The 224224-nt window shown below is 64.2% G+C and carries 226 protein-coding genes and 3 tRNA genes (2 of these 229 cut by a window edge); 106 read left to right on the forward strand and 123 right to left on the reverse strand.

Going from position 1 to position 224224, the window contains the following annotated elements; genetic code table 11:
- The 4 genes from panC to K5X80_RS01865 form a co-directional block, all read left to right on the forward strand.
- Window positions 1-167: the end of a pantoate--beta-alanine ligase gene (panC, locus tag K5X80_RS01855; protein ID WP_222559166.1), read on the forward strand. 685 nt of this gene lie to the left of the window's left edge; 167 of the gene's 852 nt are visible here — the last part of the coding sequence; its start codon lies off the left edge, out of view; it ends in the stop codon at window positions 165-167.
- A gap of 108 nt (window positions 168-275) precedes the next feature.
- Window positions 276-1040: a CsgG/HfaB family protein gene (locus K5X80_RS01860; protein ID WP_222559167.1), complete on the forward strand. Its 765-nt coding sequence runs from the start codon at window positions 276-278 to the stop codon at window positions 1038-1040.
- Between the two features lie 127 nt (window positions 1041-1167).
- Complete coding sequence (locus K5X80_RS17035) at window positions 1168-1293, forward strand: hypothetical protein (RefSeq protein ID WP_261390590.1); 126 nt, start codon at window positions 1168-1170, stop codon at window positions 1291-1293.
- Between the two features lie 63 nt (window positions 1294-1356).
- On the forward strand, window positions 1357-1731 hold the full coding sequence (locus tag K5X80_RS01865) for a hypothetical protein (protein ID WP_222559168.1): 375 nt from the start codon (window positions 1357-1359) through the stop codon (window positions 1729-1731).
- Between the two features lie 123 nt (window positions 1732-1854).
- Here K5X80_RS01865 and K5X80_RS01870 read toward each other — a convergent pair whose 3' ends face one another.
- The 5 genes from K5X80_RS01870 to pepN form a co-directional block, all read right to left on the reverse strand.
- Window positions 1855-2709: a cytochrome c1 gene (locus K5X80_RS01870; RefSeq protein ID WP_222559169.1), complete on the reverse strand. Its 855-nt coding sequence runs from the start codon at window positions 2707-2709 to the stop codon at window positions 1855-1857.
- Window positions 2710-2738: 29 nt separating this feature from the next.
- Window positions 2739-4022: a cytochrome b gene (locus K5X80_RS01875; RefSeq protein ID WP_222559170.1), complete on the reverse strand. Its 1284-nt coding sequence runs from the start codon at window positions 4020-4022 to the stop codon at window positions 2739-2741.
- 17 nt (window positions 4023-4039) lie between these two features.
- Window positions 4040-4618 carry a ubiquinol-cytochrome c reductase iron-sulfur subunit gene (gene petA, locus K5X80_RS01880; RefSeq protein WP_222559171.1) on the reverse strand — a complete coding sequence of 193 codons (579 nt, stop codon included), beginning with the start codon at window positions 4616-4618 and terminating at the stop codon, window positions 4040-4042.
- 206 nt (window positions 4619-4824) lie between these two features.
- Window positions 4825-5592: a peptidoglycan editing factor PgeF gene (gene pgeF / locus K5X80_RS01885; protein WP_261390591.1), complete on the reverse strand. Its 768-nt coding sequence runs from the start codon at window positions 5590-5592 to the stop codon at window positions 4825-4827.
- Window positions 5585-8227 carry an aminopeptidase N gene (gene pepN, locus K5X80_RS01890; protein ID WP_261390592.1) on the reverse strand — a complete coding sequence of 881 codons (2643 nt, stop codon included), beginning with the start codon at window positions 8225-8227 and terminating at the stop codon, window positions 5585-5587. Before pepN ends, pgeF begins: the two co-directional genes overlap by 8 nt.
- Window positions 8228-8280: 53 nt before the next feature.
- Here pepN and K5X80_RS01895 point away from each other — a divergent pair, with 53 nt between their 5' ends.
- Together K5X80_RS01895 and K5X80_RS01900 are read left to right on the forward strand one after the other, a co-directional pair.
- The gene (locus tag K5X80_RS01895) at window positions 8281-9081 is read left to right on the forward strand and encodes a Rossmann-fold NAD(P)-binding domain-containing protein (RefSeq protein ID WP_222559172.1); all 801 of its coding nucleotides are present in this window, start codon (window positions 8281-8283) and stop codon (window positions 9079-9081) included.
- Complete coding sequence (locus K5X80_RS01900) at window positions 9078-9386, forward strand: GNAT family N-acetyltransferase (protein WP_222559173.1); 309 nt, start codon at window positions 9078-9080, stop codon at window positions 9384-9386. The genes K5X80_RS01895 and K5X80_RS01900 overlap by 4 nt, the downstream gene beginning before the upstream one ends.
- Before the next feature lie 82 nt (window positions 9387-9468).
- On the opposite strand, the gene K5X80_RS01905 is transcribed toward K5X80_RS01900, so the two are convergent.
- A tRNA-Thr gene (locus K5X80_RS01905) sits at window positions 9469-9543 on the reverse strand.
- A 129-nt stretch (window positions 9544-9672) separates the two neighbouring features.
- Between K5X80_RS01905 and K5X80_RS01910 the strand changes: the two genes are divergently transcribed.
- Genes K5X80_RS01910 through K5X80_RS01950 form a run of 9 tightly spaced genes read left to right on the forward strand, consistent with a single transcriptional unit; the run spans window position 9673 to window position 17486 of the window.
- Window positions 9673-9861 carry a hypothetical protein gene (locus tag K5X80_RS01910; protein ID WP_222559174.1) on the forward strand — a complete coding sequence of 63 codons (189 nt, stop codon included), beginning with the start codon at window positions 9673-9675 and terminating at the stop codon, window positions 9859-9861.
- A gap of 45 nt (window positions 9862-9906) precedes the next feature.
- On the forward strand, window positions 9907-10593 hold the full coding sequence (gene gpmA / locus K5X80_RS01915) for a 2,3-diphosphoglycerate-dependent phosphoglycerate mutase (protein ID WP_222559175.1): 687 nt from the start codon (window positions 9907-9909) through the stop codon (window positions 10591-10593).
- A gap of 4 nt (window positions 10594-10597) precedes the next feature.
- Window positions 10598-11083 carry a 5-(carboxyamino)imidazole ribonucleotide mutase gene (purE, locus tag K5X80_RS01920; RefSeq protein ID WP_222559176.1) on the forward strand — a complete coding sequence of 162 codons (486 nt, stop codon included), beginning with the start codon at window positions 10598-10600 and terminating at the stop codon, window positions 11081-11083.
- Window positions 11084-11094: 11 nt separating this feature from the next.
- Window positions 11095-12153, forward strand: a complete 1059-nt coding sequence (locus K5X80_RS01925) for a 5-(carboxyamino)imidazole ribonucleotide synthase (RefSeq protein WP_222559177.1) — start codon at window positions 11095-11097, stop codon at window positions 12151-12153.
- A gap of 7 nt (window positions 12154-12160) precedes the next feature.
- Window positions 12161-12661 (forward strand): dihydrofolate reductase, encoded by a 501-nt coding sequence (locus K5X80_RS01930; protein ID WP_222559178.1) that lies wholly within the window; start codon window positions 12161-12163, stop codon window positions 12659-12661.
- Entirely contained in the window at window positions 12658-13584 is a 927-nt protein-coding gene (locus tag K5X80_RS01935; protein WP_222559179.1) for a bifunctional riboflavin kinase/FAD synthetase, read from the forward strand. The genes K5X80_RS01930 and K5X80_RS01935 overlap by 4 nt, the downstream gene beginning before the upstream one ends.
- 59 nt (window positions 13585-13643) lie before the next feature.
- Complete coding sequence (ileS, locus tag K5X80_RS01940) at window positions 13644-16541, forward strand: isoleucine--tRNA ligase (RefSeq protein ID WP_222559180.1); 2898 nt, start codon at window positions 13644-13646, stop codon at window positions 16539-16541.
- Window positions 16538-17071, forward strand: a complete 534-nt coding sequence (gene lspA, locus K5X80_RS01945; RefSeq protein ID WP_222559181.1) for a signal peptidase II — start codon at window positions 16538-16540, stop codon at window positions 17069-17071. The genes ileS and lspA overlap by 4 nt, the downstream gene beginning before the upstream one ends.
- 4 nt (window positions 17072-17075) lie before the next feature.
- Window positions 17076-17486: a DUF3035 domain-containing protein gene (locus tag K5X80_RS01950; protein WP_222559182.1), complete on the forward strand. Its 411-nt coding sequence runs from the start codon at window positions 17076-17078 to the stop codon at window positions 17484-17486.
- A 77-nt stretch (window positions 17487-17563) separates the two neighbouring features.
- Here the strand turns inward: K5X80_RS01950 and K5X80_RS01955 are convergent, their stop codons facing one another.
- Complete coding sequence (locus tag K5X80_RS01955; RefSeq protein ID WP_261390594.1) at window positions 17564-18886, reverse strand: hemolysin family protein; 1323 nt, start codon at window positions 18884-18886, stop codon at window positions 17564-17566.
- A 212-nt stretch (window positions 18887-19098) separates the two neighbouring features.
- Here K5X80_RS01955 and K5X80_RS01960 point away from each other — a divergent pair, with 212 nt between their 5' ends.
- Window positions 19099-19791 (forward strand): YiaD family glycine zipper/OmpA-like lipoprotein, encoded by a 693-nt coding sequence (locus tag K5X80_RS01960; protein ID WP_222559183.1) that lies wholly within the window; start codon window positions 19099-19101, stop codon window positions 19789-19791.
- 90 nt (window positions 19792-19881) lie between these two features.
- Here the strand turns inward: K5X80_RS01960 and K5X80_RS01965 are convergent, their stop codons facing one another.
- Window positions 19882-20670: a 3'(2'),5'-bisphosphate nucleotidase CysQ gene (locus K5X80_RS01965; RefSeq protein WP_222559184.1), complete on the reverse strand. Its 789-nt coding sequence runs from the start codon at window positions 20668-20670 to the stop codon at window positions 19882-19884.
- 117 nt (window positions 20671-20787) lie between these two features.
- Between K5X80_RS01965 and sucC the strand changes: the two genes are divergently transcribed.
- From sucC to K5X80_RS01985, 4 genes are all read left to right on the forward strand, one after another.
- Entirely contained in the window at window positions 20788-21987 is a 1200-nt protein-coding gene (gene sucC, locus K5X80_RS01970) for an ADP-forming succinate--CoA ligase subunit beta (protein WP_222559185.1), read from the forward strand.
- A 202-nt stretch (window positions 21988-22189) separates the two neighbouring features.
- Window positions 22190-22936, forward strand: a complete 747-nt coding sequence (locus K5X80_RS01975; RefSeq protein WP_222559186.1) for an electron transfer flavoprotein subunit beta/FixA family protein — start codon at window positions 22190-22192, stop codon at window positions 22934-22936.
- A 37-nt stretch (window positions 22937-22973) separates the two neighbouring features.
- Window positions 22974-23903 carry an electron transfer flavoprotein subunit alpha/FixB family protein gene (locus K5X80_RS01980; protein ID WP_222559187.1) on the forward strand — a complete coding sequence of 310 codons (930 nt, stop codon included), beginning with the start codon at window positions 22974-22976 and terminating at the stop codon, window positions 23901-23903.
- A gap of 217 nt (window positions 23904-24120) precedes the next feature.
- The gene (locus K5X80_RS01985) at window positions 24121-25032 is read left to right on the forward strand and encodes an energy transducer TonB family protein (protein ID WP_222559188.1); all 912 of its coding nucleotides are present in this window, start codon (window positions 24121-24123) and stop codon (window positions 25030-25032) included.
- Window position 25033: 1 nt separating this feature from the next.
- On the opposite strand, the gene K5X80_RS01990 is transcribed toward K5X80_RS01985, so the two are convergent.
- From K5X80_RS01990 to sciP, 5 genes are all read right to left on the reverse strand, one after another.
- Window positions 25034-26242, reverse strand: a complete 1209-nt coding sequence (locus tag K5X80_RS01990; protein WP_283249259.1) for a DUF445 domain-containing protein — start codon at window positions 26240-26242, stop codon at window positions 25034-25036.
- Between the two features lie 53 nt (window positions 26243-26295).
- Window positions 26296-29466: an efflux RND transporter permease subunit gene (locus K5X80_RS01995; RefSeq protein WP_222559190.1), complete on the reverse strand. Its 3171-nt coding sequence runs from the start codon at window positions 29464-29466 to the stop codon at window positions 26296-26298.
- A gap of 11 nt (window positions 29467-29477) precedes the next feature.
- Window positions 29478-30671: an efflux RND transporter periplasmic adaptor subunit gene (locus K5X80_RS02000; protein ID WP_222559191.1), complete on the reverse strand. Its 1194-nt coding sequence runs from the start codon at window positions 30669-30671 to the stop codon at window positions 29478-29480.
- 193 nt (window positions 30672-30864) lie between these two features.
- Window positions 30865-31131 (reverse strand): GlsB/YeaQ/YmgE family stress response membrane protein, encoded by a 267-nt coding sequence (locus tag K5X80_RS02005; RefSeq protein WP_222559192.1) that lies wholly within the window; start codon window positions 31129-31131, stop codon window positions 30865-30867.
- Window positions 31132-31313: 182 nt separating this feature from the next.
- Complete coding sequence (sciP, locus tag K5X80_RS02010; RefSeq protein ID WP_222559193.1) at window positions 31314-31613, reverse strand: CtrA inhibitor SciP; 300 nt, start codon at window positions 31611-31613, stop codon at window positions 31314-31316.
- A gap of 185 nt (window positions 31614-31798) precedes the next feature.
- On the opposite strand from sciP, the gene mnmA reads away from it, so the two are divergent.
- Entirely contained in the window at window positions 31799-32959 is a 1161-nt protein-coding gene (mnmA, locus tag K5X80_RS02015; RefSeq protein WP_222559194.1) for a tRNA 2-thiouridine(34) synthase MnmA, read from the forward strand.
- Window positions 32960-32989: 30 nt separating this feature from the next.
- On the opposite strand, the gene K5X80_RS02020 is transcribed toward mnmA, so the two are convergent.
- Window positions 32990-33286, reverse strand: a complete 297-nt coding sequence (locus K5X80_RS02020) for a hypothetical protein (RefSeq protein WP_222559195.1) — start codon at window positions 33284-33286, stop codon at window positions 32990-32992.
- Window positions 33287-33413: 127 nt separating this feature from the next.
- Here K5X80_RS02020 and K5X80_RS02025 point away from each other — a divergent pair, with 127 nt between their 5' ends.
- Window positions 33414-34541, forward strand: a complete 1128-nt coding sequence (locus K5X80_RS02025; RefSeq protein WP_222559196.1) for a serine hydrolase domain-containing protein — start codon at window positions 33414-33416, stop codon at window positions 34539-34541.
- A 25-nt stretch (window positions 34542-34566) separates the two neighbouring features.
- Here the strand turns inward: K5X80_RS02025 and K5X80_RS02030 are convergent, their stop codons facing one another.
- Complete coding sequence (locus K5X80_RS02030) at window positions 34567-35481, reverse strand: cation diffusion facilitator family transporter (protein WP_222559197.1); 915 nt, start codon at window positions 35479-35481, stop codon at window positions 34567-34569.
- A 7-nt stretch (window positions 35482-35488) separates the two neighbouring features.
- The gene (pdxH, locus tag K5X80_RS02035; RefSeq protein WP_222559198.1) at window positions 35489-36091 is read right to left on the reverse strand and encodes a pyridoxamine 5'-phosphate oxidase; all 603 of its coding nucleotides are present in this window, start codon (window positions 36089-36091) and stop codon (window positions 35489-35491) included.
- 217 nt (window positions 36092-36308) lie between these two features.
- On the opposite strand from pdxH, the gene K5X80_RS02040 reads away from it, so the two are divergent.
- The 4 genes from K5X80_RS02040 (at window position 36309) to K5X80_RS02055 (ending at window position 39506) form a co-directional block, all read left to right on the forward strand.
- Complete coding sequence (locus K5X80_RS02040; protein WP_222559199.1) at window positions 36309-37232, forward strand: DnaJ C-terminal domain-containing protein; 924 nt, start codon at window positions 36309-36311, stop codon at window positions 37230-37232.
- Entirely contained in the window at window positions 37232-38218 is a 987-nt protein-coding gene (locus K5X80_RS02045) for a YihY/virulence factor BrkB family protein (protein WP_222559200.1), read from the forward strand. Before K5X80_RS02040 ends, K5X80_RS02045 begins: the two co-directional genes overlap by 1 nt.
- Complete coding sequence (fabI, locus tag K5X80_RS02050; protein WP_222559201.1) at window positions 38215-39018, forward strand: enoyl-ACP reductase FabI; 804 nt, start codon at window positions 38215-38217, stop codon at window positions 39016-39018. The genes K5X80_RS02045 and fabI overlap by 4 nt, the downstream gene beginning before the upstream one ends.
- 86 nt (window positions 39019-39104) lie before the next feature.
- Window positions 39105-39506, forward strand: a complete 402-nt coding sequence (locus K5X80_RS02055; protein ID WP_222559202.1) for a GFA family protein — start codon at window positions 39105-39107, stop codon at window positions 39504-39506.
- Window positions 39507-39649: 143 nt separating this feature from the next.
- Here the strand turns inward: K5X80_RS02055 and wecC are convergent, their stop codons facing one another.
- The 11 genes from wecC to K5X80_RS02110 form a co-directional block, all read right to left on the reverse strand.
- Window positions 39650-40960 carry a UDP-N-acetyl-D-mannosamine dehydrogenase gene (gene wecC / locus K5X80_RS02060; RefSeq protein ID WP_222559203.1) on the reverse strand — a complete coding sequence of 437 codons (1311 nt, stop codon included), beginning with the start codon at window positions 40958-40960 and terminating at the stop codon, window positions 39650-39652.
- Between the two features lie 71 nt (window positions 40961-41031).
- The gene (gene wecB, locus K5X80_RS02065; protein WP_222559204.1) at window positions 41032-42150 is read right to left on the reverse strand and encodes a non-hydrolyzing UDP-N-acetylglucosamine 2-epimerase; all 1119 of its coding nucleotides are present in this window, start codon (window positions 42148-42150) and stop codon (window positions 41032-41034) included.
- A 52-nt stretch (window positions 42151-42202) separates the two neighbouring features.
- A complete protein-coding gene (locus K5X80_RS02070; protein WP_222559205.1) occupies window positions 42203-42751 on the reverse strand; it encodes a hypothetical protein in 549 nt (182 codons plus the stop codon).
- A gap of 131 nt (window positions 42752-42882) precedes the next feature.
- On the reverse strand, window positions 42883-43410 hold the full coding sequence (locus K5X80_RS02075) for a demethoxyubiquinone hydroxylase family protein (RefSeq protein WP_283249260.1): 528 nt from the start codon (window positions 43408-43410) through the stop codon (window positions 42883-42885).
- Window positions 43410-43895, reverse strand: coding sequence for a disulfide bond formation protein B (locus tag K5X80_RS02080; protein ID WP_222559207.1), 486 nt, complete (start codon window positions 43893-43895; stop codon window positions 43410-43412). The genes K5X80_RS02075 and K5X80_RS02080 overlap by 1 nt, the downstream gene beginning before the upstream one ends.
- A 3-nt stretch (window positions 43896-43898) precedes the next feature.
- Window positions 43899-45245: a S41 family peptidase gene (locus K5X80_RS02085; RefSeq protein WP_222559208.1), complete on the reverse strand. Its 1347-nt coding sequence runs from the start codon at window positions 45243-45245 to the stop codon at window positions 43899-43901.
- A gap of 78 nt (window positions 45246-45323) precedes the next feature.
- Window positions 45324-46547: a murein hydrolase activator EnvC family protein gene (locus K5X80_RS02090; protein ID WP_222559209.1), complete on the reverse strand. Its 1224-nt coding sequence runs from the start codon at window positions 46545-46547 to the stop codon at window positions 45324-45326.
- A gap of 4 nt (window positions 46548-46551) precedes the next feature.
- Window positions 46552-46974 carry a 23S rRNA (pseudouridine(1915)-N(3))-methyltransferase RlmH gene (locus tag K5X80_RS02095; RefSeq protein ID WP_222559210.1) on the reverse strand — a complete coding sequence of 141 codons (423 nt, stop codon included), beginning with the start codon at window positions 46972-46974 and terminating at the stop codon, window positions 46552-46554.
- A gap of 139 nt (window positions 46975-47113) precedes the next feature.
- Window positions 47114-47542, reverse strand: a complete 429-nt coding sequence (gene rsfS / locus K5X80_RS02100; protein WP_222559211.1) for a ribosome silencing factor — start codon at window positions 47540-47542, stop codon at window positions 47114-47116.
- A gap of 57 nt (window positions 47543-47599) precedes the next feature.
- On the reverse strand, window positions 47600-48322 hold the full coding sequence (locus K5X80_RS02105; protein ID WP_222559212.1) for a nicotinate-nucleotide adenylyltransferase: 723 nt from the start codon (window positions 48320-48322) through the stop codon (window positions 47600-47602).
- An 8-nt stretch (window positions 48323-48330) separates the two neighbouring features.
- Window positions 48331-49629 carry a glutamate-5-semialdehyde dehydrogenase gene (locus tag K5X80_RS02110; RefSeq protein WP_222559213.1) on the reverse strand — a complete coding sequence of 433 codons (1299 nt, stop codon included), beginning with the start codon at window positions 49627-49629 and terminating at the stop codon, window positions 48331-48333.
- Between the two features lie 227 nt (window positions 49630-49856).
- On the opposite strand from K5X80_RS02110, the gene K5X80_RS02115 reads away from it, so the two are divergent.
- Together K5X80_RS02115 and K5X80_RS02120 are read left to right on the forward strand one after the other, a co-directional pair.
- Window positions 49857-51035 carry a peptidoglycan DD-metalloendopeptidase family protein gene (locus tag K5X80_RS02115; protein ID WP_261390595.1) on the forward strand — a complete coding sequence of 393 codons (1179 nt, stop codon included), beginning with the start codon at window positions 49857-49859 and terminating at the stop codon, window positions 51033-51035.
- Window positions 51022-51429 (forward strand): bactofilin family protein, encoded by a 408-nt coding sequence (locus K5X80_RS02120; RefSeq protein ID WP_222559214.1) that lies wholly within the window; start codon window positions 51022-51024, stop codon window positions 51427-51429. Before K5X80_RS02115 ends, K5X80_RS02120 begins: the two co-directional genes overlap by 14 nt.
- A 63-nt stretch (window positions 51430-51492) precedes the next feature.
- Here the strand turns inward: K5X80_RS02120 and K5X80_RS02125 are convergent, their stop codons facing one another.
- The 6 genes from K5X80_RS02125 to K5X80_RS02150 form a co-directional block, all read right to left on the reverse strand.
- Complete coding sequence (locus tag K5X80_RS02125; RefSeq protein WP_222559215.1) at window positions 51493-53199, reverse strand: long-chain-fatty-acid--CoA ligase; 1707 nt, start codon at window positions 53197-53199, stop codon at window positions 51493-51495.
- Window positions 53200-53261: 62 nt separating this feature from the next.
- Window positions 53262-53963 (reverse strand): DUF1013 domain-containing protein, encoded by a 702-nt coding sequence (locus tag K5X80_RS02130; protein ID WP_222559216.1) that lies wholly within the window; start codon window positions 53961-53963, stop codon window positions 53262-53264.
- Window positions 53964-54134: 171 nt separating this feature from the next.
- Window positions 54135-55169 (reverse strand): glycosyltransferase family 4 protein, encoded by a 1035-nt coding sequence (locus tag K5X80_RS02135; RefSeq protein ID WP_283249263.1) that lies wholly within the window; start codon window positions 55167-55169, stop codon window positions 54135-54137.
- A 5-nt stretch (window positions 55170-55174) separates the two neighbouring features.
- On the reverse strand, window positions 55175-56008 hold the full coding sequence (locus K5X80_RS02140) for a UDP-2,3-diacylglucosamine diphosphatase (RefSeq protein ID WP_222560350.1): 834 nt from the start codon (window positions 56006-56008) through the stop codon (window positions 55175-55177).
- Between the two features lie 175 nt (window positions 56009-56183).
- Window positions 56184-56801, reverse strand: coding sequence for a glutathione S-transferase family protein (locus K5X80_RS02145; protein WP_222559218.1), 618 nt, complete (start codon window positions 56799-56801; stop codon window positions 56184-56186).
- A 1-nt stretch (window position 56802) separates the two neighbouring features.
- Window positions 56803-57780, reverse strand: a complete 978-nt coding sequence (locus K5X80_RS02150; protein WP_222560351.1) for an NAD(P)H-quinone oxidoreductase — start codon at window positions 57778-57780, stop codon at window positions 56803-56805.
- Window positions 57781-57925: 145 nt separating this feature from the next.
- Between K5X80_RS02150 and K5X80_RS02155 the strand changes: the two genes are divergently transcribed.
- From K5X80_RS02155 to K5X80_RS02170, 4 genes are all read left to right on the forward strand, one after another.
- Window positions 57926-58126: a DUF1192 family protein gene (locus K5X80_RS02155; RefSeq protein WP_222559219.1), complete on the forward strand. Its 201-nt coding sequence runs from the start codon at window positions 57926-57928 to the stop codon at window positions 58124-58126.
- 120 nt (window positions 58127-58246) lie between these two features.
- Window positions 58247-60646, forward strand: a complete 2400-nt coding sequence (clpA, locus tag K5X80_RS02160; RefSeq protein ID WP_222559220.1) for an ATP-dependent Clp protease ATP-binding subunit ClpA — start codon at window positions 58247-58249, stop codon at window positions 60644-60646.
- Between the two features lie 162 nt (window positions 60647-60808).
- Window positions 60809-61210: a group II truncated hemoglobin gene (locus tag K5X80_RS02165; RefSeq protein ID WP_222559221.1), complete on the forward strand. Its 402-nt coding sequence runs from the start codon at window positions 60809-60811 to the stop codon at window positions 61208-61210.
- The gene (locus K5X80_RS02170; RefSeq protein ID WP_222559222.1) at window positions 61197-61922 is read left to right on the forward strand and encodes a YoaK family protein; all 726 of its coding nucleotides are present in this window, start codon (window positions 61197-61199) and stop codon (window positions 61920-61922) included. The genes K5X80_RS02165 and K5X80_RS02170 overlap by 14 nt, the downstream gene beginning before the upstream one ends.
- On the opposite strand, the gene K5X80_RS02175 is transcribed toward K5X80_RS02170, so the two are convergent.
- Genes K5X80_RS02175 through K5X80_RS02195 form a run of 5 tightly spaced genes read right to left on the reverse strand, consistent with a single transcriptional unit; the run spans window position 61907 to window position 65958 of the window.
- A complete protein-coding gene (locus tag K5X80_RS02175; RefSeq protein WP_222559223.1) occupies window positions 61907-62188 on the reverse strand; it encodes a DUF167 domain-containing protein in 282 nt (93 codons plus the stop codon). The two genes, K5X80_RS02170 and K5X80_RS02175, sit on opposite strands and share 16 nt — an antisense overlap.
- Complete coding sequence (locus K5X80_RS02180; RefSeq protein WP_222559224.1) at window positions 62175-62753, reverse strand: gamma carbonic anhydrase family protein; 579 nt, start codon at window positions 62751-62753, stop codon at window positions 62175-62177. The genes K5X80_RS02175 and K5X80_RS02180 overlap by 14 nt, the downstream gene beginning before the upstream one ends.
- A gap of 19 nt (window positions 62754-62772) precedes the next feature.
- The gene (locus K5X80_RS02185) at window positions 62773-63351 is read right to left on the reverse strand and encodes a GNAT family N-acetyltransferase (protein WP_222559225.1); all 579 of its coding nucleotides are present in this window, start codon (window positions 63349-63351) and stop codon (window positions 62773-62775) included.
- Window positions 63344-64339, reverse strand: coding sequence for a porphobilinogen synthase (hemB, locus tag K5X80_RS02190; protein ID WP_222559226.1), 996 nt, complete (start codon window positions 64337-64339; stop codon window positions 63344-63346). Before hemB ends, K5X80_RS02185 begins: the two co-directional genes overlap by 8 nt.
- Before the next feature lie 32 nt (window positions 64340-64371).
- The gene (locus K5X80_RS02195; protein ID WP_222559227.1) at window positions 64372-65958 is read right to left on the reverse strand and encodes a M23 family metallopeptidase; all 1587 of its coding nucleotides are present in this window, start codon (window positions 65956-65958) and stop codon (window positions 64372-64374) included.
- 266 nt (window positions 65959-66224) lie between these two features.
- Between K5X80_RS02195 and K5X80_RS02200 the strand changes: the two genes are divergently transcribed.
- From K5X80_RS02200 to K5X80_RS02225, 6 genes are all read left to right on the forward strand, one after another.
- Window positions 66225-68747 carry a helicase-related protein gene (locus K5X80_RS02200; RefSeq protein ID WP_222559228.1) on the forward strand — a complete coding sequence of 841 codons (2523 nt, stop codon included), beginning with the start codon at window positions 66225-66227 and terminating at the stop codon, window positions 68745-68747.
- Between the two features lie 12 nt (window positions 68748-68759).
- Entirely contained in the window at window positions 68760-69080 is a 321-nt protein-coding gene (locus K5X80_RS02205; RefSeq protein ID WP_222559229.1) for an RNA-binding S4 domain-containing protein, read from the forward strand.
- Window positions 69077-69415, forward strand: coding sequence for a ferredoxin FdxA (gene fdxA, locus K5X80_RS02210; RefSeq protein ID WP_222559230.1), 339 nt, complete (start codon window positions 69077-69079; stop codon window positions 69413-69415). The genes K5X80_RS02205 and fdxA overlap by 4 nt, the downstream gene beginning before the upstream one ends.
- Before the next feature lie 283 nt (window positions 69416-69698).
- Window positions 69699-70232, forward strand: a complete 534-nt coding sequence (locus K5X80_RS02215) for a CarD family transcriptional regulator (protein WP_261390596.1) — start codon at window positions 69699-69701, stop codon at window positions 70230-70232.
- 187 nt (window positions 70233-70419) lie between these two features.
- Window positions 70420-70824: an OsmC family protein gene (locus K5X80_RS02220; protein ID WP_222559232.1), complete on the forward strand. Its 405-nt coding sequence runs from the start codon at window positions 70420-70422 to the stop codon at window positions 70822-70824.
- A gap of 86 nt (window positions 70825-70910) precedes the next feature.
- On the forward strand, window positions 70911-71249 hold the full coding sequence (locus K5X80_RS02225) for a hypothetical protein (RefSeq protein WP_222559233.1): 339 nt from the start codon (window positions 70911-70913) through the stop codon (window positions 71247-71249).
- Between the two features lie 12 nt (window positions 71250-71261).
- Here the strand turns inward: K5X80_RS02225 and K5X80_RS02230 are convergent, their stop codons facing one another.
- Window positions 71262-72206 carry an L-threonylcarbamoyladenylate synthase gene (locus tag K5X80_RS02230; protein WP_222559234.1) on the reverse strand — a complete coding sequence of 315 codons (945 nt, stop codon included), beginning with the start codon at window positions 72204-72206 and terminating at the stop codon, window positions 71262-71264.
- Window positions 72207-72352: 146 nt separating this feature from the next.
- On the opposite strand from K5X80_RS02230, the gene K5X80_RS02235 reads away from it, so the two are divergent.
- On the forward strand, window positions 72353-73177 hold the full coding sequence (locus K5X80_RS02235; protein ID WP_222559235.1) for an ATP-binding protein: 825 nt from the start codon (window positions 72353-72355) through the stop codon (window positions 73175-73177).
- Window positions 73178-73228: 51 nt separating this feature from the next.
- Here the strand turns inward: K5X80_RS02235 and K5X80_RS02240 are convergent, their stop codons facing one another.
- On the reverse strand, window positions 73229-74680 hold the full coding sequence (locus tag K5X80_RS02240) for a PQQ-dependent sugar dehydrogenase (protein ID WP_222559236.1): 1452 nt from the start codon (window positions 74678-74680) through the stop codon (window positions 73229-73231).
- Window positions 74681-74879: 199 nt separating this feature from the next.
- Between K5X80_RS02240 and K5X80_RS02245 the strand changes: the two genes are divergently transcribed.
- Window positions 74880-75569: a glycine zipper 2TM domain-containing protein gene (locus K5X80_RS02245; RefSeq protein WP_261390597.1), complete on the forward strand. Its 690-nt coding sequence runs from the start codon at window positions 74880-74882 to the stop codon at window positions 75567-75569.
- A 13-nt stretch (window positions 75570-75582) separates the two neighbouring features.
- Here the strand turns inward: K5X80_RS02245 and K5X80_RS02250 are convergent, their stop codons facing one another.
- The 6 genes from K5X80_RS02250 to K5X80_RS02275 all read right to left on the reverse strand — a co-directional run bounded on the left by K5X80_RS02250 (window position 75583) and on the right by K5X80_RS02275 (window position 81563).
- Window positions 75583-76590, reverse strand: coding sequence for a ParB/RepB/Spo0J family partition protein (locus tag K5X80_RS02250; RefSeq protein WP_222559237.1), 1008 nt, complete (start codon window positions 76588-76590; stop codon window positions 75583-75585).
- Complete coding sequence (locus K5X80_RS02255) at window positions 76587-77363, reverse strand: ParA family protein (RefSeq protein ID WP_283249212.1); 777 nt, start codon at window positions 77361-77363, stop codon at window positions 76587-76589. Before K5X80_RS02255 ends, K5X80_RS02250 begins: the two co-directional genes overlap by 4 nt.
- Entirely contained in the window at window positions 77360-78016 is a 657-nt protein-coding gene (gene rsmG / locus K5X80_RS02260; protein WP_222559238.1) for a 16S rRNA (guanine(527)-N(7))-methyltransferase RsmG, read from the reverse strand. Before rsmG ends, K5X80_RS02255 begins: the two co-directional genes overlap by 4 nt.
- Window positions 78013-79863, reverse strand: coding sequence for a tRNA uridine-5-carboxymethylaminomethyl(34) synthesis enzyme MnmG (gene mnmG, locus K5X80_RS02265; RefSeq protein WP_222559239.1), 1851 nt, complete (start codon window positions 79861-79863; stop codon window positions 78013-78015). Before mnmG ends, rsmG begins: the two co-directional genes overlap by 4 nt.
- Window positions 79864-79961: 98 nt before the next feature.
- On the reverse strand, window positions 79962-81245 hold the full coding sequence (gene mnmE, locus K5X80_RS02270) for a tRNA uridine-5-carboxymethylaminomethyl(34) synthesis GTPase MnmE (RefSeq protein WP_261390598.1): 1284 nt from the start codon (window positions 81243-81245) through the stop codon (window positions 79962-79964).
- Window positions 81246-81299: 54 nt separating this feature from the next.
- Window positions 81300-81563, reverse strand: a complete 264-nt coding sequence (locus K5X80_RS02275) for a DUF6489 family protein (RefSeq protein WP_222559241.1) — start codon at window positions 81561-81563, stop codon at window positions 81300-81302.
- Window positions 81564-81663: 100 nt separating this feature from the next.
- Here K5X80_RS02275 and K5X80_RS02280 point away from each other — a divergent pair, with 100 nt between their 5' ends.
- Together K5X80_RS02280 and K5X80_RS02285 are read left to right on the forward strand one after the other, a co-directional pair.
- A complete protein-coding gene (locus K5X80_RS02280; RefSeq protein ID WP_222559242.1) occupies window positions 81664-82362 on the forward strand; it encodes a dienelactone hydrolase family protein in 699 nt (232 codons plus the stop codon).
- 12 nt (window positions 82363-82374) lie between these two features.
- A complete protein-coding gene (locus K5X80_RS02285) occupies window positions 82375-83961 on the forward strand; it encodes an FMN-binding glutamate synthase family protein (RefSeq protein WP_222559243.1) in 1587 nt (528 codons plus the stop codon).
- Here K5X80_RS02285 and K5X80_RS02290 read toward each other — a convergent pair whose 3' ends face one another.
- The 5 genes from K5X80_RS02290 to hemE form a co-directional block, all read right to left on the reverse strand.
- The gene (locus K5X80_RS02290; RefSeq protein WP_222559244.1) at window positions 83962-84351 is read right to left on the reverse strand and encodes a BLUF domain-containing protein; all 390 of its coding nucleotides are present in this window, start codon (window positions 84349-84351) and stop codon (window positions 83962-83964) included.
- 22 nt (window positions 84352-84373) lie between these two features.
- A complete protein-coding gene (rho, locus tag K5X80_RS02295; RefSeq protein ID WP_222559245.1) occupies window positions 84374-85639 on the reverse strand; it encodes a transcription termination factor Rho in 1266 nt (421 codons plus the stop codon).
- Between the two features lie 158 nt (window positions 85640-85797).
- On the reverse strand, window positions 85798-86190 hold the full coding sequence (locus K5X80_RS02300) for a hypothetical protein (RefSeq protein ID WP_222559246.1): 393 nt from the start codon (window positions 86188-86190) through the stop codon (window positions 85798-85800).
- 65 nt (window positions 86191-86255) lie between these two features.
- Window positions 86256-86699, reverse strand: coding sequence for a CopD family protein (locus K5X80_RS02305; protein WP_502778652.1), 444 nt, complete (start codon window positions 86697-86699; stop codon window positions 86256-86258).
- 31 nt (window positions 86700-86730) lie between these two features.
- Window positions 86731-87756, reverse strand: a complete 1026-nt coding sequence (hemE, locus tag K5X80_RS02310) for a uroporphyrinogen decarboxylase (RefSeq protein ID WP_222559247.1) — start codon at window positions 87754-87756, stop codon at window positions 86731-86733.
- A 321-nt stretch (window positions 87757-88077) separates the two neighbouring features.
- Here hemE and K5X80_RS02315 point away from each other — a divergent pair, with 321 nt between their 5' ends.
- The 10 genes from K5X80_RS02315 (at window position 88078) to K5X80_RS02360 (ending at window position 94562) form a co-directional block, all read left to right on the forward strand.
- Entirely contained in the window at window positions 88078-88923 is an 846-nt protein-coding gene (locus K5X80_RS02315; protein ID WP_222559248.1) for a pyruvate, water dikinase regulatory protein, read from the forward strand.
- Complete coding sequence (locus K5X80_RS02320) at window positions 88920-89519, forward strand: Maf family protein (RefSeq protein ID WP_222559249.1); 600 nt, start codon at window positions 88920-88922, stop codon at window positions 89517-89519. The genes K5X80_RS02315 and K5X80_RS02320 overlap by 4 nt, the downstream gene beginning before the upstream one ends.
- Window positions 89516-90388 (forward strand): shikimate dehydrogenase, encoded by an 873-nt coding sequence (gene aroE, locus K5X80_RS02325; protein ID WP_222559250.1) that lies wholly within the window; start codon window positions 89516-89518, stop codon window positions 90386-90388. The genes K5X80_RS02320 and aroE overlap by 4 nt, the downstream gene beginning before the upstream one ends.
- Window positions 90385-90984, forward strand: a complete 600-nt coding sequence (coaE, locus tag K5X80_RS02330; protein ID WP_222559251.1) for a dephospho-CoA kinase — start codon at window positions 90385-90387, stop codon at window positions 90982-90984. Before aroE ends, coaE begins: the two co-directional genes overlap by 4 nt.
- A 39-nt stretch (window positions 90985-91023) precedes the next feature.
- Window positions 91024-91710, forward strand: a complete 687-nt coding sequence (gene dnaQ / locus K5X80_RS02335) for a DNA polymerase III subunit epsilon (protein ID WP_222559252.1) — start codon at window positions 91024-91026, stop codon at window positions 91708-91710.
- Window positions 91711-91749: 39 nt separating this feature from the next.
- Window positions 91750-92313: a ribosome hibernation-promoting factor, HPF/YfiA family gene (gene hpf, locus K5X80_RS02340; RefSeq protein WP_222559253.1), complete on the forward strand. Its 564-nt coding sequence runs from the start codon at window positions 91750-91752 to the stop codon at window positions 92311-92313.
- A 127-nt stretch (window positions 92314-92440) separates the two neighbouring features.
- On the forward strand, window positions 92441-92902 hold the full coding sequence (locus tag K5X80_RS02345) for a PTS sugar transporter subunit IIA (RefSeq protein ID WP_222559254.1): 462 nt from the start codon (window positions 92441-92443) through the stop codon (window positions 92900-92902).
- The gene (locus K5X80_RS02350) at window positions 92892-93353 is read left to right on the forward strand and encodes a PaaI family thioesterase (RefSeq protein WP_222559255.1); all 462 of its coding nucleotides are present in this window, start codon (window positions 92892-92894) and stop codon (window positions 93351-93353) included. Before K5X80_RS02345 ends, K5X80_RS02350 begins: the two co-directional genes overlap by 11 nt.
- A gap of 3 nt (window positions 93354-93356) precedes the next feature.
- Window positions 93357-93698, forward strand: coding sequence for a DUF1491 family protein (locus K5X80_RS02355; RefSeq protein ID WP_222559256.1), 342 nt, complete (start codon window positions 93357-93359; stop codon window positions 93696-93698).
- A gap of 195 nt (window positions 93699-93893) precedes the next feature.
- A complete protein-coding gene (locus tag K5X80_RS02360; RefSeq protein WP_502778653.1) occupies window positions 93894-94562 on the forward strand; it encodes a cell wall hydrolase in 669 nt (222 codons plus the stop codon).
- 66 nt (window positions 94563-94628) lie between these two features.
- Here K5X80_RS02360 and xth read toward each other — a convergent pair whose 3' ends face one another.
- From xth to K5X80_RS02375, 3 genes are all read right to left on the reverse strand, one after another.
- A complete protein-coding gene (gene xth / locus K5X80_RS02365) occupies window positions 94629-95402 on the reverse strand; it encodes an exodeoxyribonuclease III (protein WP_222559258.1) in 774 nt (257 codons plus the stop codon).
- A 7-nt stretch (window positions 95403-95409) separates the two neighbouring features.
- Window positions 95410-95751: an iron-sulfur cluster insertion protein ErpA gene (erpA, locus tag K5X80_RS02370; protein WP_222559259.1), complete on the reverse strand. Its 342-nt coding sequence runs from the start codon at window positions 95749-95751 to the stop codon at window positions 95410-95412.
- Between the two features lie 63 nt (window positions 95752-95814).
- On the reverse strand, window positions 95815-96243 hold the full coding sequence (locus K5X80_RS02375; RefSeq protein ID WP_222559260.1) for a CBS domain-containing protein: 429 nt from the start codon (window positions 96241-96243) through the stop codon (window positions 95815-95817).
- A gap of 140 nt (window positions 96244-96383) precedes the next feature.
- Here K5X80_RS02375 and K5X80_RS02380 point away from each other — a divergent pair, with 140 nt between their 5' ends.
- Window positions 96384-96695, forward strand: coding sequence for a hypothetical protein (locus K5X80_RS02380; RefSeq protein WP_222559261.1), 312 nt, complete (start codon window positions 96384-96386; stop codon window positions 96693-96695).
- On the opposite strand, the gene K5X80_RS02385 is transcribed toward K5X80_RS02380, so the two are convergent.
- The 4 genes from K5X80_RS02385 to K5X80_RS02400 all read right to left on the reverse strand — a co-directional run bounded on the left by K5X80_RS02385 (window position 96692) and on the right by K5X80_RS02400 (window position 99690).
- A complete protein-coding gene (locus K5X80_RS02385) occupies window positions 96692-97081 on the reverse strand; it encodes a (2Fe-2S) ferredoxin domain-containing protein (protein WP_222559262.1) in 390 nt (129 codons plus the stop codon). The two genes, K5X80_RS02380 and K5X80_RS02385, sit on opposite strands and share 4 nt — an antisense overlap.
- A 76-nt stretch (window positions 97082-97157) precedes the next feature.
- The gene (locus tag K5X80_RS02390; RefSeq protein ID WP_222559263.1) at window positions 97158-97604 is read right to left on the reverse strand and encodes a DUF2497 domain-containing protein; all 447 of its coding nucleotides are present in this window, start codon (window positions 97602-97604) and stop codon (window positions 97158-97160) included.
- A gap of 14 nt (window positions 97605-97618) precedes the next feature.
- Window positions 97619-99085, reverse strand: a complete 1467-nt coding sequence (locus K5X80_RS02395) for a TolC family outer membrane protein (protein ID WP_222559264.1) — start codon at window positions 99083-99085, stop codon at window positions 97619-97621.
- Between the two features lie 2 nt (window positions 99086-99087).
- On the reverse strand, window positions 99088-99690 hold the full coding sequence (locus tag K5X80_RS02400) for a protein-L-isoaspartate O-methyltransferase family protein (RefSeq protein WP_222559265.1): 603 nt from the start codon (window positions 99688-99690) through the stop codon (window positions 99088-99090).
- A gap of 249 nt (window positions 99691-99939) precedes the next feature.
- Between K5X80_RS02400 and K5X80_RS02405 the strand changes: the two genes are divergently transcribed.
- From K5X80_RS02405 to K5X80_RS02425, 5 genes are all read left to right on the forward strand, one after another.
- Entirely contained in the window at window positions 99940-101466 is a 1527-nt protein-coding gene (locus K5X80_RS02405; RefSeq protein ID WP_502778654.1) for a fumarate hydratase, read from the forward strand.
- Between the two features lie 59 nt (window positions 101467-101525).
- A complete protein-coding gene (locus K5X80_RS02410; protein ID WP_222559266.1) occupies window positions 101526-101795 on the forward strand; it encodes a hypothetical protein in 270 nt (89 codons plus the stop codon).
- 41 nt (window positions 101796-101836) lie between these two features.
- Window positions 101837-102688 carry a diacylglycerol/lipid kinase family protein gene (locus tag K5X80_RS02415; RefSeq protein ID WP_222559267.1) on the forward strand — a complete coding sequence of 284 codons (852 nt, stop codon included), beginning with the start codon at window positions 101837-101839 and terminating at the stop codon, window positions 102686-102688.
- A complete protein-coding gene (locus K5X80_RS02420) occupies window positions 102681-103439 on the forward strand; it encodes a metallophosphoesterase family protein (protein ID WP_222559268.1) in 759 nt (252 codons plus the stop codon). The genes K5X80_RS02415 and K5X80_RS02420 overlap by 8 nt, the downstream gene beginning before the upstream one ends.
- An 80-nt stretch (window positions 103440-103519) precedes the next feature.
- Window positions 103520-103708, forward strand: coding sequence for a hypothetical protein (locus K5X80_RS02425; protein ID WP_222559269.1), 189 nt, complete (start codon window positions 103520-103522; stop codon window positions 103706-103708).
- A 67-nt stretch (window positions 103709-103775) separates the two neighbouring features.
- On the opposite strand, the gene rpsI is transcribed toward K5X80_RS02425, so the two are convergent.
- The 4 genes from rpsI to K5X80_RS02445 form a co-directional block, all read right to left on the reverse strand.
- Window positions 103776-104306 carry a 30S ribosomal protein S9 gene (gene rpsI / locus K5X80_RS02430; RefSeq protein WP_222559270.1) on the reverse strand — a complete coding sequence of 177 codons (531 nt, stop codon included), beginning with the start codon at window positions 104304-104306 and terminating at the stop codon, window positions 103776-103778.
- On the reverse strand, window positions 104306-104785 hold the full coding sequence (gene rplM / locus K5X80_RS02435; RefSeq protein ID WP_222559271.1) for a 50S ribosomal protein L13: 480 nt from the start codon (window positions 104783-104785) through the stop codon (window positions 104306-104308). Before rplM ends, rpsI begins: the two co-directional genes overlap by 1 nt.
- Window positions 104786-104960: 175 nt before the next feature.
- Window positions 104961-105311, reverse strand: a complete 351-nt coding sequence (cutA, locus tag K5X80_RS02440; protein WP_222559272.1) for a divalent-cation tolerance protein CutA — start codon at window positions 105309-105311, stop codon at window positions 104961-104963.
- Window positions 105308-106363: a COX15/CtaA family protein gene (locus K5X80_RS02445; RefSeq protein WP_222559273.1), complete on the reverse strand. Its 1056-nt coding sequence runs from the start codon at window positions 106361-106363 to the stop codon at window positions 105308-105310. Before K5X80_RS02445 ends, cutA begins: the two co-directional genes overlap by 4 nt.
- Before the next feature lie 165 nt (window positions 106364-106528).
- Between K5X80_RS02445 and K5X80_RS02450 the strand changes: the two genes are divergently transcribed.
- Both K5X80_RS02450 and thiS read left to right on the forward strand, forming a co-directional pair.
- A complete protein-coding gene (locus K5X80_RS02450; protein WP_222559274.1) occupies window positions 106529-106900 on the forward strand; it encodes a MerC domain-containing protein in 372 nt (123 codons plus the stop codon).
- 17 nt (window positions 106901-106917) lie between these two features.
- Complete coding sequence (gene thiS, locus K5X80_RS02455; protein WP_222559275.1) at window positions 106918-107907, forward strand: sulfur carrier protein ThiS; 990 nt, start codon at window positions 106918-106920, stop codon at window positions 107905-107907.
- Window positions 107908-107961: 54 nt separating this feature from the next.
- Here the strand turns inward: thiS and K5X80_RS02460 are convergent, their stop codons facing one another.
- From K5X80_RS02460 to K5X80_RS02470, 3 genes are all read right to left on the reverse strand, one after another.
- A complete protein-coding gene (locus tag K5X80_RS02460; RefSeq protein ID WP_222559276.1) occupies window positions 107962-109788 on the reverse strand; it encodes an AMP-dependent synthetase/ligase in 1827 nt (608 codons plus the stop codon).
- 122 nt (window positions 109789-109910) lie between these two features.
- On the reverse strand, window positions 109911-111635 hold the full coding sequence (gene ggt / locus K5X80_RS02465) for a gamma-glutamyltransferase (protein ID WP_222559277.1): 1725 nt from the start codon (window positions 111633-111635) through the stop codon (window positions 109911-109913).
- A gap of 1 nt (window position 111636) precedes the next feature.
- A complete protein-coding gene (locus K5X80_RS02470; RefSeq protein ID WP_222559278.1) occupies window positions 111637-112677 on the reverse strand; it encodes a quinone-dependent dihydroorotate dehydrogenase in 1041 nt (346 codons plus the stop codon).
- 364 nt (window positions 112678-113041) lie between these two features.
- On the opposite strand from K5X80_RS02470, the gene K5X80_RS02475 reads away from it, so the two are divergent.
- The 8 genes from K5X80_RS02475 (at window position 113042) to K5X80_RS02510 (ending at window position 119114) form a co-directional block, all read left to right on the forward strand.
- Window positions 113042-113458, forward strand: a complete 417-nt coding sequence (locus tag K5X80_RS02475; protein WP_261390602.1) for an SUF system Fe-S cluster assembly regulator — start codon at window positions 113042-113044, stop codon at window positions 113456-113458.
- Window positions 113455-114930, forward strand: coding sequence for a Fe-S cluster assembly protein SufB (gene sufB, locus K5X80_RS02480; RefSeq protein WP_222559280.1), 1476 nt, complete (start codon window positions 113455-113457; stop codon window positions 114928-114930). Before K5X80_RS02475 ends, sufB begins: the two co-directional genes overlap by 4 nt.
- Window positions 114927-115490, forward strand: a complete 564-nt coding sequence (locus tag K5X80_RS02485; protein ID WP_222559281.1) for an endonuclease domain-containing protein — start codon at window positions 114927-114929, stop codon at window positions 115488-115490. The genes sufB and K5X80_RS02485 overlap by 4 nt, the downstream gene beginning before the upstream one ends.
- A 76-nt stretch (window positions 115491-115566) precedes the next feature.
- A complete protein-coding gene (gene sufC, locus K5X80_RS02490; RefSeq protein WP_222559282.1) occupies window positions 115567-116310 on the forward strand; it encodes a Fe-S cluster assembly ATPase SufC in 744 nt (247 codons plus the stop codon).
- Window positions 116307-117074 carry a SufD family Fe-S cluster assembly protein gene (locus tag K5X80_RS02495; protein ID WP_222559283.1) on the forward strand — a complete coding sequence of 256 codons (768 nt, stop codon included), beginning with the start codon at window positions 116307-116309 and terminating at the stop codon, window positions 117072-117074. The genes sufC and K5X80_RS02495 overlap by 4 nt, the downstream gene beginning before the upstream one ends.
- The gene (locus K5X80_RS02500; RefSeq protein ID WP_222559284.1) at window positions 117071-118282 is read left to right on the forward strand and encodes a cysteine desulfurase; all 1212 of its coding nucleotides are present in this window, start codon (window positions 117071-117073) and stop codon (window positions 118280-118282) included. Before K5X80_RS02495 ends, K5X80_RS02500 begins: the two co-directional genes overlap by 4 nt.
- Complete coding sequence (locus K5X80_RS02505) at window positions 118279-118758, forward strand: SUF system Fe-S cluster assembly protein (protein ID WP_222559285.1); 480 nt, start codon at window positions 118279-118281, stop codon at window positions 118756-118758. Before K5X80_RS02500 ends, K5X80_RS02505 begins: the two co-directional genes overlap by 4 nt.
- The gene (locus K5X80_RS02510) at window positions 118758-119114 is read left to right on the forward strand and encodes a HesB/IscA family protein (protein WP_222559286.1); all 357 of its coding nucleotides are present in this window, start codon (window positions 118758-118760) and stop codon (window positions 119112-119114) included. The genes K5X80_RS02505 and K5X80_RS02510 overlap by 1 nt, the downstream gene beginning before the upstream one ends.
- 10 nt (window positions 119115-119124) lie before the next feature.
- On the opposite strand, the gene K5X80_RS02515 is transcribed toward K5X80_RS02510, so the two are convergent.
- The gene (locus tag K5X80_RS02515) at window positions 119125-119547 is read right to left on the reverse strand and encodes a hypothetical protein (protein WP_222559287.1); all 423 of its coding nucleotides are present in this window, start codon (window positions 119545-119547) and stop codon (window positions 119125-119127) included.
- A 187-nt stretch (window positions 119548-119734) separates the two neighbouring features.
- Between K5X80_RS02515 and K5X80_RS02520 the strand changes: the two genes are divergently transcribed.
- The gene (locus K5X80_RS02520) at window positions 119735-120730 is read left to right on the forward strand and encodes an adenosine kinase (protein ID WP_222559288.1); all 996 of its coding nucleotides are present in this window, start codon (window positions 119735-119737) and stop codon (window positions 120728-120730) included.
- 54 nt (window positions 120731-120784) lie between these two features.
- Here K5X80_RS02520 and purD read toward each other — a convergent pair whose 3' ends face one another.
- On the reverse strand, window positions 120785-122083 hold the full coding sequence (gene purD / locus K5X80_RS02525; RefSeq protein WP_222559289.1) for a phosphoribosylamine--glycine ligase: 1299 nt from the start codon (window positions 122081-122083) through the stop codon (window positions 120785-120787).
- Here purD and xseA point away from each other — a divergent pair.
- Genes xseA through K5X80_RS02545 form a run of 4 tightly spaced genes read left to right on the forward strand, consistent with a single transcriptional unit; the run spans window position 122082 to window position 125781 of the window.
- Window positions 122082-123566 (forward strand): exodeoxyribonuclease VII large subunit, encoded by a 1485-nt coding sequence (gene xseA / locus K5X80_RS02530; RefSeq protein ID WP_222559290.1) that lies wholly within the window; start codon window positions 122082-122084, stop codon window positions 123564-123566. The genes purD and xseA overlap by 2 nt on opposite strands.
- 27 nt (window positions 123567-123593) lie before the next feature.
- Window positions 123594-123794: a DUF2093 domain-containing protein gene (locus tag K5X80_RS02535; protein ID WP_222559291.1), complete on the forward strand. Its 201-nt coding sequence runs from the start codon at window positions 123594-123596 to the stop codon at window positions 123792-123794.
- A complete protein-coding gene (locus K5X80_RS02540; protein ID WP_502778655.1) occupies window positions 123794-124729 on the forward strand; it encodes a M23 family metallopeptidase in 936 nt (311 codons plus the stop codon). The genes K5X80_RS02535 and K5X80_RS02540 overlap by 1 nt, the downstream gene beginning before the upstream one ends.
- Before the next feature lie 38 nt (window positions 124730-124767).
- Window positions 124768-125781: an esterase-like activity of phytase family protein gene (locus K5X80_RS02545; RefSeq protein ID WP_222559293.1), complete on the forward strand. Its 1014-nt coding sequence runs from the start codon at window positions 124768-124770 to the stop codon at window positions 125779-125781.
- Window positions 125782-125833: 52 nt separating this feature from the next.
- Here the strand turns inward: K5X80_RS02545 and rpmB are convergent, their stop codons facing one another.
- Window positions 125834-126121, reverse strand: a complete 288-nt coding sequence (gene rpmB, locus K5X80_RS02550; protein ID WP_222559294.1) for a 50S ribosomal protein L28 — start codon at window positions 126119-126121, stop codon at window positions 125834-125836.
- Between the two features lie 128 nt (window positions 126122-126249).
- Here rpmB and K5X80_RS02555 point away from each other — a divergent pair, with 128 nt between their 5' ends.
- Complete coding sequence (locus tag K5X80_RS02555) at window positions 126250-126708, forward strand: nucleoside deaminase (RefSeq protein ID WP_283249213.1); 459 nt, start codon at window positions 126250-126252, stop codon at window positions 126706-126708.
- On the opposite strand, the gene K5X80_RS02560 is transcribed toward K5X80_RS02555, so the two are convergent.
- The 8 genes from K5X80_RS02560 to K5X80_RS02595 form a co-directional block, all read right to left on the reverse strand.
- Complete coding sequence (locus K5X80_RS02560; RefSeq protein ID WP_222559295.1) at window positions 126709-127389, reverse strand: ribonuclease T2 family protein; 681 nt, start codon at window positions 127387-127389, stop codon at window positions 126709-126711.
- 41 nt (window positions 127390-127430) lie between these two features.
- Window positions 127431-127874, reverse strand: a complete 444-nt coding sequence (locus K5X80_RS02565; protein ID WP_222559296.1) for a hypothetical protein — start codon at window positions 127872-127874, stop codon at window positions 127431-127433.
- Between the two features lie 62 nt (window positions 127875-127936).
- On the reverse strand, window positions 127937-128797 hold the full coding sequence (gene nadC, locus K5X80_RS02570) for a carboxylating nicotinate-nucleotide diphosphorylase (protein WP_222559297.1): 861 nt from the start codon (window positions 128795-128797) through the stop codon (window positions 127937-127939).
- Window positions 128798-128983: 186 nt separating this feature from the next.
- Window positions 128984-129778 carry a LytR/AlgR family response regulator transcription factor gene (locus tag K5X80_RS02575; RefSeq protein ID WP_222559298.1) on the reverse strand — a complete coding sequence of 265 codons (795 nt, stop codon included), beginning with the start codon at window positions 129776-129778 and terminating at the stop codon, window positions 128984-128986.
- The gene (locus K5X80_RS02580; RefSeq protein ID WP_222559299.1) at window positions 129775-130974 is read right to left on the reverse strand and encodes a sensor histidine kinase; all 1200 of its coding nucleotides are present in this window, start codon (window positions 130972-130974) and stop codon (window positions 129775-129777) included. Before K5X80_RS02580 ends, K5X80_RS02575 begins: the two co-directional genes overlap by 4 nt.
- Window positions 130975-131095: 121 nt before the next feature.
- Window positions 131096-131851 (reverse strand): DsbA family protein, encoded by a 756-nt coding sequence (locus K5X80_RS02585; protein WP_222559300.1) that lies wholly within the window; start codon window positions 131849-131851, stop codon window positions 131096-131098.
- Window positions 131844-133229 (reverse strand): M48 family metalloprotease, encoded by a 1386-nt coding sequence (locus tag K5X80_RS02590; RefSeq protein WP_222559301.1) that lies wholly within the window; start codon window positions 133227-133229, stop codon window positions 131844-131846. Before K5X80_RS02590 ends, K5X80_RS02585 begins: the two co-directional genes overlap by 8 nt.
- 176 nt (window positions 133230-133405) lie before the next feature.
- Window positions 133406-133906 carry an MmcB family DNA repair protein gene (locus tag K5X80_RS02595; protein ID WP_222559302.1) on the reverse strand — a complete coding sequence of 167 codons (501 nt, stop codon included), beginning with the start codon at window positions 133904-133906 and terminating at the stop codon, window positions 133406-133408.
- A gap of 234 nt (window positions 133907-134140) precedes the next feature.
- On the opposite strand from K5X80_RS02595, the gene K5X80_RS02600 reads away from it, so the two are divergent.
- The 3 genes from K5X80_RS02600 to K5X80_RS02610 all read left to right on the forward strand — a co-directional run bounded on the left by K5X80_RS02600 (window position 134141) and on the right by K5X80_RS02610 (window position 136343).
- A tRNA-Arg gene (locus K5X80_RS02600) sits at window positions 134141-134217 on the forward strand.
- 151 nt (window positions 134218-134368) lie between these two features.
- A complete protein-coding gene (locus tag K5X80_RS02605; protein WP_222559303.1) occupies window positions 134369-135631 on the forward strand; it encodes a tyrosine-type recombinase/integrase in 1263 nt (420 codons plus the stop codon).
- 355 nt (window positions 135632-135986) lie between these two features.
- On the forward strand, window positions 135987-136343 hold the full coding sequence (locus K5X80_RS02610; RefSeq protein ID WP_222559304.1) for a hypothetical protein: 357 nt from the start codon (window positions 135987-135989) through the stop codon (window positions 136341-136343).
- Window positions 136344-136625: 282 nt separating this feature from the next.
- On the opposite strand, the gene K5X80_RS02615 is transcribed toward K5X80_RS02610, so the two are convergent.
- The 4 genes from K5X80_RS02615 to K5X80_RS02630 form a co-directional block, all read right to left on the reverse strand.
- Window positions 136626-137087: a VOC family protein gene (locus K5X80_RS02615; protein ID WP_222559305.1), complete on the reverse strand. Its 462-nt coding sequence runs from the start codon at window positions 137085-137087 to the stop codon at window positions 136626-136628.
- A 202-nt stretch (window positions 137088-137289) separates the two neighbouring features.
- On the reverse strand, window positions 137290-137766 hold the full coding sequence (locus tag K5X80_RS02620) for a hypothetical protein (protein ID WP_261390603.1): 477 nt from the start codon (window positions 137764-137766) through the stop codon (window positions 137290-137292).
- Window positions 137767-138332: 566 nt separating this feature from the next.
- On the reverse strand, window positions 138333-140684 hold the full coding sequence (locus K5X80_RS02625) for a TonB-dependent receptor (RefSeq protein WP_222559307.1): 2352 nt from the start codon (window positions 140682-140684) through the stop codon (window positions 138333-138335).
- 34 nt (window positions 140685-140718) lie between these two features.
- On the reverse strand, window positions 140719-141789 hold the full coding sequence (locus tag K5X80_RS02630; RefSeq protein WP_222559308.1) for an alpha/beta hydrolase: 1071 nt from the start codon (window positions 141787-141789) through the stop codon (window positions 140719-140721).
- Between the two features lie 225 nt (window positions 141790-142014).
- Here K5X80_RS02630 and K5X80_RS02635 point away from each other — a divergent pair, with 225 nt between their 5' ends.
- The 3 genes from K5X80_RS02635 (at window position 142015) to K5X80_RS02645 (ending at window position 145924) form a co-directional block, all read left to right on the forward strand.
- On the forward strand, window positions 142015-142608 hold the full coding sequence (locus K5X80_RS02635) for a TetR/AcrR family transcriptional regulator (protein ID WP_222559309.1): 594 nt from the start codon (window positions 142015-142017) through the stop codon (window positions 142606-142608).
- A 1020-nt stretch (window positions 142609-143628) separates the two neighbouring features.
- Entirely contained in the window at window positions 143629-145317 is a 1689-nt protein-coding gene (locus tag K5X80_RS02640) for a ShlB/FhaC/HecB family hemolysin secretion/activation protein (RefSeq protein WP_222559310.1), read from the forward strand.
- Window positions 145318-145363: 46 nt separating this feature from the next.
- The gene (locus K5X80_RS02645; RefSeq protein WP_222559311.1) at window positions 145364-145924 is read left to right on the forward strand and encodes a 2OG-Fe(II) oxygenase; all 561 of its coding nucleotides are present in this window, start codon (window positions 145364-145366) and stop codon (window positions 145922-145924) included.
- A gap of 201 nt (window positions 145925-146125) precedes the next feature.
- Here K5X80_RS02645 and K5X80_RS02650 read toward each other — a convergent pair whose 3' ends face one another.
- The 13 genes from K5X80_RS02650 to K5X80_RS02710 all read right to left on the reverse strand — a co-directional run bounded on the left by K5X80_RS02650 (window position 146126) and on the right by K5X80_RS02710 (window position 157627).
- Window positions 146126-147157, reverse strand: coding sequence for a response regulator (locus K5X80_RS02650; RefSeq protein WP_222559312.1), 1032 nt, complete (start codon window positions 147155-147157; stop codon window positions 146126-146128).
- A gap of 54 nt (window positions 147158-147211) precedes the next feature.
- On the reverse strand, window positions 147212-147673 hold the full coding sequence (locus K5X80_RS02655) for a hypothetical protein (protein ID WP_222559313.1): 462 nt from the start codon (window positions 147671-147673) through the stop codon (window positions 147212-147214).
- Window positions 147674-148078, reverse strand: coding sequence for a TadE/TadG family type IV pilus assembly protein (locus tag K5X80_RS02660; protein WP_222559314.1), 405 nt, complete (start codon window positions 148076-148078; stop codon window positions 147674-147676).
- A gap of 39 nt (window positions 148079-148117) precedes the next feature.
- Window positions 148118-148321, reverse strand: a complete 204-nt coding sequence (locus K5X80_RS02665; protein WP_222559315.1) for a Flp family type IVb pilin — start codon at window positions 148319-148321, stop codon at window positions 148118-148120.
- Between the two features lie 80 nt (window positions 148322-148401).
- The gene (locus K5X80_RS02670) at window positions 148402-150219 is read right to left on the reverse strand and encodes a TadG family pilus assembly protein (protein WP_222559316.1); all 1818 of its coding nucleotides are present in this window, start codon (window positions 150217-150219) and stop codon (window positions 148402-148404) included.
- A gap of 74 nt (window positions 150220-150293) precedes the next feature.
- Window positions 150294-150989 (reverse strand): tetratricopeptide repeat protein, encoded by a 696-nt coding sequence (locus K5X80_RS02675; protein WP_222559317.1) that lies wholly within the window; start codon window positions 150987-150989, stop codon window positions 150294-150296.
- Window positions 150986-151882: a type II secretion system F family protein gene (locus K5X80_RS02680; RefSeq protein WP_222559318.1), complete on the reverse strand. Its 897-nt coding sequence runs from the start codon at window positions 151880-151882 to the stop codon at window positions 150986-150988. The genes K5X80_RS02675 and K5X80_RS02680 overlap by 4 nt, the downstream gene beginning before the upstream one ends.
- Window positions 151882-152784, reverse strand: coding sequence for a type II secretion system F family protein (locus K5X80_RS02685; protein ID WP_222559319.1), 903 nt, complete (start codon window positions 152782-152784; stop codon window positions 151882-151884). Before K5X80_RS02685 ends, K5X80_RS02680 begins: the two co-directional genes overlap by 1 nt.
- The gene (locus K5X80_RS02690) at window positions 152781-154127 is read right to left on the reverse strand and encodes a TadA family conjugal transfer-associated ATPase (protein WP_261390604.1); all 1347 of its coding nucleotides are present in this window, start codon (window positions 154125-154127) and stop codon (window positions 152781-152783) included. Before K5X80_RS02690 ends, K5X80_RS02685 begins: the two co-directional genes overlap by 4 nt.
- Window positions 154124-155290, reverse strand: a complete 1167-nt coding sequence (locus tag K5X80_RS02695; RefSeq protein WP_222559320.1) for a CpaE/TadZ family protein — start codon at window positions 155288-155290, stop codon at window positions 154124-154126. Before K5X80_RS02695 ends, K5X80_RS02690 begins: the two co-directional genes overlap by 4 nt.
- A gap of 1 nt (window position 155291) precedes the next feature.
- Window positions 155292-156503, reverse strand: a complete 1212-nt coding sequence (locus K5X80_RS02700; RefSeq protein WP_222559321.1) for a type II and III secretion system protein family protein — start codon at window positions 156501-156503, stop codon at window positions 155292-155294.
- Window positions 156500-157420: a Flp pilus assembly protein CpaB gene (gene cpaB, locus K5X80_RS02705; protein WP_222559322.1), complete on the reverse strand. Its 921-nt coding sequence runs from the start codon at window positions 157418-157420 to the stop codon at window positions 156500-156502. Before cpaB ends, K5X80_RS02700 begins: the two co-directional genes overlap by 4 nt.
- A 9-nt stretch (window positions 157421-157429) precedes the next feature.
- Entirely contained in the window at window positions 157430-157627 is a 198-nt protein-coding gene (locus K5X80_RS02710) for a hypothetical protein (protein WP_222559323.1), read from the reverse strand.
- Window positions 157628-157855: 228 nt separating this feature from the next.
- On the opposite strand from K5X80_RS02710, the gene K5X80_RS02715 reads away from it, so the two are divergent.
- The gene (locus K5X80_RS02715) at window positions 157856-159043 is read left to right on the forward strand and encodes a hypothetical protein (RefSeq protein WP_222559324.1); all 1188 of its coding nucleotides are present in this window, start codon (window positions 157856-157858) and stop codon (window positions 159041-159043) included.
- On the opposite strand, the gene K5X80_RS02720 is transcribed toward K5X80_RS02715, so the two are convergent.
- The 5 genes from K5X80_RS02720 to K5X80_RS02740 all read right to left on the reverse strand — a co-directional run bounded on the left by K5X80_RS02720 (window position 159023) and on the right by K5X80_RS02740 (window position 164878).
- Entirely contained in the window at window positions 159023-160108 is a 1086-nt protein-coding gene (locus tag K5X80_RS02720) for a sensor histidine kinase (protein WP_222559325.1), read from the reverse strand. The genes K5X80_RS02715 and K5X80_RS02720 overlap by 21 nt on opposite strands.
- Before the next feature lie 80 nt (window positions 160109-160188).
- Window positions 160189-160581 carry a response regulator gene (locus tag K5X80_RS02725; protein ID WP_222559326.1) on the reverse strand — a complete coding sequence of 131 codons (393 nt, stop codon included), beginning with the start codon at window positions 160579-160581 and terminating at the stop codon, window positions 160189-160191.
- Window positions 160582-160763: 182 nt separating this feature from the next.
- On the reverse strand, window positions 160764-162017 hold the full coding sequence (locus tag K5X80_RS02730) for a hypothetical protein (RefSeq protein ID WP_222559327.1): 1254 nt from the start codon (window positions 162015-162017) through the stop codon (window positions 160764-160766).
- A gap of 859 nt (window positions 162018-162876) precedes the next feature.
- Window positions 162877-163896, reverse strand: a complete 1020-nt coding sequence (locus tag K5X80_RS02735) for a ParB/RepB/Spo0J family partition protein (protein WP_222559328.1) — start codon at window positions 163894-163896, stop codon at window positions 162877-162879.
- A gap of 115 nt (window positions 163897-164011) precedes the next feature.
- A complete protein-coding gene (locus tag K5X80_RS02740; RefSeq protein ID WP_222559329.1) occupies window positions 164012-164878 on the reverse strand; it encodes a DMT family transporter in 867 nt (288 codons plus the stop codon).
- 117 nt (window positions 164879-164995) lie between these two features.
- Here K5X80_RS02740 and K5X80_RS02745 point away from each other — a divergent pair, with 117 nt between their 5' ends.
- Complete coding sequence (locus K5X80_RS02745) at window positions 164996-166381, forward strand: aminotransferase-like domain-containing protein (RefSeq protein WP_222559330.1); 1386 nt, start codon at window positions 164996-164998, stop codon at window positions 166379-166381.
- Window positions 166382-166397: 16 nt separating this feature from the next.
- Here K5X80_RS02745 and K5X80_RS02750 read toward each other — a convergent pair whose 3' ends face one another.
- The 3 genes from K5X80_RS02750 to K5X80_RS02760 all read right to left on the reverse strand — a co-directional run bounded on the left by K5X80_RS02750 (window position 166398) and on the right by K5X80_RS02760 (window position 169928).
- Entirely contained in the window at window positions 166398-166835 is a 438-nt protein-coding gene (locus K5X80_RS02750; RefSeq protein ID WP_222559331.1) for a DUF3291 domain-containing protein, read from the reverse strand.
- 113 nt (window positions 166836-166948) lie between these two features.
- Complete coding sequence (locus K5X80_RS02755) at window positions 166949-168484, reverse strand: FAD-binding protein (RefSeq protein ID WP_222559332.1); 1536 nt, start codon at window positions 168482-168484, stop codon at window positions 166949-166951.
- A 190-nt stretch (window positions 168485-168674) separates the two neighbouring features.
- Window positions 168675-169928 carry a TetR/AcrR family transcriptional regulator gene (locus K5X80_RS02760; protein ID WP_222559333.1) on the reverse strand — a complete coding sequence of 418 codons (1254 nt, stop codon included), beginning with the start codon at window positions 169926-169928 and terminating at the stop codon, window positions 168675-168677.
- A gap of 87 nt (window positions 169929-170015) precedes the next feature.
- On the opposite strand from K5X80_RS02760, the gene K5X80_RS02765 reads away from it, so the two are divergent.
- Together K5X80_RS02765 and K5X80_RS02770 are read left to right on the forward strand one after the other, a co-directional pair.
- A complete protein-coding gene (locus tag K5X80_RS02765; RefSeq protein WP_222559334.1) occupies window positions 170016-172361 on the forward strand; it encodes an arylsulfatase in 2346 nt (781 codons plus the stop codon).
- A gap of 76 nt (window positions 172362-172437) precedes the next feature.
- On the forward strand, window positions 172438-174777 hold the full coding sequence (locus K5X80_RS02770; RefSeq protein WP_222559335.1) for a TonB-dependent receptor: 2340 nt from the start codon (window positions 172438-172440) through the stop codon (window positions 174775-174777).
- Between the two features lie 65 nt (window positions 174778-174842).
- Here K5X80_RS02770 and K5X80_RS02775 read toward each other — a convergent pair whose 3' ends face one another.
- From K5X80_RS02775 to K5X80_RS02790, 4 genes are all read right to left on the reverse strand, one after another.
- Window positions 174843-175451 carry a TetR/AcrR family transcriptional regulator gene (locus tag K5X80_RS02775; RefSeq protein WP_222559336.1) on the reverse strand — a complete coding sequence of 203 codons (609 nt, stop codon included), beginning with the start codon at window positions 175449-175451 and terminating at the stop codon, window positions 174843-174845.
- A gap of 64 nt (window positions 175452-175515) precedes the next feature.
- A complete protein-coding gene (locus K5X80_RS02780; protein ID WP_222559337.1) occupies window positions 175516-175752 on the reverse strand; it encodes a ferredoxin in 237 nt (78 codons plus the stop codon).
- Window positions 175752-177113 carry a cytochrome P450 gene (locus K5X80_RS02785; RefSeq protein ID WP_222559338.1) on the reverse strand — a complete coding sequence of 454 codons (1362 nt, stop codon included), beginning with the start codon at window positions 177111-177113 and terminating at the stop codon, window positions 175752-175754. The genes K5X80_RS02780 and K5X80_RS02785 overlap by 1 nt, the downstream gene beginning before the upstream one ends.
- Before the next feature lie 168 nt (window positions 177114-177281).
- The gene (locus K5X80_RS02790; RefSeq protein WP_222559339.1) at window positions 177282-178637 is read right to left on the reverse strand and encodes an alkaline phosphatase PhoX; all 1356 of its coding nucleotides are present in this window, start codon (window positions 178635-178637) and stop codon (window positions 177282-177284) included.
- Between the two features lie 191 nt (window positions 178638-178828).
- Here K5X80_RS02790 and K5X80_RS02795 point away from each other — a divergent pair, with 191 nt between their 5' ends.
- The 4 genes from K5X80_RS02795 to K5X80_RS02810 are packed head-to-tail and all read left to right on the forward strand — an operon-like array spanning window position 178829 to window position 184107.
- Window positions 178829-179803, forward strand: coding sequence for a glycosyltransferase family 2 protein (locus K5X80_RS02795; protein WP_222559340.1), 975 nt, complete (start codon window positions 178829-178831; stop codon window positions 179801-179803).
- Entirely contained in the window at window positions 179796-181424 is a 1629-nt protein-coding gene (locus K5X80_RS02800; protein WP_222559341.1) for a hypothetical protein, read from the forward strand. Before K5X80_RS02795 ends, K5X80_RS02800 begins: the two co-directional genes overlap by 8 nt.
- Window positions 181421-182389 (forward strand): lysylphosphatidylglycerol synthase transmembrane domain-containing protein, encoded by a 969-nt coding sequence (locus tag K5X80_RS02805; protein WP_222559342.1) that lies wholly within the window; start codon window positions 181421-181423, stop codon window positions 182387-182389. Before K5X80_RS02800 ends, K5X80_RS02805 begins: the two co-directional genes overlap by 4 nt.
- Entirely contained in the window at window positions 182386-184107 is a 1722-nt protein-coding gene (locus K5X80_RS02810; RefSeq protein WP_222559343.1) for a hypothetical protein, read from the forward strand. Before K5X80_RS02805 ends, K5X80_RS02810 begins: the two co-directional genes overlap by 4 nt.
- A 32-nt stretch (window positions 184108-184139) precedes the next feature.
- On the opposite strand, the gene bktB is transcribed toward K5X80_RS02810, so the two are convergent.
- From bktB to cysD, 4 genes are all read right to left on the reverse strand, one after another.
- Window positions 184140-185327 (reverse strand): beta-ketothiolase BktB, encoded by a 1188-nt coding sequence (bktB, locus tag K5X80_RS02815; RefSeq protein ID WP_261390605.1) that lies wholly within the window; start codon window positions 185325-185327, stop codon window positions 184140-184142.
- A 137-nt stretch (window positions 185328-185464) separates the two neighbouring features.
- Window positions 185465-186232 carry a 3'(2'),5'-bisphosphate nucleotidase CysQ gene (locus K5X80_RS02820; protein WP_222559345.1) on the reverse strand — a complete coding sequence of 256 codons (768 nt, stop codon included), beginning with the start codon at window positions 186230-186232 and terminating at the stop codon, window positions 185465-185467.
- The gene (gene cysN / locus K5X80_RS02825) at window positions 186229-188145 is read right to left on the reverse strand and encodes a sulfate adenylyltransferase subunit CysN (RefSeq protein ID WP_222559346.1); all 1917 of its coding nucleotides are present in this window, start codon (window positions 188143-188145) and stop codon (window positions 186229-186231) included. The genes K5X80_RS02820 and cysN overlap by 4 nt, the downstream gene beginning before the upstream one ends.
- Window positions 188145-189044 (reverse strand): sulfate adenylyltransferase subunit CysD, encoded by a 900-nt coding sequence (gene cysD / locus K5X80_RS02830; RefSeq protein ID WP_222559347.1) that lies wholly within the window; start codon window positions 189042-189044, stop codon window positions 188145-188147. The genes cysN and cysD overlap by 1 nt, the downstream gene beginning before the upstream one ends.
- Window positions 189045-189185: 141 nt before the next feature.
- Between cysD and K5X80_RS02835 the strand changes: the two genes are divergently transcribed.
- Window positions 189186-190292: a helix-turn-helix transcriptional regulator gene (locus K5X80_RS02835; protein WP_222559348.1), complete on the forward strand. Its 1107-nt coding sequence runs from the start codon at window positions 189186-189188 to the stop codon at window positions 190290-190292.
- 61 nt (window positions 190293-190353) lie between these two features.
- A complete protein-coding gene (gene gloB, locus K5X80_RS02840) occupies window positions 190354-191100 on the forward strand; it encodes a hydroxyacylglutathione hydrolase (RefSeq protein ID WP_222559349.1) in 747 nt (248 codons plus the stop codon).
- Window positions 191101-191130: 30 nt separating this feature from the next.
- On the opposite strand, the gene K5X80_RS02845 is transcribed toward gloB, so the two are convergent.
- Complete coding sequence (locus tag K5X80_RS02845) at window positions 191131-192438, reverse strand: lipopolysaccharide biosynthesis protein (protein WP_222559350.1); 1308 nt, start codon at window positions 192436-192438, stop codon at window positions 191131-191133.
- Between the two features lie 215 nt (window positions 192439-192653).
- On the opposite strand from K5X80_RS02845, the gene K5X80_RS02850 reads away from it, so the two are divergent.
- The gene (locus tag K5X80_RS02850; protein ID WP_222559351.1) at window positions 192654-193400 is read left to right on the forward strand and encodes a phosphocholine cytidylyltransferase family protein; all 747 of its coding nucleotides are present in this window, start codon (window positions 192654-192656) and stop codon (window positions 193398-193400) included.
- On the opposite strand, the gene K5X80_RS02855 is transcribed toward K5X80_RS02850, so the two are convergent.
- Genes K5X80_RS02855 through K5X80_RS02865 form a run of 3 tightly spaced genes read right to left on the reverse strand, consistent with a single transcriptional unit; the run spans window position 193376 to window position 196110 of the window.
- Entirely contained in the window at window positions 193376-194533 is a 1158-nt protein-coding gene (locus K5X80_RS02855) for a glycosyltransferase (RefSeq protein WP_222559352.1), read from the reverse strand. The two genes, K5X80_RS02850 and K5X80_RS02855, sit on opposite strands and share 25 nt — an antisense overlap.
- A 15-nt stretch (window positions 194534-194548) precedes the next feature.
- Window positions 194549-194977, reverse strand: coding sequence for an HIT family protein (locus K5X80_RS02860; RefSeq protein WP_222559353.1), 429 nt, complete (start codon window positions 194975-194977; stop codon window positions 194549-194551).
- The gene (locus K5X80_RS02865; protein WP_222559354.1) at window positions 194974-196110 is read right to left on the reverse strand and encodes a CDP-alcohol phosphatidyltransferase family protein; all 1137 of its coding nucleotides are present in this window, start codon (window positions 196108-196110) and stop codon (window positions 194974-194976) included. Before K5X80_RS02865 ends, K5X80_RS02860 begins: the two co-directional genes overlap by 4 nt.
- A 229-nt stretch (window positions 196111-196339) precedes the next feature.
- Between K5X80_RS02865 and K5X80_RS02870 the strand changes: the two genes are divergently transcribed.
- Genes K5X80_RS02870 through K5X80_RS02880 form a run of 3 tightly spaced genes read left to right on the forward strand, consistent with a single transcriptional unit; the run spans window position 196340 to window position 199089 of the window.
- A complete protein-coding gene (locus tag K5X80_RS02870) occupies window positions 196340-197386 on the forward strand; it encodes a diacylglycerol/lipid kinase family protein (protein WP_222559355.1) in 1047 nt (348 codons plus the stop codon).
- A gap of 9 nt (window positions 197387-197395) precedes the next feature.
- Window positions 197396-198325: a hypothetical protein gene (locus K5X80_RS02875; RefSeq protein WP_222559356.1), complete on the forward strand. Its 930-nt coding sequence runs from the start codon at window positions 197396-197398 to the stop codon at window positions 198323-198325.
- A complete protein-coding gene (locus K5X80_RS02880; protein WP_261390606.1) occupies window positions 198322-199089 on the forward strand; it encodes a nucleotidyltransferase family protein in 768 nt (255 codons plus the stop codon). The genes K5X80_RS02875 and K5X80_RS02880 overlap by 4 nt, the downstream gene beginning before the upstream one ends.
- A gap of 28 nt (window positions 199090-199117) precedes the next feature.
- On the opposite strand, the gene K5X80_RS02885 is transcribed toward K5X80_RS02880, so the two are convergent.
- Complete coding sequence (locus K5X80_RS02885; protein WP_222559357.1) at window positions 199118-199609, reverse strand: DUF2141 domain-containing protein; 492 nt, start codon at window positions 199607-199609, stop codon at window positions 199118-199120.
- A 158-nt stretch (window positions 199610-199767) separates the two neighbouring features.
- Here K5X80_RS02885 and rpe point away from each other — a divergent pair, with 158 nt between their 5' ends.
- From rpe to dxs, 5 genes are all read left to right on the forward strand, one after another.
- On the forward strand, window positions 199768-200436 hold the full coding sequence (rpe, locus tag K5X80_RS02890; protein WP_222559358.1) for a ribulose-phosphate 3-epimerase: 669 nt from the start codon (window positions 199768-199770) through the stop codon (window positions 200434-200436).
- Entirely contained in the window at window positions 200433-202331 is a 1899-nt protein-coding gene (locus K5X80_RS02895; protein ID WP_222559359.1) for a heparinase II/III family protein, read from the forward strand. Before rpe ends, K5X80_RS02895 begins: the two co-directional genes overlap by 4 nt.
- Before the next feature lie 7 nt (window positions 202332-202338).
- Complete coding sequence (purH, locus tag K5X80_RS02900; protein ID WP_222559360.1) at window positions 202339-203928, forward strand: bifunctional phosphoribosylaminoimidazolecarboxamide formyltransferase/IMP cyclohydrolase; 1590 nt, start codon at window positions 202339-202341, stop codon at window positions 203926-203928.
- A gap of 385 nt (window positions 203929-204313) precedes the next feature.
- Window positions 204314-204778, forward strand: coding sequence for a Fur family transcriptional regulator (locus K5X80_RS02905; protein WP_222559361.1), 465 nt, complete (start codon window positions 204314-204316; stop codon window positions 204776-204778).
- Window positions 204779-204835: 57 nt separating this feature from the next.
- Window positions 204836-206758, forward strand: a complete 1923-nt coding sequence (gene dxs / locus K5X80_RS02910) for a 1-deoxy-D-xylulose-5-phosphate synthase (RefSeq protein WP_222559362.1) — start codon at window positions 204836-204838, stop codon at window positions 206756-206758.
- A 50-nt stretch (window positions 206759-206808) separates the two neighbouring features.
- Here dxs and K5X80_RS02915 read toward each other — a convergent pair whose 3' ends face one another.
- Window positions 206809-208389 carry a peptide MFS transporter gene (locus K5X80_RS02915; RefSeq protein WP_261390607.1) on the reverse strand — a complete coding sequence of 527 codons (1581 nt, stop codon included), beginning with the start codon at window positions 208387-208389 and terminating at the stop codon, window positions 206809-206811.
- A gap of 247 nt (window positions 208390-208636) precedes the next feature.
- Between K5X80_RS02915 and K5X80_RS02920 the strand changes: the two genes are divergently transcribed.
- From K5X80_RS02920 to K5X80_RS02935, 4 genes are all read left to right on the forward strand, one after another.
- Entirely contained in the window at window positions 208637-208921 is a 285-nt protein-coding gene (locus K5X80_RS02920) for an integration host factor subunit beta (RefSeq protein WP_222559364.1), read from the forward strand.
- A gap of 216 nt (window positions 208922-209137) precedes the next feature.
- A tRNA-Leu gene (locus K5X80_RS02925) sits at window positions 209138-209222 on the forward strand.
- Window positions 209223-209264: 42 nt separating this feature from the next.
- Complete coding sequence (locus K5X80_RS02930) at window positions 209265-210656, forward strand: FAD-binding oxidoreductase (protein ID WP_222559365.1); 1392 nt, start codon at window positions 209265-209267, stop codon at window positions 210654-210656.
- 187 nt (window positions 210657-210843) lie between these two features.
- Complete coding sequence (locus K5X80_RS02935) at window positions 210844-211509, forward strand: PilZ domain-containing protein (RefSeq protein ID WP_222559366.1); 666 nt, start codon at window positions 210844-210846, stop codon at window positions 211507-211509.
- Between the two features lie 15 nt (window positions 211510-211524).
- On the opposite strand, the gene K5X80_RS02940 is transcribed toward K5X80_RS02935, so the two are convergent.
- Together K5X80_RS02940 and K5X80_RS02945 are read right to left on the reverse strand one after the other, a co-directional pair.
- On the reverse strand, window positions 211525-212745 hold the full coding sequence (locus K5X80_RS02940; protein ID WP_222559367.1) for an ABC transporter permease: 1221 nt from the start codon (window positions 212743-212745) through the stop codon (window positions 211525-211527).
- Window positions 212742-213740, reverse strand: a complete 999-nt coding sequence (locus tag K5X80_RS02945) for an ABC transporter ATP-binding protein (RefSeq protein WP_222559368.1) — start codon at window positions 213738-213740, stop codon at window positions 212742-212744. Before K5X80_RS02945 ends, K5X80_RS02940 begins: the two co-directional genes overlap by 4 nt.
- Before the next feature lie 44 nt (window positions 213741-213784).
- On the opposite strand from K5X80_RS02945, the gene queG reads away from it, so the two are divergent.
- A complete protein-coding gene (queG, locus tag K5X80_RS02950; protein WP_222559369.1) occupies window positions 213785-214861 on the forward strand; it encodes a tRNA epoxyqueuosine(34) reductase QueG in 1077 nt (358 codons plus the stop codon).
- On the opposite strand, the gene K5X80_RS02955 is transcribed toward queG, so the two are convergent.
- The 4 genes from K5X80_RS02955 to K5X80_RS02970 form a co-directional block, all read right to left on the reverse strand.
- Window positions 214845-216071 carry an NAD(P)/FAD-dependent oxidoreductase gene (locus K5X80_RS02955; RefSeq protein ID WP_222559370.1) on the reverse strand — a complete coding sequence of 409 codons (1227 nt, stop codon included), beginning with the start codon at window positions 216069-216071 and terminating at the stop codon, window positions 214845-214847. The two genes, queG and K5X80_RS02955, sit on opposite strands and share 17 nt — an antisense overlap.
- 63 nt (window positions 216072-216134) lie before the next feature.
- Window positions 216135-217121 carry an LLM class flavin-dependent oxidoreductase gene (locus K5X80_RS02960; RefSeq protein WP_222559371.1) on the reverse strand — a complete coding sequence of 329 codons (987 nt, stop codon included), beginning with the start codon at window positions 217119-217121 and terminating at the stop codon, window positions 216135-216137.
- The gene (locus K5X80_RS02965; protein ID WP_222559372.1) at window positions 217118-217972 is read right to left on the reverse strand and encodes a tetratricopeptide repeat protein; all 855 of its coding nucleotides are present in this window, start codon (window positions 217970-217972) and stop codon (window positions 217118-217120) included. The genes K5X80_RS02960 and K5X80_RS02965 overlap by 4 nt, the downstream gene beginning before the upstream one ends.
- Window positions 217969-218721: an alpha/beta hydrolase gene (locus K5X80_RS02970; RefSeq protein WP_222559373.1), complete on the reverse strand. Its 753-nt coding sequence runs from the start codon at window positions 218719-218721 to the stop codon at window positions 217969-217971. The genes K5X80_RS02965 and K5X80_RS02970 overlap by 4 nt, the downstream gene beginning before the upstream one ends.
- Before the next feature lie 302 nt (window positions 218722-219023).
- Here K5X80_RS02970 and thrS point away from each other — a divergent pair, with 302 nt between their 5' ends.
- Both thrS and K5X80_RS02980 read left to right on the forward strand, forming a co-directional pair.
- Window positions 219024-221015: a threonine--tRNA ligase gene (thrS, locus tag K5X80_RS02975; RefSeq protein ID WP_222559374.1), complete on the forward strand. Its 1992-nt coding sequence runs from the start codon at window positions 219024-219026 to the stop codon at window positions 221013-221015.
- Complete coding sequence (locus tag K5X80_RS02980; protein WP_222559375.1) at window positions 221012-221446, forward strand: acetyltransferase; 435 nt, start codon at window positions 221012-221014, stop codon at window positions 221444-221446. Before thrS ends, K5X80_RS02980 begins: the two co-directional genes overlap by 4 nt.
- 229 nt (window positions 221447-221675) lie before the next feature.
- Here the strand turns inward: K5X80_RS02980 and K5X80_RS02985 are convergent, their stop codons facing one another.
- Both K5X80_RS02985 and K5X80_RS02990 read right to left on the reverse strand, forming a co-directional pair.
- Entirely contained in the window at window positions 221676-222671 is a 996-nt protein-coding gene (locus tag K5X80_RS02985; protein ID WP_222559376.1) for an agmatine deiminase family protein, read from the reverse strand.
- 13 nt (window positions 222672-222684) lie between these two features.
- On the reverse strand, window positions 222685-224224 hold the 3' portion of the coding sequence (locus K5X80_RS02990; protein ID WP_222559377.1) for a M28 family peptidase. The gene runs 164 nt beyond the window's last position; the window shows 1540 of its 1704 coding nt (coding positions 165-1704); the start codon falls outside the window, past its right edge; the stop codon is at window positions 222685-222687.

The following is a 224224-nucleotide window of genomic DNA, read 5'->3' on the forward strand; positions in this document are numbered from 1 at the left end:
TGCGCGCCAGCCTGCTTGCCGCGGGCTTTTCCTCCATCGACTATGCCGATCTGGCCGATGCGGCGAGCCTTGAGCCCATTGCCGCCCCCGGCGCGGTTCCGGCGCGGCTGCTGGTCGCCGCGCGGCTGGGGTCGACGCGCCTGATCGACAACATGCCGCTGGGCTGATTCGCTTGCCGCGATCATAGGGGGCGAGTAAAGAGCGCGTGGGGTCCGTTGGTTCCGGCCGATGCGACAGAAAACTGCACGCCGGTTTTTCAAACAGGGAGTTCAGCAATGAAAAAGACGATCGCCGCCGTTCTGGCGCTGGCCATTTCCGCCACGGCGATGCCAGCCATGGCCAAGAACGAATCCTCTGGACGCAAGCAACAGGCGCGCGGCACGGCCGAAATTCCGCGGTGCGCCCGCAATCTCGGCACCGTGGCCATCGTCGAGCCGGACACTCAGTGGTGGCGCGAACTCAGCCTCGGCAGCCCCGAAGCGATCATCCGGGTCTTCATTCAGCGTTCGGGCTGCTTCACGCTCGTCAACCGTGGTCGGGCGATGGAAAATCGCGCGATGGAACGCGCGCTGGCCGATCAGGGCGAACTGCAACGCGGCTCCAACCTCGGCAAGGGCCAGGTCAAGGCAGCCGACTACATGCTCCAGCCCGACATTGTCTCGACCAACCGCAATTCGGGCGGCGGCGGCTTCGGCGGCATTCTCGGCAACGTCATCGGCGGCCCGATCGGGGCCATCGCGGGCGGGCTGAACGTCAAGAAGGGCGAAGCCAACGTCACTCTGTCGCTGGTCAACACCCGCACCACGGTCGAAGAAGCGTTGACGGAAGGCTATGCCCGCAAGTCCGACCTCAGCTGGGGCGGCGGCGGCGGCGGGCTGTTCGGCGGCGGCGTCTTCGGTGCGGCCGGCGGCGGCAGCTATGAAAACACCGCGATCGGGCAGATCATCGTGCTCGCCTATCTCGATTCCTACACCAAGCTGGTGTCGGAACTGGGCGGCCTGCCTTCGGACGCCTCGGCAGCGGCGCCGCCTGCCGAGTAAGCAGGCATGGAAGCCGCAAGGCCATTATGAATACGAACGAGGCGGAACCGCAAGGTTCCGCCTTTTTCTTTGCCGCACGGGGCCGCCACCGAATGGGGCCCTCTGGGAAAAACAGGGGAGAAAAGACATGATAAAGACAACGATCCGAACCGTTGCGGCAGCAAGCGTGCTCGCCCTGCTGACGGGCTGCGGCGGAAGCGGAGACACGAACGGCGGCAAGGAGGCCGCTGCACCGGCAGGCAAACCCGCCTAGAACGCGGCCGACGCCTGTACGCTGCTCGACAAGGGCGCGGTCGGGGCGGCTTTGCAGCAGGACGTGGCGGAGACGCAGCTCAGCCTCGTGCATGAAGCGGACGGTGCCACCGCCGCAACGTCGGAATGCCTCTATCTGGGGAAGGACGGCGCCAGCGTGGCCCGCCTGTCGGCCCGCTGGTCCCCCATCGGCGACAACACGGCAGAGTCGATCGCCGGAGCGCGCACCACCACCGCCGCTGCGGTCAAGGCATTCAGCGATACCCCGGTTGAGGATATCGCGGGGCTGGGCAAGGCCGCGTTCTTCGTGCCCGGCATCAACCAGCTCACTGTCTTTTTCGACGATAAGCGGATGATCGTGCTGACCGTGGAGAAAGCACCCGAAGGGGCAAATGCCAGGGACATCGCTCTGGCTCTCGCGAAGAAGGCCGGAGGCTGACCCAAAAAGGGGGGTCACCGCCCCCCTTTCACCTATCCGTCAGCTACAACCCGTCGGACATACAAAAAACGCCCCCGCATCATCGATGCGGGGGCGTTGTTATTCCCTTGCGGGCCTGAGGCGTCAGGCCGCCTTCTTGCCTTTCTTGCCCGCCCAAACCTGCTGCTTGGCGAGGTAGGCCAGCACGGTGGCGAAGAGCAGGAAGCCGAGCACCGGCCAGCCCGTCTGCTTGCGCTTGTCGAGCTTCGGTTCCGCGGTCCAGGTCAGGAACGCGGCCACGTCCTGCGCCATCTGGTCAACCGTGGCCTTGGTCCCGTCGCCATAGCTGACCTGATCGGTGCCGGTCAGCGGCGGCGCCATCGCCAGATTGAGATTGGCGAAATAGGGATTGTAGTGGAGGCCCGGGCCGGTCTTCGAATCCGGGAACTGCTTGATCAGTTCGGCCGGCTGCTTCTGATAGCCCGTCAGCAGCGAGTAGATATAGGCCGCGCCGTCATGCCGGGCCTTGGTCATCAGCGACAGATCGGGCGGCACGGCATTGTTGTTGGCAGCGCGCGCAGCGATGTCATTCGGGTAAGGCTTGGGGAAATAATCCGTCGCCAGACCGGGGCGCGTCGTCGCCTCACCCGTGTTCGGGTCGACGCCGGGCACCTGGAAGCCTTTCGCGATCGCCTTGATCTCAGCCTCGTTGTAGCCCAGCGCGCCGAGATCGCGGAACGCCACATGGCGCAGCGAGTGGCAGGCGGAGCAGACTTCCTTGTAAACCTGGAAACCACGCTGCAACTGCTGCTTGTCGAATTTGCCGAAGGGGCCATCGCTGGCGAGATGCAGCTTCTTCGGATGCTTGTGGAATTCATGCTCCGCCGTGGCGGGCTTGAGCTGGCCTTCGCTGATGACCGTGGCGGCACCAGTGACGAAAGCCCACAACACTGCGACCGTGAAGAACAGGCCGACGAGGATACCGATAATGCGGGTCATATCCGATACTTTCTCTCAGGTCCGTTCCGTCAGCTTGCTGCCTTGAGCGCCGCCTGCTCGTCCGCGCCGAGGACGGCTTCGGTGATCGAGAAGGGCAGCGGATCCGGCTTCTCAATCTGCGAGACGAGCGGCAGGATCACCAGGAAGTGCAGGAAGTAGTACGCGGTCGCGAGCTGGCTGATCATCACGTAGGGTTCTTCGGCAGCGGCACCGCCGCAATAGCCGAGGACAGCCACGCACGGGATGAGACCGAACCAGAAGAACTTGCGGAACAGCGGACGGAAGTTGCCCGAACGCACCGGCGATTTGTCCAGCCAGGGCAGGAAGAACCACACCAGAATCGCGCTGAACATGGCCAACACGCCCATCAGCTTCGCCGGAATGAACAGGAAGTCCGCAGTGAACGCACGCAGGATCGCGTAGAACGGCCAGAAGTACCATTCGGGCACAATATGCGCCGGGGTGCTCATCGGGTTGGCCGGAATGTAGTTGTCCGGGTGACCCAGCGCGTTCGGCAGGAAGAACAGCATCGCGCAGTAGAGGATCAGGAAAATCCCCAGTCCGAAACCGTCCTTCGCCGTGTAGTACGGGTGGAACGGCACGGTGTCGCTTTCGCTTTTCACTTCCACGCCGGTCGGGTTCGACGAACCCGGGATGTGGAGCGCCCAGATGTGCAGGATCACCACCCCGGCGATCACGAAGGGCAGCAGGAAGTGCAGCGAGAAAAAGCGGTTGAGCGCGGCGTTGTCCGGGGCGAAACCGCCCAGCAGCCACACCTGCAGCGGTTCGCCGACCACCGGGATCGCACCGAACAGGCCGGTGATCACTTTCGCGCCCCAGAAGCTCATCTGGCCCCAGGGCAGCACGTAGCCCATGAAGGCGGTGGCCATCATCAGCAGAAAGATCACCACGCCCAGCAGCCACACCATTTCGCGCGGCGCCTTGTAGGAACCGTAGTAGAGGCCGCGGAAGATGTGGAGATAGACCACCACGAAGAACGCGCTGGCGCCGTTGGCGTGCGCATAGCGCAGCATCCAGCCCCAGTTCACATCGCGCATGATGTGTTCGGTGGAATCGAAAGCAACCAGCGCGTTGGGCGCATAGTGCATGGCCAGGATCACCCCGGTGACGATCTGGAGAACGAGACAGAAGCCCGCCAGAACACCGAAGTTCCAGAAATAGTTGAGATTGCGCGGCACGGGATAACCGCTGCCCACCGCATTGTAGACGAGCCGGGGAAGCGGAAGCTTCTCATCCACCCATTTCATCAGCGGGTGGGACGGCGAGTATTCGTTTGCCCAGGGAAAGCTCATGATCGTCCTCTCCCCCCTCAGCCGATCTTCACGACAGTGTCGGAGGTGAATTGATACTCGGGTACTTCGAGATTCTTCGGCGCCGGACCTTTCCGGATACGCGCGGCCGTATCGTAGTGCGAACCGTGGCACGGGCAGAAATACCCGCCGAATTCGCCTTTCACCTCACCCTCGCCGGCGCCCAGCGGCACACAACCGAGATGGGTGCACACGCCCATGGTGATCAGCCAGTTTTCATGGCCTTCCTTGGTGCGTTCGGCCAGCGTCTGCGGATCGCGCAGCGAACTGGTGGACACCTTGTTCGCCTCGGCGATTTCGACCGGGGTCAGATTGCGGATGAAAACCGGCTGTTTGCGAAACACCGCCTTGATCGCCTGACCCGGCTGGATCGCACTGATATCGATTTCGGTGGAGCTTTCAGCCAGCACGTCCGCCGAAGGCGACATCTGGCTGATCAGCGGAACCAGCGTGGCGACACCGCCGACACCGGCCGCCGCAACAGCTGCAATATTGATAAAATCACGCCGCCGGATGCCGTCTGCGCCATCCTGAGCGGCGAGGGTCTGCAAATCTGCGGTGCCAGTATTTTCTGCCATCAGCCCTGCCTTGCCTTGCCATTCGGATACACGGCCGCAAGACACAGTGCACCCAACCAAAATTTTGCCGGATGTGCGTTAAGGACTCCCCCCTCGCCGCACAATCAGCGCATTCCTTTGCAGAATGCTACCTTTTGCCGGTTAGCGGGCTGATAGACGTGAAGGAACCTCTTGCCAACAGACATTTTCCGTTTCGCCACAGCAAATCAGCCCGCAAGGCCGATCAGCGAAAATTGCCGGCCGTAATTTTCCTCGGATAAATGCGTCGCGCGGCGGAAAGAGAAGAAACGCGCCGGATCGCCGTAGGTGTCCAGCCCCAGGGCACCCGCCGATCCGACACCGGCCTGCCGCAACCGACCGACAACATAGGCTGCCAGATCGAACTGATAGTGCCCGGCCCGGCCCGGTGCGAAATAGGCCGCATCGCCAGCCTGTCCGAAACCGGCGCGGAAATCCTCCCCCACTTCGTAGCTTGCCTGCGCGATGCAGGGCCCGACGGCCGCCGCGATGTGCCTGCGCCGCGCGCCCAGCCGCTCCATCGCCGCCACGGTCGATTCGATCACCCCGCCATGAGCGCCTTTCCACCCGGCATGGGCCGCCCCGACGACGCCCGCCGCCGTATCGGCGAACAGGACAGGGGCACAATCGGCGGTGACGATCCCCAGCAGCAGGCCGGGCCGGGCGGTTACCAGGGCATCGGCATGAGGCCGCGCGCCGTCTTCATCCCACGGTTCGTCCACAGTCACGCAATCGGGCGAATGGACCTGATAGACGGTGACCAGCCGCCCGCCGGGCAGCACCGCCTCTGCCGCGCGGCGGCGGTTTTCCGCCACTGCCGCGCCATCGTCCCCCGCGCCGCGCCCGACATTGAGCCCGGCGACCATGCCGGTCGACACCCCGCCTTCGCGCGTCAGGAAGCCATGCGCCACGCCCTGCAGCAGGGAGGAGCGGAGCGGGTTGACCGCCTCAGCCAAGGGAGCGTCCCACCTGTTCCGCCGTATCGCGCGACAGGCCGGGGGTGGCCGCGATCCGTTCCAGCTCGCCGCGCATCAATGCGGAGCGGACCGGCTCTATCCGCCGCCAGCGGCCCAGCGGCGGGACAAAGCGCGCCGCCGTCTGCGCGTTGATCGGGTCGAGCGCGAGGATCAGGTCGGCAATCATACGATACCCTTCGCCGTCCCGCGCATGGAATGCCTGCGGATTGCCCGCGAAAGCCATGTAGAGCGCACGCACCCGGTTAGGATTGTGCAGTGTGAAATCGGAATGCTGCGCCAGCGCTTTCACATGTTCCAGCGCCTGGCGGTGCAGCGATCCGGCCTGAAGCGAAAACCACTTGTCGATCACCAGCGCATTGCCATCATAGCGGGCTTTGAAATCGGCCAGCAATTCGGCGCGGGCGGGCGTGTCGAGCCCTGCAAGCACCATCAGCGCGCCTTGCCGGTCGGTCATGTTGTCCGCCGCGCGATATTGCGCCGCGGCCAATTCCGCCGCCCGTTCGGACACACCCGCCGCCAGCAGGACGAGTGCCTGCGTCTTGAGCTTGCGGGCGCCGCGCGCCGCCGCATCGAGGCTGTAAGGCACGGCGGAAGCCCGCGCATGCAGCGCCGTGAGCCGCTGTTCAAGCGTCCGGCCAAGCCAGGCTTTCAACCCTTCGCGCGCGCTGTGGATCGCACCCGGATCGGCCACCGCCATCTGTTCGGCGAGATAGGCTTCGCCCGGCAACATCATCAGTTCCCCGCGCATCAGATCGTCGAGCGCGGAATCGTCGAGAATTGCCGCCAGCGCCGTGCCGATCGCCTCGCGGCTGGCATCGCTGCCGCCCTGCCCGCCATTCGCGGTGAGATACTGCACCGTCAGGCTTTGCATCGCTTCGTAGCGGGCGAAGGGATCATCATCGTGCGCGGCGAGAAACACCAGTTCATCTTCCGCCACCGTCCGTTCGATCGCCACCGGCGCGGAAAAGCCGCGATTGAGCGACAGGGCGGGCAGGCGGGCAAAACCGGGGAAATGGAACGTATCCGCCGCCTTATCGAGCACAACGAGCTGTTCGCCGCCATGCGTGCCGCTGTCCCGGTCGAACAGCGCGAGCTTGAGCGGGATCGGCATCGGTTGCTTGTCCGGCTGGCCGGGGGTTGCGGGCACCGTCTGCGCGAGGTGCAGCACCGCCGTATCCCCGTCATGCTCCAGCCGCGCTTCGACCCTGGGCGTTCCCGCCTGGCTGTACCACAGGCGGAACTGGCCAAGATCGAGCCCTGTGCCATCTTCCATCGCCTTGACGAAATCCTCGCACGTGGCCGCTTCGCCATCGTGGCGGGTGAAGTAGAGATCGCTGCCTTTGCGGAACGCTTCGGGCCCGGCCATGGTCCGCATCATGCGGATCACTTCGGCGCCCTTGTTATAGATCGTCGCGGTGTAGAAATTGGAAATCTCGCGATAGGCATCGGGCCGGATCGGATGCGCCAGCGGCCCCGAATCCTCGGGAAACTGGGCCGAGCGGAGCACCCGCACATCCTCGATCCGCTTGACGCTTTCCGAACCCATCGCCTGACTGAACAACTGGTCGCGCAGGACGGTGAACCCTTCCTTCAGCGAAAGCTGGAACCAGTCGCGGCAGGTGACGCGGTTGCCCGACCAGTTGTGGAAGTATTCGTGGCCGATCACCCCTTCGATCGCGTCATAATCGGCATCGGTGGCGGTTTCCGGATCGGCGAGGACATAGCGGGTGTTGAAGACGTTGAGCCCCTTGTTCTCCATCGCGCCCATATTGAAATCGCTGACAGCAACGATGTTGAACAGGTCCAGATCGTATTCGCGGCCGAAAGTCTCCTCGTCCCACTGCATGCTGTGCCTGAGCGAACGCATGGCGTGATCGGTGCGTTCGAGATCGCCCGCGCGCACCCAGATGGCGAGATCGACGGTGCGCCCGCTCATCGTGGTGAAAGTATCGCGGTTGGCCACCAGATCGCCCGCCACCAGCGCGAACAGATAGGACGGCTTGGGCCAGGGGTCATGCCATTCGGCCCAGTGGGTGCCATCCGCATTCTCCCCCTGCGCCACGCAGTTGCCGTTGGACAGGAGCACGGGATAGAGCACCTTGTCCCCTGTCATCCGCACGCGATAAGTGCTCAGCACATCGGGCCGGTCGGGGAAGAAGGTGATTCTGCGGAACCCTTCCGCCTCGCACTGGGTGCAGAGCATTCCGCCCGAGGCATAGAGGCCCATCAACTGGCTGTTGGCCGCCGGGTTGATCTGCGTTTCCACGCCCACTTCGTGCGCATCGCCGGGCAGAGCGACGATCAGATCAGCACCGTCCATCCGCCAGTCGTTGCCGGGTTGCCCATCCACCATGACCGCCAACGCCGCGATCCCGTCGCCATTGAGGCGGATTTCATTCGCCCCGTCGCCCGCCGGATTGCGCCGCACCTTGAGGCGGGCGGAAACATGGGTGGCCGCGGCATCGAGCGCGAAATCGAGCGCGACTTCCTCCACCAGCCATGCAGGCGGGCGATAGTCTTCGCGGCGGATTTCGGGGGGCGATTGCGGCATTGTTGCGGCATCGACGGGCTGCGCGCTGGCGGCCGGGGCGGACGAAGTGCTGACGCTATCCATGCTGTAGCACTTAGGTGCTTTCGCCCGCCCGTCCAGTGGCTACAAGGGCGGGCATGGCGGATTTCTTCATTTTCGGGCTGGGCTATGCGGCAGGCTTCGCCGCTGCACGGCTCACGCAAGCGGGATGGACCGTCGCCGCGACCGGCGCCAACGGCACATTGGCGTTCGACGATGACGCCGCCGTGCGTGCCGCGCTCGCCCGCGCCACACATGTCCTGTCCTCCGTCCCGCCGGGGCCAGATGGCGCCGATCCGGTGCTGGCCCATTATGGCGACGCTCTGGGGGGCAAATGGTTGGGCTATCTCTCCTCCACCGGGGTCTATGGCGATACTGGCGGGGCGTGGGTGGACGAAAGCGCACCCATCGGCATCGGCCGCCGCACCGCACGGGCCACCGCCGATTCGGCCTGGCTGGCGCGCGGGGCGCGGTGCCTGCGCCTGCCGGGCATCTACGGGCCGGGGCGCAGCGCATTCGACAGGCTGCGCGGCGGCACCGCCCATCGGATCGCTCTGCCGGGGCAAGTGTTCAGCCGGGTGCATGTCGACGATATCGCCGGCGGCGTGATTGCCGCGCTGGGCGCGCCGCCGGGGGCGTACAATCTCGCCGACGATCTGCCGTGCAGCCAGAACACGGTAACGGAGGAAGCGGCGCGGTTGCTGCGCTGGCCGCCGCCCCCGCTGCAAAGCATGGAGGAAGCAGGCCTCAGCCCCGCCGCCCGCGCGTTCTACGCCGAAAATCGCCGCGTCGCGAACGGCAAGGCCCGGCGCGTGCTTGGCTGGCGCCCGATCCACCCTACATATCGCGAAGGGCTGCGGGCCATTCTCGCCGCCGAAGCACGGGAGCATCACGGATGAGCGAAACGGTCGAAATCACGCACACTGCCGACTCGCAGGGCGGCGAATACCGCGCGATAGTGCCGGACAGCGAACTCTTCGGCCGGATGACCTGGCGCCGGAGCGGCGCGGAGGGTGAGGATATCCGGCTGGTCGATCACACCATCGTTCCGCCCGAAATCGGCGGGCGCGGTATTGCCGGGAAGTTGATGCACGCTCTGATCGCCGACGCGCGCGAACAGCGTTTCCGCATCGTCCCCGAATGCAGCTATGTCGTGGCGCAGTTCCGGCGCCATCCGGAATGGGCGGACCTGCTGGCCGACTAAGCAAAGCGCGATTCGCACGGCGTGGAACCGGCAAGGGCTCGCAAGGCCGACCGGTCTTTGAAGCATGGGAAGAGAAGGAGAGTGGTGCTGCTGGGGAGGATTGAACTCCCGACCTCACCCTTACCAAGGGTGCGCTCTACCACTGAGCTACAGCAGCATAACCACGGTCGCATCGTGTCGTTCACGCTGCGATTGAGGCGCGGCCTATTGCTGCGAGCCGCGCACTTGTCAAGCAGTGCTGCACACTGCCTTGCCAAAAGGCGCGTCTGAGGGCAGTGCTGCGGGGATGAACGCCAAGTCCCCCGCCCCTTCCCGCGAAGAGCGCCTGGCAGCGAAATTGCGCGAAAACCTGCGCCGCCGCAAGGCGCAGGCGCGCGCGATCGGGGCCGATGCAACGGGGGACGCAAAGGCCGGCGCGCAGGCCGGCAACGGCGACGATACGCACGCTCTTTCCAAAGAGCCGCGGAAAAGCTAGGGGCTCCCGCTCTCGAAAGTCTCGAAATATAGGAGCCGCAGACCAGTGCCCAGCCTGATCCTCGTCCGCCACGGCCAGAGCCAGTGGAACCTGGAAAACCGTTTCACCGGCTGGTGGGATGTGGACCTGACCGAAAAAGGCGAAGCCGAAGCGCGCGCCGCTGGCCGGCTTCTGGCCGAAAAGGGCCTTCTGCCCACCGTCGCGTTCACATCGCTGCAGACCCGCGCGATCCGCACGTTGCATCTGGCGCTGGAAAATTGCGGCCGGGTGTGGATTCCGGAAACCAAGGACTGGCGCCTGAACGAACGCCACTATGGCGGGCTGACCGGGCTCGACAAGGCCGAAACGGCCGCCAAGCATGGCGACGAACAGGTGAAGATCTGGCGCCGCAGCTTCGACACGCCGCCTCCGCCGCTGGCCGCCGACAGCGAATTTTCGCTGGCGAAGGACGCGCGCTATGCCGGGATCGACGTGCCGGCGGCCGAAAGCCTGAAAGACACGATCGCACGCGTGCTGCCCTATTACGAAAGCGCGATCCTGCCTGCGCTGAAAGCGGGCGAAACGGTGATCGTTTCCGCTCATGGCAACAGCTTGCGCGCGCTGGTGAAGCACCTGTCGCAGATTTCCGATGCCGATATCCTCGAACTCGAAATCCCCACCGGCCAGCCGATCGTCTATGATTTCGAAGCGGCGGGCCGCCCGGGCGAACGGCAATACCTGAAGGATCGTTGAGCCAATGAGCGCACCCATCGCTATCGTCATGGGCAGCCAGTCCGACTGGCCGACCATGCAATGCGCCGCCAAAGTGCTGGACGAACTGGGCGTGGGTTACGACGCGCGAGTCGTATCCGCCCATCGCACGCCCGAACGGATGTACGATTTCGCGAAGGGTGCGGCCGATGAAGGCTTCAAGGTCATCATCGCGGGTGCGGGCGGCGCGGCGCATCTGCCGGGGATGATTTCCGCCTTGACCCATCTGCCCGTCCTCGGCGTGCCGGTGCAGTCGAAAGCGCTTTCCGGCCTCGATAGCCTGCTGTCCATCGTCCAGATGCCCGCAGGCGTGCCCACCGGCACGCTGGCCATCGGCGAAGCGGGCGCGACCAATGCCGGGCTGTTTGCCGCTTCGATCCTCGCCACCAACGATGCGGCGCTGACCGAGCGGCTCAAGGCCTGGCGCGCGGCGCGACGCGATGCCGTGACCGAAAAGCCCAGCGACGCGTGAACGGCGGGCCCATGATCCCGCAAGGCGGCACGATCGGCATACTCGGCGGGGGCCAGCTCGGCCGCATGCTGGCCGTGGCGGCCGCGCAACTGGGCTATCGCTGCCATATCTACGCCCCCGAACAGGATAGCATCGCCGCCGATGTCGGTGCCGCATTCACTTGCGCGGACTGGCACGATGCCGAAGCGCTGACGCGCTTCGTGCGGGATTGCGATGTCATCACCCTCGAATTCGAGAATATCCCGGTCGCCCCGCTGAAAGCGATTCCGGCGGGCAAGCTGGCCCCCGGCACCAACGCGCTGGAAGTGGCGCAGGACCGGCTGCGGGAAAAGCGCTTCGTCGAAACGCTGGGCGGCGTGCCCGCCCCGTTCGCCCCGGTCGATTCGCGCGAGGATCTGGACGCTGCCATCGAACGGATCGGCACGCCCGGCATCCTCAAGACCGCACGTGACGGGTATGACGGCAAAGGCCAGTGGCGCATCGGCAGCGCGCACGATGCCGATGGCATAGCTTTGCCCGGCGTGCCTCTGGTCTATGAAGGCTTCGTCCGGTTCGAAGGCGAATTCTCGGTCATCCTGGTGCGCGGGCGCGACGGCGCGGTGCGGTTCTGGGACAGCGCCGAAAATGTGCACGAACACGGCATTCTGGCGCGTTCCACCGTACCGGCCGACCCGGCCGTCGCGCGCCATGTGGCCGCCGCGCGCAAGCTTGCCACCGAAGTGGCCATCGCGCTCGACTACGTCGGCGTGCTGACGCTGGAATTCTTTGCCACGGCGGCGGGCCCGGTGTTCAACGAAATGGCCCCGCGCGTGCACAATTCGGGCCACTGGACGATCGAAGGCGCGATCACCAGCCAGTTCGAAAACCACATCCGTGCGATTTGCGGATTACCGCTGGGCAGTACCGCGCTGGTCGCGCCGCAAGTGGAAATGCGCAATCTGATCGGCGACGAAGCGAGCGACAGCGCCGCCATTCTGGCCGATCCCGCCAACCGACTGCACCTTTACGGCAAGGCGCAGGCGCGCGAAGGGCGCAAAATGGGCCATGTCACCCGGCTGGGCTGGATCTGATCCTGCGATGACGCAGGCCCTGTTCCTGATCTATGCCCGTGCGGAAAACGGCACCATCGGGCGTGACAATGCCCTGCCCTGGCGCATTCCAGCCGATTTGAAGCGGTTCAAGGCGCTGACCATGGGCAAGCCGATGATCATGGGTCGCAAGACGTTCGACAGCTTCCCCCGGCCGCTGCCGGGGCGGCGCCACATCGTGCTGACACGCGACACCGCCTGGCAGGCCGAAGGGGCCGAGCCGGTCCATTCGCTGGCCGAGGCGCGGGCCGCGGCGGGCGACGGCGAAGTGGCGGTGATCGGCGGGGCGGAAATCTATGCCCTGTTCCTGCCGCTGGCCCAGCGGATCGAACTGACCGAAGTCCACAGCCCGTTCGCGGGCGACACACATATGCCCGCGCTCGGCCCGGAATGGCATGAAACCGCGCGCGAAGATCACCCCGCAACCGGGGATGCGCCCGCCTTTTCTTTCGTAACCCTGCAACGCGCGGTAGAGGCGGCGCGATCATGATTCGCCTCGATTCCCGCACGCCCGTGCCCGAACACCTGCGCGGCGCCATTCTGGCGCTGGGCAATTTCGACGGTTTCCATCGCGGCCATCAGGCCGTGGTGGGCGAAGCGATCCGGCGCGCGCGCGAACAGGGGCGGCCCGCCATCGTCGCCACGTTCGATCCGCACCCGGTGCGCTTTTTCGATCCCCAGGCCGAACCTTTCCGCCTGACCACGCTGGACCAGCGCGCCGAACTGTTCGCCGCCGCCGGGGCCGACGCGATGCTGGTGATCGGCTTCGATGCCGATGTGGCGGGCATGTCGGCGCAATCCTGGGTGGAGGATGGGCTGCATGGCCACCTCGGCGCGGCGGGCGTGGTGACGGGGGAGGATTTCACGTTCGGCAAGGGGCGCAGCGGCAATCCGCAGGTCCTGCGCGAACTGGGCGCGCCGCTGGGGCTGGACGCCGTGACAGTCGGCCCGGTGCATGACGATACAGGGCCGATCTCCTCCAGCCGCATCCGTGCGGCCTTGAAAGCCGGCGATTGCGCCACCGCCACCGCTCTGCTCACCCGCCCCTTCGCGATTCGCGGAGTGGTGCAGCATGGCGACAAGGTCGGCCGGACGATCGGCTTTCCCACCGCCAATCTGCCGCTCGACAATTATCTGCGTCCGCGCTTCGGCATCTATGCCGTGACCGGGCATCTCATCGGGCAGGATACCGTGCTGAAAGGCGCGGCCAATATCGGCGTGCGCCCGCATTTCGACCCGCCCAAGGAATTGCTGGAACCGCATTTCTTCAACTTTTCCGGCGATCTCTACGGGCAGGAAGTGGAAGTGGCGTTCCACCATTTCATCCGCCCCGAAGCGAAATTCGCCTCGCTGGATGAGCTGGTGGCGCAGATCGGCCGGGATTGCGACCGGGCGCGCGAACTGCTGGGCTGACGGTCGACCGCGCTGCGCCCCTTCCCCAAGGCCGCACTTTGCTTTAACGGCGCTGGCCCATGAGCGAACAGCGCGACTATCGAGACACCGTCTTCCTGCCGAAGACCGATTTCCCCATGAAAGCCGGCCTGCCCCAGAAGGAGCCGGGCATTCTGGCGCGCTGGGAAGCGGACGGCATGTACCAGCGCCTGCGCGAAGCGCGCGCGGGGCGGGAACAGTTCATTCTCCACGATGGTCCGCCTTACGCCAACGGCGACATGCACATCGGCCACGCGCTGAACCATATTCTGAAAGACATGGTGGTGCGCACGCAGACTCTGCTCGGCAAGGATGCGCCCTATGTCCCCGGCTGGGACTGCCACGGCCTGCCCATCGAATGGAAAGTCGAGGAACAGTACCGCAAGAAGAAAAAGAACAAGGACGAGGTCCCGGCGAAGGAATTCCGCGCCGAATGCCGCGCCTATGCCCAGCAGTGGGTGGACACGCAGCGCGAGCAACTCAAGCGCCTCGGCGTGTGCGGCAACTGGGACAAGCCCTATCTGACCATGGATTTCGCGGCGGAGGCGACAATCGTTGCCGAACTGCTGAAATTCGCGGAAAGCGGCCAGCTCTATCGCGGCGCCAAGCCGGTGATGTGGAGCCCGGTGGAAAAGACCGCGCTGGCCGAAGCCGAAGTGGAATACGAGGATATCACCTCGACCCAGGTCGATGTGGCGTTCGAGATCGTCGAAAGCCCGATCCCCGAACTGGTCGGCGCGCACGCGGTGATCTGGACCACCACGCCATGGACGATCCCGGTCAACCAGGCGCTCGCCTATGGTCCCGAAGTGGAATACCACCATTACCGGGCGCATGACGGGCGGCGTTTCCTCATCGCGGTCGATCTGCTCGAAGCCTTCTTCGCGCGCACCGGCCTCGGCCCGGTGGCGGAGGACATCGAAGGCGATGTCGTGCTCAGCGAATACGCGCTCGGCACGTATCGCGGCGCGGACCTTGCCGGAACCGTCGCACGCCACCCGATGCACCATCTGGGCGGCTTCTTCGCCGAACCGCGTCCGCTGCTCGCCGGCGATTTCGTCACCACCGACAGCGGCACCGGCCTCGTCCACATGGCGCCCGATCATGGCGAGGATGACTTCGACCTGTGCAAGGCGCGCGGCATCGGCCCCAAATTCGTGGTGGAGGCCGATGGCCGCTATCGCGAAGACTGGCTGTGGCTGCCGCGCACGGACGAACGCTCCGCCTCGGTCATCCATCCCAAATTCAACGCGCCGGAAGGCCCGGTTTGCGAAGATCTGCGCGCGGCGGGCGCGCTGCTGGCGGCCAGCGCCGATTACCAGCATTCCTATCCGCATTCGTGGCGCTCCAAGGCCAAGGTGATCTATCGCTGCACCCCGCAGTGGTTCGTGCCGATGGACAAACCGATCGACCGCGACACGCCGCGCTGCGCCGCCGAGGCGGAAATCCGCGCCGCGCAGGGCGATGGCGAAACCCTGCGCCAGACGGCGCTGCGCGCGATTGCCGAAACCCGCTTCGTGCCGGACAAGGGCCGCAACCGCATCGGCTCCATGGTCGAAAGCCGCCCGGACTGGGTGCTTTCGCGCCAGCGCGCCTGGGGTGTGCCGATCACGCTGTTCGTCAGCCGGGCAACCGGTCAGTATCTGCGCGATCCGGAAGTCAACGCCCGGATCATCGCCGCGATCCGCGAAGGCGGCGTGGATGCATGGGATGAAGAAAACGCGCAGGCCCTGCTGGGCGAACGATACGATCTGGCCGACTTCGAGCGTGTGACCGACATTCTCGACGTGTGGTTCGATTCCGGTTCCACCCATGCTTTCGTGCTGGAAAGCGGGCGCTGGCCTGAACTGACCCGCCCGGCAGGCTACACCGGCCCGCCCGCCGATCTTTATCTCGAAGGCAGCGACCAGCATCGCGGCTGGTTCCAGTCGAGCCTGCTGGAAAGCTGCGCCACGCGCGGCCGCGCGCCTTACAAAGCGGTGCTGACTCACGGTTTCACCATGGACGCCAAGGGCATGAAAATGTCCAAGAGCCTCGGCAACACGATCAGCCCGCTGGATGTGATGCGCGATTACGGCGCGGACATCATCCGCCTGTGGGCGCTGTCGGTGGATTACACCGAAGATCACCGCATCGGCCCGGAAATCCTCAAAGGTGTGGCCGACCAGTACCGCAAGCTGCGCAACACGTTCCGCTACATGCTGGGCGCGCTGGCCGATTTCGACGAGGCGGAACGTCTGCCCGTGGCCGAAATGCCCGAGCTGGAACGGTATATGCTGGTCCTTCTCGGCCAGTTGGATGCGACTTTGCGGCAGGCGGTCGATGCGTTCGATTTCAACACCTATGTCCGCGCGCTGACCGATTTCTGCAACGAAGACCTCTCGGCCTTCTATTTCGATATCCGCAAGGACTGCCTCTATTGCGATGCCCCCGGCGATCCGCGCCGCCGCGCCTATCGCAGCGCGCTCGACACGCTGTTCCATGCCCTGATCCGCTATGCCGCGCCGGTGCTGGTCTATACGGGCGAGGAAGTGTGGGGCACCCGCTATCCGGAAGGGGGCAGCGTCCACCTGCTCGAATGGCCCGCGGTGCCCATGACCGAAGCGGATCTCGCCAAATGGGCGCAACTGCGTTCGCTGCGGGAAAAGGTGAACGAAGCGATCGAGCCGCTGCGGCGCGAAAAGGTGATCGGTTCGGGGCTGGAAGCACAAGTGGCCGTGCCCGCCGCCGCCGTGCCCCCGGGCACCGCCAACGCCGCCCTGGCCGAACTGTTCATCACCTCGACAGTGTCATGCAGCGAAGAAGGGGCGATGGAAGTCACCCCCACAGAGCATCATAAGTGCGGCCGTTGCTGGCGCCATCTGCCCGACGTGGCCGAGGACGGCGCCCTGTGCGCCCGTTGCGACGATGCGCTGGTGCAAGCGGAAGCCGCGCAATGAGCTGGCTGACTCGCAATCGCGCGATCGGGCTGATGCTGGCCGGGCTGATTTTCCTGCTCGACCAGTTCATCAAATCGCTGATGGTCGGCCCGCTGCAACTGCGCGACCGCGAAGTGATCGACCTCCTGCCGTTTTTCGATCTCCGCTGGACGCAGAATTTCGGCGTGTCTTTGGGCATGTTCACCGCCAATTCGGTGGAAATGCGCTGGGCGCTGGTGGCCGTCACCGGGCTCATCGCGCTGGCCGTGTTCATCTGGATGCTGCGCGAAAAGAAACTATGGGATATCATTGCCCTGGCACTGATTCTCGGTGGAGCGCTGGGCAACATCCGCGACCGGTTCCTGCTCGGCTATGTCATCGACTATGCCGACTTCCATATCGGCGACATCCGCCCGTTCATGATTTTCAACCTTGCCGACGCCGCGATCACCTTCGGCGTGGTAATTATCCTTGCCCGATCCTTTTTCCTGCGCGAAAAGCCCAGTGAAACGGAAACTGACGATCAGGGCAAAAGCCCTGCGGAGACCTGACACCATGCGCAAGATCCACGCCCTTCTCCTCCTCGCTGCCGGTTCGGCGGCGCTGTCGGCTTGCGGCGGCGGCGGTATCTTCAACCGCGATCGGCCCGATGAAATGGCCGTGCAACGGCAAGCCCCGCTGGTTGTTCCGCCCGATTTCGAGATGGCTCCGCCGCAACCCGGCGCGCCGCGGCCGGCCGAAGGCAACGCCAGCCAGAAGGCTCTCGAAACGCTGTTCGGCGGCCCTGCCCCGCGCAGCGATCTCGAAACCAGCGCGCTGGATCGGGCGGGCGGTGCCACCCCCGGCATCCGCTCCACCGTGGGCGATGAAAACACCAATTCGGTCGCCAAAGGCACGGTGACGCGCGATATCCTCGCCGCGCCGCAGGGCGATGGCCAATCGGCCCGCGCGGTGATCCCCGGCTGACGGCTGGCGGAAACGCCACCCGATACGCAAAGGCCCGCCAATGGCGGGCCTTTTTCGTTGTCCGGGCAGAGAGCGGACTAGCTCTCGTCAGCTTCTCCGGTTGGCGGGGCAATGCGCTGCACCAGCAGCTTGTCGATCCGGCGCCCGTCCATGTCGACCACTTCGAAACGCCAGCCTTCCTCCTCGAACGTTTCGCCTTCCTGCGGCAACTGCTTGAGCACCGACAGAACATAGCCCGCCGCCGTCGCATATTCGCGGTCTTCCGGCAGCGCGATTTCGAGCGCGGTGGCCATCAGGTCGGCGGGCATCGCCCCCGACACCAACAGCGAACCGTCCGCGCGCGTTACCAGCAGGGGTTCATCCCCTTCGTCCTGATGGCCGACAAACTGGCCGACGATCGCGGTCAGCAGGTCGTTGGGGGTCACGATCCCTTCGAGATGGCCGTATTCGTCATGGACCATCGCCATCGCGATATCGGCCTGCTGGAGAATGCGTAGCGCGTCCATCGCATCGAGCTGGTCGGGAATGATCGCCGCCTTGCGGGCCAGATCGGCCAACGCAACCGGCTTGCCCGCCAGTTGCAGCGCGAGAATCTCGCGCACTTTGACCACGCCGAGAATCCGGTCGGGCGACCCATCGGCCACCGGAATCAGCGAATGGGGGGTTTCCTCGATCAGTTCGGCCAGTTCGTCCGCATCGGCCGTCTGCTCGATCCAGTCGATTTCGGTGCGCGGGGTCATCACTTCGCGCACCGGGCGATTGGCCAGCCGCATGACCCCGGCCATGATCGCCCGCTCATCCTCCTCGATCGCGCCCGAACGGGTCGCTTCGGCAAAGATCATCTGCAGTTCTTCCGCCGTCAGCCCCGATTCGCCCGCATGGCGGATACCCAGCAAACGCAGCAGAGTGGCGGAAGAACGGTCCAGCAGCCACACGAACGGGGCGGCGATTCGCGACAGCATGACCATCGGCAGCGCCATGACCAGCGCGATCCGTTCCGCACCGCGCAGGGCGATCTGCTTGGGAACCAGTTCCCCGACCACGAGGCTGAGATAGGTCGTCAACACGATAACCAGCGCGAAACCCACTTCGCCGGCGATGCGCGCGGGCAGGCCCAGAGCCACGAGCCGTTCGCCCGTCGGGCCGCCGAGGCTGGCCCCCGAATAGGCGCCGGCGATGATCCCCACCAGCGTAATGCCGATCTGCACGGTCGAAAGGAATTTTCCCGGATCGGCTTCGAGCGCAAGCGCGGCCTTAGCCGCCTTGCTGCCCTTGTCCGCCTCCATCTGGAGACGCGCCGGGCGCGCGGAAACGATAGCCAGTTCCGACATCGCGAAGATGCCGTTGATGAAGATGAGCCCCGCAATGACGAGCACATCGATCCAAGGAAACGGTGTCACGCGCGAGGCGCTAGCAGAAACCGGGCGCAAGGCGAAGCGTTTACAGGCCGCGCGCGCAATATCCCGTCCGGGAACAGACAGATGCCGTATTGCGTTTCACCGGAAGTCCGGTCAATTTCCCGTTCATCCAGTACGCGAGATTTATGACCGGCGACCGAGGCCTTGTCAGAGGGGCAAGCCTTGAGCGTACCGATAAGAGGATTGGAGAACCCATGAAAAAATCCCGTTTGTTCGTTTCGAGCCTTGCCGCGATGTCTCTCGTCACCGTTACCGCCTGTGTCACCGACCCCAACACCGGTGAACGCAAGGTTTCGCGTACCGCCATCGGCGGCGTCGGTGGGGCCGGTCTCGGTTATCTTCTGGGCAGCATCATCGGTGGCAAGACCGCCCGTATCGTCGGCGCCGGGATCGGCGGCGTCGCTGGCGGTGCTGTCGGCTACAAGATGGATCAGCAGATCCGGGAATTGAAGGAAAAGACCGCCGGTTCGGGCATCGATGTGTCGGAAACCGACAACGGCAACGCCATTCTGGTGAATCTGCCCGATGGCGTCACTTTCGCGGTCGACAGCTCCACGATCAGCCCGTCCTTCCAGACGACGCTGAACCAGATCGCGGAAAGCATGAAGACTTATCCCGACAGCCTGATCGACGTGTATGGCCACACCGATTCCACCGGTTCGGATTCGTACAACCAGGCCCTGTCCGAACGGCGCGCCCAATCGGTGGCCAATTACCTCGGCATGCGCGGCGTTTCGGCGGCCCGCATCCGCTCCCAGGGCTTTGGGGAACAATATCCGGTCGCCACCAACGACACGGCGGAAGGCCGCGCGCTCAACCGCCGTGTGGAAATCAAAATCACCCCGATCAGCAAGGAAGATGTCGACGCGGCCCGCCGCGGTTACTGATCGCCTTGTTCGCCAATGCCCCTTGTGGGGGGCGGAAAGGGGCTGGCCCACGGGGCCGGCCCCTTTTTCGCGGGCGCAACGGCTTTCCCGTCAGGTGTCCGGGAAAGCAAGTTGAGCAGCTCTGTCCGCCAGCCGCGCCACCGCCGCGCCATGAATCGCCGGGGCGCTGACCAGCAGGCCGAATGCGCGCGGATCGCGCTTGTTGAATGCGAGCGTCTGGCCGAAAGCGTCGCTCACCGTCGCCCCCGCTTCGCGCGCGATCAGCGTGGCGGCGGCGATATCCCATTCGAAGCCCCAGCGCAGTGTCGCCACCAGATCGGCCTCGTCCGCACCGACCATGGCGATGCGCAGAGCGATCGAATTGGGTTTGTCCACCATCACCAGATCGCGGTCCTGCGGCGGCAGCGAATCGGCGGGCACGCGCGCGCCGTGGAAATTCGTGCGTTGGCTGGCGGTGAGCCGTGCCCCGTTGCGCCATGCGCCCTGCCCCGCGATCGCGGCCCATTCCTCCCCCCGCGCCGGGGCGTAAAGCAGGCCGATCAACGGCCGCCCGCCGCTGACCAGAGCGACGGAAACGCTCCAGCCGCTGCGTCCGCGTAAAAAATCGCGCGTCCCGTCGATGGGATCGACCAGCCAGCACAGATCCTGTTGCAGCCGGGCGGGATGATCCCGGGTCTCTTCCGACAGCCAGCCCGCCGCAGGCAGCAGCGCGGTCAGTTCACGTTTCAGATACCGGTCAACCGCGATATCCGCCGCGCTGACAGGGTCTCCGGGGCTCTTTTCCCAGCGTTCCACCTCATGCCCCGCGCCCGGCCAACTGGCCATTGCGATGCCTGCGGCATGACGAACGATTTCTTCCAGGCGGGCTTGATTGATCATGTGCGAACGTGTTTTGCAGCTTTGCGCTGTGCCGCAGCACTTTTCAAGCGCGCCATGATGTGCAAAGGCGCGCCGCAAACCCCATCTGCAACCCGAATCCACCGGAAAGCGATCGACATGAACCTTCACGAATACCAGGCCAAGGAACTGCTTGCGAAATATGGCGTGGGCATCCCCGCCGGCTACCCCGCACTCAGCGTTGAAGAAGCCGTGGCAGGCGCCAAGCAGCTGCCCGGACCGCTCTACATCGTGAAGGCCCAGATTCACGCCGGCGGCCGCGGCAAGGGCAAGTTCAAAGAACTCGGCCCCGATGCGAAGGGCGGCGTGCGCCTCTCCCGCTCGATCGAGGAAGTCGAAGCCAACGCCAAGGAAATGCTCGGCAACACGCTCGTCACCGTGCAGACCGGCGAAGCCGGCAAGCAGGTGAACCGCCTCTACGTCACCGATGGCGTCGATATCGCCAAGGAATACTATCTCTCGATGCTGGTCGACCGCGCCAGCGGCCGTGTCGCCATGATCGTGTCGACCGAAGGCGGCATGGACATCGAAGAAGTCGCCCACTCGACCCCGGAAAAGATCACCACGATCACTATCGATCCGGCGGAAGGCTTCCAGCCGCACCATGGCCGCGCCGTGGCGTTCGCGCTCAAGCTCGAAGGCGATCTCAACAAGCAGGCGCAGAAGCTGGCCCAGCAGCTCTACACCGCGTTCATGGATCTCGATTGCGCGATGCTCGAAATCAACCCGCTGGTTGAAACCGACGATGGCAAGCTGCTCGTGCTCGACACCAAGATGAGCCTCGATTCCAACGCGCTCTACCGCCACCCCGACGTGGAAGCGATGCGCGACGAAACCGAGGAAGATCCGGCCGAAGTCGAAGCTTCGAAGTACGATCTCGCTTACATCAAGCTCGACGGCAACATCGGCTGCATGGTCAACGGCGCAGGCCTCGCCATGGCGACGATGGACATCATCAAGCTGAACGGCGCGTTCCCGGCCAACTTCCTCGACGTCGGCGGCGGCGCCACCAAGGAAAAAGTCACCGAAGCGTTCAAGATCATCCTGTCCGACCCCGCGGTGGAAGGCATTCTTGTCAACATCTTCGGCGGCATCATGAAGTGCGACGTCATCGCTGACGGCATCGTGGCCGCGGCCAAGGAAGTGAACCTCTCGGTTCCGCTGGTGGTCCGCCTCGAAGGTACCAATGTCGAAAAGGGCAAGGAAATCCTCGACAATTCGGGCCTGCCCATCGTTTCCGCCAACGATCTGGGCGACGCCGCCCAGAAGATCGTTGCCGAAGTGAAGAAGGCTGCCTGAGCGCAGTCTGCACCCCAACCCCGGGGATAGAACCGAACGCCCTTCGCGGCCCGTGCACAGGCATGGCGCGCCGCGAAGGGCGAGGGGTTGACCAGACGCCGCTCTGGTCGCAATTCCTTTTTCAGCAGGTTCATATTCACAAGGTCGGCCCCGCGCAAAAGGGGATGGAGCCAGCCGGCCCACGCTAGAAGGACAAGAGCCCATGAAGATTCTGGTGCCCGTGAAGCGGGTGATTGACTACAACGTGAAGCCCCGCGTGAAAGCGGACGGCACGGGCGTGGACCTCGCCAACGTCAAGATGAGCATGAACCCGTTCGACGAAATCGCTGTCGAAGAAGCGATTCGCCTGAAGGAAAAGGGTGTGGCGACGGAAATCGTCGCCGTTTCGGTCGGCCCGGCGAAAGCCCAGGAAACGCTGCGCACCGCGCTCGCCATGGGTGCAGACCGCGCGATCCTCGTCCAGACCGATGACGAAGTCGAACCGCTGGCCGTGGCCAAGATCCTCAAGGCCATTGCCGACGAGGAACAGCCGGGTCTCGTGATCCTCGGCAAGCAGGCGATCGACGACGATTCCAACCAGACCGGCCAGATGCTCGCCGCGCTGCTTGGCCGCCCGCAGGGCACGTTTGCCTCGGAAGTGACCGTGGAAGGCGATTCGGTCGTCGTGAAGCGCGAAGTCGACGGCGGTCTCGAAACCGTGAAGCTGGCCCTGCCCGCCATCGTCACCACCGACCTGCGCCTCAACGAACCGCGCTATGCCTCGCTGCCCAACATCATGAAGGCAAAGTCCAAGCCGCTGGCGACCAAGGCCCCGGCCGATTACGGTGTCGACACCGCACCGCGCCTCAAGACGCTCAAGGTCAACGAACCGCCCGTGCGCCAGGCCGGCGTGAAAGTGGCCGACGTCGATACGCTCGTCGCCAAGATCAAGGAGCTGGGGATCGCCTGATCCCCGCCTGTCGCAACGGAATTTCAAGGAAAAGCCCATGAAAACGCTTGTTTGGGTCGAACACGACAACGCCTCGGTCAAGGATGCGACGCTCGCCACCGTGACCGCCGCTTCGCAGCTTGGCGAAGTTCATCTCCTCGTCGCCGGTGAAGGCTGCGCCGCCGTCGCCGATCAGGCCGCCAAGATCGCTGGTGTCGCCAAGGTCCACCTGGCCGACAACGCCGCTTATGGCCACGCGCTCGCCGAAAACATCGCCCCGCTGATCGCCGATCTGATGGCCAGCCACGATGCCTTCGTGGCCCCCGCCACCACCACCGGCAAGAACGTCGCCCCGCGCGTCGCCGCACTGCTCGACGTGATGCAGATTTCCGACATCCTCTCGGTCGAAGGCGAAAAGACCTTCACCCGTCCGATCTACGCCGGCAACGCCATTGCCACGGTCGAAAGCGCGGATGCCAAGCTGGTGATCACCGTGCGCGGCACCGCGTTCGCCAAGGCTGCGGCCGAAGGCGGTTCGGCGGCGGTCGAAGCGGTGGCCGGCCCGGGCGATGCCGGCCTGTCCAGCTACGTCGGCTCGGAAATCGCCAAGTCGGAACGTCCGGAACTGACCAGCGCCAAGATCATCGTTTCCGGTGGCCGCGCGCTGAAGGACAGCGACACGTTCCAGCAGGTCATCTTCCCGCTGGCCGACAAGCTTGGCGCAGCCGTCGGCGCCTCGCGCGCCGCTGTCGACGCGGGCTATGTGCCCAACGATTACCAGGTCGGCCAGACCGGCAAGATCGTGGCGCCGGAAGTCTATATCGCGGTCGGCATCTCGGGCGCGATCCAGCACCTTGCAGGGATGAAGGATTCGAAGACCATCATCGCCATCAACAAGGACGAGGACGCACCGATCTTCCAGGTCGCCGACCTCGGCCTCGTTGCGGACCTGTTCACTGCGGTGCCGGATCTGACCAGCAAACTCTGATCGGACCGATCCTTCCGAAAAACGCCTCCGCAGCATCCGCTTCGGGGGCGTTTTTTATGGGTGCCCGTACCGAACGCGAGGCCCCACCCTATTCCGGCAGCAGCGGAGAGGCTGCAACACTTCCCGCTCTTTCACGCATACGCAAAAGCCCCACTTGCAATCCCTGCGATTTCAGCGTCTTGTGCCAGCACACAACGTTCATTTGGGGAGTGAACGGATGAAATTTGTCAAAGCCGCTGTCATTCTGTGTCTGGCGTTGGGCAAGCCTGCATGGGCGGCGGACCATACGCCATCGCGCCTTATCGCGACTTCGAAATGGCGAATGGATTATGCCGACGACAGTTGCGTGTTGCTACGCGGATATGGCGAGGGCGATAGCAAAGTCCTCATGTCGATGGAGCAATTCCAGCCAGGTGACTGGTTCCATCTTACGTTGGCGGGCAAACCAGCCCGCACCATCGACGAAACACGCGAAATACGCATCCGCTTCGGACCGGGGGAAGATTGGCAATCCGTCCCCCATTACCGCGGATATGGCAAAAACAGGGTTCCCATTGCCTTCATTCTTCCGGCAGTGAGAATGGCTGCTCCGGATGCCCCGGGCAGACTCTCCATATTGAATCGTTGGCTGGTCCGCCCGGCCATGACGCCGGAACGGGAAAACAGGGTTACGGAATTCCACCTCGATACGGGGCGTGGCCCCAAAGGTCTCACCTTGCTGGAACTGGGCCCGATGGGTGCCCCCATGGCCGCGCTTCACAAATGCATGGATGATCTGGTCACGACCTGGGGGCTGAAACCAGATGAGCAAAAACGCCTGCTCAGGCCCGCCACGCCAAAGACAAATCCTGGTGAATGGATGAAATCAACCGATTACCCGACGCTGGCTGCGTGGGACGGGGCACGCGCCATCATCAATTTTCGCCTTATGCTCGACGCCAGCGGCAACGCGACGAGCTGCCATATCCAAAATGCGGTAGGCGGTCCCGAATTCGAAAAGGCTGTATGCGATAAGGTTATGAAGCGTGCCTCTTTCGAACCGGCGCTCAACATCGAGGGAAAACCCGTTCCCTCCTATCATGTCAGCACTGTGCGCTTCGATATTCCCAACCGCCCGGACAGACGCTAGATCACAGCACCACGCTATCCACGAAATGGATGGCAAGGCCGACCAGCCCGCCGACCATCGTGCCGTTGATGCGAATGAACTGGAGGTCCCGGCCGACGGCGGCTTCGATCCGGGCAGTCACCGTGCGGGCATCCCAGCGGCGCACGGTTTCGGACACGAGCTGGACGATCTGCCCGCCATAGCGGGTGGCGATGCCGACCATCGTCCGCCGGGCGAAGCGGTTGATCAGCAATTGCAGACGCGGATCGCGTTCCAGCGCTTGCCCCAGTTCGGCCAGCATCGCCCCGAACTGGCCCGACAGCGCCTGTTCCGGATCGTCCACCGCGCGCAGCAAGGCGCCGCGCGCACGTTCCCATAGGCCATCAAGCCAGTGGCCGACCGAGGCATCGGCCAGCAGTTCCAGCTTCATCGCCTCCACTTTCGCGCGTAGAGCGGGATCGTGCTGCAAGGCCCCGGCCAGTTCCTGCATCCCCTGTTCCACTTTGCGGCGCAGGGGATGGCCCGGCTGCACCGCCAGTTCGGCCAGCAGCTTGTACATCCCGTCGAGCACGGCGTTGGCGATCTTCGCATCGAGCCCGGTCAACTGAAGCAGGCGGTTGGCCCGCTGGCTGATCATCGCGCGCACCAGGTCTTCGTTGTCTTCCAGCGTGCGCCCGATCCACTGGATCGCCCGCTCCATCACCGGGAGATGGCGGCCATCGGCGATGGCAGCACCGAGCATCTGGCCGATCAATGGCGCCACTTCGATCTTGCGCAACTGGCCACGCAGGCCATCCTTGATCATTCCACCCAGCCGCTTCTGGTCAAGCGAGCGCAGGACATCGCCCAGGAGCCGCGCCGCGCCATTGCGCAGGCGCTGTTCGCCCCCGCGCTTTTCGGTGAGGAAGCGCCCTGCCGCCGCCGCCAGATTCATTCCGCGTAACCGGCGCGCAACCACCTGCGGCGTCAGGAAATTGTCGCGCAGGAACGCGGCCATCGTATCGGCGATGCGATCCTTGTTTTCGGGGATGATCGCGGTGTGCGGGATCGGCAGGCCAAGCGGGCGGCGGAACAGCGCGGTGACCGCGAACCAGTCCGCCAGACCGCCCACCATCGCCGCTTCGCTGAACGACAGCAGATAGCCCCAGGCAGGATGCAGCGCCTGATTGTGCCGCGCCAGCAGGAACAGCCCCGCCATCAGGACCAGCAGCCCGGTTGCCGTCATCCGCATCCGGCGGAAGCGCTGTTCCGCAGTCAACACAGAAGGGGAACCGCCAGCCAAGCTTACTCCGCCACGGCCGTTTCCGGCCCCGGCTCGCGCTTGTCACCGGGGCGATAGGTCAGGAAGCGGTCGCGCAGCCACGGGCCGACACGTTTTTCGAAACTGTCGGCCAAGCTGAAACCGGCCGGCACGATCACCAGCGTCAGGATCGTGGACAGCAGCAGGCCGCCGATCACGGTGGTGCCCATCGGCGCACGCACCGAACCGTCACCCGAAAGGGCGATCGCCGTCGGCACCATGCCCGCCGTCATCGCCACCGTGGTCATCACGATGGGCTGGGCGCGCTTGTGCCCGGCATCGATGATCGCCTCCAGCTTGGGCACGCCGCGATCCATTTCCTCGATCGCGAAATCGATCAGCAGAATCGAGTTCTTGGCAACGATCCCCAGCAGCATCAGAATGCCGATATAGACCGCCATCGACAGCGGCTGGCCGATCAGGACGATGGCCAGCAGGCCGCCCAGCGGCGCCAGCAGCAGCGAAGTCATATTCACCAACGGCGAGACGATCCGCTTGTAAAGCAGCACCAGCACGCCGAACACCAGCAGGATACCGCTGATCACGGCGGTGCCGAAATTGACCACCAGTTCCTGTTCCATCTTGGCGTCGCCGACCGGTTCGGTGCTTATCCCGTTGGGCAGATTGCGCATGATCGGCAACTGGCTGATCTTCTTGTCGACCGGGCCTTTCACCGCGCCCGATGCCAGATCGGCGCCGATGAACACGCGCCGCGCCTGATTGTACCGCTGGATCTGCGTCGGCCCCGCGCCGAAACGGATGGTGGCGAGGCGCTTCAAGGGCACCGATTCGCCCGTCACCGTGGGCACGGGCAGATTTTCGATGGTCGACAGATCACGCCGCGACGCCTTGGGCATGATCACCCGGATCGGCACCTGGCGGTCCGAAAGCGAGAACTTGGCCGCGTTGCGATCGATCTCGCCCAGCGTGGCGATGCGGATCGCCTCGCTCAGCGAGCCGGTCGTCACCCCCAGTTGCGCGGCAAGATCGAAATGGGGTTCGATAATCAGTTCGGGCCGTTGCAGGTCGGCGGCGATGCGCGGGGCGACCGCTTCGGGAATCGTGCGCATCTGTTCGACAAGCGTCTGCGCCGTATGCTGCAACAGCACCGGATCGGACCCGGTGAGCATCACCGTGACATCGCGGCCGGAGCCCGCCCCCATCGATTGCGTCGCGAAGCTGACGCGCGCATCGGGCACGGCCTGCAATTGCGGGGCAAGGCGGCGTTCAAATTCGATGCTGGTGGTCTTGCGGTCTTCGCGCAGCGAAATGTAGATGTTTGCGCTGCCTTCCTTGATGACGGCGACGGCCAGCTTGACCTCGGGCTGGGCCTTGAGCCGCGCCACCACTGCATCGGACACGGCCACGGTCTGTTCCAGCGTCGTCCCGGGGACCATCTCGATGTTGACCTGGCTCGAATCGTTGTTCGAATTCGGCATGAACTGCGCCGGGATCGAACTCAGCAGGACGATGGTCAGCACGAAAGCGGCGATCCCCGTCCCCAGCATCCAGATGCGGTGATCGCGCAAGTAGGCCGCCAGGCGGATGCGCAGGCTGCGCGAATGGTTATGCCGCGCGCGATAGGCATCGGCCCCGCTCTTGTCGAGCGACCAGCGCAGCACTTTCATGTAGATGTCCATCAGCCGGCCTTCGCCGTGGCTGCTTTCACCCTTGGCCTTGAGGAAATAGGCCGCGAACATCGGCGTGATCATGCGGGCGACGGCAAGGCTGATCAGCACCGCGACCACCACCGTCAGGCCGAAGTTCTTGAAGAACTGGCCCGAAACGCCCGGCATCAGCCCCACCGGCAGGAAGACCGAGACGATGGAGAACGTCGTCGCCACCACCGCGAGGCCGATTTCGTCCGCCGCATCGATCGAGGCCTGATAGGCGCTTTTGCCCATACGCATATGGCGCACGATATTCTCGATCTCGACGATCGCATCATCGACCAGCACCCCGGCCACGAGGCTGAGCGCGAGAAGCGAGAACGTGTTCAGCGTGAACCCCATCAGGTCCATGAACCAGAATGTGGGAATCGCCGAGAGCGGGATAGCTACTGCCGCGATGATCGTGGCCCGCCAGTCGCGCAGGAAGAAGAACACCACGATCACCGCCAGAATCGCGCCTTCGACCATCGCTTCCATCGAGGAGGCGTATTGCCCCTTGGTGTAATCGATCGTGGTGAACAGCGGCGTGATGCGGATGCCGGGGTTTTCCTTTTCGATCTGGGCGATCTTTTCCATCGCCCCGTCATAGACGGTGACATCGGAAGCGCCCTTGGCGCGCTTGATCCCGAACGTGACGACCTGCCGCCCGTTGAGCTTGGCGATGGAAGTCTGCTCGGAATAGCCGTCATAGACTTGGGCGACATCGCTCAGCTTGATCGTGCGCCCGGTGCCCAGGCTGATCCGCGTATCGGCCAGCGCCCGCGCATCGGCGGCGTTGCCCAGCACCCGCACCGACTGGCGCGCGCCCGCGATCTCGGCCTGCCCGCCCGAGGCATCGACATTGACTTGGCGCAACGCATTGTTGATCTGCCCCGCCGTGACCCCCAGCGATTGCATCCGCGCGGGATCGATCACCACGCGGATTTCACGGTCGACCCCGCCGCCGCGCGCCACTTCGGCCATGCCTTCGACCGAGAGCAACCGGCGCGAAATCGTGTCGTCGACGAACCAGCTCAGCTGTTCCATCGTCATGTCGTCGGCGCTGACCGCCATATAGGCGAGCGGCCCGCCCCCTGCGGAATCCACCTTGGTGACGCGCGGTTCGAGAATGCCGTCGGGCAAATCGCCGCGAATCTGGTCGACCGCGTTCTTGACCTCGCTCACCGCCACGTTGACGTCGGTGCCGATGGCGAAGAACACGATCGTCGTCGAATTGCCTTCGCTGGCGGTGGATTCGATCCAGTCCACCCCACTGATCGAACGGACGGAAGATTCGACCTTCTCCGTGATCTGGGTGACGATTTCGGTCGGCGCCGCACCCGGCTGCGCCACGGTGACGATCACCGCCGGAAAATCGATATCCGGCGAATCGTTCACATCCATGCGCATGAACGCGACCAGGCCCGCCAGCAGCAGGCCCACGAAAATGATGCTCGGAACGATCGGGTTGCGGATCGACCAGGCGGAGATGTTGCGCAAGCTCATGGTCCGCTCGCTCAGCTACCCGTCTGCTTGACCAGAACCGGCTTGATCTTGTCCCCCGGCGACAGGAAGCCGCCCGCGCGGAACACGATCCTCTCGCTTCCGCTCAACCCTTCACGCACCGCGATGCCCTTGGCGGTGACGATCCCGGTCTTCACGGCGCGGCGCTGCACTTTGTCGTCCTTGCCGACGACGAAGACGAAGCTGCCGCGTTCGTCGTTCTGAATCGCGGATTCAGGCAACATCGGCGCGGCCACGGCGCGGCCTTCGATCCGGGCCGAGGCGAAGCCGCCCGGGCGCAGTTCCGGCGCATAGGCCAGAGCGATCCGCGCGGTGCCCTGGCGGTTCTGCTGATCGATAATCGGGGAAACCTGCCAGATCTGGCCGGTGAAGCTATTGCCGGAGCCGACCGGGGTGACGGCGGCGGTCTGCCCCAGGGCGACGCTCGCCAAATCTTCCTCGCTCAGCTTGGCCAGCAATTCCAGTTCCCCGCCCTTGGCGATGCTGAACAGGACGGTGGGGCCGCCGGTGACGACCTGTCCCGGTTCCACCCCCCGGGTAAGCAGGAGCCCCGCCTCCGGCGCGACGATATTGAGCCGTGCGGTGCGGGCCTGCAGTTCGCCGAGCTGGGCCCGCGCGACATTGACCCGCGCCACGGCCGCATCGCGGGTGGCGGTCAGCCGGTCGACATCGGCCTTGGAGATGAAGCCGCGTTCCACCAGCTTCAGAGCACGGTTGAGATTGGACTGGGCGAGATTCGCATCCGCGCGGGCCACGGCGATCTGCGCCGATGCGCTGGCGATCTGCTGATTCTGCACCGAACGGTCGATCACGGCGAGGATCTGCCCCCGCTTCACCCATTGGCCCGGTTCGACCGGGACGGAAACCACGCGGCCGCCTTCGCCTTCCACGCCCACCGGCATTTCACGCCGCGCGGCAAGAGTGCCGGTGGCGTCGATCGTGCTGTTGATCGTGGTCATCCCCGGCACGATGACGGAAACCGTGGGCACGCTGGCGTCGGCATCGTCGGCCGCGCCGCCGCCTTCCCCTTCACGCAGCAGCAGGGCCCCGATCAGCAAGGCGGCAAGCACCAGCGCGCCGATAATGAACAGCCTGCGCCGGGACACGCCCTGCGCGGTTTGCGGCGGCGCATCGTCCACGGGCGCCGCGCCATCGCTTTCAGCCGCGAGGGAAGATTCGTAGTTCATGGCCCCTGCCGTACCCTAGCCTGTATCCGGTGCATTGGAGCATCGGGGCCTCGGGCGCCCGGCTGCAAGCCAGATGCCATAAACGCCGCGCACTGCGCTGGCAATCGCGGGCGCACTGCGCACCGCCGAAAGCGATACGGGGCAGCCTGCCATCGGCGGGCCACCCCGTGCCGGTTCCATGCCGAAGGCGTGGTTAACGAACCCGCCCGCGCTGGATCAGATTGACGATCGCAAGCAGCACGACAGCGCCGACAATCGCGATCAGCAAACCAGTCAACGAAAAGGATTGCACGGTGCCTTGTATGCCCAGCAACGGGCCGGCCAGTGCATTGCCGATAACAGAGCCGACACACCCGACGATGATGTTCCAGACAATGCCCATCGAGCCGTCCCGGTTCATCAGCAGACTTGCAAGCCAGCCAGCGACACCACCAACAATAAGCGCAATAATCCAACCCATTTTCAGATCCTCCAGCTGTTCTTGTTTGGTGACGATGCGTTTACGCCTGAGCGATCCTTTCGTTCCGCGTGCGAAGATACATTTCAATATGCGTGATAATTGATCGTCTGGCGCCCGATGTAAACACCAAACAAAAAAGGGCCGGAATGCCCGGCCCTTTCATACGCTACCCTATCCGCGGATCAGTATTTCAACTGCCGTTCGTAAAGGTCGCGATAATGTTGGATGCGCGTGACACGCAGCCCCTGCATCCCGGAACGATCGATCGCCCGTTGCCACGAGGCGAATTCTTCCAAGGTCAGGTCATACCGTTCCAGCACTTCGTCAATGGTCAACAATCCACCGTTCACGGCTGCCACCACTTCCGCTTTGCGCCGCACGACCCAACGGCGCGTGTTTGGCGGCGGAAGCGATGCCAGCGTCAAGGGCTCGCCGAGCGGACCGATGACCTGCGCCGGGCGGATTTTCTGATTCTCAATCATTCTCTATCCTCTGCTCGCAGATCCTAGCAATGCCCCCTTGGACCAGACCATGGCGTTCCCGGTTTGCCATTCGCTAAAACAATAAGGTTAACATCCCGTTCACTTTTTCCGTTGCGGTTCCCACCCCGCCAGACGGCAGCAATCGGGCCTTTGCCGTGCGGGCCCGGGGCGTGTATGGGCCCCGCATGACCCCAGTCCGCGATCTTGCCCTGGATTTCGATCCGGCCAGCCTGTTCGATCTGCCGCGCCCCGCGCCGCAATGCCGCATCGTGGTGGCCATGTCCGGCGGGGTGGACAGTTCGGTGGTGGCCGCGCTCGCCGCGGCGAGCGGGGCCGAAGTGATTGGTATCACGCTGCAACTCTATGATTATGGCGCGGCCACCGGGCGCAAGGGCGCCTGCTGCGCGGGCGACGATATCCGCGATGCCCGGTCCGTCGCCGACCGGCTGGGCATCGGCCATTACGTGTTCGATCACGAATCGTCCTTCCGGGAAGACGTGGTGGAACGTTTTGCCGACGATTATCTCGCCGGGCGTACGCCGATTCCCTGCATCCGCTGCAACATGGGGCCGAAATTCACCGATCTGCTGGCCATGGCGCGCGATCTCGGCGCCGATTGCCTGGCGACGGGGCACTACGTCCGCCGCGTCCTCGGCCCCGCCGGGCCGGAATTGCACCGCGCGCTCGATCCCGCGCGCGATCAGAGCTATTTCCTCTACGGTACGACCGAGGCCCAGCTCGATTTCCTGCGCTTCCCGCTGGGCGGCCTGCCCAAGCCGCAGGTGCGCGCCATTGCCGAAAGCGCGGGCCTGCGCGTGGCGGCCAAGCCCGACAGCCAGGATATCTGCTTCGTCCCCGATGGCGATTATACCAAGATCGTCCGCAGCATCCGCCCCGAAGGCGCGCGCGCCGGGGCCATCGTCCATGCCGAAACGGGGGCGGTGCTGGGCCAGCATGCGGGCGTCATCCATTATACCGTGGGGCAGCGGCGCGGGCTTGAAATCGGCGGGCAGGCCGAACCGCTCTATGTCGTCGCGCTCGACGCGGATCGGGCTGAAGTGCTGGTCGGCCCCCGGCGGATGCTGGCGGTCGGCGCGGCGCGGGTGATCGAAACCAACCGCATCGGCCCCATGCCCGCAACCGCTGACGCACCGCTGCTGGCGAAAGTGCGTTCGCTGGCCAAGCCGGTTCCGGTCACGCTGGAAGGCCCGCTGGGCGATGACGCGGCGGTGACGATCCGCTTCGCCGAACCCGAATACGGCGTTGCGCCGGGACAGGCGGCCGTGCTCTACTTGGGCGACCGGGTGATCGGCGGCGGCTGGATCGACGGGACCGAACCCGCCTGACCGCGCCGGGCCCGGGAGCCCGGCAGGCGATCAGTCTTCCCACTTTTCCAGCACGCAGCCCCAATCCTTGCGGTGTTCGGCCGTGGCGCTGGCCAGCAGCGGCACCCGCGCGGTGACAGTGCGCGCTTCGGGGTTTTCGCTCAGGAAAACGAAGCCCATGCCGTCTTCCATATCGCCTTTGCAGCTCCCCAGATCGCGCCCGTCGATATAGCGGCAGGAGCACCCGATTCGGGCGCCATAGGCCGCACCTGCCTGCGAATAGCCGAACAGCGGCTCGCGATAGGCATAGAACAGCCCCCCCGCCACCAGAGCGAGGAGAAGCGCCACATGCAGCCAGCGCCGCGGAAGGAAGCCCCAGTTCCTGCGTGCGGATTTCCTCGGCGCGGCTGAATTCCTGCCGGACGGTTTCTTTGCGGTTGCCATCATTCCCTGCTTGGGCAAGTGAAGCGCAGCCATGCCGCGCCGCCTCCCCCTTATCGCCTCGTTCGCCCTGCTGCCAGCCCTGGCGAGTTGCGGCAGCGACGGCGCGCCTCAAGCTCCCGAACCGCCCAGCGCGGCAGCGATGGCGGCGGTGGTGAAAGACCCCGGCGCCCCGCGCGAACAGCTCGCCCGCGCGGTCGATACCTTGTTCACCGACGAGGGAATCGGCGAAACCCGCGCGCTGCTGGTCTATTATCGCGGGGAGATCGTGGCCGAACGCTACGCCGAAGGGTACGGGCCCAAGACCATGTTCCTCGGCTGGTCGCTGTCCAAGACGGTGACGGCGGTGGCCATCGGCATTCTCGTAGCCGAAGGCAAGCTGCGGCTCGACGAATCGGCCCCGGTGGCGCACTGGCAGCGCCCCGGCGATGCGCGCGGGGATATCACGCTGCGGCAACTGCTGCAGATGCGCTCCGGCCTGCGTCACACCGAAAGCGCCGATCCGCCCTATCGCGCGGACACGGTGCGCGTGCTGTTCATGGACGGGCGGGACGACATGGCCGCCGAAGCCGAAGCGCAACCGCTGGAAGCCGAACCGGGCCGCAAATTCGAATATTCGACCAACAGCAGCATCATTCTGTCGGATATCATCGCCCGCGTGCTGACTCCGCGCCGGGATGCCGAAAGCCGCCAGGCGGCGGTGCGCCGGTTCATGCACGACCGTCTCTATGGCCCGGTCGGCCTGTCGTCGATGACCGCCGAATACGACGCGGCCGGCACGATGATCGGCGGCGCGATGATCCACGCCACCGCGCGCGACTGGGGCAGGTTCGGCGAATTCCTCCGCCATAGCGGCTCGGTCAAAGGCGCACAGGTGGTCCCGCGCGGCTGGATCGCTTTCATGCGCCGCCCTTCCCCCCGCGCGCCCGATTATGGCGCGGGGCTGTGGCTCAATCGCAATTCCGGGGGCGAACGGCGCGTGCTGTTCCCCGGGCAGGGATCGGCAAACCTGTTCGGCATGGCGGGGCACCACGGCCAGTATGTGCTGGTTTCCCCCGAACAGAAGCTGACCATCGTCCGCTTCGGTCGCACCAGCGATGCCGACACGCGCAAGCTGATGGACGATCTTTCGCGCATCGCCGCGATCTATCCGGCGGATTAGCCCTGCGCGAGGCGGGCCGAGAGCCTCAATCCCGCGCCGGGCGCAGGACGTTCACCGCCGCCAGCCCCTTGTCGACATGGCCCACCGGATCGGGGTGGATGAAGATTTCGACATCGGGAAACGCCGCTTTCAGCGCGGTTTCGATTTCGTCCATCACCTTGTGCGCCTGCTTGACAGTGAGATTCCCGTCCAGCCAGACATGGAATTGCGCGAATTCCTGATCGCCCGATGTGCGCGTGCGCAGATCATGCACCCCGCGCAGTTCCGGCGGGCGCGGTATCGCATCGATGAACGCGCGCCGCCGTTCCTCGGGCCATTCCCGGTCCATCAACTGGTCGATCGCCGCGTGCGAGGCTTTCCACGCCCCCCAGCCCAACCACAGCGCGATGAGGAACCCGAACAGCGGATCGACCCCCGCGATCCCGGCGAACTGATCCAGCGCCAGCGCGGCGATCACCGCCAGATTGAGCAAGAGATCGGACTGATAATGCACATGGTCGGTGGCGATCGCCAGGCTGCCAGTGCGGCGCAGGACATGGCGCTGCCAGCCGAGCAATGCCACGGTTGCCGCCATCGCCACCAGCGAAACTCCGATCCCTTCGGACGCGGCTGCGGTCCGCGCGCCGGCCATGAACTGTTCCACCGCGCGCAGGGCCAGCGTCAGCGCCGAGATCGCGATCAACACCACCTGAAACATGGCCGCCAGCGCTTCCGCCTTGCCATGGCCGAAGCGATGCCCGCGGTCGACCGGCTGCGCGGCGACCCACACCCCCACCAGCGTGGCCACGCTGGCGATGAGGTCGAGCGCGGTATCGGCCAGGCTGCCGAGCATCGCGGTGGAACCGGTCGACCACGCCGCCCATCCCTTGAGCGCGACGAGAAACACCGCCACCGATATGCTGGCGAACGCGGCACTGCGGTTGAGAGCGGCCCGATCCATTGTCAGCTCACGGATAGAGCAGCGTGCTGGCCCACCCGGCCCCATCGCGGGTGAAGCGCCGCCGTTCGTGCAACCGGTGATCGCGATCCTGCCAGAATTCGATGTGTTCAGGCGTCAGGCGGAACCCTTTCCAGTGCGGCGGGCGGATCACGGCCTGCCCCGCGAACCGCGCCTGTGCCGCCTCGAACCGGGCAACGAACGTGGCCCGCGAATCCAGCGGCGCGGATTGATCGGAAGCCACCGCCCCCAATTGCGAATCGCGGTGCCGGCTGGCGAAGTAGGCATCGACCTGTTCCGGGCTGACTTCGTGCAGCGGCCCTTCGATGCGGATCTGGCGGCGCAGGCTCTTCCAGTGGAACAGCAGCGCCGCATGGGGATTGGCGGCGATTTCCTGCCCCTTGCGGCTCAGCGCGTTGGTGTAGAACACGAACCCATCGGGCCCATGGCCCTTGAGCAGCACCATGCGCACCGAGGGGAGCCCGCCCGGGGTCGCCGTGGCCAGTGCCATGGCGTTCGAATCGTTGGGCTCACTTTGCCGCGCATCCTCGAACCATGCCGCAAAAAGGGCGAAGGGATCGCCATGGGGGATCGCATCCTGTTCAGCTTGCATCGTTCAATCCTGTCAGAAACGGCACGGGCCAAGGGGGGTGACACAGGTGACACAGTCCGGCGGCACGTTTTCCGCCGCCCGCACGGCTGGCGGGGCGGTTCCGGCGGGGCATTCGGCCAGGGCGCAAGAAACCATCATGAACAATGCCCTACGCTCCCGGACCGGAGGAGGAAAGCCTGTGCTTGCACAGGGGGAAGGAGCCACCTAGCTATTGGCCATGGCAGACCCTTATTCCACCCTTGGTGTTCCACGCGGCGCGAGCGAGAAGGAGATCAAATCCGCTTATCGCAAGCTGGCCAAGGAACTCCATCCCGACCGCAACAAGGACAATCCGAAAGCGGCGGAACGCTTTTCGGACGTCACCCGCGCTTATGATCTGCTGTCCGACAAGGACAAGCGGGCCCAGTTCGACCGTGGCGAAATCGACGCTGACGGCAATCCGGCGATGCCATTCGGCGGAGGCGGCTTCGGCGGGGGGCCCGGCGGGGGCATGGGCGGCGGATTTCGCGGCTTCGGCGGCGGCGACGGGATCGATCTCGACGATATCCTCGGCGGCATGTTTGGCGGCCGGGGCGGCGCACGGGGCGCTGGCGGCTTCAACCCGCGCAATCGCCCGCCGCCGCGCGGCGCCAATGTGCAATACCGCCTGAAAGTGCCGTTCGTCGATGCCGCCACGCGGCAGGATCAGCGAATCACGCTGGGCGACGGGAAGACCATCGATCTGAAATTGCCCGCCGGGGTCGAGGACGGCACGCAGATGCGAATCAAGGGCAAAGGCGAACCCGGCCCCGGCGGACCCGGCGATGCCACGGTGGTGATCGAGATTGCCCCGCACGCCTTCTTCCGCCGCGATGGCGACGATGTCCGGCTCGATCTGCCGATCACGCTGGATGAGGCGGTCAACGGCGGCAAAGTGAAAGTGCCCACCGTCGAACGGCCGGTGATGCTGACGATCGCCCCGGGCAGCAGTTCGGGCAAAGTGCTGCGGCTCAAAGGCAAGGGCTTCACCCGCGCCGACGGCACGCGCGGCGATCAGCTGGTGACGCTGGAAATCGATCTGCCCCAGGGTGACGAAGATCTCGCCCGGCGGCTGGACGGCTGGCACGATACGCGCAATCCGCGGGCCCGCCTGGGCGTGTGATGGCGCAGGACGGCCCGGCCAGCGATGCCCCGGTGGAGCGGACGCCGCCGCCGGGGCCCGCCGTGCCCGACCATTCGCCCGAGGCCCGGCGCCGCGCCGCTATCCTTTCACCCGGAACCTTCGCCAACGAATCGCGCCGCTTCATCGGCGTGCGCGGCTACCGCGTGGTCCAACGCGTCTTTTCCGGCCTCTGGTCGGATGGTTTCATCCATGCCGGCAATCTGGCCTACATGGGCATGTTCGCGATTTTCCCGTTCCTGATTCTCGGCGCGGCCTCGCTCTCGCTGTTCGGCGTTACGGACGTGGACGGGGCATCGGTCACCTCGATGCTCGAAGGCTTGCCGGGCAAGGCCCGCGAAGCGATCATCCCGGTGGCGGAAAGCGCCATCGCGGCCCGGTCGGGCTGGATGCTCTGGGTGGGCGGGCTGATCGGGCTGTGGTCGACTTCCGGCCTTGTCGAAACGATCCGCGACATGCTGCGCCGCGCCTATGGCACCCGCCCCACGCTGAGCTTCTGGCGCTATCGCCTGCTCTCGTTCGGCGTCACTCTGCTGGCGGTCCTGCTGCTGATCGCCTCGCTGCTGGCGCAACTGCTGATCGGCGCGGTGGGCGAATTCATCAGCGCCTTCGCTCCGCAGCTCGAAGGCTTCCTCGGCCATCTTTCGCTGTCGCGGATCGTGCCTGCCCTGCTGTTTTATTGCGCGGTGTTGCTGCTTTTCATCACTCTCACGCCCGCCGCCTATCGCTCGCGCCGCTATCCGAAATGGCCGGGGGCTGCGGCTGTCACGCTCTGGACGCTCGGGGTTTCGGCCGCGCTGCCGCCCCTGTTGCGCACAGTCTTCAGTTACGATCTGACATACGGAAGCCTTGCCGGCGCGATGATCACACTTTTCTTTTTCTGGCTTGTGGGGCTAGGGATGGAAGCAGGCGTGGAACTCAATGCCGCGCTCGCGCGGACACCTGAGGAGGAGGTAGCAGACGCATGACCGGTTTGATGGCAGGAAAACGCGGCCTGATCATGGGCTTGGCGAACGACAAGTCGCTCGCCTGGGGGATTGCCCAGCAATTGCACGCCCAGGGCGCGGAACTGGCCTTTTCCTATCAGGGGGAAGCCCTTGCCAAGCGGGTCAAGCCGCTTGCCGAAAGCCTCGGCAGCGATTTCCTGATCGATTGCGACGTATCCAGCATGGATGCGCTGGATGCCGCGTTCGATCAGATCAAGACGCGCTGGGACACGCTCGATTTCGTCGTCCACGCCATCGGCTTCTCGGACAAGAACGAACTGCGCGGGAAATATGTCGACACCAGTCTCGACAACTTCCTGATGACGATGAACATTTCCGCCTACTCGCTCGTCGCGGTGACGCAGCGCGCGGCCGCGATGATGCCCAACGGCGGTTCGATCCTGACGCTGACATACTATGGCGCGGAAAAGGTCGTCCCGCATTACAACGTCATGGGCGTGGCCAAGGCGGCCCTGGAAACCAGCGTCAAATACCTCGCCAACGATCTCGGGCCTGCGAATATCCGCGTCAACGCGATTTCCGCCGGGCCGATCAAGACGCTCGCCGCCAGCGGGATCGGCGATTTCCGCTATATCCTCAAGTGGAACGAGTTGAACTCACCCCTGCGCCGCAACGTCACGATCGAGGATGTCGGCGGGGCCGGGCTCTACATGCTGTCCGATCTCAGTTCGGGCGTTACGGGCGAAGTGCATCACGTCGATGCGGGCTATCACCTTGTCGGCATGAAGCAGGAGGACGCGCCGGATATCTCGCTGGTCTGAACCGGCGCCCGCGCGGGGGCGGAGGCTTCCCCCGCCCCTTTGTTCATGATACGTTCTTTCCTGATGATTCGATTGGGAGAACGGCCATGACACGAACCGGCGGTTGCCGTTGCGGCGCGATCCGCTACGCGGTGGAAGGCGATGCGGCGCACCATGCGGTGTGTCATTGCAGCGATTGCCGCGCTTCATCCGGCGCGCCGATGGTCGCCTGGTATGCGGTGCAGGAAGATCAGCTTCGCCTGCTGTCGGGGGAACCCGCGCTTTACGAAGGGACACCCGGGGCACAGCGCCAGTTCTGCCCGCGCTGCGGCACCGGCCTGTTCTATCGCAACGCGGCGATGCTGCCCGGAATTGTCGATATCCAGTCCGCCACGTTCGACGATCCCGCCGCCAGCCCGCCCGATGCGCAGATCCAGTGCGCCGAACGCCTGCCCTGGGTGGCGGACATGGCCGAAATGCCGCAGTTCGCACGCTATCCGGGAATGTGACGCCGAAACCTCGCTCTATTGAGCGAGCCTTGCCTGCTTTCACGCTTTCGTCGTTCCCGCGCAGGCGGTAACCCAGTCTTGCATGTGCATCTCGACAAAAGATCGATGCATCCCCAACGCTCAGGCCGGGAGGGCCGGATCGCCTAACCCGCCTTGCGCAGGCCGCCCGCTTCCACCGCGCTTTTATCGGCGGGCTGATCGGGCCAGATGCCGCGCGTATCGTACACTGCCTTGGCTTCGCGTTCGGCCAGCGGGACCGATTTGAACACGTCGTGATCGACCAGCACGATCAGCACATCGCACTCTTCCAGCGCGGTATCGATATCGATCAGCTGCGCACCGGTATCGGTGAATTCGATCGGCAGTTCCGCCGCATAAGGTTCCACCACGTGAATCCGGCTGCCATAGCGGCGGGCCAGCGTGGCGGCGGCGAAGCGCGCCGGGCTTTCGCGGAAATCGTCGATATTCGCTTTGAAGGCGAGGCCCAGACAGGCGACTTTCGCCTGCGGATGGCTTTCGATCAGCGCGGTCGCCCGTGCGATCACGTGATGCATCTTGGCATCGTTCACCCCGCGCGCGGTGCGGATCAGCGGCGTTTCCTCCGGCGCGCCATGAACGATGAACCACGGGTCCACCGCGATGCAGTGCCCGCCGACACCCGGCCCCGGTTGCAGGATATTGACGCGCGGATGGCGGTTGGCGAGGCGGATCACTTCCCACACGTCCAGCCCCATCGCATCGGCGACGATCGACAGTTCGTTGGCAAAAGCGATGTTGACATCGCGATAGGCGTTTTCGACCAGCTTGGTCATTTCCGCGCTGCGCGCATCGGTGGTGACGCACGTACCCCGCACGAAACGCTTGTAAAACGCCAGGGCCTTGCGCGCGCAACGCGGGGTGATCCCGCCGATGGATCGGTCGTTGTTGGTCAGTTCTTCCAGGATGCGCCCCGGCAGCACCCGTTCCGGGCAATAGGCGATGGCGACATCAGGGGTCCCCTCGCACAGGCCCGGCAGGCGGAGATCGGGCCGCTGCTGCGCGATCAGATCGCGCAGGCGCTCGGTCGTGCCCACGGGCGAGGTCGATTCGAGAATCACCGTATCGCCCGCTTTCAGCACGCCTGCCACATCGGCGGCGGCGGAAAGGACATAGGATACATCGGGCGTATGGCGCCCATCCTTGGCGAACGGGGTCGGCACCGCGATCACGAAGACATCCGCCGGGGCGATCCGCGTGGCGGCGCGCAGCAGCCCGCGCTGGACCACGCCGTGCACCAGCCCGTCGAGATCGACTTCCTCGATATGGATTGCGCCGCGATTGATCGTTTCGACGACCCGTTCGGACACGTCGAGGCCAAGGACGTTCATCCCCGCGCGGGCGATCACCGCCGCAGTGGGCAGGCCGATATAGCCAAGGCCGACGACACACACTTCAGGCAGTTCGCTACCGCGCATAATGATTCCCGCTGATTGCAGCCCCCGCCATGGCATGAAATGGTAAAAAATTAGCGGCAACCGGGCCGATGTCAGCCTGCGGCGAGCAAGTCCACTATGCGCTGGGCGCTTGTCCCATCGCCGAACGGATTGTGCGCCCGCGCCATCGCGGCATAAGCATCCGCATCATCGAGCAGGCGGCAGGTTTCAGCGACGATCCGCGCCGCATCGGTGCCGACCAGCCGCGCGGTGCCCGCCGCGATACCTTCGGGCCGTTCGGTCGTTTCGCGCATCACCAGCACCGGCTTGCCCAGCGCGGGCGCTTCTTCCTGCACCCCGCCGCTATCGGTCAGCATCAGCGTGGCGATATCGAGCAGGCGGGCGAAATGCGGATAATCCAGCGGTTCGATCAGCGCGACATTGTCCAGCCCCGCCAGTTCGGCCTGCATCACCTGCCGCACATGCGGGTTGAGATGGACGGGGAAGATCAACGCCACATCATCGCGCGCGGCGATCCGGCGGATGGCGCCGGCAATCGCCTGCATTCCTTCGCCGAAATTCTCCCGCCGGTGGCTGGTGACGCCGATAATCCGCCTGCCCGCAAACCGCGTTTCCCATTGGGCCAGCCCGCCCGCGATTTCGGGCCGTTCGCGGATGCGCGCCGTCACCCAGTGCAGGGCATCGATCACGGTGTTGCCGGTGACATGGATCGTCGCCGGATCGACATTTTCGCCCCGCAGCGCATCCGCCGCCGTATCCGTGGGCGCGCAGTGCAGATGGGCCATGGTGCCGATAATCTTGCGGTTCGCCTCTTCCGGCCAGGGATGGTAGATATGCCCGGAGCGCAGCCCCGCTTCGACATGCGCCACCCGAATCTTGCGGTAATAGGCCGCCAGCGCGCCGCACATCGCCGTGGCGGTATCGCCCTGCACCACCACCCAATCGGGCCGTTCGGCATCGAGCACCTGCCCGATCCCTGTCAGCAGGCGCGCCGTCAGCGCGTCGAGGCTCTGATCGGGCTGCATCACATCGAGATCGTGATCGGGCGCCACGCCCGCGATCTGCAGCACCTGATCGAGCATCCCGCGATGCTGCCCGGTGACGCAGACCCGGCTGACGAAGCGCGCATCGCCCTCCAGCGTATGAACGAGCGGGAACAGCTTGATCGCTTCGGGCCGGGTGCCGAAAACGGTGAGGATTTTGCGTGCCATGCGCCCCCCTTAACCGCGAATGGTTAAGGGGGCATTGGCAAGGCTTGCCCGCTTATTCGGCAGGGTCGCCGTGCCCCTGATGCTGGGTCGCGGCCTCCTGCGCGGCCTTGCGTTCGGCGTATTCCTTTTCCGCCTGTTCGACGCGGGCCTGTTCTTCCGCCGCATCGGCATCGACAGTGGACAGCCGTTCCTCACGCGCTTTGGCGATCAGTTCGCCGAAGCGGTCCGCGCCGCTTTCCTTCTTTTCCCCGCGTGCGGCGGCCAGCAGGCGCTGGGTACAGCCCAGTTCCCCGCCCATGCCCACCGGCGAACAGGAATTGATGCCGGTGGCGCCGACGGTTTCATAAGCCAGCACCCGTTCGGTCCAGGCTTTGTTGGCCGGGTCGCTGCTCGTCCGCAGATCCTCGGGGATGCGGAAACGCTCGCTCTCCGCCTTGCGGGCGCAGACGGTGATTTCGTTCGCGGTCGATTGCGGGCACTGATCATCGCCATAGATGATGAGCTGGTTGACGCGATAATCCTTGTCCTGCGCGGCGGCCGGCGCCGTCCAGGCGAGCAGAGTGGTTGCAGCGAAACTTGCGGCAATCAGGCGTTTCATCATCTCAAGCTCCATGGCGGAAAGCCGCCTCTACAATCGGGCAACAGGGCCGATGCCTGCTGAACGGGTCATGACCCGCCCGGTCTGGACCTTCATGCCCGGTTTTACCATGCTCTTAATCAAATGCCCAAGCGTCAGAATCTTTCCGACAGGCGGATCGCCACGCGGCATCCGAGGCGAATCGCCCCGGCCAGCAGAGGGTAAGCGGGCGCTTCTTCCGCCCCCGCCGCCAGCGCGGCATCGCGATGTTCGCGTTCGTCCGCGCGGAATTCCTCCACCATCGTGGCCAGTTCTGCATCCGCGTCCGTGGCGGCCAGCGCATCGAGCTGCGCCGAATAATGGCGATCGATTTCCTCCTCCACCGCCGCGGTGCAGGCCATCGCCGCCTTGGGCCCGATCAGTGCGGTCGCCGCGCCCAGCGCGAAACCCGCGACCGACCAGAACGGCTGCAGCGCGGTCGGCCGCACGCCGCGCCGCGCCATCAGTGCGTTGAATTTGGCCAGGTGATCGTCTTCCTGGCGGGCCATTCCGGCGATTTCACCGGCATGCGGGCCGTTGCTGCCCAGCACCGCCAGTTGCCCGGCATAGATCCGGGTCGCGCCATATTCCCCCGCCTGATCGACGCGGATCATCCGGGCGATATCGGGTTCGTTCGCACCCATCATGCCAGTCCCCTCTTCGGTGCGCGCAGCAGGCCCCCGATCGCCGCGGCGCCGGCCAGCGAAATCAGGAAATTCCAGCCCGCCAGCGAAATGCCCAGCAAGGACCATTGCGCTTCATCGCAGCGCACCAGCGGCGCATTGAGCACGGCCGCCAGCGGATCGCCGCCTGCGCCGCCCGCCGCCGCATTGCCGCACGCGGTCAGCCCTTCCCACCAGCCATATTCGACCCCGGCGTGGAAACCGCCGATCAGGCCGGACACCAGCACGGCCAGCGCGGCCAACGCGATCCACAGCTTGCGCGGCGGCGCAATGAAACCGATCAGCGCCAGCCCGATGGCCACGAAATGGGGATAGCGCTGCCACCAGCACATTTCGCACGGGTAGAGGCCGAAACCGAATTCCCCGATATAGGCCCCTGCCAGCAGGGCGGCGGGGACGGCCAGCGCGAGCAGATTGGCCCGCTGCAATGCGCCCTTGCCCGCCATCGCTTACTTCCGCTTGGCCACCGGGGCCGGCGCGGCGGCCGCCCCCCGGCGCAGAGTCTGCAACGCGTAGTGGAGCTGATAGTCCTCGATCCCCTTGGCTTTCAATTCTTCCGGGGTTTCCGAGAAACGCGGATCGGTGCCCTTGTCGAATTCGAGCTGCTTGTCATCGAGATCGACTTCGTTGACCAGATGGCCGCGCAGATCGGATTCGCGATAGCGCAATTTGGCCCGCTTCGCCCGGTCGGGATCGGAAAGCTGCGGCACGGTGATATCGGGTTCGATCCCGCCTTCCTGCACCGAACGGCCCGACGGCGTGAAGTACCGCGCGGTGGTGAGCTTGAGCGCGCTGTCGCGCGTCAGCGGCAGCAGGGTCTGCACACTGCCCTTGCCGAAGCTGCGTTCGCCCATGACCAGCGCGCGGTGATGATCCTGCAGCGCCCCGGCAACGATTTCCGATGCCGACGCGGAACCGGCGTCAATCAGCACCACCAGCGGCACGCCCTTGGCGACATCGCCAGGATAGACCTTTTCCGCGTCGTAATAGATGTTTTCGCGCTTGATCCGCCCACGCTGCGACACGATCTGGCCGCTGTCGAGGAACAGATCGGACAGCGCCACCGCCTCGTCGAGCGAACCGCCCGGATTGGAGCGCAGGTCGAGCACCAGCCCGCCCAGCGCGCCGCCCGCCTGGCGGCGCAGAGTCTGCACCGCGCTTTTCACATCGGCGCCGACATCGCGCGAAAATTCGTTGACGGCGATGACCCCGATCTTGCCCGCTTCCAGCTTGGACGTGACCGGTTCCAGTTCGATCACGCCGCGCGTCACCGTCACATCGAACGGTTCATCGCGGCCGGGGCGGAAAATCGTCAGCCGGATCGTAGTGCCCGCCGGGCCGCGCATCTTGCTGACCGCTTCATCGAGGCTCTGGCCGAAAATCAGCTTGCCATCGAGATGGGTGATGAAATCGCCCGCTTTGACCCCGGCCTTTTCCGCCGGGCTGCCACGGAACGGCGAAATCACTTTCACCGCCTGATCGTCCATCGTCACCGACAGGCCGAGGCCCTGATAATTGCCCCCGATCATGGTTTCGAGCCGCTGGAGATCGCCCCCGTCGAGATAGGCGGAATGAGGATCGAGCGAGGCCAGCATCCCGTCGATCGCGCCGCGCACCAGCTTCTCGTCATCGACAGTGTCGACGTAGTTCGCCTTGATGCGCTGATAGACCGCGTAGAGCTTGCCAAACTGCGGCGCGGCGCGGCCATCCACCTGCGCCATCCCCGCAGTGGTGACGGGCAGCAGGGCAACGGCGGTAACCAGCGCGGCGGAGCGCATCAGGGGAACGAGTTTCATGGTCATGCTCTCTATCGTGCTGGCAACATGAATGCCAGATGAGGAATACATGCTCCACCCTCTGTCAGAGCACGCTGTCTAGCCGACGAATTCCATCGGATTGACCGGCACGCCCTGCCGCCGCAGTTCCAGCGTCACCGTGGGCCGCGTGGGCCCGGCGATACCCAGCGGAGAACCGTTCACCAACCGGTCGCCCACCGCCACGTTGACCCGCGCCAGCCCGGTAATCAGGCTGATCCAGCCCCCGCCGTGTTCGATGATGACGATCTGGCCATAGCCGCGATAAGACCCGGCGAATGTCACCCGGCCCGCGGCGGGCGCCACGACCTGCGCCCCTCCGCGCGGGGCGAAAGTCGCCCCTTCGCTGCGCGTGCCGCCCGGCAGGATCGCCCCGAAACCGGCGATCATCCGCCCCGCCACCGGCAATTGATAGCGCGCGCGCGGGCGCGCCGTAGCCGCCGTGCCTTCGGGCGATGCGGGCGTGGCGACCGGTTGCGCATCCGCCGGGCGCGCGGGGCGCAGGACGGGGCCAGGCAAGGCGGCCAGTTGCTGGCGCAGCGCCGCCGCCTTGTCGAGCGTGCCGATCAGCGAATCGAGATCGCGCGCCTGTTCGGCCAGCGCCAACGCCCGCTCCGCCTCGCGCGCGGCGGTGCCGTGGGCCTGGCGCGATTCGATCCGCTGGCGCGATTCGAGCGCGGCCAGCGCTTCGCGCCGGTGCAACAGGTCCTTTTCCCCCGCGCGCAATTGCCCGAGCACCTGCCGGGCTTCGTTTTCGAGCGCCCTGCCCCTGGCGATTTCCGCCCGCAACGCCTGCGTGCGCTGTTCCACCTGCGGCAGAGTGCTGGCCAGAATCGCCCGTAAATAGACCGCTTCGCGCATGGAACCGGGCCGCAGGAGCGACAATTCCAGCGGACGACGGGAAAACTTCTGCAACGCGGCGGTCAGTTCAACCACGGGCTTCTGCTTGCGCGCGAGATGCTGGCGCAGGATCGCCCGCTGCCCGCCGATCAGCGCCAGCCGCGCCTGGGCCGCGGCGATATCGGCTTCGGCCTGCTGGATGCGGGCGGCCAGCGCGGCGGTCTGGCTGGCGGTCCGGGCGGCGGCCTGGGTGGCGCGCGCGGCATCGTTTTCCAGCTTTTCGGCCCGCTGCTGCGCCGCTTTGCGGTCCGCCAGCGCCCGGACCAGCGCGGCCCGCGTTTCCCCCGGATCGTCATAAGCGGCATCGCGCTGCGCCGCCGCCCCGCTCGCCAGCGTGAGCAGCAAAAGGGCAGCGAAGGGCCGGAGGCGAAAAACAGGCGGCATCGGGCTATCCCGCCCGGTGATAGGGGTGCCCGGCCAGAATCGCCGTGGCGCGGAACAGTTGTTCCATCAGCATCGCGCGGGCGAGCAGATGCGGCCAGGTCGCCTTGCCGAACGCGAACAGCAGATCGGCCTCAGCCCGCGCGGCATCGCCATGGCCATCGTGCGTGCCGAGCACGAAGCGCGTTTCGCGCACGCCTTCGTCACGCCAGCGGCCCAGCAGATGGGCGAACTCTTCGGATGACAGTTGCTTGCCCCGCTCATCCAGCAGCACGGTGCGGCATGGGGTGATCGGCGGGGGGATGTTGCCCCCTGTTTCGGGCAGTTCGGTCAGCTTGCACGGCCAAGCTATCCGCTTTTCATAGCGGGCCACCAACTCGGCCTCGGGCGAGCGGCCGATCTTTCCCCGGGCAATCACATGCAAGCGCATAAGGGTTGTTATCGATCACAGCCGCAATGCGCAATTCGATAGCGGCCCCAGGGCACCGCCAGCCGCACATCGCATCCGCTTCGGGCGCCGCCAATCGCTGTTGGCGGCGCGCAAATCAGAGGGGCCGGAACAGGATCTTTCAGGCCTGCCCCACGGCGGAAGCCGCCGCATCGCCGAAGCCCCACATTCTTTCCAGATTGTAGAAGCTGCGCACTTCGGGCCGGAACAGGTGCACCACCACATCGCCCGAATCGATCAACACCCAGTCGGCCGCGGGCAGCCCTTCGATGCGCGGGGTGCCGAAACCGCCCTGTTTCAGGCGCTCGGCAAGTTTCTGGGCAATCGCGGCGACTTGCCGGGTCGAACGGCCCGACGCGATCACCATGTAATCGGCCATGCTCGATTTGCCCTGCAGGGGGATGGTCACGACCTCTTGCGCCTGATCCTCGTCAAGCGAGGTCAGGACGAGGTCGAGCATCGACCCAGGTTCCGGTTCAATGCCGGAGAGCGCCATAGCGTCTCCGGTGGTGGTCCCGGCCGAAGCCGGTGTGGTCTGCGCGTGGTTCATCGCAGGTATTTGCGCTCCTTGCGGCGGGGCCGGCAGACATGAAGGGAGCCCGGCGTTTCATGCCGGGCCCGACTTCCCGCTGCCATGATGGGTAAGGCGGTTATGAATGAGGCCATGATGAATCAGGCGATGCGTCACTTGATCCCTGGGCTGCGCCCCCGCCATGCGGGAGGCCCATTCGGGATCGGCGTGGCGAAGTTCAGTCGCCGAACGCGGATCAGGATCGAAACGCAATTCAATCAGCGCCGGTGCGCTCCATCTACCCCGGTTACGAAAACTGGCGGCATCGATACGGTATCGCCGCAGCCAGGCCATTGCGGGGCTCGCAATCGCGGCTGCATCATAACCCGGCCGGGCAATCACCGCAATCGGCATGATTTTCGCAATCGTGCGCCAGTCTTTCCAACGGTGGAACTGGGCCAGATTGTCCGCGCCCATCAGCCAGACGAAGCGCCGCTTGGGCCAGCGGCGGCGCAAGGCACGCAGCGTGTCCACAGTATAGACCGATGGCCAAATGCGTTCGATCGCGGTGACGCGGATCGGCGCGCGGCGGGCCATGAAACGGGCCGAGCGGACCCGCGCAGCGAGCGGCGCCATACCCTGCGCGGGTTTCAACGGATTGCCGGGGGAAACCAGCCACCACGCTTCATCCAGCCCCAGCGCTTCCATCGCGAACAGAGTGATCCGCCGATGGCCACCGTGAGCCGGATTGAAACTGCCGCCGAGCAGGCCGGTCCGCGGCCCCTTGCGCGGGGCAGGGGTGCGGCAGGCAGGAGCCATGCCCCCTTTCAGGGCCGGGTCTGCCCGTTGCCGCGCACCTGCCACTTGTAAGTGGTCAACCCTTCGAGCGCGACCGGGCCGCGCGCATGGATGCGCCCCGTGGCAATGCCGATTTCGGCGCCGAGGCCGAATTCGCCGCCATCGGCGAACTGGCTGGAAACGTTGACCATGACGATTGCCGAATCGACTTCGGCCAGGAACCGTTCGGCCACTTCCGGATCACCGGCGATAATCGCATCGGTATGGCCCGAACTGTGGCGCGCGATATGCTCCAACGCCGCATCGAGCCCATCGACAATGGCGACCGACAGCACGGCATCGAGATATTCCGTGTCCCAGTCGTCCGCCGTCGCGGGAAGAATCCGCGAATCGAGCGCTTGCGCCCGCGCATCGCCGCGCAATTCGCACCCCGCGTCGATCAGATCGCCGACCAGATCCTGCGCCGCAGGGAAAGCGGCATCCAGCAGCAGCGTTTCCATCGCCCCGCAAATGCCGGTGCGGCGCATCTTGGCATTGAGCGCGACAGTGCGCGCCATCGCAACGTCCGCCGAAGGATGGATGTAGGTGTGGCAGATGCCATCGAGGTGGGCCAGCACGGGCACCCGTGCATCGGCCTGCACGCGGGCGACCAGGCTCTTGCCCCCACGGGGTATGATCATGTCGATCAGGCCGGTGGCCTGAAGCATCGCGCCCACGGCCGCGCGGTCCTGCGTCGGCATCAGCTGCACGGCATCGGCGGGCACCCCGCCCGCCATCAGCCCCTTGATGAGCGCGGCCAGCAGCGCGCGGTTCGAATGGATCGCCTCGCTCCCCCCGCGCAGCAGCGTCGCATTGCCTGCGCGCACGCAGAGCACGGCGGCATCCACCGTGACGTTGGGGCGGCTTTCGTAGATGATCCCGATCAGCCCGATCGGCACCCGCACGCGGGAAAGCTGCAGGCCGTTGGGGCGTTCGGCGCGATCGATCACATCGCCCACCGGATCGGGCAGGTCCGCCACCGCATCCACCGCGTCGGCAATGCCCGCCAGCCGCGCGGAATCCAGCCGCAGGCGATCCAGCAGGGCGGATGTCAGGCCCCGCGCCGCGCCCGCTTCCATGTCGCGCGCGTTGGCCGCGAGAATGTCCGGCTCCGCATCGCGCAACGCCTGCGCCGCCAGATGCAACGCCCGCGCCTTGGCCGGATCGTCCATACGGGCCAGAACGCGCTGCGCCGCACGGCCTGCATGGGCAAGGCGTTCGATCAACAGGTCGGGCGTTTCGGTCAGCACGGTTTCAGCTTCGGCGATAGCGAGATTATCAACAGTCATAGCAGAGGCACCTAGCATTCCGGCATGGGTATGTCAGCGGCGAATCGCCAGCCAATCCATGCAATTTTATGTCTTCAAGTAATTCGGCGCGATGATTTAAAAACTTCCGGGAACGATTCATCGCAGTCCTCGTTCGACTCAGCCAGTTTCATCACGATCCGCTTTTTGCTTGCTGTTGAACACGTGCTAACGGGCCGCCTCTCGCAGGAATACCGCAAGGGATCGTCTTGGCTAACCACATTTCCGGCGGACTGGGCACGCGGCTTGCTGCCTGGTTTCCTGACCGCGAGTTCTTCGTGCGCTCGAAAGGTCAGGTTCGCTTCATAACCGTTTCTTCGCGGGTGCAGATCGCCGCAGCCGCGCTCGTGCTCGCGGCTGTCCTGCTGTGGATCGGCGTGATGGCGGCGGTGACGAGCGGCCACTTCCTCTCCCGTGCGGAGCAGAACGCGCTCAACCGGCGCGAAGCCCAGGTAAGCCAGGCCGAAGACAGCGTTTCCCATTATCGCAACGAGCTCAAAGCCGCGGCCGAAAGCCTCAGGCGGCGGCAGGATTTCCTCGAAGAAATGGTGGAAAGTCTGCCCGCCGACGCCAAGCTCGAAAGCGAAGCGCTGCATGGCACGGCCGAAGCGGCGGCCGCGGAAGACAAGACCCTGGCCAAGATCAGCGCCATCCTGCCCGAAGCGGCGGCCCTCGCCCGGATCGAAGCTCGCCAGCTCGCTTTTGCCGAACGGCTGACCCGCCTGGCCAACCGGCGCGCGGACAGCGCGGCGGCGGGGATTCGCAAGCTGGGACTCAACCCGCGCCAGATGACCGACGATGTGGAAGAAGCACGCGGCGGCCCGCTGGAAATGCTGTCGACGGAAAACAACGGCTCGCTCCATCCGCGCTTCGAACAACTGGGTCTGGCGCTGGCCCGGATGGACGCGCTGGAACGCGGGCTGGCCGGCATCCCGCAAGTCCTGCCCGCCAGCCTCAGCATGATTTCCTCGGGCTTCGGCTATCGCCGCGATCCGTTCAACGCGCACCCCGCGATGCATTCCGGCCTCGATTTCCGTGGCCCGACCGGATCGCCGATCTATGCCACCGCGCCGGGCAAAATCACCTTCCGCGGCGTGCAGAACGGCTATGGCAACACAGTTGAAATTAGCCATGGCAATGGGCTCGTAACGCGCTATGCGCATATGTCCGCATTTCGCGCCCGGCTGGGACAGGAAGTCGATGCCGGGGACATCATTGGCGCCATCGGCAGCACGGGCCGCTCCACCGGCCCGCATCTTCATTTCGAAGTGCTGATCAATGGCCGCGCGGTCAATCCGCGTCCTTTTCTGGAGGCTGCCCCTCATGTTCTCAAGGAAGTCCGAAATCGAACCGCAGCAGAGCGTAGCCCGCCCCGTGCAGCACGATAACCATCCCGGCGGTTCGTCGCTGATCGGCAGCGATGTCACGATCAAGGGCGACGTGGTGGCTACGGCCGATCTGCGCGTCGATGGCCGGATCGAAGGCGATATTTCCTGCGCCAGCCTGGTGCAGGGCGAAAGCAGCGCCATCGTCGGCACGATCACCACGGAAACCGCCCGCCTTGCCGGGGCGATCAGCGGCTCGATCAGCGCCCGCGAACTGACCGTGCTGCGCACCGCGCGGATCGAAGGCGATGTCCAGTACGATGCGCTGACGATTGAACAGGGCGCGCAGGTCGAAGGCCGCTTCTCTCACCGCGCACCGGCCAGGCCGGCCACGGAAGCCGCTTCGCCCCCCAAGACGCCGGGTGACGACGAACCGCGCCTGACGCTCGCCAGCTAATCGCCTGCCAGATTGCCGCCGCGCGCCGGGGCCCGCGTGGCCCCGCGCAGCGGTGGGCCGGGATCAGCCCTGCGCCCCCAGCACTTCGGCCACCAGCGCCTTGCGATCCAGTTTCCCGATCGCCGTCTTCGGCAGAGATGGCCGGATAACCACCGATTCGATCCGCTCATGCTTGCCGATATGCGGGGTGAGCCATTGCAGCAGTTCGTCCCCCGTCACCGGCGGGGCGCCATCTTCCAGCGTGACATAAGCACGCGGCCTTTCCCCGTGATAGGCATCGGGCACGCCGATCACGAGCGCTTCCTTCACCGCCGGATGATCCAGCAGATGCTTTTCGAGCACGCTGGGGAAGACTTTGAAGCCGCCGACATTGATCATGTCCTTCAGCCGATCGACAATGCGCAGGAAGCCGTCAGGCTCGATCACGGCGATATCGCCGGTGCGCAGCCAGCGCTCCCCGTCACGCTCGACGAAAGCCGTCGCGGCGGCATCCGGGCGGTTCCAGTAACCCTGCATCACCTGCGGCCCGGCCACGGCCAGTTCGCCCGGTTCGCCTGGCGGGGGATCGCGCAGGGGATCGTCCTTGTCGAGCAGCCGCACCCGGGTCTGCGGCAGGGGCTGGCCGATCGTGCCCGCACGATTTTCGCCCTGCAACGGATTGGTCGCCACCACGCCGCTGCTTTCGGTCAGCCCGTATCCTTCGATCACTTTGACCCCGGTGCGCTCCTCGAAGCTGCGCTTGAGCGGCAAGGGCAAAGGCGCGCCGCCCGATATCGTTTCGCGCAGCGACGCGAAATCCTCCCGCCGCAGCGCGGGATGCTCCAGCAGCGCCTGATACATCGTCGGCACCGCGAACAGCGATGTCGGCCGCGCCCGGCGGCTGGTGGCCAGCACCTGCTTCACATCGAACCGCGGCAGCATCGCGATACAGCCGCCGTTGGCGACCGTGCGGTTGAGCACGCAGGTGTTGGCGAAGACATGGAACAGCGGCAGCACGCCCAACACCATGTCCCGCCGTCCCTGATCGGGGTCGATCGCTTTGACCTGCCGGGCATTTGCGGTGAGATTCTGGTGCGTCAGCATCGCCCCCTTGGGGGTGCCGGTGGTGCCGCCGGTGTATTGCAGCAGGGCCAGATCGCGTTCGGGATCAATCGCCACCGGCTCCGGCGCCCCGGGGGACAAGAAACCATCCCACGCGGTGACATCGGCCCGTGCGGGAACCGGGGTGAGCTGCTTGCGGCCCAGCAGGCGCAGCGCCCAGTTCTTGGGGAACGGCAGCATATCAGCCAGCCGGGTGACGATCAGCCGTTCGAGCGGCGAATTGTCGAGCACATCCAATGCCGTGGGCAGCAGCGCCGCCGAATCCACCGTGACCAGCAAACGGGTGCCGGAATTGACGACTTGCGCCTCCAGTTCCTCGGCCGAATAGAGCGGGGAAAAATTGACCAGCGTCGTCCCCGCCAGCATGGCCCCGTAATAGGCCGAAACATAATGCGGGACATTGGGCAGATAGAGCCCAATCCGGTCCCCCCGGCCGAAACCGGCCTGCTGCAATCCGGCCGCGAAGCGTTGCGCGGCCTGCCATATCGCGCGGTAGGAATAGGTCCGGCCGAGAAAATCGACCAGCGGCGCATCGGGGGTTCTGTCCACCGCCTGCCGCAGGAGATCGGGCACCCCCAGCGGCGGAAGATCAATGTCCCACACCCCGTAATGGGCGAAATGCTCTCCGGCCAGAACAGGCCGGCCATCCCTGTTTTCTGCGCTAGTCACAGGTGCAGATTGGGGCGTTGCGCGATGCTCGGCAAGCCCCAATCGGCATTATCCGCGAAGGATCAGTTCTGGTCTTCCGCCTGCTGGGCGCGGCGGGCTTCGAGCCATGCCTGCGCTTCGGCTTCCTGTGCTGCTTCGGCGGCGGCCTTGGCAGCGGCTTCGCGTTCAGCCTGCAATTCTTCGATCAGCGCCTGACGATCGCCGCCCAGCGCGTTGTCCGCGCCAGCCGCGCCTTCAAGCCCGGCCTTCTTCGCCGACTTGGCGACCACGGCATCGAGTTCGCGCTGCGAACACAGGCCCAGAGTCACCGGGTCCTTGGGCTGGATGTTCTGGATGTTCCAGTGCGAACGGTCACGCACCGCGGCAATCGTGTTGCGGGTGGTGCCGATCAGCTTGCCGATCTGGGCATCGGAGATTTCCGGGTGGTTGCGGATCAGCCAGGCGATGCCATCGGGCTTGTCCTGCCGCTTGGACACCGGCGTGTAGCGCGGCCCCTTGGTGCGGCTGACCGAAACCGGCGCGCGCTGCATCTGCAGGCGGTATTCCGGATCGTCCTGCCCCCGGGCGATTTCTTCATGAGTCAGTTCGCCCGAATGGATCGGATCGCGCCCGGTGTACTTGCTGCTGGCCAGATCGTCGGCCATCGCCTGCACTTCCAGGATATGCAGACCGCAGAATTCGGCGATCTGTTCGAACGTGAGCGCCGTGTTGTCGACCAGCCAGGAAGCGGTCGCATGCGGCATAAGTGGTGTCGGTTGGGACATGGCTTTTCTCCAGCCCTTGCCGGGCCCTGTTCCGCCTTCCGCACCCATGCGGGAAGGGGACTGAATCACACGGTGAAAATATAAGGGCCGCCCCTTCCGGAGCGGCCGTTCGCCCATCTATCTAAGCGATTGCCCGCGATTGGGCAAGGATAATGCGCGCCAAAAAGGGCGTCAGGCCGCCAGTGCGCCATGCGCCGCCGCAAGCGGATCACAGGCCAGCGCCGCGACGAACTGGCGCGCGCTCGCCTCCCAGGTGAAGGAAGCCCCGTAAGCCGCGCAGCTAGCGCGATCGCGTGTGAGCGCGGCGGCAATCGCATGATCGAGCCGTTCGTCCACCGCACCCACGGCGGGCGTCAGGATATCGCACGGGCCCTGCACCGGATAGGCGGCCACCGGCGTGCCGCAGGCCAGTGCTTCGATCATCACCAGCCCGAATGTGTCGGTCCTGCTGGGAAAGACGAAGACATCCGCCCCGGCATAGCAGGCCGCGAGCGCCTGCCCGCTTTGCGAACCGAGGAACACCGTCTCGGGAAACCGGGCCTGCAACCGCGCGCGCGCCGGGCCGTCCCCCACCACCACTTTCGCGCCCGGATGCGGGTTGGCGAGAAACGCCTCGATGTTCTTTTCCACCGAGACCCGCCCGACATAGAGCTGGATCGGGCGTTCAAGTTTTCCGAACAGATCCGGCGGGGCGGCAGCCGGGGTGAAATGGGTAAGGTCCACCCCCCGGCTCCACGGATAGAGCCGGGTCAGGCCCTGTTCGCGCAGTTGCGCCCTGACCGATTCCGTCGCCACCATGATCCCGGCGGAAGGGCGGTGGAACCAGCGGATATAGGGCCAGAACGTCGCGGCGGGCAGGCGCGTGCGGCGGGCGAGATAATCGGGGAACTGGGTATGATAGGCAGTGGTGAAGGATACACCGCGCCGCAGGCAATAGCGGCGCGCCGCCAGCCCCAGCGGCCCTTCGGTGGCGATATGGATCGCATCGGGCGCCGCCCGGTCGAGCCAGGCCCCCACCGCCCCCTGCCGCGCCAGCGCAAGGCGGATTTCGGGATAGCTGGGGCATGGCAAGGACCGGAACCGGTCGGGCGAGATCACCCTGATATCATGCCCCCAACCGCGCAGCACACCCGCCAGAGTGGTCAATGTGCGGACGACGCCGTTGACCTGCGGGGTCCAGGCATCGGTGACGATGGCGATGCGCAGCCCGCTCATGCCGCGCGCCCCATCGCTTGCGCCGCCGGTTGCCCGGCCGCCTCCGCCGCGCGGCGCGCCATTTCCTCGGGCCAGTGCAGCACTTCCATCCGCCCGTCCATATGTTCGACCAGCGCGGTGCAGCCTTCCACCCAATCGCCATCGTTGTAGTAGGCCACCCCATCGAAATCGCGGATTTCCGCCGTATGGATGTGGCCGCACACCACGCCGTCGACCCCGCGTTCGGCCGCTGCACGGCTGACAACCTGTTCATAACGCGAGATAAATTCGACCGCGTTCTTGACCTTGTGCTTGGCCACTTTCGAAAGCGACCAGTAAGGCAGGCCGAAACGGCGCCGCACCGCATTCACACGGCGGTTGCAACCCATCAGCACATGGTACAGCGCATCGCCCACGAACGCGAGCCAGCGATGGGCCAGCATCACTGTGTCGAATTCGTCGCCATGGAGCACCATTAGGCGGCGGCCATCCGCGGTGGTGTGGAACGCCGCCCGGCGGATTTCGACCCCGCCGAAATTCAGCCCGGTGAACTGGCGGAACATCTCATCATGGTTGCCGGGAATATAGACGATCCGCGTGCCGCGCCGGGCCCGCTTGAGAATGCGCCAGACGATTTCGTTGTGGCTGGCGGGCCAGTAGAACTTCTTCTTCAGCCGCCAGCCGTCGATGATGTCGCCCACCAGATACAGCGTCTCGCTGTCGACCGAATCGAGGAAATCGATCAGCATTTCGGCATTGCAGCCGCGCGTGCCGAGATGCACGTCCGAAATCCAGATCGTGCGATAGCGGCGGCGGCCTGCGGGCCCCGGTTCGGGCGCCGGTTCGGACATGGCGGGCGCGCTGTTCAGGAAAGGCAGTGCCACCGGCATCGCGCCGCCCTGGTCCCGCATCGGATCGATGAACGGTTCTATCCCCATGCGGCCCCCCTGCCGCAGGAATGTTACACGCCTGTCTCAATCGGGTGACGGTTTCGTGACATCGCCCTGAAAAGCCGGGATCATGCGATCAATCGTGCATCGGCACGTAGCCCGGCAGCGTGGTCATCCGTTCGAGCCAGGCGCAGATTTGGGGATAGTCGTGCAGGCGGAACCCGCCCGCTTCGGCGACATGGGTATAGGCATAGAGCGCGATATCGGCGAGCGTGACCGACGATCCGACCATCCATTCCCGGCTGCCGAGATGGCGATCCATCGTCGCCAGCGCGTCTTCCCCCGCGATCCGCTTGGCCAGGATCTGCCCGCGCTGCTGCGGCGAAAGCTTGTGTTCGCCGATGAAGCGCAGCCACATCCGCAGGGCCGCGATGTTCGGTTCGTGGCTGTTCTGTTCGAAGAACATCCAGCGCAGCATTTCCGCCTTTTCGAACCGGTCCTGCGGGATCAGCGCGCTGCCTTCGGCAAGATAGCAGCACGCCGCATTGCTTTCGGGCAGGAACCGGTTCCCGATCTGCAACACCGGGATGCGTCCGCCGGGATTGATGCGGGCGAGGAAATCGGGCGTGCGCGTTTCACCTTTCAGGCCATCGTAAGCGACCCGTTCCAGCGCCAGCCCAAGCAAGGCAGCCGTCAGCCGGATCTTGTAGCAATTGCCGCTGCGCGGGTCCTCATGCAGAACCAGCCGCTCCATCTCAGGTCTCCAGCACGATCTTGCCGATATGGTCCCCGGCTTCCATCCGGGCATGGGCCGCCGCGGCTTCCCGCAAGGGGAAACGGCAATCCATCGCCGGGCGCAGGCGGCCATCGGCCACCATATCCCACACATTGCGCTGGATATCGTCGGCCAGCAACGCCTTGAACCCGTCCGACCGGGCGCGCAGCGTCGATCCGGTCAAAGTGTAACGGCGCATCATCACCTGGGCCATGTTGATCTCCGCCCTGACCCCGCCCTGCACCGCAATGGTGACATGGCGGCCATCTTCGGCCAGGCATTTCAGATTGCGTGCGACATAATCCCCCGCAACCATATCCAGCACCAGATCAACGCCGCAACCGTCCGTCAGTGCCCGCACTTCCTCGACGAAATCCTGCGTCCGGTAATTGATCGCATGATCGGCCCCCAGGCGCAGCGCTTCGGCGCATTTTTCATCGCTGCCGCAGGTCACGATCACTTCGATCCCGAACAGCCGCGCCAGCTTCACCGCCATGGTGCCGATGCCGCTGGTCCCGCCGTGCACCAGCATGGTTTCCCCCGCCACCGCGAACCCGCGTTCGAACACGTTGTGCCAGACGGTGAACAGCGTTTCGGGGATAGCCGCCGCCTGATCCAGCGGCAGACCTTCGGGCACCAGCAGGCAATGCCCCGCCTTGGCCAGGCAATATTCGGCATAGCCCCCGCCGGTGACCAGCGCGCAAACTTCCTGCCCGGCCAGTTCCGAGGGCACGCCCGCGCCCAGCGCCACGACAGTGCCCGACAGTTCCAGCCCCGGAATCGGCGAAGCGCCCGGCGGCGGCGGATAGTGTCCCTGCCGCTGGGCCACATCGGGGCGATTGACCCCGGCAAACGCCACTTTGATCAGCACTTCGCCTGCGCCGGGCCGCGGCACGGGCAGTTCCCGCGCCCGCAACACGTCCGGCCCGCCGGGTTCATCGAATCCGATCGCCAGCATGGTGTGCGGTGTTGCCCCGGTCACCCAAATCCCCATATTTCGCTACCCGTCAGGCGGCCCGCTATACGATCCGGGCCCCCTTTCCCAAACGGGTAACGGCCATGTCCATTGACAGCAAGCCCGAGAAAGGAAATGCTGCACCGCAATGGACGAGGACGATCTCCCCAGGCGGCGCGGAGACGCGGCCGCCAAGCTCTCGACCGAGAGCCTCGACAGCTATTCGCAGGACGAGCTGGATGATCGCATCTGCCTTCTCGAAGCGGAAATCGCGCGGGTGAAAGCCCATCGCGAACGCGCGGCGGCGCACCGGCTGGCGGCCGACGCGCTGTTCAAACCGCGCAGCTAGGCGATGCCTGCGGCTGCCCCTCCTTTTTCGGCGCAGCGCCCCCATATAGGTTGCAACACACATCCACTCCTGCTCTTTTCGTTTACGCAACAAAGAGCTCCCCTAGCGAAAGGCCCCTAGATGCCCAGTTTCGCCGCAAACTTGGAAAAGACGCTCCACAACGCGCTTGCCAATGCCGCTGACCGGAGCCACGAATACGCGACGCTGGAACACCTCCTGCTCGCCCTGATCGACGATCCCGATGCCGCCGAAGTGATGGGCGCGTGCGGGGTCGAACTGAACGACCTTGGCGATGTCGTCCGCCAGTATCTCGATCAGGAATACCAGTCGCTCAAAACCGGCGACGATGCCGATCCGCAGCCGACCGCCGGTTTCCAGCGCGTGATCCAGCGCGCCATCCTGCATGTCCAGTCCTCGGGCAAGGACACCGTTACCGGCGCAAACGTGCTGGTGGCGCTGTTTTCCGAGCGTGACAGCTATGCCGTCTATTTCCTGCAACAGCAGGATATGAGCCGCCTGGATGCGGTGAGTTTCATCAGCCACGGCATCGGCAAGGGCGGGCGCCAGTCCGAAACCCGCGCGCCGACCAGTGCGGAAAACCCCGCTCAGTCCGAAGAAAAGGCGGAAAGCAAGGCGTCTGCCAAGGATTCCGCGCTCGACCAGTTCTGCGTCAATCTCAACGAGAAGGCGCTGGGCGGCAAGATCGATCCGCTGATCGGCCGCGGCCCGGAAGTGGACCGGACGATCCAGATCCTTTGCCGCCGGTCGAAGAACAACCCGCTCTATGTCGGTGATCCCGGCGTCGGCAAGACCGCCATCGCCGAAGGGCTGGCGCGCAAAATCGTGGAAGGCGATGTGCCCGAAGTGCTGCGCGATGCGGTGATCTATTCGCTCGACATGGGTTCGCTGCTGGCGGGCACCCGCTATCGCGGCGATTTCGAGGAACGGCTGAAGCAGGTCGTCTCCGAACTCGAAAAGATGCCCGAAGCGGTGCTGTTCATCGATGAAATCCACACGGTGATCGGCGCCGGCGCCACCAGCGGCGGGGCGATGGACGCGTCCAACCTCCTGAAGCCCGCGTTGTCCAGCGGGGCGATCCGCTGCATCGGTTCGACCACGTACAAGGAGTTCCGCAACCACTTCGAGAAGGATCGCGCGCTGCTGCGCCGGTTCCAGAAGATCGACGTGAACGAGCCGACGGTGGAGGATACGATCAAGATCCTGCGCGGGCTGCGCTCCGCCTTCGAGGAACATCACAAGGTCAAGTACACGCCCGATGCGATCAAGACGGCGGTCGAACTTTCGGCCCGCTACATCAATGATCGCAAGCTGCCGGACAAAGCCATCGACGTGATCGACGAAGTGGGCGCGATGCAGATGCTCTATCCGCCCAGCCGCCGGAAGAAGACGATCACCGCGCGCGAAATCGAAGCGGTGATCGCCACCATGGCGCGCATCCCGCCCAAAAGCGTGTCGACCGACGACAAGAAGGCGCTCGAACATCTCGACCGCGATCTGAAGCGCGTCGTCTATGGGCAGGACAAGGCGATCGAAGTGCTGTCCAGCGCGATGAAGCTCAGCCGCGCGGGCCTGCGCGATCCGGACAAGCCGATCGGGAGCTTCCTGTTCTCCGGCCCCACCGGCGTCGGCAAGACGGAAGTCGCCCGTCAGCTCGCCTCGATCATGGGGATCGAATTGAAGCGCTTCGACATGTCGGAATACATGGAGCGCCACAGCGTTTCCCGGCTGATCGGCGCGCCTCCGGGCTATGTCGGCTACGATCAGGGCGGCCTGTTGACCGATGCCATCGACCAGCATCCGCATTGCGTGCTGCTGCTGGACGAGATCGAGAAAGCCCACCCCGACCTGTTCAACATCCTGTTGCAGGTGATGGACAATGGCCGGCTGACCGATCACCACGGCAAGACGGTGGATTTCCGCAACGTCATCCTGATCATGACGACCAACGCGGGCGCATCGGACATGGCGCGCCAGGGCATCGGTTTCGGCGACGTGTCGAAGGAAGACGCGGGCGACGAAGCGGTGAAGCGGATGTTCAGCCCCGAATTCCGCAACCGGCTCGATGCCATCGTGCCGTTCGCCTATCTCGGCGCCGAAACCGTCAGCCGGGTGGTGGACAAGTTCATCCTCCAGCTGGAACTGCAGCTGGCGGAACAGAACGTCCACATCCAGTTCGATGGCGATGCCCGCGACTGGCTGTCCAAGCGCGGCTATGACCGGCTCTACGGCGCGCGCCCGATGGGTCGGCTGATTCAGGAAAAGGTCAAGCAGCCGCTCGCCGAAGAACTGCTGTTCGGCAAGCTTGCCCATGGTGGCGAAGTGCATGTGAGCATCAAGGACGACAAGCTCGCTTTCGAACTCACACCCGCGCCGCCGAAGGAAAGCAAGCAACCGAAGCGGGCCAAGGCGGCGAAGAAAACCGCTTCGCGCGCCGGTGGCAAGCCCGCCGGTCAGGACAGCGGCGATCCGGCGGACGAACCGGCTGGCGGCGAAGAATAACGCCCGATCCCCGGTGCAATTCGGCAGGGCGGCTGGTCGATCCGGCCGCCCTGTTCGTATGGGGCCCGGCGCAAGGGGATCGCAATTTGCGCGCGGTCAAAGACTTTCCTGCCGCGATCGCCCAGGCAAATGTTGCAGACGTTTCACCCGGTGAGGAGCACCATGGCAAGCCAGCCCCAGCAAGGCGCGACCCCTTATGACCTGATCGGCGGCGCGCCCGTTATCCGGCGCATCGTGGACCGGTTCTACGATCTGATGGATCAGGATCCGGCCTATGCCGAATTGCGCGCGCTGCACGCCCCCGACCTGGGGCCGATGCGCCATTCGCTATCCGGCTTTCTCAACGCGTGGGCAGGCGGCCCGCGCGACTGGTTCGAGGAAAACCCCGGCAAATGCATGATGAGTGCGCACAAAGGGATTGCCATCGCACCAGCCACCGCCGCGCAATGGGCCGAGGCGATGAACCGCGCGATTGCCGATTGCGAGCCGGAAAACCGGGAACTGGGCGCGGAAATGGCCGATATGCTCAACCGCATGGCCCGCGCCATGGGTGCGCGCAGCTGACCGGAACGCCGCCCCGCGCCCGGTGCTTTGCGGTGGGGGCCGGATCGGGCATAACCGCGCCATGAACGTCTATGACCGGCCGCGCCAGATTCTGGCGGCAGGATTGGCCACGCTGGCCGGTTTTGCCGATGCGACTGGCTTCCTAGCCGCGAAAAGCTATTTCGTGTCGTTCATGTCCGGCAACACCACCCGGCTGGCCGTCGACATCGTGACCGACAGACATGCCGCGACCCTCCCCGCATTGCTGATCGCCGGCTTCGTCGTGGGCGTGACCGGCGGCGCGCTGCTGGCCGACTGGGCGGGAACGCGGCGCAAATCGGCGGTTCTGGGCGCCGCGGCTGGTCTGCTCGTGCTGGCGGCGATCTTGCAGACAGGCCAGCGCACCGGGGGGTTCCTCGCCTGCACCGTATTGAGCATGGGCGTGATCAACAACAGCTTCCGCCGCAACGGCGAAGTCGCCATCGGCGTGACTTACATGACCGGCGCCCTCGTCCGCTTCGGACAAGGGCTGGCCGCTTTCCTGCAGGGTAGCGCCCGCCCCGGCTGGCTGGGCAATCTGGCGTTATGGGCGGGGCTGGTCTGCGGGGCGGTGGCCGGAACCGCCGCTTTCCTCCATTCGCAGGCGCTTTCCGCGTGGATCGCGGCGGGTTGGGCGATCTGCCTCGCCGCCAGCGCCGTCCTTATCGAAGGGCGCGGTCATCCCTCCAGTTGAACCAGCTTGTCGCGCCCGGTCGCCCCGCGCAGCAGCTTCACGCGCGAGGGCGCTATACCCAGCGCCGCCGCCAGCGATTCCAGCACCGCATCGTTGGCTTCCCCATCCTTGGGCTTGGCCCGAACTTTGACGACAAGGCAGCCATCGGCGATTTCGATCCCTTCGCTGCGCGCGCCGGGCGTGACCCGCAGGGCAAGCCGCCTTTCGCCATCGGCCAGCGCCAGAATCGCCGTGGCAGGGGGATAGGCGGTCTTAGGCCGCGCCATCGCCCGCCGCCGCCAGCGCGGCGAGATGCGCCCGCCCGTTTTCGACATACCGGGCAACCCCCGCCTGCATTTCGGCGAGCGCTTCATCGGGCAGGTCGCGGGCATATTTGGCGGGCCGCCCCATCCACAATTGCCGCGCGCCGAGAACCTTGCCAGGCGACAGGATCGCGCCCGCCGCCAGCATCCCGTCGCTTTCGATCACCGCCCCGTTCATCACCGTGGCGCTGAGGCCGACAAAGGCGCGGTCCCGCAAGGTGCAGCCGTGCAGCATCGCCATATGGCCGACCAGCACATCATCGCCGATGATCGCGGGGAAGCCATCGGGCATATGCGCATCCGGGCCATCGCAATGGATCACCGTGCCATCCTGGATATTGCTGCGCGCGCCGATCACGATCCGGTTCACATCGCCGCGCAGCACGCAATTGTACCACACGCTGACATCCGGGCCGATTTCCACATCGCCGATAATGCGCACACCGGGGGCGATGAAAGCGCTGTCGTGAATCCGGGGCACCTTGCCATGGAAAGGCAGGATCGTGGTGCCGGGCCGCTGGATAGTCATGTCATGGTTCCTTTTGCGCTCACGCTTCGCCGCGCAGCATAGCCCATTCTTCGCGGGTAATCGCGTAGACTATGATCGTGCCGCTTTCCGGATCGAAATCGGTGTTGGCAAAATCCAGATCGGCGCGGCGGCGCATGCCCAGCCGCCGCATCAGGCCCCAGCTTGCCGCGTTTCCTTCCACCGTCAGAGCCAGCATATGCGGCGCGCCGAATGTCTCGAACCCGATCGCCATGCACGCCTGCGCCGCTTCCAGCGCATAGCCATGGCCCCAGGCATCTTCGCGCAGGCGCCAGCCGATTTCCATATCGCCCACCGGCCCGCCTTGCTGGTTGGAGCGCTTGAACCCGCAGAAGCCCAGCGGTTCACCCGCCAGATGGCCGCCGTCCCGCTTGCGCTCCACCACCCAGAACGTGAAACCGTGATCGCGCCGGTAGGATTCGAGCCGGAGGCGCGCGGTGGCCATGCCCGCCTCGTTCATCACCCCGCCCAGCCAGCGCATCACCGCGGGCGTGTTGGTGTGGCGGAAGAACGGTTCCCAGTCCTCCTCGCGCCAGTCGCGCAGGATCAGGCGATCGGTTTCATGGCGGAATTCAGCCATTGAGCAAGCGCGCGGCAAAAGGCGCGTGATAGGTCAGCACGCCGGAACAACCCGCGCGGCGGAAGGCCATCAGCGTTTCCATCACCAGCCCTTCCCGCTCGCCCGCATCCGCCGCCACGGCGGCTTCGATCATCGCGTATTCGCCGCTGACCTGATAGGCGAAGACGGGCACTTCGAAGCGTTCCTTCACCCGCCGCACGATATCGAGATAGGGCAGGCCCGGCTTGACCATCACGCTGTCCGCCCCTTCGGCGAGGTCGAGCGCCACTTCGCGCAGCGCTTCCTCCGCATTGGCCGGATCCATCTGATAGGTCTTCTTGTCGCCTTTCAGCAGCCCGCGCGAGCCCACCGCATCGCGGAACGGGCCATAGAAGGCGGAAGCGTATTTCGCCGCATAGGCCATGATCTGAATATTGGTATGGCCCGCCTGTTCCAGCGCGGCGCGGATTGCGCCCACACGGCCATCCATCATGTCTGACGGGGCGATGATATCGGCCCCGGCAGCGGCCTGGTTGAGGCTCTGGCCGATCAGCGCTTCGACCGAGGCATCGTTGAGGACATAGCCGCTGTCATCGAGCAGCCCATCCTGGCCGTGCGTGGTATAGGGATCGAGCGCGACATCGGTCAGCACGCCGATATCGCTGCCGCAGGCATCGCGAATCGCCCGGATCGCCCGGCACATCAGGTTTTCGGGATTGAGCGCTTCGCGGCCATCGTCGCTGCGCCTGTCCACCGGGGTGTTCGGAAACAACGCCAGACAGGGAATGCCGAGGTCCACCGCTTCCTTCGCCCGGGCCACGATCCCATCCACCGACCAGCGCGACACGCCGGGAAGCGAGGCGACCGGTTCTTCCACCCCCCGCCCTTCGGTCACGAACAGCGGCCAGATCAGTTGATCCGGGCTGAGCTGGTTTTCACGATGGAGCGCGCGGCTCCAGGCGCTGGTCCGCGTGCGGCGCAGGCGAAGGGCGGGATAGGCGGCTGTCATGGCCCATTCCCTGCCGGAAAAGCGCCCGCGGTTCAATCGCGCGATAGGCTGGCCAGACGGGGCAGATTGTCCACCCGGTCGATCTCCCGCGCCGGAGCGGGGGCTTGCGCCATGACGGGCGCGCTGGGGGCCAGATCGCGCAAGGCCGCGCCGGGCGCGATCGCTTTCAAGGCCGCCAGCCGAGCGCGGAAAGCCGCCAGTTCGCCGCCATCGAGCTGCGAGCGGACGGCAAAGCGCACGCTGGCCGGGTTCACCGTCTGCCCGTTGCGATACATTTCATAATGGAGATGCGGCCCGGTCGAAAGGCCGGTGGAACCGACATAGCCCAGCACCTGCCCCCGCCGTACCTGCGCCCCTGGTGCCACGGCAATCCGGCTCATATGCGCGTAGCCCGTGCCGAGCCCACCGCCATGATCGAGCCTGACGAAATTGCCATGCCCGCCATGACGCCCGGCGAAAACCACCCGGCCATCGGTGACGGCATAGATCGGCGTACCGTAGCGCGCCCTGAAATCCATCCCCTTGTGCATCCGCATATAGCCGAGAATGGGATGGCGGCGCATGCCGAAGGGCGAACCCATCTGCCCCTGGACCGGGGCCACCAAGCCGCTGCGCATCTGGCCGACGCCCGATGCTTCGAAGAACTGGCCGTCCTTGCCCCAGCGGAGCAGTTGCGCCTTGGGCCTGCCGCTCCGTTCCAGCCCGGCATAGAGCAGTTCGCCCGCCTCGCTCTCACCCGTTTCCGCGCGTTTGTAGGCGACGACGATATCGAACGTGTCGCCCGCGCCCAGCCCGCCATCGAGATCGACATGGCCCGCCAGCGTGCGCAGATATTGCTGCACGGCATGGGCAGGCACCCCGGCGTTGCGGGCGGAACGGTAGAGGCTGGCCCCCACGGCCCCGCGGATGCGCAGCGGGGTCGCATCGACCCGGATCGCACGCGGGGCGAGAACCAGATCGTCCCCCTGCCGCTTCACCGCGAGTTCGAGATCGAATCGCGCCCGCAGATTGAGTGCCTCAAGCGGGCGCGCCGCATCCGGCGCGGGGCGGCGGCCCAACACGATGGACACTTTCGTGCCGGAACGAATCCCGCCCTGCGGCACCGCATCCGCCACCATCGCGCTCACACGCTGGGCATCGCCCGCGCCCACGCCCGCCCGTTTCAGCATACGGTCAAAACTGTCCCCCGGGGCAAGCGTCGCCACCAGTTCCAGCCGGGGCCGTTCGGGGGCGGCTTGCAGCGGAATCACCGCTGCGGTCGCTTCCCGGTGGCGGCCGCTCGCCCCCCCGCGCGACAGGGGCTGGATCATCTGGCTGCGGTATTCGCTGCACGCCTCGGTATCCAGCGTCATTGCCGAAGCCGCTTCGAGCGGGGTGAAATCGGGCCAGAACGCCAGCGCCACGGCGGACAGGCCTGCCAGAGTCCCCAGCCCGCGAAACCAGCGCAGGCTGCCGATATCGTCCGCCAGATCGTGCGCCAGCTCGAACAGCGGACCTGTGCTCGCGCGCGCGGCATCCACGCGCCATTCGGCAAGACGTTCGCTCAGCGAACGCACCCGGCGATAAAGGAGCATTTCCCCGTCATCGCGCATCCGCGCGGCGGGCGACAATGCCCCCACCGGCCGTTGTCCCTGGCCGGCCCGCCCGAATCCGGCAAGTACTTCCTGGCGCGGTGCAGACAAGCGCGCTTCCCCCCGTGCGGCCCCCCGTGCAGCGGGCCGTTTCCATCCGGCCGCCCTACTGCCAGATCGAAGTTAACAAGCACCTAAGTGCATCCGGAACCGATGCGATTGTGCTTGGCCCGTTCGCCCGCGCCGCCGGTCAACGGGGGAAGACCTGCACCCGCCGCTTGCAGCAACGCGCCGGGACCGCCACAATCGCGGGCGTGACTGGCAAGCATCCGGCCCGCTCGGGCGATACCCGCATCAAGGCCGTGCTCGGGCCGACCAATACGGGCAAGACGCATCTGGCGATCGAACGTCTGTGCGCGCATTCCAGCGGCGCCATCGGCTTTCCGCTGCGGCTGCTGGCCCGCGAAGTCTATGACAAAGTCTGCGCGATCAAGGGCCCGAAGGAAGTGGCGCTGATCACGGGCGAGGAACGGATCGAACCGCCCGGCGCGCGCTGGCTGCTGTGCACCGCCGAAGCCATGCCGCGCGAAGCGGGAACGCGCGCTTTCGTGGCGCTGGACGAGGCGCAACTGGCCGCGGATCGCGAACGCGGCCACATTTTCACCGATCACCTGCTGAACACGCGCGGGCGCGACGAAACGATGATTCTCGGCTCCTCCACGCTGGAACCGATGATCCGTTCGCTGCTGCCCGAAGCTGAGATCACCACCCGGCCGCGCTTCTCCACCCTGCGCCATGCCGGCGCGACCAAGCTTTCGCGCCTGCCCCCACGCAGCGCCGTGGTCGCCTTTTCGGCGGAGCAGGTCTATGCGGTGGCCGAAATGCTGCGGCGCTTCCGCGGCGGCGCGGCGGTGGTCATGGGCGCGCTCAGCCCACAGACACGCAACGCGCAGGTCGAACTGTTCCAGTCGGGCGAAGTCGATTACATCGTCGCCACCGACGCGATCGGCATGGGGCTCAATCTCGATGTCACCCATGTCGCCTTTGCCGGGCTGTCCAAGTTCGACGGGGTGCGCCAGCGGCGGCTGACCCCGGCCGAAATGGCCCAGATCGCCGGGCGCGCGGGCCGCCACCAGAAAGACGGGACATTCGGCACGCTGTCCGGCGGCGGGCGCGATGTCGCTTTCACCGACGAAGAAATCTACGCCATCGAGGAACACCGGTTCGCCCCGTTGAGCCATCTGTTCTGGCGCGAAGGCGATCCCCGGTTCGACAGTGTCGACACCCTGATCGGCGATCTGGAGGCCAAGCCGGAAACGCCGGGGCTCGTCCCCGCGCCCGAAGCGATCGATCTCGCCGTGCTCAAACGTCTGGCGGAAGAGCCGGAAATCCTCGCCGGTATCACCTCCCCCCGGCAGGTCGCCCGATTCTGGGATGCCTGTTCGCTGCCCGATTTCCGGCAGCACGGGGCGGAAACGCACGCGCGCTTCATTGCGCGGCTGTGGCAGGACCTGCGCCATGGCGAACTGGGCAGCGATTATGTCGCCGCGCGCATCGCCGACCTTGACCGGCCCGACGGCGACATCGATACGTTGCAGGGCCGGATCGCGGCCATTCGCAGTTGGGCCTATATCTGCCAGCGGCCCGATTGGGTGCTGGCGCGGGATGAAATGGCGGCGCGCGCCCGCGCGGCCGAAGCGCGCTTGTCCGATGCCTTGCACGGCAGGCTGACCGAACGTTTCGTCAACCGGCGCACGGCTGTATTGATGAAGACCATGGGTAAGGATGCAAACTTGTTGCGCGTAGAACTGGCGGAAGACGGCGCGGTATCCGTCGAAGGCGAAATCATCGGCCATCTCGACGGTTTCCGCTTCGTGGTGGATGCCCGCACCGGGCATGACGATCGCAAGCTGCTGCTGGCGGCGGCGGAACGTCACATGGCCGAACTGCTGGCGCAAAAGGCATCGCAACTGATCGCCAGCGAATTCGGCGAACTGACGATCGAAAAGGGCGAAATCCTGCGCGAAGGCCAGCCTGTGGCCCACTTGCGCGAAGGCAAGGCCCTGGCCGCCCCGCGTATAGAACTGGCCCGCGAACTGGGCGCGCTGGCCCCGCAACAGCGCACCCGGCTTGCCGAAGCGCTCGAAGTCTGGCTGGTGCGCGAGCTGGCGCCGCTGGCCCCGCTGACCCGCCTGGAAGAAGCCGCGCGCGATCCCCAGGCGGGGACGGAACTGCGCGCGCTCCTGCTGGCGGTGATCGCCGGGCGGGGCATTGTCCTGCGCGAACGGGCAGGCCTTGCCCAGGTGCCGCCCGAGCGGCGGCGCGAACTGCGCAAGCTGGGCGTCACCATCGGCGCGCTGGATATTTTCGTGCCCGCGCTGCTCAAGCCAGCGCCGCGCAAGCTGCTGCGCGCGATCGGGGTGGACCGCCGCTTCGTGCGCGAGGATATGGCGAGCGTCATTCCCGGCGGGCAGAAACTGCCGGCCGGCTATCGCCATGCGGGTAAGCAGGCGATCCGCGTGGACATGGCCGAAAAGCTGTTCCGCGCCGCGCACGAAAGCCGCGCCGCGGCACCGGGCAAGCGGCGGTTCGTTATCGACACCGCGCTCGGCACGTCGATGGGCTTGGCGCCGGGCAGTTTCGTGCGGTTGATGCGCGAAGCGGGCTTCCGCAAGATTCCCGCCCCGGCGCTGGCCGAAGGGGTGTTCGGCCCGCCCGAACCCGATCTGTGGGAATGGCGCGCCCCGCGCAAGGATCACCAGTCCACTGCCCGCCCGGCGGCGCCCAAGCCGCGCGAAGGCAGCGCCTTTGCCGCGCTGGCCGATCTGATCCGCTAAGGCCGCCCACCGGTGCGGATCGACAAGCTGTTGTGGTTCCTGCGCTTCGCCAAGACTCGCGGGCTGGCGCAGAAATGGGTCGACGAAGGCCATATCCGCCGCAACGGCAACCGGGTGGAACGCACCGGGCAGCCCACGGCCGTGGGCGATATCCTCACGCTGCCGCTGCGCGGCGGGGTGCTCGTCATCGAACTGCTGAGCCTTCCGGCGCGGCGCGGACCGGCCGCCGAAGCGCGCGAATGCTATCGGGTGCTTGACGGAGAGCGGAACTTCGCCATAGCAGAGCGCAGCAACGAACCGCCTGAAGGGCCTGAAGGGGAATACCGACCATGACCTATGTCGTCACCGATGCATGCATCAAGTGCAAGTATATGGATTGCGTCGAGGTGTGTCCGGTGGACTGCTTCTACGAAGGCGAAAACATGCTGGTGATCAATCCCAGCGAATGCATCGACTGCGGCGTGTGCGAACCCGAATGCCCGGCCGAAGCGATTCTGCCCGACACCGAAAGCGATCTGGAACAGTGGCTTGAACTGAACGCCAAGTATTCGGCGGAATGGCCGAATCTGACCAGCAAGCGCGACACGCCCGCCGATGCCGACGAATACAAGGGCGTCGAAGGCAAGTTCGAAAAGTTCTTCTCGCCCGAACCCGGCGAAGGCGACTGATCGCCCCCTGATTTCCCGCATATCGGCGGCCCGCCGCCGATCCGGAACACAGGCGCCACCCTTTTCGGCAGGTTCTTTCCCGGAATCGCCGAAGGGGTGGTATTTTTCGTTCAAATCTGCTATATGGCCCTTGACTGCTGCGGATTTGCCGTAGGGCAGCGCATGATTTAGGCGAGCAAGGACCCCAGCGACAAGGTGAAGCATTTTTCGATCGTGCCCCGGCACGGTCGCCTCTGACCTTCACTGCCGCGTTTCTGGTCCAGCCGGTATGAAAGGACGTTACATGGCAGGTAAGGCTCCCGCCTTCGATGTTGGTGACTATGTCGTTTATCCCAAGCACGGGGTCGGCCGTGTTATCGAACTGCAAAGCCAGGAAATCGCAGGCATGCAGCTCGAACTTTATGTTCTCAGATTCGAAAAAGAGCGGATGACGCTGCGCGTCCCCGTCAACAAGGTCGAAGCGATCGGCATGCGCAAGCTTTCCAGCGACAAGACGCTGAAGGAAGCGATGGAAACGCTCAAGGGCAAACCCAAGGTGAAGCGCACCATGTGGTCGCGCCGGGCCCAGGAATACGAAGCCAAGATCAATTCGGGCGACCTCGTGTCGATTGCCGAAGTGACTCGCGATCTGTTCCGCCCCGACGACCAGCCGGAACAGAGCTATTCCGAACGCCAGATTTTCGAAGCGGCCTCCAGCCGCCTCGCCCGCGAACTGGCCGCGATGGAAAAGACCGACGAACCGGCCGCACTGCAGAAGATTCTCGCCGTGCTCAACGAGCATGCGCCGAAATACTACGAAAGCGCCGAAACCGCCTGATTCCGGGCGAATCGCACATTCAGGAAAGGGCCGTCCATGGGGCGGCCTTTTTCTTTTGGGATCATGCCGTTTGCAGAGATGACTGCCCCCGCCACAATTTCCGCTCGGAACGATACCCCACCCAATCCCCTCCTTCTCGACATCACAGGTATCTTTCTCCATCAACCCTTGAAGGGGAGGAAGGATAATGGTCAGCATCACAATGGAATATCAGGGCGACCTGCACTGCAGGGCCGTCCATGGTCCGTCCGGTACAACTTTGCTCACCGATGCTCCGGCAGACAATCAGGGGAATGCCGAAAGCTTTTCTCCGACCGATCTAGTGGCTACCGCACTGGGCACCTGCATCCTTACCGTGATGGGCATGAAAGCGCAGGCTATGGGAAGCGACATTAGCGGCGCAACCGCGACGGTCGAAAAAGCGATGCTATCCGAGCCCAGACGGATTGGCCGGTTGGCCACCCGGATTTCGATCCCGCACGTCCTTTCCGAACATCAGAAGGATCTGCTTGAACGCAGCGCGCTGACTTGCCCCGTGCACAAGAGCATGTCCGCAGAGATCGAGATGCCGATTGATTTTGCATGGGGCTAGCGACTGCCCGCTAGCTGGCGCAATTTCCCCTCGTGGCGGCCCGTCCGGCGTGGACAGGACCTTGAGCTTGCGCCATCATCGCTGGCATGAGTACACGTGCGATCCTTTCCACTGTTGCGGCACTTTTCACTGCTGTCGCGTTGCAAGGCTGCGTCGCGCGTGCCGCGGCGGATATCGTCACCGCGCCGGTGAAAATCGTTGGCGGGGCGGTCGACATGGCGACGACCAGCCAGTCGGAAGCGGACGAGAAACGCGGCCGGGCCTTGCGCAAGCAGGATGAACGCTATGGCCAGCTTGAACGCAGCTATCGCAAGGAAGCGCGGCGCTGCGAGGCCGGGAACGACGACGCCTGCCGCAAAGCCGATGCCGCGCGTGGGGAGATGGAAGCGATCCGGCCGACTGTGGCCCCGGCACCGCACTACTGATTCGGGCGCACTTCAGGCCGCCGCGCGGCGCAAACGATCATTGATCGCCGCGCCGATGCCCTGTTCACCGATCGGGGCAATCGCAATACGCGGCTGGGGCGCCGCGGCCCCGGCATGAAGGCAGGCGTAAAGCCGCGCGGCCGCTTCGGCCAGGTCCCCGGTTTCCGAAAGCGTGCAATCGCCGGAAATATCTCCGAATCCGATGAGAAATTCCTCGGGCATGGCCCTGTCGGCATTCAACCGCACCGGCTTGCCGGGGGCATAGTGGCCCGCCAGTTGCCCCGGCGCTTCCACTTTTGCCTCTGTAATGGCCGCAGACGGCCCGAGGAGCGCCGCAATCTCTCCTTCGGTGATCGGGCCGGGGCGGAGCAGTTGCCAGCTCCCATCGGCGCGCAGGGCGACGATTGTCGATTCCAGACCTTTTGCACAGGCCCCGCCATCGAGCACCATTCCTGCCGCATCGCCCAGCGAACGGGCGACATGGCCGGCTTCGGTGGGGCTGACCCCACCGCTGCGATTGGCGGATGGTGCGGCCAGCGGCAGCCCCGCCTGCGCCAGCACGGCGCGCATCACCGGATGCGCGGGCATGCGGACGGCAATCGTGGGTAGCCCGGCCGTGACCGCCGGGGCAATCCCCGCCCCTTCACGCAAAGGCAGCACCATGGTCAGCGGCCCGGGCCAGAAATGGCGCGCAAGCAGATGCGCCCGCTCATCCAGCAGGGCCACAGCCTCGGCTTGCTCGATACCCGCCACATGGACGATCAGCGGATTGAAATCCGGCCGGCCCTTGGCGCGATAGATCGCCGCCACCGCCTCCGCCCGGTCGGCGCGCGCGGCGAGGCCGTAAACCGTTTCGGTCGGCACCGCCACCAGCTGCCCTGCCCGCAACCGCCGCGCGGCTTCGGCCACTCCGGCTGCGTCGGCAGAGCGGATCAAAGAAGAGGCGAACGAGTCCATGGCTCGCAGCTAGGCCCCTGCGCACAATTATCCAAGAAAAAGCTGGACTATCGCCGGGCGAGGCTGATCGCCCTTCACGGTTGACACAAGGGGGCTGGCGGGCCCAGTCCCCCGATACTCCGAAATCTTCCCTAGAAAGGCTGACAATGACTGATCAGGGCGATCCGCTGGCCCGTATTGCCGACGCGCTCGAACGGCTTTCCCCGCCGCCTGTGGCGACCGACTGGATGGCTTATCCGGCTTACGTCTGGAACGGGCGTTCCGCGCGGGGGGTAAACGTGCTGGAGGCCCCCGCCCTGTCGTTGCTGCAGGGGATCGACAAGCAGAAGGCGCTGGTCGTCGCCAATGTCGACCGGCTTTCCGCCGGGCACGCCGCGCACGACATGCTGCTGTGGGGATCGCGCGGCATGGGCAAATCGGCGCTGATCCGCGGCAGCATCCTGGCCGCACAGCAGATGCGCCCCGGCAGCATCGCGCTGGTGCAGATCGCCACCGATGCGATGGAGGGGCTGTCGGACCTGTTCGCCGAACTCGGCCGCCAGAACCGCAATTTCCTCACCTATATCGACGATCTCGGCTTTGCCGACAGCGATTCCATCGGCCCGCGCCATCTGCGCAGCTGGCTGGAAGGCGGTGTGGAAGCGCGGCCCGCCAATGTGCGGCTCGCCGTGACCGCCAACCGCCGGGCCATCGTCCCGCGCAATATGAGCGAGCAGGACGACCCGATCAATCCGCGCGACGCTGTGGACGACAAGCTTGCCCTTGCCGACCGCTTCGGCCTTTCGATCGGATTCCACGCCTGCGATCAGGACAATTATCTGGCGATCATTCGCGGCTATCTGGAACAGATGGGCCTGCCTTGGGAGGAAAGCGAAGCGCTCGAATGGGCGAAGCGGCGGGGTGCCCGCTCCGGCCGCACCGCGTGGCAATTCGTCACCGAAATCGCGGGCCGCGCGGGCCATACACTCTAGAACGGCGGCCGTGACAGCGCATGGCAGGAGAGCCCCTCTCCCGCCATCGCCTTATTGCTCGCGGATATAGTCCTGCTTGAACGCAGCGGCGGGATTGCCGATCAACTCGCGCTGGGGCGGCAGCGATTTGACCTTGTGCGGCGCGATCTTCGCCGCCGGCTTCGCGTCCGGGTTCCACACGCGCCAGATTACCCCCGCCGTGTCATCGCTCACCAGCAGCGCGCCGGTCTTGTCCCAGGCGACCCAGGTCGGGCGGCCGTGAGTCTTGCCACCGTCCGTCAGGAAGCCGGTCAACACCGGAACCGGCTTGCCCTGAGGATTGCCACGCGCGTCGAAGGATACGAACACCACGTCATAGCCTGAGGGCGGATTGCGGTTCCAAGAACCGTGGCGGGCGATGAACGCACCGTTGGCGAACTTTTCGCCCATGCGGTCGCCTTCCTGCGAGAACACCAGCCCCAGCGCCGCCACGTGCGGCCCCAGCGCATATTCCGGCTTGCGCGCATACTCGGTGAGGAATTCGGGTGAAGGCTCCGGCGCCCGGCGATCCACCTTGTTGCGCCAATAGACCCAGGGCCAGCCGTATTGCGCCCCGATCGGCACATTGGTCAGATAATCCGGCACGAGATCCGAACCGATCATGTCGCGTTCGTTGACCGTGGTCCACAGCTCGCCCGTCCATGGGCTCCAGGCGAGGCCATTGGGGTTGCGCAAGCCGCTGGCGAACATCCGCTGGCGCTTGGCAGCCAGATCGTATTCCCAGATCATCGCGCGGCCTTCTTCGGCCTCCAGCCCGTTTTCGCCCACGTTCGAGGACGATCCGACCGCAATATAAATCGCCTTGCCATCCGGGCTGACGACGATGTTGCGCATCCAGTGATTGCCGCCACCGGGCAGGTCCATCAGCTTTGTCGGCGTGCCGGCCAGCGTGGTCTCGCCCAGTTTGTAATCGAACGCCAGCAGCGCATCATGATTGGCGACATAGAGCCGCCCATCATGCCAGGCCATGCCGGACGGGGATGACAGGTCCTTCCGCAAGGGGAAGCGCGCTTCGGCAACGCCATCGCCATCGCCATCGCGCAGCAGCATGATGGTGTCGGCCGATTCGACCGTTGCCCCGGCGCGTCCCATCAGGATTCCGGCCACCCAGCCGACGAAGCCGCCCTGGTTTGCGCTGGGTGGCGCGGCCGTTTCCGCGACCAGCACATCGCCATTGGGCAAAGTCAGCATCGTGCGCGGATGATCGAGCTTTTCGGCGAACCGTATGACGCGCAGCCCCTCCGCCGCTTTCGGCGCCTGCCCTTCGGCCCAGCCGATAGGTTTGGCCACCCGCACGGTGGGAATGGTCTGCGTGTCCGCATCCTCCTTCAGCACCGGCTTCACACCGCTGACCTCATCCACCGACAAGGTGGCGACATCGCCGCGCCAGACCCACGCGGCAAAGGCCAACAGGGCCACGATCAGGACAACGAGGGCGATAAGGATCTTGCGCTTAGGACTCATGGCCAGACGATAGAACCGCACGGCTGCTTCGGCAATCGCCGCTTGCGCGTTCCGTTCAGCCCTATTTGTTGCACCGGCCGTAGAACGCCCCACTTCGGGACATGGGCCATTCCCGGCGGGCGGCTTGCTGGTTTCGCCATAGGGCCGATGGTAAACAATGCATTAACCTGGACAATTTCCGTTGTGAGCGAGGACCATCATGCCGAACCGCCATCTCTCTGCGCTGTGCACAGCCGGCACCCTGATCCTCGCTTGCGGCATGTCGGCCGGTCTCGCCCAGGCCCAGCCGGTGCTGCCCTATCTGCCCGTCACCGAGCCCGCTTCGGCGGACAGTGCCGCCGCACCCGGGTATTACGATCAGGCGCGCTATGCGGAAGAACGCCAGCGCTGGCTGGCCGAATGCCGCCGCCGCTATAGCGACAACGGTGTGGGCGGCGGCGTGATCGGCGGTCTGGCCGGGGGCGTGGCCGGAAACCGCTTCGCCGGGAAAGGCAATCGCACGGTCGGCACGCTTGCGGGAGCAGCCATCGGCGCTGCTGCCGGAGTGGCTATCGACAAGGGCGAGGATCGCAGCCGTACGCGCGATATGTGCGAGGATTATCTCACCCGCCACGAAGCGGCCTACACCACGCCGCAACCGCCCATGCAGGGCAATGCCTATCCCTATTACTATCCCGTGCCCGGCGGCTATCCCGCCTATGGCTATGGCCCGGCTGCGCAGCCTGCCCCGCCGCTCCTGATGCCCTACGGCGAAGCCCCCGCCGCACAGGGCCCCGGTGGCTATTATGGGCCGGTAATATTAGTACCGAAATGGGTCCCGGTGCCGCCGCGCCGGGCGAACATCACCGATCACGATCAGGCCGCAGCGGACGGCAAACCCGCCCGCTGATCGGCCCCCGAAATCAGATGCCGCCGCCCGTCAGCCGCTGGCACACAAGATCGAGCTGATCGAGCGAGCGATAGCGGATCGTCACCGCGCCCGAGCGCGGGTCCGCATCGGGGGTGATGCGCACGGGCAAACCGAGGAAATCCTCCAGATGATTCTGGACCGCCATGATATCGGCATCGCCCGCCGCGTCACGCGGTTCGCGGGCATGGCGCCGCACGCCGCCTTCACCGGCACCGCGCCCCGCCCCTTTGCGCGTACGCTTTTCCATTTCGCGCACGGACAGATGGTTGGCGATCGCTTCCTGCGCCAGCGTTTCGGCATCGTCCCGCCCGACCAGCGCGCGCGCATGACCCATGGAGAGGCGCCCCGTTTCCACGTGCGCGATCACCCCGTCAGGCAAAGTCAGCAGTCGTTGAAGATTGGCCACGTGGCTGCGCGATTTGTCGACCAGTTCGGCGATTTCGGCCTGCGAAAGATGCTCGATATCCGCGAGGCGCTGATAGGCGCGCGCTTCTTCGATGGGATTGAGATCTTCGCGCTGGATGTTTTCGATCAGCGCCAGAGCAAGGACATCGCGCTCTTCCAGGTCGCGCAGAAGAGCCGGAATTTCATGCAATTGCGCCCGCTGCGCCGCACGCCAGCGGCGCTCCCCGGCCACAAGCTGATATCGGCCTTCCCCCATCGGGCGGACGATCACCGGCTGAATCACGCCCCGCGTGGCGATCGAGGCCGCCAGTTCGTTCAACGCATCCTCATCGAAATGGCGGCGCGGCTGATCGGGATGCGGCTCAATCGCCGCGACAGCCAGCATCGCCAGCCCACGATCGGATACCGGTGCCGCAGCCGCCGCATCGCCCTGCCCCGCAGTTGCCGGAGCGGCCGCGTTTTCATTGCGGCGGCCAACGGGCTCTTCGCGTTGCATTTCACCCAACAGGGCACCCAGGCCGCGCCCAAGCCGCTTGGCAGCCTTGGCAGACGCCGGTGCCGGGGCACGGCTGGACTGGGCCTTATCGCTGCTCATGCCGCTTTCCTCTTTTCAGGCAGGCGTCCAATCAGTTCGCGCGCCAATGCCATATAGGCGCGGCTGCCCGCGCAAGCGTGATCGTAAACCAGCGCCGGCATGCCGTGGCTGGGCGCTTCGGACAGGCGCACGTTGCGCGGGATCACCGCCTCGAACACCAGACCGCCAAGGCAATCGCGCACATCGTCCGCGACCTGATCGGTCAGCCGGTTGCGGCGGTCGAACATGGTCAGAACCACACCGATGATCCCGAGATCGGGATTGAACCGCTGCTGCACGCGTTCGACCGTTTGCAGCAACTGACTCAACCCTTCGAGAGCGAAGAATTCGCACTGCAAGGGCACCAGCAACGTATCCGCCGCGGCCAGGGCATTCAGCGTCAGCAAGCCCAACGAAGGCGGGCAATCGACGAAGCAGACCTCATGCCCGGTATGCCCCGCCAGAGCGTTGCGCAGGCGATCCGTCCGCTGATCGACCGACACCAATTCCACTTCCGCACCGCTGAGATCGACCGTCGCGGGGACGATATCGAGCCCGGGAATAGCCGTCGGCATGATGCAATCGGCGAGCGGCGCTTCATCGACCAGAAGATCGTAGCTCGAACTGTGGCGGTCGGAAGCCTGAATACCCAGCCCGGTGGATGCGTTGCCCTGCGGGTCCAGATCGACCAGCAGCGTCTTCCAGCCGGAAGCCGCCATTGCAGTGGCGACATTGATGGCCGTGGTGGTCTTGCCCACTCCGCCCTTCTGGTTGGCAATCGCGATTTGAATCATGATGCTGCTTGCCTCGCTTCCGGTCGAACCTGCTGCTGCACCGGCCCGCCAATGATAATACCCGCTTCAGAATCCGTTACGGAATGTTCCACGTGAAACAGGCTACGCTGATTCTTCCCAAGACTTTGCAAGTCTTGCGTGGCCGAACGCCCTTTGGGCAACAGCCAGATGGTCTCCTTTGTGGAAAACCGCTCGGCCAATTCCAGCAACCGTGGCATTGGGGCGAAAGCGCGCGCCGAAATCACCCCGGCCGCAAAAGTGGGAACCTGTTCCAATCGCTCCCCCTCCACCATGCAATTCACCAATCCCAACGCATCGCGCGCGGCTTCCAACCACTCTATCCGCCGCTTGCGCGATTCGACCAGATGGACTTTCCACGCAGGCCGCATCGCGGCAATGACCAGACCGGGAAAACCCGCCCCCGTGCCCAGATCGAGCCAAGGCGCAATTGTTTCACGTGAAACATAGCCCAGAAGCTGCGCACTGTCGGCGATATGACGTTGCCACATCGAATCGACCGAAGCACGCGCAATCAAATTCTGGCGTGCATTTTCTTCGACGAGCAGCGCAGCGAGCTTCTCAAGCCGCTCCATCGCCACACCGTCGCACAACGATGCGGTGAAGGCCCGCGCTGCCGACTCACTGGCGATCATGCCGCCGCCGCCCGCCGTGCGTGCACAAGCAGAGCCGCAAGCGCCGCCGGGGTGATCCCGGGCACGCGCCCCGCCGCCGCGAGAGTCGCGGGCCGCGCCCGCGCCAGCCGCTCGACCATCTCGTTGGACAGGCCGGGCACTTCCGCAAACGGAAAGGCCTCACCCAACGCCACGCCCTCGCTCGCCCGCAAATCGCGCAGCTCTGCATCCTGCCGCGCGAGATAGGGTGCGTAGGCGGCATCCTCCGCCACCTCAGCGGCAAGGTCGCTGCCCCAATCGAGAGGCTCCGGCAACCATGGCGCCAGTCCCGTCAGTTCGACACCGCCAAAGCGCAGCCATTCCCGCAGCGGGCGCCTGCCGCTATCATTGCGAACCGGCAGTCCTGCATTGGACATTTCGGCGGCAGTGACCTCTCGTTCCAGGGCCGCATCCCATTCGCCCCGCTCCGCCTCCCGCCGCGCGAACCAGGCCTGGCGCTCCTCCCCCACGCAACCTGCTTGCAGCGCCAAAGGCGTCAGGCGACTGGTGGCGTTGTTCGCACGCAACCGCAGGCGATACTCTGCGCGGGCGGTAAGCATCCGGTACGGCTCACTCACCCCCTGCAAGGTGAGATCGTCGATCATCACCGCGATATAGGAATTCGCCCGGTCCAGCGGTGCCGGCTCCTTGCCGAGCACAGCCGCAGCCGCCTGCATGCCAGCCACCAATCCTTGTGCCGCGGCTTCCTCGTATCCCGTCGTCCCATTGATCTGCCCGGCGCAATAGAGCCCTGGGATAGCACGCAGTTCGAGAGTCGGGTGAAGGGCTCGCGGATCGATATGATCGTATTCAACCGCATAGCCGGGCACGCTCATTTCGACTTGCTCCAACCCCTCCATCGTTCGCACCATCGCGATCTGCACATCCGTGGGCAACGAAGTGCTGATTCCGTTGGGATAGACCAGATGCGTACCCAGACCTTCGGGTTCCAGAAAAATCTGATGGCTATCCCGATCGGCAAACCGGTGAATCTTGTCCTCGATCGACGGGCAATAACGCGGCCCTCGCGCATCGATAGCGCCCGTAAACAAAGGGGAGCGATGCAGGTTTGCGCGAATGGTTTCATGTGTCCGCACATTGGTCCGCGTGATCGCGCAGAAAATTTGCGGATTGGTCCGGCCCTGCCCCATAGCCGACATCGTCCAGGGATCAGGGTCCGATTCCTGTTCGTCCAACCGCGCCCAATCGATCGTCCGCCCATCAAGCCGTGGCGGCGTTCCCGTTTTTAACCGAGCCATGGGAAGATTCGCATCGCGCATCTGGGCCGCCAGCCGCTGTGCCGATGCTTCCCCGATTCGCCCGCCGGTAAGCCGCTCCTCCCCCCGGAACAAAGTGCCGCCAAGAAATGTCCCGGTGCACAAGATCACCGCCGATGCCGCAAGCGTCGCGCCGTCGCTCAGGCGGAGGCCGCTCACGCGCCCGCCCTCCAGCACAAGGTCGGCTGCTTCCCCGGCGATGCAGGTCAGATTGTCCTGCTTAGTCAGCATGGCCTGAATAGCGGCCTTGAACAGCGTTCGGTCGGCCTGAACGCGGGGGCCCCAGACCGCGCTCCCTTTCGAGCGGTTGAGCATACGATAGTGGATGGCCGCCGCGTCGGCCGCGCGGCCGATCAATCCGTCGAAGGCATCCACTTCGCGTACCAGATGGCCTTTGCCCAAACCACCGATGGCAGGATTGCAACTCATTGCGCCGATAGCGGAGAGATCGAAACTGACCAGTCCGACACGCGCACCCATGCGCGCAGCAACCGCCGCAGCCTCGCAGCCGGCATGACCGCCGCCCACAACCAGGATATCGAAACTCCGCATAAGGGCTCCGATAAAGGAACCCGTTCAACGGGTCAAAGGAACATCGGCGAACAGGAAAGCCGGTGTGGCCAATGTTTCACGTGAAACATCGTTTACAGCTATTTTCCGATGCAGAACTGCCCGAACAGCGCATCCAGCATATCCTCGGTGGTAGCCCGCCCCACCAGCCGATCGAATGCCATCCGCGCGAGCCGCAAGTTTTCCGCCTGGAGCAGAGGATCGGGGACATGCGCAACAGCGTCCAATGCCGCCTGCACGTCTGCCAGCAAACTGTGTTGGCGTGCGTTCAGCGCGGCGTCCCCGGCACGTGGCATCGCCGTTTGGGCAACTGCGATCAGCGCCTGTTTCAGTTCCGCCATGCCCTCTCCGGTGACGGCAGAAACGCGGTGATGCGGAGTGCGCTTTGTTTCACGTGAAACATCGTCCGCCCGTGCATCGATCTCCCATGCATCTTGCGGCCCCTCGCTCTCAGGCCCCAGCCACAGGACGAGATCCGCCCGCTCCAATTCGTCCCTCGCGCGATCGATTCCGATCAGTTCGATTGCATCGTTGCTATCCCCGTCTTCGCGCAGGCCGGCGGTATCGACAAAAGTGAACGCGATGCCGCCGATGGCCACAGGCCGGAGGATCACATCGCGCGTGGTCCCCGCCACCGGTGAAGTGATCGCCGCCTCGCTCTCGACCAGCGCATTGAACAAAGTGCTTTTGCCCGCATTCGGCGGCCCGGCGAGGACCACGCGATAGCCTTCCTTCAATGCCTCCGCATGCGGGCGGGCCAGCCATTCGCCTATTTCACCGGAAAGCTGATTCACCTGCATGGCAAAATCCGGGGGCAGCGCCGCCACGTCATCTTCATCGGCAAAATCGAGAATCGCTTCGACACGCGCGGCGAGCGTGAGCAGGCGATCACGCCATGCATCGACCTGCCGCGACAAGGCCCCGCCCACCATGGCCAACGCCGCCCGCCGTTGCAGATCGGTCTCTGCTGCGAGCAGATCGGCCAACCCTTCCGCTTCGGCCAAATCGATTCGGCCATTGGCAAAGGCCCGGCGGGTGAATTCGCCCGCTTCGGCCTTGCGCAGACCGGCGAAGGTTCCGAGCATCGCTTCCACGGCCCGAACCACGGCCCTGCCCCCGTGAAGATGGAGTTCGGCGATATCGTCGCCGGTCGCCGTCGTCGGACCAGGCAGCCACAGAACCAACGCATCATCCAGCGTTTCCCCTGCCCCATCCCGCAACCGGGCAAAGCGTGCCTTGCGCGGCGCAGGCAAGCGCCCAGCGAGCGCCTGCAGCACCGGTCCCGCCTGGGGGCCGCTGATACGGATCACCGCAATGCCCGCCGGCGGCTGCCCGCTGGACAGGGCGAAAATGGTATCGGTCATGTCATCCATCCTGCGCCAGTGCCCGATGCGATGACGCAGGAGGACAATGGCGGATTAGCTGCTCTTTTTCTTGTTGCCGGTTGCGCCCTGCGCGAAGGCGGCGCCGCCTTCAAGAATGTTCTGGAACAGCTTGAGCCCGAATTGCCCCATCGGCGCCCATTGCTGTGACAGTTCCTTGAGCTGTTCGAGGCTGGTAACCCCTTGCAATGCCTTGGAGAGATTCTCGACATAGATGGCATTGACCTGGCTGACATCGGGCAGACCAAGGAATGCCCGGGCCTCCTCCGGCGTACAATCGATCTCGATATTCACTTTCATGCCACCACCCCTTTCCACGATATGGCAGGAACCTGTCACACGGCCTTGGCAAAGTCCATCATGCCCGACTAGTCTGCCCAAAATTACAAGGAGAGCCCCCATGGCCCAGACAATCACGATCCCGGCGCTCGACGGCGACGGCGCCATTCCCGTCTATATCGCGAAGCCTTCCGGCACGCCGCGCGCGGCCATCATCGTCGTACCTGAAATCTTCGGCGTGAATCCTGGTATCCGCAAGAAGTGCGACGATTGGGCCGCCAAAGGCTACCTCGCTGCTGCGCCCGATATCTTCTGGCGCTTTGCCCCCGGCGTCGAACTCGATCCGGACGTGGAGGCGGAACTGCAGGAAGCGTTCGGTTATTTCGCCCAGTTCGATGCCGATCTCGGAGTCCAGGACATCGAAGCGCTGATCAAGTATCTGCGGGCCAACGAAGGGACTGAGAAAGTCGGTCTTGTCGGCTACTGCCTCGGCGGACGAATGGCCTATCTCGCTGCGGCGCGCACCGATATCGATGCCAGTGTCGGCTACTACGGTGTGATGATCGATCAGATGCTCAATGAATCGCATGCTATCGCCAATCCCCTGATGCTTCACATCGCGGGCGATGACGGTTTCGTTTCTCCGGAAGCTCAGCAGGCGATGCATCAAGGCCTCGATGATCATCCCCGCGTCACTCTGTACGATTATCCCGGCCTCGATCATGGCTTCGCCGCGGAAATGGGCAATCGCCGCGATGAAGCGGGCGCGCAACTGGCCGACAGCCGCACCGAAGCCTTTTTCAAGGATCATCTCGGGTAGGAGAATTCCGCCATGACACTGGCCCTGCGTTATGTCGTCCCGCTGCTTCTGGCGGGGGCGGTGCTTGTTTGCGCCATCTTCGGCTTTCTGCACTGGGGCCTGTGGATCACGGTTCCACTGCTTATCGTGGCGCTGTGGGATTTCTTCCAGCCGCGCCACACCTTGCGCCGCAATTATCCGCTGATCGCCCGCGTCCGCTGGCTGTCGGAGGATTTGCGGCCCTATGTCCGGGCCTACTTCGTCGAAGGGGATCTCGAAGGCCGCCCATACAGCCATGACGAACGCGCGCTGATCTATGCACGGGCCAAGAACGAACTCGACACCCATCCCATGGGGACCGAGTTGGACGTCTATTCCGACGAATACCGCTGGCTGGGCCATTCGATCGCGCCGACAGCCCATATTCCCGAAAGCTGGCGGCTGCGCATCGGTGGGCCGGGTTGCAAGCACCCCTACTCTTCCGCCCTACTGAACATTTCCGCCATGAGCTTCGGCTCCCTCTCCGGGCGGGCGATCGAAGCGCTGAACAAAGGGGCCAGGATCGGCAATTTCGCGCATGACACGGGCGAAGGATCGATCAGCCCCTATCATCGCACTTATGGCGGCGATCTGATCTGGGAACTGGGCAGCGCCTATTTCGGATGCCGCGACGACAATGGCCGCTTCGATCCCGTCCGCTTCGCCGAACAGGCGCAAAGCGACCAGGTGAAAATGATCGAAATCAAGCTCAGCCAGGGGGCCAAGCCAGGCCATGGCGGGATGTTGCCGGGCGCCAAGGTCACCCCGGAAATCGCCGCCACGCGCGGTGTTCCGGTGGGGCGCGATGTCATTTCCCCCGCCGCCCATCCGGAGTTTTCCACCCCGATAGAACTGCTTGAATTCGTTGCCAGATTGCGGGAACTATCGCAGGGTAAGCCAGTCGGCATGAAACTTTGCGTGGGCCAGCCGCACGAAATTCTGGCTGTGACCAAGGCCATGCTCAAGACGGGGATCAAGCCCGATTTCATCGTCGTGGACGGGGCTGAAGGGGGCACGGGCGCGGCACCGCTGGAACTGACCAACAGCGTCGGCATGCCTTTGCGCGAAGGGCTGATCTGGATCCGCAACGCCTTGGTCGGCGCATCGCTGAAGCAGGACATCCGCATCGGCGCATCGGGCAAAGTCTATTCGGGTGCGGGCATGGCCGAACTGCTCGGCTATGGGGCCGACTGGTGCAACGCGGCCCGCGCTTTCATGTTCGCGCTGGGCTGCGTCCAGTCGATGCAATGCCACACGGACCGCTGCCCTACTGGTGTCGCGACCCAGGTCCCCTGGCGCCAGCGTGGGCTGGTAGTGGAAGACAAGGCGGAACGCGTGGCCAATTTCCAGCGTCACACGCTGAATGCGCTCCGCGAAATTGTCGTCGCCATGGGCTTGGAAAACCCCTGGCAGATCGCGCCGATGGACATGCGGGAACGGGTCAATTCGGCGCGGGCCGATCCGGTAGACCGCGTCTATGCCTTTGTCGAAGAGGGCGCCTTGATCGCCGATCCGGAAAGCACCCCCCTCGCCCGCCAATGGGCGGTCGCCAGCGCGGAGACGTTCCGCCGGGTGGCGTGATCAGTTCAATATCGCGAAATTGAGCACTGTGCGCCGTGTCTGCGCAGACAGCTGCATCGGCAGTTCGCTATCCAGCTTGTCCTGCCGAACCGCCACTTCGTCAGCCAGATAAATGCGCCGCATGATCCAATCGGCGCAATCGCGTTCCGCAATCGGAATGTCTTCCAGACGAACGATGCCGCTATGCCGCCGATCGGCATGCAGATCGCGCATAAGCGCCAACAGCGAGGCCGCCGGTCCTTCGATCAACTGCAGGAAGTTGCGCCCGTTATAAAGCAGGAACCCGGTGATGTCCCGCAGGGCATTGTTGCGCTGCGAAGCCGCGAGAATGGCGGCTATATCGCCATCCCCGAGGTCCGCTGCCGTGCTGATGTAAACGAACTGACGCACGGCAGCGGTTCCTTCGGTTCGGTCACTGATTCATCGTGGCGAAGAAATCTTCGTTGGTCTTGGAATCCTTCATCTTGTCGAGCAGGAATTCCATCGCATCGATCGTGCCCATCTGCATGAGGATGCGGCGCAGCACCCACATCTTGCTGAGCTGATCCTTGCCCACCAGCAGTTCTTCCTTGCGGGTGCCGGATTTGCCGACATCCAGGGCCGGGAAGATGCGCTTGTCCGCAACCTTGCGGTCGAGCACGATTTCCGAGTTACCGGTGCCTTTGAATTCTTCGAAGATCACTTCATCCATGCGGCTGCCGGTATCGATCAGCGCCGTGGCGATGATGGACAGCGAACCGCCCTCTTCGATATTGCGCGCCGCGCCGAAGAAACGCTTCGGGCGTTGCAGGGCATTGGCATCGACACCGCCGGTCAGGACCTTGCCCGAACTGGGCACCACGGTGTTGTAGGCCCGGCCGAGGCGGGTGATCGAATCGAGCAGAATCACCACGTCCTTCTTGTGTTCGACCAGACGCTTGGCCTTTTCGATAACCATTTCAGCCACCTGCACGTGGCGGCTCGCCGGCTCGTCGAACGTGGAGGAGATCACTTCGCCCTTCACGCTGCGTTGCATGTCGGTGACTTCTTCCGGGCGTTCATCGACCAGCAGCACCAGCAGGAACACCTCGGGGTGATTGTCGGTGATCGCCTTGGCGATGTTCTGCAGCAGGACGGTCTTACCCGTGCGCGGCGGGGCGACGATCAAGGCGCGCTGCCCCTTGCCCTGCGGGGCGATGATATCGATCACCCGGGCGGACTTGTCCTTCACCGTGGGATCGACCGTATCGAGAACCAGCTTCTCGTCCGGATAGAGCGGCGTCAGGTTATCGAAATTGGTCCGGTGGCGCACCATGTCCGGATTGTCGAAATTGACGCTGGTAAGCTTCGTGAGGGCAAAATAGCGCTCCCCATCCTTGGGCGCGCGGATTTCGCCTTCCACCGTGTCGCCGGTGCGCAGGCCCCATTTGCGAACCTGGTTGGGCGAAACGTAGATATCGTCAGGCCCGGCGAGATAGTTCGCTTCGGGGCTGCGCAGGAAACCGAAACCGTCGGACAGCACTTCGATCGTGCCGACACCCATGATTTCCTGTTCGTATTCCTCATCCTCCGCCAGTTCGCGCAGAATGCAGAACATCAGATCCTGGCGGCGCATGGTGGACGCGCCTTCGACGCCCAGTTCCTCCGCCATTTCCACCAGCTCGGCCGGTGCTTTCTTTTTGAGTTCTTTCAGATGCATGTTTCGGGATTCCGAAATTGAGTGAGTGGCCGGCCGGTCTGTCGGGCTTGGGGAAAGCGGACCGCGTTGCTCAAGAAACGATGCAACCTGCCGGAAAGGTGGCGCTGAAATAGGCGTCGCAGAGCGCGCCGTCAATCGATCCTGCGATGAAACCCGTCTTAGTGCTGGTGACCGGCCGCAGCCCGCCCTGCCCCGCTCAGCGCCTGGCCGATTTCTTCCAGCTTGTGGCCCTTGTCAGCGGCTTCCGCGGCGCATCTTTCGGCATCGGCCGGAAACTGCTTGGCCATGTAATCCGCCGATTGAAGGATCGCGTTGACTTCGGAGAGATAGTCGAGATCGGACGCTTTCGCTTCGATCTTGCCGACATAGTACATGACCAGCCCGATCAGCCCGTCTTTGTCCTCCTCAGGGCCGTCCGCACTGTCGGATGCGTCGTCCTGCGCGCCCAGCACGATGGCCATCGCCACCATGCAGCGCATGTCCGGGAGATAAGCAGGCTGCGCGGCAGGCGCCTGCGCCGCGGCGGCCATGGCGGCAATGAATCCGAACATATCTTGCTACTCCCGGAGCGGGCTACCGCTCGTATGCCGGTTAAGGCCAGGACGAAAATCCGTTGTCAGAACGGTTTGACCACCACCAGCACAACGATCAACGCGGCCAGAATTCCCGGCACTTCGTTCAGCATCCGCAAGCGACGCCCGGAAAGCTTGCGTTCCCCCCGCGCCAGCGCCGCACCATACCCGGCAAGCCACAGGTGATAGGCGCTGAGTATCAGAACCAGCGCCAGCTTGGCGTGGAACCAGCCCTGGCTGAACGCCCCGAGATGAATTGCGAGCGCCAGCCCGAGGATCCAGACCACGATCAGCGATGGCCAGAGGATGATTTTCAGCAGCTTGCGCTCCCGCTCGATCCATTGGGCGTTTTCAGGGGAATCCGGCGCGCATTCCTGATGATAGACGAAATAGCGCGGCAGCATGAACAGCCCCGCCATCCAGAAGATCACAAAAATGATGTGTCCAGCCTTGAGCCAGAAATAGGTCATGAAAAGCGCGTCCTGCATGGCGAAAATGTAGGATAGAGCATCGCCGCCGTCACCCCCTCCAGCCACGAACGGCGGCAACCAGCCGCTCCACATGCGCAATCGGCGTGTGTTGCCCGATACCATGGCCGAGATTGAAGACATGCGGCCTGTCGGCGAACGCTTCGAGCAGGGCAATCGCCCGCTGTTCGAGCATCGCCCCGCCGGCCTCGATCAGCAGCGGATCGAAATTGCCCTGCACCGGCAAACCTTGCGGCAAGGCTCTGGCAGCCCATTGCGGATCGATCGTTTCATCGATGCCCACGGCGTTAACACCGGTTTCGCGCGCATAAGCCGGCAGTTTTTCGCCCGATCCCTTCGGAAAACCGATAATCGGCACATCGGGATGGCGCTCGCGCAGCCGGGCTACGATCGCGGCATTGGGGGCGATGACCCAGCGTTCGTATTCAGCGGGGGCCAGACTGCCCGCCCAACTGTCGAACAATTGCACCGCTTCCGCCCCGGCCACGATCTGACCCGAGAGATAATCGACCGTGACATCCACAATCGCATCGATAATCGCCTGGAACGCTTCGGGATCGCGATAGGCCATTGCGCGGGTCACATGCTGATCGCGGCTGCCTTCGCCTGCAACCATGTACGTGGCGACGGTCCACGGGCTCCCTGCAAAGCCCAGCAGCGTCGTCTCCGGCCCCAAACGGGCGCGCACCTTGGTGACGGTGGCATAGATCGGATCGAGCCGTTCAGGAGCCGCCTGGAGGCTTGCCAGCGCATGATCGACCAGTGTGGGGGACAGTCGCGGGCCTTCGCCTGCGAGGAATTCGAGAGTCTGTCCCATCGCGTAGGGTACGATCAGGATATCCGAAAACAGGATCGCGCCATCGAAACCGAACCGGTCGATCGGTTGCGCGGTGATTTCGGCTGCGGCCTCGGAATCGTAGACCAGCCCCAGGAACCCCCCCTTTTCGGCACGCAGGGCGCGGTATTCGGGCAAGTAACGCCCGGCCTGACGCATCAACCAGATCGGCCGGGGGAAAACGGATTTTCCATGCAAGGTTTCGAGCAATGCGCCGGGCATTGGGCAGGTCCAATCAAAATAATAAGGAATTTATATAAGGAATGATGTGTCTGTTGGGCTGTGGATAGTGGGGATTGCGCTGCCTTGCCTGATTTCTCCCGTTCTGAACAGGGGGTGCGGCATGCGCGACTCTTGTTCCGCAGCCGTCAATCGAAAGCTGTCCCCGTTGTCCCCAGCCTGTCGATAAGTCTTTCCCCATGTCCGTAACTCGCAGATGGGGAACAAGGAAACGGGCATGGAATCCCCTCCCGGCCTTGTCCCCGGGCTTCTCCCGTGATTTATGCCGGGAGTTGTCCACAGCGTGCCGAAGTATCCCGATCCATGCAGCGCCTGCACCTCCATCTCCTGTCGGATTCCACCGGCGAAACGCTGGAGATGATTGCCAAGGCGGCCCTTTCGCAGTTCGACGATGCGGATGTTGTGCGCCATTTCTGGCCGATGGTCCGTTCGCAGCAGCACCTTGAACGGATCCTGGCGGAAATCGCCGCCCATCCCGGGCTGGTGATTTTCACTCTGGTCAATCCCGATATCCGCACCCAGCTGGAAACGCGCTGTTCCACATTGGCGCTGCCCTGCGTTTCGGCACTGGATGCGGTGATCCTCGCCCTGCAAAACCAGCTCGGGCAGGAAGCGAAAGGCCGCCCAGGCCGCCAGCACCTGATGGACGAGGCCTATTTCGAACGGGTCGGGGCGATCCACTACACCATCGCCCATGATGACGGGATCGGCTGGGAGGATTGGGAAGACGCCGATATCGTGCTGGCCGGGGTGTCGCGCACATCCAAGACGCCGACATCGATCTATCTCGCCAATCGCGGCTACAAGGTCGCCAATATTCCGCTGGTGATCGAAAGCCCGCCGCCCAGAAACCTGTTCACTTTGCGCAAGCCGCTGATCGTCGGCCTGATCACCGCGCCCGACCGGCTGGTACAGATCCGCCGCAATCGCCTGTTGTCGCTTAATCAGGGAACCGAAACCGATTATGTCGATATGGATGCGGTGCAACGCGAACTGAAATTCGCCCGGCGGATGTTCGCCGACAACGATTGGCCGGTGATAGACGTGTCACGCCGCTCGATCGAGGAAACCGCCGCGGCGATCATGCGCCTGCTGGCCGAACGCGACAGCAGCCACGATGCGCACGAACCGGGACCCAAACCGATATGAAGACTTCCTCTCCGCTGGTGCTTGCGTCGAAAAGCGCTTCCCGCCGGGCGATGCTCGATGCGGCCGGTATCGTCTATCAGGCGGTGCCCGCCGATCTTGACGAGCGCGCGCTGGAAGCCAGCCTGACAGGGGCCCTCCCCCACGATACCGCGCTGGCGCTGGCCGATGCCAAGGCGCTCGCCGTCTCCGAAACACAGGCCGGAGCGCTGGTGCTGGGCAGCGATTCGCTGGTGGTGGTGGATGGGCGGCGGTTCGACAAACCCGCCAGCCGCGCCGATGCGGCCGATCACTTGCGCTTCTTTTCCGGGCGGACGATGGAACTGCACAGTGCGGCGGCGCTGGCGCGCGATGGGCGGATCGTGTGGCACCATGCCGATGTGGCCCGGCTTGCCGTGCGCACCCTGTCGGACGATTTCATCGCCTGGTATCTGGAACGCGAATGGCCCGCGGTTTCCGGCTGTGTCGGGGTGTTCCGGATCGAAGCCATGGGGCCGCATCTGTTCGAAGCGATTACCGGCGATCAGTTCACCGTGCTGGGGATGCCCTTGCTTGCCGTGCTGGGCGCATTGCGGGACCAGGGAGTGGCGGTGGCATGACCGATGTTTCGCCCGCCATCCCTTATGCCGAAGTGATCGGCGATCCCATCGTCCAGTCGAAATCGCCCGCGATCCATGGCTACTGGATCAGGCAATTGGGGCTGGATGCCGATTACCGCGCAGCGCATGTCACGGCGGAAGGTCTGGCGGACTATCTCATCAGCCGCCGGGCGGACCCGGCATGGCGCGGTTGCAATGTCACCATGCCGCACAAGCAGGCGGTGATCCCTTTGCTCGATCGCCTCGATCCGCTGGCGGCGCGGATCGGCGCGGTCAACACGATCGTGGCGGAACAGGGGCAACTGGTCGGCTACAACACCGATGCGGGCGGGTTTCTCGAACCGTTGCGGGCCGAACTGGCCAAGCAGCACCTTTTCCGCATGGCGCGGGTGCTGGGCACCGGCGGTGCCGCCCGCGCCATCATCGCCGCACTGGCGCGGGAGAATGTCGTGATCGTGCTGGCCGGGCGGAATACGGAAAAAGCGCAGGCTCTGCTGGATGAACTCGATCCCGGCGGGGAACATCATGTCGCACCGCTCGATCATTTTGCCGGGGCGACCGATTTCCCGTTCGATGACCGCGAAGGCTGCTTCGATGTGGTGGTCAATGCCAGCCCACTGGGTATGGCGGGGCAGGTGCCGCTGGCGTTCGATCTCAGCCACGCGCCGCCGGGTAGCATCGTGTACGATATCGTCACCCACCCGCTGGAAACGCCGCTGTTGAAAGCGGCGCGCGCGGCAGGCTTTCAAACGGTGGACGGCCTTGCCATGCTGATCGGCCAGGCGGCCGAAGCGTTCGAACGCTTTTTCGGTATCGCCCCGCCCCGCGGCGATGGCGATGCGGCCCTGCGCGGAATCCTGACGGCATGACCCGCCCGGTGATTCTCGGCCTGACAGGCTCGATCGGCATGGGCAAGTCGACCGTGGCGCAGATGTTTTCCGAAGCGGGCGTGCCGGTTTTCGATGCCGATGCCGAAGTACACAAGCTGCAGGGCCCCGGCGGGCCGCTGCTGCCCGTGATCGAGGCAGCTTTTCCCGGAACCACCGGCCCGCAAGGGGTCGACCGCCCTATGCTCGGCAATCTGGTGTTCGGCGATCCGGCGGCTCTCGCCCGGCTGGAAGCGATCGTCCATCCTGCCGTTGCCAAAGTGCGCGATCTGTTCATGCTGGAACACGCGGGGAAACCGCTGGTGGTGTTCGACGTGCCGCTACTGTTCGAAAAGGGCGGCTGGGAAAAGGTCGATGCCGTGGTCGTGGTTTCCGCCCCGTTCGAGGTGCAGCGTGCCCGCGTGCTCGCCCGCCCGGGGATGACACCGGAAAAGTTTGCCCATGTGCTCGGGCTTCAGGTTCCCGACAGCGAAAAGCGCGCAAGGGCGGATTTCGTGATCGATACCGGCACGCCCTTGCCGGTCACTCGGGATGCGGTCCACAAGGTGATTGAAAGCGTCCGCACCCGCTCTATTTGACTTGCCAGTGATGCCCTGCGCGTGGATAGTGACGTAACAATGCGTGAGATCATCTTCGACACGGAAACCACCGGCCTCGATCCCAAAAAGGGGGATCGGTTGGTGGAAATCGGGTGCGTCGAAATGGTCAACCGGGTGCAGACTGGCCGCACGTTCCACGCCTATTTCAATCCCGACCGTTCGATGCCTGCGGAAGCGGAGGCCGTCCATGGCCTTTCCGAGACGTTTTTGGCGGACAAGCCGCGTTTCCATGAAAAGGCGGCGGAACTGCTCGAATTTATCGGTGATTCCCCTCTTGTTGCGCACAATGCGGGGTTCGATTTCGGTTTTCTCAACGCTGAACTCGATATTTGCGGATTGGAAGCGGTATCGACCACACGGATGGTGGATACCGTGGCGATCGCCCGTGTGCGTCATCCCGGCGCGAAGAATTCGCTCGATGCCTTGTGCACCCGCTACGGCGTCGACAGGAGCCATCGAACAAAGCACGGAGCTTTGCTCGATGCGGAATTGCTCGCCCAGGTCTATGTAGAGCTGACTGGTGGCCGGCAGATCGGACTCGAACTGGCCAGTGTGGTCGAAGATTCGATTACGATTGCCGCCGCCCCGACCAGGATCCGCGAACGTGTGTTCCGGCCTTCGCGGCCCCATGTGGCCAGCGCGGCGGAACTGGAACGGCACGCGCAATTCCTGGAGTCGATCAAATCGCCGCTCTGGTCAGGCTAATTGGCCAGGCCGGACGATAAGGAAGGAGTGGAATACGATATGGATATTCGCGTGTCAGGCCACCAGATGGAAACCGGTGCCGCTCTGCAGGAACACGCTTCCGAACGCCTCAATGGTATAGTCGAGAAGTATTTCGGTCGCGCGTTGTCCTCCACCGTCACTTTCGGCAAGGCCCCGGCCGGGGCCTTCAGTTGCGATATCGTCACCCATGTGATGCAAGGGCTCATTCTCAAAGGCCATGCGGCTGCCCATGATGCCCATACCGCACTGGATCAGGCTGCGGAGAAGATCGACAAGCAACTCCGACGCTACAAACGCCGGTTGAAAGACCGAAGCGAACAGTTCGCGCATGCCGCGCGGGAAGAAGAAGCGGCCTACACGATCTTCGCCATCGCGGACGAAGAAGAGGAAGTCGTGGTCGATGCACCGCCGGTGATCGCCGAAACGCGGGTCGATATCCCTGAAGCGACCGTGTCCGACGCGGTGATGCAGCTCGATTTGCGCAACACGAATGCGCTTTTCTTTAAAAATGCTGGCACCGGGCGACATAATATGGTCTATCGCCGCAACGACGGATCGATCGGCTGGGTCGAACCGTCCTGATCCGGGTCTTGCAATAGCGCACCGCCCGGCTTTCCGATGCCAGAGAGTGAAAAGGCCGGGCGGATTTCCGCAAAATTGCAGTTGAAGCCGCATTCGTGCGGCCCCATTTGGCAAAACCGATCCCATTATGACTACGCTTTATTCCCTTCTGCCCGATGCTGTTGCGACCATTCGCGCCGACAACAAGCAAGCCATTCTCGAAGCGCTGGCGGAGCGGTTCGCCCAGGTTTACGAACTTGATGCGGCGCAGGTGCTCGAACGGATCGAGGAACGCGAAAAGCTCGGCAGCACCGGCTTCGGGCGCGGTGTTGCCATCCCTCATGCCCGGATACCCGGCTTGAAACGGCCGGTGGCGGTGTTTTTCCGCCTAGCCCATTCGGTCGATTTCGCGGCGGCGGATGGCATGCCGGTGGATCTCGTTTTCGGGCTTCTTTCGCCGGAACAGGCGGGCGCCAGCCATCTGCAGGCGCTGGCCGCCATTTCGCGCCTGGTGCGCGATGAAACGCTCTACACCGCGCTGGCCGAGGCGGAGGACCAGGAAGCTCTGTTTGCATTGCTCACCAATGTGATCGATCGGGATGCAGCCTGAATCGCCTGCAAGCGGCGCGCAGGGGCATTGGCGTGCACTGGAAGCGCTCTATGCCTCGGCGCCGATAAACCGCCTGTTCGCTTCCCAGCTCGAAATCGTTGACGAAGGGCGTTCGCGCATCGCGTTCACCGTGGATGAACGGCATTTCCATGCCGCTGGCGCGGCGCACGGCACGATCTATTTCAAAATGCTCGACGATGCGGCGTTCTATGCCGCCAATACGCTGATCAGCGACCGGTTCCTCCTCACCACGTCGTTCAATCTGCACTTCACCCGCCCGATGAAAACCGGCCGTGTGATCGCGGAAGGGCGTTGGGTCAGCGGCCGCCGACGCGTGCTGGTGGCCGAGGCGCATCTGGTGGACGAAGAAGGCGAGGAAATCGGGCGCGGCACTGGCACGTTCATGCGGTCGCACATTCCGCTGTCCAGCCTGCCCGGATACCGAATCTAGGCAATGGATGCGCGTCTGCCTGCCCATCTGGAAGTAAGTGGGCTTTTGCGGGCAGTGGAAGCGGCCGGCGGTTTCGCCACGCTTCTGGCAAGAGGCGAACGTGATGCGGGCACTATACTTGTCGTTTGTTGCGAAAATGGCAATAATGCACGCCTATTCGAGCGCATGCCACAAGCCGACGGCGATCGGCGCTGGATGTTAGTAAAGACACAAGACTCTCAAAATCCGGGGGAATTTTCACACTATCTTGAGCGCCGGAAGAACCAGGATCGCGATATATGGGCAATTGAGCTGGATATCGCGAACGCCGAACGGTTTATCGGTTTGCGCCCGGAAAAGGATTGACTTTGTTGCACCGCACAATAGATGCGGCCCATTACTCGGGTGCGCAGGCGGCCAAGGGAACAATACGGTTCCGAGGCTAGCACGCAGACGGGGGATGGCCGGCAGGTTTCGTTCTCGGTTCTGACGCCATGCACAGCATGGGGAATGGCCGATCGCCTGCGCCAGGTGCATTCACCGCTCATAGTGTTTCGATGGATGAGTCGTCAGACCCGGCTGGCCGGAAGCTTGGCCGTTGCCGCTTTACTGCTTACCGCACTTCTTAGTACCGGAACCTCCGGTGCTGCCGCCCAGGATCGCAATCCGGGCATTCTTCCTTCCATTCTTTCCGGTGCCGAACCGGCCCAGGCAGAAGCGGCTCCGGCCCCTGCAGGGGTGACGTTCACGGCCAAGGAAGTGGTTCAGCCGCTCCCCGTGGAAGAACCGGAAACAGCGCAGGCGGATGAGACCCCCGCCGATTCCCTGCACGAACTCGTTGCGGAAACGAATGTCGGGGAGACGCTGTCCCACAACATGCGCTGCCTTGCGGCGGCGATCTATTTCGAATCCAAGGGTGAGCCGCTGGAAGGCCAGCTCGCGGTTGGGCGAGTAATCGTCAATCGCGCCAAGTCGGGTCGCTTCCCCACCTCCTACTGCGGTGTGGTGCATCAGCCGTCGCAGTTCTCATTCGTGCGTGGCGGGCAGATTCCATCTATTCGCACCGCCTCCGCCGCATGGCGCACGGCTAAGGCCATTGCCAAGATCGCCCACGAGGGCAGCTGGCAGAGCCCGGCCAAGGGAGCCCTGTTCTTCCATGCACGCTATGTGTCGCCGGGCTGGCGCCTGCAGCGCGTGGCGCAGGTCAACAATCACATTTTCTATCGCTGAGCGATAACGAAACACGCGAGCGGAGCGGCGTCCTTCCCGAAGAAAGGGCGCCGTGCGCCGTCCGGGTCAGTCGCGCAGTTCGACCCACACGGGGGCGTGATCGCTGGCCTTTTCGCGGCCACGATAGGCCCGGCCCACTCCCGCGGCGGTGAGCCTGTCGGCGCATTCGGGCGAAAGCAGTGCGTGATCGATGCGGAACCCGTGATCGCGCGGCCAGGCGCTCGCCTGATAATCCCAATAGGTCCACACGCCGCCCCGCGGATTGTGCGTGGCAATGGCATCGGTCCATCCGTCATTCAACAGGCGGAGATAGGCATCGCGCGATTCCGGCTGCATCAGCGCGTCATCGGCCATGGCCTGCGGGGACCAGACATCGCAATCGCGCGGGATGACATTAAAATCGCCCAGCACCACGGCGGGTATTTCCGCCGCCCAGATTGCCGCCATGCGTTGGCGCAGACGCTCCATCCAGCGCAGCTTGTAATCGAATTTCGGCCCCGGCTGGGGATTGCCGTTGGGCAGATAGAGGCAGGCGATGCGCACCCCGTTCACATCCGCTTCGAGATAGCGGGACTGTTCATCTTCCGGATCGCCGGGGAGGCCGCGCAGCACTTCGATCGGCGCGGTTTCATGGGCCAGAATGGCCACGCCGTTGAAGCCCTTCTGGCCGTGCCAGATCGCCTGATACCCTAGCTCCGCGAAAGCCTCCGCCGGGAAACTATCGTCCTGACACTTGATTTCCTGGAAGCAGGCGACCGTGGGGCGGGTTTCCGCCAGCCATTCGGTCACGCGCGGCAGGCGGGCCCGGATGCCGTTGATGTTGAAAGACGCGATGCGCACGGTGGCGTCAAATGCCGAAGCTGGAACCGCAGCCGCATCCGGCCGTGGCGTTGGGATTTTCGACCCGGAACGCCGCGCCGCCGAGGGATTCAACGAAATCGACCGTGCAGCCGGCCACCAGATCGAGGCTGATCGGATCGACCAGCAGCTTTACCCCGTCGGTTTCGGCGATCAGATCATCGCTGTCGATGCTGTCGGCCAGGCCGAACTTGTATTGGAAGCCGGAACAGCCGCCTCCTTCCACCGACAGGCGCAGCATGGCCGGTTTGGCCTGCTTCTGCGCGATGGCGGCCACGCGCGCGGCTGCGGCCGGAGTCAGGGTGAGGCTGGAGAGGGACTGTGTAGCCATGGCCTCCATGTAAGGTGCACCCTGCCCCGCGGCAAGCCGCATGCGATGAAGATGTGCGGGCGCTCAGGCCGTCTGGATATATTCGCGCATGGCCTCCGCTTCGGATTCGGCCAGTTCCACGCGGAATTTCACCAGATCGCCGATGGAGATGAGACCGACCATCCGATTGCCTTCCATCACCGGCAGATGGCGCACGCGGCGCCGGGTCATCAGGCCGAGAGCTTCCAGTATGCTGGTGTCAGGGGTCACCGTGATCGGCGGCGATGTCATCACTTCACCCACGGTGCGGTTCAAGGCCGCGGCCCCTTCCTTGGCGATGCAATACAGCAGATCCCGTTCGGAAAAGATGCCGGCCACCGTATCCCCGTCCATCACCGGCAGCGCGCCGATGCGCCGGTCGGCCAGAAGCTGCGCAGCCTCGGCCACGCCTTGCGTGAGGTGGCAGGTATAGATCGAGCCGTCACGCTGTTCCAGAATTCGGGTAATATTCACCGCGCGCTCTCCCATTTTGCTTCGTTGTGCCAAGATAATGCCATGAAGCAGGCCGTTTTTCCAGAAAGCTGCCGAGAAAAGATCGCCATGCGCCGCATTGCGCATTTGCCATGGGCGCCGTTGGGGTGCACAGAACCGTCATGATCCCGCGTTCGCCTCTCGACGATCCGAAACAGGCCGCTCATGCTTGGGCGCGCTATCGTCGGCTGATGCGATTCATGATGGGGGTGACGCTGGCCGTCGTCGTTGTGGCAATGGCGCTGCTCTACAAGCACAACGGCTTCGTCTCGATCCATTTCTACATTGCGACGGCGCTTGGGATCGGGTTTGCGATGCTGTTGATGTCGGCCCTGATGGGGCTGGTGTTCCTGTCCAGCGGAACGGGCCATGACGCCACGATCATCGATCCGCTGGAAGATGACGCGGACAACAAGGACGATCCGAAGGACTAGTCCTTTCGATCATCGTCTTCCGGCGGGTAGAGGCGGAATTCTTCCACCGGATTGCCGCCGATCAGATGCTCCTGAATGATCCGTTCCAGCACCTCTTCGGTGCAGCTGTGATACCACACGCCATCGGGCCAGACGACCGCGATCGGCCCTGCCGCGCAGATGCGCAGGCAATCGGCCTTGGTCCGTGCGACGCCGCCATCCCGGTCGAGCCCGAGTTCCTTCAGCCGCTTCTTGAGGTATTTCCACGCCGGCGCGCCCACCGCGGGCGAGCAGCATTTCGCCTTCTCCGGTTCGGCGCAGAGGAAGATATGGCGGGTGATGTTCAGGCCACCGTGCGTGGCGAAAGCCTTGCGGGCCTTGGCGATCTGGTGCGGGTTCGCGTTCATATCGGCATCATAAAGGCCTGCAGCGCCCGGAGAAATGGTTGCGGCAAAGGGCCGCCACGGGCGTCGCAGCGCGCGCTCAGCCCTTTTTGCCCGCGATCCGGGCGATTTCTGCAGCCACCAGCTTTTCGACCATTAGCGGCAGGTTAGCATCGAGCCATTGCGCCAGCATTGGGCGCAGCATTTCGCGCACCATGCCTTCGAGCGAGGTTTCGCCCGAGCGGACAATTTGTGGCGGAACACCGGGTTCGGATAGCACCGCCAGCGCCGCCAGCGATTCGCGCATCGACGAGCGGGCGGTTTCGTTCACCAGCGAATCGCCGTTGTCCGATGTGGGCAGCATGGCATCGCTGGACAGGTCGAGGATTTCCTCCTGCCCATCGGTGGCAGAGCCGGAAGCGGCCCCGGAGCCCGGATTTTCCTGGTTCGCACGTGCTTGGGCAACCGCATCCCGGCTGTCGCGGGCGATCACTTTCTTGATCGATTCGAGAATTTCCTCGACCGAAGGTTCGTTCTCTTGCCGCATCATCTCATCCCAAATCACTGCGTGCCGGAGATTTCGCCGTCTTGCGCGGGCGAGTCAACGGTGCGCGTGGCCTGGGTGACAGGATCGGGATCGAAGCTCCAGTCGAAATACTTGCCTTTGACCCGCCGGTAGTTGTCCTGCGGATCGTAGAGCGGGCCGCCCGTATCGAGATCCAGATCGCGCGCTTCGGCCTTGCCCATCGCGGCGAGTAGAGTGAAACCCGCGACATAGGCATTGCGTTGCGCGGTGACGAGTTGCACGCGCGCGTTGCGCAGTTCCTGTTCGGCGTTGAGGATGTCGAGAATGGTGCGGTTGCCCACGGTGTTTTCTGCCTGCACCCCTTCGAGACTGAGCGTTGCCGCGGATATCGCGCTTTCTGTCGAAGCGATGATGGCGTTCGCTGCCTGCCAGCTCGAATAGGCGGAACGCACTTGTGCGATGACTTCGCGCTCTATCGCCACCTGCTGCTCCAGCGCGGCGGAGGCGCCGGCCTGGGCCTGCCGTTCCAACGCGGCGGGTCGCCCGCCCTGATAGAGCGGAATCGTTGCGCGGACACCGGCGCTGGCCGATGTCGTCCGGTCGCTGCCGGTGCCGTTGATCATATCGGTGGCCAGCGTGCCCGAGCCGAGCGAATCGGCAAAATTGCCCGAAGTGAACAGTTCCACTGTCGGCAGGCGGCTGGAACCGGCCACTTTGATATCGTACCGCGCGGCGTCGGCGCGTTCCTGCGCCGCGATCAGATCAGGATTGAATTGCAGCGCGACAGCCACGGCCTCTTCCGCGCTGACCGGCATGCTCGGCAGCGGTGGTGGTGGTGTGAGCTGGCCCGGCGCATGGCCGACCAGGCGGATGTAGCGTTCGCGCGCTTCGACCAGATTGGCCCGCGCGGATCGCAGATCGCCACGCGCCAGTTCGAGCCGAGCGCTGGACTGGGCCACGTCGGTGCGGGTGAGATCGCCGATTTCGAAACGGTCGCTGGTGGCCTGCAGATTGACCCCGAGCACATCGACGAGCTTCATGTTGAGGCCGACGATCGCCTCGTTCAGAATCACGTCCATGTAAACGGCGGTGACCTGGCTGAAAATGGCGGATTCGGTGGCCCGCAGATCGGCCTGTCCCGCTTTCACCCGCACTTTTGCAGCGCGCACCGCATTGCGCACGGCCCCGCCCGAATAGACCGGCACGGAGAGCGAAAGCCCGGCATTGACCTGCCGATCAGGATAGAGGTTGCCCGGGTCGCTGTAGCTGCTGTGCAGCACTTCGCTGTAGGAGGCGTCACCTGCCGCCCGGGGCAGACCCGCTGCCCGTTCGATCACCACGTTTTCATCCACGCCGCGTTGATTCGCGCGTGCGGCCTGCAGCGTGGGATTCGTGTTGTACGAGCTGGCGAGAGCATCGCGCAGAGTGTCCGCGCGGGCCGGTGCGATGGACAGCGCCATAACGGCCCCGCACAGGGCGATTCGCGCTCCCCCCCTGCGCATTGTCAGAAGCTCCAGCCTTTGGGCCTGGCGAATTCGGGAAGCAGCGGGATGCCCATTTCGGCCAGCGTCAGTAGCGCCACGTTGCCCCCGGCCTTGCGGCCGCATGCCAGCCGGGTAACTCCGCGTTCGACCAGCCCGGTCACCACGCGGCCATCGTCGGCCAGACGGCTGGCGAGGCCTGCGGGCAATTCTTCGATCGCGCCGTCGATCAGCAGCAGGGTGTAACCGCCCGTTCCCGTGCCGCAGGTAGCCGCCGCCGGATCGATAACATCGACCGCGTCGCTGAATTTCCGGGCCAGCGCGGGCAGATACCCGCTGCCGCCGTCGACCACCAGAATCCGGTCATCCGCGCGTGCGCCCGCTTCCGAAAGCATCCGGCCATAGAACAGCGGCGCGGCAAGAAAGCGCCCTTCGCCCAGCGGAACCGCGCGATCGATATAGGCCAGCGCCTGCGCCTCGGCCGGGACATGGGCTTCGCGCGCCACGCCGTTGATCGCGGTCAGCACGGCTTCTTCGTTCACGCCGCTGACCCGAAGCTGGCTGTCGATCATGGCGCGCCGCGCAGCGGTAAAGCCGTCGACCGGGCGATCATTTACCATTGTCATTCCAGAACCCTTTTTCCCGGTCCGCCGGACAAGCGCGGGCCGCGTCTGATTTGTAGCCGCTTTAGGGGAGAGGTCCGCGCTCGCCAAGGGCTTTGACGGCAAGCCCTGCGCGCGCCTATGGGGGCTGCGACTCCGCCGCTATGCAAAGGCTTGCACGAAGCTGTCGCAGGGGGGCGTGCCAGTGAAGTTTCGATCGAGCGGGTGCGTGTGTCCGATCGCATGCCGTTCCAGCAAGGAGCCGAAATGCCCATGGCCGATATGGTGATGATCCGCGAAGACGATGTGATCGAAAGCGTTGCCGACGCGCTGCAATATATCTCCTACTTCCACCCGATGGATTACATCCGCGCGCTGGGGGAAGCCTATAAGGCGGAACAGGGCCCGGCGGCCAAGGATGCGATCGCCCAGATTCTGACCAACAGCCGCATGTGCGCCGAAGGGCACCGGCCGATCTGCCAGGATACCGGCATCGTCAACGTCTTCGTCAAATGGGGCCAGGATTGCCGCCTCGATTCGAAGCTGAGCCTGCAGGACGTGGTCGATGAAGGCGTGCGCCGCGCCTACAACAACCCTGAAAACAAGCTGCGCGCTTCGGTGCTGGCCGATCCCGCGTTCACCCGCCGCAACACCAAGGACAACACGCCCTGCGTGCTGTCGGTGGAAATGGTGCCGGGCAACACGGTGTCCATCGACGTTGCGGCCAAGGGGGGCGGGAGCGAGAACAAGTCCAAGTTCAAGATGATGAATCCATCGGACAACATCGTCGATTGGGTACTGGACATGCTGCCGCAGATGGGCGCGGGCTGGTGCCCGCCGGGCATGCTCGGCATCGGCATCGGCGGCACGGCGGAGCACTGCGTGCGCCTGGCCAAGGAAAGTCTGATGGAGCCGATCGACATGGCCCAGCTCAAGCAGCGTGGGCCGCAGAACGATATCGAGGCGCTGCGGATCGAGATTTTCGACAAGGTCAACGCATTGGGCATCGGGGCGCAGGGCCTCGGCGGGTTGTCGACCATTCTCGACGTCAAGATCAAGGACTGGCCATGCCACGCCGCGGGCAAACCGGTGGCGATGATCCCGAACTGCGCCGCCACCCGCCACGCGCATTTCACGCTCGATGGGTCCGGCCCGAGCTTCCTCGAACGGCCGAAGCTGGATGAATGGCCGGAAGTGCACTGGGCGCCGGATTCCGCTGCCAAGCGCGTCAATCTCGATACGCTGACCCCGGAAGACGTGCGCGGCTGGAAAGCGGGCGACCGCCTGCTGCTCAATGGCAAGATGCTCACCGGCCGTGATGCCGCGCACAAGCGCATCCAGGACATGCTGGCCAGGGGCGAGCAGCTGCCGGTCGATTTCAAGGGCCGCGTGATCTACTACGTCGGTCCGGTCGACCCGGTGCGCGATGAAGTGGTCGGCCCGGCAGGCCCGACCACCGCCACCCGCATGGACAAGTTCATGGACATGATGCTGGAGCAAGGCCTCCTGGCCTGCGTCGGCAAGGCGGAACGTGGCCCGGCGGCCACCGAATCGATTGCCCGGCACCAGTCGGCCTATTTGATGGCGGTGGGCGGCGCGGCTTATCTCGTGGCCCGTGCGATCAAGGCTTCCAAAGTCGTGGGCTTCGAAGATCTCGGCATGGAAGCGATCTATGAATTCACGGTGGAGGACATGCCGGTGACAGTGGCCGTCGACGGCGAGGGCCAGAATGTCCACACGCTGGCGCCGCAGGTGTGGCAGAAGAAGATCGCGCAGGAGCATTTGCTGCCCACGGGCTGATCGCCGCCTCTGCCAAATGCCATTGGCAGGCGGATCGAAAAAGAGCAGGATCGTCGTTCATGGCGATCCTGCTCATTTTTCTTCTGGGTGTCGGGAATTTTGCCCTGCACAAGGCTGTTCTGGAAAGCCGGCATCCCCTTTTGGGGCAGATGCCATGGTTCGTGCACATGCTGGGCGGGCGAGTCAGCCTGATCAGCGAATTCCTCATTCTGCTGGCGGCGCTGTTCCTGATCGCCAGCGATCATTCCGTCTGGTGGGGCATCGGCTATGTCCTTTACACAGCGGTCAACGGTGTTTCGGCATGGCTGATCCTCACGCGCCGGGTCTGAGCGTATTCGCCGCCGGCACCTCCGCAACTGGGAAATGTGGCATGATGATCGAGGGTGAAACCTGGCTGGTGCTGAACGATGCCAGCGGCAGCGATGGCGAGGCGCGCCGCCAGACCGTGCTCGACGGGCTGGCCGCTGCCGGCCATGCGCCCGCACGGATCATCGATTGCGCGCAGGATAGCCCGCCGGCTGCCGCGCAACTCGACGCCGCGGGCGTAGGCCTGCTGGCCGTGCATGGCGGCGATGGCACGCTCAACGCGGTTGTCGGCGCGCTTGACGGTTGGGGCGGCACAATTCTGCCCCTGCCCGGCGGGACCGCCAATCTGCTGTGCAAGGCGCTGCACGGCGAAGCGGAAGTGGAAGCGATCCTTGGGGCCCTGGCGGACGGGCGGCTTGCCACAACCCGGCGGCAATGCGTGCGCGGCGCTGGCTGGCTGGCTCTGGCCGAAGTGCTGGCCGGGCCCGGCGCCAACTGGGCCGACGTGCGGGAAGACATGCGTGATCGCAACATCGTCGGTGTCGTGGCGGGGGCCATCGATGCCGCGGCCGCCAGCACGACGGGGCCGATGGTCATGATCGAACAGCCCGCGATCGGCCGCGCGGAAGGCTATGCCGGTATCCGTCTGGTGCCGGACGCGGCGGGGCTGGTGGTCGATGGCTACGGCGCGGCGGAGATCGGCGACTACCTCAAACAGGCGGTGGCGATTCTCGGTCGGGATTTCCGCGCCGGGCCGCATGACGAGCTGGGGCTGCACCGTCAGATCACCTGCCGGATGACAGAGGAAGCCCCCATTCCCCTGATGATCGATGGCGAACGGCGCGATGGGGGGGCGCGCGAAGACTTTTTCCTTGCCGATCTGGCCGTCGATCTGTTGTGCATGGCCGATGGCTGATCCGCTTACCCTGTTCCATGTCAGCGATGTGCATTTCGGTGTCGAAGACCAGTTGGCGCATGGCTGGTTTGCCGATGCCGTGGCGGCCGAGCGGCCCGATGCGGTGATCTGCACCGGCGATATCACCCAGCGCGCGACCCGCCGCCAGTTTGCCGCCGCAACCGAATGGTTCGCTTCGCTGGGGGTGCCGCTGACGATCGAGCCAGGCAATCACGACATGCCCTACTACAATCCGTTCGAGCGGTTCCGGACGCCGTTCAAACGGTTCGAGAAGATGAAGAACGCGGTCCACGCGGAACTGATGTTTGCCGATCTGGTGGTCGTGCCCCTGCGCACCACGGTGCGGGCACAGACCCGTTTCCCGTGGTCCGACGGGGTGGTGACGCAAAAGGCGCTGGACCGCACGCTGGCCGAACTCGATCGGTTGAAAGATGACGGGCGTTACAAGATCGTCGCCTGCCACCATCCGCTGATGGCCGGGCCGCCGGGCTCGCACAATCCGACCCGGGGGGGCGACAGGGCCTTTGCCGCGCTGGCCGGGGCCGGGGCGGATGCGGTGTTGTCAGGCCATGTGCACGATGCTTTCGACCTGACATTCGAGGCGGGCGGGCACCCGCTGCGGATGATCGGGGCAGGTACTCTGTCCACCCGTCTGCGCGCCAGCCGTCCCTCGTTCAACGTGCTGCGCTACGACCGGGAAAGCGGCCTGGAACTGGAGCACCGCTCGCTGGCGCTTCCTGGAGCGGAATAGGCCTCCGCACCTCTTGCCACCGAGAGTGTTGTGCGCGTGCCGCAAGGTGTTAGGTTGCGGGAAAGGGAGAGGACCGCACTATGTTCGTCAAATTCATTTCCGCCGACCGCGTGCCGACCGTTGTCAACGCATCGCAAGTGACATTCATCTCTTGCGTCAGCGATGGGACGCGCATCCGCTTCGGCGAAGGCCGCAGCGTGACGGTGGTTGAGCCGATGGATGAAGTGCTCGACCGCCTGAACCGGACCAGCCAGCTCCCCTCCGGCTGAACCGCTGCAACAAAAAAGGCGGCCCCTTGCGGAGCCGCCCCTTTGTTCGGATATCCCGAAATCGCCGTTAGCGCTTTGAGAACTGGAAGCTGCGGCGTGCCTTGGCGCGGCCGTACTTCTTACGCTCGACCACGCGGCTGTCGCGGGTGAGGAAGCCGGCGGCCTTGACCGTCGAACGCAGGACCGGCTCGTACTTGGCCAGCGCCTGGCTGATCCCGTGCTTCACGGCGCCTGCCTGGCCCGACAGACCGCCGCCCTTGACGGTGGCGATGACATCGTACTGACCGGCGCGGTCGGTGATGTCGAACGGCTGGTTGATGATCAGGCGCAGCGTCGGACGTGCGAAGTACACTTCCTGATCGCGGCCGTTGATGGTGATCTTGCCGGTGCCGGGCTTGACCCACACGCGGGCCACGGCATCCTTGCGGCGGCCGGTGGCGTAAGCGCGGCCCTGCGCGTCGAGTTCCTGTTCGCGCAGCGGAGCGGCAGGCGCCGCAGGGGCGGCCGGAGCGTCGATGGAGGGAGCAGCGGCGGCCGGAGCGGTGCCAGCGATGTCCTTCAGATCGGCGAGATCGGAGATGGTGTTGTTGTCGGCCATTATGCGGCAGCCTTGTTCTTGCGGTTCATCGAAGCGACGTCGAGCGGCTGGGGCTGGGTGCCGCCATGCGGATGCTCTGCGCCGGCATAGAGGTGCAGCGCCTTCATCTGCGCCCGGCCCAGGGGGCCGCGCGGAATCATGCGTTCAACAGCCTTTTCCAGCACGCGCTCGGGGAAACGGCCTTCCAGCACCTTGGCGGCGGTGATCGCCTTGATGCCACCGATATAGCCGGTGTGCTTGTAGTAGGTCTTGTTCTTGAGCTTGTTGCCCGTGAGACGGACCTTGTCGGCATTGATGACGACAACGTGATCGCCGCAATCGACATGCGGGGTGAAGCTCGGCTTGTGCTTGCCGCGCAGGATGTTGGCGATGATGACCGCGAGGCGGCCGACCACCAGACCATCGGCATCGATGAGATGCCAGTTCTTTTCGACCTCGGCCGGCTTGATCGACCGCGTGGTCTTGCTGAGCGCCTTCATGGGCTGTCAAATCCTCGTATCTGAAAATTCTGCCAGCGATGTGTATTGCTACACACTCACCTGCGAAGGCGCGCCAATGTTCGCAAATCACCCCGAAGTCAAGCGATTCTGCGCTTTCACGGGGCGGTATAATAATACCTCTCAGATGGTTGGCGCCATGGTGAGGCGGATAATCTCAGTCCTCCCGTCGGGAAACCAACCCGCCCAGCCACGCCGCCGTGGCCGGTGCCGCCGCGTCGCAGCGCCAGCCGGTGATCGCAGGCACTTCGTAAGGGTGGATTTCCGCTAGGCGGGCAATGACCGCATCCAGCAGCGCCGCATCGGTCTTGAACAGAGCGCCGCATTCCTCACCCGCGCCGCGTTCACCCTGCCATATATAGAGCGAACGCATCGCAGGCAGGATATTGGCGCAGGCGATCAGGCCTTCGTCCAGCAGCGTGGCGGCGGCCGCTTCCGCCGAAGCAGGATCGGCGAAGGGCGCCCAGATCAGCGCGGGGCCCTGCCCGGCGGAGATCGGTTGCGTCATCCCTTGCGTCCGATGGCGTGGACGGCCCATGCCGTCGCTGCCACCAGCAGTGCGCCGACGAACTGGTGCAGCACCGCCACCCACAGGGCGACGCCGGTCATTACCGTGGCAATACCGAGCAGGATCTGCGTGCCGAAAGCGCTGTGCACGGCGATGGCGGCGGGCCTCTGGCCCACTGCTTTCGCTTTGCGCGCCAGCACGATCAGCAGCGCCACCACCACCCAGGCCCACCAGCGGTGGATGAAATGGATCAGATAGGGATCGTACACCACGGCGTGGAGCACGCCCCGCGACCAATCGACCCCGTCCGGAAAGAATCGCCCCTGCATCAGCGGCCAAGCGTCCCAGTTGAACCAACCGGCCCCGGCGACGTAACCGGCGCGTTCCCCCGCAACGAAAGCGCCGAACAGCAATTGCAGCGTCAGCGCCATGAGTGTCAGCAGGCCAAAGCGCGTCAGCCGCGCGGGCGCCTCGCCCCGGGCCAGCGCGCGCATGTCGAGCGCGGTCCAGACAAGCCCCGCCAGCGTGGCGAGCGCGACGAGCAGATGGGCGGCGAGGCGGAAATGGCTCACCCGGTCGGCCGAATCGGCGTTGAGGCCGGATGTGACCATCCACCACCCGACCACGCCCTGCAGCCCGCCCAGCGCCAACAGGGCGAGCAGGCGCGGCTTGTACCCATCCGGTATCTGGCGCTTGATCCAGAACCACGCCAGCGGCAGCGCGAACGCGACACCGATCAATCGCGCCAGCAGGCGATGGACCCATTCCCAGAAGTAGATGAATTTGTAGTCCGCCAGCGTCATGCCCGCCGGGCCGTTGACTTCGATATACTGCGGAATCCGCTTGTAGGCTTCGAATTCGGCCTGCCACTGCGCGTCGGTCAACGGGGGCAAAGCCCCCGTCACCGGCTTCCATTCGGTGATCGACAGTCCCGATTCGGTCAGCCGGGTGATTCCACCCACCGCGACAATGGCGACGACCAGCGCGGCGACGATGAACAGCCAGCGGGCGAGTAGCAGGGGCCGCGCCGAACCGTGTTGCATTGCCGCCATCGCTTACCCCTTCCCTGCCGCGCTGTGCGCATTCCGGCGGGCTTGTGGGCAAGGCGCGGGCAAAGCGCAAGTGGGCAGGATGCCCCAGCGCGGCGCCCGCCCCATTCTGTCCCGCCGATGCCGATTTTGGTTGCACGATGTTACAACATATCATACGGGGCGGCTATGCGCACCGCATGGCTCTCCCTTCGCGACCGGATGGACCGGGTCGGCATTACCCTGTCAGGTTTGTGCCTGCTGCATTGCGTGGCCGGGCTGCTGCTGGTCACCGTGCTGGGAATCGGCGGCCAATGGCTGCTGGCCCCGATGATCCACCGGATCGGGCTGGCGCTGGCGATTGCTGTCGGCCTGCTGACCATCGGGGTCGGCGTTCTGCGCCATGGGCAGCTTCCGCCGCTGATCGTCGGCACGATCGGGCTGTTGCTGATGGGCGGCGGATTGTTCGTCGAACACGGGATGGAAGAAGCCGTGCTGACGATCAGCGGCGTGGTCCTGCTCGCCGTCGCGCACATCCTCAACTTGCGTCACGCCCATTGAACGCTATCTGGGCGGGCATGACGAATGCCCTTTCCCTCATCGTAAACGGCGAACCGCGCCGCACCGCGCCCGGCAGCATCGCCGATCTGGTCCGCCAACTGGACCTCGATCCGGCTAAAGTCGCGGTGGAACGCAACGGGGATATCGTCCCGCGCTCGACTCTGGCCGATGTCGCGCTGGCCGAGGGCGACGTTCTGGAAATCGTGCATTTTGTAGGAGGTGGCAGCGGCATGACGGGTGATGATAGCTGGACGGTGGCAGGCCGTACGTTCCGTTCGCGTCTGATCGTCGGCACGGGCAAGTACAAGGATTTTGCCGAAAACGCCGCCGCCGTGGAAGCGAGCGGTGCGGAAATCGTCACCGTGGCGGTGCGCCGGGTCAACCTGTCGGACCCCAAGGCCCCGATGCTGACCGATTTCATCGATCCGAAGCGATACACTTATCTGCCCAACACGGCAGGCTGCTTCACGGCGGACGAGGCGATCCGCACTTTGCGTCTCGCGCGCGAAGCGGGCGGCTGGGATCTGGTGAAACTCGAAGTGCTGGGCGAAGCGCGCACGCTCTATCCCGATATGCGCGAAACCCTGCGCGCGACGGAGACGCTTGCCAAGGAAGGCTTCCTGCCGATGGTCTATTGCGTCGACGATCCGATCGCGGCGAAGCAGCTGGAAGACGCGGGCGCGGTGGCGATCATGCCGCTGGGCGCGCCGATCGGCTCGGGGCTCGGCATCCAGAACCGGGTGACGATCCGCCTGATCGTCGAAGGCACTGCTTTGCCGGTGCTGGTCGATGCCGGAGTCGGCACGGCGAGCGATGCGGCGATTGCGATGGAGCTGGGCTGCACCGGGGTGCTGATGAACACCGCGATTGCCGAAGCGAAAGAGCCGCTGCGCATGGCGCGAGCGATGAAGCTGGCAGTGGAAGCGGGGCGCGACGCCTATCTCGCGGGACGCATGGGCACGCGCAAATATGCCGATCCTTCCAGTCCGCTGGCCGGGCTGATCTGATCCGCAGGTTTATCCGGGCCCGATCATCGTCCGGCGCGCGGCGCCGCTCCCGTCTCACGCCTTGTAGAGCGCATCCAGCCGTGGCGCGTAGCGTTCGCGAATCTTGTGGCGGCGGATTTTCATGCTCGGCGTTAGTTCTTCGTTGGCGATGGAGAAAGCTTCATCGGCGAAGGCGAACTGGCGCACTTTCTCGATCACCGACAGGTCCAGATTCACCCGGTCGATAGCTTCGCGCACGGCGTTGCGGAAAGCGGGCAGGCGTTGCAATTCGGCCATGTCGTAGCGTTCGTCGTTCGCCTGCGCCCATTCCAGCGCCCATTCGGCATCGGGCACGATCAGGCCGACGATATAGGGCCGCCGGTCCCCCATCACCATCGCCTGCAGGATTTCGGGCTGCAGGGTCAGCATGCCTTCCACTTTCTGCGGGGCGATATTGTCGCCCTTGTCGTTGACGATCATATCCTTCTTGCGATCAGTGATGACGATCCGCCCGGCCCGATCGATATGGCCGATATCGCCGGTATGCAGCCAGGGCGGGGAATCGGGATCGGCCGGGTCCGCGATCAATGTGGCCGCGGTCTGCGCCGGATTGTGCCAATAGCCGTGCATCACCAGTTCGCCCCGGCACAGGATTTCGCCATCGGCGGCGACTTTCACTTCGACACCGGGCAGCGGCGGGCCGACGGTATCCATTTTCAACCCCGCCGCAGGGCGGTTGCAACTGATAACCGGGCCCGCTTCGGTCTGGCCATAGCCTTGCAGCAGTGTCAGCCCCATCGCGGTGAAGAATGTGCCGACATCGGGATTGAGCGGCGCCCCGCCCGAAACCAGCGCTTTGATCCGCCCGCCGAACCGCTTGCGCACCTTGGGTCGCAGCGTGCGTTCGAGCAGCATGTCCATCGGCTTGTCGATCAGCCGCTTGCGCCCGGCAATGGTCAGCGCCCGGTCCATCAGGTAATTCGCGATGCGCCCTTCCTTGGCGATCTGCTTCATGATCCGTCCGCGCAGGACTTCGAACAGGCGGGGCACCACGACCATGATCGTAGGGCGCACCTCGGCGATGTTGCTGGCCAGCTTTTCCAGTCCTTCGGCATAGTAGATCTGCGCGCCGAGCCCGATGGGAAGAAACTGCCCGCCGGTGTGTTCATAGGCGTGGGACAGCGGCAGGAAGGACAGGAACACCTCATTCCCCGCCGGGCTTTCGCCTGCGTGGAAATCCTCGATCAGGATGGTGGCCGCGCCCGCCACATTGGACAGGATCGCCCCGTGATGCTGGCACACTCCGCGCGGTGCGCCGCCGGTGCCGCTGGTGTAGATGATGCAGGCCAGATCGCCCCGTCCGATCGCGGCGATGCGCCGGTCGACGGCGGCGCGTGCGGCGATGGCATCGCCAGCTATCATCGCCTCCCAGCTATGCCAGGCGAATCCGCCCACCTGCCCGGTTTTCAAGGGTTCCATGCCGATCAGATGTTCCGCCATGCCCGAACGCATCATCGCGGGCACGATCCGTTCGGCCAGCTTGGCGGTGGAGACGATCACCGCCCGCGCGCCCGAATTGTCGAGGATGTGCAGGTGATCGCGTTCGGTGTTGGTGGTGTAGGTCGGCACGGTGACGCACCCGGCGGCCATGATCGCCAGATCGGCGATGCACCATTCGGGGCGATTTTCCGAAACCAGCGCCACTCTGTCGCCCGGTTCCAGCCCCATGGCCACCAGCTTCTCGGCCAGCAGGCAAACCTGCCGCGCGGTTTCCGCCCAACTTAGCGCCTGCCAGCGATCCTTGCGCTTGATCCACAGGAACGGGTGTTCTCCGCCTCTGTCCGCCTGAGTCAGGAAAAGGCCGACGAGGTTCTGAGTCGCTTCGATTTCCGAAACCTGCACGCCTTGCTCCCGCTATCGCCAGCCTGGGTGTGGCGATTGCCTGAATGTCTATGATGCAGCGGCGGACGCGGCAACCCTTGACCGCCGACGGCAGGCATGGCGATGCATCCGGGCCATCCGGCTCAGGGTGCGATAGCCACGCCCTCGCTGCGGGGGTCGGCCGCCCCGCCCCACGCTTTGCCCCGCCGTACAGCGGCATTGGCTTTCAGCGGCATGTCCCTGGGTTCGACTGTGTGGCCCAGCTTGCGCAGTTGCGGAGCCATCGCTTCGAGCGTGCTGCCCTTCTCGATGAAGACGATGTCACCTGGGGCGAACAGCACCGGCAGGGCCAGCGCCTGCTTCGCGCTCATCTTCCAGTCGATTGCGCCGATGATCGCGCGGGCGACCTGGGCCGGAATCGTCGCCCCGCCAGCGGCGCCCACGACCATGAACAGCCCGCCGTCGGGGCCATAGATGACCGTGGGGGACATCGAACTGCGCGGCCGCTTGCCGCCTTCCACCCGGTTGGCCACCGGACGCCCATCGGCTTCGGGCGTGAAGCTGAAATCGGTCAGTTCGTTGTTCAGGTAATAGCCGCCGACCATCATGCCCGATCCGAACGAACCTTCGATCGTGGAGGTATAGCTGATCGCTGTCCCCTCCCCGTCGATTACCACGAAATGCGATGTGCCGGCTTCGGGCGGCTCACTGCCTTTGGCAAGGGCCATCGTCACTCCCGGCGGCGTCCCGGCATGGGTGGTGGGCATGGCGGTGGTGGGGGAAATCAATTTGCCGCGTGCGGCCAGATAGTTGGGATCGGTCAGCCCCCTGATCGGGATGGACACGAAGTCCCCGTCCGCCAGATAGAGGTCCCGGTCGGCATAGGCGAGGCGCATCGATTCCGCGATCAGGTGCCATGCCGTCGGCGAGCGAGGGCCCAGCGCGGCCAGATTGAATCGTTCGAGCTGCTTGAGCGTGGCGAAAACCGTTGTCGCGCCTGAGGATGGCGGGCCCATGCCGCAAATGCGATAGGCGCGATAGACGCCGCACACCGCCGCACGCGGAACGGCGCGATATGTGGCGATATCCTGTTCGGTCATCCCGCGCTTGTGCGGGATCGCCCCGGCGGCGCGGCGAGCGATGGTGCGGGCATTATCCCCCCCATAGAACGCATCTGCGCCATTCAGAGCGACGCTTTCCAGTGTCGCGGCCAGTTGCGGATTGACCACCAGTGTGCCCACCGGCAGCGGCTTGCCCGCCGCATCGAAGAACAGGGCGCGGCCATCGGGATCGGCGCCCGCCCGGTCCCCGGCTTCGGTCAGGTATTCATGGGTGCGCGGACTGATGGTGTAGCCGTTGCGAGCCAGCGCGATGGCCGGGCCGAACAGTTCGGCCCAGGGCAGCTTGCCGTGGCGGCGATGTGCTTCCTCCGCCAGGCGAAGATTGCCCGGCACGCCTACGCTCAATCCCGATTTCACCGCCTGCATGAACGGCACCGGCTTTCCCTGCCGGTCGAGGAACCAGCCGGGCTTGGCCGCGGCTGGCGCAGTTTCGCGGCCATCGATCGTTTCGACCGCGCCATCGGCGGTGCCGCGCACCAGAAAGCCGCCGCCGCCAATGCCCGAGCTTTGCGGTTCCACCACTGTCAACGCCAGCATGACGGCGATGGCGGCATCGGTGGCGTTGCCGCCGCGTTGCAGGATCGTGGCCCCTGCCGCCGCCGCGCGCGGATCGGCGGCGCTGATCAGGCCCGTGTCCGACTGTTCGACGCCGGCCTTGGCGTTCCGTTCCAGTGGCACCGTCGCGCAGGCCCCCAGCAGCAAAGGCAAAGCAATGGCTGCGAGTGTCTGGCGCAACGGTGCTATCATCCTATTCGCTCCCCACGGCGTCGGCGATGGTGGCGAAACCATCCCGGCGCATCAAGATTTCCAGGCCGCGTACGATATTTTTGGCAATCCCCGGCCCTTCATAGACCATGGCGCTGTAAAGCTGAACCAGGCTCGCGCCGGCGCGGATGCGGGCCCAGGCGTCTTCCGCCGTGGCGATTCCGCCGACCCCGATCAGGGGGATTGCGCCCCCTGTGGCCTTGCGGAAATCGCGGAGGCGCTGCTGCGCCAGATCGCGTAAGGGGGCACCCGACAGGCCGCCGGTTTCATCGCACAGCGGCGATTGCAGCGGTGGGCGCGAGATGGTGGTGTTGGACACGATCAGTGCGCCCAGCCCTTTGTCGACGGCGATTCGGGCGATGGCGTCGATGTCGGCGGGTTCCAGATCGGGCGCGACTTTGAGGAATACCGGCGGCTGGCCCGGCCCGGTGGTTTCGCCCCGCGCTTCGAGCACCGCGTCGAGCAGACCGGTCAGCGCGCTTTCATCCTGCAACGCGCGCAGGCCCGGGGTGTTGGGGCTGGAGATATTGACCGCCAGATAGCTGGCCAGTGGGGCCATGATCCGGGTCATCGTGGCATAATCGGCAATCCGGTCGGCCGCATCCTTGTTGGCGCCGATGTTGATGCCCACGATCCCGCCATATCCGCTGCGTGCTGCAAGCCGTGCGGCGGCGGCCTGCGCCCCGCCGTTGTTGAAGCCCATGCGGTTGATCACCGCCCGGTCTTCGGTGAGGCGGAACAGGCGCGGCTGGGGATTGCCCGCTTGCGGCAGCGGAGTGATCGAACCGACTTCGGCAAACCCGAAACCGAGGCCGAGCAGCGCATCGGGCACTTCGCCATCCTTGTCGAACCCGGCCGCCATGCCCACCGGATTGGGAAAGGCGAGGCCCGCAACATTGGTGGCCAGCGGCCCGGCTGTTGCCGGACGGCCCGCGGGCAGCGTTTTCAACGCGGTGATGGCCATGCGATGCGCCCGTTCGGCGCTCAGGCAATAGAGGAACGGGCGAAGAAAGCGAAAGAGCATCGCCTGCCTATGGCAAAGGCGGGAAAGCCTGTCGATGGCCTCGCTGCGCCTTCGCCCGCGAGGGTGGTCAAGGTGCGGAAATCACGGAAAATTGGCTCTAAGCATCGCAATGTAAGTGAAAAAATTGCAGCAGAGTGTCGTTTTTTTACAAGCCGCAGCAGCGGAATCGGCATAAGCGCCGAGATGCGACCCGAAGGGCTCGGTGCTTTTGCAACGAGTTCCTCAACTTCAGAGGCGGTTCTCACGTCGTGAGGGCCGCCTTTTTTCGCCGCCCACCCTGGCCAAATCTCCCATTGAAAAGCCCTCGGACCGCTCCTAGGTGAAACCGGAACGAATCAGTCTTATTTAATGGAGCCGAGGAAAATTGCGTCTTTCAAGCATGGCTGACTACGCTGTTGTGACAATGAGCGCCGCCGCGCGCCATTGTGGCGGCGCGCGCGTGTCCGCCGCGCAACTGGCGCAGGAAACCGGGCTCCCCGCCCCCACAGTGCAGAAACTGGTCAGCCGGCTGACGGCGGCGGGCCTGCTGCGTTCGATTCGCGGGGCGGGCGGCGGGCTGCAACTGGCGCGCCCGGCGGCGGCGATCAGTCTGGCCGATATTGTGGAGGCCGTGGAAGGGCCTATTGCGCTCACGGCCTGTGTGGAACAGGGGCGCCACGATTGCGCGCTGGAGCGATCCTGTTCGGTCCGCCCGCACTGGACGGTGGTGAACGAGGCGTTGCGCGGGGCGTTGGCACAAGTGCCGTTGAGCCGCCTTGCCCAGATGGAAGTTGTCGCATGACGGAAGAAATCAAGGACCAGCAGGCGCGCGAGGCGGCGGAAAGAGTCGCCGATTACGAGCATGGCTGGTCGGCCGATATCGAACAGGAATTCGCGCCCAAGGGCCTCAACGAGGATACCGTGCGCTTCATTTCGGCCAAGAAGGACGAGCCGCAGTGGATGCTGGACTGGCGGCTGAAAGCCTTCCGCATGTGGCAGACGATGAAAGAGCCGGAATGGGCCAAGCTTAACATTCCGCCGATCGACTATCAGGATGCTTACTACTACGCCGCGCCCAAGCAGAAGGACGCGCTCAAGAGCCTTGATGAGGTGGACCCTGAAATTCTCAAGGTCTACGAAAAGCTGGGCATTCCGCTGGAAGAGCAGAAAGTGCTCGCCGGGGTCGAAGGGGCGCGCAAGGTCGCGGTCGATGCGGTGTTCGACAGCGTCTCCGTCGCCACCACGTTCCGCGAGGAGCTGAAGAAGGCGGGCGTGATCTTCCTGTCGATTTCGGAAGCGATCCGCGAATATCCCGATCTGGTGAAGAAGTGGCTGGGCAAAGTCGTGCCGATGCACGACAACTACTTCGCTGCCCTGAACTGCGCGGTCTTTTCCGATGGGACGTTCGTCTACATCCCCGAAGGGGTGCGCTGCCCGATGGAACTGAGCACCTATTTCCGCATCAACGCGGAAAACACCGGCCAGTTCGAACGCACGCTGATTGTGGCGGATAAGGGCAGCTATGTCAGCTACCTCGAAGGCTGCACCGCGCCGCAGCGCGATGAAAACCAGCTTCACGCCGCCGTGGTCGAACTGGTCGCGCTGGACGATGCCGAAATTAAGTATTCCACCGTGCAGAACTGGTATCCGGGCGATGCCGAAGGCAAGGGCGGGATCTACAATTTCGTGACCAAGCGGGCGCTGTGCCAGGGCGCGCGCAGCAAGGTGAGCTGGACCCAGGTCGAAACCGGCAGCGCGATCACCTGGAAATATCCGTCCTGTGTGTTGAATGGTGAGGATTCGGTGGGCGAGTTCTACTCGGTCGCCGTCACCAACAATTTCCAGCAGGCCGATACCGGGACGAAAATGATCCATAATGGCGCGCGCAGCCGTTCGACGATCATTTCCAAGGGCATCAGCGCGGGCAAGAGCAACAACACCTATCGCGGGCTGGTCCGCGTGGCGGGCAATGCCACCGGCGTGCGCAATTTCACCCAGTGCGATTCGCTGCTGCTGGGCGACCGGTGCGGTGCGCACACCGTGCCCTACATCGAAGTGAAGAACCCTTCGGCCCAGATCGAGCATGAGGCGACGACCAGCAAGATCAGTGACGATCAGTTGTTTTACGCCATGCAGCGCGGGCTGGATCAGGAATCGGCGGTGGCGTTGATCGTCAACGGCTTCGCCAAGGAAGTGTTGCAGCAATTGCCGATGGAATTTGCCGTGGAAGCGCAGAAGCTGCTCGGCATCAGTCTCGAAGGGAGCGTGGGATGAACGAACGGACCAGATTGACGCTGGCTGCTCGCCCGGCTCCGGCGGAAGGCGAGCCCGCCGCCGCCGACAAGACCCGCGCCTGGCAGGTTTCCCCCGCGCGCGCGGAAAAACTGAAGGAACAGGCCCGCGACATGCGCCGCAACCCGACAGAAGCCGAAGCGCTGCTGTGGGAAGGACTGAAAGACAAGAAATGCGGCGGTTTCAGTTTCACCCGTCAGGTGGTGATGGGCTCCGCGATTGTCGATTTCGCCTGCCGTTCGCGCTGGCTGGTGGTGGAAACCGGCGGCGCGAGCGAAGCGGAAATGGCGCGCAATGCCTTGAGCGACCGCAAGCTGACCGATGTCGGCGTGCGGGTGCTGCGCTTTGCCGACGATGCCATTCTGGCCGATGTGGCTGGGGTGCTCGCCCAGATCGCGCAAGAACTGCACAAGCCGTTCGACAAGCCGCAACCGGCCAGCGCGAACCGGGGCGGCGAGCGGTCCCCCCGCACTGCCTCGCGCGGCGGAAATCGCCACGATGGCGCCCGCGCGCCGCGCCGTTTCACCGGCGGCAGAAAATGAGCCTTGCCGGCTGGACCGCGATCAGCCTTGCTGTCGCAGTATGGGCCGGAACGCAAAATCGTAATCGGAAGAATTGATGCTGAAGATTGATAACCTCCAGGCCGAAGTGGCGAACAAGCCGATTCTCAAAGGTCTCTCGCTCGATGTGAAGCCGGGCGAAATCCATGCCATCATGGGGCCGAACGGAGCGGGCAAATCGACGCTGGGTTATACGCTCGGCGGGCGGCCCGGCTATGAGGTGACGGGCGGTTCGGTGGATTTCGCTGGGCAGGATCTGCTCGCGCTGGAACCGCACGAACGCGCGGCGGCAGGCCTGTTTCTCGGCTTCCAGTACCCGGTGGAAATCCCCGGTGTCTCCTTCGTCCAGTTCCTGCGCGAAGCCTTGAACGCCCAGCGCAAGACGCGTGGGGAAGAACCGCTTTCGGGCGGCGATTTCCTCAAGCTCGCGCGGGAAAAGGCGGCCTTGCTCAAGCTTGATATGGACATGCTCAAGCGCCCGGTGAACGTAGGCTTTTCGGGCGGCGAGAAGAAGCGCGCCGAAATGGTCCAGATGGGCATTCTCGATCCGAAATTTGCGGTGCTCGACGAAACCGACAGCGGGCTCGATATCGATGCGCTGCGGATCGTCGGCGAAGGGATCAACGCGATCATGCGCCGCCCGGACAAGGCGGTGCTGCTGATCACCCACTATCAGCGCCTGCTTGACTATGTGAAGCCGGACGTGGTCCACGTCCTGGCCGGTGGCCGCATCGTCAAGAGCGGCGGTCCCGAACTCGCGCTCGAACTCGAACGCGAAGGCTACGAGGCGGTGGTCGCGTGACTCGGGCTCTCGCTCTTCCCACCACGCGTGACGAGGATTGGCGTTATGCCGATGCCGCCTGGCTCGCGGCCGCCGACCCTGCTGCGCTGGCGCAGTGGGAGGACGTGCGGATTGCGGCGGGCGAAGCGCGGCAGGTCTATCGTGTGCTGGCGGCGGATGCCGATGGTGCGGGCCGGGTGGAGCGGCTGCGGGTCCATGTCGGCGCCGGTGGCAGGTTCGAACTCGCGGTGGTCAACGCGGCGGGCCCTTATGCCCGTTTCGAAGCGGAAGTGACGCTGGAACGGGGCGCGCATTTCGCTTTCGGCGGTGTCACCATTGGGGGCGGCGCCAATGTGCAGGAATTTGTCACCCGCGTGATTCATGCGGAGCCCGAGGCGACATCGCAGCAGATCGTCCGTGCGGTCCAGTGGGGCCGGGCGACCGGCAACTTCCTCGGCCGGATCGAAGTCGTGCGCGATGCGCAGAAGACCGATGCCGGGCAGAACTTCCGCGCTATCCTGCTGGAACAGGGCGCTTCCGCCAATGCCAAGCCGGAACTGGAAATCTATGCCGACGATGTGAAGTGCGCCCACGGCGCGGCCATCGGCGCGCTGGATCAAGAGGCCGGATTTTACATGGCTTCGCGCGGGATTCCGCCCGAAGTGGCGCGCAAGCTGCTGGTCCGGGCGTTCATTGCCGATGCTTTCGCGGATGTGTCGGACGAGGCGGAACAGGCCCGCTTGCTCGATACCGCGCTGGCGGCATTGGAAGGGGCGGCGCTGTGACTGTCGCCACGCAAAGCCGCAAGGCCGATTTTCCCGGCCTCCTCACCGCTGAAGGCGATGTCTGGCATTACCTGGACAGCGGGGCGACCGCGCAGAAACCGCAAGCGGTGATCGATGCCATGGCGCGGGCGATGGGCGCGGACTATGCCACCGTCCACCGCGGGGTTTACAGCCGGTCCGCCGAAATGACACTGGCGTTCGAATCCGCCCGGCGACGGATCGCGGCCTTCATCGGCGGCAGGGAAAATGAACTCGTCTTCACGCGCGGGGCGACCGAAGCGATCAATCTTGTCGCGGCGACCTGGGGCGTGGAAAACTGCAAGGCGGGCGACCGGATCCTGCTTTCGGTGCTGGAACACCATTCCAATATCGTTCCATGGCAGTTGCTGCGCGATCGCACCGGCGTCGCGATCGATGTCTGCCCGCTGACAGCGGACGGGTTGATCGATCTCGACGCGGCTGAAAGAATGCTCACGCCGCAGCACAAGCTGGTGGCTTTCGCCCATGTTTCCAATGTTCTGGGCTCGGTGCTCGATGCCCGGAGAGCGGCGGACATGGCGCATGCGGTGGGGGCGAAATTCCTGCTCGACGGATGCCAGGCGGTGCCGCGCATGGCAGTCGATGTCGCGGCGCTGGGCTGCGATTTCTATGCTTTTTCCGCACACAAGCTCTATGGCCCGACAGGCATCGGTGCGCTGTGGGCGCGGGGCGATATCCTCGCCGCCGTGCCGCCTTATCAGGGCGGCGGATCGATGATCGACCGGGTAACGTTCGAACGCACGACCTATGCCCCCGCCCCGCAACGGTTCGAAGCGGGAACGCCCGCGATTGTGGAAGCGATCGGCTTCGCGGCGGCGGTCGATTACGTTTCGGCCATCGGGCTGGACGCGATCGACCGGCACGAAACCGCGCTGGTCGCCCGCCTGCGCGAGGCGCTGCGCGGCATGAACGACGTCAGACTGTTCGGCCCGGAACAGTCCGCCGGGATCGTCAGCTTCGCGATGGACGGGGTTCATCCGCACGATCTCGGCACCATTCTGGATGAGGAAAACGTGGCGATCCGCGCGGGTCACCATTGCGCCCAGCCGCTGATGGACCATCTCGGCGTTCCGGCCACGGCCCGGGCCAGTTTCGGCCTCTATAGCGATGATAGCGATCTCGATGCCCTGCTGCGCGGCATCGAACGCACCAGGAGAATCTTCGGATGAGCGACGAACCCGAAAAGATCGCGGTAGAAGAAGTGAACAGTGTGGATCAGCCGCGCCGTGCGCGGGTGGACGATGTGGCGGAGCAGGCGGACGCGGGCACACCGCACAAGCCCGACTATCTCGAAGGTTTCCTCAAAGAGGTGCCGCAGGGTATCGCTCCGGGCGAACCCGGCGGCGTGCTCTACGAAGGGGTGATCGCGGCACTGCGCGAAATCTACGATCCGGAGATCCCGGTTAACATTTACGATCTCGGTCTTATCTATGGGGTGGACGTGTCCAGCGATGGCGATGCCAAAGTGACGATGACGCTCACCACGCCGCATTGCCCGGTGGCCGAATCCATGCCGGGCGAAGTGGAACTGCGTATCGGTGCGGTGCCGGGCATTCGCGATGCGGAAGTCGCCATCGTCTGGGACCCGCCGTGGGACCCGTCCAAGATGAGCGATGACGCCAAGCTCGAACTGGGAATGCTGTGATGACCGAAACCAAACTCCGTGCCCGCCCTGCCGCCGTCATCCTGACGCCGTCGGCCGAGCAGCGCATCGCCGATCTGATGGCGCAGGCGCCCGAAGGGGCCATCGGAGTCAAGCTGTCTACCCCGCGCCGGGGCTGTTCCGGACTCGCCTATTCGGTCGATTATGTGAACGAAGCGAACCCGATGGACGAACGGATCGAAACTCCGGGCGGCCTGTTCTTCATCGATGGGGCCAGCGTGCTGTACCTGATCGGCAGCACGATGGACTGGCAGGAAGACGATTTTACCGCCGGGTTCACGTTCCAGAACCCCAATGCCAAGGGCACTTGCGGCTGCGGGGAGAGCTTTACCGTCTGATCAGACGGGTTTAGCGCTGGCGTAGCGCGGCGGCGCAGGCTGCGCGGTCGACATCCTGCCCATCGCTTTCCCGCCGTGCATCGACATAGGTCGCGCGTGGATCTGCCCCTTGCCGGGGCGGGTAGAGGTAGATGTCGAGCACGCAGGGCCGCCCGCTGAACTGCAGCTTGCGCACATCGCCTTCGGTCACATCCAGCCGGGGCTTGCCGAACATTTGCGTCAAAGTGCGGCTGTCCGCGCCGATCACGCTTTCCAGTCCTGGAATCGCCATTTCCCGTGCCGGGCGCCAGCTTTGCACCGGTGGCTTGGGCGGTTGGGTCGGCGGGATGCGGGTGGACGGGGTGCCGGGCCTCTGCGGTTGAGATGGCGCGGTGGCGGCGCAGGCGGCCAGCAGCGGAAACAGAGCAAGCGAAACGATCAGTTTGGGGGACATGCGGGACCTTTGGAATGGCCCGGTGGTGTGCGGTGCATAGGCGCGCAAGTCAACGCGCAAGCGGCGCGAAACGCGCTTAAAAGGGCCTGCGTCAGGTGAAGCCGCCGGTATCTGGCGTGACGACGGTTCCCTCCACGTCCAATTCCTTCTAAGCGCCGGGCACGCACAGTCTTGAACAGGAAAACGCATGTCCGCACCCCGCTACGATGTTCTGGCCATCGGCAACGCCATTGTCGACGTGATGGCCCCTTGCGAAGACGATCTGATCGAGGAACTGGGCATGGCCCGGGGCGGCATGACGCTGGTCGATACCGATCGCGCCCGCGAACTCTATGATGCGATGGGCCCGGCGCGCGAAGTTTCGGGCGGATCGGCGGCCAACACACTGGCGGGCCTGTCCGCCATTGGTTTGCAATGCGCCTTTATCGGGCAGGTGGCGAACGACCAGTTGGGCGATGTCTTCGCGCACGATATCCGCGCCGTGGGGATCGATTTCGATACGCCTGCCCGCGCGGGCGATCCGCCGACGGGGCGCTGCCTGATCTTCGTGTCGCCCGATGGCCAGCGGACGATGAACACCTATCTCGGCGCATCGCAATTCCTGCCCGCCGCCGTACTTGACGATGCGGCGGTGGCCGAAGCCGCCGTGCTCTACCTCGAAGGCTATCTGTGGGATCCGGAAGAGCCCCGCGCCGCGATGAAGAAAGCGATTGCCGCCGCCCGCGCCGCCGGGCGCAAAGTGGCTTTCACACTGTCGGATGCGTTCGTGATCGATCGCCATGGCGACGATTTCCGTGCGCTGATCGAAGCCGGACAGATCGATATCCTGTTCGCCAACATGGTTGAGCTCGCCGCGCTGACGGGGGAGGCCGATTTCGAAGCCGGTCTGGCCCTGCTGGCGCCCAAAGTGCCGGTGCTGGTGGTGACGCGCAGCGAAGACGGCGCTGTGGCGATCAGCGGCGGGGAACGGGCCGAAGTGGCGGCGGAACCGGTCGATGCGGTGATCGACACCACCGGCGCGGGCGATCTGTTCGCCGCCGGATTCCTGGCCGGGCATGTGCGCGGGGAAAGCCTTGAACGCAGCCTCGCCATGGGCGCGCTCGCGGCGGGGGAGATCATTGCGCACTATGGCGCACGGCCGGAAGCCGATCTCAAGGCACTGTTCGCCCAGCGGTTCGGTTGAACGGATAGCAGGCGGCCCATTCTTTCACGAAGGGCCGCCTCCGTGTGGGCGATGTCAGCCGGTCGCCTGTTCCCGCGCCACTTCGCGCCAGCCGATGTCGCGGCGGCAGAAGCCTTCAGGGAAGCTGAGCGCATCGACCGCCGTGTAAGCGGCTGCCTGCGCCTCGGTCACATTGGCGCCGCGAGCGGTGACGTTGAGCACGCGCCCGCCATTGGCCACCAGCCTACCGTCCGCCGCCAATGCAGTGCCCGCGTGGAAGACGTTCGCACCCGTGGCTTCGGCCGCGTCAATCCCGCCGATTGCACCGCCCTTCTTGGGCGTGCCGGGGTAGCCTTCCGCTGCCATCACCACCGTCAGTGCGGTATCGGAAGAAAAGCGGGGCGAAGGAAGCGAGGCCAGGCGGTTTTCCGCGCAGGCCAGCAACAGTTCGCCCAGATCGTCTTCCAGCCGCATCATCAGCACCTGGCATTCGGGATCGCCGAAGCGGCAATTGTATTCGATCAGCTTGGGCCCTTCGGCAGTCAGCATCAGCCCGGCATAGAGCACGCCCGAATAGGGCATGCCTTCGTTGGTCATCGCGTGGACGGTGGGGCCGATGATCCGCTGGATCACTTCGGCTTCCAGCGTGGGAGTCAGCACCGGGGCCGGGCTGTAGGCACCCATGCCGCCCGTGTTGGGGCCGGTATCCCCCTCGCCCACGCGCTTGTGATCCTGCGCGCTGCCGAAGGGCACGATAGTCGCCCCGTCGGTGATGGCGAAGAAGCTCGCTTCCTCGCCCACCATGAATTCCTCGATCACCACTTCGGCCCCGGCTTCACCGAATGCGCCGCCGAACATGTCGGCCAGCGCTTCTTCCGCTTCGGCACGGGTTTCGGCGATGACCACGCCCTTGCCGGCGGCCAGCCCATCGGCCTTGAGCACATAAGGCGCGGTAAAGCGGGCCAGGGCGGCTTGCGCCTCCTCCAGCGAACGGGTGCGGACATAGCCTGCAGTGGGGATGCCGGTGCGTTCGCACAGGTCCTTAGTGAAACCTTTGCTGCCTTCGAGCTGGGCGGCCTGCGCAGACGGCCCGAACACCGGGAACAGCTTGGCACGCAGCGAATCGGCCAGACCATCGACCAGCGGCGCTTCCGGTCCGATCACCACAAGGCCAATGCGCTTTTCCTCGCAAAAAGCGACGACGGCGGCATGATCCGTAAGGTCCAGCGTGACCAGTTCGGCATGCCGGGCGATTCCCGGATTGCCGGGGGTGGCGTAAAGGGTGCCTGCACCACCGGACACCAGGCGGGATTGCGCCAGCTTCCAAGCCAGCGCATGTTCGCGGCCGCCCGAACCTGCCAAGAGGATATTCATGCCCGATCCCTTCGAAGAAACTGATGCCCCCGAAACGGGGGAGTCTGCCGGGCTGGTAGCGAAGGGCGCGCCCGGGGACAACGCTGCGCCGCTTTCCGTCAGTGAAATTTCCGCGCTGCTCAAGCGCACGGTGGAAGATCGCTTCGGCTATGTGCGACTGCGGGGGGAACTTTCGGGCGTCAAACGGGCGGCGTCGGGCCATCTCTATTGCTGCCTCAAGGATGAAAACGCCCGGATCGACGGGGTGATGTGGCGCGGCAATGCCCAGCGCCTGCCTTTCACGCCGGAAGACGGGCTGGAAGTGATCGCCAGTGGCAAGCTGACCACCTACCCGGGCCGTTCGTCCTATCAGATCGTGATCGATCGGATGGAGATCGCGGGCGAAGGGGCGCTGCTGGCGCTGCTGGAAAAGACCAAGGCCCGGCTGGAGGCGGAAGGGCTGTTCGCCCCCGGGCGCAAGAAGCCCCTCCCCTATCTGCCGCGTGTGATCGGTGTCGTCACCTCGCCCACGGGCGCGGTGATCCGCGATATCCTGCACCGGCTGGCGGACCGCTTTCCCTGCCATGTGCTGGTCTGGCCGGTGCTGGTGCAGGGGCAGGGTTCGGCGGAACAGGTGGCGGCGGCGATCGAGGGGTTCTCGCAGCTTCCCCCCGATGGCGCGGTGCCGCGGCCCGATCTGGTGATCGTGGCGCGCGGGGGCGGTTCGATCGAGGATCTGTGGAGCTTCAACGAGGAAGTGGTCGTGCGCGCGATTGCCGCCTGCACGATCCCCATCGTTTCGGCGGTGGGCCACGAAACGGATACCACGCTGGCCGACCACGCCGCCGACAGGCGCGCACCCACCCCCACCGCAGCGGCGGAAATGGCGGTGCCGGTGCGGGTGGAACTGGCCGCGCTGCTGGATGAACTGGCGCTGCGCAAGAAGCGGGCGATCCTCCGCCCGGTGGGGCTGGGGCGCGAACGGCTGATGGCGCGGGTGCAGCGCCTGCCGCGCCCGGAAAACCTCCTCGCCCCCCAGGCGCAGAAGCTGGATGATCTGTCCGAACGGTTGCGGCGCGGCCTTGCCGACCGCACGATGCGCGAACGGGAACGGTTGCAGGAACGCGTGCGGCACCTTTCCGCGCCGATTCTTCGCGCGCGGCTGGATCGGGCCCGACATGGGCTGGAAACCGCGCGGCTCACTCCGGCGCTGCTGACCCAGCGGGTCGGCGCCCAATGCGAACGGCTGGCGGCCCTCGCCCGACTGGCGCAGCAGCTCCACCCCGATCGCCCGCTGGAGCGTGGCTATGTCCGCGTCACCGATGCATCCGGGCGCACGATGACGGATCGGGCCGTGGCTGCCGGGCAGGATGCTCTGGTGCTGAAATTTCGCGATGGTCCGCTCGATGTCGTGCCACAGGGCAAGACTCCCCCGCCCCGCCCCACGCCGGCCCGAGCCAGACCACGGCCCGCCGAATCGGGCGATCAGCCGAAATTGCTTTGAATCGGGCGTTTTGTTAGGGGTATTCTCATGCTGATGTCCTCCAACGATCCCCTCGCAAAGCTCCACTACGGCGCGAGCGATTTTCGCGTTCTCAAGCCGGGCAGCCACGTCCTGTGCGCCGTGTCGGGCGAACGTATTCCGCTGGATGAACTGCGGTACTGGAACGCCCGGTTGCAGGAGGCCTATGCCTCGCCCGAAATCGCCACCAAGCGTCTGCTGGGCGCGTGATCGGGCGGCAGGTTCCCCTCGTGGCCGCGTTCGCAGCCGTGGGGGTATCGGTGTTGGCGGGATGTGTGGCGCCCGCGCGTGACTCCGCGCCCGGCAACGAGCGGGCCCAAGCGCAGCGGCCGCAGGATCGCCCTGCCCCGCCGCCACCTGTCCGCCGGGCAACACCGCCCGGCGCGGCCGATTTTACGTTTGCCGGGGAACAGACGCAGGGCGGCTGGATTCGCGGCACCGCGCCCGGTGGGACGGAACGCCTTACGCTCGACGGGGCCGAAATCGCGACTGCGGCCGATGGCACGTTCTTTGCTGCCTTCGATCGCGATGCGGGCCCATCGGCCACGCTTGTCGCGATTCTGGCCGATGGTCGCCGGGTGGAACGCCGCCTTGCCATATCGCCGCGCGCATGGCGGATCGAACATATCAACGTCGCCCGTAAACCCGGCGGGCCGACCGAAGCTTTCCTGAAAATCCGTCGCCCGGAAATCGAACGGATCAATGCGGCCCGCGCGGTCAACGCGCATAGCGACGGTTGGCGGCAGACGTTCATCTGGCCGGCCAAGGGGCGGATTTCTGGCCTGTTCGGTTCGCAGCGCGTCTATCGTGGGGAACCGGGCGCTTATCACAGCGGTCTCGATATCGCGACGGGCGGCAGCGGCGCGCCATTTGTCGCGCCGGCCGATGGGGTCGTGGTGCTGGCGGCGCAGACGCCGTTCTCGCTCGAAGGGCATTTGCTGATGATCGATCACGGCAATGGTCTCAACAGTGCGTTCCTCCATTGCTCGGCGCTTCTCGTTCGCGAAGGGGAACGGGTGAAACAGGGGCAGACCATCGGCCGCATCGGCGCCACCGGCCGCGCCACCGGGCCGCATTTGCACTGGAGCATCAAATGGCGCGACGCCCGGCTCGATCCGCTGTTGTTCACAGGGCCGATGCGCTGACGATTGTGGGCTGCAAGGGCGTGGCATAGCAGGCAGACATGTCCTTTCTGCGCCGCTTTGCGATCCTCGCCCTATGCGCCGTGCTGTTGGCGCTGAGCTGGTGGCGCAGCCCCCTGCCCCCGCCCAATCGGGATATGCGGGTGTCTTTCACCCCCATCGCGCTGGCAAAAACCCCGCAACTGGCCCCTGGGCTGACGCTGGAACGGGCCTGGCTGGTGCAAGGCAACGGGGATGATTTCGGCGGTTATTCCGCGCTGGCGGTGCTCGGTAATGGTGAATTGTTCACGCTCAGCGATCGGGGCCGCTACCTGTGGTTTCGCGATCCTTCACGCGGCGATCCGCAGCCGCGCATGGGCCTTTTTCTCACCAGCGAGGCCAAGGACAAGCGGCTGGCCGACAGCGAATCGCTGACTCACGATCCCGCAACCGGCCAGCTATGGGTCGGCTATGAACAGAGCAATGCGATCGTCCGCACCGATGTGCAGGGGCGTGATCCGCGCGCCGTTCGCCCGGCGGCTATGCGTGACTGGGTTTCGAACGGCGGGCCGGAGGCGATGGTGCGCCTGGCCGATGGACGCTTCATCGTGCTGGCCGAATCGCGCGATGGGTGGTTTTCGACCACCGGGCCCGCGTTGCTGTTCCCTCACGATCCCGTTTCAGGGGTCAAGCCGGTGCGGTTCAGGTACGATGCGCCCCCCCGTTCGCTGCCGACCGACATGGCCCAATTGCCCGATGGCCGCGTGCTGATCTTGCATCGGCAGGTCGTGCTGGGGGTGCCGCCGGGCTTTGTCTCCAAGCTCGTCCTCGCAGATCCGGCGGCCATTCGCCAAGGCACGGCGTGGAAAGGCACGGTGCTCGCCACCCTCGAACCGCCGTTGCCGAGCGACAATTTCGAAGGGCTGGCCGTGGCCCCGAGACCCGATGGCAGCGCGGTGGTGTGGGTGATTTCGGATGACAACCAGATATCGTTCCAGCGGACGATTCTGCTGAAACTGCGCTGGAAACCGGTGTCGGATGGCAAACGGCAGACACGCGAAAAGGGCGCACGGTAGCCCGTACGCCCTTTCAAGCTTTCGCGAGACGGCCCCAAAGGGGCCGAAAGGCTCAGGCGGCGACGGCAGCCTTCGCCACTTCGCGCTTCACCTTGCGGGCGCGCGGGGAAAGCTTCTCGTCGGAAGTCTTGAGCAGCCAGTTGTCGAGACCGCCGTTGTGTTCGACCGAACGCAGGCCGTGCGTCGAAACGCGGAACTTGAAGCTGCGATCCAGCTTTTCCGACAGCAGCGTGACATTCTGCAGGTTGGGCAGGAACACGCGCTTGGTCTTGTTGTTGGCGTGGCTCACATTGTGGCCGACTTGGCGGCCCTTGCCGGTCAGTTCGCAAATCCGCGACATGGAAAAATCTCTCGTTCGAAAAGCTTGGGGTTATCCCCGGAAAGCGGCGCGCATAACTGCCGCCGGGCGAATCGTCAAGCATATCGGCGGCATTGCGGGATCGTCTTTGCGGGACTAGCCCGTAAAGAATGAAACGCTGGCCGATCCCCGAACCGATGCTCGCCGCGCTGACGGAGGCGCAGGTGGGCGCTCTTACGGGCGAAGTGCCCGTGGGCGCGGTCGTCGTCAAGGATGGAATGATCATCGCCCGCGCGCACAACGCCCCGCGTGCCTTGTACGATCCTACCGCACATGCCGAGATACTGGCGATTCGGCGTGCGGCGCAGGTATTGGGCAGGGATCGGCTGGATGGCTGCGAACTGTGGGTGACGCTGGAACCCTGCGCCATGTGCGCGGGGGCTATTGCCCATGCGCGCATTGGCCGCCTCTATTACGGCGCATCCGATGCCAAAGGGGGCGCGGTGGAACAGGGCGCGCGGGTGTTCGATCAGCCGCAGTGCCTCCATCGCCCGGAAATCTATGCCGGAATGGGAGAGGAGGAAGCCGTGGAAATCCTGCGCGTCTTTTTCCGCCAGCGGCGCGGCTGATCAGCGTTTGCCGCGCCATATCCTCGCCCGTGCCGAATCACGGGCGCCGAACTGCGTGGGGCTGCATCGGGCCGGCCTATAATCCTTGCCGTAACAGAGGCGCATTTCGGTGAGCCAGCCCCGCGCATTGAGATGCACGCCCACCTGTTCCGCTCGCCAATCCGGATTGCGGCGGAGGAAGGCATGGCGGATCGCCCCGGCGTTGAGCGTGTCCTGCCGGGAAAGATCGTTCAGATCGGGCAGGCGCAGCGAATCCCACAGGATCTGGCTCACTTTGAAATAGGATTCGGGCGTGCGGACCATGCAACTGCCGTGCTTGGCCCATTCATGCGCCATCAGGCGGGTGGAAGGCATCATGCACAGGTGCTGCCGTGCCAGGGTCGGGGACGGCGCGCGCGGTGTCGGGCACCATTGCGGCCAGCGCCCCCCGGTGCCTTCGGGCCACAGACCGTGGAGGACGAAGCCGAAGCGGCCATTATGGCCCGAACACTGCATTGTGTCGCCCGGGTTGTCCGCGCGTATGCGGCAATATTCTGGCGACCAGCTCAGCGCCAGCGAATAGCCGGTTATCGGAATGCGCCGCGCGGGCCCCTCGGGCGCGATCCGCGGCACGGTGATGGCGGTGGAAGGCACGCGGCACTGATAGGCCTGCGCATGGGCCGTTGCGGCGGGAAGCGCCAATCCACCAGCTATCAGCGCTGTGAAAACCCGGCGCACGCGGATCAGCGGAAGATATCCGGATTGGCGCCGCTCTGCCCGCGTGCTTTGAACCAGGCCTTCGCATCGGCGCGAAACAGGCAGACGAGAGCGAAAATCTGCATCGCGGTGATAATCAGGGCGACGATCATCGTGAACAGGCCACGTTCCGCCAGTGTGCTGAGCGTGGGCAGGACCGCCAGAGTGCCGATCGCGGTCAGAACAACGAGAATCCATTTTGCCACGGTGCTGGCGCGGCGGGCGATAAAATACCACAGCAACAGCAGGATGGCGAAGCTGACAGCTTGCGTGAAAATCAGGAACCCGGCCCCGAATCCGGCCTGTGCCGTGGCCGGATCGGCTTGCATGTAAGCGAGGCTATCCTGAAAGGATAAGGCGGTGTTGATCATGCCCAGACCCAGCGAAAGCAGGAAAACCCGGTCAAACAGAACGATGGATTGCGGTCGCATGGTGCCTCCCCAAAAGTGAACCGGATTACCATGGCGCAAATGGTGGGCAGGCGCAAACCGCTCTAAAGCGGGGTAAAATCGAGACCGATATCGGCGGCGGGGGCGCTTTGCGTCAGGCGGCCGACCGAAACGTACGTCACGCCGGTGGCAGCCTTCGCGCCGATCGTGGTGAGGTCGATCCCGCCCGATGCTTCGGTCGGGACCCGGCCGGCGACCAGCGCCACCGCTTCGCGCAGTGTCGGCACGTCCATGTTGTCGAGGAGGAGATGGCTGGCGCCTGCCGTCAGCGCCGGTTCGATCTGGTCGATCCGGTCCACTTCGCAGATCACGTTGGCCACTCCGGCGGCGCGCGCCCGGCGCACCGCTTCGCCGACATCACCGGCGACCAGCACGTGGTTGTCCTTGATCATTGCCGCATCCCACAGCCCCATGCGGTGATTCTGCGCCCCGCCCATCCGAGTGGCGTATTTTTCCAGATGACGCAGGCCGGGAATGGTCTTGCGCGTATCCAGCAGGATGCAGCCGCTCTCGCCCATGGCTTCGACGTAGGCGCGGGTCATGGTGGCGATGCCAGAAAGGTGCTGCACGGTGTTGAGTGCGCTCCGCTCCGCGGTCAACATGGCGCGGGCGTTGCCCGACAGATGAAGGAGATGCGTGCCGGCAGGCACGGCCTGCCCCTCCTGGGCCAGAAAAGCGATCTCCATCGCGGGATCGAGCGCGCGGAAGAATGCGGCGGCAATGGGCAGCCCCGCGACCACGATCGCATCGCGGCTGTCCATCACCCCGGAAAAGCGCGCATCGGCGGGGATCACGCTGTCCGCCGTGACATCCTGCCCGCCGCCGGGCAGGCCCACGCCGAGGTCTTCTTCCAGCGTGGCGCGAACAAAGGCATCACAATCGAAGCCGGTGAGATCGAAACCCATAATCACTCCCGTTCCCCATGCCGCTTGCCGAAAGCGGCCCTGGCCATCGCTGCCGTCCAGACAGGAAAAATGGCCATTCGACAAGCGCACTCTGCCCGCAGGCGGCGGATGGTCTGCGAACGGAAACAGGCGGCGCGATCCGTTCGCGCCGCCTGTCAGGCATCCGATGCTGCGGAGGCAGCCTGTCTAGTGAACGAAGCGCGCCACCACGTCGCGGTAGGAACGGCTGACTTTCACTTGCGCGCCGCTTTCCAGCACGAGGAAGCATTCGCCATTGGTGTGCGGCTTCACCTGGCGCACTTGGTCGAGATTGACGATGGTGGAGCGATGCACGCGCTGGAATACGCGCGGATCAAGCCGCCGTTCGAGATCCTTCATCGTTTCGCGCAGGATCAGCGAATTGTCGCCGGTGTAGATGCACATGTAATCGCCCGCGGCTTCGATATGTTCGATTGAATCGACATCGACGCGGAAGATCTGGCCGCGATCCTTCACGTTGATCAGCTTTTCGTAGCGATTGGTGGAATCGTCCTGTTCCGGCATGTTTTCCACCGCATCGGGGGCGACTTCGGAAAGGACGTTCTTGAGCTTTTCGGCTTCTTCGGCGGATTTCTTTTCGGCCATGCGCTGGCGCACCCGCTCGATGGTGTCGGCTAGCTTGTCGACGTCGACAGGCTTCATCAGATAATTCACCGCATTGGCTTCGAACGCGCGGATCGCATGTTCCTGATAGGCGGTGACGAAGACGAACAGCGGCGGTTCGATTTCCATCACGCCCTTGACGACGGAGAAACCGTCGAAGCCGGGCATCTGGATATCGAGGAAAACGAGATCGGGCTTTTCCGTCTTGATCTTGCGGATCGCCTCGCGCCCGTTGGAGCAGGTGTCGATCACCTCGACATCGGGGAAAGCTTCAAGGCGCAGTTGCAGTCCTTGGATGGCGAGCTTTTCGTCATCGACAAGTATGGTTCGGATAGTCATGCGGGGGTTCCGAGCGAGCGTTTGTCGGGGATGGCTGTGACCGGCGCATCTGCCACAGGCACGCGGGCCTGTGGGGTTTCCGCCTTCTTGGCAGGCTCGTAAGGGATTTCGATAATAACGGTGAAACCTCCCTCAGGCGGATTGCGAATCTCGAAGCGATGTTCGTCGCCATATGCCTGGCCAAGCCGATCCCGAATGTTGGACAAACCCACGCCGGTGGAGGTGTGCTCACCGGCGCCGGTAACGACACCCGGATAGGTCGGCCTTAGTTCGGCGTTTTGCAATCCCGGCCCGGTGTCGGAGACGGTAATGCGAAGCCTTTGGCCGACGAGTTGTGCGGTCAGCGTGATTCTGGCCCCTTCCTCCTGCGGGGAAACGGCATATTTGATCGCGTTTTCGACCAGCGGTTGCAGCAGTAACGAAGGCAGCAGCGCATCGCCCGCTTCCGGGTCGACGCGGAATTCGGTTCGCAGCCGATCCTCGAACCGCATCCGTTCGATGTCGAGATAGAGCTTCAGCGTCTCGACTTCCTGCTCGATCGAAACCTTGCTGCCCGCTTCGTTGATCAACGTGTGGCGCAGAAACGACGATAGCCGCATCAGCATCGCGTTGGCGGGCTCGGTTTGTTTGAGCAGCACCAGCGTCGAAATCGAATTGAGCGTGTTGAACAGGAAATGCGGATTGAGTTGGTAGCGCAGCATGGCAAGCTGTGCCCCGGTCGCTTCCGCTTCGAGCCGCAGCATGCGGTCAGCCTGTTCCTCGATCTGGACGTAGAAGTTGATCGCGTAATAGAGTGCCGACCATGCGCCCAGCAGCGTCAGGTCGATATAGAACACGCCGAGGAACAACTGGGCGAAACTCGCCTCGCTGTTCACCTGATAGAGGCTGATGACCCAGCCGTTGATGAAGGCCGAAACGCTGACCGCGCCTGCCAGCGCAATACCGGTCAGCCCCCAGGTGACCAGCGGCCGGCGGTGGATGAGTTGGCGATAGATCACCGAAAGGACGAGGCTGAGCGAAAAGCCCGTGATCGTGGCGATCACCACCAGCAGCAGGAACGAGAACGGCTTCTCGTTCGCCACGGTGGTCATGCCGCGCACCACCATGGCCCCGCCCCAGCCCGCGATCTGCAATTGCCAGAAAGCGCGGTTCTTGTTGGCGAAAAAGGGTGTCGGTTTAAGGGACAGCACGGCCATGGCGCACACCTTTAGCGCATCGTGCGAAAAAGTGGGAACCGGTTTTCCGCTCTGGACGATGCGTTCATGGGAAGGTCATGTATCGTACGGGCGCAAAACCCGGGGCGAAAGCAACGCTGCCTCAGCTATCCTTGCCTTTGTCTTTGTCCTCGCCGTGAGCCTTGGCCAGCGCTTCCGCCAGTGCATCGCGCGGGAGCGCGCCGGAAAACGCCTGATCGCCGACCACCCAACTGGGGGTGCCATTGAAACTCAGCCGTTCGGCAATGGTGAGATTGCGCGCCAGTTCGGTTTCCACCGCTTTGGATCCGGCAATCGTCCTGGCGCGGGCCATGTCGAGCCCGGCCTTCTGTGCGGCCGCTTCGATCGTGGTGGGGGACGGCGGGCCCAGTTCGAACATTGCCTTGTGGAAAGCGGGATAGCGACCCTGTTCGGCGGCGGCGAGGCCCATCCGTGCGGCGGCGGCGCTCTGTTCCGAAAGGATCGGCATTTCGCGGATCACCACTTTGAGCTGTGGGTCCTGCGCGATCAGTGCGTCGACTTCGGCCACACTATGACGGCAATATGTGCACGCGAAATCGGTAAACTCAACTAGGATTTTTGAACCATTTGGGTTTCCTAGAACTGCGCCGGGGAAAGGAGTGGTGACCTGGGCCTTGATCGGCGCAAGCCGGTTGGCGACTTCGCGTGCTTGCAGGCGGTCCATCGCTTCGGGCAGGATTTCGGGATGTTCCAGCAGGTATTCGCGCACCGCAGCGTCGGTTGCGGGGCGGGTGAGCCCGGTCCACGACGCGGCATAACCGCCGAGCAGCCCCAGCAACACCACGCCCACCGCATAGAGGACGATCCGGGCCGCGCCCGCCTTCGATTGTTCAGCCATTACGCTTGGACTTACCCTTTTTCTTCTTGTCTTCAAGCGCGGCGCGCGCCTGCATCGTGATATCCTGCGCTCTCAGCCAGTCGGCCGAATGTTCGGGCAGCTCGACGAGAGCGGCCTGCGCATTCTGGAGCGCTTCGGGATAGCGTTGGTCGAGCACCTGCTGTTCCGCACTGGCCAGTTGGGCGCGGGGGGTGTCGCCCTGCGCTGCGTAGGCCACCCCCAGTTGATACCACGCAAAGCGGTTCTGGCGGTCGCGGGCGACAGCGGCCCTGAGCACGGTGATCGCTTCGGGATAGTTCGCGGGATCTTCCGTGGCGATCAGCGCGTGGCCGAAAATAGTGGCGATCAGCGGGTTGTTGCCCGTCAGCCTGTTGGCATCGCGCAAAGCGGGAATGGCCTGGGTCGGCTTGCCCGATTCCAGCAGGATCTGCCCCTGCAGTTCGAGGAAATAGGGATTTTTCGGTTCGACCGAGAGAAGGGCGGCCGTTTCCGCCAGCGCTTTCGTGACCAGCGCATCCTTGTGATAGGCGTAGGCGCGGGCATAGTGCGCCGGAATGCTGTTGTCGGTCGGCGGGTAGGTGGCCAGCGTCCGGGCGGGATCGGCCAGATAGCCGTAGAGCTTCGCCCGCACGCGAAGGAAGCGTTCCTGCAAGCCCGGATCGGGCTTGTTGTCCCAAGCGGGGTCTTTCTCGTAGATGTCGCGCAAGTTGGCGATGCGATCTCCGGTCAGGGGGTGCGTGCGACCGAACGATGCCTCATCGCTCTGGCTATAGCCGTAGCGAAATTCCTGATTCTGCAATTTCTTGAAGAAATCGATCGAACCGCGCCCGGAAATGCCGGCTTTCGACAGGAACTGCGCCCCGGCCGCATCGGCGGAGGATTCCTGCGCCCGGGTGAAAGCGAGGAACTTGCCCATGGCGGCCTGCTGGCCCGCGGCGAGAACGCCCATCGCGGCATCGGGTGCGCCTGCCGCCGCCGCTGCGACACCCAGCAACAGCGACAGGATCGTGATGTTGCTGGCCGCCTTGGCACCTTCGTCGAACCGGATGATATGGCCACCGGTGATGTGGCCCAGTTCGTGCGCGATGACCCCTTGCACTTCATCGACATTGGAGGCGGCGTTGATCAGCCCGCTGTGAATATAGATCGCCTGACCGCCAGCAACGAAAGCGTTGATCGAGGAATCGTTGATCAGGACGATATCGACATTGCCTTTGCCCAGCCCTGCGGCATCGACCAGCGGCTTGCCCATATCCTGAAACAGTGCCTCGGTTTCGGCGTCGCGCAGGATGGATTGCGCCAGAGCATGTTGCGCTGAGAGCACAACAACGACGACAACCGCGAAAATCCGGGTGAGCAGGCGGGCGGGATTGCGCATAACTGGCCCTTGCTAACCGGTTTCGCCCTGAACCGGAACTGAAGATTGCCGGGCTGCGGGATAGATACGGTATCTTGCATCCAGGAGTGCCTGATCTGAAAACAGGAGTGCCTGATCTGAAAATGCCAAATAGGCTGTAAAACGCCATAAAAGAATCCTGATTGGTTTCTTGCGCTCTATCCAGGGAGCAAGGGAGCCAGTCCCGGGTCGGCGGCGACAACGGCCCGCCGCATTGCTACGCGCGCCAAGCGCTCCACTTCGACTTTGCGTCGCGCAGCGGCAAGGCTAAGCGACGGTGCGGGGCGAACGATTTCCGCGTCGTAGCCATCGGCAACAATGATCCCGCAGCTTTCCGGGCGAAATTCGGGATGTTCCAGGCAAGCGCGGTCCAGATGAGGGGACAGGCCCCAGAAGAACCGGTCGCAAAACTCGAGATAGTCAGGCCATTTGGCGTCGCCGAGCAGATCGGCGCGGGCGACCTTTATCTCAACAATCACGATCCGCCCCTTCTCGTCCAGCCCCATCAAATCCGCGCGGCGCCCGTTGCGCAGCGGCATTTCCGGCAGACACCAGATATTGTTGCGCGCGAACAGCCGGCAGATACCCCGCGCCACGCGCCGCGCTTCGCGTTCATCCTCAGGCGCGCCGGATGCGGTTAGAATCGGTTCATCGACCATCGCAAGATGCTAGAGAACATATAGGGAACTCGGTCAAGCTGCAATCACGGTGCGGGCGCACCGAGGCTGCTGCACAGGTGCATTGCATCCCGTTTTGGGCCGGACATAGCTGGCAGAAATCAGCGCTTTTCTCGGAGTTGAAGATGACCTTTGGCGGAACAGAACAATTGCCTGTCAGTGAAAGATCGAAAAGCGCTGGCGCACCATCGCGCTCACTGCTAGTTGCGCTCGCAGGCACCCGTAGCTCAGCTGGATAGAGCGCTGCCCTCCGAAGGCAGAGGTCACAGGTTCGAATCCTGTCGGGTGCGCCAAAAAATCCCTGAAATTACAATGCTTTACAAGATGATTGTCGAGCGATTTTGGCCGATTTCGGGCTGATTTCGGGGTCCACAAAACCTTCACAAAAAGAGCGTTGTCCGCTCAAGCATCTGAAGTTATTCCTCTTTTTGAGGGAGGGCTGCGATGGGCACTTACGAGCAAGATTCAATCGACGTGCGCGGTGATGGAAGAGTAATCCTCTACAAACGGCCAGGATTGAAGAAGCCGAAATGGCAGGCGCGGATTCGCGTGCCAAATGCAGCCGATTATGACGTTAAGAGCACCAAGACCGATGATCTAGAGGAAGCCAAGCGATTCGCCCTGAACCGCTATGAAGAACTCTACATGCATGTGAAGGCGGGCGGCACCCTTAAGACGCCGACTTTCAAGCAGGTCTACGATGCGTGGAAGCTACATGCATCGACAGTGGGGCACACAAGAGCAAACGGATCGTGGCAAGAGACCTTCGACCGGATTGAGTCTTACCCATTGGAGTTTTTCGGGCAGAAACGAATCGATTCCATCAAGGAGGCTGATTTCATTGAATATTGGGCATGGCGTAAGCAGAACTACCGAAAGAAAGCGCCTTCGCTCAGCACCCTCAGCCGGGAGCGCACGGCATTCATGCCCGTATTCAAGTTTGCGCTCGCCAAAGGGTACATTCTCAAAATTCCAGACATGGGCTTGCGACGAGCAAAGAGCGAACGGCGCCCGACCTTTACGGAGACGGAATGCAGCCACTTGCGTTCGTCTGTTCGGGCATGGGTAAAAGAAGGCAAAGGGCTCGCTACGTGGCGTGATCGTTTCATGGCACAACATTTCTTCATAGTGCTGATGACGTCTGGGTTGCGAGTTGGGGAGTTGCGGGGCCTGCGCTGGTGTGACCTAGCGTACGATCACAAGCAGGAAGATGGTTCCACTGCCATATATCTGTCAGCTTATGTCAGAGGGAAGACGGGTGGCCGCCAAGCGGTGTTCTATCCGGGCACCGAAATTTGCTTCCGGCAAATCCGTGAACAGCGCTGCAAGGAGTTGCAATCAGAACATCCTGATGCGGTGAATCCGAAGCCTGCCCAAGAGGAGGTAATTTTCTGCCACCCGAATGGCCAGCCGATTCAGAATTTTAAAAACTCGTTTTCGGCCCTGATGAAATTCGCCGGTATCCCTATAGAGCGGGATGGCAAGCGGCGATCAATCTATTCCTTCCGGCATTACTACGCGACGAGACAGCTTTCGAAAGAGGTGAGCCCGTTTCTGCTCGCACGGCAGATGGGCACATCCGTTGAAATGCTGGAGGAACATTACGGGCAGGTGGTGACGCGGGAACTCGCAGCGCAAATCACAAAAGCGCAGCCATCCATGTACCTGTCAGGTGAGGAAATAGAGAATTTGTTTGGGAAGCTGTAGGAACCTAGCTCCGCAGGCTTGCGGGGATTTAAGAGAGAAGCTTGTATTTTCCCGTTGTGCACCCCATATCTATATATCGCCTGTTACCCTGCACATAATGGCGACTGAGAGACCATAGTGCTCCCGCAGTAAGGAGAGCCATCATGGACCTCAATCAATTGCTCTATCATCATCAAGTTGCGCTTATTCGTGCGGTGCAAGCCCGTTCCCTTGGCGCCCCGAAAAGCCGTTTCGACTTGGTTGCACATTATGCCAGGAATATCCGGGCATACCGCAGGAAACATGGGTTGACCCAGTACTAGCCTGAACATTGTTTTTCAGGTTCAGGCGGTTTCCTCAAGACATGGAGAGGATCATGGCCGAGGCCGCATCCAATCACCCCCAGAATGAAAAGCCGCATTATACGAGCCAGGAACGGCAAACGCTTGCGCTGGAAATGATCGCGGATGAGTTGCTGCTGATTTGCGGTCAGCTTGAGATAATCGCAGCTCGTGGAGCCAAAGTACGTAGTAGGGCCAGTGAACCGCCCCTAAACGATGCGAGCGAAGTGCCGCACGAGAGCGAAAACGGCATTATCCGAGGCGCCATCGAGACTTTTTCAGTCGGTCCTTATCGTTATACCAATTTGGAAGATGCGAGGGCGCAATTACGACGCTCGCATAGGTCTACTCAACGAGAAATACAGCATCTCCTGAACCGCAAGCTCGGTTAATTATTGCTCGGCCACTAGCAGGACAAGACCAATCCGACTCATCACACAAAGAGGTGATGTACGCCTCCTTGATGCTAGATTCCGTCTTTGAGCGCGGTGCTCGCTCTCACAGCCGATGGATCAATTCCTGACGCGTTGGTTCGGAATAACGGTCAACGAGCTGATCGGTGCGTGGGCGCATCAGTACGGTGATCCCCACGTTAGACTAGAACGCCACTTAGCATCGGGATCATGCATAGACCGCGCGCCAAATACTCGGTCGCCGCTGTCCCTCAGGTCGTATCAAGCCATCTGGGAAGCCTTCTCTTCAATGCGCGCCAAACTTACGGCAAAGCCACAGCGTTGTCCGGTATCAATATTAAATTCTTGGTATCGGCTAAAGAGCCCCCCGAGATGTTCGTCAATTTCGGCCTGAGTATAATCAAGGGTGTGCGAGCAAGTGTAGCCAGCAGCAGCGCTACGTTCGAGTGCTGCCTCACCATCACTAACTCCAAAAAATACACTCATAATGCCTTCACTCCGAGTGGCTAGAAACCACGATATCACACTGTCCGTTTCCCGCCCGGGCATAGGTGCGCATAGCTCTATGCCCGCATCCCATGCGATAGCGACATGAATACCGAACGGTTCACCCGTCCAGTTGGCATCCAGAAAAGTCGCACCGAGTAATTCCTCGTATAGTTTCTTGCTCCGCTCAAGATCATGCACCGCAATCATGATCCTGTTAACGCCTTTCAATCCCATATTAAGACCCTCCCGTGTTTATTCAGATTATTTTGGCGAGCTACGCAGCAGAGCGCAATATGCCTTCAATGTATCTCATCCGAGGATCCCACCGACGGAATGAGCTATCGCACTACGGCCTAAGTGCTCTTATCCAGCATCTACACCCCGTCTGGTCAGGCAGCTATGTTGGCGATAGCGGTAATCACAAGGAAGCAATCGGTTAGAGAATCCGGCTGTCATAAGCCCATTGGAGGAGAGCTTGCCGTTGCCTCGGGCGGCAAAAAGGATCTCCCGGATTGCAATGTTTTACGATTTGTGCGGCATGACGTTTGAAAGCTTTCCAGCGCGCGATCTGACGAGCATCCTCTTGTGGCAGCCTGCGTCCCGAATAGTATCGACAGTACCATTGAAACCATCCGCGCGGGTCTTCTGGGTATATCCAGCCCTTGTCGATCCAAACACGGAGGGGAACGCTCGCGCGCACCCCAAAGTAGTTCAATGAACAATCAGGACGATCAGGGGCCAGCTTCGCACCCTCAAACCAATCTGCTGGGAACTCAGCTCTGCAGTCGGTCATGTATTTACCGCAAAAAACTCCCAGACTCAGCATTTCGGCAGGCGTGAGCTCCGGAAGAAATGTGGGATCGAAAGCCTGTCCGATGGCCACAGAACGGGTATAACGATAGCCCCGCTGCATTCGGTCATTCACGACTATTTCGACTGTCTGGTGCATGCCGCAACTCTAATGCCTCACGAACTGAGCGCAAAGGGCGGGCTTGCGCCTACCTGGACAGGTCCCCGGCTCACACAGGTCAGGCTTCCTGGCCCTCATGAATGACTGGCTCAGGATGCGCAGGCTGCAACCGAAGTGTCAGCTTTGTTGGCGTGTCCGGTCAGGCGGGTTTAAGGTCGAAAGCCTCAGATAGCTGCCATAAAAACGGGCCACCTGCTGCACGACTGCAGCCGCCAACATAGCGATCGTTCCGGGCCCTCAACACGTTCCCTGAAACCAGCCGTACATTCATCCCGCCATGGAACCTGACGGACGGCAGCTTTCGATGTGATCATGAAGTAGCCTGAATGGCTGAGATGTTGGGGGAAGCGGACATTGCGCGCAAGGGGAGTTGGACATCTTAAGACCAATGCGGAGCCGCATCTCACGTTCGAATCCGCTCTGCTCCTTTCGCAACGCGCTGACAGCTCCGTCTGACAGCTTCCACTCGTGGCATTGTGTTCAAATGCCACGAGTGGGATGTTCGATCGTCAAAATGTAGTCGAGAGCTCAATGCCATATGTGCGGCCGCGATCGTAAATTGCTGCGAGCCCAGTAACTGGCGCCCCGAACGAATAATATTCTTTGTTCAGCAGATTTTGGCCATAAGCGGATATACTCACGTCCATACCCGCAAGCGGGATTTTGGAGAGCCCGACGCGTCCATCAATCAGCCAGTAAGGTTTGGTTGTGGCCCGCTCTTCCATGATCGGATTGGCAATCGGGGTTGCGACAAGTTTGGAGCTCGAACGCCAACGGGCATCGATTTTGGCGAACGGGCGGCTGCCGTTTGCGAACTCGGGCGCCTCGTATTGCATAGATGCACGAGCAGTCCATTTCGAAAAATACGCGGGTCGAGCCGTTGCGGCAACGTCCACACCATTGAGCACGAATTTCTTGTAGTTGAAGTCCGAGTAACCAAGGCTGCCACTCAAGGTCAGCCCCTTGGTTGGCATGGCATCGATTTCAGCCTCGAAACCGGAAATGTTAGCCTTGCCTGCATTGTTGAACGAGACGACACCATTCACAAAATTAGATGTTTGTAAATCTTTGTATTTCATATGGAAAATGGCGATATTTGCCCGAAATCGATTATTGAAAAGCTGGGTTTTCAAACCACCTTCGAACGCAAGCAGGCTTTCAGGGCCATAAGGAATCGCGTTCATAATCCCGCCGGATACATAACCGGTGGAAACCTTGCCGTATGCCATGATTCCCGCTGTCGGGCGCCATGTGCCGATTACGGTATAATTGAGCTTCTTGTATTTCGATTTGTAACTGCCGGGTTTGAGAACCCCACCTTGCAGACCAGAAACTTCATATAGGTTCGTACGCCGATGGTCGATCGTATAACGTAACCCTCCGGTCAGGTCGAAGGTATCTGTAACATGATATGTTAGCTGTCCGTAAGCTGCCAAGGACGCGTTGATCGTGGTTGAGCGGGTGGTTCCGCTGCCGAAGCGTGCGTCGAGCTGACCAGGGATGACCATGCCGTTTGTAACGGGCTGAAAAACACCAGCTATCCCAGTTTCAGGGGCTCGCTCATGAAAATAGAAACCGCCCATTACCAGATCATAGTCATTGTTGGTGACCTGTAGCTGGAGCTCTTGCGAGAATTGCCGCTGCTTACTTTTTCTGGCCGTAAGCAGCGAAAACAAGCTGTCATTGAGGCCGACCGGCGCTTGAGGAATGCCTGCGAGATTACCCGAAAGGAGCATCCCCAATTGTGCAGCGGAGAAGCGAATACCTCCGGTTGCCGCCATGTCGTATATGTAGGGGTGCTGCTGCATTTTCCGGAAGGCGGTGATGCTTTTGAGCTTCACGTCATCGCTGATAGCCCAGGTTGCCGTTAGGCTATGCCCTTGAACTTCTACACGTTCCGTGCTCGACGCATTGGCAACAGCGTTTAACCGACGCACACTGAGATTGGTGATGCCTCCAGTGATCGGTTGAAAGCCAAGGATTCCACTGTGAATTGTACCTGCGGTGCCCGGCAGCGTTCCAAGAAGCTGGGAAGCCCTGCCAACGGAGCGCAAGTCGGTATAGTCAAAGCGGTAGTCGAATGTGAGGCCGTCATCGGGAGAAAACCTAGCGGCGAATTGAGCAGCATCGGTGTTCCGTCCGCCAAACTTATCGCCAAAGCGCAGAGTTCCGAATGACGATGAGCGCCGTGAGAGGTCGATACTTCGGCCCGCTAACAGATTTTTGGTATCGCCATCAATTTCATCATGAAGATAAGCAAGCTTGAAGCTGAGCGGTCCCAGTGACGGAAGGTTAAGTACAGTTCGGATGCGTAAGGCGTTATCGTTGCCATAGGAAAGGCTCTGCTTAACGCCAAATTCACCGGTGGGCGGTGCCGTAATGAGGCTGACCGCCCCGGCGGTTGCATTCCTGCCGAATAGCGTTCCTTGCGGCCCACGCAGAACTTCAACACGCTCGATGTCGGCCAGATCGAACACAGCCCCAACAGTGCGCCCTACATAGACCCCATCAAGGTACAGCCCGACTTTGGGATCGACTGCGTTGTTGGCCGTGCCCGAAGAAATACCGCGAATATTGATTGTAGGCGTGGATTGCAAACCTTGTGTCGTCACCTGAAAATTGGGAGCATAGCCAGAAAGATTGCGAACATTGGCCACACGAGCGCTACCAAGTTCGTCGGCATTGAATGCGGTTACGGCCACCGGCACGTGTTGTAGGCTTTCTTCCCGTCGTTGAGCGGTCACCACAATTTCGTTCAGACCACCTTGTTGATCAGAGGAAGGCGCATGTGTTGCATCCTGGGCGTAGGTCGGAGTCACGCAAATTGCTAAAAGCCCCATACAATAAATAATATGTTTCAAGACATTCCCCATTCGTTAGTTTTTATTTTAAGATCTACCGCCATTGCTCATCAAGGAACCGCTCGATTTCGGTGCCGACTTCACGATCCTCCGGTGCCAGAGCTGTAGGAGGACCAAACGATCCGTGGGACATGCCTTCCCAAATGTTGAGTTCGGCTTCCACGCCTGCGCGGCGTAATGCACGATGCATTGCGATGCTGTCAGACAGCAAAATCTCGCGCCCGCCGGCCTTCAAAAATGTGCGCGGGAAGCCTTTGCTGAAATCAGCAAACACAGGTGACAGGTATGGCGAACGGAGATCGGCACCTGCCGCATAAAGATCGATCAGGGACGAGATACTGCTGCCCAGGGCCAAATCGAGCCCATCATTGACAGTGTGGCTGTCTCCTGAACGGGTAAGGTCAAAGGCAGAGGAGAGAAATACCGCCATTGCTGGCATGGGAAGCCCGGCGTCCCGAGCCTTGAGCACCATTGATGCGGCTATATTTCCGCCTGCTGACTCCCCTTGAACCGCAATATTTTGCGGTGCATTTGTTTTGAGCAGCGCTCGGTAGACCGCAAGACTGTCATCGACTGCGGTCGGGTACGGAAAATCGGGTGGAACCCGATAGTTGACCGAATAGACAGTGCATCCGCAGCGCGTTGCAATCTGGCCCGCCATGACTTCCGCATAATTGCCGTCGGCCAGCATTGCAAAACCACCACCATGGATGTGCAGGATAATGCGATTTTTGCGATTCTTCCGGGGGTGATTGGGAGTTCCGACGTAAACAGGAACCCCCGCGATCGATTGCTTCTCTATGCGCGCTGCTATCTGCGTGCGCATACCCTGCAACATAGGTGCATATGCAGCATCAGATGCGGCGATAGCGCGTTTCCAAGCCTCTTTGTCTTGGATGGATGTCGGGAGACTCGATTGCACCGGGCGGTTTGCGAGAATAGCTGCGCCGCGCGCAACGCCGCTTTGTGCCTCGGGACTGGTGAGCTTTGGCGCCGGAATTGATCGTGCGCGAAGTTCGATCGTTCCGTCTGACGCAGACAAGGGCTGAACAGCGATCAGTCCACAGCAGAATACAATTTTATGTAAGCGCTTATAAAAACGCATTTTAGCTCTCTCCCATGTCCACTTGGATCTTATGCCAACCAGTTTTGGTCCGCGGCATTTAATTAATAGACCGGTCGGACGGTAAATTAACAATTGGTATGCGTCAAGCGTAGGCGTTTGCAAATGCAACATATGTTGCCGATGCTGGTTTGGATCGGGCATCGGGTCACTTGCGCAGTCGCTTGACCATCGGCTAGAGCGCATTGCTGGAAGACGGAGGCTTTTTTGGCTAGGCCACAAGCTGCTGACTATGACGACAGGCGCGAAGCAATCTTGCGCAAAGCTGCGCAAATGTATGCGTCTGCCGGGTTTCTGGGAACGTCGATTGCGGACCTCGCTGCCGCATGTGACACATCCAAGGCTTTGATATATCATTATTTTTCATCGAAAGATGAAATATTGTATGAAATCATGGACAGCCACATCAGTGCGCTTCTGCATATTGTCGATAATATCGAAAGCCGATCGAACGATCGACCTGAGCAGCAGTTGGAGGAGCTGACACGCAGGTTCGTGGAATTGTACGTGGATGCTTCGGCATATCACAAAGTGCTTGCAAGTGACCTAGACAAGCTTTCTATTGAGCGTCGTTCCTTGATAATCACCGGCGAGCGAACCTTGATTGCCACGGTTGAAACCATGGTTCGTACATTGTCGCCAGTGCTCGACGCCAAGCCTGGACAGGTCCGGGCGGCAACTATGCTCTATTTTGGAATGATCAACTGGATGCATACGTGGTTCAGGGCGGACGGTCCGTTGGACAGTCAGGATGTGGTCAACCTTGTTATGCAGATCTTTTTGCAGGGGTTGCCAAAGTAAATCTGAACAATGCTGTCAGAAGGATGCATACGCAGGGCCGTGATGATAGCATTGTGCGATGGGCAAACTGCATAATCCATTCCGATATTTCCGTTTTTCACCAGAGATCATCCGCTTCATGGCAGTGATGTACGTGTGGTTTCCACTGTCGCTGCAGGGCATGGAAGATTTGCGACCTAATGCTGGTCGGCGGAAGTTGTTCGTAGTTACAGTTCCGTTCGGTGAGGATGGCGGAGAGGATCGGTGCTACGCTCACTCGCTGTCTGTTCATTAGAATGTGACACCATCATCGATGAGGTAATCTTCGCCGTCCGTTTGGGTTACAAGAATAGCAGGTTAATGTTCACAAAACATTCACATAAGAATTTTCTGTTTATTATATCCCTGTAAAACATATAGAAAAAATATCACGCTTTGCCCTCAGAGGGGCAGGGGTCACAGGTTCGAATCCTGTCGGGCGCGCCATCTCCACCAAATGAGAAAGCCGGCGGTGTGGTTTCGGCTGCACCCTATACGCGTTTTGTGTGAGCGCTGTTTTGGATGTGAAGGGTGGGTAAGCGATTGAAACCGTTCTGGTCCTTATTCACAGTGTCCCTTGATGGTGAGGCAGAATTTTCGCTGCGCTTCTCAAAGAAAGCTGTTTTGGTCCATTTGCCTATGCGGACCACCGCCGATCGCCGAATATTCTTGTCGGTTGAGGTGAGGGGAAGCCTATCTTGCTGTAATCAAATATATTTGCCTGAGGCATTTTGAATTTCCCTACCCGTCCCAATCTTTGTCGGCCATCCGGGCCATGCGGCGCGGGTTTTGCGATACGCAAAACGGAAAATCCGATGATCGCTGCTCTTGGCGGTCGATATCATAAGCCGGTGCGTGGTGGGCCGGTTGCTGCCAGATTGGCTCTATCTTCCCGTGCAATGCCTCAGCGCCTGCCTACGATCCCTGATGATACTGCGTAATGAGCGCAGCCAAGGGGATCGTGAGGGCGGAGTGACCAGACAAACCGGAGAGCGGAGCGCGATGGGACGCACGGCCCGGCAGATCGTGCGCGAACGGCCCTCGCTTCTTTTCCTGGGCTGCCTCTTGCTTCACGCCGTCCTGCCCGGTGAAGTGCGGGCGCAGGATATAGGCCCGGCCCCGACAATCGACCGCGATCGGATTGACCGGCAAGAACCTGGTTTGCCCCGTCCCGCGCGTCCGGTGGAAACGCCGCAGCCCGCCGTAACCGTTACCCCCGGGGCCGAGGCGCAGGCCGCCACGGCCATACAAACCAGGTTGACGCGCGTGCATTATGATGGCGCGACGCTGCCCGTTGTTATGCTCGACGCTGCGACCGCACCTTTTCTCGGTCAGCCGTTGACGCGCGAAACGTTGCAGAGCGTCGCCAACGCTGTCAGCGCAACCTATGCGAAAAGCGATATCGCTTTTTACTCGGTGGCGATCCTGCCGCAGGTGCCCAGCGGGGGCGCGTTGCGCGTCAGCATCGTGGAGGGGCGGATCAGCGAATACACGCTGGTCAATAAGAGCCCGAGCATGCCGGACCGGTTGATCGATGCCCAGGTGCGCCGCCTGATGCGCGACAAACCAGTGCACAAGAGCACGCTCGAACGCACATTGTCGTTGCTGCGCGATATTCCGGGGCAGACGGTAGAGGCCGGGTTGAAGCGGACCGCTCGCCCCGATGAACTGGCGCTCGATCTGAACGTGAAGCGCAAGCAAGTCGAAATAACGCTCAACATCAACAACAACGGTGTGACCAATGTCACGCGCGGGGTGCAGGCGCAACTCGGCGTGACTGTGAACGGGTTGCTGCGCGAAGGCGACAGCACGCGCCTGTCCGCCTATCTGCCCTTCACGCCAAGCCGCTATCAGTTCTATTCGGCGGGCCACAGTACGCCGCTCGACTCCAACGGGACACAGTTGAGCATCAACGGGGCCTATGTCCGCACGCAGACGCGCGATGGGATCAAGGGGGATGCCCGTCAGATCGGTGTCGCGATCACGCATCCGTTGATCCGTTCCTATCGCCGCAATCTGATGCTGAGCCTGTCGCTCGACGGGACGAACAGCGAAAATTACTATCTCGATACGGCTTTCGGCGGTTTCCGCACGCGGGCGCTGCGTGCCGGGGGTTCGTGGTCTTCGATCGATAAGACCGGCGGCTATGCTGTTTCGGCGGTGATCAGCCAAGGGCTGGACGCGCTGGGCGCGCGTGAGATTCCCGGATTTTCGGAGGCTGGATTCAGAAAAGTCAACCTTCAGTTGACAGCGGTTAAAGAACTGGGAAAGAAATTCTCTGTAAAAGCGACAAGTCGTGCACAGTATTCACGCGATATGCTACCTACTACCGAAAGATTTTCTCTTGGTGGCGAGGGGGCGGGCCTTGCGTTTAACCTGGGGACGATCACGGCCGAAAGCGCGCTTGCCGGCGGTGTCGAGTTGTCGTGGCAAATGCTTGGAGCGCGAAGCGGCTCTCGTGGGCTGGCGCTCTTCGCTTATGCTGATGGGGCCGTGGCGCATGCGGTGGCCCGTGAACGATACCGCCTGAAGGCCGAGGATTTCTCTCTCGCTTCGGCAGGTGCCGGTGTCAGGATTTCGCCGCTCAAGGGCTGGACGGCCAGCGCGCAGGTCGCGGTGCCGGTCAAGCGCCCGCTCGACAGCTATAGCGAAAAGGCGCGGTTCTTCTTCAGCATCAGCAAGGTCGGATGATGGTGCGTTTTTGCGTATACGCAAAACCGGAACGAGCGGTGTTCCTATGAAGAACGTATGGGAGGTCTGGACCGCCGCTCTGACGCCAGCGGAATGCGATGCCATCGTCCAGCGGGCCGAGCTTTATCCCGAGGCGGAAGCGACGGTTGGCTTCTCCGAAACGCAGCGCAGCGATCTAGGTTATCGCACATCGACGATCCGTTGGCTTGATGCGGATCGCGAAACCGATATCGTCGGGCGCGTGATGTCGTTCGTGCGGCGATCGAACCGGGCGAATTTTGGCGTCGATATCGTTGCGCCGTTCGATATCCAGTTCACCGAATATCGCGCATCGAACAAAGGCCATTACGATTGGCATCAGGATGTGTGGCTGGAATCGCCCCGGCCTTATGACCGGAAATTGTCGGTGGTGGTGCAGCTTTCCTCGCCGGAAGACTATCAGGGCGGGCAATTCGAATTCTTCGGCCTGCAAAATCCCGGCGATGCGTTCACGCCGAGGGGGAGTTTGCTGATTTTCCCCTCCTACCTGCAGCATTGCGTGCGGCCGGTGACGGATGGCCACAGGCGAAGCCTGGTCACATGGGTGGAGGGGCCGCGCTGGCGGTGATCCGGTCTGGTAATGCGGCTCTCGCCGCGTGAACTCTGCGATGACGGAATTCGCTTCGCCCCGGAGCTTGCGCGGTCATCTTGCAAGTACACTATCCTGCTGCGGGTATGTCCGTCCTTATTGCGCGGTTCTTGCCGCAGGAACTACCAGACTTGGCCGGGCCTCGCCCTGTTTGAGCATGAGCCGTTGCTTTGGCGGTGCTCAGAACAGGGAGGGGGTTAGCGTATCGATGGGCGAAATGGCCCGCCGCCGATCATGCTGCGTGGTCTGTTCGAGCTGTTGGGTGAGATAGTCGATCAGCGGTTGTTCGAATTTGGGATTGATGGCGAGGAAATGGCGTCGCCGGTCCGTCTCGTCAGGAATCTTGAACAGGACACCATCACTCACCAGACGGCGGACAAGGCGTAGGGCCGTGCTCATCGGCGCGCCTGAAGCGATGCAGGCGCTGGACACCGAAACCTGGCGTTGTTCGATATTGGCGAGCAGGAGATCCAGCAGCATTTCCCATGCGGGATCGCCAAACAGCCCGCCGCCACCGATTTCACGCCGCTTGCTTTCTGTCTTGAGCAGTTCGCGGATAAATGGGGCCAGTTTGTGTTCGCTGTGGTGGCTTGGCTCCGGCGCGCACGGCCCGCCGCGAACCGCAGTTTCATCGTGGGGTGGAATAGCGGTGGATTGTGCGCCTTGGCCCATCAATTGCGAGAGACGCTGCAATTCCATGCTGAGGCTGGACATCTTGTCGAGCAGCATATCCTGTATCGTGGGCGTTTCGTGCAGGGCGCTGATGCGTTGCAGGGCCTGTTCGAGATCGGCGGCCAGGATGGGCTTTTCGAGAATATCCACGGCCGAAGCTCGGAGCGCGTCGATCGCCATATCCTTGGTGGCGTAACCGGTGGCGAGGATGAAGTTCAACCGCCGCCCTTGCGCCTCGGCCGTCTGGGAAAGATCCTGGATCAGCGAGATCCCGTCCTGCCCGGGCAGGTTGTAATCGACGATGGCGATGGCAATGTCATAAGACAGGAAAAGGTCGAGAGCGGTTTCCGCGTTCTGCGCCAGAAAGGGCTGATAGCCCAGCACTTGCAGGCTGAACGCGCATTCGTTGCCCCAATCTGCGTCATCGTCGATGATCAGCACCGGTTCGCGCTTGCGCGGCGTGACGGCACCTTCCGTGTCGCTGCCTGTCTCCTGCGCGGAAAATGCCTGATTGGGATTGAGAATGGCTCCGAGCCTCATTCGCCAGTTGCTTGCCATGGAACACATTTCAAGGAACCTCAGAGTAACGCAAATTTAGATCGTGAACAGAGATTGCTGTAGATTGAGCGATAAAATCGCTAGCGCCGCGATTACGGAGAAATCGGGCCGGCGGGTCAGCGGCCGGAACTGCCCGATGGCCCCCACGGTGAACAGCGCGGCAAAAGTCAGCAACAGCATGGCGAACGTGCCGCCAATGCCCAGCCAAGCGGCACCGGCGGCCAGCAGCTTGATATGCCCGCCGGTGAGAAGCTGGAACTGCAATGTCAGGCGCAGCAGCGTTACCCCCGCAGCCACGACGGCGAGGCAGATGAGGCAGGCCGCAGCGGCCCACAGCGCGGAACCGAGGCCGCCGCCGATGCCCGATGCCAGGATACCCCCGACCGCCAGCAAGGCATAGACGAGATCGGGCACCCGGCGGCCCTCCCATGGCAGGACGACGATCGGCAACAGCAGCACGATCAGCATGGCAAGAGCAAGGAAGCCGAAACCGGTCATTCAATAACTCCCGTTGGTGACTTTCACGGTGGAAGAAATCGTCGAGGAAGGCAGCGGCACGAACCCGGCATAATTCATGATCGGGCTGTTGCTGATGTCGTATGAGACCGTGACGGTAAAAACATCGCTATCGCCCGATGCGGTGATTGTCGGGCTTGTGCCCACACCCAGCAGGGAACCATAAGCGGCAGCGACTTCCCCGGCGCGCTCGGTTGCCAACTCTGCCCGCTCCGGTCCCGAGAGAGCCTGCAACGAGGCCCGTGCCCCTTCGGATGCGGCCTCCCGCACACCGAACTGCGTGCTGAAGTAGAGCGAATAGATCACGATGGCGAAAGCGAGCATCAGCAGCGCCGGAGCCAGCAAGGCAAACTCCAGCGCTGCAAGGCCGCGCTCGCATTTCAGCATATGCCGTAGGCGCCTAGCTGATGGGAGCACGGCTGTTACCTAGGCACCGGTGCTGCCGTTCTGTGCATTCGTTACGTTGGTAAACAGATTTCCGAACGCATCATCCAGCCCGTCTGTAAAAGTAGTTGAGAGTGCCGCGATACCGATCACGATGATCCCACCGAGAACGGCATACTCGACTGCCGTCAGGCCTCTTTCGTCCTGCCTGATGGCTTTGCAGAGCTTGCGGATATATCCAATCATCTTGCTTCTCCTTGGTTTTTCTCTCCCTCCCATTTGGTCGGCGGATCAGGCGGGAGGGTCCCCGGTCCGCTTGGAAAGTCCTAAACCAGCACTGGCACTCCGCACCGTGCGCCGGTGGCCCAGATCGTGGCACTGCCGAGCTGGACGCCGAGCGCCGAGAGGACATTGTTGAGCAAAGGGTCGACAACTGTGCCGACGAGGTTCGTCACCGGCGTGACGAGGGCGGGCAGCACAGTGTTGCGCACTGTCGATTGCGCGGCGGAGCAGACTATCGGCAAGCAGAGGTTGAGGACTTTGATTTCCAGCCCATCGGATCGCAGGAGGCCGGTGACAAGCCCGCTGACAGTTTGGCCAATCGCAACCTCATTTCCGATTTGTTGCGGGGCGCCCGGCACTCCCGGACCGCCGATTACGGGGCCGAAAGTCATTGAGGCGCTTTGCGGTGCCCCGCCGGTGACCGGTCGGGCAATCACACGGCCTTTGACGTCTACCGCCGATACAAGCCCAGCCAGTAGGGAAACATTGGCGATAGTGGCCTGCTGGAAATCATTGGCGCCGATCGGTGGCAGAGTCTTGGTCATCGTGGCGACAGAAGTGTCGCCAATATAGCCGTTCACCACGCTTGACGTGGCCTGTACCGCAACCGTGGTATTGTTCGCCTGATCGTTTGTGCCATTGCAGATGATCCCTGTGACCGTGGCTTGCGCCGCTGCGACATCGAGAACGATCGGCAGGTGCACATTGACCGAGGCCACCAGTGGGACGACGACGGGAAGATCGATCTGTATCAGCACGCGAAGCGCCGAGTTGTATGCCGTCACGTCCCCGGCAGGGCCGAAAGAATAACGAGGACGCCCATCATCGCTGCTCGAAACCAACCCGATCTTGAGCACGCTGGCGTTGGCCACAGGCACGAGGAGGTTAACCGCGTCGGAAAGATCGATGGTCGTCGGTCCCGCCTGCACGGCATATGTGATCAGTTGGTAAGCGTTCATCCCGGCCCGCAAGGCGGGTTTGGCCTCGGCTTCGCCCACCGGCATGTTTTTCCAGACACCGAGGCCGAAAAGGCTGGTGAAGGGGACTTTGTAAGTATTGCTCACCTGCCCGGCGAAAAGCCGTAGCGCGTTGGCGGCATTGGTGTTGCCGGCATAATCGGCTGCATCGGCAGCGGCGGTGGCAATATCCTTTATGCCGTGCTGGGCATTCATTAACTCGCCATATGTGCCGGTGAAGTTTTCCAGTTCGGCCAGTTTGTCGAAGAACACTCCCGCATCGACATTGCCTTGCATCAGCGCCTTAACATCATTCTTGCCAAGCGAGATCGGCGTGCCGAGCAGTGAGGTAAGAAGCTTGTTCACCGTTATGACGAGCGGATCGGTGACGGGATCGAGCAAGGGGGAAACGACTTTGGAAAGAATATCCGAAGTAATGCCGATACCGGCCTCATCGATCCGAGCCGCGGTGGCGGTGGCAGCAAGATCGGGGATTGGATTGCTGCTGCCCAGAACACCGGTCAGGAAGCGGCGGCTCGGCATGCTGGCGGTGATGCGCACGGCATCGACATCGCTATTGCCGAAGCGGCTCTCGCCCGGACAGCCGTCAGGTTGGAAACGCTGATCCGGATCGTTGTTGGCACAGTAGTGCCCAACCTGCACCGATTCCACCACCGAGGCATTGTAGCCTTGCCGGGTGAGATAGGTGATGGCGCGGTTTTGTGCATCGGCTGGATTCTGAGCGGCCGCCAGCGCGGCGGCTTCGGTCGCGCTGCGCAGATCGCGGTTTCCGGCAATGTAGAGAGTGACGTCCAGCGCCAGCCCCGCCGCCAATATCAGCGACATCCCGAGCACGGCCACCATTGGGGCGATGGCCGCGTCGGTATCGTGCGCCAGTTCATGCATTCGGCGCGGGCGCCAGCGGGTAATGCTCTCCGCAAGGCGATGCAGACGGCGCTTCCGGGAGAGCGGTGTTCGCATCACGGCGTCTCCTGCACGGGGCGTTCTTGCAGCGCGGCGAGGCGCAGCGATTGTTCGGTAATTTGGCCCCGCAGCCGCTCCCGCGCCTGTGGGTCACGGATGGCGCGCAGGCGCGTGCCGGCTTCGGCGGTGCGCCCGGCCATAGTCAGGGCCAACAACAGGTTGTTGCGCACCACCGCATCGCGCGGGGCGAGATCGGCCGCCCTTTTCAGCGTTTCGACAGCGGCATCTGCCTGCCCGGCGCGCAACTGGGCATAGCCCATGGCGTTGATCGTCAGCGGATCGGCAGGATTGGCCCGCAACGCATCCTGGTAATGGGCAATGGCTGCACCCCATTGCTGGCGGGCGGTCTGCACATGGCCGCGGATCAGGCTGACTTTGCCCGTGCGGTCGTTATCGGGCAGCTGGTCCGCGAGAGTCGCCGCGTAATCGGTCTGGCCCAGATCGAGCAGACAGTTGATCCGCAGAATGCGGGCATCGAGTTCGCCGGGATACTGCCGTTCGAAATCGTCGAGATAGGCAAGAGCTGCGCGGGCCCGCCCATCGGTGCGGGCCTGATGGATCAGCATCAGATAGAGCGCTTTGGTCGATCCGGCGATCTGCGGTTCCTTGCCCGAACGGGCAACGGCAGGCGCCGCGGGCAGCGCCAGAGCGGCGCACAGGGCAGCCAGCAGGGGCAGGGTGCGGGCCTTCATGGCTTCGTGCCCATCAAAGTGTCGAAAATCGCGGCCACCGGCGGCCCGGCCAGTACGATGAACAGTGCGGGCATGAAGAACACCAGCATCAGCACCACCATGCGAACGGTAATCTTGCCGATCGCTTCGCGGGCGCGAGCGATGCGGCGGTGCGAAAATTCGACGATGAATTCGCGCAGGGCCGGGATCAGTTCCATCCCCTGGAACAGCGATTGCCGGAACAGCCCGGCGATTTCCTTTGCCCCGTTGACGCCGACACGCGCGGCCCAGCGGTCAAACGCGGTTTGATAATCCTGACCCCGGTCGAGATCGTCGACCAGCATCGCGATCAGTGGTGCATGATGCGGGATGGCGGTCTGTTCCTCGCGTGCGATGGAGCGGAAACACTGGTCGAGCGAGACCCCGCTTTCCAGCATCATCAGCATCAGATCGAGCAGGAACGGGAATTCCGCCGTCAGCGTGCGCTCGCGCTCGGCCGCGCGCCATTTGAGCAGATATTTCGGGCCGATATAGGCCAGCCAGGTCGACGTGAGGATGGCCAGCCAGTGATGGAACGGATCGCCCGCAGCGAGGAACGAACCAAGCATGCCGAGGCATGCTACCACCAATGCGAGCACTAGGCGTAGTTTGACGAACTGATCCACGGCGCTGGCGTCAAAATAACCGGCGCTTTTCAGCTTTTGCTCGATTTCTTCCCGGTCGCGCCCGCGCGCCGCGAAAATGCGTGGCAACTGCCATTGTCCGGGCTTGTCGTTGTGCGGCCGGGTTTGCGTTTCGAAGGCGATGCGTTCGCCGAGCTGCCGGTCGGCCAGTAGCAAGCGAATGCCAATCGCCACCAGCAGCAGGCTTGCCGCAGCCAGCACGAAAAACAGAGTGGAGGCCAGCGCGCCCATCAGAAATTCAACCTCATCAGGCGGCGCAGCACCAATATGCCGCACCCCTGCAGGATCAGCGCAACCACGATCTGTGTCTGTCCGCGCGGATCTTGGATGAAGAATGTGATATAGGCTGGGTTCAACGCCACCAGCATCACCATGGCGAGCATGGGCATCGCGATCAGCACGCGGGAACTGACTTTGGCTTCCGATGTCGCGGCGGCCAGTTCGCGCTTGATGTTCTGCCGGTCGCGTAAGATCTGCGCGAGATTGCGCAGGACCGTGCTGAGCGAGCCGCCGAAGCGCAGATTGGTGCGGATTGCCGCCGCCAGCATCGAGATTTCCGGGATACGCAGACGCTCGGCGAACTGCTGCATCGTATCGCCCACCGGCGCGCCCATTTCGAGCCGGCGCGCAATCGGGGCAAAATAGCTCTGCACCGCATCCGGCGCGTCGACCAAGGCCCGTTCGAGCGCTTGCGAGAGCGAATTTCCCACAGCCTGTAGTTGCCGCACGCTGTCGATATAGTGGGGCAGGGCGGCAATCAGCGCATCGGTCCGTTTGCGCGCGCGGTGGCGCAGCGCGGCCAGCGCCAGCATTGGCAGCACGGCGATCAGCGCCAATGTGATCACCGGCCCGGCCAGGAGCAGCAAGAGCAGAGCCAGCGCGACGGCGACCCCGCCCAGCATGCGCAGCGTGGGCGTGGTGATTTCGACCTGTGCTTGGGCCAGCAACGGGGCGAACATGCCCGGCACCGAAACCGGCACGGCCTGGCGCACCGTGCGGCCGCCGGAGACCACGATCGCCGAAACCCGCCGGTCGATCTCCGCCATGTCGCGGGCGCGTTCATTGAACAGGTAAAAGGCGATAGCGCCCGACAGCAGTATGGCAAGGATCAGATAGGCGGCACCCCCGATCATGCGCGGCCTCCAAGAGAGACAGAGGGCGGTGTGTAATCCTGCAACCGCGCGAGGTGGTAGGGGCGGGGGGAAAGCACGCGAAATTCGCCCAGACCCGACATCGGGGGCTGTTCGTCGAAGCGGAACAGCTCGTTCAAAGTGTAGGTTTCGCCTTCGATCCCGGTGACTTCGGTGACCGATGTCACCCGGCGGCTGCCGTTGCTGAGCCGCTGGATATTGACGATCACGTGAATGCTGTTGGCGATGAACCGGCGGATCGCGCGCATGTCCATCTGCTGCCCGGCGAAGCCCAGCAGCATTTCCAGCCGGGACAGTGCATCGCGCGGCGAATTGCCGTGCAGCGTGGCCATCGATCCGTCATGCCCGGTGGACATCGCCTGGAGCATCTCCACCGCTTCCACCCCGCGCACTTCGCCCAGGATGATGCGGTCGGGCCGCATACGCAGCGCGTTGCGCACCAGATCGCGCGAACTGATCTCGCGGTTGCCGTCGACATTGGGCGGGCGCGTTTCGAGGCGGACGACGTGATCCTGCCGCAATTGCAGTTCCGCCGCGTCTTCGATGGTGACGAGACGCTCGCGGTTGCTGATGCAGCTCGACAGGACGTTGAGCAGCGTGGACTTGCCCGCGCCGGTGCCGCCGCAGATCAGAATATTGAGCCGCGAACGCACTGCTGCGCCAAGATAGGCGGCCATGGGTTGGCTCATCGTCTGGCCGCTGACGCAATCTTCCATGCTCAGCGCCTGGAGGCGGAACTTGCGGATCGAAACCAGCGGGCCATCGAGCGCGATCGGAGGGATGACGATGTTGACGCGCGACCCGTCGGGCAGGCGCGCATCGACATAGGGCGTTGCTTCATCCACGCGGCGGCCGATCGGACCGACGATCCGTTGGATGATGTGCATCAGATGGGTGTCGTCGCGGAAGCGGGTGTCGATCCGCTCCAATAGGCCGCCCCGTTCGGCATAGACGGTGTTGGCTCCGTTGACGATGATATCGTCGATCGTCGGATCGCGCAGCAACGGGGCCAACGGGCCGAGGCCGATGACTTCGTCCTCCACATCCTCGATCAGCAGCAGTCGCTCTGCGCTGTTCAGCGCCAGTTGCCCACGGCGGCTGCGGCTGTTGATGACCTGTTCGATTTCCTGGCGGAGCGTGCGCTGATCGAGCGTTTCGACCGTGATGCCCTGCGTTTCGAGATGTTCGATCACCTGCTGGCAGGTCATCGCTTTGACCGACTGGTAACTGTCGCTCATCCGTTGCGCCGAAGGCTGCGCGACCGGGGCCTTGCGCCGGTCCTGTGCGCTTTCGCCGTAAAGGCCTTCGGAAGTGAGGAGGCTCATCCGGTCCGCTCCACCGACCGTTGCAGCATGCGCCGCATGCTGTCGAAGCGGGGCATCAGGCTTTTTCGCGATACGGCGATGCCGCAGATTCGCTGGATTGCCTGCGTATAGGGCCCATTGTTCCGTTGCATCGCCAGCGGACGGCCCGCGTTGAGCGCGTTGCGCATCCGCACCCGGTCGGTCGGCACGGGCAGCACGGCTTCTATACCCAGCGCGTCGGCCATGCGGCGGCCATCGAGAAGAATGCCGGAATCATGGTCCCAGACCAGCAGGCGCAGGCGCCCGGCGCTGGCCGTGTCGAGCACGATCCGGTCGAGCAGCCGCCGTGCGGCGTCCAGTTCGCGGATCGACTGGCTGCACACGATTTCGATCGCGTACGCCTGCGAGGCGAGTTCGCGCAGCAGCCCGGCGTTCCGCAGGCTGCCCGCGCAAAGCACGACATTGTCATAACAGGCGCGCAACAACTGGATCAGGCCGACGATATCGTTGGGGGACAGTCCCACCGGTTCGGATGCAGTGCCGCCGTCGAGTGTCAGCAGCGCCAGCCCGCTTGCCTCATGCCGGACAAGCGCATCGGCCAGCAGGCTGGTATCCAGCCGGTCGAGATCGGCCACGGCCGAAGCGATGCCGTAATCGGCCTTGAGATCGAGATAAGCCTCTGCCGTGCTTGACGGCAAAGTGCAGTCGATCAGCAGCGTCGGTGTCTGGTTCAGGCTGTGGCTGACGGCGATGTCGGTGGCGAGAATGGCCGCCGCTTCGCAATCCGCCCCGAGGACAATGGTCAGTCGTCCGGGCAGCCCCTGAGTGGCGAGAGCGTTGTTGAGCAGGCGGGAGAGGATACCCGCAATTTCGGCCCCTTCGCCCCCGCGCGGGATGACATCGGTGGCCCCCGCCCGAACGGCCGCCAGGACCTGACCGGCGTTCATGTCATCGGTCGCCAGCACGATCGCGCGGCCCGCCGCCGCCGCCGCCACGGTGGCGATGGCGGATGCGAGCGAGCGTTCGGCGGGGACCGCGGCATGATCGATCACGATGATGCCGGGCCCCTCCAGGCCGATTGCGTCGAGCGATTGCACCATGTCCACAGTGATCCGCTCGCCCATGGCAGCGCTCAGGCGCTGGGTCAGCGTGCGGTCGATGGAAAGGAGATGGATGGCCGGCATGTCAGCGCCTCACCACGCCGAACAGCGCTTCATCGCTTTGCTTCACGCTGTCGTTGCCCACGACCATTTCCCCGAATGTCGGCACGATATCCGCATTGGCGCCGGGCAGGGGCGGCACGTCATCGGGATGCAGCGGATCGACCAGCCGGGGCGTGGCGACGATAATGAGTTCCTGCCGTTCCTTCTGGTTCTGCTGGCGCTTGAAGAAAGCGCCGATGATCGGGATATCGCCCAGCAGCGGCAGCTTGTCCTTGGTGACCGAACTCATGCTGTAATTGAGCCCCGCGATCACGAAGCTCTGCCCGCTGCCCAGTTCCACGGTGGTTTCGGCAGAGCGGCGGCGGATGCCGGGGACGACGTAGCCCTGAAGCTGCACCCCGTTGCCATAGTCCAGTTCGCTGACCTCGGGCGCCAGCCTGAGGATGATGTTGTCGCGCGACAGCACGACCGGCGTGACCTTGAGCTTGACGCCGAATTCCTTGTAATCGATCGAAATCGTATTGCCGCCCGTGCCGTTCCCGCTCGGAACCGGCACCGGGAATTCTCCGCCTGCCAGGAATTCGGCCGTTTCACCCGAACGGACCAGCAATGTCGGCTGGGCAAGCAATTGCGACAGGCCGTTAGATGACAGTGCGCTCAGCACCGCGCCGATCCCGCGCTTGGGCGCGGACAGGAACAGGTTGAACGCGCTCTGGATCGGGGCCGAGGTATCGAGTGTCAGCCCGCCCGATCCGAAACTTGCGCTGTTGAGCGTGCTGGGCGAGACAACCGCCCCCTGCAGATCGCCGCTCAGCTTGGAGAAATTGAAACCCAGCGCTTTCAGCGTGGAGGAGGAGACGGCGGCGAACTGAACATCGACCGCCACCACTTTCTCGCCCGCTCCGGCAAAGCCTGCGCCGCCGCCCGCGAAGCCGGTGGGCATTACCCGGATCTGTGCTTCGCCCATCAGCGCACCGTCAGTGGCATAGACGGTCAGCGTGGCCATGCCTTGCCCGGTGCCGGTGATGCGGAGCGACCGTGCGGTGGGCGCGCTGACACCGATCACATTTTGCCGGTCCACTTCCACCCGGCCGATGGCGCGGGGATAGGAAAGCGTGCGCCGTTCGTTGACTTGCAGCGTCTGCTGCTGGCGTTCCTGCGCGGCGGCGGTTGCCGGGGCGAGGACCAGAGGGGCAGTGCAGGAAAGCAGGCACGTGGCGATCAGGGCTTTCAACGCGAACCACTCCCGGAATAGATGACATCCTGCTGGCCGCCCACGACCAGTTCGATCGCATGGGGCCGGGGTTGCGGCCTCGGGGTTTGCGGAGACAGGGCGGGGGCCACCGCGACAGCGGTGGGCACGGCAACCGGCTGCGGTGCCAGCGGGATCGGCCCGGAGGATACCGCACGGGCTACGGCCACTTGCGCATCGTCATCCGGGTTGCGCAGCGATAGGTAGAGCGCGCCCGTGCTTTTCGCGAGCGAGAGCGTGGAAACCTGCTCGGGCGATAGCGCCAGCGTGACCGTGCGGGCGGGTTGTGGCGGGGCCGATGTCTGGCCCGCCACGCCGCCGGCGGGCGGCGTGCCCACTACCAGATCGCCCACGGCCAACACACTGACCATCTGCAGCAGCGTCACTGCCTGACTGCGCCCAGTGCCGCGCGCGCCGCTGATCGCGTCCGCGCCGGGATAGACCACCTGTACATCGACCTTGTCGCCTGGCCGGACCAGCCCGGCCACCGCGATTTCGGAATTGGTATCGATACTGATCGCGCGCATGCCGCGCGGTACGCGGATGGCCAGCTTGGTTTCCTGCGCCAGCGCGGTGCGGGGGATCAGCGAATTGGCTGGAAGATCGCGCATCGCCACTTTGCCGATAATTTCCGCCGGAATGGCAGCATCGGGATAGCGCGCGGGATCGAGCGTGGCATTGCGGATCATATCGGCGGTAATCGTCTCGCCCACGCTGATCGGGCGCGTGGTCGCGGCTAGCAACACCTGCGGCGTATCCTGCTTGCGATAGAGCGGGGCTTCCTTGCCCTGCGCGGGCGGTGGAACGCGGCCCAGTTCGCGGATGCCCAGAACGGCGAAACCGCAGGCGGCGGCCAATCCAACGCCAATTGTCAGCTTCGCTTTCGCCCCCAGGCGCATGCTACCCCCTCAATAGCGTCTTGCGCTTACGCAACCGGTTAAATCCCCTCGGTCGCCTTTATTGATCGAAATCAAAGACGCCTTGCGTATCAGAAGGATATCAGCAGCATTGACCCGGTCTGCATGAGAAACAGCCGATGCGACCACATCGGTGGCAAACCGGGCAGAGGGGAAGGCCGCTGTGAAACGTTTTAGTATACCGTTCATAACCGCAGGCGGCGGACAATCGGGCCATCGAAGAAATCAGCGGCAAAAGGATAAAGACGCAACTTATATCCGGATCGGTTATTTTATGCGCGGCGTATGGGCTGCGATGAGCCGGGGCGCTGCCTCGACGAAGCGTTCTTTGCGGGATTGGGATGGCCTTTGCCGTACCGGGCTTTCGCGGGCGATGGCGGCCTATGACCATTCTATAGACAAACGGGCCTTCCCCCGGTGACCAGCGGGCCGGCCGATCGCGCGATGGGGCGCGGCGGGGGTGCGGCAGGGCTTTGCCCCCGCGTGGTGGCGCTGTGCGTGCTTATGCTCGGCCTCATCGCAGGGATGGCCCCGGCGGCGGCGATTCCCGGCGCGGCGGGAGCAGGTGTCCTTCTCGCCTTGGGGCGACGCAGGCTCGCTCTCGCGGCTGGGCTGGGAATACTGCCCGCGCTCTATTTCTGGCCGCAGACATGGACTGCGGCGGGCTATTGGGTGCTGCTCGCTCTGCTGGCCATGGCGGCCTTGCTGTCTCGACACCCTGCCATGCTTTTCCCGCGCCTGCCCACTGCGGCCCTGGCTATGGGCCTGATTGCGGCTGCGGCGGGAATGTGTCTTGCCCTGTTATACCAAGGACCGTGGCTGGCCCCGGCGGTGGTGATAGCATCCCTGTGCGCGGCTGGCGCGGGGGCGGGATGGCTCTATCACAGCAGGCGCGGGATTGCCGTCTCCGATGGCGCGGGCGCAGACGATCTGGAAGCGCTCACGCGTGATCTGCTGCTGGGCAGAATGACCGTCGGCATGGTTCACGATCTGGCCCAGCCGCTCAACGTCATCGTTATGGCCGCGGGTAATCTCGGCTACCTCATCGAGCGGGCGGGGATTGATGCCGACAGCCGGAAGCAGCTTCTGGACCGAAGCGTGCGCATTTCGTCCCAGACGGAAGGGGCGGCTGCGATTCTCGCCCTGTTCCGCCATTTCGGGCGTGAGCGGCAGGAAGATGGGCGCACGATCAGGAGCGCACTCGAACGGGCGATTGCCGCCACCCGCTCCACCCACCGTCATCCGGGCATCACGATAGAGCTGACCGGTGAAGCGCTCGATTATCCGGTCCATCGCTTCCATGACCGGCTGGAAATGATCGTGGCCGCGGCGTTGCTGGGCGGCTTTGGTGCCTATCTGCCACCCGATGGAAAGAAACGTGACGGCACGCTGATCCTGCGCGCGGTGCCTCAGAGCGGCGGGGTGGAGATCGTTCTGGTCTGCGCTGACGAAATGGGTGAACCGATCATGGGGTATGGGCTGGACCCCACAATGCATGGGCTGGTAAAACGGCTTGCGAATGGTGCGGGCGGACAGTTCCACGGCCCATCGTCCGGCGATCCCTTCTCGCAATTCACCATCAGGCTAACGCGCGGCATTGTCTGATGCGCTGCCGCACAACGGCAAAGTGATTTCACAACGCGCGCCGTCCACCTCGCCCCGGAGCAGGCGGATGGTGCCGCCCGCCCGACGGGCAAGATCGTGGCAGATGCACAGGCCCAGCCCGGTTCCCGCGTCCCCTTTGGTGGTGAAGAACGGCAGCGGGGGCCGCTCCGTGAGTTGAGGGACAGGCCCGACACCGTTATCCGTCACCACGCAGCATACTGTTTGCGGATCGAGAGAGAAGACAGCTTCTATCCGCCCTTGGCCCTGCCAGCCTTGTTCGCGCCGGGCCGCAATGCTTTCCGCAGCGTTGCGCAGGACGTTGACGAAAATCTGCTCGATCTCAACCGGGCCAAGGTCCACCGGTGTCGCTGCACCCGCAGGCTGCCGGGTGAAGCAGATATCGTGTTCGGCGAACAGCGGGGCGAGCATGGCGGAGGCGTTATACAGCGCCTGTTCCATCCCGGCCGGCTCCGGCTTGGCCGCTTTGCCTTTCGCATGATCGAGCGCTTGGGTAATCAGCGTTTGCGCCCGTTGAACCTGTTCCCCGATCTGGCCCAGGGCGCGCTGTATCGGCGTGGGTGAGGTTTCGGACCTGTTCAGCATCAGGCGCAGATTTTCGTGCGCCATGGCGATGGTGAACAGCGGTTGCCGCAGTTCGTGGCTGAGCATTGCCAGCGCATCCATCGAGAAGCCGACCGTTCGCGGACACACCGCCGCGATCTGGCCGGTATGCCAGGAAAGACCGCCACGGCATGTCTGCAAGATGACCACCAGCGTTGCACCCTCGTCGCAACCGGTATGCAACTGGGCCGAAACTTGACTGCGCCCGGCCAGCGCCGCGAACTGGCGGTGATCGTCCGGATGCACGGTGAGGAAAGTGGGCGTTTGCGCGTGCCCGGCATCGGCGCGGGTGAAGACCAAGCGGCCCGTATCGTGATCGAACCGGATATCGCGCAGGAGTGCGATGTTCCCGCTATTCCCCAGTTCGCGTTCCAGATCGGACACTGTGCCCGATCCGCCGGGTGGGGGGCAAATGGCCGCATACAGGTCTTCAGGATTGGACATTGTCCCCGATCGATTGGCTATCCCTGTCGTTCTGTCAGGCGGTTATGCCAAGTTTCTCCGCCGGGGCCAATCGTGCAGCCTCATGCCGCCAGCAGCTCGCGGAAATGCGCGACAAGATCCTGTGGGCTGACCGGCTTGGCCAGGATGGAATGCGGGAGATCGGCGGGCAGTGTGCCGGCTTGCGCCGGGCTGCCGGTGATGAAGGCATAGTGCAGGGCCCTGTCGCGCAGAGCGGCGCGGGCCAGGATACGATAGACGATATCGAGCCCCGATTCCCCATCCAGCCAGATGTCGCAGGCGATGATGCGCACCGCCGGTTCGCGTTCCAGTATCGCGACCGCCTCGGTCAGCGTACCGGCACCGGCTGCCGGGATACCTTGCAGGGTGAGAAGCGTGGTCAATTCCTCCACGATCGCGGCCATGTCGTCGATGACGAGAACCTGCGGGCCACTTTCTTTCGTGGCTTCATTCATGGTCGATACCTTTCCGGCCATCGGTGCGCCTGCCATCGCATGGGGCGGCGAAAAATAGCTGGAGGCGGCCCCCGGGTCTGGGCCACCTCCAGCGGCCCGCTCCTTTGCAGAAGACGGACCAAAATATGCGGTCCGGTGTTGTGGGGGGCTACCCGCACCGGACCGCATATCCATTTGGTTGATTACTTCTTGCCGCCGAGGAGGCCTCCGAGCAGCCCGCCATTGGAACCGCCGCCGGTACCGCCGGTGACACCACCCAGCACCCCATCGACCACGCCGGTAACCGGAGCGAGGATGTTGCCGCCGCCGGTCGTCCCGCCGAGCACGCCGTCGACCACGCCCGTCACCGGGGCAAGAATGTTGCCCGCGCCGCCGCCGGTGCCGCCGGTGACGCCGCCCAGCACCCCATCGACCACACCGGTGACCGGAGCGAGGATGTTGCCACCGCCGGTCGTCCCGCCGAGTACACCATCGACCACGCCAGTAACCGGGGCGAGGATGTTACCGCCGCCCGTGGTGCCGCCGAGCAGGCCATCGACCACGCCCGTCACCGGAGCGAGAACCGATCCCGCGCCGCCGGTGCCACCGCCGCCGATGCCGCCGGCCACACCGCCGAGAGCGGAATTGACCGCGCCAAGCGCCGGGCTGGTCAGGCTGTCCACCGCACCGGTGACCGGGGCGAGGATCGGAGCGACGGTATCAGTCAACTGATTGACCGCGCCGCCGACCTGCGGCCCGAGCAGCGAGCCCGCCAGATTGCCGACCGGCTGCAGGCCCGCCGCAACCCCATCGGCCGTGGTCGGCAGGTCAAGGCCCACGACTTTGCCGCCCGACAGCACATCGGCAGTCACCAGTTGCCCGGTCGCGGCGCCATTGCCGTTGTTCAGCAGATTGACCCCGGCCAATGTGTCGCCGGTGCTGGGGCCGGTGAGGAGATTACCCCCGGCATCGACACCCAGCAGCGGACCGTTGAACGTCGGCGCAGAGCCGTCCCCGCCGCCCGGCAGGCTGCCGGTCAGGCCATCGACCAGTCCGCCGAGCTGACCCGTCACCGGGGCGAGCACGCCGTTCTGGCCGACCACCGGGCCGAGCACACCGTTGACCGTGCCGAGCACCGGCGCAGTCACCTGATCGACCACCGTGGTCACCGCGGCCACCGTCGGGGCGAGACCGTCGGTGAGTTGCGTCACCGCACTGCCTGCCTGATCGCCAAGGAGCGATCCGGTGAGCGCACCGACCGGTGCCAGCGCGGCCTGGGTTCCCGCTGCCGTCTTGGGCAGCGTAACCTGGATGACTTTGCCGTCGCCGGTGAGGACATCGACGACGATCCCGTCGGTGCTGGTCGACGCCTGATCGGGCAGCACGTTGACATCCACCAGCGTGCCGGGGCCGCTCGGGCCGAGCACCGGATTGCCGCCGAGCGAAACGCCTGCCACAGGGCCGGTGTAGCTGCTCGGAGCGCCAGGTCCGGTCGGTCCACCGGGTCCGGTCGGTCCACCGGGTCCGGTCGGTCCACCGGGTCCGGTCGGTCCACCGGGTCCGGTCGGTCCACCGGGTCCAGTCGGTCCACCGGGTCCGGTCGGTCCACCGGGTCCGGTCGGTCCACCGGGTCCGGTCGGTCCACCGGGTCCAGTCGGTCCACCGGGTCCGGTCGGTCCACCGGGTCCGGTCGGTCCACCAGGTCCGGTCGGCCCACCAGGTCCAGTCGGCCCGCCGGGGCCGCTCGGATCAGTGGGTCCGCTCGGACCGGAAGGCCCGCTCGGGCCACTCGGCCCACTAGGACCAGACGGTGCGCCGCCGGCGCCCAGCTTCAGTCCGACACCGTCGGAACAGGCACCCAGCAGCAGTAAGGGAATCGCAGAAGCGCACAGCAGCAGCTTTCTGGCGGAACGGCTCGATTGATAACCCGGCATGTCCATTCTCCACACGTTAAGAACATGAGTGGAAGCATAGGCAGCAGGTGGCCACCGGGCGCGCCGAGAAGCAGCCGGGATGGCCCCATGCGGGTTGCTATGAAGAGGGTGAAAAACCGACCATGCGGAATGGCCTGCGGAAGGTACGCAAAAGGGGATGCCGCCATGCGCAAAAGCCGGGACGGGGCCGGAAAAGAGGGGTGGGACGACCGGAAAACCCCGGCTAATCCACGCAAACAGGGCGTTTCGGGGTTAGCGTCGATACGAGTGCGAAAACGAGGCAGGCTGAGAAATTGGAGGTGCAAACAGCACCCGATATGCGTTTGCGGAGCGGATTACGCACCGAGACTGCCCCGTCAACAGCCCTGTTGCCGGGAGTGAATCAGGCCGATTCGTCCGCAATCGCGGTGGCCATGGCCAGGTCGCGCTTTTCCTGAATGGTGGCGCGCAGGCGGATGAGCAGATCATCCAGATCGGTCTCTTCCGAAACCGTCAGTTCCACCGTCAGGCCATCGCGGCCGGGCCGGACCCGGCCGACCTTTTCGCCGCGTGACAGGATCGGCCATTCGCGGGCCGCCCGCGACCCTCCGGCAAGGCCCGCTTCCTTCAGTTGCATCAGCACGGTGGGGGTGGGGATCAAGCGCTCGCCACTTGCGGCCAGACGTTCCTGTTCGGCGCCGATCGCTTTCGCGGCGGCGAGCACCCGCTCCCGCTGGTCGGGCTTGCGGAGCAGCGGGGTCAGCACTTCGGAATGGCGGACGCGCAGTTCGTCGCGCGTGGAAAAGGCGTTGACGACCTCATCCGGCATCTGGGCGAGCGCGAGCAGGCGGCTCAACTGGCTGTTCGACAGATTGAGCGCTTCGGCCATGCGCGATTGCACCCCGCCATAAAAACGGTCGACCGCGTTCTGGTAGCTGCGCGCGCGGTCCAGTTCGGTGATGTCCTGCCGTTCGCGGTTTTCGATATCGGCGAGCCGGAAGGCTTCCTCGTCGCTCAGATCGACGATCAGGGCGTTGAGACGGATTTCGGGACGGCCGTTGTGGTTGAGCCAGTCGACCGCGAAGCGCCGCCTGCTGCCGACGAGCAGTTCGTAGGGATGATCGGCGCCCGGCGGGTTGATCCGCACCAGCACCGGGATGCGGTTGCCGTCTTCCTGCGCGATCGATTCGATCAGCGAACGGCAGGTTTCCGCCGAAAGGCCCGGAACGCCGCGGGGATTGCCGTCCCACACGCTGCAATCGCCGGGGCGGATCGAAATCGTATCGCGGGTGCGGGCCCCACCCTGAACGAATCCGGCCAGACGTTCGTCAAGGCGGGAAAGGTCCGCTCCGGCGGCGTGTGGCAGCTCAGGGCGCGGCTCGTAGGATAGAGTTGCCAGAATGTCCCGCACGAAACCTGCCATCGAATGCCCCTCTTTCTACCTTCGTGGCTTATACAGTTTTCCGGCGAGGCCGGACGGGAAACAATGTTCGCTTTGGTCGTAAATGGTCCGCCATTCCGCCGGAGACACGGTTCCGTCAGGGCCCGGCAAACCGCCGGGTGCCCATCACGCAAAGCACCACGGCCAGAATGGCGGCGATCATCGGCCAGGCGACCGGCTCCCCCAGCACCAGCGCGGCGAGCGCCAGTCCGAAAAAGGGCTGGAGCAATTGCAACTGGCCGACCCCGGCAATGCCGCCCAGCGCGAGCCCGCGATACCAGAACACGAAACCGACCAGCATCGAAAAGACCGAGACATAGGCCAGCGCCGCCCAGCTTGCCCGGCTGATGTGGTGCCATGTGGCGGGCAGCGTCACCAGTGCGATGGCCGCCATCAACGGCAGTGCCAGAATCAGCGCCCAACTGATGACCTGCCAGCCGCCCAGATGGCGCGCCAGACGGCCGCCTTCCGCATAGCCCAGTCCGCATGCCGCAATAGCGGCCACCATCAACAGATCGCCGGTTAGACTGCCCGGCCCGCTGCTGTGCCAGGCGAAACCCGCGATAGTCGCGGCGCCGAGCAGCGAGAAAAGCCAGAACGCGGGGCGCGGCCGTTCCCCCGCGCGCCAGACACCGAATAGGGCGGTGGCCAGAGGGAGAAGGCCGACGAACACCACGGAACGGGCGGCATCTATATGGCGGAGAGCCAAGCCGGTCAGCAGCGGGAAGCCGATGACCACACCGGCCGCGACGGCCATCAGCGGAATATAGTCTGCCCGCGCCGGCCGCGGCGCCCGGCTGAGGCCGAGCAGCAGCGCGGCCAGCATGGCGGCGATCACCGCGCGCGCGGCGGTAAGGAAGGAGGGCGAAAAGTCCATCACTGCCAGCCGTGTCGCGGGCAGCGAGCCGCTGAATATCAGCATGCCGAGAAATCCACTGCCCCAGCCGTTCCACGTCTTCGTCATGTACCCTCGCTTTCCGCTGGGCGGTTAGCGTGAAGCAGCATGACCGGGCAGGGACGATATGATACAATTTCGATAAAGTGTATGGGTATGCTTGGCGGTACAAAGCGGGGAGAGGCCATGGGCGAGCAGCAGGGCACAAGGACGGAAGCGCTGATCGCCGCCATTCGCGGCCGGATCACCAGCCGCACGCTGTTGCCGGGGGACCGGGTGCCCTCGATCCGCCGCTTCGCCGCAACGATGCGGGTTTCCCCTTCAACCGTGGTGGAAGCGTATGACCGGCTGGTGGCCGAAGGTGTGCTGCATGCGCGCCGGGGCTCGGGCTTCTACGTCGCCCAGGCCGGGGCCGCGCCGATGGTGCTGGCGGATATGGCGCCGCATGGGGACCGGGCGGTGGACCCGTTCTGGGTCGCGCGCCAGTCGCTCGATGCCGATCCGCGCATGGAAAAGCCCGGTTGCGGCTGGTTGCCGCCCGGCTGGATGCCGGGTGCGGCCCTGCGCCGCGCCCTGCGCGATGCCGCGCGGGGCGGGGATGCGCTGCTGGCCGAATATGGCGGCACGCGCGGCCCGGCGGCGTTGCGGCGGTTGCTGCTCGGGCGCTTCGCCGAAGAAGGGATCGAAACCACGCCGGCGCAATTGATGCTGACCGGATCGGGCACGCAGGCGATAGACCTGATCTGCCGCTTCCTGTTGCGCCCCGGCGATACGGTGCTGATCGACGATCCGTGTTATTTCAATTTCCAGTCGCTGCTGCGCGCGCATCAGGCGACGATCGCCACCGTGCCCTACACCGCGAACGGGCCGGACATCGCGGCCTTCGAGGCCATTGTGGCCGAGGCCCGCCCGCGCCTCTACATCACCAATTCGGCGGTGCATAACCCCACCGGTGCGAGCCTTGCCCCGCAAACTGCCTATCGCCTGCTCCGGGCCGCTGCCGCGCATGACATGATTGTGGTCGAAGATGATATTTTCGCCGATTTCGAACCGACCCCATCCCCCCGGCTGGCCGTGCTCGACGGGCTGGATAGAGTCATCCGTATCGGCAGCTTCTCCAAGACGCTGTCGGCCTCATTGCGGTGCGGATACATTGCGGCGCGCGCCGACTGGATCGAAGCGCTGATCGATCTGCAGGTGGCGACGAGCTTCAGCGGGCCGAGCCCGATCGCCGCCGAAGTGATCGCCGCCGTGTTGGCGGGTGGCGGCTATCGCAAGCACATGGCCGAGTTGCGCGTCCGTCTCGCCCGGGCGCGCGATGATCTGGCCACCAAGCTGGCCCCGCGTGGGATCGAGCCGTGGATCATGCCGCGTGGCGGGTTCCATCTCTGGTGCCGTCTCCCGCCCGGCTGCGATGCGGTGGATCTGGCGCGGCGCTGCCTGGCGCAAGGCGTGGTTCTCGCACCCGGCAATGCATTCAGCGTGGCGCAGAGTGCGGGCGGCTTTATGCGCTTCAATGTGACTCAGACCAGCGCCCGAGCGCTGGCGGTGATCGATCGTCATCTGGGCTGACTGGCTGAGAGGCCGGTTACGGTTGGCGTATGGGAGGGAGAGACCGGGACAGGATCGTGCGCGGCGGCGGAAAGGCCATGTCCTGATGATCGGGGCTGGGCATGTGGACCGCGCTGGGGCGGCCGTGGGCTTTCATTCGCTGACAGGCATGGTCCCATGAGGGAAGATCATCGTCCGGCTGTTCCCAATGCGCTACGCTCGCTTCATCGCACCAGTGCGGCAGGCGCGGCATGGCCTGGCGATGCGCATCGGCGGTGACATAGCCGCGCATGGCCGCCGCATCGCGCCACACGGTCATCGTCCAGAAAGTGCGCTTGCGATCCAGCAGCAGCGCCCCGCCAAGATAGCCATCGGCCCGGCGCGCCTGTCCGGCCGCGCGCAGCGCGTGCGGCACGAAGACCGGCAGGAGCCATGCGGCCCGGAGGCGCAGGCGGGTGACGCTTACCCAGATCATCGCGCGCCTCGGTGCCCGTTGCTGTGCATCGGTGCATTATGCCGCAGCGATGCGGGGCGGCAAGACCGCGTGCCGCGGATGGGGCCGCCCCGTCCGCCGCCCCACCTGTCAGCCTAGCCTTTCGCGCCGATATGCTGCGCGGCGAGGAAACCGAACACCATGCTCGATCCCACGGGATTGCCCCCGCCGGGATAGGCCTCGCCGCTGACGGCGGCCATCGTGTTGCCCGCGGCATAGAGCCCTTCGAGCACCGCGCCCGAGGTGTCCAGCACCCGGGCATGTTCGTCGGTGCGCAGGCCGCCCTTGGTGCCGAGATCGGACAGGGCGAAAGCAGCGGCGTGGAACGGGCCATCGGTGATAGGCACCAGCGGGGACTGGCCATAGACGACCACCCGCTCATAAGGTTCGTCGCCGCGCTGGAAATCGGTGTCCTGCTGGCGCTCGCAATGATCGTTGAAACGGGCGACGGCCGCTTCGAGCGCCTCGGCCGAAACATCGATCCGCTGCGCCAGTTCGGCCAGTGTGGGCGCGCTGCGCCAGAGCCCGGCGGCGCGATAGGCGGCCGGATCGTCGAACGGCACATTGGGCCACAGGATCGGTGGCATGCCATCGTCGCGATTGTCGTAGATATACCAGAACGGCAAGGTCAGGCTGCCTTCCCGAACCAGTTCGATAATTCTGCGCCCCGCCCGGTCATAGGCCACGGATTCGTCCATGAACCGCTGCCCCTTGTCATCGACGAAAATGCCGCCGAGGAAGCCGAGCGTGAACGTCGCGCTGCCGTCGGGCTGAAGCAGCCCGGGGGACCACCATGCCTGATCCATCAGGTCGGTATCCGCGCCGATGGCGACCCCGGCCTCGATCGCGCCGCCGGTGTTGCCCGGCGGGGCCATGCTGCCTGCCACTGTGCCCGGCACCTGATAGGTGGCGCGCATCTGGGCGTTGCGTTCAAAACCGCCTGCGGCGAGCACGATACCCCGCCGAGCCTCGATGCGGACCGGCCCTTCGGGAGTGCGCAGCACCGCCCCGGTCACCTTCTGCCCTTCGCGCACTAGGCTTTCGAGCGCGGTCGACAAGTGCATGGCGACGTTGCCCGAGGCCTGCAGCGCCAGCAGGAAGCGGGCGATCAGCGCCTGCCCGCCGACCAGTTCCTCGGGCATCGGTTCGCCCCGGCGTTCGACCGCCAGCGCAGGCCGCAGGGTGTCGATCAGTGCGCCGAGCTGTTCGGTGGGCATGGCGGCAGGGATGATATGGCGGCCGGTGGCGCTGGCATGGGGGACTTTGCCGTAATAGTCAGGCCAGGGCAGGATTTCGAAAGTGAAGCCCGGGTCCTGTTCGAGATAGTCGATCAGCCTGGCGCCGGTATCGAGATAGGCATCCTGCAACGCGCGGGGCGTGCGGTCGCCCACCACGGCATGGTAATAGGCGCGGGCGCTTTCCATCGTGTCGTCATCGCCTGCCCGGCGCAGCACAGCATTGCAGGGCAGCCACATGCCCCCACCCGAATAGGCCGACGTGCCGCCATATTTGTCCGTGCTTTCAATCAGGGTGACATCCAGCCCCTCACGCGCGGCGGTGTAGGCGGCCACCATGCCACCCGCACCCGAACCGACCACCAGCACGTCGCAGCTTCGATCCCATTGTGCCATGCCGCGTGTCCTCCTCATCGCCTTATGTTTTGTCCTGGCCGGTTTCGGGCCGGCCGATTATTGGAAGCCATGGCTTATGGCGGCATTCGCAGATGAACGGAACGGGCGTTCCGCGAAAAGTGGCCGCATTTATGGCGCAAGGGCGTTATTATGGCGTTCTGATGCGGGCATGCCCCGGATGCATCGGCGCTCAATGATAGAACAGCGAGACCACGTCCCGGGCGTGGCGGCGGACTTCGTCTTCCTCCCAGGGGAGTGTGGCGGTGAGGCGGCGATTGCCCCGCGCGGCAAGCAGGAGGAACTGCTCGGCGGCGATCACCGGGTCCACCAGATGCACCGCGCCTTCGGCCTGCCATTGGCGCAACCGGGTGGACAGCTCGTTGAGCGTGGGCGCGGTCAGGCGGCTCCATGCGCGCTGGATCATTGCCTCATGCGCCGGGGCCTGGGTGATCATCAGACACAGCAAAGCGCTGTATTCGGGCCGCTGAACCCAATGGTCCTGCTGCCGGGCCACGGTTTCCAGCGCACTGCGGATATTGCCGTCGAAAGTCAGCGGTTCGCGCACCGCTAGAAGATCGTCCACCGCCTGATCTATTGCCGCGGCGAACAGGCCCTGCTTGTTCCCAAAGCGCTTGTAGATCGTCATTTTCGAGATTTGCGCCACGGCGCCGATCTCTTCCACGCTGGTGTGACGCAGCCCCGTCTGGGCAAAACCACGCAGGGCGATGCGCAGAAGGTGAGTCCAGCGTTCGGGGGACAAGCGGCTGCCGGGCTCGATCTGTCTCGGGACATGGGCTGCCGGTTCTATAAGGGGCAGAGCAGTGGGGCACGGTTCCACCGGCATGCGCCAGCCGCCGGTGCACAGCTGCACGATCGCCTGCTGGCGGGCTCGCCGCTCGTCCGGCGTGGGCGTAAAACCGAGCAGCGCGCGGGGCCCGGCCATCGCCAGCACGCCCAGCCAACTGGACAGGCGCTCCGGCGGGATGGCGGGAAGGTGTGCTCTGCCCGGGTGGGTCAGCAACCTGTGCCCCATGTGCGAGGCCGTTTGTCGCAGATGGTGCAGCTCCGCCGCCAGGGCCGGAAATGCCGCCGCTGCCGCGATATTGGCGCGGTAGAGTTCGAGATTTTCCGGGTTCAGCGCGCTTTTTTCGATCCACAGGACATAGGCCCTGACCGCTTCCGCAAAACCAAGGCTGGCGATATCGGGCTCGCCCGCTTGCCCCGCCTCGGCCATGGTCATGCGCAGCACTTCGCGAAACAGATCCTCCTTTGACTGGAAGTTGGCGTAGATCGTCTGTTTGCTGGTTCCGGCGCGGCGGGCAATCTGTTCCATGTTGGCTTCGAAGAAGCCGGCGGCCAGAATCTGCGCCTGTGCCGCGCGCAGCAGGCGATCGCGTACGCCAGATGGGGTTTCGGGCAGAGGTTGGGCTGATCGTGCGGCCATATCCGTTGCTTGTGACGCAAGCGTGGCCCGCTTGCAACTGCCTGAACTATACCGTATAGTACAGGCAGTTCAGGAGGGAGTTTTTGCATGAGGCACGGTTTTGTGTGGGGCGGCGCGCTGTGCGCTGCGCTGCTGTCGTCCACGGCGGTTACGGCTGCCGACCCCGCACCGGCGCAGGCGGAAAGCAGCGCCCCGTTGGCCTCCCAGCGGCCGTTTGCGGGCAAGATCGGCAAGACATACAAGGATTCGACACCCGCTTATCCCGAGCCGGTCAAAGCGCCCGCCAATGCGCCCAATATCCTGCTGGTCCTGACGGACGATGTGGGCTTTGCCGCTTCGAGCACCTTCGGCGGCCCGGTGCCGACGCCCGCGCTGGATCGGCTGGCGGCCAACGGCCTGCGCTACACCCGTTTCCACACCACCGCCATGTGTTCGCCTACGCGTGCTTCGCTGTTGACGGGGCGCAATCATCATGCGGTGGGCACCGGCATTGTGCTGGACACCGCCAGCGGTTTTCCGGGTTATGACGGGGTGATCCCGCCTTCCGCCGCGACGGTCGCGGACGTGTTGAAAAGCAACGGCTACAACACCGCCTTTTTCGGCAAGCATCACAACACGCCCCAAGGACAGGACGATCCCAACAGCGGCCCGTTCGATCTCTGGCCCACCGGGCTCGGTTTCGAATATTTCTATGGTTTCATGGGCGGCGACAGCAATCAGTGGAACCCGCGCCTCTATCGCGGCACCAATCTGGTCGATCCGCCCAAGATGGACACCACGCTCGATCACTATCTGGCGCAGGATCTGATCCGCTGGGTCCATGGCCAGAAAGCGGCCGCACCCGACAAGCCGTTCCTTGCCTATCTCGCGCCCGGCAGCGCCCATGCGCCGCATCAGGCTCCGGCCGAATGGATCGCCCGTTTCAAGGGCAAGTTCGATCAGGGCTGGGACAAGCTGCGCGAAGAAAGCCTTGCCCGTCAGAAGCGGGCCGGGATCGTGCCGAAGAATACGGTGCTGACACCGCGTCCCGATGCCATTCCCGCATGGTCCAGCCTGACCGACGAACAGCGCCGCACTTATGCGCGGATGATGGAAGTCTTCGCGGCGATGCTGGCTTATCAGGATGACCAGATCGGCACTGTGCTGGATGAATTGCAGCGCATGGGCCAGTTGGACAACACGCTGGTCATCTTCATAGAAGGGGATAACGGCGGCAGCCCGGAAGGGGCGCTGACCGGCACGATGAACGAACTGGGCCACCTGGCAAACGGCATGCAGGAAGATTCCGCATGGCTGGCTGGCCAGATACCGAAAATGGGCACGCCAGACAGCTATCAGCTCTTTCCTGTCGGCTGGTCGTGGGCGACCAATGCTCCCTTCCAGTGGACCAAGCAGGTCGGCTCGCACCTTGGCGGCACGCGCAACGGGATGGTCGTTTCCTGGCCCGCCCGCATCAAGGACAAGGGCGGCATCCGCACCCAGTTCGGCCATGTGAACGATATCATGCCCACCATTCTCGAAGCGGTCGGCGTGGCCGCACCCGCTGTGGTCGATGGGGTGACACAGCAGCGGATCGATGGCGTCAGCCTGGTTTACAGTTTCGATTCCGCCAAGGCGCCCGAGCGTCACGTTCGGCAATACTTCGAATTGCTCGGCAACCGGGCGCTTTACGATAACGGCTGGATGGCCAGCACCACGCCCGCCCGCCTCCCGTGGCAGGACAACGGGGCGAAGGGCATCCTGCCCACCGATTACAAGTGGGAACTGTACAATCTCAACACCGATTTCAGCCAGTCACGCGATCTGGCCAAGGCGGAACCGGCGCGGCTCGCCGCCATGCAGGCCGCTTGGGACGAGGAAGCGAAAGCCAACAACGTCTATCCGCTGGATGATCGGCAAGGCGCGGCCCGCGCAATGGGCAAGCAGATTTCGCTGCTGCCCCGCTACGTTTACTGGGGGCCGGGCATCAGCGTGGTGCAAAGCAAGGCGCCGCCGATCAATTTCATGTCGTTTTCGCTGAACGCGGATATCGCCGTGCCCGAAGGCGGCGGGCGGGGCGTGCTGGTCGCGACCGGCAGCCAGTTCGGCGGCTGGAGCTTCGGCTTCGATCAGGGGCGCCCGTTCGTGCAGCACAACGCTTCGCAAAAGCCGGAAGACCAGTTCCGCGTGCAGGCCGATCAGCCGCTCCCGGCGGGCCCGCACAAGCTGACATACCGGTACGTCCTGGACGGCGCGCCGGGCAAGGGTGGCACGATGGCGATCATGCTCGACGGACAGCAGATCGCCAGCGGCAAAATCGGACGAACCGCGTATATCGTGGCTGGTTTGGGAGAGACATTCGACATCGGACGTGATACCGGCGCCCCCGTCGTGAACATGCCCGAAGGCACTGAATTTAACGGCAAAATAAATAAAATTGAAGTGACCCGATAAGTTGAAATCAACGTGCAAGCGAACGCAATTTGTTCTGCCGATTAGAAAACGGCAATTTGGTTCAGGGGAAGTTTAAGTGAAGATTGTTTTGAAGTACGGCGCTCTTGCCGGAGCATCGATGGCAGCGATCATGTGGAGCGGCACCGCCGTTGCACAGGATGGGGCCGAAGCGGCGCAGCCGACCGGCGGCCTGCAGGAAATCGTCGTCACCGCACAGAAGCGCGCCGAAAACCTCCAGAAGACACCGCTGGCGGTCAGCGCCATGACGGCGGAAACACTGGAAGCGCGCGGCATTTCCGATGTCGCCGATATCAGCGCCGCCGCACCGAACCTGACGACCAGCATCACGCCTTCGTCGACCACCAACATCACCGTGCAGATCCGCGGCATCGGTGAATCCGATCCGGTGCTGACGGCGGATTCGCCGGTCGGCATCTATGTCGATGGCGTGGTGATCGGCCGCACGGCTGGCGCGGTGTTCGATCTGGTCGATCTGGAACGCGTGGAAGTGCTGCGCGGGCCGCAAGGCACGCTTTATGGCCGCAACACCACGGGCGGCGCGGTCAATTTCATTTCGGCGAAGCCTGCCAAGGAATTCAAGGGCTCGCAGACTTTCAGCTACGGCAATCTCGATTACATGGTGTCGCGCACCAGCATCGATACCGGTGAAATCGGCAATTCGGGCCTGATGTTCAAGCTGTCCTACGCGCACAAGCAGCGCGATGGCTATGCGAACGATATCAACCAGCCCGACAAGCGCGATCCGGGCGCTTACAACACCGATGCTTTCCGCATCGCGGCGCGGTTCGACAACGGCGGCCCGGTGCGGGTCGATTACGCGTTCGATTACAACGACACCAAGAGCTATGCGGTGCCGTTCCAGCTCGCGTTCGTGCGCCCCGATATCGCGGCCTATTTCGCGAATTCGCAGGCGCTGGGCGGCAGCCCGCTGGAATATTCGCGTGATCGGATCAAGAATCTGAACCTCGATCAGGGGCGTTTGACTGACAAGGTGCGCGGCCACACGCTGACTGTGGAAGCCGATCTGACCGACACTCTCACGCTGCGTTCGCTCACCGGCCTGCGCAAGTGGAAGAACACGGTCGGCAATACCGATCTCGACGGTAACGACGGTCTTCTGGGCATGACGATCAGCCCGGCTTACCTTGCGCCGAAGCCGGACTTCCAGACCACGGGCGTTAAGGAAATCACGCTGTTCAGCGCGCAGAACAGGCGTTCGCAGAAGCAGTTCTCGCAGGAACTGAACCTGATCGGCAAGATCGGCGACAACGTTGATTTCGTTCTGGGCGGTTTCTATTTCAAGGAAAAGGTCCGCGAAAACAATCCGCAGCAGTTTTCGATCATTGTGCCGACACCTGCTCCGGTTCCGCTCGGCAATGGCCTCAGCACCGACTATGCGGCAATCCCGCTGGCTTCGAATCTGGCTTATCGCCACAGTTCGGAATCGGTCGCGGCTTTCGGCCAGGTCACTTATCGTGCGACCGACCGCCTCAGCCTGACGGGGGGTATGCGCTATACCGAAGATCGCAAGCATCTCGACCAGACGGCCGGGGTTGCCGTGCGCGATCTGCGTGAAACCTTCAGGCAGTTCAACTGGGCGGCCAGCGTCGATTACAAGTTCACCGACGATATCCTCGGCTACGTGCGCGTCGCCACCGGGTACAAATCGGGTGGCTTCAACCCGCGCTCGGTCGGCGGCAGCTTCAAGCCGGAAAAGATCACGTCTTACGAAGCCGGCCTCAAGACCGAACTGCTTGACCGCCGCCTGCGCCTGAACCTGACCGCGTTCCATTCGATCTACAAGGATATGCAGGTCAGCCAGTTCACGGCGGATAGCAACGGTGCATCGAGCATCACCGTCAACGCGGGCAAGGCGAAGTACACCGGGGTGGAAGCGGAAATCCTGGCGAACCCGGTCGACGGTCTGACGTTGAACGCATCGTTCGGTTACACGGACCGCAAGTTCAAGAGCTTCTGGGTCTATGATCCCGCCGAAGGCCGGGATGTCAACGCCGCCGACGAAGCGCACTTCAACTATTCGGCCAGCACCACCGCCAACGCGGGTATCCAGTACGATACGGAAATCGCCAATGTCGGCAAGCTGATGGCCCGCGTGGACTGGACTTACCGCAGCCGGATCTACTTCCACCCGCTGGATCGGTTCAATCCGTTCAATCAGGGTATGTCGGATGGTCCGGTCGGCCGGTTCGATGCGCGCATCGCGCTGTCGGATATCGATCTTGGCCCGACGCGCGCCACCGTGGCGCTGTGGGGCAAGAACATCACGAACAGGGATTACCTCTATTCGGGGATCGATTTCGGCGCACTCGGCTTTGCCGGGGTCGTCTTCGCCGAACCGCGCACTTATGGCGTGGACGTGAAGTTCGACTTCTGACGGAATGCCGGGCCGGTTTCTCCGGCCAAAAGGAAAAGGGCGGCCGATCGGCCGCCCTTTTTGCATCAACCGCCGCCGAACATTCCGGCCGCGATTGCGCGGCAGCGGCCGAGATGCGATTCCAGACGCGGCGTGTCGCCTTCCAGCACTTCCTGGATGGCCAGCCCGGTGAGCAGGCAGTGGAGGAAGATCAGCCCCTCCAACAGGTCTTCCGGTGCGACGGCCTGATCGCCGAAAATGCGGACCATCATTTCCAGGTGGTCTTGGTTGGGCCAGTCGAATGGGGTCAGCGGCAGGTCTTCCTGCTCCGGATCGCGTTCTGCCATGATGATCTCGATCGTCGCGAGATAGACTTCGCTGCGATAATGCTCCCACATCCGGGCCACGAACAGATCGATCCGTTCGGCGAAGGGCTGCGCGCTGCCCATATCGGCGAAACGGCTGACGAAGCTTTCGTGCGAACGGGCGACGATCGCTTCGAGAATCTGTTCCTTCGATCCGAAATGGTGCTGGGCGGCGCCCCAGGTCATTCCCGCGCCGCTGGCGATGCGCTTGGCGCTGGCGGCGGCCAGCCCGCCACGCCGAATCAGCGATATGGTCGACTGAATCAGCTTTTCGCGCGTGCGCAATGATTTCTGGGCTTGCCGCCCCAGCGGCGGCGCGTCCGTTTCCATGTTTGCTACCCCTTGGCCGGCGCTGTTGCCGGCATATTGTGGGGCCGCTGTTAACGCCCTGCGGTCAATCCTCAAGCATCACGATGCGGATGACGCGGTTGGGGCAGTATTTGGCCGCGTTGCGCAGCGCTGCATGGTGCGTGGGCCCCGGTGCGGGATCGAGCAGGCGGACTTTGGCATAGCCCAGCCGGTTTTCCGCTACGGCGAAGATATCGGGCGCTTCCGCGGCGCAGACCCCATGACCCTGGCACAGATCGAAATCCAGTTCGATGCGGAATCTGCCTTCTATCGCCTGCCCCATCAACGCGCTCTCCTGCGGAAACGCAGCCTGCAGGGATCGCTCGGCCGCAGGATCAGCGACGGCATGATATCACGATAATACTCGGGCGGCTCGCTCAGTTCGAACGTGAATTTGCGCAGCAGATAGGCAAAGATCGTGCGGATTTGCAGCAGGGCGAAGGCATTGCCGACGCATTTGTGCCGCCCCCCGCCGAACGGCAGGTAGGCGAAGGGCCCATCGGGGAAGGTCCGCCCGGGATTGAATGTCAGCGGATCGGCAAACGCTTCGGGCTGGCGATGCGCGACATAGGGGCTGACCATGACATTGCCCCCCGCCGGGATCAGATAGTCCTTGTAGTGGAAATCCGTCATCACCCGGCGGGTCAGCGTGACGAGCGGGGCATGGAGGCGCAGCACTTCCTCCAGAAACGCTTCAAGGAGTGGCATTTCGCGCAGCGACTGGAAACTCACTTCCTCGCTGTCGCCCAGCACGCCGTCCAGTTCGGCGACGACTTCGGCCATCAGGTCCGGATGGCGGGCCAGTTCGACCAGCATCCAGCTCGACGTGTTACCCGATGTGTGATGCCCGGCAAACATGAACCAGACGACCATGCCCGCGATTTCATGATCGCTGAGTGGGGTGCCATCGGCATAAGTGGCGTCCAGATAATGCTGGAACATGTCGTGGAACGTTTCCCCCCGGGCCAGCGCGGCGCGGCGTTGGGCCACGCGTTCGCCGATCAGTTCGCCCAGCCGCGCACGGGCGATATCGCGCCGTTCCGCCATCACCCCGTGCTGGTCGGGATCGGCCAGCCCTTCCGGGTCCACGGCCATTTCGAGATCATGATAAAGCCCGCGAAACTCGTCGCTCATATTGGCTCGAAAATCGGCCCCCATCAGGCAATGGGTGGAGGTCTTGAGCGTCAGTTCGGTGAATTTCTCGTAGAAATCCTCCTCCCCCTCGTCGGGCCAGTCGGCGATCCAGTCGCGCACTTCCTGCGCCACGATCGGGGCGTAAAGCACCATACGGTCATGCCGCAGGCCCGCTGCCTGGATCTTGAGCTGCTGCCGTTCGATCACGGGCGGCGCGCCGTACTGGATTCCTTGGCCGAATACCGGGACCATGAACTGATAGGCCTGCGCCGCGCTCAACTGCGAATCCGGCGCGCGATAGACCGCTTCGTGCGCTTCCTCCCCCACCAGCAATGTGGTTTGCAGCCCTGCGAGATCGAACGAGGAGACTTCGCCGCATTCGGCATGGCAGCGCATGAGGAACGGGGCAGGGTTGCGGCAGAACTCCTCGTAATGCCCGGTGCCGGGCACGGCCCCGCTGACCAGTGGCGGCGCCAGCCGGACCGTTGTCTGCGCGCTTGCCTCGCTCATCCACTCCTCCATCGCGATTGCCCCGCGCGTTATCGCGCTCAGGTTCGGCCTTGCGACACCATGATGACAAAAAAGATTGTGAATGCAATGTTTTTATTCAGATAGGATAGGGCAAGGCCGCAGGCGTGGATGCCGCGGAGCGCGGAAAGCCAGTATTGGCATGTGTTGTCAGGCGGCCCAGGGGCCGGTGATCGCCAGAGTCATCGTCGGGCTGTAGGCGTTGACGAACAGGGTCCGCCCATCGGGCGAAAAGCAGGCGCCGGCCAGTTCCGTCTGGCGGCGCAGACGGGCGAGCGGATAGGCTATGCCCTGCGGCGTGATCCCGCGCAGATAGTTGTCCACCACTTCGGCGTACTGATCCTCGCAGACGATCAGGTGGCCATTGGGGGCCACGGTGAGATTGTCGCCATAGCTGAATTCTTCCGGCCCGCGCGATTCGAAGAACAGTTGCAGCCGGTCCCCGCTTTCACCCAAAGCCAAGCGGAACACCTGACCGTAGCGCGCCGCGCCGCCGGAAGTGCAGCAGAAATACAGCTCGCCATTGCCCATGTGGATGCCTTCGCCCCGCGCGAACGGCAATGCGCCCAGCGCCGCGCCGCGCTGGCGCAGATCGTCGTTCGGGCTTTCGGGATCGTCGCAATCGATCCAGCGAACCGAATGCCAGCTATGCGGCTGCATGGTCACACCCTGCCAGTTGCGGCTGTCGGCGGCCGCGTTGGGCAGCAACGCCAGCGCCTGCAGCTGCCCGCCTTCGGACAGCTTGCCCGGAACTTTCGGGATGAAGCGGTACAGCAGCCCATCGTCGCGATCCTCGGTCAGATAGACATGGCCGGTGGCGGGATCGACCGCCGCCGCCTCGTGATTGAACCGCCCCATCGCTTTCAACGGCACAGCCTCCACCTGTGCGGCGGCGTTCGCGGGCACTTCGAAAATCCAGCCGTGATCCTGCCCCGCCTTGTCGCCCGCACGGCTCACATCCTCCTCACAGGTGAGCCAGCTTCCCCAGGGGGTGATGCCGCCCGCGCAATTGCGGATCGTCCCGGCGAGCGAGCGGAACTGGCGCTCGACAGTCAGCGTTGCGGGATCGAGCACCAGCGTGGTCGTCCCGCCCGGCAGGACAGCGCCCGCCAGATGCCGGTCATAGCCGGCCTGCAGATTGCCGCCTGCGTGATCGCCGGGCTTGAGTTCATGATTGCGTACCAGCGCGATCCTGCCGCGCGGCAGCGCGAAGCAGCCCATGCCATCGGCCCGGTCGGGCACCGTGCCGCCATCGTCCATCGCATCGCCCATGCGCGAGATCACCCGGTATGTGAACCCTTCGGGCAGATCGAGCAGTGCCTGCGGGTCTTTGCGCAAGGGGCCATAGAGCGGGATGCCATGGTGCCCTTGCGCCAGCGCCTGCCCGGCCCGGCTGGCAGCGATCAGTGCGGCGAATGCGGCACCGGTGCCCGTGAGCATGGCCCGGCGGCTGGTGGAAAAGGGCGGCAAGGGCGCATCGTGCATCATCGTATCGTGGGCCTGCATATCCTGTCTGCCCTGTCATGCAGGCATGACAGGGGCATGACAAGCGAAGCGGTGCGGCATGCGCGGCGTTCAGCGCCCAGCAAGGATCGCCGGGTCTATCCGTGCCGCCCATCGCCTGGGACCATTCCGCTCGGTTGTCTGTGCCGGGAGAACGGGTTATTTCGCGGCGAAGCAATATTCCGAGGCACGTTTTGAAGCTTATCATCCAGATTCCGTGCTACAATGAAGAGAAGGCCCTGCCCGAGGCGCTGGCGCAATTGCCGCGCAGCCTGCCCGGGATCGATACGGTCGAATGGTTGATTATCAACGATGGCAGCAGCGACCGGACAGTGGAGGTCGCGCGGGCCTGCGGGGTCGATCATATCGTCGATCTTCCGGTGAACATGGGGCTGGCCCATGGGTTCATGGCCGGGCTGGCCCGGGCCGTGGCCGAAGGCGCGGATATCATCGTCAACACCGATGCCGACAATCAGTACGACGCAAGTTGTATCCCCGACCTGATTCAACCGATTCTCGACCGGCGGGCGCAATTCGTGGTGGGCGACCGTCCGATTGCCACGATCGCGCATTTTTCGCCTACCAAGCGCCTGCTGCAAAAACTGGGCAGCGGAGTGGTGAAGCGCGTTTCGACGACGCCGATCAACGATGCGCCCAGCGGTTTCCGTGCGTTGACCCGTGAAGCGGCGATGCGGATCAATATTTTCGACAGTTACACCTATACGCTGGAATCGATCATTCAGGCGGGCCTGTCGAATATCCGTATCGTATCGGTGCCGATCCGCGTGACCGGGGAAACCCGCCCATCCCGGCTGGTGAAATCGATACCCGATTATGTGCGCCGTTCGATGGGTTCGATCCTGCGCACCTATTTCGTTTACAAGCCGTTCAAGGCCTTCTTCTGGCTGTCGCTTGCGCCGCTCCTGCTCGGCCTGCTGTTGATCGGGCGCTGGACCTGGCTGACTTATGTGGTGCCCGATGGGCGGGTCCACCTGCCCAGCCTGGTCGCGGCGGCGATTCTGCTGCTGATCGTGGCGATCATGTGGATCGGCGGATTGCTGGGCGAATTGCTGGGGATCAACCGGCGCTTGCTTGAAAATATCCAGTATACTCTCCGCCGTGCCGATGCGGATGCCCATCCGATGGAAAAGCTGCCCGTTCATGACTGATCCGGCTGCCGCGCCGCTCATGCCCCGTGATGCGCTGGCGCTGCGGGCGCTGGCCGAAATCCCGAAGATTCTCACCTTGCAGGATCGCACGCCGGTCAGCCCCACATACGGCTGTTTCGACCGCGCCTACTGGCATTACCGGATGATGGATTTCCCCTGCGGGATGAGCCAGGAATTCGTTCTGCCGCTGGCGCTCGCCTGGGCGCTGGACATGCCGGGCAACCGCTGGTTCGGCGATCCGGCGCTGCGCGAATGGGCCATCGCGGGAATCCGCTTCGCCGCGCGTTCCGCCCATGCCGATGGATCGTGCGACGATTACTATCCTTTCGAACGGGCGGCGGGCGCGGCGGCTTTCTCGCTTTATGCCGCCTTGCGCGCGGCGGACCTGCTCGATTGCGCTGGCGATCCGGAGATTGCCGCTTTCCTGCGCCTGCGCGGGCGCTGGCTGGCGCATCACAAGGAAAGCGGGCGGCTGTCCAATCACGAGGCGCTGATCGTCAACTGCCTGGCCCGCCTGCGCGCGCTGACAGGGGCGGCGGAATGGGATCGCCCGCTGGCCGAACGCGCCGCGCGGCTGAAAAGCTGGCAGGATGCCGAAGGCTGGTTCGACGAATACGGCGGGGCGGACCCGGGCTATCTCTCCCTGACGATCGGTCTCATGGCGGAAACCGACCGGCTGCGGCCCGATCTGGGCCTGCGCGAACCCTGCGCCCGGGCCATCGCTTTCATCGATCACTTCGTGCATCCCGATGGCAGCGCGGGGGGCGAATACACCAGTCGCGGCACACGCAATTTCTTTCCCCACGGGTTCGAAATAGCCGGGGCCTGGAACGAGGCGGCGCTGCGCATCAACGACCGCGCGCTGACCATGCTCCAGCATGATCGGCATCCCTGCTATGCCGACGATCACATCGTCGGCCACCATGTGTGGAGCTGGATGACGAGCTGGGCCGAATGGCAGCATATGCGCCCGGCGCCGCAACCCCTTCCGCAGGGGCGCATCCATTTCCCCTCGGCGCGGCTGCTTGCCGATCATGCGCCGGGCAGCCACCTGTTTCTCGGCACGTCGCGCGGCGGGGCGTTCAAATTGTTCGGCGACCGAGCGTTGATCCACTCGGACACCGGGCCGACATTGGCAACCGACACCGGCAAAGTGGCGGTGACGCATCTCGAAGGCAGCGTGCTGGCCGAGGAAGGGCCTGACACGCTGGTGATCGAAGGGCGCATGGCCTGGGCCAAGTCGGCGCGGCTGACACCCGCCAAATCGGTGATTCTGCGTGTGTTGATGCTCGGATTTGGGCGGTTCTTCCCCGATCTCGTGCGCCGTATGTTGCAGGCGGTGCTGGTGACAGGGCGCAAGGATGCGCCGTTCACGTTCCGCCGCATCTTCACGCGCGTGCCGGACGGTTGGGCGGTGCGCGATGAAGTGCGCCCCGACCGGGGCTGGCAAGGGATCGCGCGCGCGGGCATCTCCGGTTTCCAGACCTCCACCACCACGATCATGGCGCGCGTCTGGGCGCCCGATCAGGCGCAGCCGTGGCACGATTGCACCGATGCGCTCGCCGCTTTGCCGGACGGCGCGCCGCTGATTGTCGAGCGGCGGTTCGGGGGCGGGCAATGAAACGCTGGAAGAAGCTGATCGGCCTTGCGGTCAGCTTGCTGGTGCTGGCGCTGCTGTGGCGCGCGGTCGATCCCGCCGCGATCTGGGCGGCGATGCGCGGGGCCGATCCGCTGTGGCTGGGTATCGGCCTTGCCATGGTCGTGCCGTTGACGCTGGTCACCGCATGGCGGTTCCGCCTGTTGGCGCGGGCCGATCTGGGCATGGGCGAAGCGACCAGGCTGATCCTGGCCGCTTCCACGCTCAATCTCGCGCTGCCGTCGAAAATGGGCGATGTCGCGAAAGCCTGGGTGCTGGTCTATCGTCACCGCTTCGCGGGTGAACGGGCGTTGTCGCTGGTGGTGTTCGAAAAGATGCTGGATATGGCCTCGCTCCTTGCTTGGGGTGTGCCCGCGCTGCTCTGGGTCGGTGGGCGCGATGCGGCGTACTGGCTGGCCGCCGCCGCCATTGGCGGGCTGTTCCTGCTGCTGGCGCTGCTGCTTGCCCCTGTGCCGCTGACGGCCACATTGCTGCGCCTGCTCGCGCGCTGGGCCCCGGCCCGGCTGGCCCGGCGCATTGCCGCTTTTCAGAACGAATGGACCCGCACGGTGGAATGGTTCTGGGGTGGGCGCCGGGCCGGCGGGATCGTCGCCATGTCGTTTCTGCTGTGGGGCGGGCATCTGTTCCAGTTCTGGCTGTTCGCCCGCGCACTCGGCCCCGCCATGCCTCTGCTCGACAACATGGCGTTCGCCACGCTTGCCATCCTCGCCGGACTGGTGCCCCTGACCGCGGCGGGCATGGGGACGCGCGATGCGGCGATCGTGGGGCTCTATGGCCCGGCGCTGGGGCAAGGGGCGGCGGCGGTGCTCGGCGTGCTGGCCACTTCGCGCTATATCATTCCTGCGCTGGCGGGCCTGCCGTTTCTCGGCGATTACTGGCAGCGTGACAAGCCCCGGCCGGATGCTGTGCCCGGCGCACCCGCACCATGATCGCGCGCGTGGCCGTCGCTTTCGCCGCGCCCGATGGGCGGCATTGGCGGTGGCTCTATGCGGCGTTGGTGGGGGTGCTGGCGCTGAATTTCCTCTGGCGCTTCGGCTTTTTTCTGCCCGGCGCCCACTGGCTGATCGATGACGATGCCCGCCAGTTCCTGAGCTGGACCGCGCGCCTTGCCGATCCAGCCGCCTTGCCGGGCGATCTGTTGGCGGACTATTGGCAATCGGTCACACCGCTGCCGTTCCAGTGGCTGCTGCGGGGCTTTGCCTTGCTGGGCGTGGGCCCGGTCATGGCGGTGAAGATTCTGCCGCTGCTCGTGCTCGGGATCACGGCCGTGCTGGCGTGGAAAGTCGCGCTGGCGCTGACCCGGCATCCGCTGGCGGCGTTCGTCGCGGCATCGGCGGTGCTGTTGATGCTGGCGCGGGCGGACAATCTGATGTCGGGCACGCCGCGCGTGTTTTCCGCGCCACTGGTGCTGCTGTTCCTCTATGGCCTTGCGCGCCAGCGCGCTGCGCCGATGGTGGCGGGCATTGCCGTGCTGGGGGCGGTCTATCCCGCGCCTGCCGTTTCGGCTTTCGGCATGCTCGGGCTCAGCAAGCTGCGCCTGCCGCCGCGCTTCTTCGACTGGTCATGGCGGACGGTGCTGCTGCTGGCCGCGTGCTTTGCCGGGCTGGTGCTGTTGGCGCTGCCTTTCGCGGCGAAAACGGGTACATTCGGCCCGACAATCGATCTTGCGGACGCGCTGACGATGCCGGGCATGGCTTTGCCCACCGGGCGCAGCACGATTGTCGATGGCAGCGGGCATGTGGGCTGGTTGTGTTCCCGCCGCATGGGTTTTGCACCGCTGCTATTTCGCTGCACGGGCGCGGCCGATCCGCGCACCTGGCTGCTCTATGCGCTGTTGATCCTGCCCGCGCTGGCGATGTTCGCGCTGTGGTGGCGGATGGGGCGCAAGCCCGGCCTCGCGCGGTGGAACCCAACGCCGATCTATGCGCTGGCGCTGGGCTCGGCACTAGTCTGTTACACGATTGCCGCGCTGGTCGCATTCCAGCTGCATCTGCCCGGCCGTTACAGCCAGCGGCTGCTCGAAATCACCATGCCGCTGGCGCTGGGGCATTTTCTGGGAATGGCCTGCGTGCTGGCGGTGGCCAAAGGCAGGGCATGCCGCGCGGCCGCGATCATGGCACTGCTGACGCTGGCGTTGTTTGCCGGGGCTGGCATGGTCAAAGCGGGCAGAGTGGCAAAACCGGCCGATCCGGGCGCGATCGTATTCGTCGCCGGATTGCCGGAGGGGGTCCGTATCGGCGGTGTCAGCGATCAACTCGACAGCCTGCCCGCGCTTGCCGGGCGATCCGTGATCGCCACGCCAGAACACGCAATCCCCTATCACAAGGGTTATTTCGGCCGGATCGAAGGGCGGTTGCAGGCCTCCTTGACCATGATCGCCAGCGACGATCCCGCTGTGTTGACGGCCTATGTCCGCCGCTGGGGGATCACGCATATCGCCGTCGACCGTGCCTTTGTCACGGTGGGGGCGCTGCCGCGCGATTATGCCCGGGTCGTGCCCGCGGCGGCCGCGCAGGCGCAGGCCGCCGTGGCGTCTCGCGCTTCCCTGGTGCGCCGTTATGCTGTGGCATGCGCGGTCTATGCCGGGCCGTCGGTCATTCTCGCCGATTCTGCCTGCCTCATACGAAAAGGGGCGGCTGCCCGGTAGCAACCGCCCCTTTCATGCAATCGATCGGGTGATCAGGCGCAGCGTTCGATCACCATGGCGATGCCCTGGCCACCGCCGATGCACATCGTGATCAGACCATACCGGCCGCCGATCCGTTCCAGTTCGTACATCGTCTTCACGGTGATGACCGACCCGGTGGCGCCGACCGCGTGGCCCAGCGAGATACCGCTGCCGTTAGGATTGACCTTCTCCGGCGGGAACTTGAGGTCTTTCGCGACCGCGCAGGCCTGCACGGCGAACGCTTCGTTGGATTCGATCACATCGATATCATCGATGGTCAGGCCGGCACGCTCCAGCGCAATCGGCACGGCGTGGATCGGACCGAGGCCCATCACTTCCGGTGCGACGCCCGCATGACCCCAGGAAATGATCTTGGCCATCGGCTTCAGGCCCTTGGCCTTGACCGCTTCTTCCGAAGCCACGATCACGGCGGCGGCGGCATCGTTGATGCCCGAGGCGTTGCCCGCAGTCACCGTGCCGTCTTTCTTGAACGCGGCTTTCAACGCGCCCATCTGTTCGACCGTGGCATCGCCGCGAACGTGTTCGTCGGTGTCGAACATCACGGTGCCCTTGCGGGTCTTGATTTCGAGCGGGAGAATCTGGCTCTTGAAGCGGCCTTCGGCAATGGCGTGGGCGGCGCGCTTGTGGCTTTCGACTGCCAGCGCATCCTGTTCTTCACGGCCGATGTTATAGCGTTCGGCCACGTTTTCGGCGGTGATGCCCATGTGGCCGTTGCCGAACGGGTCCTGCAGCGACGCCAGCATGGCGTCGATCATCACCATATCACCCATCTTGTTGCCCCAGCGCGCGCTTTTGAGCACATGGGGGGCGTTGCTCATGCTTTCGGTGCCGCCGGCTGCCGCGATATCGGCTTCACCGTCGTCAACGATGCGGGCCGCCAGAATGATCGCTTCGAGGGCCGAACCGCACAGGCGGTTGATAGTGAGAGCGGGGGTGGCGACGGGAATGCCGGCGTTGACCGCCGAAACGCGGGCGAGATACGCGTCGCGGGGCTCGCTTTGGATCACCTGACCGATCACGACATGGCCGATGTCCTCGGGCGTGACTCCAGCGCGGGCGATGGCTTCGCCGAGCACTGCCGTGGCAAGCTGGTCCGGCTTGAAGCTCTTCAGCCCGCCGCCGAAATCGCCGATGGCGGTGCGAACGCCGGAGACCAGGTAAATGGGTTTGAGGGGCACGGTATGTCCTCCGTTAGGAAAGTTGCGACCAGGCGATCCGTTGTCCGCCATTTGCTTGGCGGTGTCCTAGGAGCGCCCGGCCGCAATTTCCAGTCTTTACGACATACCTTTTTGCAGTTGCGAAATCTTGCCCCTGCTCAGGCCGCCTGTGCGGCGGCCTTGACCTTTTCCAGCACCATTTCGGCGTGTTCTTTCCGGCAGATAAGCAGGTCCGGCATATATGTGTCGGCCTGGTTGTAAACCAGCGGAGAACCGTCGATTCGCGAGCAATGCAGGCCAAAAGCCTGCGCCACGGCCACCGGTGCGCAGCTATCCCATTCGAACTGGCCGCCGGAATGGAGATAGATATCCGCTTCGCCGCGAATCACCGCCATCGCCTTCGCACCTGCGGAACCCATCGGCACCAGTTCGGCGCCGATCGCTTCCGCCACGGCCACCGCTTCCGCCGCCGGGCGGGTGCGGCTGACAACCATGCGCAGCGGCTCCCCAGCGGCGGGCAGCGGTGCGGGCTGGTCCGAGCGCAGCACCAGGTCGAGCCCGGGCAGCGCCACCGCGCCGATGGCCGGCGCACCGTCCACCGTCAGGGCGATATGCACCGCCCAGTCGGTGCGTTCCTCACCATATTCACGCGTGCCATCGACCGGATCGATGATCCACACGCGCGATTTGGAAAGGCGTTCTTCGGTGTCCTTGCTTTCTTCCGACAGCAGGCCGTCATCCGCGCGTTGCTCGCGCAGCGCGTTGATGAGGAACTGGTTGGCGGTGACATCGCCCGCCTTGCCCAGCGCCTTGCCCCCGATCAGACCGCTCGCCCGGACCTGCAGCAGAATCTTTCCTGCTGCATCGGCCAGACGGGCGGCAAGATCGGCGTCGTCCTTCACGATCTCGCTGGTGCTGCCGCTCATGACAGCACCTGCTCGACGATCAGTTCAGCGGCCTCTTCGGCGGTCATCGTGGTCGTGTCGACGGTGATTTCCGGGTTTTCAGGCGGCTCGTAGGGACTGTCGATACCGGTGAAGTTCTTCAGTTCACCCGCACGCGCCTTCTTGTAGAGGCCCTTCACGTCGCGGCTTTCGGCCACTTCGAGCGGGGTGTTGACGTGGATTTCCACGAATTCACCTTCGGCCATCATGCTGCGCGCCAGCTGGCGTTCGGCGCGGAAGGGCGAGATGAACGAAGTCAGCACGATCAACCCGGCATCGGTCATCAACCGGGCCACTTCGCCGATACGGCGGATGTTTTCCACCCGGTCGGCATCGGTGAAGCCCAGATCCTTGTTGAGCCCGTGGCGGATGTTGTCCCCATCGAGGATGAAAGTGTGCTTGCCCATGGCATGCAGTTTCTGTTCGACAAGGTTGGCGATGGTCGACTTGCCCGAACCCGACAGGCCGGTGAACCACAGCACGCGCGGACGCTGGTGCTTGATCGCGGCATGCGATTCGCGGCTGACATCGATCGACTGCCAGTGCACGTTCTGTGCCCGGCGCAGCGCGAAGTGGATCGTGCCCGCAGCCACCGTGGCATTGGTCATCCGGTCGATCAGGATGAAGCCGCCCATGTCCTTGCTTTCGGCATAGGGGGCGAAGACCACGCGCTTGTCGGTGCTGAATTCGCACACGCCGATGTCGTTGAGCCCCAGCGTCTTGGCCGCCAGATGCTCCATCGTGTTCACGTCGATGCGGTACTTCGGATGCTGCACCGCGGCCGACACGGTCTGCGTGCCGATCTTCATGATGTAGTTGCGGCCGGGGAGCATTTCCTCGTCCGCCATCCACACGATGGTCGCTTCGAACTGGTCGGCGGCTTCGGCCGGATCGTCCGCCGCGCAGATCACGTCGCCGCGCGAACAGTCGATTTCATCGGCGAACGTCACGGTGATGGACTGGCCCGCCGCCGCTTCGTCGAGATCGCCGTCGAACGTGACGATGCGCGAAATCGTGCTTGTCTTGCCCGAAGGGATCACGCGGATCGCGTCGCCCGGCTTGACCGTGCCCGATGCGATCTGCCCGGCAAAGCCGCGGAAATCGAGATTCGGACGGTTGACCCACTGCACCGGCAGACGGAACGGCCCGGAAGCGCCTTCATCAAGGCCGAGATCGACCGTTTCGAGATGTTCGAGCAGCACCGGCCCTTCGTACCACGCGGTGTTGTCGCTGCGGGTGGTGATATTGTCGCCCGCAAGGCCCGAAATCGGGATCGCGGTGAACTTCTCGATGCCGATCTGCTTCGCGAAATCGCGATAGTCGGCCACGATCCGCTCGAACGTGGACTGATCGTAATCGACGAGATCCATCTTGTTCACGGCCAGCACGATGTGGCGGATGCCGATCTGCTTGGCCAGGAACGAGTGGCGGCGCGTCTGCGTCAGCACGCCCTTGCGCGCATCGGTCAGAATCACGGCCATATCGGCGGTGGAAGCGCCCGTCACCATGTTGCGGGTGTACTGTTCATGGCCGGGGCAATCCGCGACGATGAACTTGCGCTTTTCGGTGGCGAAGAAGCGATAGGCCACGTCGATCGTGATGCCCTGTTCGCGTTCGGCGGCCAGACCGTCGACCAGCAGGGCGAAATCGATTTGCTGCCCCTGCGTGCCGACCTTCTTGCTGTCGCTTTCCAGCGCGGCGAGCTGGTCTTCGAAGATCATCTTCGAATCGTAGAGCAGGCGGCCGATCAGAGTCGACTTGCCGTCATCCACGCTGCCGCAGGTGATGAAGCGCAGCATGGTCTTGTGCTGGTGCACTTCGAGGTACTTGTCGATATCCTCGGCGATCAGCGCGTCGGTCTGATAAACCGGTTCCTGGGTGTTCGTCGTGGCCATCAGAAATACCCCTCCTGCTTCTTTTTCTCCATGCCTGCGCCGCCTTCGTCCTTATCGATGGCGCGGCCCTGCCGTTCCGAGGTCGTCGTCAGCAGCATTTCCTGGATGATTTCGGGCAAGGTCGCCGCTTCGCTTTCCACCGCGCCGGTCAGCGGGTAGCAGCCCAGCGTGCGGAAGCGGATCGAACGTTCGACCGGCACTTCGCCTTCGGCCAGCGGAAAACGGTCGTCATCGACCATCAGCAACAGACCGTCGCGTTCCACCGTCGGGCGCTTGGCCGAGAAGTAGAGCGGCACGATCTCGATGCCTTCGAGATGGATGTACTGCCAGATGTCCAGCTCGGTCCAGTTGGACAGCGGGAACACGCGGATGCTTTCGCCCTTGTTCTTGCGGGCGTTATAAAGCTTCCACAGTTCGGGGCGCTGGTTCTTGGGGTCCCAGCCGTGGTTGGCGTTGCGGAACGAGAAGATGCGCTCTTTCGCGCGGCTCTTTTCCTCGTCACGGCGCGCGCCGCCGAAAGCCGCGTCGAAACCGTACTTGTCGAGCGCCTGCTTGAGGCCTTCGGTCTTCCACATGTCGGTGTGGAGCGCCCCGTGGTCAAACGGGTTGATGCCCTTTTCGAGCGCTTCGGGGTTCTGATAGACGAGCAGTTCCATGCCTGCGTCCCTCGCCGCCTTGTCGCGCAGCTTGTACATGTCCTGGAATTTCCAGGTCGTGTCGACATGCAGCAGCGGGAACGGCGGCGGCGCCGGATAGAACGCCTTCTTCGCAAGGTGCAGCATCACAGCCGAATCCTTGCCCACCGAATAAAGCATGACCGGGTTTTCCACCTCGGCCACGACTTCGCGCATGATATGGATACTTTCGGCTTCAAGCCGTTGCAAATGGGTCATCGTCATCTGGTGATGGTCCCTTCTTCCTGTCCCGACGAGTGCGCCTGGTGATTCCAAAGTACGGCACACGGTGGCTGCGATCTAGACAGTGATTCTCGACATGTAGCCTCCCATATGGGAGTATGTAATCGAGAGGACAGAAACCGCATGCTCACCGCCCGCGACGAAGACGATCTGCTGACCGCGCTCTATGCGGGGTCGTTCGACCAGCCCTTGTGGCAGACGTTTCTCGACCGGCTGCGCGCGCGGCTGGGCGCGCGCTTTGCCGGGATCATCTTCCGCCCGCCGGATCGCCCACCCAACAGCCCGGTGGAACTGTTTTCCGGCACGCGCGCGCCGCCTGCGCTCAATCAGCTCTACCGCGAGGAATTGTATAAGAACGATCCCTTCCTCGGCTTCCAGATGCGCGAAGGACGGGTCTATTCGCTGCCTGAACTGTTTATCGATGGCGATCCGGTGCACGAGACATTCCGCCGCGATGTCCTGGCGCCCAGCGGGATTCGGTTCATGCGGCTGGTGCGGGTCTCGGAACCGAGCGGAGTCAGCACCTGGCTCAGCGTCTCGCGCGACCGGAGCGATTTTTCGGCGGCGGATTCGGCGCTGCTCAGCCGCCTGGCGACGCATTTCCGCATCGCCTTGCGCAGCCATATCGCGCTGGAACGGGAAAGGATGCGGTCCAGCATCGCCGATGACATGATGCGCCGTCTGGCGTTCGGCTGGATCAGCCTCGATGCCAACGGTTGCGTGGTGGAAGTGACGCCGCAGGCGCAGCGCATGCTGCAATATGGGCAGGGATTGCGGATTGCCCGCAACGGGCGTCTGGTGGCCTCGGATCCGCAGATCGACCGCAAGTTGTCCGCCGCGATCAAGGATCTGGCCTCGGCCCCCGGCGGGCGGCCCCGGGCAATGAGCATCAGCACCGACCCATGGGGGGAAATGCTGCTCGCCCCCGTCAGCGGGGAAGTCACGGGCACGGCGGGCACGCCGGCGATGATCGCCTACCTGCAAGGCGATACCCAGTCCGAATCCGACCGCTACGAACAGATTGCCGAACTGTTCGGCCTTCTGCCCAGCGAAGCGCGGCTTGCGCTGGCGCTCAGCCGGGGCATGTCCATTGCAGAAGCGGCGCAGAGCCTTGGCATCACCGTGGAAACCGCGCGAAACTATTCGAAGAAAATCTATGCCAAGATGGGCGCGCGGGGGCAGAACGATCTGATCCGCTATATCCTCACCAGCGTGCTTGCGCTGGCGTGAACCTTCCCATCGCGCGGTATTGCGGCGATAATGGCGGAAAAATCACAGCAGGAAAGAGATCATGCCGCTGACCATCCACCAGTTCCCGTGCCTGAGCGACAATTACGGCTTCCTCGTGCGCGATGGGGAAAGCGAGCGGGTTGCCTGTATCGATACGCCCGATGCCGCAGCGATCATCGCCGCGGCGGAAGCGCAGGGCTGGGGCATTGATCTGGTGCTCAACACCCATTGGCATCCCGATCATGCCGGGGGCAATGCGGCGATCAAGGCCCGGTTCGGCGCAGAACTGATCGGCCCGCGGGAAGTGCTAGCGCATTACCCGCTCGACCGGGAGGTGGGCGATGGCGATACCGTGGCGCTCGGCGGCACGCAGTTTGCCGTGCTCGACACCGGCGGGCATACGCTGGGCCATATCAGCTATTACGATGCAGCGGATGGAGTCGTGTTTGTCGGCGATACGCTGTTCCCGCTGGGATGCGGCCGGCTGTTCGAAGGAACGCCGCAACAGATGTGGGCCAGCCTGTCGCGGCTGGCGGAACTGCCGGCGGAGACGGTGGTGTACAGCGCGCATGAGTACACGCTCGCCAACGGGCGGTTCGCGCTTTCCGTCGATCCCGCGCCCGATCTGGCGGCGCGAATGGCGCAAGTGCGCGCGGCGCGCGAGCGGGGGGAGCCGACCGTGCCGACGACGATTGCGGCTGAACGTGCAACCAACCCGTTCCTGCGCGCTCCCCTGCTCAGTGCGGAGCATGAGCCGGCAGCGGCTTTTGCCCAACTGCGCGCGCTGAAGGACAATTTCAAAGGCTAGCACCGGCGGAGCCGGCGATCGCGGTGGCGGTCAGCGGTCGGCCGGAAGGACGGGAGAATCGAGTTTTCGCCAAGCCATGATTCCGGCGAAGAAATAGGCCGTGGCCCCGGAAATCGCGATTGCCCAGCCGATACCCACGGCGCTGTGGCTGTCGGCGAACATCGCCACGAAAATGGCCATGACCCCCAGCGAGAGGAGCTTGGCCACCAGCGCTTGCCGGGCGTTGCCGGTGGAATGCAGCACGGGTTCGAAAGCCACGCTGGCCAGTTCGAATGCCGCGCCGACCGTCAGGGGAATCAGAATCGCATGGGCCGCGCCGAAATCGTCGCCGCCGAGCAGCGCCAGCAACTGCTTGCCGAGCAGGACCGAAAGCACGACGACCAGCGCACTGGCCGCGCCCGCCAGCAGGCTGGTGTGCACCACCAGCTTGCGGAATTCGTCCGACGCGGCGGCAAAGCGGGCGCGGGCGATTTCGGCATAGGCAGACCGGGTGAGCAGCGTGGAGAGCTTACCCAGGCCCTGGCTCAATTGCTGGGCGAGGCGGAACAGGCCCGCCGCCTTGGTGCCGGCGAAATAGCCGACCGCGAGCAGCGGCCCGTTACGGATCGCCGCGTCCACCGTGGCGGTGGCGAAAGTGATGAGGAAGAAACGGACGATCCCGAGGTTTTCGTGCAGCGCCCGCCGCCAGTCGCGCATCACCCGCCAGTTGATCGCTTCGGGGGCGAGACGGCGCGCCAGCAGCCAGTAGAGCAGCGCTTCGATGAGATCGATCACCGCCCAGGCGATCAGGAAACGAATAAGGCTGGGTTCGGTGAGCCAGATGGCGACGGCGGCGATCAGCCGGCCGATCGGCACCACCGCTTCGACATATGTCGCCGCATCGAACCGGTCGAGCGCGCGCACGATGCCGGTCGGAGCCGAGACCAGCGCCCATATCGCCGCGACGTTGAACCAGAACGCGGTCTGGACCAGATCGGGATTGATATCCAGCGCGTCGCTGAACTGGAAGAACACCACCCAGGCGATCAGTGTCCCGGTGATCGCGCCGAGAATATCGAGCAATCCGCACAAGGCGCTGAGGCGGCCGAAAGCGCCCCAATCCTTGTTGTGGACGTATTCCGCGCCATAGCGCACCACGATCCGCCAGGTCTGGAACCCGGCCAGCGCCACAAGCGCCTGCGATGTGCCGAAAATCAGCGAAAAGTGGCCGAAACCCTTGATCCCGAGCGTACGGGTGAGAATCGCCAGATAGAGCAGGCTGCAAATCGCACCAAACCCTTTGCCCCCCAACAGCCAGACGGTGTTGGTGAGCATGCGGCCCAGCAGGGATTGGGGCATTGGTCGCGAGCGGGCCTTCGGCGGCATTGCCATAGCCTTTGGACGACGCGCCGGTTTTGCGCAAGCGGCATCGGCAGGGGAGGGGGCAGGGAGGGGCAAGGGTGGCCCGCTGTCGGACAGGAAGGCAGGGACGGCGAAGCCGATAAACCGTGAGCTGTGCGCGGCGAAAACATATTCGCTTCATTCCGGGCCGATCACGCACTAGAGCAACGGCGATGATTGAACACGCCATACTGCTCAGCGCCGGGCAAGGCTCGCGCATGTTGCCGCTCACGGTTGACCGACCCAAATGCCTGATCGAGTTTTCGGGCCGCTCCCTGTTGGCCTGGCAGATAGAGATGCTGGCGCGGGGGGGCGTGCGCCGGATCGACGTGGTGACCGGCTTCATGACCGATATGGTCGATGAGGCGATCGCTGCGATCGATGATCCCCGGGTGGAGATCCGCACCCGTTTCAATCCGTTCTACAAAGTGGCCGACAATCTCGGGTCATGCTGGATCGCACGCGAGGCAATGCACGGCGATTTCCTGATTCTCAACGGCGATACCCTGGTGTCGGACGAGATTGTGGCCAAAGTGCAGGAAGACAACGGCTGGCCGATCGCGGTGACGGTGGATGTCAAGGACAGCTACGACAGCGACGATATGAAAGTGGCCCGCGAAGGCGAACGGTTGATCCGCATCGGCAAAACGCTGAGCGCGGAAGAAACCAATGCCGAATCGATCGGTTTCCTTGCTTTCCGCCGGGAAGGCGCGGCGCTGTTCCGTGAAGCAGTGCGCGCTGCGATGCGCACGCCTGAAGGGGTGCAGCACTGGTATCTCAAAGTGATCGACAGTCTGGCACCCACCGGAAAAGTGGGCACGGTGGCGATTGAGGGGCTGGGCTGGGCCGAAGTCGATTTCCTTAACGATATCGAGATCGCAACCGGTCTGACCGATCAGTGGGCCGCCGCCGCAGGCTGATCGGCGTCCGCCAGTTCGGCGAACAGCCGCGCGTAGGCGTCCAGCGTCTTGCCGATGTCGAAATCCTGCACTCTCGTGCTGGGCTCTATCCGGGTTGCCGGATCGCACTGGCGCAGGATCGCCTCGGCCATAGCGTCCGCATCCGCAGGATCGACCAGCACGCCATAGCGCCCGTCATCGACCACTTCGGCGGCATTGCCCGCCGTGCGCGATGCGACCACCGGAGTCCCGCAGGCCATCGCTTCCAGCAGGACATTGGCCGATCCTTCCCAGAAGGAAGGCAGGACCAGCGCCGTGGCGCGGGCGATATAGGGGAACGGATTGGCCACCCGGCCAACGAAATCGAGCGCGCCGGTCAGACCCAGCGAAGCGGCCAACTGCTCAAGCTCCGCTCGTTTCTCGGGTGAGCCGCCACCCAGCAGGATCAGCCGCAGGTCCCGCGTCTGGCGGGCCCGGGCGAGCGCACGGAGCAAAGTGGGGAAATTCTTCTGTTGCACCAGCCGGCCCACGGCGATCAGCACCGGAATATCTTCATCGAACCACGGATGGCCGGCAGGGGCATCCTTCTGCGCGGCGACCGCTGCCAGCGGCACGCCGTTGCGGATGACCATCGCCTTGCCCTTGCGCAATGCGCGGCTCAGCACCGCTTCCCGGGCGAGGTTGGGCGAAACCAGTACCAGCTTTGCCGCATCGCGGGCGATCCATCCCGCGACCAATCGCCGCCGGAGCGCGCCGGGCAGCGCGCTGAGATTGCCCGATTTGTGTGCCAGATCGTTGCTGATGCGATAGACGCGCAGCGGCCGTTCCAGCCCCCGCGTGGCGAGCAGGCATGGCAGATGCGCGTGATTGCCTGCCGAAAGCAGGATGTCGGGCGGATTGTCCCTTATCAGCGCGCGCAGACGGGGAACGGCCCGGATCAAGGCTCGTGAACGCCGGGCGCGGGTTTCCTTGCCGGTCAGCAGGACATCGCGTGCGATCCCTTCCGCCGCGCTGGCCAGATCGCCCCCTTCGTGTCCCAGCAGCAGGCGCACCCGCCACCCGGCCACTTCCTGCATATGGTGGGCGATGGCCAGCGCGTTGCGGACGACGCCGGTGGCGGAAAGATCATGAACGAAAATAGCGATGGAAGGCATACCCGGACTCTGGAATCAGCCGAAACAGGCGGCGATCTCCTCCCGCAGACGGGCCTTTTCCTCCTGATCGAGAGCGACGGCCTGACCGAGATCGGGAACCTTGGGCCATCCCGCATCGGTGAAAGTGCGCCCGTTCCATTCGCGCGCGCCGTCATAGCGTGGGATGACATGGAAATGGACGTGCGGATCGACCATCATCAGCATCAGATAGTTGATCCTGGCGTAATTCACGAACTGGCCGAGCCCGGATTCGATAGCCTGTGTGATCGGCGCGAGTTCGGCATGGGCGGGGGTGGGCAGATCGCCGAACGCCGTCGCATCCGATTTGGCGGCCAGCACCAGACTGCCGAGCGTGGGCTGGGCGGGGCGCAGCAGCACCACCCAGTGATCGAATTCGCGGATCAGCGTGTCAGGATAGCCGAAAGTGCGGATTGTCTCGTTCATGCTTTCCCTTCTGCCAGCCAGGACGTGATCGTGCCACCCCGGGCGACGAAAATGCGGGCATGGATCAACTGCACCAGATGCACCGCGCAGCTCAGCACTGTCCACCATGCAACCGCGATGATGCCGAGATCGGGGCGGGAAAACAGCATGGATACGAACAGGATCACCATGTTCGGGTTGCGGCGGGCGGTGATCAGGCGGAACTGGCTGTCGAATTTGCGCCAGACGTGGATATGCAGCCCGTCGAACGAGCGAATGAAGATTCCTTCGATCAGCCGCTGGACGATATAGCCGCCCTGAATCGCGCCCTGCACCCACCAGAAGGTGGTGGTGTCGAGCGCCAGCCCCCAGTAGACCAGTCCGGTTGCCCAGAACCACCACCAGAAGGGGGGATGGACCAGATCGATTCCGTGGTCGAAAATGTTCCCCCACCAGCTTGAGGTGATCGTGCAGCGGGCCAGTTTGCCGTCTACCGTGTCGAGCACCATGAAGCCCAGCCCCATCGCCATGCCTTCCCAATAGCGGCCATAAGCGAAAGCGAACGTGGCAGCCACGCAGAGGAACGCCCCCAGCGCTGTCACCATGTTCGGCGTGATGCCGCACTTCGCGGCGAGCCGGGTCAGCACCAGAGCCCATTCGGGCCACAGGTACTTGGTCAGGATATCCGTGACACCCTTGTAAGCCCCGAAATAGCTGGCGCGTTCGGCCTGCCGCACGCTTTGCGGAGTCAGGGCCATCAGGAATGGCGTCTCCCGCTTGCGGAGCTGCTTGTTCGTGATGGTGGGCTTGTCCTCAAACGCCAGCACGGTGGCATCGCCGGTTGTATTCAGCGGGCCCCCCCCGTCGATCGCCCGGCGGATCGCCGCCGCCTCTTCCGCCGTGCGGGCGTGGGCCAGCGCCGGGACACCGCCCAGCGTCAGCACCAGGCCGGGGTTTTCCGCCACGTGGCGGAACCATGCCGGATCGAACGCGACATTGGCATTGGCGATGACGACAGGGGCGATATCGTCATCCCGCAGCCCCGCCGCCCGGGCAAGACGCCGGGTGCGTTCGGCCATCGTCAGGCCCCACAGCGGGGTCGGGTTGTTGCCAACAGTCTCGCTGCCCGGTTTGGAGTGATTGTCGGTGTTCATTGTGTGCCAGCCGGCCCCATGATTGTTTGCAGTCCGACTAAGGCCTGGCGTGGGCGATGACAATGGGATGGCAACAGACTGCGTCTGATAAGGTAAGTGGACGGATTTTAGAAAAGTTCCTGAATCCAATAGGATAGTCTATCCCATGAGTTGGCGGCTATCGCAAAAAGCCGTTTCGTGTAAAAAAACGGTAGTTTTTCGCGCCTGCAACATCGATATAGCGCGCCTGATGGAAGGATCGATCTACCAGTTCGACGGCAGGTCGCGGTCGATGGCCGCCCGATCCGGCGCGCCGGTCGCGGTCGTGCACCCGCGCGTACCGCCCGCCCTGCGTGACGTGCCGCTGGTCGGAGTGATCCGCAATCCGCGCAGTCATCGCAACAAGGGCCACCTGCCCGAACTGGATGGCCAGCCCAATATCCTGACCGCCAGCCCGCCGACTCGCAGCGAACTGGCCCGCGTGCTCAGCGGTTTTGCCGAGCGCGGCATCGATCTGCTTGCGGTCGACGGCGGGGATGGCACCGTCCGCGATGTGCTCACCTGTGGCGCCGCAGCTTTTGGCGATCATTGGCCGCGCCTGATCGTTCTGCCCAAAGGCAAGACCAACGCGCTGGCGGTCGATCTCGGGCTGCCCAACCATTGGGCCCTGTCCGACGCATTGATCGCGGCAGTGGATGGGCACCTTGTCGAACGACGTCCGATCTTGGTCGAACAGGCCGATGGGCAGGGTGTGCCGGTGCTCGGCTATGTCTTTGGCGCGGGCATTTTCACCACCGCCACGCAAGACGGGCAGACCGCACACAAGCTGGGGGCGTTCAACAGCTTCGCCGTGGCGCTGACGGCTGTCGCGGGTGTGTTTCAGGCGTTGTTCGGCCTCGGTGCATCGCCGTGGCGCACCGCCACCGGCATGCGTATCTATGACGCGGCGGATGGCAGCGAAGTCCCGCATTCGGGCCATGGGCGGCGCGATCAGCGCTATGCGATGGCCTTTTCCACGCTGAAACGCTTTCCGGCGGGGCTCAATCCTTTCGGCCGGCCCCGGCCGGGCATTCGCTATGCGCTGCTCGATGCGCCGCTGCGGCGGGTGGTCGCGCTCGTGCCCGGATTGCTGATGGGCTGGGATCGCCCCGCTTTTCAGAAGCTGGGCGTGCATCGCGGCGCGGTGGACGAGGCGCTGGTGGATCTGGATGGCAGCTTCATTCTCGATGGCGAAGCCTTTCCCGCGGGGCGTTATCGCTTGCGCCTCGGCCCGAAGATCCAGTTCGTCGCCCCCTGATCGCCAGCGATGGGGTCACCCGTTTCCGATAGCCCTGCATCGCCCGGCGCGCTGAAGGCGAGAGTCGCCGCCAGCCTCGATGCGCCGATGGCTCCGCTGGTGCGCGCCTATGCAACCAAGCTGGCGGAAGCAGCCGGGGCGCAGGCCGTGTTGTTTTACGGTTCGAACCTGCGCACGGGCGAACTGGAAGGTGTGCTCGATTTCTACGTTCTTCTGCCCGGCCCGCGGGAAAGCGGAATTTGGCCCCGGGTCAGCTATCACGAGTGGGAGCATGATGGGCAGGTGCTTCGGGCCAAAGTGGCCACGATGCATCTGGCGACGTTCCACGCCGCCGCGTCTGGCGATCTGCTCGACACCACGATCTGGGCCCGCTTCGTTCAGCCCTGCGCTCTGGCCTGGGTGCGGGACGAGGCGGCGCGCGCAGGGGTGATCGATGCCATCGCCGCCGCGATCGTCACCGCCACGCGGCTGGCGGTGGCGCTGGGGCCGCAGACCGGGGTAGCGGAAGATTTCTGGCGGGCGCTGTTCCGCGCGACTTACAAAGCGGAATTCCGGGTGGAAAAGCCGGGGCGGGAAGATACCATTCTCGCCGCCAACCGCGCCCATTTCGATGGTCTGCTGTCGGTGGCACTGGAAGCCGCGAACATCCCCTGCACGCGCGTGGGCGCGCAGCTCGCCCCGCTGATGAAAGGTGGGGAGCGCAACCGTATCCGCCGCTGGTGGTCGCGGCGGCGGCGGTTGGGCAAGCCTTACAATCTGGCGCGGCTGGTCCGCGCGACTGCGACGTTCGATGGGGCCGCGCGCTACGCCGCGTGGAAAGTGGAACGGCATACCGGTGTCGCGGTCGCGGTGACGCCGTGGCGGGAGAAGCATCCGCTGCTGGCTGCGCCCGGGGTGTTGTGGCGCGTCTGGCGCGAACGGCGCAAGCAGCAGGCATGAGCATGCCCATCCCGGTGCCATCGGCGCTTATTCTGGCCGGATCGCGCCCCGGCGCGCCCGATCCGGTGGCGCAGGCCGAAGGTGTGGCGCACAAGGCGCTGGTGCTGGTCGACGGCGCGCCACTGCTGACGCGGGTCCATGCCGCTCTGCGCGCGGCCGGGGTGGAACGGGTCGCGGTGGCGGCCGATGCGCCGGAGGTGGTGGCGCTGGCCGAGCGGCTGGGGGCGGAAGTGATCCCGCCCGAAAGCGGGCCGAGCGGCAGCGTAGCCCGCGCATTCAGCCATCTGGGTGCGCCCATGCTTGTCACCACCGCCGATCATGCGCTGCTGCAGCCCGAATGGGTGCGGCAATTCATTGAAGATAGCCCGGTCGATGCCGATGTCGCGCTGTTGCTGGCGCGGCGCGATGCGGTCGAGCGGGCGGTGCCCGAAACGCGCCGCACCTGGCTGCGCTTTGCCGACGGGCAATGGTCGGGCTGCAATCTGTTTCTGCTGGCGAGCCCGGACGCCCGCCACGCCATTGCCACCTGGCGGGATGTGGAAGCCAACCGCAAGAAGCCGTGGCGTATCGCGGCAAAGCTCGGCCCGCGCGTCCTGTGGGATTATCTGCGGGGCACGCTGACGCTGGGTGAAGCCGTGGCAAGGCTGGGGCGGCGGATCGGTATCCGCGCGGCGATGGTGCCGGCGCGGGACGGCCTGGCCGCTGTCGATGTCGACAAGGTTGCCGATCTGGCGCTGGTGCGATCGGTGGCCGCCAGGCGTTAGCCGCCAGTCCGGCCGCCGCAGTCCGGCGTTACATGTAGCGCATGGTGATGGTGATGGGGGTTACACCCCCCCCCACATCCACTCCGACTCTTTTGTAGCTCGGCTTGCCGAGATTGAAGATGTTGATGCTGGGGTTGTTCGACATGGCCCCGCCATCGGTGCGGATATCGGTCTTGCCGTTGTCGTTCACGTCGTGGCGCACGGCGATGCCATAGGTTCCGGCCGCCGGAAGAGGGACGCAGAACGCCATCGTGCCGTTGCGGGCGGGGGCTTCGATGCGGTTGATCCAGCGCCCCTTGGTCAGCCATTCGGCCTGGGTGGCGCGATAACTCTGGACACGCACGGTGCCGCTGGCCGAGCGGATGCCCGACACGGTCACTTTGATGGCGGGCCCGGAATTGCCATCGCAATGGCGCATGTTGTTGGCAATTTCCTGCCGGTAGGGGGTGGCGGAGGCGGGCAGTGCCAGCATGCTGGCAATTGACAGCGCCAATGCGGAAGTCGTCAGCAATTTGTGCATTCGCTTTGCATCTCCTTTCCGACGGACCGTGTAGGGATTGGGCCATGAATACCCAGTGAATTGGCGGCTGCGCGCCGTTCAGGTGCATATCTTGTGTGGAAAACGCCCTGTCTCGTCCTTGTGGACACAAGGGCTGGTGGATAGGGCAATAGGCCATAATGGCCACCATTCCTCTGATCTCCCCATCGATCCTGTCCGCCGACTTCGCACGGCTGGGCGAAGAAGTCCGCGCGATCGACGAAGCGGGCGCCGACTGGATTCACGTGGACGTGATGGATGGCCATTTCGTGCCGAATCTGACTATCGGCCCCGACGTGGTGAAAGCCATCCGATCATGGTCGGACAAACCGTTCGACGTGCACCTGATGATTTCGCCGGTGGATGCCTATCTCGAAGCGTTCGCGCAAGCGGGCGCGGATATCATCACCGTTCACCCCGAAGCGGGTCCGCATATCCACCGCACGGTGCAAGCGATCAAAGGGCTGGGCAAGAAGGCGGGGGTTTCCCTCAATCCCGGCACCCCGGCCAAGATGCTCGACTATCTGATCGACGAGATCGATCTGGTGCTGGTGATGAGTGTCAACCCCGGTTTTGGCGGGCAGAGCTTTATCGCCAGCCAGCTTCGCAAGATCGAAGCCGTGCGCAAGATGATCGACAAGTCGGGCCGCGCCATTCATCTCGAAGTCGATGGCGGGGTCAATCCGGAAACGGCGCGGCAATGCGTCGATGCCGGGGCCGATGTGCTGGTCGCCGGATCGGCGGCGTTCAAGGGTGGGCCGGATCACTACGCCCCCAACATCGCTGCGCTGAAAGGTGGCCGTGAATGACCGAGACCGCGGCGCAGAACGGGTCGGCGCTGCACCGCGATGATGTGACGGGCGACCCTGTGCCGCCCGCTGATGAAACCGCACCGGCAACCCTGCCTGCCGCCCCTGGGGCAGAGGCGGTCTTGCCCGAATTGCCCCCCACGCCCCCCCATGAACCGCGCGGCACGCTGATCGAACCGGGCCGGGCGCTGGCACTGGCCGAATTCGCTCCGGTGCCGCTGGGCGCGGGCGAGAGGCTGGTGCGCTTCGCCTATCGGCTGGGGGTGCCGGGGACGGCACTGGCTTCACCGTTTCGCAAGCCCGCAAGAATCCGCCTGCTGGCGACAGTGGAAAGCCCGCTGGTCGGCGATCGGCAGGCGGGCGTCGCATTGCGGGCGGGACATTTCCTGGTGCACGGGGTCAAGGCGCCTATCGCGCAGATGGATTTCACCCCCAGCGCCAAACTGACTCCGCCATTCGAACACACGGTCCACGGCTTTTCCTGGCTGGCCGATCTTGCCGCCTCCGCGCCGCGCGAACAGTGTACCGCCACGGCGGAACGCATTCTGGCTGCCTGGCTGGAAGCCAATCCCCGCCCGGGCAAGGGCCCCGCGTGGAAAGTCGGCAATGCCGGGCACAGGCTGCTGAACTGGTTCGTCTATGCGCCCCTGCTGTTGTCGGGACCGGACAAGGCGCTGCGTACCCGGACATTGGCAGCCATGGCCAAAACGGCGCGCTGGCTCGATCGCAATATCGGCAAGGCGGACGACCGGCTGGCCGAAGTGGCGGGCTGGGCGGCGATTACCGCGGCGGGCGTGTTGCTGCCCGATGGCGGTCCGCGGCGGCTGTTCGGCGAATCCGGTCTCGTCCATGCGCTGGGCGATCTTGTGGGCGATGATGGCGGTGTTCTGTCGCGCAGCCCGCTCGACCAGATGGAAGCGATCGGCCTGCTGGTCGAACTCAGCGCCTGCTACCGCGCGATCCGCCGTCCGCCGCCGCAGGCGGTGGAAGCGATGCTGGCCATGCTGGTGCCGCCGCTGCTGGCGCTGGTGCATGGCGATGGCGCGCTGGGCAACTGGCAGGGTTCGGGTGCCGTATGGCCGGATCGCATCGCCGCTCTGATTGAGGCGAGCGGGGTACGCACCCGGCCGCTGCGCGAAGTGCGCCAGTGGGGCTATCAGCGGGTTTCGGCGGGCAAGGCGCTGCTGCAGTTCGACACTGCCCCGCCGCCGCTGGCGCGCCATACGCGCGCGGGCTGCGCCTCCACTCTGGCGTTCGAATTTTCCCATGGCGAACAGCGCCTGATCGTCAACTGCGGCGGCGCGGCGTTTGCCGGGGGACAGATCCCGGTGCGGATCGAACAGGGCCTGCGCGCCACCGCCGCCCATTCCACGCTGGTGCTGGATGATGTGAATTCCACCGCCGTGCTGATCAACGGCAAGCTGGGCGGCGGCGTAGGCGAAGTCGAAGTGGATCGCCGTACGCTGGAACTGGAAGGCGCCGGGGCGACCCGGATCGAAGCCAGCCACGATGGCTATGTCGCGCGTTATGGCCTGATTCACCGCCGTATTCTGATCCTGCGCGACGATGGCAGCGAATTGCGCGGCGAAGACGTGCTGGTGCCCGAAGGGCGCAAGGGCAAGCGGGGCAAGATCGGCTTCGCCGTCCGTTTCCATGTCGGGCCGGGGGTGGAACTGGGCCTGTCGGAAAACTGCAACGGGGCCGGGCTGGCCCTGCCCGATGGCAGCTATTGGCAATTTGCCGTCGTCGGCGTAGATGGCGTCGAACTTTCAATCGAGGAAAGCCTTTGGTCGGACGGCAGCGGCAGGCCGCAGCCGATCCAGCAACTGGTCATATCCGGAATGGTGTCACGCGGCGGCGGGAGTTTCTCGTGGCTGCTCAAGAAAATGGGGTAATACCGCGATGGCGGAAATCACGATCAAGCGGGCACTGCTCTCGGTGTCCGACAAGAGCGGCTTGGTTGAACTGGGGCAGGGCCTGGCGCGGCTGGGCGTGGAACTGGTATCCACCGGCGGCACGGCCAAGGCGCTGCGCGATGCCGGGCTTGCCGTGAAAGACGTGTCGGACCTCACCGGTTTTCCCGAAATGATGGATGGCCGGGTCAAGACGCTGCACCCGATGGTCCATGGCGGGCTGCTGGCCGTTCGTGACAATCCGGAACATGCGCAGGCGATGGCCGATCACGCCATCGGTGCGATCGATCTCGTCGTCGTCAATCTCTATCCCTTCCAGCAGACCGTGGCCAAAGGGGCGGAACGCGATGAAGTGATCGAGAATATCGATATCGGGGGCCCCTCGATGGTTCGCTCCGCCGCGAAGAACCACGCATTTGTCACCATCATCACCGATCCGGCGGACTATGCGGCGCTGCTCGGCCAGTTGGGTGAGAAAGGCGGGGCGACCACGCTCGATTTCCGTAAAGCCATGGCGGCCAAGGCATTCGCTGCCACGGCGGCTTACGATTCGGCAATCAGCCAGTGGTTCGCACGCGTCGATCAGGGGGAAAAGTTCCCCGCCCGTCGTGCAGTGGCCAGCCGTCTGGTCAGCACGCTGCGCTATGGCGAAAATCCGCATCAGGAAGCCGCGCTCTATGTACCGGAAACGCTGCATGGCACCGGGATCGCGCAGGCCGAACAGATTCAGGGCAAGGAACTGTCCTACAACAATTACAACGATGCCGCGGCGGCCCTGGAGCTGGCGGCGGAATTCGCCGGTGGCGATCCGGCGGTGGTGATCGTGAAGCATGCCAATCCCTGCGGCGTGGCTCAGCGCGGCACGCTGCTCGAAGCGTGGCAGGATGCGCTGGCGTGCGATTCGGTCTCGGCGTTCGGCGGGATCGTGGCCACCAACGTTCCGCTCGATGGTCCGACGGCGGAAGCGATCTGCGAAATCTTCACCGAAGTCGTCGTCGCGCCCGGTGCGGACGAAGCGGCGCGGGCGGCGTTCGCCCGCAAGAAGAACCTGCGCCTGATGATCACCGATGGCCTGCCCGATCCGCGCCGTCCGGGGATGAGCGAAGTGGTGATTGCGGGCGGCCTGCTGGTGCAGGACCGTGATAACGGCTTTGTCACCCCCGACATGCTCAAAGTGGTGACGCAGCGTGCGCCCACCGAACAGGAACTCAAGGACTGCCTGTTCGCCTGGACTGTGGCCAAGCATGTGAAGTCGAACGCGATCGTTTATGCCCGGGACGGGGCGACCGCCGGAATCGGCGCGGGGCAGATGAACCGCCGCGACAGTGCCCGCATCGCCGCGATCAAGGCGCGTGAAGCGGCCGAGCAGTACGGTTGGGACGCACCGCGCACCACGGGCAGCGCGGTCGCTTCGGATGCTTTCTTCCCCTTCGCTGACGGCCTCTTGGCTGCGGTGGAAGCCGGGGCGACGGCCGTGATCCAGCCGGGTGGCTCGATCCGGGACGAGGAAGTGATCAAGGCGGCGGATGAAGCCGGCCTTGCCATGGTTTTCACCGGGATGCGTCACTTCCGCCACTGATATCATCGCAACGAATCAGCGCTTGCGGGCGGATGAACGCCCGCCCGCAAGCGCGTTCAGCGGCAGGTCAGCCGCCCGGGGGCATCTCGGGCGCCTGCCGCCCGCGGGCGGCGCAGCAGCACAATGGATTGGATGCCATGTTTGGAACCAGAAACGACCTCTATCGCAATTTCGGCATCGGCTTCGTGCTGGGTGCGGTGATCGTGGCGGTGCATTTCTTCGCGGCTGCGCCGGGTCTCACGCTCTGATGCTGGGGCGGTCCGCTCGCAAAAGCGGCCCCTCATCGATGCCGTCGCAATAGCGAACAGGCGCTTCGCCGCACATTATCGTGCCCGCCGGTCATCGGTTGATTGCCCCCCGCCATTGGCATGCCTATGTTATGGCCATGCAGGGCCACCATCATCACAGCGAAGTTTCCGGCGACAGGTTGATCGATGTCGCGCGTGCGGTTTTGACCGACGCCGGTGAACAATGGACGGATATGCGCGCGGACGTGTTCCGCGCGCTGGCTGACGGTGCGCGTCCGGTATCCGCATACGATATTGCCGAAGACCTGTCCGCCCGGCGCGGCAAACGGGTGGCGGCCAACAGCGTCTATCGCATTCTCGATCTTTTCGTGCGGACCAATCTCGCCAATCGTCTTGAAAGCGCCAATGCCTATCTCGCCAACGTCCACCCCGGCTGCCGCCACGATTGCATTTTCCTGATCTGCGACAAGTGCGGGCAGGCGACCCACGTCGATGACGACGGGTTGACCGGCGCCCTGCGCAACGCGGGCCAGCGTGCCGGTTTTGCCGATGTGCGGCCCGTGGTCGAATTGCGGGGGCTGTGCAATGCCTGTGCGGGCTGATTGCGCAGGCGTGACTGTTCATCGACAGGTCCGGTTTTGCAGTGTAAGCGCCCCGCGATGACCGATAATCCGGCAACGCCCCTGCTTGATCGTGTGCATGTCCCCGCGGATTTGCGGCAGCTCGAACCCGCGCAATTGCGGCAGCTCGCGGATGAACTGCGGGTGGAAATGATCGCTGCCGTCGGTCAGACCGGCGGGCATCTGGGCTCTGGCCTGGGTGTCGTCGAACTGACGGTGGCGCTGCACTATGTCTTCAACACACCGGAAGACCGGCTGGTGTGGGATGTCGGCCACCAGGCCTATCCGCACAAGATCATCACCGGGCGGCGTGACCGGATTCGCACGATTCGCCAGGGCGGCGGCCTGTCCGGCTTCACCAAGCGCAGCGAAAGCGAATACGATCCTTTCGGCACCGCGCATTCGTCCACTTCGATTTCGGCGGCCATCGGCTTCGCCGTGGCCAACCAGCTTTCGAACCAGCCGGGCAAGGCGATTGCGGTGATCGGCGACGGCGCGATGAGTGCGGGCATGGCCTATGAGGCGATGAACAACGCCGAAGCGGCGGGCAATCGGCTGGTCGTCATTCTGAACGACAACGATATGTCGATCGCCCCGCCGGTCGGCGGGCTGTCGGCCTATCTCGCGCGGCTGGTTTCCAGCGGGCGCTTCCTCGGCCTGCGCGAACTGGCGAAGAAATTCGCGCGCCGCCTGCCGCGTCCGCTGCACGAAGCGGCACGCAAGACCGATGAATTCGCGCGCGGCATGGCGATGGGCGGCACCCTGTTCGAGGAACTGGGCTTCTACTACGTTGGCCCGATCGACGGGCACGATCTCGATGCCCTGATCCCGGTGTTGCAGAACGTGCGGGATGCCGCTGAAGGGCCGATTCTCGTCCATGTCGTGACGCAGAAGGGCAAGGGCTATGCCCCGGCCGAAGCGGCGGAGGACAAGTATCACGGTGTCCAGAAATTCGACGTCATCACCGGCGAACAGAAGAAGAGCAACGGCGGCCCGCCTGCTTATCAGAATGTGTTCGGTGAAACGCTGGCTAAACTGGCGGACAGCGATCCCCGGATTTGCGCCATCACCGCCGCGATGCCCACCGGCACCGGGGTGGACAAGTTCGCGCAGGCGCATCCTGACCGCACGTTCGATGTGGGGATTGCCGAACAGCACGCGGTGACTTTTGCCGCCGGGCTCGCCGCACAGGGGCTGCGTCCGTTTGCGGCGATCTATTCCACTTTCCTCCAGCGCGCGTTCGATCAGGTGGTGCACGATGTCTGCATCCAGAACCTGCCGGTGCGCTTCGCGATCGACCGGGCCGGGCTGGTGGGCGCGGACGGCGCCACGCACGCGGGCAGTTTCGATATCACCTACCTCGCCACGTTGCCCAACATGGTCGTGATGGCCCCGGCGGACGAGGCGGAACTGGCGCATATGACCTATACTGCGGCGGAATACGATGCGGGGCCGATCGCCTTCCGCTATCCGCGCGGCGCGGGGGTGGGGGTGCCGTTGCCCGAAACGCCCGAACTGTTGCCGATCGGCAAGGGCCGGATCGTGCGCGAAGGAGGCAAGATCGCGCTCCTTTCACTCGGCACTCGTCTGGCGGAAAGCCTGAAAGCGGCCGACCAACTGGAAGCCCGGGGGCTGCCGACCACGGTTGCCGACCTGCGCTTTGCCAAGCCGCTCGATTCCGATCTGATCCGCCGGCTGATGACCACGCATGATGTGGTGGTGACAGTGGAGGAAGGCAGCATCGGCGGGCTTGGCGCCCATGTGCTGACCTTGGCGAGCGACGAAGGGCTGACCGACGGCGGGCTCAAAATCCGCACCATGCGCCTGCCCGATGTGTTCCAGGATCACGACACGCCCGACAACCAGTATGACGAAGCGGGGCTCAACGCGCCGCAGATCGTCGATACGGTGCTCAAGGCGCTGCGCCACAACAGCGCCGGGGTGGAAGAAGCGCGGGCTTGATTGACGGCCCGTGCAAGGCGCTGCCTTGCGGTGCCCCCAGATTCTGCCGTTCAGGACTGCCGGGTCGCGGGGTGGATGCCCGCCGCTTGCGCTTCGCCTGCCTCTTCTTCTCCCGCTAGCGAATCGTCACGCAGCGTGTCGAGATGCATCAGCCGGGTGATCAGCGGCGCGATCACCAGCATGGCGACGCCTACCGCCATGGCGATCCAGCCGACCTGGCTATAGACGTCGAGCACCACCTGTTGCGCTGCCCCCGCGCTGCTGGCGCGTTCCGAGCCGGTGGCCGCCGCGATCAGGCCCGAAGTGAAATTGCCCGCGGCCGAAGCAAAGAACCACGCCCCCATGATCAGCGAAGTCATCTGCGCGGGCGACAGGCGGTTCATGGCTGACAGCCCCACGGGCGACAGGCACAGTTCGCCGGTGGTGTGCAGCAGATAGATCAGGAAAATAAACAGGACCGCCGTCTTGGCCCCTTCACCGCCCATGGTTGCGCCCGTGACCAGCACAAGGAAGCCTGCGCCGAGCTGGATGGTGGCGAGGCCGAATTTCGCGGCGGTGGACGGTTCGCGGCCACGCTTCGCCAGCCAGGTCCACAGCGCGGCGAACACCGGACCGAGAGTGATGATGTAGATCGAATTGATCGACTGGAACATGCTGGCCGGAACCCCGGCCCGGTCCACATAACGGTCGGTGTAGAGGTTGAGGCTGGACCCGGCCTGTTCGAACAGCGCCCAGAACAGGATCGAGCCGATCATCAGGTAGGTGGCGGCGAATATACGGTCGCGTTCGTGCGGAGTCAGACGGGTGATCGCCACGAACAGGACATAGGCGATCAGGACCGCGCCCGAAATCGCCAGCAGCCAGCCAACCATGTCCTGGTACTGGATCATCGCCCAGACCGCGGCGACCGCCACGAAGCTGACGGCATAGATCAGCCATTCGAACCGGATTCCCGCATGGCGCCGGGCCAGCCGTGCCGGATCGGGCGCTTCGCCCCGGCCGAGCAGCCATGGCTTACCCACAGCGAACACGATCAGCCCGACCAGCATGCCGATGCCTGCCAAACCGAAGCCGTAGGACCAGCTGTATTTCTGGCCGACGTAGCCGCACAGCAGTGCGCCCATCATCGCCCCCAGGTTAATGCCCATGTAGAAGATAGTGTAAGCGCCATCGCGGCGCTTGTCGGTCAGTTCGTAAAGCTGTCCGACCATCACCGAGATATTGGCCTTGAGGAAGCCGGAACCGACGATGATGAAGGAAAGCGCGAGCCAGAACAGGTTGAGCGCCGCGCTGCCCTGGCCGCCATCGCCTTCGAAGCCCATCAGGAAATGGCCGAACGTCAGCAGGACCGCGCCGAACAGCACGGCCTTGCGCTGGCCGAGATAGCGATCCGCCAGATATCCGCCGAGCACCGGCGTGATATAGACCAGCGCGGTGTAGGCGCCGTAGATGACGCCGCTTTCCCCGTCCGAAAACAGCCAGTGCTGGGTCAGATAGAAAATCAGCAGGGCGCGCATGCCGTAATAGGAGAAACGCTCCCACATTTCGGCAAAGAACAACATGAACAGGCCCTTTGGGTGCCCGAGGAAAGTCCCCAATGCATCCCCGCTTTGCGCGTATCGGGTTGTCATGTTCGCGCTTACCTTCCCTGCCAGTTGTCCCGCACGGCAGACTAGACGAAAGCAGAGCGCTGTGAAGCGCTGTTCTTTACGTAAGCAAGTCTTTCCGCGTGCAAATTATTTCATGCAGGCAATTGCGCATGGACTGTTCCTCTGGCAGTGTCGTGCCCCGGTCGCGGGTCGCGGCCCGCGAAAAACGGATTGGGGAAAAACGCCAAACAGGAGCCCCGATCCGATTGCGCAGTCGTGGAGGATTGCGATGATCAGGTCTGAATTGGTGGAAGCTCTGGCTCAGGACAATCCTGAGCTAAGGGCCGAAGAGGTTGAACAAGTGGTTCACGTCTTCTTCGATGAGATTGCACAACGTTTGGCCGAAGGCGGCCGGGTGGAACTGCGCGGTTTCGGGGCGTTTTCGACCCGTGACCGCGAAGCGCGCAAGGGCCGCAATCCCCGTACCGGCACATCGGTCGATGTTCCGGCCAAGCGGGTGCCCTATTTCAAGGCAGGCAAGGAAATACGGGAACGCCTCAATCCCGATGATTGATCGGGGGAGGCGAGTGCGCGGAATTTCCAGGGCCTGAACCGCCTGTGGCGGGTGTTGTCGGCGGTGCACCGGTAGGGGCGCCGCCGATTGCGTCCGGCCGCTCTGGGATAGCGGTCACGGCAGGAGGGGACCTTCTCGTATGCAGTCCATCCCGGTTTAGGCGTTGCGGCGCGGCGCACGGCGGGCTAGCCGGGCAAGGCCGCAAGGCGAAGCAGTGCGGGCGTGGCGGAATGGTAGACGCCGGGGACTTAAAATCCCCTGTCCTTTGGACGTGCGGGTTCGAGTCCCGCCGCCCGCACCAGGGTTCGCCGGGGCAGGAGGCTTCCGGGCGAAGGACACGACGATGAGCGCAAACACGGCACAATCGGCATCGGCAGCCTACGATGGCCTGCGGGCCCTGTTCGGCGACCGGTTCAGCACCGCTGCGGCCGTGCGCGAACATCATGGCCGCGCGGAAACCTTCTTTCCCGCGATGCTGCCCGATGCGGTGATCTTCCCCCATTCGACGGAGGAAGTCGCCGCCGCCGTCAGGCATTGCGCGGCGCATGCCATCCCCATTGTTCCCTATGGTGTCGGCACTTCGCTCGAAGGCAATTTTCTTGCCGCGCAGGGCGGGGTGTGCGTCGATCTGTCGCAAATGCAGCGGCTGCTGCGGGTGAGCGAGGAAGATCTCGATTGTACCGTCGAAGCAGGTGTCACGCGCAAGCAGCTTAACGAGGAACTGCGCCATACCGGGCTGTTCTTCCCCATCGATCCCGGCGCGGATGCGACGCTGGGCGGCATGGCGGCCACCCGCGCATCGGGCACCAATGCGGTGCGGTACGGCACGATGCGGCAGAACGTGCTGGGGCTGACGGTGGTGCTGCCCGATGGGCGGATCATCCGCACTGGCAGCCGCGCCCGCAAGTCCGCCGCCGGATATGATCTCAGCGGCCTGTTCATCGGCTCGGAAGGGACGCTCGGCATTATCACCGAAGTGACTCTGCGCCTCTATGGTCAGCCTGAAGCGATTTCTTCGGGGGTGTGCGAATTCGCCACTTTGCGCGGGGCGGTGGATACGGTGATCCAGACGATCCAGATGGGCATTCCCGTCGCCCGGATCGAACTGGTGGACGAATTGCAAATTCGCGCGGTCAATCGCTATTCGAAAACCGATCTGGCCGAATGCCCGACCTTGTTCCTCGAATTCCACGGTACTCCGGCCGGGGTCGCTGAACAGTCGACCCAGTTCGGGGAGATCGCCGCGGCGCATGGCGGGGGCGGGTTCCGCTGGACCACCAATACGGAGGAACGCACCGCCCTGTGGGATGCGCGGCACAAGGCCTATTATGCCGATCTCGCGCTCAAACCGGGCGGCACGGCGCTTTCCACCGATGTCTGCGTGCCGATTTCCAGCCTGTGCGATTGCATCACGGAAACCCGCGCGGCGGTGGACGCAAGCGGGATTATCGGCCCCATCGTGGGCCATGTCGGGGATGGCAATTTTCATGTCGTGATGGTGTTCGATCCCGATTCGGCGGATGAAGTGGCGCGGGCCAAGGCGCTGTCCGAACGGATTGTCGAACTGGCGCTGGCCCATGGCGGCACATGTACCGGCGAACACGGCATCGGGATCGGCAAGAAAGGTTATCTCATCGCGGAACATGGCGAAGATGCGGTGGATCTGATGCGGGCGATCAAGCGGGCGATCGATCCGGCAGGGATCATGAATCCCGGCAAGATCTTCGATCTCTGACTGGAAGAGCGCAAGGCAGCGCCCTTTCGTACCGCCTGTCGAGCGTGGCTCCGGCAAAATAGCGCAAACTCGTCCCCGGCGGATTCCATGGGGGTGGTTTAGGGAGCTGTTAACCCCGCCAGAGCCATAAGCAGGGCTGGAATGGACGGCTCGCGGCAGCTCGGCGTCCGTATGACGGAGTAGCGATGTGAGCGTGACAGGAGCGCCAGACAGCGGGGCCACCGCCGGCGAAAGGCTGGCGATGGACAGTCGCCGCGATCCGCGTTTCACGCTCCTGTTCCGGGCCGCGAAGCTGGTGGCGCCCAGCGGCGAATACCTGTGCATCCTGCGCGATGCCTCGGTCAGCGGCGTTCGTGCGCAATTGTTTCATGCCTTGCCGCCCCATCAACATTTCGTGCTGGAGATGCCCAACGGCGATCGCCATGCCATCGAAGCGGTGTGGGAACACGATGGCTATGCCGGGTTCCGGTTCGCCCAGCCGATCGATCTGGCGCGGCTGATCGGTGATTCGGGACCTTATCCCAAGCGCCCGGTGCGCCTCGCGGTCGATGTCCCGGTGACGGTTGCAGGCCTGGGCGAACCAGCATCGGCGATGATCCGCAATTTTTCGCAGCATGGCATGCGGATTGATTGCACGGCGCGTTTCGCGATTGACCAGCGGGTGCGGATCGCTTCGGAATTGCTGCCCGAACTTAACGGGCGCGTGCGCTGGCGCAAGGACAACGCCTATGGTCTGGTGCTCGACCGGACGTTCCGGTTCGAGGAGCTGGCCCAACTCGTCTGGGCGCTGCATACGATTGGCGGCGCGGAGGCCGAAGGCCGCCCCGCGCAGAACGGCGAACAGATCACCTGATTTTCGCCCGGATGCTCAGGGCCCGGAGGGGCGTGCCCGCCAGCGGGCCAGCGCGGCCCACGGCCTGACGCGCGACCCACCCGATTTCATCACCCGGCGGCGGAACAGCGTGGCCCCGCCGCGGACAAGCATCGCCACGACCAGCATCTGCCACACCAGCGCCAGCACATGCGGCCACACATGCGGATCGCGCGCGGCCCGGGCGATCATGGCGAAAGGCGAACTGAACGGGAAAACCATGGCCGCCAGTTCCGCCCAGCCGCCCGGCTGGGACAGCGCATAAGTGGCGAAGAAGAACACCATGAGCTGCATCATGGTGACGGGCATGGAAAGCGTCTGCACATCGCGCACCGTGCTGGCGAGAGCGCCCACGGTGAGGAAAATCGAGCCGAGCAGCAGGTAGGCCATGGCGAAATAGGCGGTTCCCAGCGCAAAGAACAGTGGCCAGCCCACCGCGGGCCCCGGCAGAATGAGCAGAGCCTTGCCCGCCAGTACGGCCAGACCCAGCCCGGCGGCGCCCCAGATTGCAATGGCGACCAGCGACACCGCCAGCATGGCGAACAGCTTGCCCAGGAATACCGCGTCTATCGGGATGGCGGCGGCGAGAATCTCGATGATCTTGTTGCTCTTTTCCTCCACCAGATTGGACAGAACCATGCCCGCCAGCAGCATGGTGAGCATGAACATCAGCGTTTGCGCCGCCTGTGCCGTGCGAATGCGGCCGTTGGCTTCACGGGCCGTGCTGGTGCTGACCGAGGTCAGCGCAACCGCAGGGAACAGGGGCTTGCCGTTATGTGCGGCCTGCGCGGCGATGATCGCCACAGGCCCTTTCCAGTCTTCGATGGCTTCTGCCGGTCCGGTCAGCACCGGGGCTTGCACCGTTCCGCTGACGATGGCTGTCCAGCGTGTGCCGGGGCGCGCCAGTTCCGCCTGCGGATCGCGCACCGGGCGGTCGAGCGGGACGATGGTGGGCAGGATGCTGCCCAGCCGGGGCACGACCGCTTCATGCGCGGCGATAAAGGCCTCGCGGTCGGGCGATGCCATGGCGATGGCGATCACCGGACGCCCGGTTTCGGCCAGACTGCCGCCGAGAGCCCCGGCCGTGGCGATCACCGCCACCGGGAACAGTGGGCCGAGCAGAAAGAAGAAGAATGCGCGGCTGAACAGCACCGCCACGAAATCGCGCCGGGCGATGACCAGTGCAGCCTGAAACAATGACAGACGGGCGGCGGTCACGAAGAGATATCCTCTGCCTGTTCGCTGTCGAGCGCGCGAGCGGCGGCCTCCCCCGCGATGGCGACGAAGGCATCGTGCAGGCCCGCCCGCTCGATCGAGAGCGAAAGAATGCCCGCCTCGCTCGCGATAAGCTGGCGCAGCAGCGGTTCGATCCCATCGGGGGGCAGGGCGAAATGCCACACGGTGCTGCCCCCCGGTGCCACTTCCTGCTGCGCCCCCTGGGGAAGGGCTTGCCGCCACGGGCCATCGGGCACGCGCGTTTCCAGCCGCACTTGCGGCGGAATGCGGTCGCGCGCGACATCGACGGCCCCGGCGAAAGGCACTTTGCCCCCGGCGATGATGGCGATCCGTTCGCACAGCCGTTCGGCATGGGCGATGACATGCGTGGAAAAGATCACTGTGGTGCCGTCTTCGGCCAGCGTGCGTATCATCCGCTCCAGCTTGCCCTGATTGAGCGCGTCGAGACCCGAAAACGGTTCGTCGAACACCACCAGCCGGGGCCGATGCACCAGCGACCCCAGCAATTGCACGGTTTGCGCCATGCCCTTGGACAGGTGGCGGATCTGCTTGTCGGCCGCATGGCCCAGACCGTGGCGATCCAGCAATTCGTGGCCGCGCCTGCGCCCTTCCTTCAGCGGCAGCCCGCGCAGCGCGCCCATGAAAGCGATCGCTTCCACCGCTTTCATCGTTGGATACAGCCCGCGTTCTTCCGGCAGATACCCGATCAGCCGGGCGATTTCATGTGGCCGGTCATGGCCGAACAAGCGCCGCACCCCGGCATCCGGATCGATAATCCCCAGCAGCATTCGCAGTGTCGTGGTCTTGCCCGCGCCGTTTGGGCCGAGAATACCGTAGATCGCGCCTTCGGGCACCGAAATGTCGATCCCGTCGACCGCCAGCGTCTCGCCGAAGCGCTTGACCAGTCCGCGCGCCTCTATTGCCAGGGGGGCTTGCGTATTGCCGCGGGAAACCTGTTCGCCTAGCTCCATCTTCATGCTTGTCCCATATCGCCGGGGAATGAAAAGAGGGCATAGGAAGTTTGGTTAACACTGCGGCCATTGCCGACCTCAAGCGCCGTTTCATCGCCGAGGCGGAGCGGGAAGGGTTCGTTGCCGTCGGCTTCGCTCCGGCGGTGGACGATCCCGTGCGCGGGGAACGGCTCGATGCGTGGCTGGCGGCGGGTTTCCATGGCGAAATGGCATGGATGGCGGACCGTGCCGATGTGCGGCGCGGCCCCGAAGCGATGTGGCCCGAAGCGCGCAGCGTGATCGCGCTGGGCATGAGCTATGCCCCGGCGAGCGATCCGATGGCTCTGGCCGCCGCGCCGGACCGGGCGCGCATTTCGGTTTATGCGCAGGGGGCCGATTATCACGATGTGATGAAGAAGGCGCTCAAGCGGCTGGCGCGCTGGCTGGTGGCCGAAGGGGTGAAAGCCGGGCTGGGTGAGGCTCGGCTAAAGCTGTTCGTCGACACCGCGCCGGTGATGGAAAAGCCGTTGGCCGCACAGGCCGGGCTGGGCTGGCAGGGCAAGCACACCAATCTGGTCAGCCGCACGCACGGGAGCTGGCTGTTCCTGGGGGCGATTTACAGCGAAATCCCCTTTCCGCCCGACGCGCCGCATACCGATCGCTGCGGTTCGTGCGACGCCTGCCAGCAGGCCTGCCCGACGGAGGCTTTCGTGGGGCCCTACCGGCTCGATGCGCGGCGCTGCATCAGCTATCTGACTATCGAACTGAAAGGACCGATTCCGGAGGAGTTCCGCAAGGCGATCGGCAACCATATTTATGGCTGCGACGATTGTCTGGCGGCCTGCCCATGGAACAAGTTCGCCGCCAGCGCGGCGCGCAACCGGGCATTCCTGCCGCGTGCCGAACTGGTGGCCCCACGCCTAGCCGAATTGCTGGCGCTGGACGACGCGGGGTTCCGCGCGCTGTTTTCCGGATCCCCGATCAAGCGGATCGGGCGCGACCGGTTCGTGCGCAACTGCCTGATCGCGGCGGGTAACAGCGGCGATCAGGCGCTGAGCGCACCGGTGCGCGCCTTGCTGGACGATGCAGACCCGGTGGTGGCCGAAGCCGCCCGCTGGGCGCTGGATCAGCTTACACCATGTCCTTGAGCGGAGTGGCCGCATCGGCCAGCAGATCGGGGGCGATGGCCGCGCCCGCTTCCACCAGCTTGCGGCCCTGGACGTAGTCCTTCATCGCGTTGACGCAATCGAGAGCGATGATCTTGCCGCCTTTAAGATAGACGACCGAGAAACTGCGGGTGGCCGGATCGCCGCGCAGCACCGTCTGGTCATGCCCGATGGACAGGCCCGCCGTCTGCAGCTTGAGATCGAACTGGTTGGACCAGAACCACGGCAGCGCGTGATAAGGTTGCGCATCGCCCATGATATGCTTGGCCGCGGTGTTGGCCATGTCATTGGCGTTCTGGACCGATTCGAGGCGGATCACCGCGTTGCCCGCAAAAGCGTTGGCATGGGCCGCGCAGTCGCCGATGGCATAGATATCGGGCAGGGACGTGCGGCAGAATTCGTCCACATCCACGCCGTTGGCGCCCGCCGCGCCCGCCGTGATCAGTGGGGCGACAGCCGGAACGATGCCGATGCCCACCACCACCATGTCGGCCGGGATGACTTCGCCGCTGGCGAGCCTGGCCCCGGTAACACGGCCATCCTTGCCTTCGAGGCTGTCCAGCGCGACTTCGAGCCGCAGGTCGACGCCCTTGGCGAGGTGTTCGTTCTGGTAGAATTCGGACAGTTGTTCGCCCGCCACGCGCGCCAGCACGCGCGGCAGCGCCTCGAGCAGAGTGACATGGCAGCCCAGCTTGGTCAGCACGGCGGCCGCTTCCAGGCCGATATAGCCGCCACCGATGACGACGATGTTCTTCGCGCCGCCATCCAGTTCGGCCATCATGCGATCGACATCGGCGCGGTCGCGCACCCCGTGGACCCCGGCCAGATCGCCGCCCGGCAGCGGCAATCGGCGCGGATCGCCGCCTGCGGCCCAGATCAGCTTGCCGTATTCGACGGTGCCGCCATCGGCCAGCGTCAGCGTGTGCGCGGCGGGATCGACCGCGGTGACCGTTGCGCCGAGGCGCAAATCCACACCCTTGTCCGCCCAGAACTGCGGCGGGCGGATGTAGATGCGTTCGAATTCCTTGTCGCGGGCGAGATATTCCTTGGACAGGGGCGGGCGTTCATAAGGCGGCTCGCTGTCGCGCCCGATCATCAGAATCGAGCCTTCGAATTTGTTCTGCCTGAGCGCGATGGCGGCCTGTGCCCCGCCATGACCCGCGCCAACGATCACGATATCTGCCTTGTCCATGGCAGGTGAGTTGGCGGAAATGGCCGCGCCGTCAAGCCCCGATGCAGCGTGTGTCCCGATCAATCAGGCGGAAAGTGCATCCCAGGTCAATTTTATCCCATGCCGGCGGGCGGCGGGATCGAACGTGGCGCCCGAAATGATCAGTTCGTCCACCTGCGTCCGGTCGAGGAAACGGCCCACCGCCGCGCGCACGGTGGCCGGGCTGCCCACGGCCGCGGCCTGCCCGACATGGGCCAGCATTGCCTGTGCCTGCATCGGCAGGCTTTCGCGGTAATCGGGGATCGGCGGCAGGATCTTGCCCGGCTGGCCGGTGCGCAGGGCGACATACATCTGTTCCTGCGAACTGGCCAGAATCTGCGCCTCGCGGTCGGTTTCGGCGGTGAACACGGTCATTCCCGCCATGACATGCGGCTTGTCCCACCGTTCGGACGGCTGGAACCGTTCGCGATAGAGCGTCAGCGCTGCATCGAGATGATCCGGCGCGAAATGGCTGGCGAAGGCATAGGGCATGCCCAGTTGCGCGGCGAGTTGTGCGCCGTAGAGGCTGGAGCCGAGCATCCACATCTCGATCCCGCTGGCCCCCCAGCCCGGATTGGGCTTGAGCGCAACTTCTGCCTGCCCATCGAAATAGATGCGCAGGTCCATCACGTCTTGCGGGAAATATTCGGCCGCCTGCCCGATGTTCTTGCGCATGGCGTTGGCGATTCGCCCGTCCGCCCCGGGCGCGCGGCCCAGGCCGAGATCGATTCGCCCGGGAAACAGCGCATCCAGCGTGCCGAACTGTTCGGCGATCACGAACGGATTGTGATTGGGCAGCATGATCCCGCCCGAACCGATGCGGATGGTCGTGGTGGCATGGCCGATATGCGCCAGCACGACCGAGGTCGCCGCCCCGCCGATCCCATCCATCGCGTGATGTTCGGCGATCCAGAACCGGGCATAGCCCGCATCTTCCGCCGCTTTTGCCAGTTCGGCGCTGGCCAGCATCGCATCGCGCGGCGTGCTGCCTTCGCTGACCGGCACGGTGTCGAGTACGGAAATGGGGATCATGGCGTGTCCAGTTGGGCGATATAGGATTGGGCGGTCTGCGCTTCGGGGCTGGATGGATCGGCATCGATCACCGATTTCCAGCTTTTGCGCGCAGCCTGTTCGTTGCCGGACAGCATGGCGATCACGCCCGCTTCCAGCCCGATTTCGAGATCGACCGGGCGCAGTTCGGCGGCCTTTTCGATGTAGCCTTGCGCCGCGGGCAGGCGGTTTTCGCGCCGGGCGAGCGTGGCCGACAACAGCCAGGCTTCGGCATTGTTGGGCACATTCTTGCGCGCGATGGCCAGCGCTTCGCCGGTTTCCGGCAGGCGGCCGAGATTGGCCAGTGCGCGGGCCCGATCCACTTCGATTCCGCCGGTCAGCGTGGCATCGCCCGCGCTGGCGGCATCGGCGCGCGCCAGATCGAGCGCGGTCAGCGCGGCGTCGTAGCGTTCGTCGACCATGGCGGCGTTACCCGCCATTGCCGCAAGGCGCGCCCGTTGCAGGGTTTCGCCGGGCGCCAGCGCTTCGCGGGCCTGGAGGAAAGCATATTCCGCTTCGTCCCAACTGCCGGACTGCCCCAGCGCCGCGCCGAGGCACTGATAGGGAAATGCCTTGGCCGCGCCCTTGCTGGCAGAAAGCCAGTCGCCCGCCTGCTTGATCGCTTCGGCAGGCTTGGTCTGTGCCAGATGGAGGCAGGTCTGCAATTCGTCGGGCGTGCCGGGTGGCATCGCGGCGGGCGGCGTTTCCGCCGGTTGTTTTTTCGGCTGGCGGGCAACCGGGCGGTCCGAAGGCGGCAGGCCGGAGACATCGGGCGGAGTCAGCGCCACGGGGCTGGCATGGACGAACAGGGGGAGAAGCAGGGAGGCGATCATGGGTGGGGCATTCCGGGCAGGGCCGCGACAGTCCGCAGGATCAGGTCGATATCGGAATCGCGGGAAAAGCGGTGTTCGCCATCCTTGACCAGCACGACCTGCACATCGGGTGAACGCAATGCGCTTGCCGTGCGCAGGGCGATTTCCCACGGCACATCGCCATCGCACTGGCCATGGAGCAGCCGCACCGGGCATGCAACCGGGATAGCGGTGTCCAACTGGCGCAGGCGTTGCCCATCCTGCCAGAATCCGGGGTGTGTTGGCGTGGGATCGGGACCGTAGGGATTGTCTTCATAGACGGTTTGTCCGGCGGCAAGCCGCGCCTTGTCCGCCTCGCTGGTGCCCCATTCGGTGAAATCGGGTGCGGCGGCGATGCCGACAAGGCCCGCCAGCCGCCCACCCAGTTCGCGCCCGACCAGCAGCATTAGCCACCCGCCCATGGAGGAGCCGACCAGGACCACCGGCGCCGTATTGCCAAGGGTAAGCGCGATCAGCGCCAGCACTTCGCCGCGCCAGCGCGAAAGCGTGCCGTCGGCGAAATCGCCGCTGCTTTCACCGCAGCCCGAATAGTCGAGCAGCAGGCAGGCCTGCCCGCGCTCGCGCGCCCAGTCGAACAGCGCGGTCGCCTTGCCGCCTGCCATGTCGGACATGTAGCCGGGCAGGAACACCAGCGCCGGGCCGCTGCCCGGGGTGAAGCGATAGGCGAGGCGGCACCCGTCTGGCAGGGCATGAAATTGCGTGTCGGTCATTGTCTGCCATCATGGGGATGGCCCGCGCGGCAGGCAAGGCCCACCCTCTCAGGCCGTGCGTGACTCCGCCCTTTGCGCCTGCTAGAGCGCCGTGCATGGCGCATAGACGCGATACAGGCGGCACGACGACTACCTCCACTCTGTGGGGGCGGTTGCGCGCGGCCTGAGCAGCGCGGCGGCCGCCCCGGTCCGGGCGGCAAAGCGTCGGCTTCCCGAATCGGCTTCCTTCCGGCGACGCGAACTCTTCCGGTGCGCGGCGGCTTGTGCCATGGCGCGCCACACAGCGAATTGAGACGAGTGCGATGAGCGAACTTCTGAAGATCAGCCTGCCCGATGGTTCCGTGCGCGAAATGCCGCAGGGTTCGACTCCCGCCGATGTCGCCGCCGCGATCGGGCCGGGCCTTGCCAAGGCCGCTCTTGCCGCGCGGATCGATGGCGAACTGGTCGATCTTTCCCGCCCTTTCGCGGGCGATGCGCAACTGGCGCTGGTGACGAGCCGGGACGAGGCCGACGCGCTGGAACTGGCGCGGCACGATTATGCCCACGTTCTGGCCGAAGCGGTGCAGGCACTGTTCCCCGGCACGCAGATCACGTTCGGCCCGGCGACGGATGACGGATTCTATTACGATTTCGCGCCGAAAGATCGCCCTTTCACCGACGAAGACCTGCCTGCCATCGAAGCGAAAATGCGTGAGATCATCGCCGCCGACAAGCCGCTGACACGCGAAGTGGTGGCGCGCGATGCGCTGATCGCCCAGTGGCAGGCGGCGGGCGAAACGTTCAAGGCCGAATGGGCCGCCGAACTTCCCGCGGGCGAGGAGTTGACGGTCTATCATTCGGGTGGCGACTGGTACGACATGTGCCGCGGCCCGCACCTGCCCTCCACCGGCAAGCTCGATCCCAGGGCGTTCAAGCTCACCCGCGTATCGGGCGCCTATTGGCGCGGCGATCAGAAGAATGCCATGCTCAGCCGCATCTACGGCACCGGCTGGCTCAACAAGAAGCAGCTCGACGAACACCTCCACCGGCTGGAGGAAGCGGCCAAGCGCGATCATCGCAAGCTCGGCACGGAAATGGACCTGTTTCATCTCCAGCAGGAAGCGCACGGCAGCGTGTTCTGGCATCCCAAGGGCTACGTGATCTGGCGCGAACTGGAAGCCTACATGCGCCGGGCGATCGACGGCGCGGGCTACAAGGAGGTCAAGACCCCGCAGGTGATGGACGCGCGCCAGTGGGAACAATCGGGCCACTGGGGCAAATACCGCGAAAACATGTTCGTGATCCCCGACGAAGTGCCCAATGTCGAGGATGAAGGGCCGATCATCTCGGGCGATGCCGAATGGATGGCGCTGAAGCCGATGAACTGCCCGGCGCACGTGTTGATCTTCCGCCAGGGCATCAAGTCCTATCGCGATCTGCCGCTGCGCATTTATGAGAATGGCTGCTGCCACCGCAACGAACCGCACGGCGCGCTGCACGGGCTGATGCGCGTGCGCCAGTTCACGCAGGACGATGCGCATATCTTCTGCCGCGAAGACCAGATCGTGGCCGAAGTGCAGGCGTTCTGCGAACTGGCCGACCGGATCTACAAGCATTTCGGCTTCACATATTCGATCAAGCTGGCGCTGCGCCCTGAAAAGCGCTTCGGCACCGAGGCAATGTGGGATCAGGCGGAAACCGAACTGCGCGATGCCGTGGTGCGCGCGGGGCTGGCGACGGCGGAATACGGCTGGGAAGAACTGCCCGGCGAAGGCGCGTTCTATGCGCCCAAGCTGGAATGGCACCTGACCGACGCCATCGGCCGCACCTGGCAGGTCGGCACGATCCAGTCGGACCGCGTGCTGCCCGAACGGCTCGATGCCTCGTACGTGGCCGAGGACGGCGAACGCCATCGCCCGGTCATGCTGCACCGCGCGATCTTTGGCTCCTACGAACGGTTCATCGGCATTCTGATCGAACATTTCGCGGGCAAGCTGCCGGTGTGGCTGGCTCCGGTGCAGGCGGTGGTGGCGACTATCGTTTCCGATGCGGACGATTACGCGAAGGACGCCGTGGCCAAGCTGCGCGCGGCGGGCATCCGCGTCGAATCCGATCTGCGCAACGAAAAGATCAACTACAAGGTGCGCGAACACTCGGTGGCGAAAGTCCCGCATCTGCTGGTGGTCGGCAAGCGCGAGGCTGAGGAAGGCACCGTTGCGATGCGCACGCTGGGTGAGCAGCACCAGAAAGTGATGAGCCTCGACGAAGCCATTGCCCTGCTGAAGGCGGAAGCGACCCCGCCCGATTTGCGATGATCATCCGGCGGGGAACCGCCGCCGATCGGCCGCGCGCGCTGCAAATCTGGCGCGATGCGGTGGATGCGACGCACGGTTTCCTGACGCCGCAAGACCGCGCGGAAATCGACGGCATGGTGCAGCAATTCTTCGCCGAGGCGGAGCTATGGCTGGTCGATGGCGAAGATGGCCGCGCGGCGGGCTTTCTCATCATGGATGGGGATATGATCGATGCGCTGTTCGTCGATCCGGCGGTCCATGGACGCGGCTATGGCACGGCGCTGTTGAACCATGCGCTGACTCTGGCGCCCGAAGCATTGGTGGATGCCAGCGAGCAGGCGACCAATGCCCTGCCGTTCTACGAAGCGCGCGGTTTCGTGCGGATCGGCCGTTCGGAAACCGATCCGCAGGGTCGGCCCTATCCGCTGATCCACCTGCGTTATACGGGTTAAAAGGCAGCGCAGCCCATTGATCGGTTCGTGTGACGGCAAGCACCACGGTGCGCAGTAGCAGGTGACTGCTTCGTCATTCCCGCGAAAGCGGGAATCCATTTGCAGCGGCGGAACTGGCTTCCCGCTTTCGCGGGAATGACGAAAGTCATTTGTTCCAGTGGGTTAAACGTCAACTCGGTTCAGCATGACGGGAAAAGAGGCGCTTTACAACTCGCCATGATGCGGATCATCAGCCCGTAGCGCTTGGCATCTGCTGGCTGGCGCAGTGAAAACCACCGCCGCCCGCCAGCACCGCATCGCCGGGCAGGCCGATCACGTCGCGATCGGGGAACAGCGCGGCAATCGCGGCCACGCCATCGGCATCATGGGGCGAGCCGAACGTGGGCACGACGACCAGGCGGGTGGTGATCGTGAAATTCATGTAGCTCGCCGGCTCGACGCGGCCATCCGTTTCGATCCGGCCGGGTGACGGCACATCGCGCACCGTAACCCCGAAAGCCTGCGCCCGCGCGCGGGCATCGGCGTAGATCGCGGCATTGGGATCGTCCGCCCCGGTCGCCACGGGCAGGGCCAGCGTGTTCGGCGCGACGAAGCGGGCAAGATTGTCGACATGGCCATCGGTATGGTCGTTGATCAGCCCATCGCCCAACCATAGCACGCGGGTAAAGTTCAGGTCGCGGGCCAGCCGCTCCTCGATCTCCGCGCGGGACAGGTGCGGATTGCGGTTGGGGTTCAGCAGGCACTGTTCGGTCGTGGCGACGAGGCCGGTGCCGTCACCATCGATCGCGCCGCCTTCGAGAATCCAGTCGGCCACGGTCACGTCCAGCCCGGCGTTCTGCGCCAGTTCGGCGCCGATTTCCTTATCCCCGTCCATCAGGTACTTTTCGCCCCAGCCGTTGAAGCCGAAGCGCCGCGCCACGCGCGCGCCGGCGCCGCCATGCACCACCAGCGGCCCGGTGTCGCGCAGCCAGACATCGCCATAACGCCGCCGTTCCAGCGTGACTTTGCCGCTGACGAGACTGCGCGCACGGGCCTCGTTCGCTGCATCGCGCACCAGCAGGCGGACCTCTTGCCCGCTTTCGGCCACGGCGCTGGCGAAAGCGGCGATCTGTTCCTGCGCACCGGGCAGCGAGGCGGGCCATTCCTGCGGATCGTGCGGGAAGCCGATCCACAGCCAATCCTGCGGCGCCCATTCGGGCGGCATGCGAAACATGATGTCGTTCATTGCGTGTCCTGTGTCAGCAACCGCCGGGCGCGCCGCAACTGGCGTCGCGAATGCGGCGGAATTCATCGTCTTTGTTCCAGTTGGGCCATTCGCGCGCCTGCGCCAGCATGCGCCCCGCCAGATAGTTGAGCTGAAGGTCCTGCGCCACCCCGCGCCAGTCCCAGCCGGGATCGTATTCGTCGCCCGGCGCGTGATAGCGCTTTTCGGTGTAGTCCCTGGCGAAAGCCGCCCCGGCCGCGCGCCCGCCGTGGAGCAGGTTTTCCCCGCCATCGAAATAGAGCATCGGCACCCCGCGCCGGGCGAAGCTGAAATGGTCGGAACGGTAGTAGAAGCCGCTTTCGGGGGCGCGGTCGGGGCTGGCCGTGCGCCCTTCCCTTTTCAGTGCGGCGGCGAGATAGGCGTCGAGCCGCGATTTGCCTTGCCCGATCACGGTGACATCGTGCGCCGGGCCGGCCAGCGAAAGCGCATCCATATTGATCCCGCCTGCCGTGCGCGCCAGCGGGAATACCGGGTGCGCGGCATAGTATTCCGATCCCAGCAGGCCCTGCTCTTCTGCCGTCAGCGCGATGAACGCCACGCTGCGCGCGGGCGGGCCGGCCTTGGTGAACGCTTCGGCCAGCGCCACCAGCGCCGCGGTGCCGGTGGCATTGTCGATCGCGCCGTTGCAGATATCGTCGCCGCTTTGGCTGGCCGGGCAGCGGCCCAGATGATCCCAGTGCGCGGTGTAAAGCACGTATTCGCCCGGCCGTTCGGCGCCGGGCAGCAGGCCGATGACATTCTTCGAGGCATAGCGGCGCACCGCGTTGTCGAAGCCGGTCGTCGCGGTCAGCCCCAGCGGCACCGCTTTGAAACCGGGCCGCGTGGCGGCGGCGCTCAGCATGGCGAAATCCTGCCCGGCAGCCGCGAAAATGGCGCGGGCGGCCTCGTTCTGGACCCAGCCGTTGACCAGCGTTTCGCCCTTGGCGCCGTCATCGCGCACGGCATGGGATTGCGGGCCGGACCAGCCCGCCTGAACCACGTTCCAGCCATAGGCAGCAGGCTTGGTGTCGTGCACGATCAGCGCGGCCGCTGCGCCCTGCCGCGCCGCTTCCTCGAACTTGTAGGTCCAGCGGCCGTAATAGGTCATCGCCCTGCCGTTGAAGAGCCCCCTGGTATCCTTGCGCGCGTGATCGGGATCGTTGACCAGGATCACCGCGGTCTTGCCGCGCATGTCGATCCCGGCATAATCGTTCCACCCCTTTTCCGGGGCATTGATGCCATAGCCGACGAAAACCAGTTCGCTCTGCCGCAGATCGATGCGCTTTTGCGGGCGATAGCTGACTCCGACCCAGTCGGTCCCGAAATCATAACGCAGCGGCTCCGCTTCCTCCGGCGGCTTGCGCGGATCGGCAATGATCAGCGGATCGTAGGCAGAGGCGGTGATCTCGATCAGCGGCACGTCCTGAAACCAGCTTCCGCGATTGCCGGGTTTGAGCCCGGCGGCGGCAAACCGCTCGACCAGATAGGCCAGCGTCTTCCGTTCTCCCGCCGTGCCCGGCGCGCGCCCTTCGAAC

Origin of the sequence: Caenibius sp. WL (genome assembly GCF_019803445.1) — a bacterium.
Lineage (GTDB): Bacteria > Pseudomonadota > Alphaproteobacteria > Sphingomonadales > Sphingomonadaceae > Caenibius.

Bases quoted from the DNA above. Each gene is read 5' to 3' on its own strand.
- purH (WP_222559360.1), top strand. From the start codon at position 202,339: ATGGCGGAAATCACGATCAAGCGGGCACTGCTCTCGGTGTCCGACAAG.
- K5X80_RS02780 (WP_222559337.1), bottom strand. From the start codon at position 175,752: ATGGGGCAGGCGATAGAAGGCAGATTCCGCATCGAACTGGATTTCGAT.
- K5X80_RS02255 (WP_283249212.1), bottom strand. From the start codon at position 77,363: ATGATTCAAATCGCGATTGCCAACCAGAAGGGCGGAGTGGGCAAGACC.
- K5X80_RS02225 (WP_222559233.1), top strand. From the start codon at position 70,911: ATGAGTACACGTGCGATCCTTTCCACTGTTGCGGCACTTTTCACTGCT.
- gloB (WP_222559349.1), top strand. From the start codon at position 190,354: ATGCCGCTGACCATCCACCAGTTCCCGTGCCTGAGCGACAATTACGGC.
- K5X80_RS02520 (WP_222559288.1), top strand. From the start codon at position 119,735: ATGTCCGCACCCCGCTACGATGTTCTGGCCATCGGCAACGCCATTGTC.
- erpA (WP_222559259.1), bottom strand. From the start codon at position 95,751: ATGGCTACACAGTCCCTCTCCAGCCTCACCCTGACTCCGGCCGCAGCC.
- rsfS (WP_222559211.1), bottom strand. From the start codon at position 47,542: ATGAACCACGCGCAGACCACACCGGCTTCGGCCGGGACCACCACCGGA.
- aroE (WP_222559250.1), top strand. From the start codon at position 89,516: ATGACCGATGTTTCGCCCGCCATCCCTTATGCCGAAGTGATCGGCGAT.
- K5X80_RS02740 (WP_222559329.1), bottom strand. From the start codon at position 164,878: ATGACGAAGACGTGGAACGGCTGGGGCAGTGGATTTCTCGGCATGCTG.
- K5X80_RS02680 (WP_222559318.1), bottom strand. From the start codon at position 151,882: ATGGGCGCGCTGGCCTCCACTCTGTTTTTCGTGCTGGCTGCGGCAAGC.
- K5X80_RS02655 (WP_222559313.1), bottom strand. From the start codon at position 147,673: ATGACCGGTTTCGGCTTCCTTGCTCTTGCCATGCTGATCGTGCTGCTG.
- K5X80_RS02585 (WP_222559300.1), bottom strand. From the start codon at position 131,851: ATGGCTGAACAATCGAAGGCGGGCGCGGCCCGGATCGTCCTCTATGCG.
- K5X80_RS02425 (WP_222559269.1), top strand. From the start codon at position 103,520: ATGTTCGTCAAATTCATTTCCGCCGACCGCGTGCCGACCGTTGTCAAC.
- K5X80_RS02870 (WP_222559355.1), top strand. From the start codon at position 196,340: ATGGAAGGATCGATCTACCAGTTCGACGGCAGGTCGCGGTCGATGGCC.
- ileS (WP_222559180.1), top strand. From the start codon at position 13,644: ATGAGCGAACAGCGCGACTATCGAGACACCGTCTTCCTGCCGAAGACC.
- K5X80_RS02175 (WP_222559223.1), bottom strand. From the start codon at position 62,188: ATGGCGCGGCCTAAGACCGCCTATCCCCCTGCCACGGCGATTCTGGCG.
- K5X80_RS02930 (WP_222559365.1), top strand. From the start codon at position 209,265: ATGAGCGCAAACACGGCACAATCGGCATCGGCAGCCTACGATGGCCTG.
- K5X80_RS02280 (WP_222559242.1), top strand. From the start codon at position 81,664: ATGGCCCAGACAATCACGATCCCGGCGCTCGACGGCGACGGCGCCATT.
- K5X80_RS02675 (WP_222559317.1), bottom strand. From the start codon at position 150,989: ATGAAGGCCCGCACCCTGCCCCTGCTGGCTGCCCTGTGCGCCGCTCTG.
- K5X80_RS02055 (WP_222559202.1), top strand. From the start codon at position 39,105: ATGACACGAACCGGCGGTTGCCGTTGCGGCGCGATCCGCTACGCGGTG.
- K5X80_RS01910 (WP_222559174.1), top strand. From the start codon at position 9,673: ATGAACGCCAAGTCCCCCGCCCCTTCCCGCGAAGAGCGCCTGGCAGCG.
- sucC (WP_222559185.1), top strand. From the start codon at position 20,788: ATGAACCTTCACGAATACCAGGCCAAGGAACTGCTTGCGAAATATGGC.
- K5X80_RS02510 (WP_222559286.1), top strand. From the start codon at position 118,758: ATGACCGAAACCAAACTCCGTGCCCGCCCTGCCGCCGTCATCCTGACG.
- K5X80_RS02285 (WP_222559243.1), top strand. From the start codon at position 82,375: ATGACACTGGCCCTGCGTTATGTCGTCCCGCTGCTTCTGGCGGGGGCG.
- K5X80_RS02345 (WP_222559254.1), top strand. From the start codon at position 92,441: ATGACTACGCTTTATTCCCTTCTGCCCGATGCTGTTGCGACCATTCGC.
- K5X80_RS01975 (WP_222559186.1), top strand. From the start codon at position 22,190: ATGAAGATTCTGGTGCCCGTGAAGCGGGTGATTGACTACAACGTGAAG.
- K5X80_RS02395 (WP_222559264.1), bottom strand. From the start codon at position 99,085: ATGCGCAGGGGGGGAGCGCGAATCGCCCTGTGCGGGGCCGTTATGGCG.
- K5X80_RS02380 (WP_222559261.1), top strand. From the start codon at position 96,384: ATGATCCCGCGTTCGCCTCTCGACGATCCGAAACAGGCCGCTCATGCT.
- K5X80_RS02590 (WP_222559301.1), bottom strand. From the start codon at position 133,229: ATGCGCAATCCCGCCCGCCTGCTCACCCGGATTTTCGCGGTTGTCGTC.
- K5X80_RS02775 (WP_222559336.1), bottom strand. From the start codon at position 175,451: ATGGAAACGGACGCGCCGCCGCTGGGGCGGCAAGCCCAGAAATCATTG.
- K5X80_RS02320 (WP_222559249.1), top strand. From the start codon at position 88,920: ATGAAGACTTCCTCTCCGCTGGTGCTTGCGTCGAAAAGCGCTTCCCGC.
- K5X80_RS02005 (WP_222559192.1), bottom strand. From the start codon at position 31,131: ATGGGTTGGATTATTGCGCTTATTGTTGGTGGTGTCGCTGGCTGGCTT.
- K5X80_RS02110 (WP_222559213.1), bottom strand. From the start codon at position 49,629: ATGACTGTTGATAATCTCGCTATCGCCGAAGCTGAAACCGTGCTGACC.
- rpe (WP_222559358.1), top strand. From the start codon at position 199,768: ATGGCCACCATTCCTCTGATCTCCCCATCGATCCTGTCCGCCGACTTC.
- K5X80_RS02040 (WP_222559199.1), top strand. From the start codon at position 36,309: ATGGCAGACCCTTATTCCACCCTTGGTGTTCCACGCGGCGCGAGCGAG.
- K5X80_RS02820 (WP_222559345.1), bottom strand. From the start codon at position 186,232: ATGAGCGGCAGCACCAGCGAGATCGTGAAGGACGACGCCGATCTTGCC.
- K5X80_RS02405 (WP_502778654.1), top strand. From the start codon at position 99,940: ATGGCCGATATGGTGATGATCCGCGAAGACGATGTGATCGAAAGCGTT.
- purE (WP_222559176.1), top strand. From the start codon at position 10,598: ATGAGCGCACCCATCGCTATCGTCATGGGCAGCCAGTCCGACTGGCCG.
- K5X80_RS02630 (WP_222559308.1), bottom strand. From the start codon at position 141,789: ATGCGTTTTTATAAGCGCTTACATAAAATTGTATTCTGCTGTGGACTG.
- K5X80_RS02445 (WP_222559273.1), bottom strand. From the start codon at position 106,363: ATGGCGGCAATGCAACACGGTTCGGCGCGGCCCCTGCTACTCGCCCGC.
- lspA (WP_222559181.1), top strand. From the start codon at position 16,538: ATGAGCTGGCTGACTCGCAATCGCGCGATCGGGCTGATGCTGGCCGGG.
- K5X80_RS02025 (WP_222559196.1), top strand. From the start codon at position 33,414: ATGCCGCGCCGCCTCCCCCTTATCGCCTCGTTCGCCCTGCTGCCAGCC.
- fdxA (WP_222559230.1), top strand. From the start codon at position 69,077: ATGACCTATGTCGTCACCGATGCATGCATCAAGTGCAAGTATATGGAT.
- K5X80_RS01960 (WP_222559183.1), top strand. From the start codon at position 19,099: ATGAAAAAATCCCGTTTGTTCGTTTCGAGCCTTGCCGCGATGTCTCTC.
- K5X80_RS02305 (WP_502778652.1), bottom strand. From the start codon at position 86,699: ATGCAGGACGCGCTTTTCATGACCTATTTCTGGCTCAAGGCTGGACAC.
- K5X80_RS02645 (WP_222559311.1), top strand. From the start codon at position 145,364: ATGAAGAACGTATGGGAGGTCTGGACCGCCGCTCTGACGCCAGCGGAA.
- hemB (WP_222559226.1), bottom strand. From the start codon at position 64,339: ATGACAGCCGCCTATCCCGCCCTTCGCCTGCGCCGCACGCGGACCAGC.
- K5X80_RS02145 (WP_222559218.1), bottom strand. From the start codon at position 56,801: ATGGAGCGGCTGGTTCTGCATGAGGACCCGCGCAGCGGCAATTGCTAC.
- cysN (WP_222559346.1), bottom strand. From the start codon at position 188,145: ATGGCCACGACGAACACCCAGGAACCGGTTTATCAGACCGACGCGCTG.
- K5X80_RS02685 (WP_222559319.1), bottom strand. From the start codon at position 152,784: ATGATCGGGGGTGCCGCCTATCTGATCCTTGCCATACTGCTGTCGGGC.
- K5X80_RS02620 (WP_261390603.1), bottom strand. From the start codon at position 137,766: ATGCAGCGGGGCTATCGTTATACCCGTTCTGTGGCCATCGGACAGGCT.
- K5X80_RS02845 (WP_222559350.1), bottom strand. From the start codon at position 192,438: ATGCCCCAATCCCTGCTGGGCCGCATGCTCACCAACACCGTCTGGCTG.
- K5X80_RS02000 (WP_222559191.1), bottom strand. From the start codon at position 30,671: ATGAACTACGAATCTTCCCTCGCGGCTGAAAGCGATGGCGCGGCGCCC.
- K5X80_RS02240 (WP_222559236.1), bottom strand. From the start codon at position 74,680: ATGAGTCCTAAGCGCAAGATCCTTATCGCCCTCGTTGTCCTGATCGTG.
- K5X80_RS02275 (WP_222559241.1), bottom strand. From the start codon at position 81,563: ATGAAAGTGAATATCGAGATCGATTGTACGCCGGAGGAGGCCCGGGCA.
- K5X80_RS02350 (WP_222559255.1), top strand. From the start codon at position 92,892: ATGCAGCCTGAATCGCCTGCAAGCGGCGCGCAGGGGCATTGGCGTGCA.
- K5X80_RS02595 (WP_222559302.1), bottom strand. From the start codon at position 133,906: ATGGTCGATGAACCGATTCTAACCGCATCCGGCGCGCCTGAGGATGAA.
- K5X80_RS01990 (WP_283249259.1), bottom strand. From the start codon at position 26,242: ATGCGGATGACGGCAACCGGGCTGCTGGTCCTGATGGCGGGGCTGTTC.
- sciP (WP_222559193.1), bottom strand. From the start codon at position 31,613: ATGATTGAGAATCAGAAAATCCGCCCGGCGCAGGTCATCGGTCCGCTC.
- K5X80_RS02180 (WP_222559224.1), bottom strand. From the start codon at position 62,753: ATGACTATCCAGCGGCCCGGCACCACGATCCTGCCTTTCCATGGCAAG.
- K5X80_RS02800 (WP_222559341.1), top strand. From the start codon at position 179,796: ATGACTGATCCGGCTGCCGCGCCGCTCATGCCCCGTGATGCGCTGGCG.
- K5X80_RS02855 (WP_222559352.1), bottom strand. From the start codon at position 194,533: ATGCCTTCCATCGCTATTTTCGTTCATGATCTTTCCGCCACCGGCGTC.
- K5X80_RS02045 (WP_222559200.1), top strand. From the start codon at position 37,232: ATGGCGCAGGACGGCCCGGCCAGCGATGCCCCGGTGGAGCGGACGCCG.
- K5X80_RS02735 (WP_222559328.1), bottom strand. From the start codon at position 163,896: ATGGCAGGTTTCGTGCGGGACATTCTGGCAACTCTATCCTACGAGCCG.
- ggt (WP_222559277.1), bottom strand. From the start codon at position 111,635: ATGATAGCACCGTTGCGCCAGACACTCGCAGCCATTGCTTTGCCTTTG.
- K5X80_RS02095 (WP_222559210.1), bottom strand. From the start codon at position 46,974: ATGCGCTTGCATGTGATTGCCCGGGGAAAGATCGGCCGCTCGCCCGAG.
- K5X80_RS02085 (WP_222559208.1), bottom strand. From the start codon at position 45,245: ATGAAACTCGTTCCCCTGATGCGCTCCGCCGCGCTGGTTACCGCCGTT.
- K5X80_RS02450 (WP_222559274.1), top strand. From the start codon at position 106,529: ATGCGCACCGCATGGCTCTCCCTTCGCGACCGGATGGACCGGGTCGGC.
- rsmG (WP_222559238.1), bottom strand. From the start codon at position 78,016: ATGATCGCCAGTGAGTCGGCAGCGCGGGCCTTCACCGCATCGTTGTGC.
- K5X80_RS02245 (WP_261390597.1), top strand. From the start codon at position 74,880: ATGCCGAACCGCCATCTCTCTGCGCTGTGCACAGCCGGCACCCTGATC.
- K5X80_RS02670 (WP_222559316.1), bottom strand. From the start codon at position 150,219: ATGCATGAACTGGCGCACGATACCGACGCGGCCATCGCCCCAATGGTG.
- K5X80_RS02660 (WP_222559314.1), bottom strand. From the start codon at position 148,078: ATGCTGAAATGCGAGCGCGGCCTTGCAGCGCTGGAGTTTGCCTTGCTG.
- K5X80_RS01925 (WP_222559177.1), top strand. From the start codon at position 11,095: ATGATCCCGCAAGGCGGCACGATCGGCATACTCGGCGGGGGCCAGCTC.
- K5X80_RS02765 (WP_222559334.1), top strand. From the start codon at position 170,016: ATGAGGCACGGTTTTGTGTGGGGCGGCGCGCTGTGCGCTGCGCTGCTG.
- fabI (WP_222559201.1), top strand. From the start codon at position 38,215: ATGACCGGTTTGATGGCAGGAAAACGCGGCCTGATCATGGGCTTGGCG.
- K5X80_RS02850 (WP_222559351.1), top strand. From the start codon at position 192,654: ATGATTGAACACGCCATACTGCTCAGCGCCGGGCAAGGCTCGCGCATG.
- K5X80_RS02880 (WP_261390606.1), top strand. From the start codon at position 198,322: ATGAGCATGCCCATCCCGGTGCCATCGGCGCTTATTCTGGCCGGATCG.
- K5X80_RS02915 (WP_261390607.1), bottom strand. From the start codon at position 208,389: ATGACAACCCGATACGCGCAAAGCGGGGATGCATTGGGGACTTTCCTC.
- K5X80_RS02130 (WP_222559216.1), bottom strand. From the start codon at position 53,963: ATGTCCCAACCGACACCACTTATGCCGCATGCGACCGCTTCCTGGCTG.
- K5X80_RS02725 (WP_222559326.1), bottom strand. From the start codon at position 160,581: ATGAATGAAGCCACGAAAGAAAGTGGCCCGCAGGTTCTCGTCATCGAC.
- K5X80_RS02215 (WP_261390596.1), top strand. From the start codon at position 69,699: ATGGCAGGTAAGGCTCCCGCCTTCGATGTTGGTGACTATGTCGTTTAT.
- nadC (WP_222559297.1), bottom strand. From the start codon at position 128,797: ATGGGTTTCGATCTCACCGGCTTCGATTGTGATGCCTTTGTTCGCGCC.
- purD (WP_222559289.1), bottom strand. From the start codon at position 122,083: ATGAATATCCTCTTGGCAGGTTCGGGCGGCCGCGAACATGCGCTGGCT.
- K5X80_RS01965 (WP_222559184.1), bottom strand. From the start codon at position 20,670: ATGATCAATCAAGCCCGCCTGGAAGAAATCGTTCGTCATGCCGCAGGC.
- sufB (WP_222559280.1), top strand. From the start codon at position 113,455: ATGACGGAAGAAATCAAGGACCAGCAGGCGCGCGAGGCGGCGGAAAGA.
- xseA (WP_222559290.1), top strand. From the start codon at position 122,082: ATGCCCGATCCCTTCGAAGAAACTGATGCCCCCGAAACGGGGGAGTCT.
- thrS (WP_222559374.1), top strand. From the start codon at position 219,024: ATGAGCGAACTTCTGAAGATCAGCCTGCCCGATGGTTCCGTGCGCGAA.
- K5X80_RS02640 (WP_222559310.1), top strand. From the start codon at position 143,629: ATGGGACGCACGGCCCGGCAGATCGTGCGCGAACGGCCCTCGCTTCTT.
- K5X80_RS02105 (WP_222559212.1), bottom strand. From the start codon at position 48,322: ATGGCTCCTGCCTGCCGCACCCCTGCCCCGCGCAAGGGGCCGCGGACC.
- K5X80_RS02355 (WP_222559256.1), top strand. From the start codon at position 93,357: ATGGATGCGCGTCTGCCTGCCCATCTGGAAGTAAGTGGGCTTTTGCGG.
- dnaQ (WP_222559252.1), top strand. From the start codon at position 91,024: ATGCGTGAGATCATCTTCGACACGGAAACCACCGGCCTCGATCCCAAA.
- K5X80_RS02785 (WP_222559338.1), bottom strand. From the start codon at position 177,113: ATGAGCGAGGCAAGCGCGCAGACAACGGTCCGGCTGGCGCCGCCACTG.
- K5X80_RS02885 (WP_222559357.1), bottom strand. From the start codon at position 199,609: ATGCACAAATTGCTGACGACTTCCGCATTGGCGCTGTCAATTGCCAGC.
- mnmA (WP_222559194.1), top strand. From the start codon at position 31,799: ATGACCCCAGTCCGCGATCTTGCCCTGGATTTCGATCCGGCCAGCCTG.
- K5X80_RS02485 (WP_222559281.1), top strand. From the start codon at position 114,927: ATGAACGAACGGACCAGATTGACGCTGGCTGCTCGCCCGGCTCCGGCG.
- sufC (WP_222559282.1), top strand. From the start codon at position 115,567: ATGCTGAAGATTGATAACCTCCAGGCCGAAGTGGCGAACAAGCCGATT.
- K5X80_RS02235 (WP_222559235.1), top strand. From the start codon at position 72,353: ATGACTGATCAGGGCGATCCGCTGGCCCGTATTGCCGACGCGCTCGAA.
- K5X80_RS02760 (WP_222559333.1), bottom strand. From the start codon at position 169,928: ATGGCCGCACGATCAGCCCAACCTCTGCCCGAAACCCCATCTGGCGTA.
- K5X80_RS02555 (WP_283249213.1), top strand. From the start codon at position 126,250: ATGAAACGCTGGCCGATCCCCGAACCGATGCTCGCCGCGCTGACGGAG.
- K5X80_RS02750 (WP_222559331.1), bottom strand. From the start codon at position 166,835: ATGATCTGGGTAAGCGTCACCCGCCTGCGCCTCCGGGCCGCATGGCTC.
- wecB (WP_222559204.1), bottom strand. From the start codon at position 42,150: ATGGCACGCAAAATCCTCACCGTTTTCGGCACCCGGCCCGAAGCGATC.
- K5X80_RS02720 (WP_222559325.1), bottom strand. From the start codon at position 160,108: ATGTCCAATCCTGAAGACCTGTATGCGGCCATTTGCCCCCCACCCGGC.
- K5X80_RS02710 (WP_222559323.1), bottom strand. From the start codon at position 157,627: ATGAACGGTATACTAAAACGTTTCACAGCGGCCTTCCCCTCTGCCCGG.
- K5X80_RS02360 (WP_502778653.1), top strand. From the start codon at position 93,894: ATGAGTCGTCAGACCCGGCTGGCCGGAAGCTTGGCCGTTGCCGCTTTA.
- K5X80_RS01895 (WP_222559172.1), top strand. From the start codon at position 8,281: ATGGCGGATTTCTTCATTTTCGGGCTGGGCTATGCGGCAGGCTTCGCC.
- K5X80_RS01950 (WP_222559182.1), top strand. From the start codon at position 17,076: ATGCGCAAGATCCACGCCCTTCTCCTCCTCGCTGCCGGTTCGGCGGCG.
- K5X80_RS01870 (WP_222559169.1), bottom strand. From the start codon at position 2,709: ATGACCCGCATTATCGGTATCCTCGTCGGCCTGTTCTTCACGGTCGCA.
- K5X80_RS02155 (WP_222559219.1), top strand. From the start codon at position 57,926: ATGGACGAGGACGATCTCCCCAGGCGGCGCGGAGACGCGGCCGCCAAG.
- K5X80_RS01900 (WP_222559173.1), top strand. From the start codon at position 9,078: ATGAGCGAAACGGTCGAAATCACGCACACTGCCGACTCGCAGGGCGGC.
- petA (WP_222559171.1), bottom strand. From the start codon at position 4,618: ATGGCAGAAAATACTGGCACCGCAGATTTGCAGACCCTCGCCGCTCAG.
- K5X80_RS02410 (WP_222559266.1), top strand. From the start codon at position 101,526: ATGGCGATCCTGCTCATTTTTCTTCTGGGTGTCGGGAATTTTGCCCTG.
- rpsI (WP_222559270.1), bottom strand. From the start codon at position 104,306: ATGGCCGACAACAACACCATCTCCGATCTCGCCGATCTGAAGGACATC.
- K5X80_RS02140 (WP_222560350.1), bottom strand. From the start codon at position 56,008: ATGTCCGAACCGGCGCCCGAACCGGGGCCCGCAGGCCGCCGCCGCTAT.
- K5X80_RS02090 (WP_222559209.1), bottom strand. From the start codon at position 46,547: ATGCCGCCTGTTTTTCGCCTCCGGCCCTTCGCTGCCCTTTTGCTGCTC.
- cpaB (WP_222559322.1), bottom strand. From the start codon at position 157,420: ATGCGCCTGGGGGCGAAAGCGAAGCTGACAATTGGCGTTGGATTGGCC.
- K5X80_RS02605 (WP_222559303.1), top strand. From the start codon at position 134,369: ATGGGCACTTACGAGCAAGATTCAATCGACGTGCGCGGTGATGGAAGA.
- K5X80_RS02745 (WP_222559330.1), top strand. From the start codon at position 164,996: ATGGGCGAGCAGCAGGGCACAAGGACGGAAGCGCTGATCGCCGCCATT.
- rplM (WP_222559271.1), bottom strand. From the start codon at position 104,785: ATGAAGGCGCTCAGCAAGACCACGCGGTCGATCAAGCCGGCCGAGGTC.
- K5X80_RS02030 (WP_222559197.1), bottom strand. From the start codon at position 35,481: ATGGATCGGGCCGCTCTCAACCGCAGTGCCGCGTTCGCCAGCATATCG.
- K5X80_RS02610 (WP_222559304.1), top strand. From the start codon at position 135,987: ATGGCCGAGGCCGCATCCAATCACCCCCAGAATGAAAAGCCGCATTAT.
- K5X80_RS02650 (WP_222559312.1), bottom strand. From the start codon at position 147,157: ATGAGGCTCGGAGCCATTCTCAATCCCAATCAGGCATTTTCCGCGCAG.
- K5X80_RS02615 (WP_222559305.1), bottom strand. From the start codon at position 137,087: ATGGGATTGAAAGGCGTTAACAGGATCATGATTGCGGTGCATGATCTT.
- hemE (WP_222559247.1), bottom strand. From the start codon at position 87,756: ATGCCCGGCGCATTGCTCGAAACCTTGCATGGAAAATCCGTTTTCCCC.
- K5X80_RS02220 (WP_222559232.1), top strand. From the start codon at position 70,420: ATGGTCAGCATCACAATGGAATATCAGGGCGACCTGCACTGCAGGGCC.
- K5X80_RS02985 (WP_222559376.1), bottom strand. From the start codon at position 222,671: ATGAACGACATCATGTTTCGCATGCCGCCCGAATGGGCGCCGCAGGAT.
- K5X80_RS02505 (WP_222559285.1), top strand. From the start codon at position 118,279: ATGAGCGACGAACCCGAAAAGATCGCGGTAGAAGAAGTGAACAGTGTG.
- K5X80_RS01935 (WP_222559179.1), top strand. From the start codon at position 12,658: ATGATTCGCCTCGATTCCCGCACGCCCGTGCCCGAACACCTGCGCGGC.
- K5X80_RS02860 (WP_222559353.1), bottom strand. From the start codon at position 194,977: ATGAACGAGACAATCCGCACTTTCGGCTATCCTGACACGCTGATCCGC.
- K5X80_RS02070 (WP_222559205.1), bottom strand. From the start codon at position 42,751: ATGATGAAACGCCTGATTGCCGCAAGTTTCGCTGCAACCACTCTGCTC.
- K5X80_RS01995 (WP_222559190.1), bottom strand. From the start codon at position 29,466: ATGAGCTTGCGCAACATCTCCGCCTGGTCGATCCGCAACCCGATCGTT.
- K5X80_RS02875 (WP_222559356.1), top strand. From the start codon at position 197,396: ATGGGGTCACCCGTTTCCGATAGCCCTGCATCGCCCGGCGCGCTGAAG.
- mnmG (WP_222559239.1), bottom strand. From the start codon at position 79,863: ATGCGGAGTTTCGATATCCTGGTTGTGGGCGGCGGTCATGCCGGCTGC.
- K5X80_RS17035 (WP_261390590.1), top strand. From the start codon at position 1,168: ATGATAAAGACAACGATCCGAACCGTTGCGGCAGCAAGCGTGCTCGCC.
- mnmE (WP_261390598.1), bottom strand. From the start codon at position 81,245: ATGACCGATACCATTTTCGCCCTGTCCAGCGGGCAGCCGCCGGCGGGC.
- K5X80_RS01875 (WP_222559170.1), bottom strand. From the start codon at position 4,022: ATGAGCTTTCCCTGGGCAAACGAATACTCGCCGTCCCACCCGCTGATG.
- K5X80_RS02810 (WP_222559343.1), top strand. From the start codon at position 182,386: ATGATCGCGCGCGTGGCCGTCGCTTTCGCCGCGCCCGATGGGCGGCAT.
- K5X80_RS02150 (WP_222560351.1), bottom strand. From the start codon at position 57,780: ATGCTGGCGATCGGATTCGATGAACCCGGCGGGCCGGACGTGTTGCGG.
- K5X80_RS02420 (WP_222559268.1), top strand. From the start codon at position 102,681: ATGGCTGATCCGCTTACCCTGTTCCATGTCAGCGATGTGCATTTCGGT.
- cutA (WP_222559272.1), bottom strand. From the start codon at position 105,311: ATGACGCAACCGATCTCCGCCGGGCAGGGCCCCGCGCTGATCTGGGCG.
- K5X80_RS02415 (WP_222559267.1), top strand. From the start codon at position 101,837: ATGATGATCGAGGGTGAAACCTGGCTGGTGCTGAACGATGCCAGCGGC.
- K5X80_RS01860 (WP_222559167.1), top strand. From the start codon at position 276: ATGAAAAAGACGATCGCCGCCGTTCTGGCGCTGGCCATTTCCGCCACG.
- K5X80_RS02665 (WP_222559315.1), bottom strand. From the start codon at position 148,321: ATGATTGGATATATCCGCAAGCTCTGCAAAGCCATCAGGCAGGACGAA.
- K5X80_RS02575 (WP_222559298.1), bottom strand. From the start codon at position 129,778: ATGACTATCCGAACCATACTTGTCGATGACGAAAAGCTCGCCATCCAA.
- K5X80_RS02535 (WP_222559291.1), top strand. From the start codon at position 123,594: ATGCTGATGTCCTCCAACGATCCCCTCGCAAAGCTCCACTACGGCGCG.
- K5X80_RS02865 (WP_222559354.1), bottom strand. From the start codon at position 196,110: ATGAACACCGACAATCACTCCAAACCGGGCAGCGAGACTGTTGGCAAC.
- K5X80_RS01985 (WP_222559188.1), top strand. From the start codon at position 24,121: ATGAAATTTGTCAAAGCCGCTGTCATTCTGTGTCTGGCGTTGGGCAAG.
- K5X80_RS02390 (WP_222559263.1), bottom strand. From the start codon at position 97,604: ATGCGGCAAGAGAACGAACCTTCGGTCGAGGAAATTCTCGAATCGATC.
- K5X80_RS02565 (WP_222559296.1), bottom strand. From the start codon at position 127,874: ATGCGACCGCAATCCATCGTTCTGTTTGACCGGGTTTTCCTGCTTTCG.
- K5X80_RS02385 (WP_222559262.1), bottom strand. From the start codon at position 97,081: ATGAACGCGAACCCGCACCAGATCGCCAAGGCCCGCAAGGCTTTCGCC.
- K5X80_RS02230 (WP_222559234.1), bottom strand. From the start codon at position 72,206: ATGGACTCGTTCGCCTCTTCTTTGATCCGCTCTGCCGACGCAGCCGGA.
- K5X80_RS02075 (WP_283249260.1), bottom strand. From the start codon at position 43,410: ATGGGTGCGAACGAACCCGATATCGCCCGGATGATCCGCGTCGATCAG.
- pdxH (WP_222559198.1), bottom strand. From the start codon at position 36,091: ATGCAAGCTGAACAGGATGCGATCCCCCATGGCGATCCCTTCGCCCTT.
- wecC (WP_222559203.1), bottom strand. From the start codon at position 40,960: ATGCGCGGTAGCGAACTGCCTGAAGTGTGTGTCGTCGGCCTTGGCTAT.
- clpA (WP_222559220.1), top strand. From the start codon at position 58,247: ATGCCCAGTTTCGCCGCAAACTTGGAAAAGACGCTCCACAACGCGCTT.
- K5X80_RS02315 (WP_222559248.1), top strand. From the start codon at position 88,078: ATGCAGCGCCTGCACCTCCATCTCCTGTCGGATTCCACCGGCGAAACG.
- K5X80_RS02790 (WP_222559339.1), bottom strand. From the start codon at position 178,637: ATGCAGGCCCACGATACGATGATGCACGATGCGCCCTTGCCGCCCTTT.
- K5X80_RS02400 (WP_222559265.1), bottom strand. From the start codon at position 99,690: ATGACAATGGTAAATGATCGCCCGGTCGACGGCTTTACCGCTGCGCGG.
- K5X80_RS02470 (WP_222559278.1), bottom strand. From the start codon at position 112,677: ATGCTCTTTCGCTTTCTTCGCCCGTTCCTCTATTGCCTGAGCGCCGAA.
- K5X80_RS02965 (WP_222559372.1), bottom strand. From the start codon at position 217,972: ATGATCGCCTCCCTGCTTCTCCCCCTGTTCGTCCATGCCAGCCCCGTG.
- hpf (WP_222559253.1), top strand. From the start codon at position 91,750: ATGGATATTCGCGTGTCAGGCCACCAGATGGAAACCGGTGCCGCTCTG.
- K5X80_RS02690 (WP_261390604.1), bottom strand. From the start codon at position 154,127: ATGAGCCTCCTCACTTCCGAAGGCCTTTACGGCGAAAGCGCACAGGAC.
- K5X80_RS02980 (WP_222559375.1), top strand. From the start codon at position 221,012: ATGATCATCCGGCGGGGAACCGCCGCCGATCGGCCGCGCGCGCTGCAA.
- thiS (WP_222559275.1), top strand. From the start codon at position 106,918: ATGACGAATGCCCTTTCCCTCATCGTAAACGGCGAACCGCGCCGCACC.
- K5X80_RS02835 (WP_222559348.1), top strand. From the start codon at position 189,186: ATGCTCACCGCCCGCGACGAAGACGATCTGCTGACCGCGCTCTATGCG.
- K5X80_RS02755 (WP_222559332.1), bottom strand. From the start codon at position 168,484: ATGGCACAATGGGATCGAAGCTGCGACGTGCTGGTGGTCGGTTCGGGT.
- K5X80_RS02920 (WP_222559364.1), top strand. From the start codon at position 208,637: ATGATCAGGTCTGAATTGGTGGAAGCTCTGGCTCAGGACAATCCTGAG.
- K5X80_RS02515 (WP_222559287.1), bottom strand. From the start codon at position 119,547: ATGTCCCCCAAACTGATCGTTTCGCTTGCTCTGTTTCCGCTGCTGGCC.
- rho (WP_222559245.1), bottom strand. From the start codon at position 85,639: ATGCATCTGAAAGAACTCAAAAAGAAAGCACCGGCCGAGCTGGTGGAA.
- K5X80_RS02955 (WP_222559370.1), bottom strand. From the start codon at position 216,071: ATGGACAAGGCAGATATCGTGATCGTTGGCGCGGGTCATGGCGGGGCA.
- cysD (WP_222559347.1), bottom strand. From the start codon at position 189,044: ATGACGATGACCCATTTGCAACGGCTTGAAGCCGAAAGTATCCATATC.
- K5X80_RS02960 (WP_222559371.1), bottom strand. From the start codon at position 217,121: ATGATCCCCATTTCCGTACTCGACACCGTGCCGGTCAGCGAAGGCAGC.
- K5X80_RS02580 (WP_222559299.1), bottom strand. From the start codon at position 130,974: ATGGCCGTGCTGTCCCTTAAACCGACACCCTTTTTCGCCAACAAGAAC.
- K5X80_RS02905 (WP_222559361.1), top strand. From the start codon at position 204,314: ATGCAGGGCCACCATCATCACAGCGAAGTTTCCGGCGACAGGTTGATC.
- K5X80_RS02185 (WP_222559225.1), bottom strand. From the start codon at position 63,351: ATGGCTGAATTCCGCCATGAAACCGATCGCCTGATCCTGCGCGACTGG.
- dxs (WP_222559362.1), top strand. From the start codon at position 204,836: ATGACCGATAATCCGGCAACGCCCCTGCTTGATCGTGTGCATGTCCCC.
- K5X80_RS01980 (WP_222559187.1), top strand. From the start codon at position 22,974: ATGAAAACGCTTGTTTGGGTCGAACACGACAACGCCTCGGTCAAGGAT.
- K5X80_RS02970 (WP_222559373.1), bottom strand. From the start codon at position 218,721: ATGACCGACACGCAATTTCATGCCCTGCCAGACGGGTGCCGCCTCGCC.
- pepN (WP_261390592.1), bottom strand. From the start codon at position 8,227: ATGGATAGCGTCAGCACTTCGTCCGCCCCGGCCGCCAGCGCGCAGCCC.
- K5X80_RS02895 (WP_222559359.1), top strand. From the start codon at position 200,433: ATGACCGAGACCGCGGCGCAGAACGGGTCGGCGCTGCACCGCGATGAT.
- K5X80_RS02545 (WP_222559293.1), top strand. From the start codon at position 124,768: ATGTCCTTTCTGCGCCGCTTTGCGATCCTCGCCCTATGCGCCGTGCTG.
- coaE (WP_222559251.1), top strand. From the start codon at position 90,385: ATGACCCGCCCGGTGATTCTCGGCCTGACAGGCTCGATCGGCATGGGC.
- K5X80_RS02250 (WP_222559237.1), bottom strand. From the start codon at position 76,590: ATGAGCAGCGATAAGGCCCAGTCCAGCCGTGCCCCGGCACCGGCGTCT.
- K5X80_RS02080 (WP_222559207.1), bottom strand. From the start codon at position 43,895: ATGGCGGGCAAGGGCGCATTGCAGCGGGCCAATCTGCTCGCGCTGGCC.
- K5X80_RS02805 (WP_222559342.1), top strand. From the start codon at position 181,421: ATGAAACGCTGGAAGAAGCTGATCGGCCTTGCGGTCAGCTTGCTGGTG.
- K5X80_RS02945 (WP_222559368.1), bottom strand. From the start codon at position 213,740: ATGAAGATGGAGCTAGGCGAACAGGTTTCCCGCGGCAATACGCAAGCC.
- K5X80_RS02300 (WP_222559246.1), bottom strand. From the start codon at position 86,190: ATGTTCGGATTCATTGCCGCCATGGCCGCCGCGGCGCAGGCGCCTGCC.
- K5X80_RS02165 (WP_222559221.1), top strand. From the start codon at position 60,809: ATGGCAAGCCAGCCCCAGCAAGGCGCGACCCCTTATGACCTGATCGGC.
- K5X80_RS02695 (WP_222559320.1), bottom strand. From the start codon at position 155,290: ATGCCGGCCATCCATCTCCTTTCCATCGACCGCACGCTGACCCAGCGC.
- K5X80_RS01930 (WP_222559178.1), top strand. From the start codon at position 12,161: ATGACGCAGGCCCTGTTCCTGATCTATGCCCGTGCGGAAAACGGCACC.
- rpmB (WP_222559294.1), bottom strand. From the start codon at position 126,121: ATGTCGCGGATTTGCGAACTGACCGGCAAGGGCCGCCAAGTCGGCCAC.